Source organism: Veillonella sp. 6_1_27 (assembly GCF_000163735.1).
In the GTDB taxonomy this organism is placed as follows: domain Bacteria; phylum Bacillota; class Negativicutes; order Veillonellales; family Veillonellaceae; genus Veillonella; species Veillonella parvula_A.
In genome coordinates this window covers 590,786-769,680 of sequence record NZ_GG770215.1, presented here as the reverse complement: position 1 = coordinate 769,680, position 178,895 = coordinate 590,786, and the positions used below count along the sequence as shown (strand labels likewise).

The following is a 178,895-nucleotide window of genomic DNA, read 5'->3' as shown; positions in this document are numbered from 1 at the left end:
TGTATATATAATGTAATAGTAGATTTTTTTTAATAATATAATAAATGATTAAGTTTTATATAATATAATTTATATAAATATTAGTGAACAATGTAAACTTAACAAAAAAAATTTATTGATTATCACACATATATTGAGACTCATATTTTGTTGCAGAAATAAATGTTATAATAGATAGAACTTAGGTGTTTTATCGATAGTAGATTGATTTATATTTATTGGGGAAATATATGTTAACACATAATGAACAAAAACGAGCTGCAAAAACATTTAAAGATAAATGGATTGATATTTTAGATAATAAGCATAATGAAGTACAGTTAAAAGATGCATTTTGGATAGATTTATTAACTAACGTTTTTGGAATATCTGATGCTGTTAATTATATAAATTTTGAGAAACCTATAGAGCTTGATAAAATGCTTTCATCTATAACTGCAGGAGATAAATCTTATAAAGGGCGAATTGATGCATATATTAAGTCCACAAAAGTCCTAATTGAACAAAAAGGACCAAATGTAGATTTGAATAAAGGGGTAACTCAATCTGATGGGCAAAAATTACGCCCTATAGATCAAGCTAAAAGATATGCATATTCATTAGGTATTGATGAGATGCCTTCAAAAATAGTTGTTTCAAATTTTAAAGAGTTTCATGTTTATGATATGCGCACTCCAAATGCAGAACCTCATATTATAAAATTAGAGAACCTTGATACTGAATTTACTAGATTAGGATTTCTAACCTGTGTAGACAACACTCACTTAGAAAGAGAAATGCAGATTTCTATGGCTGCGGGTGAGATTGTAGGGAAAATATATGATTTACTTTATACACAATATGAAAATCCTGAACTAATTTCATCATTACATGCAATAAATCAGCTATGTGTACGTATTGTATTTTGTCTTTATGCTGAAGATGCGGGAATATTTGGTTCTAAATCAATGTTTCATGATTATTTAGCACAATTTGAAACAAAGCATATCAGAAGAGCACTTATTGATTTGTTTAATGTCTTAAATACTCCAGTAGAAAAGAGAGATCATTATTTGAATGATGATTTGGCTGCTTTTCCTTATGTAAATGGTGGTATGTTTGAGGATAATCAAATGGAGATTCCCCAATTTACTGATGAGTTACGTGTACTAATCCTAGATAGTGCTAGTGCAAGTTTTGATTGGTCACAAATAAGTCCTACAATTTTTGGAGCAGTATTTGAAAGCACGCTTAATCCTGAGACACGAAGAGAGGGGGGGATGCATTATACTTCTATTGAAAATATACATAAGGTTATAGACCCATTATTTTTGGATGATTTAAGATTAGAGCTAAATGAAATTAATCTGATAAAACAACCAGCAGCTCAGAAACGCAAGGCATTAATATTTCAAGAGAAGTTAGCATCTTTAACTTTTTTAGACCCTGCATGCGGTTCAGGGAATTTTTTAACGGAAACATATATATCTCTACGGAATCTTGAGAATGAAGCAATTAGTCTTATATATGGTAAACAAAGTATGCTATCAGTTATGACTGATAGTATTATTAAAGTTAGTATTCAACAAATGTTTGGAATTGAATTAAATGACTTTGCTGTATCGGTAGCAAAAACAGCACTTTGGATTGCTGAAAGTCAATTAATGGAGAAGACTAAAGAAATTATTTATAGTAATGATACATATCTTCCCTTAAAAGCATATAACAATATAGTAGAAGGGGATGCATTAAAACTTGACTGGAATACTATAATTTCGAATAAAGATTTAAAGTATATTATTGGTAATCCGCCTTTTAGAGGTAGATCTAAACAATCTCAAGAGCAAAAAAATAGTTCAGAGTATGTATTTGGTGCAAACTTTAAGTATGGTCAACTAGATTTTGTTGCATCTTGGTTTGTAAAAGCTGCAAAATATGTTTTTAATAGTGATATCCAAGTTTCATTTGTAGCAACGAATAGTATTGTTCAAGGCGAACAAGTCAGTACTTTATGGACTGAAATGAATAAATATAATGCTGAGATAATATATGCCTACCAACCTTTTAAGTGGGATAGCGAATCATCAAAAAAAGCTGCTGTAACCGTAGTTATAATTGGGTTTCAATGCAAGAGTTCTAAATCTATACAGAAAAAGTATTTATATTCTGATAAGCAAACTTATCAAGAAGTTAAAAATATTAATGCATATTTACTTAATGCGCCCAATATTTTAATGAGGCGTGTTGCAAAACCGTTATCTGGTCAAGCTAAGATCCTTTATGGAAGCAAGCCAAATGATGGTGGAAACTTTATTTTAACTAGTGATGAGAAAGATGAGTTATTAAAGAAATATCCAGAAGTAGAGTCTTTGATTAAAGAATTTATTGGTGGCAAAGAATTATTAAAGGGGACAAAACGATATGTAATATGGTTAAAAGATGCTGATCCCAATTTATATCTTAACTGTCCACCAATTTTAAATCGGATACATGCAGTAAAATCTTATAGATTGTCAAAGGCAAAAAATAAAACAAGTAATGCTAGTTCGATAGTAGAGAAACCTACGCTATTTGCAAGTATAGCTTCAATTAAAGGTAGCCATTATATTGCTATACCGGAATATTCTTCAGAGAGTCGAAAATATATTCCAATGCTTTATTTGGATAAAGAGGTTATTGCATCTAATAAACTTTATATGGTTGATGATGGTTCATTATATGAGTTTGGTGTATTAGAATCTAATGTTCATATGGCTTGGATGAAGACATTTGGTGGAAAGCTTGAATCAAGATATGCTTACTCTAGTGGATTTGTATATAATACCTTTCCTTGGCCTAAGCCCACAGTATTACAAAAAACAAAAATTGAGCAAACAGCTAAAGTAATTTTAGATACCAGAGCTAAATATAAATGTATTAGTTTGGGTGATTTATATTCTCCTAAAAGAATGCAAGTACTTTATGATCTGACTAAAGCACATCAAGATAATGATAAAGCTGTAATGGAGGCTTATGGTATGGATCTTTCTATTATAAAAACAGAAAGCCAAGCAGTAGAATTTTTAATACCATTATATGAGAAATTGTTATCTAATAATATAGAAAAATCTAATTAATAAATTAATGTTTTAGATAGTATGAATAAAAGTGTGGCTTAAATTAGTAAAGGAATAAGTGAGGAAAGGGATAATATTCACTTTCGTGTAATGCTTCAAGCTTGCTAGGCGCACCAAATAAGGCTTCTCGAATTTTCGAGAAGCCTTATTTGGTAATGGCGATGAATATGAAGCGTAGATATGAGTATTGTGGAGTCTTCTTATATACATGTAGTAGTTATTTATGAAAATATAATTTTAGAGAGTATTAAAATCGATTGAGCATTTAGATTTTAATATTGAAAATAGTAAGGTTTTATGAGTTTGAAAAATGATTGTTCTGTTAAAGAACATAATTATCAGCTATTAAATTTCTTTGATTTTTCTCTCTAATTTTGCATTGATTAATTATACTAAAGACTTATGTGAGACTCTTATAGCTAATAATCAATTTATTTTAGATCATATGAATTAAAAACTAATATTATATAAGTAGAATTTATTTCCCATTTGATAAAGCTTTATAAAGAGGTGTTCAATTATGAAAGGGAATAGAATAATAGAAAGAGATTCTTTGCTTGTTTTAAAAAATCAATTAACTTTATGTAAGGATATAGATTATGATATTCCTGAACAAGATAAAGGACAATCATGGGATGGTAATATATTTTTATATGAGCAGGGATCAGACGATTTAACAAAATGTAAATTAATAGGCCCAATACCTATTCAAGTAAAGGGCACGACACTCCTAAAGGTTGGTAAAGAATCTTTTCGTATGGAACGTGATGACTTAGATAATTATAGAAGGAATGGCGGAGCAGTTCTTTTCGTAATAGATGATAATAGAAAAATTGTATTTTATAAATCGTTATTACCAGTATTTATTCAGAATTTATTTGATAAAGGTAAAAAAGGTCAAAAGTCATATTCTATAAAACTAGATAAGTTCCATACAAGTAAAAAGTTTATTTATAGTTCTTTATTCTCGTTTTATCAAGAGAGTAAATGGCAAATTGGACTAAATGGGCGGGCAAAAAGCTTTATTGATATTCAAAATATTGATGGTCAGTTTTTTTGTAAGATATCATTAAAAAAGTCATTAAATTCAATTATACTAAATGATGAACTTGTCCAACCATATCATAAAGATAAGTTTGGTATGATTACACCAGTATCAATGATAAAACCAGGTGAATTATCCATTCCCTTTGATTTTGAACTAAATTTTAGTGGTAAAAAAAAGAGTATAGTTACTCAAGGGAGAGTTAATTTTACCACTCAAGAGTCTGATCAATTTATAGAGTTAAACCAACAAATAAAAATTTTCCCTTATAGGTCAGCACAAAATTTTTCTTATGATTTGAACAATGGTACAATAACTCAATCTTTAATTACGTTAGAGATTTTAAAGAACTTTTATGAGGGACGTACTTGTTATTGGAATAAGAAAAATTGGGCAGCAGTAGAGAAAAATGCAGATGCATTGAATGAAATAAAAACTTTAATTAGTATGCTTAATAATATAAAAAAATTAGAGGGGATTTTAGATATTGATATAAGTAGTAGACCATTTACAGAAAATGAAATTCATAAATTATCTTATTTATATATTCAACTCTCTGATTGTAAAAAAACTACTGCAAAAGCTTCCTCTGTTTTGAGCCCACAATTACTTCAAATAGGATCTCTACAATTAGGTTTACTAATTGAACAGGATGTCCCTGAACCGTGTTTTTTTGATTTATTTAATTTACGGTTAGAGTATGGTGAAGAGGGAAAACAACGGCTACCTGCATTTGTTCTTGCTACTTACAGTATTCTTATAAATGCGATGAATTTATCACTCCCAAAAATAGAGAGTGCACTTAAAAAGTTGTCAAGCCATATACTATTATCACATTGTAATGTATTGAGACGATTTATTTGTGAGTTAGTTCGTGCATATCTTAATAGTAATAATATTGAATTTTTAAATATAGCATACTATATCTCTGGAATATTATCCCAAAATAATTCTAGTGAAATAGATTTATTAAATTTATTAATGATAAAGTATTTACAGGAGAAAATGTCAAGTAACGATACTAAGCAACTTATAAAGTTATTAGATATTTCTACTGATATTAATATTAAATGGGGTGCATGTATTTTAATGAAATCATATGAAGAGGCAAATACTTATTTCAATCAAATACCAGAACAGAGACAAATGGAATTAAAAACATATCCTTTATATGAAATTTATGAAAAGTCTAATAGAAGAACTGATTGAGTTTTATAAGTTTGTTGATTTAATTAATCAAATATACTTTTAGATATTAATAGATTATGTTTTTTATCTGTATTCGAATAATCAATATGAATGGATAGTAATAACATTCCGATACTAGCTCTACAGGTTCAAATTCTATTAGATTTACATATAAAAAGGCTTCTCAAAATTACGAGAAGCCTTTTTATATGTTATTATCTATATTTATTACACTGAATTCCTCTAGATCTAAATTCATTCATGAGTAGGTCTATTGATTTATCAATGATTTCTTCATTTGTTATATATACCATCTTTTTGTAATAGACAGTACCATCAAATTCTATCCAACGACTTGTCTTACCATTTAGTTTGCAAATCTTCATTCTGCCTGCCCAGCTTCCCATACTACGGAATTTTTTTCCCTTGGAGAAACGCACTTCTCGAATATCTTTTAATTTATAGGTTCTTTTTACTAATCCAATGCCTATAGACACTTGATCATCTTTAAAGTAAAGAAGTTTATAACGTTCTTCAGGAGGCATGGATTTAATTATAGATAGGTTATAAGTAGCAAAAGCTACAGCAATGCCGACTAATACAAACATTAGGATTATTATATAGATTCCCATATTTTTAACTCCTTTTTATTTCTATTATAATAAAAATAGGTATCGGATGAAATAATTTATATAATCAACTTTGAAGTGCTATTTGTATGTATTAATGGGAGAGAAATACATGGGGATATGTGCATGAACTAGTTAGAGATAGATAACTACATGAGTTGAGTTGCTGATAAGCTATCGATATAGAGTTTTATATTTAATAATATCGAAATAACATAATAAATGTGATTTGGGTAACACATTTTGTTTTGAGAATGATGTACAATAAGGATAGCTATATGAAAATCTGAACATCCTAGCCGGAACACTAGGACATATAGGGGAGCGTTAAATTACGTAGTGAATTTAACTAAGTGAAAAATTACTTATATATGTATCTATAGCTCATCTATATAGGGATGTGGCTATTTAGAGGGGATAATATGACAAATAAAATACAAAAGCTTACCGTCAACGAAGTTTGGCGTGATGAGCAAGATGCATGGAACCATCGTTCTGAATACTTTGTAGAAATGCACAATCGCGAGGATCGCAAGGCACAGGTCACTGATTTTTTAGCCTTCTTAAAGGAAGAAAATTTATTACCTGCAGCGAATGGTCGTACGCTTGATGTAGGCTGTGGTGTTTGTGATTATGCATTGGGCTTAGCTCGTGAAGGGTATAAGGCGACAGGCATAGATTTATCGGATGGCATGATTCGCGGTGCTAAACAATTGGCAGAGTCAGAAGGTTTAGACCTTAGCTTATATATCGGCCCTTGGTCTGATGAAACTCGTCGAGAACTCGGTTGGGATAAAAGCTTTGACTTAGCATATAGTATCTTCTGCCCAATTATGTTTGATGTAGAAAATATTCGCGCTATGCATGATGCAAGTAAGGATAAATGCTTGTGGATTGCTTTCAGCGAACGCAGTGACGAAATGGTAGATATGCTATCTGAACATTTCTTTGGTCGTGATTCTTTCCCATGGGATGGTAAGATGAAAGAGTGTTTAGATGCAATCTATGAGATGGGGCATAATGTGAAAGTAACTTATAAAACAGTTCCTGAAACAGAGGTTATGTCTCTTGAAAAGGCAGTTAATTATTTTACCATGCGACTTCATAATAATGGATGGGGAGACATGGAAGACATGAAAGAAGAGATTAGAAATCTCATTGAACCACTAGCTATTGATGGAGAAATTCATAATAAGACTGTTGATAAGGTGGCATGGGTTTCTTGGTCTGTGAAATAGGAGAGAACCATGACGGTTGATGAGAAACGTAAGTTAGAACTAAAAACTATGTACCAAATTATTGGCATCTATTGTCATAATAAGCACCATACTCCTAAAGGGCAACTTTGTGAGGAGTGTCAGAAAGTTTGGCAATATGCAGAACATCGTATAGATGTATGTCCTCATATGGAAAGCAAAACCTTCTGTAGCGTATGTAAAACGCATTGCTATGCTCCTACGTATCGTGAGAAAATACGTGAAATCATGCGCTATGGTGGACCTAGAATGTTATTTGTATCACCCATTCAAGTTGTTCGTCATATGTATTTAGAGTGGAAGGATAGAAAAAGGAACCGTACATCTTATGAAAACTGATATGATTGTAAAGACAGGCGTATTTGTAGCCTTGACGGTCTTACTATCTTATATATTTGCTATTCATACTACATTTATACATATTACCTTTGGATTTTTATCAACCGCTATATTTGGCATTCTTTATGGGCCTATGGCAGCAGGTATAATGGCTGCTATTGCCTGTTTTATAGGTATGTCCCTATTTGGGCAAGGGGTATTCTTTCCCGGCTTTATCGTATCTGAATTTCTTGTAGGCTATGTGTATGGATATTTTTTACACCGTCGTAATGTTACATTTAAACAATTACTTTTACCGGAAACGATTGTTACTGTATGCATACATCTGATATTGAATACAATGTGGCTTACAATATTTTATAACAAAGCAGTATCTGCTATATTTATTGGACGTCTTATTAAAAATATCATTTGTTTCCCTTTAGAAATTGCACTGATTTTAATTGTGTATAAGGCAGTCAGCAAGTTTATGGTACAAAAAAAGCTATAATCTTACAGTATACTAAAATGCACCCCTAACATTAGATTATATGTTAGGGGTGCATTTTTATTTGTAAATATAGCCTTTTACGCGAGTGCTTTGTCCAATACAGCTTTGATTAAAGATTTTGTTTGGTCATAGCTTTCACCAGGTTGCGCCTCGTATTGTTTGTCGAGGTCGAACCACAAGTTTGGATAGTATTCATATGGGTGAGTTTTGAAGAGCTCATGAGCATCTTGATCTTCAACCCAGTTGATGTGAATATCTGCGTATGCAGGATTTTCTGCAACGAGTTCATCGATAGCACGGAATGCATTGGCGCAATAAGGGCAACCGTTTAAATGGAAACCTAAGATTTCTTTCATGATATTCAGTCCTTTCAAAATAGAATCTACATATATTTCTATAATTTGAGATTTTATACATATTCATGTACCACAACATATGGTACACTACTGAGTATAACATATCTAGATAAGATATTCAATTTTTTAGATATATCTGATGTCAATATTGAGAATTCGATATGCATGCATTATATAAATAAGGAGATACCTATGATTTCAGGCGCACAGTATTTGGTAAAAGCCCTTCAAGAGGAGCAGGTAGAGTTTTTATTTAACTATCCTGGGGCCGCAACCATCGATATCATGGATGAATTATATAAACAAGATCAAGTAAAGGTTATTTTGCCTCGTCATGAACAAGCCTTAGCTCATGCTGCAGATGGCTATGCTCGGAGTACTGGTAAAGTAGGGGTGTGTATGGTAACCTCCGGTCCAGGTGCTACAAATCTTGTGACTGGTATTGCCACAGCGTATGCAGATAGTGTGCCCCTCGTTTGTATTACTGGACAAGTTGATTTAGGCCTCATGGGCAATGATGCTTTTCAAGAGGTAGATACTGTTGGCATCGTCCGCAATATTTGTAAATATGCCGTTACTGTTCGTGACCGTAAAGATTTAGGTCGTATTTTGAAAGAGGCCTTTTACATTGCTCGCACAGGTCGTCCAGGCCCTGTTGTAGTAGATATTCCTAAGAATATTCAGAAGGCTATGGGGTCAGATGAATATCCAACAGAGATTAATATTCGCGGTTACAAACCAAATACCACTGTTCACGTAGGTCAAGTTAAAAAGGCCTGTTCTATTATTAGTAAAGCTAAAAGGCCTCTATTCCTATTAGGCGGTGGGGTAAGTATTAGTGGGGCCAATGACCTTATGATGGAGTTGGTTGAAAAAACAGGGATTCCTGTTGTAACAACCTTGATGGGAAAAGGTGCTATTGATAGCCGTCATCCATTGTATCTTGGTAATGTAGGGATTCACGGTGGCTATGCCCCTAATGTGGCTATAACTGACTGTGACGTGATGATTTCTATTGGTACGCGCTTTAATGATCGTATTACCGGTAAACTAAGTACCTTTGCACAAAATTGTAAGATTATCCATATTGATGTAGATGCGGCATCTATTTCTAAAAATATTAAGGTTGATATTCCAATCGTAGCAGATGCTAAATTGGCTATCGAAAAAATCTTAGAATATATTGAACCTCACGACCTTGGCGAATGGCCAAAACAATTACAGCAACTTAAGGCAGAGCGTCCTGTCACTCAAGCTGACGAAGAGGGGTTAACACCTCAAACTGTTATCGAGTACATCAATCATCACTATGAACATCCTATTGTTACAACCGATGTGGGTCAAAATCAATTGTGGACTACCCAGTTCCTTGATGTGAAAGGTCAATATCAAATGTTGACGTCTGGTGGCTTAGGGACTATGGGCTATGGTTTTCCTGCTGCATTAGGTGCGCAAATGGGAAATCCAGATAAGCGTGTTTTTGCCATCTGTGGTGATGGTGGCGTGCAAATGAATATCCAAGAGTTTGCCACTGCTATGCACTACCGTTTGCCTGTGACGTTAATTATTTTAAATAATGGCTTCCTCGGAAATGTACGCCAATGGCAGCAATTATTTTACGATAAACGTTACGCTTGTACGAACTTGATGATGGATGAAAGTGCCATTGTTACGCGAGACATAATCGACAATGATGAGTTTGAGTATGTACCGGATTTTGTGAAATTGGCGGAAGCTTATGGCGCAAAGGCCATGCGTATTACTAAGGTAGAGGACATCGAAAAAGGGTTCCAATTGGCAGATACTTTCAAAAATGGTCCAACCCTACTCGAGTTCATCATTCCAACGGAGCTCAATGTGTTGCCAATGGTACCAGCAGGTAAGTCTTTAAGTGATATGTTGTTGAAGGATAAAAAATAGGAGGGGCTATGGAAGTACAAATGAAAAAACGCTGTATTTCAGCGTATGTAGAAAACCAAATCGGTGTACTAGCTAAGATTTCAGGCCTCTTTGCAGGCAAAAATTATAATCTTGATACATTGACGGTAGGGGAAACTGAAGACCCTACCATGTCTCGCATGACTATTGATCTTACTTGTGATGATTTGACGTACGAACAAATTATTAAGCAACTAAATCGCAGTGTGGAGGTTATTAAAGTTATCGACTTTACTGACATGCGAATTACGAAAAAAGAATTACTATTTATCAAGGTCAATAGCTGTAAAGAAGCGGACAAACAAGAAATTTTCCGCATTGCCCAAACCTTTGATTTGTTAGTTGTGGATTATAATCGTAAATCTGTACTTGTTCAATGTGTAAAAACTGTATCTAAAAATAATGATATGATTGCCTTATTTAAAGATATGTTCGTGAACCGTATTGAAGTCGTGCGCGGTGGTAGTGTTGCCATTGAAGCCTTATCCACACCTGACAAATAAGGTGTGTACTCTAAATGTACTTTATAAGCGTTTTAGGTCTATTCAAATATATAATACATGTATTTGAATAGACCTATTTTTTGTGGCTTAAAGCGGGTATAAATTTATATGATATAATGTCTATATCGACCATTATTGATATAGAGACTTTGGTTGTGTGCCAAGGTCTTTTTATATAGGAGGTACTATGAGTTTATTAGATGATATTTTAGCCCACAATAGAGAATATGTAGAAGATCAAAATACAGGTTATGTAGATACAGATACAAAGTGTAGTAAAATGCCTAGTCGTGAAATGGCAATTGTTACATGTATGGATACACGTCTTGTTAACTTCTTAGAAGATTCCATGGATATTGGGCGCGGTGAAGCGAAAATCGTAAAGACTGCAGGTAACTGTATTACAGGTCCCTTTGATGGCGTTGTACGTAGTTTACTTGTTTGTATTTATGAGCTAGGCGTTAACGAAATCTTTATCATTGGTCATCACGAATGTGGTATGGCAAAAACTACAGCAAAAGATCTAACAGAAAAAATGTTGGCTCGTGGTATTGCACCAGAAGCGATTCATATGGTCCGTAAAGAAATGGAACGCTGGGCTGATGGCTTTACACATCCTGCTGAAAATGTAGAAGATACAGTAGATGAATTGCGTATGAATCCTTTGATTCCTAAAGATGTGCCTATTCACGGTCTTATCTTCCATCCTAGAACGGGTGAAATCGAAGTCATTGTTAATGGCTATACACAAATGAAACAATATTACGAAAAATAGTAGGTAAATTCTTTAATAGAGGTATTGTGAATTGAGCAATATAGATAGATTAGATACATTTGAGGTAGCGTGTAAACAGCTTCTTACGGATCTTTCAAATTTTAAAAATCTCATTTCCAACCGAGTTCAATCGTTAGATGATCAAGAATGGTTATTTGATAAAGGTTCCACTAAGGTCTGTAGTGCTGATGAAAGTGGGCGAAAGAAACGCTGCAAAGTTGGAGTAGTATATAGACTACAGGTTGAGTTATCTCAAGTTGATGCAGAAACTATATGGGAGGAATTTAGTCGGTTTTGGGGTGACACTACTTTAAATCAAATTGAAAGAGTAGGTAGCAATGAGGAACTAGGTCGCTATCAATTTATAGCCAATAACTCTTTAGGGGATGAGCTTACCTGTGATATCTATTTACCTAATGAATGGAATATACCGCAATTAAATATGTTGGGATTTATTTCCGCTAGATATAGAAACGTAGATGTTGAATAAGTATAGAAAAATCTTATTTGACTTAAAGTTAAGTTTAAGTTTTATAATGTGTTCATATTAGTACTTAATAGATATTTACATAAAGGAACTATATGAATAAAAGTAAACTGTTAAAAACAATTATAGCCATTTTTGTTTTGGCTGTATTAATTATAGGTGGATATGTCCATAAGGATGCCATACAGAGTCGCATAGCTAGAACTGCCGCCGTTGTAAGTGGACAAGAAATTAAGCCACTCCTCGATTCCGAAAGTCGTTATATTCGGCAAATTGTAGCTCAAGATAATAGCACGAGTCGTACTATTATGTGGCAATCAGATAGTAGCGAAGCTGATGCGGTCATAGAGTATCGTCTTGTTGGATCCGATACGACTCAAACGATAAGAGCTACAGACAAAGCTTTTACCGATGATGGCAGTACCACCTATATCCATGAGGGTACAGTAACTGGTTTGACGCCTAATACTAAATACGAATATCGCGTTGGTTATGGTAATAATCGTCGCAGTGATTGGTATTCGTTGGAAACTGCTGGCTCCAGTGTGTATGATGTTCTTATCTATCCAGATTCTCAATCTGGCGATTATTCTGCGTGGGAGCAGATTGTTAAGGATTCCGCACATCGCAATCCAAGGACAGCCCTGTATATTAGTATGGGGGATCTTGTAGATAATGGCGAACAAGCCTATCAATGGCGCACTTGGTTAAATTCCATCAGACCATTGAGTGCTAATGTGCCGTTAGCAACGACCTTAGGCAATCACGAGATGTATACATTAGATTGGAAAATGCGTGAACCGCGTGCATATCTAAATTATTTTGATGTACCACCTAATGGAAACGAAACCTTTAATCGACGTTATTATTCCTATGATTTTGGCGATGTGCATTATGTTGTATTAGATACGATGTTGTATGAAAGTAATCATGAGGATAATCATGATACTCATCATCCTGATTTGTACGATGTAGAGGTTCAGTGGCTACGTCAAGATTTAGCAGCTAATACTAAAAAGTGGACTGTAGTCCTCATGCATCGTGATCCATTCCAATATGCTTTTGACAGACCAGGCGCAAGTCGAGATGTAGGTTTCGATGATGAGGGAGTACTATTTATGCCTATCTTCGATGAGTTTAACGTGGACTTAGTATTATCTGCTCATTTACATACATACCGCAACCGTGGTCATGTACGAAACTTTAATCGAGACCCATCTGGTCCGTTATATATCCTTACAGGGATAGCTGGTGATGCACGACGTCCTAAGTGGAAGCAACATCCCTTAGATGTATATGTAGCACCTCAGCCTGAAACGAATAATTATATGTCTATGACCGTAACACCAAATAAGCTGATTATAAAATCATTCTTACCTGATGGTACTCAGCTCGACGAATCAGTCATTGAAAAATAAGAGAAAGACACCTCCTTTGGGAGGTGTCTTTTTTGTCTAATAAAAAGCATTAAGCATTTATGAGTAAAGTTAATGTACAATATAACAAATAAAAATACGAAAAATACGTATAAAAACTTGCTTATTATAGAATGTAGTATTATAATACGTACATAGGTTATAAAAATACGCTAAATATGTATAAAATATGCATATAGTGTATAAAGGAGATAAAGTAATGAATGCATTACAAGACTTAATAAAAACTTATGCCTCCCAATATAAAGAACAGGTTGTGGAATGGCGTCGACATATTCATAGTCATCCAGAATTGTCGGGTAAAGAAAAAAATACATCTTTATTTATTCAAAAGGTGCTTGGTGAACTAGGAATTCCCTTTGTAAATGATGTTTCTGACTACGCTGTTATCGGTAAAATAGAAGGTGCTCATACAGGCCCTGTTATTGCATTGCGTGCCGATATGGATGCATTACCCATACATGAAATAACAGGATTGCCCTTTGCTTCACAAAATGAAGGCGTTATGCATGCTTGTGGTCATGATAGTCACATTGCGATTTTGCTCGGTGCCGCAGCGATTTTACAATCTATTAAGGCTCAATTGTATGGTACTGTAAAGCTTGTATTCCAACCATCTGAAGAGGAAGCGCTATTCCCAGGTGCACAAGGCATTGTCGATAGCGGTATCCTCGATGACGTAGATGAAATATATGGTCTCCATGTATGGCCTCAACTTCCAGTTGGTGCGGTAGGCCTAAAAAAAGGTAATTTGATGGCTGCATCAGACCACTTCCTTGTACATATTAAGGGCAAATCAACCCATGGTGCGGAGCCTCACAATGGGGTTGATGCTATTGTGGCCGCAGCGAACTGGATTGTAAATGTGGAGTCCATGGTCGCTCGCGAAACGAATCCTATGGAAAATCTTGTATGCACCATAGGTGTTATAAATGGCGGTGACCGATACAATGTGGGCTGTGGCGATGTATATCTTGAAGGTACTTGTCGTACTTATGAACCAGAGAAACGTGATTATATTGAGCGACGATTAGGTGAAAGTTTACAGGCCCTCGATGTGTTGTTTAAAACGGAAAGTACTTTGGATTATAAAAGGGGACATGGTGCAACTATCAATAATCCAGAGGCCATTGATTATGCCACATCCATTGTAGAGAAATATCTTGGTAAAGACGCAGTGGTACATCCTGAGTTCCCATCTATGGCAGCAGAAGACTTCTCCGCCTATCTTCATAAAATCAAAGGTGCGTTCCTTTGGTTAGGTACTGGCTTTGAAGGCAATCCGGCTTTGCATAATGCAGCTTTCACCATCGATGAAAGCATCCTCGAACCTGGTATAACAATGATGGCAGCTATTGCCGCCGAATATTTACAAGAAAAGTAGTTAAACACATAGTTTGAAATAAGAGGTTATCATGAAAAGTTTACAACATACATCATTTAAAACAATGCTTCAATATACACCAGAGGAAATTAAATACTTCTTGGAGTTAGCAAAAAAATTAAAAGCTGATAAAAAAGCAGGTAAAGAAATCAAAACATTGGTGGGTAAAAACTTTGCATTAATTTTTGAAAAGGATTCCACACGGACACGTTGTGCCTTTGAAGTCGGGGCTGCTGATCAAGGGGCTTTTACAACATATCTTGGTCCTACAGGTTCTCAAATGAATAAGAAAGAATCCTTAAAGGATACGGCTCGTGTTCTTGGTTCCATGTATGATGCTATCGAGTTTAGAGGATTTGACCAAGAGGACGTAGATACATTGGCGGAATACTCTGGTGTACCAGTTTGGAATGGGCTTACCGATATGGATCATCCGACACAAACATTAGCCAATTTCTTAACACTTCAAGAAAATATCGACAAACCGTTGAATGAAATTTCTTTTGCCTATGTGGGTCATGGTCAATCTAATATGTGCAATGCTTTGATGAGTGGTGCCGTTAAAATGGGGATGGATTTCAGACTTATTGGCCCTAAACAATACTGGCCAGCTGGTCCATTCTACGAAGAGTGTTTAAAGGTGGCTAAAGAAACAGGTGCTACTATTACTTGTACAGATGATGTAGCTGAAGGTGTTAAAGGCTTAGATGTCATTTACACTGGTGTGTGGGTAACGATGGGCGATACTTACGATATGTGGGAGGAACGTATCAATACATTTAAACCGTTCCAAGTAAATGCAGAAATGATGGCATTAACTGGCAATCCCAATACTAAGTTCTGTCACTGTTTACCTGCGTTCCACAACACAGAAACACAAGTAGGTAAAGATATTTATGAACGGTTTGGTATGAATGGCATTGAGGTAACCGAAGAGGTATTCGAAGGTCCAAACTCATTGGCGTTCCAAGAAGCAGAAAATCGTCTCCACACGATTAAGGCAGTTATGGTTGCTACCTTTGGAGATTATCCATTGAAATAAGTTCATCTTCCTAAATGGTGATGTATGGTATCGTTTGTTTTCTATTTATATTGGATAAAGGGCTATATAAATAGGTGTGAGTCACCAATAGGTGAGAATTGAGGTTTATTATGACACCCCATAGAGTATTTATTGTCGGTCATGAAGGCACAACGGGTCTTAGAATTCATGAACGATTATCCGATCGAAAAGATATAGAACTCTTAGCGACTGCTGATGAGGATCGCAAAAATGTAGAGGCCATTAAAGTGGTTGCAAAAAAGGCAGACATCGTATTTCTTTGTTTACCTGATGCGGCATCTAAAGATATTATGGCGGTTATCGGTGACTTGTCGTGTAAGGTAATCGATACATCTACCGCTTTTAGAACTGCTGCTGATTGGACCTATGGTTTCCCAGAACTTGGTACAAATTATAAGACAGCTATTGCTACTAAAAAACATATTGCAAATCCTGGCTGTCATGCGAGTGGTATGATTGCTTGCATAGCACCTCTTGTAAAAACAGGGCTCGTGCCAGCGGATTATCCTTTCACCATTACATCCTTAACAGGCTATAGCGGTGGTGGTAAGAAGATGATTGGCCAATATGAAAGTAATCCAAAAGACTATTTCCTTTATGCTCCTCGTCAATATGGGCTTGGTCAAGAACATAAACATTTACCTGAAGTACAACATGTATGCGGCCTTAGTGAAGCTCCAATTTTCATGCCAATCGTTGATGATTACTATTCTGGGATGGAGGTTACAGTAGGTATTCATAGTCGTTTATGTCATAAACCTGTTTGCATTGATAGGGTACAACAAACGTTAGAATACTTTTACAAAGATAGTACAATCGTTACAGTTGCACCATTTACTGAAAATAGCAATAGCGGTATGTTAAACGCTAATCAATTGAGCAATACGGATAGCATGAAAATCTATGTCACTGGTAACGATGAACGCATCATGGTTCACGCCATTTTCGATAATTTAGGTAAAGGTGCATCGGGTGCCGCCGTTCAATGTATGAATATTGCATTGGGGTTACCAGAGGATACTGGTTTAGTATTAGGTTAGAGAGGAATCTATGAAGAATGTAACAAATGCAATGCGGGCGCATATCTTAACGGCGGCCGTTCCATATATAAAACAATACACAGATCAGTACGTTGTCGTTAAATACGGTGGTAATGCCATGGCGGATGAAGAGTTAAAGAAATCTGTCATGAAGGATTTACTATTACTTCAATTAGTGGGGGTAAAAGTAGTCCTCGTTCATGGTGGTGGTCCAGCTATTAATAGCACCTTAGAGGCGATGCAAATTGAATCACATTTTGCTAATGGATTACGCGTTACCGATGAAGCAACGATGGATGTTGTACAAATGGTGCTAGCCGGCAAGGTGAATAAAGGGCTCGTGGCGGATTTAACAGATCTTGGTGGCAAAGCTGTTGGACTTTGTGGCGTAGATGGCAACATGATTCAAGTTCATAAACAAAACGAAGAACTTGGGTATGTAGGTTATATTGATACCATTGATACGAGTATTATCCATGACGTAATTAGCCGTGGCTATATTCCGGTTATTTCTTCTATCGGCATGGGAGCCGATGGCAAGACCTACAATATTAATGCGGATACGGTAGCCGCGAAAATTGCGGGCGCTCTCAAGGCGGAAACTATGGTGGCTATGACCAATATTGATGGTGTATTGCGAGATGTGCATGATCCAGATTCTTTAATTTCTAAAATTACAATGGCCGAGGCCGCTCAGTTAAAAGCGGATGGTGTCATTGCAGGCGGTATGATTCCAAAGGTAGATTGCTGCTTAGAGGCCATAGAAGCAGGGGCACAAAAGGTATTCATCATCAATGGTGAAATTCCACATGCCATTCTTATCGAGTTATTAACCGATGAAGGCCTTGGCACCATGTTTGTTGCTTAATATAGTAAACATAATACTAGTAATCATCTATTGGGTATCTTTAACATAGATAGACGACGGCATGACCGTACATTTGGAGGATATAATGAGTAATGCAATCGATTTTGAACAACAAGATAAAGAATATATAGCCAATACGTATGGTCGGTTCAACGTATGCTTTGAAAAAGGAAAAGGTTCTCTCTTGTGGGACGTAGATGGTAAAGAGTACATCGACCTCGGCTCTGGTATTGGCGTAACCGCCTTTGGTGTTGACGATGATGAGTGGACTGAGGCTGTTACTAAGCAGTCTCATGCTTTGAATCATATTTCTAATTTATATTATTCCTTGCCACAAATTGAGCTAGCGAAACAGCTCTGCGCAAAAACGGGGATGAAAAAGGTATTTTTTTCTAACTCTGGTGCGGAGTCTAACGAATGTGCGATTAAGGCAGCGCGTAAATATAGCCATGACAAATACGGCGAAGGGCGTCATATAATTGTTACCTTAGTCAATAGTTTCCACGGTCGTACTATTACCACCTTGTCCGCGACAGGACAAGATGTATTCCATCAACATTTCTTCCCATTTACGGAAGGCTTTATTTATACCCCAGCCAATGATATTGATGCGGCTTTGAAAGCCCTTGCTAATCCAGCTGTTTGTGCCATCATGATGGAACCTATTCAAGGTGAAGGTGGTGTTATGCCATTAGATAAGGAGTTTGTCCAAAGCGTAACAAAATATGCTCATGAACACGATCAACTGGTACTCATCGATGAGGTACAAACTGGTAATGGTCGGACTGGCAGCTTATATGCATACCAACAATTTGGTATCGAACCAGATGTGGTATCTACTGCAAAAGGTTTGGCCGGAGGTCTACCCATGGGTGCCACCTTATTCAATGAAAAGATGCAATATGTATTAAATGCTGGTGCTCATGCTACTACTTTTGGAGGTAATCCAATCTGCGCAGCTGCAGGTAATACTATTATTAGCCGGTTAACTCCTGAACTCCTTGACTCTGTAAAAGCAAAAGGGGAATATGTAAAGGCTACCTTAACTGGTAAAACTGGCGTTCTTGGTGTTAGCGGTATGGGCCTTATGCTTGGCATTGAAACTACGGTTGATGCTAAAGCCGTTATAGCTAAATGTCTTGAGAAAGGTGTAGTATGCTTATCTGCTAAAAATAAGGTGCGTCTTTTACCAGCTCTTAATATTCCGCAAGAACAATTAGAAAAAGCTATTGCTATTTTAGCTGATGTGATTGAAGAATTAGCGGCACAGTAAGATTTTGTTTAACTTTCATAAATATTGTTTACTATAGTTATGTAACATTGAACTATGGAAATAAACCGATGATTATATAGACTTTACTCCGTATTCGTGTTACCCTAAAAGAAACAGTCTATATTGGAGGAGTAAATATGAATACAGAATCTTTACGTAATGAAGTATTGGTTCCAGCGGTAGCAAAAACGTTGGACATTGCAGCTAAAGCAAAACCTACAAAAGAAGAAATTATCACAACGGCGAAAATCACCGCTGCTGTGACAGTTGCAACAGCTGTTGTATCCTTAGCGGTACAAGCAGTATTGCGCAACCGATAAGAAACTGAGAAAACGACATGGCGTGCTGCCTGTCGTTTTCTTTTACTTTTACCATGTTATTCCCCTAAATAAGGGGTTTTTCTTGGCGCATGTAGGTTGTGTATTTATAAATTCGGAGACTGTTTAATCGTTATATATTAGCGATGCATATTGAGATGCAATTGATATATTGATATTAGAGGAGGCGATACGATGCATAGTCGCGATTTAATAGAGCAATATAAAGGCTACGTTCAAAATTGGCGTAGATATTTTCATAAACATCCAGAACTCAGTAATGAAGAGTTTGAAACGACAAAGACACTCGCTAAAGAACTAGAATCAATGGGCGTAGAGGTTCATGTAGATACAGAACGTGGTATCGGTTTAATCGGCATTATCCATGGTTCTAAGCCGGGAAAGGCTATCGCGTTGCGCGCCGACATCGATGCACTGCCTGTTCATGAACATAATGCAGTGGACTATAAATCAGAAGTAGAAGGCAAAATGCACGCGTGCGGACATGATGGACATATGGCTATTTTATTAGGTGCGGCTAAGATGCTAATGTCTATGAAAGACCGTATTGAAGGCGATGTGTATTTAGCATTCCAACCTGCGGAAGAAACTGGAGCAGGGGCTCCGGATTTCATTAAATTTGGCGATTGGTATGATAAGGTAGATGCTATTTTTGGAGGGCATGTGTGGATCGATTTGCCAGCGGGACTCATATCTGTCGAAGAGGGTCCTCGTATGGCTGCCAGTAGCCAGATTACTATTAATGTAAAAGGCAAACAAGGTCATGGTGCACAGCCTCATCAAGCGATTGATGCAATTGTGGTGGCTAGTGCCATCGTTATGAACTTACAAACAGTAGTTTCTCGCAATGTGAGTGCCCTTGATTCCGTCGTTGTTACGATTGGCAATATTCATTCTGGCTCAGAATGGAATGTCATCCCTGGGGAAGCTTCCCTAGGCGGTACAGTTCGTTTCTTTGATCCAAACCAAGAACAATATATTGTCGATACTATTCGCCGCATTGTAGAACACACTGCAGAGGCCTATGGAGCGACTGCTACATTAGAATATGTAAAAAAAGTGCCTCCTACTATTAATGATCCTAAAGCCAGTGAACTGGCAGAACGTGTCGTTATTGATACATTAGGTGAGGACAAGCTTTCTAAGATGCGTAAAGTCATGCCTGGAGAAGATTTTGCCTGGTATTTACAAGATAAACCGGGATGCTTTGCCTTTATTGGTATTCAAAACCCTGATGTAGAAGCTACATACGATCATCATAATAATAGATTTAATATGGATGATACTGTATTATCTGCAGCATCTGCAGTGTATGCAGAATATGCCATTCAGTGGTTAAAAGAAAATAAATAAATTTTAACCCCATAAACCCCTTTACTTTTTTCGTAAAGGGGTTTATTATATTCCAATATTAGTCATATGTAATTAAAATGGTTTCCTGTAATAGCGCATATTTTAGCGCTTTGCGGATAAAAAGGACCTTTCTTCGCCGGACGGTTCTAGAAGCCAGAAAGGATGTAATGAACGATCAAGTTTCTATTTCAACAGCAAATATTCGTGGTGCTTTTGGGGCATTCTTTATCCCTGGTATGTACACAGCTTTATGGGCTGGTTTCGTGCCATATTTAAAAGCAAAGCTTAGTATTGGTGAAGATGTATTAGGTTCCATGATTTTGTTGCTCGGTGTAGGTTCTTGTTTATCCATGGCTATAGCAGGTAAGCTTGTAGAAAGCTTTGGGTGTAAGAGAGTCGTTTTGTTAGCTAGCTTTATTGGTATGGTATCTCTTGCCATCGTTACTATGTGTCCTACTATTGCTACAACAACAGTAGCCCTGTTCTTTTTTGGTATTGGTGTAGGCCTTAGTGGTGCTTCTGCTAATTTACAAGCTATCCTAACGGAAAAGGTGAGCAAAAAACATTTGATGGGTGCCTATCACGGTGGCTGGAGCTTAGGTGGTTTTGCTGGTGCCGGTGTTTTACTTGTGCTTTTAAAAATCTTATCTTTTTCTGTTAATGAAAGTATTTGGGGGCTACTCATCGTATTATTTATTGCGATGGTCATAGTTAGCCAATTTATGTTGACCTTTGGTAGTGATCCAAATGCAAAGATTACTAAAAAGTCTAAAAGCCCATTGTCCTTCCATCCAATCGCTCTTATTTTTGGTTTATTGTCCTTTGTGTCTTACTTGGTAGAAGGTGCTGTAGGGGACTGGAGTGCATTATATTTATTTGAAGATAAAGGGATTGTTATTGAAGAGGCTGTTATGGGTGTAATGCTCTTTAATGGTACTATGTGCATAGGCCGTTTGCTTGGTAATAGATTAGGTAAACACTTAACATCTAAGCAAGTTGTTGTTGGTGGCTATTTACTTGGCTCTATTGCGATGGGGCTTATCGTATTCTTACCAGGACATGCCTCCATGTATACTTACTTATTATTGGGTATTTCATTAGCTATGATAGTACCAAATTTATTCTCTGCGATGGGGGAACAAAATGTCATTCCTATGACACAAGCGGTTGCAACATCCACAATGCTCGGTTATATGGGTATTTTGATGGGGCCTGCCTTGATTGGTTTCATTGCGCACGGTACAAGTCTTACAGTAGCATTTATCGTATTAACTACATTGCTCGTTGTAAGTGCAGGTATTGGTAAATACGCATACCATTTAATGAGTAAAGACTGTGGTCTTAGCGAAGAACAAATTTAATAGCTTATAATTAAGGAGCTACGATTCTCGTATCGTAGCTCCTTTTTCATATTTTTATATTTTATGTATTTCACACATTAAAAAGCCACAGGTCTAGAACCTGTGGCTTTTAGAACTATCATCATATATTGATTAGATTATCGATCGCCATTGAAGATAGAGTTTTTAACAAGTACATAGTCTACTTTGCGAATGGCTTGTAGAGTCGTACCACCAGCGTAAGAGATAGCGGATTGTAAATCTTGTTCCATTTCAGTTAATGTATCGAAGATAGAACCTTTGGAGTCGATGAAGATTTTTTTACCTTCTACATTTTTGCGCTCACCTTTTTGGAACTCAGATGCAGAACCAAAATATTCTTTTACAGCTTTACCGTCAACGATTTTTTCTTCCCCTGGGGATTCTTCATGACCAGCAAATAGGGAGCCAATCATAACCATAGTAGCGCCAAAGCGAATAGATTTGGCGATGTCACCATGGTCACGGATACCACCGTCAGCTATGATAGGCTTAGTAGCTGCTTTTGCGCACCAGCGAACTGCAGCCAATTGCCAGCCGCCAGTACCAAAGCCAGTTTTCAATTTTGTGATACATACTTTACCAGGACCGATGCCTACTTTAGTCGCATCAGCACCAGCATTTTCTAGTTCACGAACTGCTTCAGGAGTGCCTACATTACCAGCGATAATGAAGGTTTCAGGTAAGTTCTTTTTTATATATTGGATCATTTCGATGACTGCATTGGAATGACCATGTGCAATATCAATAGTGATATATTCTGGGGTTAAGTTTGCTTTCTTGAATTCATCAACTAAAGCAAATTCTTCAGCTTTTACGCCGATAGAAATAGAAGAATATAAGTTAAGGTCGTGCATGCGTTTTACAAAGTCCATACGACGTTCTGGTTGGAAACGATGCATGATATAGAAATACCCTTCACGAGCTAATTTTTCAGCCAACTCTTCGTCGATGATAGTTTGCATATTAGCAGGTACTACTGGTAAGCGGAATGTGCGTTTACCTAATTTTACATGTGTATCACATTCGCTACGACTGGAGACAATACATTTATTAGGAATCAATTGCACGTCTTCATAATCAAAGATGTTAGTTGTATTAATCATAGTTTCTATATCTCCTTCGAGTATTACATATTGAACCTGTACCATTATACAAGAGACTCATAAAATTTTCAATACGTTCCGAATATTTTGTTTGGTGTAAGGGATAAACTGTAGTACAATACAAGTAGATTATGTAAATAATATATTCATTTATAGATATATGGTAAAAGGAGGTTGATTAATATGGAACAGTCTAAAATCCGTATGCTTGCTGAAGCTGGCGTAGCAATTGCCATTGCTCAAGTGTTGTCATTTATTACGATTTTCCATATGCCACAGGGGGGCTCTATTAAGGCGGCAGCACTGGTACCACTCATGATTTACGCATATCGTTGGGGCGGAACACGAGGTATCTTCGCAGGTGTTGTATATGGTATATTACACTTTATTTTAGGCTTTAAATCATCTGTTCATTATTTAAGTATTATATTAGACTACCTGGTTGCTTACGGTGCTATTGGCGTTTGTGGTTATTTTAAAGATTCTCTTTCTGGTCTTATTACTGGATCCATCGTAGGTATTGTATTGCGTTGGGGAGCATCTGTTACGAGCGGTGCTGTAGTCTTTGCTAGCTATGCTCCACAAGGGCAGAATCCTTGGGTTTATTCCATGATTTATAATGCATCCTATATGGTGCCAGATGGCCTTTTAAATATTGCAGTTTTACTATTCATCTACCAAGGTGTCAAACGAGGTTTACAACGTCGTGGATAAATTAGGTTTAATTATTTTGGCTGGAGGACTCAGTACTAGAATGGGGCAACCTAAAGCTTTGTTGCCTTGGATTAATGGTGAAAGTCTTATATCTCATGCACTTCGTAAGGGATTAGATGCAGATGTTCAAGATATTCTTATCTCTATCGGTGATGACGAGCAATTAGGACTTGCTATCCAGACTCATATTATAGATACGTTATCGAACGATGAGAAAAATAAGGCTTCTATTGTTCGGGATTCTGTTGGGCGATGCGGACCTTTAGGGGGGCTGTATAGTACTCTAGCTGTTGGTACTAGTTCTGCTTATGCGGTAATGGCAGTAGATATGCCATTCATGGAAATGGATTTGTATTATGATTGGCTCTATCAAGTAGATCATAATGATTGGAATGCCATTGTCCCATATAGTAAAAGTGGTAAGTCTGAGCCGATGGCGGGTATTTATAGGCCATATATTGCGTCCTTAATTCAATCTATTCTTGTTGGCGAAAATGTGTCGTTGCATCATGCCCTCGATGTTATTGGTCATGTAGAATCTATTGATGCTACTGATTTTAGTTGGGAGCTAAGCAATATTAATCGATTTGAAGACTATCAATGGGCGCGAGCTTTAGCGGAAAATGAATTCCGCCGTGTACCTTTAATTAGTGTGGTCGCATCGAAACGTAAAACAGGTAAGACTACTGTTGTAACGCGCCTTGTGTGTGAGTTACAAAATATCGGTTTATCCGTTGGTGTAGTAAAAAGCGATAAGCATGGCTTTCAGATGGATCATGAAGGAACAGATACAGACCTTGCCTATAAAGCTGGAGCTGATGCGGTTGCAATTGCAGGACCTACTGAAACAGCGATTCGTATACGTACGAAAGAACAATCCAACTTGTATGAAATATCACAGTTTATGCCTGTAGATATAGTTATACTAGAAACGAGATCCCAAGGGATTGCCCCAATTATAGAGGTTACTCAAGAGGGATATACGGAAGAGCTGATCTCGGACCCAATGGACCGAGTGGCGACGATAGAAATTGGCAAATTGGATCAAGACGTACCTGAATTGGTACGCCACATACAGGAAATGATGAGGAGTTTAAATGGCCGTCGTTACTGTTGAGAAGGCTCTCCAATTATGGGATGAGGCCTTACAAACTCAAGTTCATAAAGTTGAAACGATTGCAGTTAAGGCTGCGAAGGGATACGTATTAGCAGAGGATATTATTGCGCCAACGGATGTACCTGCTTTTTCAAAATCTGCAATGGATGGGTATGCTATTGCCTATGAAGAAGGTCGTAATGAATATATCGTTGACGGCATCATTGGAGCCGGTGTTGTATGGGAACAGCCTGTAAAGCCTGGCCATGCAGTACGGATTATGACTGGTGCACCAGTACCAGATACATGTGATACCGTTATCATGCAGGAACAAGTAGTAGGTACAGGTGAACCGCATACATCGATTACAATTCAAGGTAAATATCGTTGTGGTGATCATATTATTCCACAAGGTGAAGAATGTAATGCCGGTACTATTGTGATTCCGCACGGTATAGAGGTAACATCTACAGTACAAACCATTTTGACGGGACTTGGCATTATTGAGATCTCTGTTAATGCCATGCCTCGTGTATTAGTTCTTACTTCTGGTCATGAGGTTATTGAACCTGGTGAAAGCTTAACGCCTGGTAAAATTTACAATTCCAATCGAGCTATGATTTGTGGACTATTAGAGGACTTAGGTTTTCACAAGATAACACATTATCATGTAAGTGATGCTCCAGAGGCGTTAGACTCTGAAATCAATCATGTTTTAAAACTTAGTGAAGAAGCAGATGTTATAATCAGTTCTGGTGGTGTATCGGTAGGTCTTTTTGATACGATGCCTCTTATTTATGAAAAATTGGGGTCAGAATCTATCTATGCCCGTATTCAAATGCGACCGGGTGCAGCATCCTATGGTGCGGTTACCCCGAAAGGTCAGATTATCTTTGGTTTGTCCGGTAATCCAGGGGCTGCCTTTAATGGATGGCATTTAATCGTAGCGCCTACCTTGAAGCGTTATAAAGGGCTAGCTAATTGGACGACTCCAGTGGTGGCTTGTGTAATGGATACAGAAATCTTCAAACGTAATGTTTTTGATCGCTATGTACAAGGAAAAGTGGTGTTCGGCGGTGGTGTGCCACGCTTTGTGGCTAACCGTCATTTTAATAGTAGTAGCATGTTAGGGCTATATACTGTGAATGCGTTGGCATGTATTCCACGAGGAACTCATGAAGTACATCCTGGTGATACATTTAATGTGTATCTATTAGGCTTGCTGCCTGCAGTTTAGACCCTTTTGATTTTTAGATTCTTACTCTAAGGCGTTAGGTTTTTTAGACTTATAGAGTTTTAGAGTTATAGAGTTATAGATACAAATATGCTAGTTAAAACTATAATATTTATAGCTAACCATAATGTAAAAAGACGAGGTTTCTTAGGAGGCCTCGTCTTTGCGTTTATTCAAAACATTTCGTTTATCAAAAAATAATTTTAATTTTGTTACCAAAGATACTGAAATTAAATCTCAATTAAATTATAATAAAATTAAGGGAAAGATACTTTTTTAGTTAATCAATTGGTTTTGATAAAATTGTTTTAATCTACTTTTTATTTACTTTTACTATTATATAGCTATATAAGGAGTGATTTCTATGAATAAGACTTTCACAAAAAATATCCCGGTAAACGAAATTTTACATCTAGGCGAACACCTAGAGTATAAAGAGGGGCAAGTGATTAGTATTACAATTGCTCAAAATGAGCGACTCAGCATTACACTATTTGCGCTGCCTAAGGGCGAAGAAATCTCTACGCATGTAACAGTAGGCGATGCGATTGTACAAATCCTTGATGGAGAAGCGCACATCGTTGTTGGTGATACGGAGCATAATGTGAAGGCTGGTGAAACCTTGATTATGCCATCGGAAGTACCTCATAGCCTAGATGCAAGAGAAAGCTTTAAGATGCTGTTGACCGTAGTTAAATAAATATATCATAATAAATGCATCCCTTAGATCAATAAGGGGTGCATTTTATATGTATTCTTTACAAGCCAGAGCTACACCTAAAGCGCATAACGATGAAATTGTGAAATCTTTGGTATCTAATATTAATGAATTAGAACAAAGTGGATTATTTGAAAGTATTCAAGTATATAAACGGAATTTAGTACAAGTGTATAATTCCAAACAATGTACCGAACCAGTTGGCACTATTGTAGAGAACGTGTTATTTGGTACTTGGACACAGGATGAAACTGATTTGTTAAATGTAGGTAAAGCACAAGAACTGGCGTTAAGAGCGAAATTACATTAGGGAGCAAAAGTGTAATGGACTATTTTGACTATTCATATAAACATAAATATATAGAGTTTAGCAGTAACATATATAGGGTTGGTACATATCATTACAACTGGCATGCAGAAACAGAAATTTTTATCTTGTTAAAAGGTAGTGTTGAGATGAGTTGTAATGGTGAGATTTTTACGTTGAAACCTCTTGATGTCGTGATTATCTCTCCTCAAGTAGGGCATGCAACATTAGCCCTCGAAGAGGATGCTATAGCCTTTGTTATTCATGTAGGTAACGAGTTCTATCAACAGTATGATCCGGATTTTGGATCGTACCAATTTGTTTTGCGTTCAGAAGATAGTACGCGTCATAACGAATTCTTTACAACCTTACGCCATCATGCTGCTATGACGATGTTGTTGATGACTAAAGGTGAAAGTCCAGTACATCGAATGTGGATAGAACACCATTACTTAGCTTTGGCCGGTGATGTATTTAGAGAATTTGATCCTATAAAAAAGGTTCATGAAAATGCTAGACCTGGCGATATAAAACCGGCATCTTTTGATAAAATGATTGCCTATATTGATGAGCATTATGAGCAGAAAATAGAGTTAGAAGATATTGCTAAAATTGGAGGCTATAATATTGCCTATACATCGCAGTTTTTTAAACGGCAAATGGGGATTTCATTTGTTGAGTATGTATTGAGGTTAAGAATCCGTGACGCTACTGTTCGCTTAGCTAGTACGGATGAGGCGGTCGCAAGAATTGCAAGCGATTGTGGATTTGCAGATGTGAAGGCCTTTAATGTGGCTTTTAAAAAACACTTTAATATGACCCCCACAGAATATCGTAAGCAAGTCAAAAGCATTGGGCGTAAAACCGTCTTACAAGATTGGAAAGAAATTATTTCTGTAGATAATCAAGATGTTCTTGATGTATTGCATTCATTCTTGTCGTATGAAGATGATTCCCGTGCTAAGAGCGAATTGGAATTTATGAGCAAAAAATTGGAATCTTTGAAAGAAAAGTTAGCCGATGTAGTAAAGGATTTATAATTGGGTTTTATGATAACTATATTTTTATTGTGACTATATTCTTGTGATAAGAGTTTGGTAAGCAAATTATTTTGATGAATTTATGACACATATAGAAAGATTAGAATTGGGTAAATTTCTATATCAAGAAAACCTATAAAGTTATTAAAAAAAGCACTACTGTTGATAAGTAGTGCTTTTTATATATATTTTCCGGGTGAATTTATATATTGTTATAGTCCCAAAATACAATAAATCGAGAGAAATCTATCTTTTTTCGTTGATTTTACTATAAAAATTACCTTTTAATTTGGATAGTTATATTCACTAAACTGAGTAGAATATATCTCATCAGGAGTAAAAAAATTAGTAAGTTATAATTTTGGAGGATATATGAATCAAGTAAAATTTATGGAAAACGTAGGTAAAGTTGCAACTGTTACTGCTGTAGCTATGTATGTATCTTACTTTCCACAAATCATGCATAACCTAGCTCATCCAGGTACTGGCGATTGGATTCAACCACTTGTAGCTGCAATCAACTGTACATTATGGGTAGCGTATGGTTTGTTTAAAGAACATAGAGATATTCCAGTAGCATTAGCCAATGCACCAGGTATCTTCTTTGGTTTAGCAGCAGCTATTACAGCGGTTATGTAATTTTAAGAATAGATATATAATGCTATAGAAACATAAAACTATAATTTATTGACATATAAAATAAGATTACTGTTGACCGATGTTAATTATATATATCATAATGAATGCATCCCTTTGATTAATAAGGGGTGCATTTTTTATGTAAATAATTGAGAGGTATTTGTTTGATTTTATGAGGGGTGTTACGTTGTTATGGATTACTTTCACTATACCTATAAACACAATCATATAGATTTCAATAGTGATATATATAAGGTTAGTACATATCATTACAACTGGCACAGTGGCGTTGAAGTCTTGATCTTGTTAAAGGGCAGAATCGACATGAGTTGTAATAGTGAGGTTTTTACAATGGAACCTCTTGATACCATTATTATTTCCCCTCAAGTAGGTCATGCTACGTTGGCCTTAGAGGAGGATACAACAGCTCTTGTTATTCATGTGGGAAAGGAGTTTTTCCAATACTTTGATCCTAACTTCGGTATGTACCAATTTGTATTACGTTCAGATAAAACTAACCGAGATAATGAATTCTTTACGTCCCTACGTCATCGTGCTGCGCAAATGATGTTATTAATGGTAAATAGTGAAAGTTCTGATCGTCAATTATGCTTGGAGAGCCACTATTTAGCCATGACGAGTGATATATATCGTGAAATTGATGCGGTTAAGACTATCCCTGTACATACAAAGCCTGTCGATATAACAGTAGCCACCTTCGATAAAATGATTGCTTATATAGATGAGAATTATCAGCAAAAAATTGAATTAGAAAATCTTGCAAAGATAGGTGGCTATAATGTGAACTATACATCACAATTTTTTAAACGCCAATTAGGTGTCTCCTTCCTTGAATATGTATTACGATTAAGATTGAGGGAGGCTACAGTTCGTTTAGTTAATTCTAATGATGCAGTTGCACATATTGCAAGTAGCTGTGGTTTTGCGGATATTAAAGCTTTTAATGTAGCTTTTAAAAAACATTTCCATACCACGCCATCTGAATATCGTAAGCAAGCAAACGAAATAGGACGTAAAACAAAATTACATGATTGGAAGGAAATTATATCAACACAAGAACAGGATATTATAGAGATACTACAATCTTGTTTACCATATCAAGATGATTCTACTAATAAGATTAGATTAGAAGTGGCTAATCAAAAGTTAAATGACGTTAGAGAACAACTTGAGATGGTTGTAAAAAAATTACAAGATTAACTGGTATTGTTATATACCATTGTAACTGATTATAGTTGCATATTTTTGAGATTAAATTTGAGCGGATATACAATCATTAGGTTTAGGTGATTTTGTATATTTGTTAATCCTATTAAAATATATGGTGAAAGAGCACTACGATCCGATGGTAGTGCTCTTTTTTTGTACAATCATATAGGTGAAATTGTATTTTTTTAATGGGTTAAAAGAGAATAATTAAGGAAATTTTGTATGTGTTTAACAGACTTTTACCATTGAAAATGAACTTGTAAATTGGATAGTTATATCCTAAAAAAAGAGTACAATGAAATCATCGAAAGGAGCTAAGGTTTCGAAACATAAATAATCACGTCTTAAATAATGAAGTCCATTTGGAGGTTTACGATGAGTACGAAGGAACAACAAGTACAAGAAATGACAAATAAGATAGCTAATTTCATTTCTTATATGGCAAAGGTATTGCCTGATGATGTACAAGAAAAAATTCATGAATTGGCACAGGATGAAAAAAATCCTATGGCCAAATCTATTTATGAAACAATGCAACACAATATGGATTTAGCAGCTCAGCTTAATCGTCCTTCTTGTCAAGATACTGGTGTATTACAATTTTGGGTAAAGGTTGGATCTAATTATCCCTTACTAGGAGAATTAGAAGATATTCTAAGAGAAGCAACTTATAAGGCTACACAAGAGGCTCCATTACGATTGAACTGTGTAGAAACTTTTGATGAGTTTAATACTGGTAAAAATATTGGCCTCACTGCACCTTATATTCACTGGGATATCATTCCTGGTCGCGATGATGTAGAAATCTTCCCTTATATGGCTGGTGGCGGTTGTTCCTTGCCAGGATCCGGTAAAACATTGATGCCAGGCGAAGGCTATGAAGGTGTTGCTAAGTTTGTTCTTGATTTGATGACAAGCTATGGCTTGAATGCGTGTCCTCCACTATTGGTAGGTGTAGGGATTGCTACAACTATTGATACCGCTGCGGGATTATCTAAAAAGGCATTAATGCGTCCTGTATCTTCAAAAGCACCTAATGAAAAAGCGGCTTACATGGAACAATTATTAGAGGATGGCATAAATAAAATTGGTATTGGACCTCAAGGTATGGGTGGGGATAAAACTGTATTAGGTGTGAATATTGAACATGGTACACGTCATCCATCTGTTATTTCTTGTGCTGTTAGTGTAGGTTGTTGGAATCATCGCCGCGGCGATCTCGTCTTTGACAAGGATGGTAATTGCACAGTTAAATCTCATAAAGGAGTGACATTATAATGGCTAAGAAAATATTAACTACACCAATTCAAAAATCTGATTTAGAAGGCATTAAGCCAGGTGATGTGATTTATTTGACTGGGCATATTACAACTAGTCGTGATATGGGCCATCGTCGTGTGGTAGAAGAAGGTAAAACGCTACCAGTTGATGTTAAAGATGGGGCTATACTTCATGCAGGACCAATTATTCGCACTATAAGCGATAATGAATTTGAAGTTGTATCTGTAGGTCCTACTACATCTATGCGTATGGAAAAATTCGAATATGAATTTGTTAAAAAGACGGGGGTACGTCTCATTGTAGGTAAAGGCGGTATGGGTCCTGAAACAGCACGTGCCTGCAAAGATTTTGGTGCACTACACTGTGTATTCCCTGCAGGCAATGCCGTACTTGCAGCTACAGAAGTCGAAAAAGTAGAATCTGCTAATTGGCGTGAATTAGGTATGTGTGAGACTTTGTGGACTTTTAAGGTTAAAGAATTTGGTCCGCTCATCGTATCTATTGATGCAGACGGTAATAACTACTTTGAAAATAAAAAAGTAGAATACAATGCGAAGAAAGAAGAAGTGTTAGAAGAGATTTATAAACACGTAAGCTTCATTAAATAATCTCATTGTGAGCTTAACTTAATAGGGGGATTATACGGATTTTGTACAATCCTCCTTTTTTGTACCCTTTTTTAGGTATATTACACGTATTGGGAGGTATATATGGATACGAGTGTAATGATAACTCTTGGCTTCTTGGTATTTGCCATCGTCATGTTTGCGTGGGAGAAAATCCCTTTGTCTATTACCGCTATGGTTGTAGCAGTAGGCCTACACTTAAGTGGGGTATTATCCGCTAAAGAAGCGTTCGCAGGTTTTGTGGATCCAAACGTCTTACTATTTATGGGCATGTTTGTAATTGGTGAAGCTTTCTTTGCAACAGGTGTCGCTGTAGGTGTAGGTAATGTAGTTCATAAGTTTGCTAAAACTGAAACATCCTTGCTCGTTGCAGTTATGATGATTACAGGTGTTTTATCTGGCTTCTTATCTAATACTGGTACAGCTGCTGTACTGATTCCTGTAATTATCGGTATTTGTAAAAAGAGTGGTTTTAAACAAACTAAGTTATTGATGCCTCTCGTATTTGCGGCAGCCATGGGTGGTAATATCTCACTTATCGGTGCTCCTGGTAACATGATTGCTCAAGCAGGATTACAACAAGCAGGCTTAGGTTCTTTTAATTTCTTTGATTATGGTTTAGTAGGCTTACCAATCCTTATCGTAGGTACTATATTCTATGCTACAATTGGTAAACGTTTCTTACCAGATGCTCCAAGCCACCAACCAGATGGTGCTTTTGAAGGTAATGATGATTATAGTCATGTGCCATCTTGGAAGAAATGGACTGCTGCGATTATATTGATTCTGACAGTCGTTGCTATGATTTTTGAAAAACAATTAGGTGTAAAACTTTATGTAAGTGCTTGGATAGGTGCGCTTGTTTTAGTAGCTACTAATGTTATTAGCGAAACGGCAGCTGTTAAATCTATCGACATGAAAACAATTATGCTATTTGCTGGTTCTATGGCTCTCGGTGATGCAATGGTAAAAACTGGTACTGGTAGTGTAATTGCTGACATTATTGTTAATAGTCTTGGAGCAAGCCCATCTCCAATCGTTGTGTTAGTAGTAATCTTTGTGCTTGGTGTGTTTATGACAAACTTTATGTCTAATACAGCTACTTGTGCTTTACTAGTTCCAATCGGTCTTAGCCTAGCTTCTCAACTTGGCTTCGATCCTAAAGCAGTTCTTGCAGCTATCGTAATTGCAAGCTCCTTGGCATATGCAACACCAATTGGTATGCCTGCCAACACTATGGTATACAACATAGCTGGCTATAGCTTCATGGATTATGTGAAAGCTGGTTTACCACTTATCGTTGTATCTAGTATCGTAGCACTTATTTTACTTCCAATCCTATTCCCATTCTAATAAGATAAGTATTTGGTATATATTGAAAGCCCTGATGTATATTTACGTCAGGGCCTTTTCTTGCTTACCTGCATATATTGTGCTTGTTTTGTTATATATTAGATAGATTACTAAATTTGTTAGACATAAGTATTAGACATTAGAGAAACTTTCACATATAATAGAGTAATGTAAGTGTACAAATATACATTCACAGTAGACATATATTACAAAACGTATACGTCTATCTAATAGTTGTTATATAGGTTTATGTGGCCATGGTGCCGAGGAGGCTTTATGTTAAGCGATATTGAGATTGCCCAACAGAATAGAATGGAAAAGATTCAGGTTATTGCCAATAAATGTGGGTTAACACCTGATGACATTGAACAATATGGTCATTATAAAGCTAAAATTTCTTTTGATGCTATTCGTCGTTTAGAATCTAAACCAGATGGCAAATTGGTGCTAGTCACAGCGATTACGCCAACACCAGCAGGGGAAGGTAAGTCTACAACGAGCATTGGTCTCGTACAAGGCTTACAAAAAATCGGTAAAAATGCAATTGCTACATTACGTGAGCCATCCTTAGGACCTGTTTTTGGGATTAAAGGTGGTGCAGCAGGTGGCGGTTATGCTCAAGTTGTACCTATGGATGACATCAATCTTCATTTTACAGGTGATATGCATGCTATTACAGCGGCTAACAATTTATTATCCGCTATGATCGATAACCATATCCATCAAGGAAATGAATTGCAAATCGATTTGCGTCAATTATCATGGACTCGTGTTCTAGATATGAATGACCGTGCTCTTCGCAATGTGACAGTTGCACTCGGTGGTAAAGTATGTGGGTTCCCTAGAGAAGATCACTTCATGATTACTGTAGCTTCTGAAATCATGGCTATTCTTTGCTTAGCTAAGGACTTAGAAGATTTGAAAGCACGGTTTGGTCGCATCGTTATCGGTTGTAACTTAGCAGGTGATCCTATTTATGTTCATCAACTTGGATGCCAAGGTGCGATGGCACTTCTTATGAAAGATGCTATTAAACCAAATCTTGTACAAACATTAGAACATACACCGGCTATCGTTCACGGCGGTCCATTTGCAAATATTGCTCATGGTTGTAACTCCATTGTAGCTACAAAACTAGGACTTAAACTTGGTGATATCGTAGTTACTGAAGCCGGCTTTGGCGCTGACTTGGGTGCTGAAAAGTTCCTTGATATTAAATGCCGATACGGCGATATTTTCCCTGATGCAATCGTCATCGTAGCTACATTACGAGCTCTTAAAATGCATGGTGGTGTACCAAAACAAGAGTTGAATACAGAAAATGTTGAAGCCGTGACTAAAGGTTTCAGCAACTTACAAAAAGCAATTGAAAACATGCGTCATTTCAATGTGCCTGTATTAGTGGCAATCAATAAATTTGCTAGCGATACAGATGCAGAAATTGCTGAGTTGACTCGCCTATGTGATGAGTTTGGCGTGCCTGTAGAGCTTAATGAATGTTGGGAAAAGGGTGGCGAAGGCGGCACTGATATGGCGAAAAAAGTTGTAGAGTTACTTGAAGGCCCTAAGCCAACACCTAAATTCGTATATGAGTTAGAAGATAGTTTAGAGGACAAAGTTAATAAAATCGTTAAAACTATTTATGGTGGCGATGGTGTTATCTTTACGGACAAAGCGAAAAAGCAAATTAAACAATTAGCAGATTGGGGCCTTGATCGTTTGCCTGTATGTATGGCGAAAACGCAATACTCCTTATCCGATAATCCAGCACTCTTAGGAGCTCCAACAGGCTTTACAATTACTGTATCCGATATTCGTGTTGCTAATGGGGCAGGCTTTATCGTGTGTCGTACAGGTGACGTAATGGTCATGCCGGGCCTTCCTAAACGTCCTGCTGCTCTTAATATGGATATCGAAGCAGACGGCACAATTAAAGGCTTGTTCTAATAGAAAGTGTTTTTACATGAGGCTATGTTATGAAATTAGTAGAACAACGAGTAATAGATTTTGTGGCTGCTACTGCATCTAAAGAGCCAACGCCAGGTGGTGGTGCTATTGCGGCATTGACTGCCGCGACGGGAGCGGCTTTAGCAGAAATGGTGGCAAACCTTACATTTGGTAAAAAAGGCTATGAAGCGGTTCAGACTGAAATGGAAGTGCTTCAAGCTAAAGCAGAAGAGATTCGCAATCGTATGCTCGAATTATCTCAAGCTGATGCAGATGTATTTAATATCTTTATGAACGCCTTAGGATTGCCAAAGAATACAGATGAAGAAAAGGCTGCGCGTACAGCTGCTATTCAACAAGCATACAAAGATGCTGCTATGGTACCTTTTGAAATTGGAGAATTAGCGAATCAAATATTTGATTTAGCAGAATTAGCCTCTCGTAAGGGTAATCAAAACCTTATTACAGATGGTATTATTGCGGCTATTAATGCGCGTGCTGCGGTGAAATCGGCTTTTTTGAATGTGCGTATTAATTTATCTGGTATTAAAGATGAAAGTTTTGTAGAAGAACTAACATCTAAGATGTATGCCATTGAAAAAGATCTTGATGTTAAAGAGTCGTCTATCATAGGGTTATATAAATGATAAAACATTATAATATAAATCGAATAATATAACCGATCGAATTATAAAAGTTCGGGAAATAATAAAAAGAGATCCTGTTAGTATATATAAGTATAATAGGTTCTCTTTTTTCTATTGTTAAAATCCGAACGATAGTGTAAAATAAATGGGTAATATTTCGAGGTTTTATGTAGGAGACATTATGACAGAGCAGAACCCAATAAATACAGTCGATAGTATGTTGCCCATACCACAGCTCTTTGCCTTTGGTTTACAGCATGTACTTGCCATGTATGCTGGAGCTGTTGCGGTACCGATTATTGTGGCACAGGCGATGAATTTACCGGTAGAGGATTTGATTCGCCTTATTACAGCCGACTTGTTTACCTGTGGCATTGCGACCTTAATCCAAACATTAGGCTTTGGTAATATAGGTGGGCGTATCCCTATGATTCAAGGTGTTACCTTTGCATCTGTCGGACCTATGACTATGATTGGGGCACAGCATGGTATGACTGCCATTTACGGTGCCATTATTGTAGCAGGTCTATTTACTTTTATAGTAGCTCCATTCTTTAGCCGTCTAATTCGACTGTTTCCCCCTGTTGTAACGGGAACAATAATTACTCTTATTGGGATTAATTTGATGCCAGTTGCCATTAATTGGATGGGGGGCGGTGTAGGAAATCCAGAATTTGGAAGTTATACGAACATAGGACTTGGATTTCTTACGTTCTTAATTGTTGTCTTTGTATACAAGTTTGCTAAAGGTTTCTTAAGTAATCTTTCTGTATTAATAGGCTTGATCGTAGGCACAGCAATTGCCTTTGCAATGGGTGTTGCTAATTTTGATGAAGTTGGTCGATCTCAATGGGTTGCTTTCATTGAACCATTCTATTTTGGTTTGCCAACCTTTGACTGGGCTTCTGTATTATCTATGATTATCGTCATGCTCGTTGTCATGGTAGAGACGACAGGTGATAGTATTGCTATTGGTGAAATTGTGGATAAGCCAATAGGTCGAAAAGAATTGGCTTCTGTTATTCGTGCCGATGGTATTTCTACTTTAATAGGGGGAATTCTTAATAGTTTCCCATATACAGCCTTTGCTCAAAATGTAGGACTTATTGCGGTTACAGGTGTTAAAAGTCGCTTTGTAGTAGCTGCATCTGGAGTAATCTTAATTTTGTTAGGTTTATTCCCTAAATTAGCCGCTATTGTTGCTAGTATACCAAATGCAGTACTCGGTGGTGCTGGCATTGCTATGTTTGGCATGATTGTTGCCAGTGGTATCCGCTCTCTTGGCAAGGTTAGTTTTGATGGTAATCATAACTTGATGCTTGTGGCGATTAGTATTGGAGTGGCTATGATCCCTATTGCGGCGCCGAACTTTTATGCTAATTTCCCTGATTGGGCACAAATTATATTAAAATCTGGCATTACCTTTGGTAGTATTACGGCAATCTTGCTTAACTTATTACTCAATGGTGTTAATCATGGCGATGAAATTCAAGAAATGGGCCGTCGCTAAATAATACATACGAGAACTCTATTCCTATAGAATAGAGTTCTTTTTAGTGATTAAATTCACAGGGAAAATGTATGAATACTATGCTATAATATATAGATAATTGTAGAACTATTTTGTGATACTTTCATAAAATAGGAATACAGTCTGGATTTACAATTAAGTGTTTATAAAAAGTTATGTATATGGAATGTTCCCATAAGAAGGGAAGGGGCACGTGGCAGACGGAAAGATTATTGCTATCTCCATTAGTGAGAAAAAAGGGCAAAAAAAACATAATATTGAATCCGCCAATCTCATTGTAGATCATGGGATGGAGGGAGATGCTCATGCAGGAAATTGGCATCGTCAAATCAGCTTACTTGGTATCGCTAGTATTGAACATATGCGGGCGCAAGGTGCAGATGTTAAACCTGGTGATTTCGCTGAAAACATTACAGTAGAAGGTATGGTTCTTTATGAATTAGCTGTAGGGACTCACTTACAAGTAGGGGCTGATGTGATTCTTGAAATTACTCAAATTGGCAAGGAATGCCATCATGGTTGCGAAATCATGAAACAAGTTGGTTCTTGCATTATGCCTACACAAGGTATCTTTGGTAAGGTTCTTAAAAACGGTACGATTCGCGTAGGTGATGAAGTATCTATTATTAAATAATTTTGAGTTGGTAAACGAGGTGTATTATGAAAGACGCATGGGGCCGTACTATTGAATATGTACGTCTGTCGCTGACAGATGCGTGTAATTTTTGTTGTCCCTACTGCCGACCTGCAGAAATTACTCCTCAAAGTCAAACGCAACTATTGTCTGTTGATGAATGGATGACCATTTTAGGAGCTTTCCATCATATTGGTGTGAAGGCAGTACGCCTCACAGGTGGTGAGCCTTTGCTCTATCCACATATTGAAGAACTACTAGGTCGCATCAAAGAATCAGGTTGGTTTGAAGATATCTCTATGACTACCAATGGCAGTCTATTAGCTTCACGAGCGCAACGGTTAAAAAAATTTGGCTTGAATCGTGTGAATATTAGTTTGGACTCTCTTGAAACTGAAGCTTTTGCTGCTTGTGTTGGTAAAGCGGGACAGTTGGAGTCTGTTCTCGACGGTATACGTAGTGCTATTAATGCTAACTTTAAATCCGTTAAGATTAATACGGTTTTATCTCGTTATTGGTCCGATGATGAAGTTAAATCTTTATTACAATATGTTGAAAAATGGCCTGTTGTTTGGCGGTTTATTGAATACATGCCGTTCCAAGGTGATGCCTTTCATGGGCCTACCTTTGATGAATGGAAGGAACAATTAGAACGCGTTAGTGGCGGATCTCTCACAGAGGTTCATTCTGTTTATGGCTTTGGTCCAGCTACATATTTGGCACTACCTAGTGGTAAGGCTGTAGGCTTTATTTTTTCTATGTCTCATAGTTATTGTGATACATGCAATCGTGTGCGCCTTACATCTGATGGTCAAATGCGATTGTGCTTGTTGCGAGATGATGAGGCTGATCTTGTATCGCTCGTGCGCAATGGTGCCTCAGAAGAGGCTTTAGCCACGCATATCGAACGTGCTTTGCAACGAAAACAAGAACGACATGATGGTATAGGCATGGAGCAACCAGAACGACCAATGTGGCGAATCGGAGGGTAGTATGGGATTTTTTGATTTTTTAAAGCCTAGATCAAAGGAAAATATTGAATCATGCTGGCCTGGAGGCAAGATGCTTCAAGTCCATATAGAATACGATACACAAGAGTCTGTTTTTACCTATTTTGGTCGTTATGGGTTACAGTTTAGCGTTCCTAAGTCTAATTTAACGAATATTATTGTTAAAGAAGTAAGCCGCACTCATAGTGTGCTTCAACTATATAGTGGTGAAAACTGCGTAGGGACTAGTGATTTACTCCCTACTGAGGCCTGTAATATTATGAAGGATTGGGTATTACAATATTAATAATATGAATGTTGATATTTTATAGGAGTGTAATAAATTTTCTTTACATTCCTATAAAATAAGCATATAATTATTCATGTCATGGACCACTAGCTCAGCTGGCAGAGCACCTGACTCTTAATCAGGGTGTCCAGGGTTCGAACCCCTGGTGGTCCACCAGAGTAAAGAACTCACATTTTGTGTGAGTTCTTTTTTTGTGTAAATATTTTTCTTTTAGCTTTTTGCATATCTTTTTAGCCTTTATATAGTTATTTACATGGTTAAAATACGTTGTGGTTTAATCCTATTTTTCTCAAACAAGTAGTCATTGATTCAATTAAGTTTATAAACTTTAACATTAATGGAATATAGTATTGATACAATATAATATATTTTATAGACAGTAAAACTATAATAGCTTATGATGGTTTTATAATAGTTTTTCTCATTAGGAGGTACCAAATGGCAGTAGATGTTTCTAGAACACAAGATGTGTATAAAGATGCTGGCCAAAGTGTCAACTTCACCACTTTGTTATTAAACCGTAAAGATCATGAGGCAGAGCTTGAAGTGATTCAAGATATGGCAGATCGTATTCAAGCCATTAAACGTTCTGTTAGTATTCGCGCTAATGGGGAAGGTTTGGGCATTGCCTTTGGCTTTAGCCGTAAGGCATGGGATTATTTGTTCCCTAATGCACCGGTACCAAAAGAGTTAGAAGACTTCCAAGGCATAAAAGGTGATAAACAAGATGTACCAGCTGTAGCAGCTGACTTATTTTTGCATGTCCGCTCTAATGATGAATCTGTTACGTATACTGTAGTAGATCAAATTATGGAGTTCTTACGCCCTATTACATCTGTTGTAGATGAAACCCATGGCTTCCACTACGAACAAGGTCGTGCGATTATTGATTTCGTTGATGGTACGGAAAACCCTGTTGGCCAAGAGGCTGTAGAGTGGGGCGTTATTGGAGATGAAGATCCTGAATTTACTAATGGCTCTTATGCATTTGCACAGAAATATGAACATGATCTTGATGCATGGCGTGCACTTCCTACAGAAATGCAAGAAAAATTCATTGGTCGTCGCAAATTTAGTGATATCGAATTGGAGGATGATGAAAAAGATCCGGCAGCTCACAATGTAGTGGCTCAAGATAATCGTGATGATGAAGAACACAAAATCGTTCGTATGAATGTTCCATTTGCCCAACCAGGACATGGCGTACGTGGTACATATTTCATCGGTTATGCTCGTTACTGGGATGTAACTAAAACAATGCTTACCAATATGTTTACGCAAAACGATAAATTGCTTGATTACTCCAAACCTATTACTGGCATGTTATTCTTCATCCCATCTCTTGATACATTGGATGCTATTGCGGAAGGTGAACTATAACCGAATTCTGATTAATATTGGAAAGCTGTATATTCACTTAATTAGTTAGTAATATTTGGTTTTATCTATTAGATTAAAAATTTATTATATAATTCTATAGAAAGCGCCCCAAGTGGGCGCTTTTATGCTATAATAAATCTATTAAACTCGTAAAAATCCATTGTAGTCATGAATGAGGTATTCCATGAATTATACTAGCACCCGAGGTACCGTTGCGGTAAATGAAACATATGCATTGTTGCACGGCTTAGCAGAGGATGGTGGCCTATATGTACCATCTTTATTTCCTACAAACTGCTTAACTTACAATGATGTGAAAGATAAAAACTACCAAGAAGTAGCAGCCGTTGTTTTAGCAAAGTTGTTTCCATGCTTTTCCGAAGCTCATTTAAATGAAATGATTAATTCTGCTTATTGCGATGCTAACTTCAGCACCCGTGATATTGCACCATTACACTCTTTATTGGAAAAGGTTTCCGTATTGGAATTATTCCATGGCCGCACACAAGCTTTCAAAGATATGGCCTTGTCCTTATTCCCATATTTGTTAGTGGCAGCTAAAGAGGCGGAAGGTGAGAAAAAAGAGGTTCTTATCTTAACGGCTACCTCTGGTGATACTGGTAAAGCAGCTCTTGAGGGCTTCAAGGATGTACCGGGAACTCATATTCAAGTATTCTACCCGACTGATGGCGTTAGTCCTATGCAAGCGGAACAAATGCAAAAACAAGAAGGGGAGAATGTTAATGTTACGGCTATTCATGGCAATTTTGACGATGCTCAACAATTCTTGAAACGCCTCTTTGTTGATAAAGCGACTGCTGAAGAGGTTGCTGAAAAAGGGATTATGTTCTCCAGTGCGAACTCTATCAATATTGGTCGTTTAGCTCCACAAGTAGTTTACTATGTAAATGCCTATGCTGAACTGGTTGCACAAGGTGCAATCCATGAAGATGAAGCTTTCAACGTTGTAGTTCCAACAGGTAACTTCGGTAATATCTTGGCTGCTTACTATGCTAAAAAAATGGGGATTCCTATCGGCAAATTGATTTGTGCATCTAATCAAAATAACGTACTTACTGACTTCTTTGAAAACGGTACCTACGATATGAACCGCCCATTCTATACGACGATTTCTCCATCTATGGATATTCTTGAATCCTCTAACTTTGAACGATTCTTATATTATATTTCTGGTGAAGATAGCGAACGTACAGTAGGATGGATGAAAGATCTTAAAACAACAGGCAAATTAACTGTTAATGAAGAAGAGTTCAAACGTGTTAAGACTGATTTTGCTGGTGCCTACGTTGATGATGAAGAAACAAAAGCAATCATTGAACAAGTATATAATTCTTACGGTTATGTAATGGATCCTCATACGGCAGTTGCTATGGGGGCGTATATGAAGGAGTTGGAGAAGCATCCTGAAGATGGCGCTCGTCATACAGTGATTGCATCTACAGCACATCCATTTAAATTTCCTACACCAATCTGTGAGGCATTGGATATCAAGGTGGGCGAGACTCCTTATGAAAGCTTAGATAATATCTCTGCTGTAACGGGTGTTGCCTTCCCTAAACAATTGGAAGCCTTACAATCCAAACCATTGCGCTTTACAAAAGCAATCGACAAAGAGAATATGAAACAAGAAATCTTAGATTTTGTAGATACATTCTCTAAATAATACAATGCCGCCTTTCCTTAGAAGGGCGGCATATCTATATGTTTTTTATTGAGTAATCATTTTTTATTGATTAACCAATTAAATTCATTTTCTCATTAAATTAACATTCATCATATGATATGGAATTTTGTTAGTATGTATTGATGTATTCATTATTTATAGAAATATGGGTTTATAATTATATAGAGAAATATAATTATAGGAGGGGCTATGGCTAAAAAGGGCCTTATATATGCATTGTTATCCGCACTTTTATTTAGTACGATGAATGTATTTGTAAAACTGTTAGGGACAAATATTCCACCTGGGGAGATCGCTTTTGCCCGTGGGTTCTTTGGGACTGTTGCGGTGCTCATTATTATGTATGTGAAGGGCATCCGTTTTTCAAAAGAGGATCGGGGGCTCCTCGTCATGCGTGGCTTATACGGCGGTTTTGGTATGGTATGTAATTTCATAGCATTGGTACACATAAAATTATCTGATGCAACAATTCTATTTCAGACGACAGGAATATTTGTTTTTATCTTTAGTGCTCTGTTTCTGAAGGAATCGATACCTAAAGGGGCTGGCAAATGGCTTGGAGTCATTTTGATTGCTGTCTTAGTAATGGTAAATCCTTTTAGTTATGAATCATTTTCTTGGTATGCATTGGTAGCAATTTTAGGTGCTGCTTTAGCTGCGGCGGCCTATACGACGATACGAACTATTAGTAAACGCGGAAAACATAGTAATTTTGAAATCATGGCCTATTTCATGATTACTGGCATGATTGCGGGCCTCGTCACTACTGATAAGCTCGTTATGCCTCAAGGTACAGATTGGCTCATTATCTTCGCTATCGGTGGTATTAGTGTAGTGGCTCAGTTTTTCTTGACTGGCGCCTTTGTTACGACCAATGCTGTAGTGGCTCAATTCTTGCAATACGTTGGCGTATTTATTAGTTCCTTCTATGGGTTCTTGATCTTTGGTGAAAGCTTATCTATAGCAACAGTGGGCGCTGGTATTGCCATGTTTATATCCTCTGTCATGTTGGCGCGTCTTAAAGAACAGAGTGGTCCATTAAGAGAGGGCAAGGTTATAGAGGATAAAATTAAATAAATGTCGAATATATACAGTATCAGACTGTATATGACAGTGGGGGTGCTGATTACATTCGTGATTGGCACCTTTTTACATAAAAGATAAAATACAGGGGTATTAGTTAGTGATTTATTGTAATGAAATATACTAGAGCTTTTTCATTTTGAAAGTAGCTACAGACGGAGGAGCTATGTATATAAAATGGATGCATATTGAAAACTATAGGAACTTAGCCGATGTAACGCTAAGCTTTCACAATGATATTAATTACTTTGTCGGTGAAAATGCGGTAGGTAAGTCTAATTTTTTAGATCTCTTAGAAATTATCATGGAGTGCCATGGTTTTATTGAAAGTGATTTTACGGATGTAAATAAGCCTATTCGCATTGATTTTGAAATATCTCTAGGTGAGTTAAATTATAAAAGCATGTATACTGCTGATGAGGGACCTACCTACCGTTTACGACTTGAACAAGTTGTACAAGAGGTATATCCACGATTATACAGAGTCACTGATGCAGGGATTGAGCCTATGCCGTTGTCTATGATTCGTCATGCTTTATATGTGTGTCATCGCGATACCTCAGAGCAGGAACTGTTTTCTATACCGTCCTCTATATATGTAGAATTAGGACAGCTATTACAAGCTTATGTGTCTCGATTAGAAATGCCTACTGATGATTTTCAGCGTGAAATTGTTAGTTTACGTAAGGATTTAGATCCTTACTGTATGCTCAATATTCAACATCTTGTAGAGGTATTGTCTACATCCTCCGCTATGGAACGTAAGTATTCTGCTGATAATGTACGATTGATTATGGCTGTGGCTCTCAAGATTTTGGCTCAAATTTATATGAAAGTGAGTAGTGCAACTACAAATTTAGAATCTTTACTTGTATATGATGCAAAGGGATACAAGTTTTTACCAATCTTTATAAGTGTGGATGAGCCTGAGCTACATTTAAGTCCGTATTTGCAACGGGCTGTGCTCAATTATTACCGTCAAATTGCAACTAATGAAAATGAAGAGTTTTTAGCATTGCTGCGAGATATTTTTAAAATAGATGGATTGTTAGGACAGCTCTTTGTGGTTACTCACAGTACGGATGCGCTAGTTGACGATTATCGTCATATTATTCGGCTTTATCGGGATGAAAATAATATGGTCTGTGCAGCGTGTGGAGTTACTTTCAATTTTCCTAAAGAGGTAGAGAAACACTTGATTATGCATTTTCCTGAGGCAAAAGAGGCTCTATACGCTCGGTGTATTATCATCGTAGAAGGGGAGACTGAGTACGGTAGCTTTACAGGCTTTGGTAAAAAATTAGGCGTGGACTTTGACTATTTTGGAATCTGTCTTATCAACGCTCGGGGCGAGTCCTCTATCAGTAAATTGCAAAAATTGTTTAATAGATTCTCTATTCCTACAGTAGCTCTCTATGATCGCGATGTAGAGGGAAAATATGCAAAAGCACATAGCAATATATTCTATACGGAGGAAATTTGTTTTGAAATGGATTTTGTATCGTATCTACTTGCGATGCACAAGCGTTCCATAATGGATGCCATCATCAAGGACATTATTGATGACGCTCGTCCAATGGTAACAAAGGATATGGCGCGGCGTGGTTATGCTAAATTAGGTATTACTAAAAGCCAAATTGTACAACGATGTTTACCAAATATTTCGGATCGTAAGTTGGATGATTTACATATCTATTACTTCTCTTGGTTTTATGCTAATAAAGGAGTAATTGTAGGGCGACGTATTAGTCAATTTTTAGATGCTTCCATGATACCACCTGCATTTATTGCAGTAATAGAGCGTGCTAAACTTCTTTCGCTAGGCTTAGGTTAATGGAGTAATACATTACTACTTCTAATTAATAGAGTCTGACCAAAGTTTTGTTAGACTCTATTTTTTCGAAGGTAACATAGCGTTTTAGAGTGTAGGCATAGGAAATATGGTGTAAAAAATACGCATAATAAGCGATTTATTACTATAATAGATAGAATTATAAAAAACTATATTAACTAAATTTTAAAAACTACATCGAAATTTCTTGACATCTTTTTATCTTTATTTTATGATTAGTACTGTTATTAATGCATTCTCAATTAAACGTATCTAGGAGTATGAAAATGAAAGACTTTCTAAATGACTTTAAAGCATTTGCTTTCAAAGGCAATATGATGGACCTAGCTATTGGTATGATTATTGGTGCTGCTTTCACAGCATTGGTTAATTCTGTTGTAAACAACCTATTCATGCCTATTCTCAGTGTATTCACAGGTGGTATTGATTTTAGTAATTTGTACTTGCCATTGAGCACAGGTTCTAAAGATGCATTCATGTCTGGTGCTGATATTGCTACAGCTCGTGCAGCTGGATCTGTATTGCCATATGGTACATTTATTACTGATTTGATTCAATTCTTGATTTTGGCATTTGTTGTATTCTTGATGGTTCGTGGTTTGGCTAAAATGATGAAATCTGCGAAAGAAGAGGAAGTTGCAGAAGCACCTGCAACGAAAGAATGTCAATTCTGTAAATCTGAAATCAATATCAATGCAGTTAAATGCCCTAACTGTACTGCAGATTTGAACTAGTTCAAATTTAAATTATACATAAAAGGAGTGAGGTTTTGACCTTACTCCTTTTTGTTGTATTACGTTAGCTTTCTAGTATAAAATATAATTATAATATATAGAATTTTTTAGGGAGGGATATACATGGAAAAGAAACCTCTAGTAGTAGTAAATGGACTGGTTCGCAAAGATGCGATTGCATATTTAAAAGAGCATGTAGATGTGCGCCAATGGACTGAAAAAACAGTGATGCCTCGTGAGGTACTGAAGGAATGGCTCATTGATGCGGATGGTTTGTGGTGTGTACGACCTTTAGATGTAGATGGTGATCTTGTAAAGAATGCGCCAAATTTAAAGGTTATAGCACAAGCGGCCGTAGGTTATGATAATGTAAATATTGATGAACTAACAGTGGCAGGTATTCCTTATGGCAATACGCCAGGTGTTCTCAATGAAACGGTAGCAGAACTTGCATTTACGTTGATTGCCACGGCTAGTCGTCGTATTATAGAAAATGCTAACTTTGTAAAAGACGGTCGTTGGGCTCAAAGACCTTCTAATATTAAAGGTTTTGATTTAAGTCGTCGCACTCTTGGTATCATTGGCATGGGGGCTATCGGCGTATCCATTTCTCGACGTGCCCGTGCGTTTGGTATGACTGTTGTGTATCATAATCGTAATCAACGTTTGGATGATAAGATTCATAAGACTACTTATATGGAGTTAGATGATTTATTAGCCATTAGTGATGTAGTATGCGTTATGGCTCCATTGACAGATGAAACATATCATATGTGTGATGAAGCGTTTTTCAAGAAGATGAAGAATACAGCTTTATTTGTTAATGTTGGTCGTGGACCTATCGTAGATACTGATGCACTTATCAATGCTCTTAAAACGGGTGAAATCGATTATGCTGCCCTCGATGTAACGGATCCAGAACCATTACCAGCGGATCATCCATTGTTAGATGTAGAAAACTGCCTTATTGTACCGCATATTGGCTCTTACACAGATAGAACTCGTTATGACATGTCTATTTTGACAGCGGATAATATTATTGCCGGCGTTCATAAGAAACCTTTAAAAACATGTGTAAATGAAGAAGTAAATTATAAGAAACCTCAAATGGATGTAGAGTCTGCGCTAGAAGAGCTTAAAAAGGCTGGCGTTGATTTAACTGATTTCGACTAAAAGTGGAAGACATTAAAAGATATGCGGTTTTATACAAAATATGGTAAAATAAAAGAATATTTTTCCTATGGAGGTAAGAACGTTGGAACATAAAGACATTGAAAAAGATGTAGCTCCTGAAGAAGTTGTATCTGTTAACTTTATTGAAGCTATTATCAACAAAGATAACGAAACTGGCAAATACGGTGGCCGTGTATTGACTCGCTTTCCACCAGAACCAAATGGTTACTTGCATATTGGACATGCTAAATCTATTTGCCTCAACTTTGGTATTGGTAAACAATACAATGGCTTAACAAATCTTCGCTTTGATGATACAAATCCTGTAAAAGAAGATGTCGAATATGTAAACTCCATCATGGAAGACGTTAAATGGCTTGGATTTGATTGGAATGAACAACCACGCTATGCATCTGATTATTTTGACCAAATGTATGAGTATGCTAAGAAATTAATCACCCTTGGCAAGGCTTATGTAGATGATCAAAGTGCAGATGAAATTAAACAAAATCGCGGCGATTTCTCTACTCCTGGTGTCAATAGTCCATACCGTGAGCGTAGTGTAGAAGAAAACTTGGCACTCTTCGAAGAAATGAAGGCTGGCAAGTATAAAGATGGGGAAAAGGTATTGCGTGCAAAAATCGATATGGCGCATCCTAATATCGTAATGCGTGATCCTGTTATTTATCGTATTGTAAATACAGAGCATCATAATACGGGTAATGAGTGGAAAATTTACCCTATGTATGATTTTGCCCATCCTATTGAAGATGCTATTGAACGCATTACGCATTCTATTTGTACATTGGAATTTGAAGTTCACCGGCCATTATATGATTGGGTGTTAGAGGAATGGGATGATACTGAAATTCCTCAACAAATTGAGTTTGCTCGCTTGAATGTAACTAAAATGGTTATGTCCAAACGTAAATTGGGTGCTCTTGTTGAGGCAGGCCTTGTAGCTGGTTGGGATGATCCCCGTATGCCGACAATTTCAGGTTTGCGCCGCCGTGGTTATACACCGGAATCTATTCGTGATTTCTGTGATCGCATTGGTGTAGCGAAGGCGGATAGCGTTGTTGATATTGCTTTGCTTGAGTTCTGTATCCGTGAAGATTTGAAACTCAAAGCTACACGCCCTATGGTAGTTATTGATCCTGTGAAAGTTGTTATTACGAACTATCCAGAAGGTCAAACTGAACTTTGCACAGTTGAAAACAATCCAGAAAATGAAGAGTTGGGTAACCGTGAAGTTGTATTCGGTCGTGAAATCTACATTGAACGCAATGACTTTATGGAAGAACCAGTTAAGAAATTTTTCCGCTTGGCACCAGGTAAAGAAGTACGCTTAAAAGGTGCATACTTCATTACATGTACTGATGTTATTAAAGATGAAAATGGCAATATTACAGAAATACACTGTACATATGATCCAGAAACTAAGAGTGGTAGCGGTTGCACTCGTAAGGTAAAAGGGACATTGCACTGGGTTGAAGCATCTACTGCAGTAGATATTGAATCTCGCTTATATGATTATTTACTTAAAGAAGATTCGGATGGTAAAGACTTCTTGGGCGATTTCAACCATGACTCCTTACAAGTATTCCATAGTAAAGGGGAAGCATGTCTTGCTAATACTGTACCAGGTGATCATTTCCAATTCTTGCGTCAAGGTTACTTTGTAACTGATAAAGACAGTACTTCAGACCATATTGTGATGAACCGTATTGTTGGTTTACGCGATAGTTGGGCTAAGGCACAAAAGAAATAATATAACGCTTATTTTATATTACTATAATGTTAAAGAACCGCTCCTTGGTGGGCGGTTCTTTAACACTGGGTTATTACTATAAATACTTTAATGACAATAGATATTTAGAATAGCCTAAGCCATTGTTTGGCTTTAATCTCTAGATGTTGTATTGCTAGCTTATTATATTAAAGCTTTGATGAGGAAAAACATGAAGAAATTAGTATTACTTGCTATGGCAGCGGCTGTGTTGGCATCTGTGCCAGCTACTGGTTCTGCAGCAAATATCAAGTCCATTTTAAATAGAAGTCAAACTGTAACATATCAAGGTGTTAAATTGCCTGAAGGTGTTACTATGTATCAAAACAATCCTAAAGCATTATTTGCAGGGGAAGGGAAACAAGACGTTAAATCTGTACTTCTTGAAGCAGGTGTATCTTCTGCAGATGTATATACATTAAATATTAAAACAGAAAACGAAATGCGATATGCTGTTTATGCTAATGTTGTATTAGGTAAACAATTATCTGGTCGTATGAGTGAAGCAAAACATATGAATACAGATTCTTCCTCAATTGGTGCATTGGCCGCTGCTATTAACAAGGGTGAGAGCCCTGCGCTTGGCACTTTTACGGTAATAAATCCATTAGTAAAACAAGGCAATGCCTATGAAGGTACATTGAAATATAAAAGTGTAGCTAATAATAATTCTTATAATGAGATATTACATATTAGTATTTCTGAAGATAAATATACAGGACCAAATGCTCATTTAATCGCTGTTGATGAAGCTAATGATAGTGTTGTATTCCCTAAAGTTAAAGGTTTATTACATACCAAATAATAAATAATTATTGAAAATATATATCAATTATTCTTGACAATTTTTCTCATCAAGAGTACTATGAGCCTATAGGAATTATTCTCATTAGAGGTAATTCTAACGATGTGCAACAGGCAGGTACTATTATGATGAATTCAATTGACCATATCATTGGATATCATTGTGCACCGGCAATTCGAGGTATTAAGCTATCGAACTTGGTTTCTATTCCACGGGACATGAATGAACAAATCCAATTTGTATTGATAGAGTATAATAAAGCGTTCAATGAAAAAGGATTGTTCTTCTTTGAATTATGTCGTTGTAAAGCGCGAAGACTATTATTGGTATTCCGTGAGAAGCAATTAAGAGACTATGTACGCCAACCTGCGGTGATGTTATTTTTGAAAGCCTACGGTTATCATGATCAAATGAGCATTATGGAGATGCTTGAACATCTTAGATATCGTATGGAAGTAAGCATTGAGTTTCCACATGAAATCGGCATTTTTTTAGGTTACCCATTAAAGGATGTGAAATGTTTTATTTCTTATCGTGGTGGAGGATACCGAATGTGCGGAGAGTGGAAGGTTTACCATGATGTGGTAAATGCGCAACGCTCTTTCTTGTGTTACAAAGCATGTCGTGAATTTTGTCAAACTCAATTGATGTTGGGAAAAACATTTAGTTCATTGGTCGCAAGAACGGCCTAGGAGGTACAAGATGATTGGTGTAATTTTTTGGTCCGGTACAGGCAATACAGAACGCATGGCTTATGAAGTAGCTGAAGGTATTAAAGCTGCAGGTCAAGAAGTTGAAGTAAAATCCGTTTCTGAAGTATCTGTTGATGAAGCAGCAGCTTATGAAAAATTAGCTCTTGGCTGTGCTGATATGGGTGCAGAACAATTAGAAGAAGGCGAATTTGAACCATTCTACACTGAACTAGAAGGCAAGTTGAGTGGTAAAAAAATAGCGATCTTTGGCTCCTATGGTTGGGGTGGCACTTGGTTGGAAGACTGGGGCACTCGAATTAAAGATGCTGGTGGCGAATTAGTGGCTGATGGCGTAGCAATCTTGGGCGAACCTGATGATGATGGTAATGCACAATGCCAAGAATTAGGTAAAACATTAGCAAATGCTTAATTTGATTTCAACTACTAAATAAATACTAATAGTTAATAATAAAAAGGCTGTAATGACGATAAGTCGTTATTACAGCCTTTTTTGTATGTATTTATGATTGATAGGATGAAGCATAGGTCATTAAAAATTTTAATATCATTAAGTAAATGTGATGAAAATCATAATATTTATTTATCTTTATCTCTATTCGTGTATATAAGCGTATAATTATAAATAACTTTAATGCATAATTATATTGCATTTTTGTACACATAGTCCTATAATTTAGTTAAAGAACCTAACAAAAATTTAGGTTAATACAAAAATAGTTAGGGTTAATTTTATATTAGCTATTAATCGGGCTGGCGTAATTTAAATTGGAAAGGTTAATTAATGACATTGGAAGAGGGGTTATTTCAATGAGTACATTAGAGCGAATAAAAGTCATAGCCCATGGATTAGCGGCGCAATTTGGCCCATCCTGTGAAGTATTGATTCATGATTTAAAAGGGGATATCAATTCGTCTCTTGTATATATTGAGAATGGAACTATAACTAATCGACATGTTGGTGATGGTCCATCGCATGTGGTTTTAGATGTGCTGAGTCATGACGATGGTAGCGAGGGTAGATTTGGTTATCTCACAAAAACTAAAGATGGCCGAATATTAAAATCTTCTACCATGTATATTCGTGATGATACAGGTCGTATAGCATACTTGTTGGGGATTAACCAAGATATAACAGAGTTTGTTTTGATGCATCGACTTTTGGATAGTCTGGTCAATACAGGTCAGGAAGATGCAGGATCTGTTGAAAAAATTACGACAAGTGTATCGGAGCTATTAGATGATTTATTACTAGATATAGAACGTATAGTTGGTAAACCAGGACCATTGATGAATAAGGTGGAACGCTTAAAAGCTATAACCTACTTAAACGAAAAAGGGGCTTTTCTTATCTCGAAGTCTTCTGAGAAGATAGCAGAGTATTTTAATATTTCTAAGTTTACTCTTTATAGTGATTTAAATACTATAAAGGAAGAATCCTAGGAGGCAAATATGGAACGAATTCAGTGGAAGCGTAATACGATGGCACCATCAAGTGGCAAGTTTTTGTCCGTTATGGATGTTAGAGAGGTTAAGAAAGCTAAAGCGTTTCATGAAAGTTTTCCACAATATAGCATTACTCCACTTGTATCGCTTAAGAATTTAGCGTCTTATATCGGTGTTGATGCACTCTTTGTAAAAGATGAATCTTACCGATTTGGCCTTAATGCATTTAAGGTATTAGGCGGTTCCTATGCGATGGCAAAATATGTGGCGCAACAAACTGGTAAAGCTGTTGAGGATGTACCATATGATGTATTAACATCTGCAAAATTAAAAGAAGAGTTTGGTCAAGCTACATTCTTTACTGCAACTGATGGTAACCACGGTCGCGGTGTAGCATGGGCAGCCAATAAATTAGGTCAAAAATCTGTAGTATTTATGCCAAAGGGCTCTACAGAATACCGCAGAAAACAAATCGAAAATGAAGGCGCTACCGTAACAATCGAAGACTTCAATTACGATGAGTGTGTACGCTTAGCAACTAAAAAGTCTAAAGAAGTTCCTAACGGTGTTGTAGTTCAAGATACTGCATGGGAAGGTTATGAAGAAATTCCAAACTGGATTATGCAAGGCTATGGCACAATGGCTATGGAAACAGCAAATCAATTAGAAGCTGATAATTGTAAAGTTCCTACACATGTATTTGTACAAGCTGGTGTAGGTTCCCTTGCCGGTTCTGTAGTGGGTTACTTCACTAATCTATACAGCAATGTGGCTAAAAAACCTAAATTAGTGGTTGTAGAAGCGGCAGCAGCAGCTTGTTTATACAAAGGAGCTGTAGCTGATGATGGTAAACCTCGTATCGTAGAAGGTGATTTAGAAACAATCATGGCAGGTTTAGCTTGTGGTGAACCGAACACGGTTTCTTGGGATATTTTAAGAAATCATGCAGATGTATTCGTTTCTGCGCCTGACTGGGTGGCACGTTTAGGCATGCGCGTTGGTGGTGCACCAATTAAAGGCGATACTCCAATTACTACTGGTGAGTCTGGTGCAGTTCCATTAGGTCTTGTAATGGCAATTATGACGATGCCGGAATATGAAGACTTACGAAAAGAGTTAGAATTAGATGCGTCTTCAAAGGTACTCTGTTTCTCCACTGAAGGTGATACGGATCCTGAAAGATATAAAAACATTATGTGGTATGGTGAAGATCGTTAGGAGGCATTAATTATGGATTTACAAGCAATTAAACAAGCAGCGGCAACTTATGGCCCAGCGATGACAAAGTTTTTACGTGAGATCGTAGCATTTCCAGGAGAAAGTGCTGAAGAAAATGATCATGTAAAACGTATAGAACAAGAAATGAAAAACCTAGGATTCGATGAAGTTGAAGTAGATCCTATGGGGAATATTCTCGGATATATGGGCACAGGGAAAACTCTCATTGCTTTTGATGGACATATTGATACAGTTGGTATTGGCAATCGTGACAATTGGGATTTTGATCCATATGATGGTTTCGAAGACGAAACTAAAATTGGTGGCCGTGGCGTATCTGATCAATTGGGTGGTATTGTATCCGCTGTATACGGCGCTAAGATCATGAAAGATTTAGGCCTTCTTAACGACAAATATCGCGTACTTGTTGTAGGTACAGTTCAAGAGGAAGATTGCGATGGTCTTTGCTGGGAATACATGATTAAAGAACGCAATATCCGTCCTGAATTCGTAGTATCCACTGAGCCAACTGATGGCGGTATCTACCGCGGTCAACGTGGTCGCATGGAAATCCGCGTAGACGTACAAGGCGTATCTTGCCATGGTTCTGCGCCGGAACGCGGTGACAACGCTATCTATAAAATGGCAGATATTCTTCAAGACATTCGTGATTTGAATGCTAATTCTGCCGATGAAAGCACAGCAATTAAAGGTCTTGTTAAAATGCTTGACCCTAAATTCAACCCTGACCATTACGAAGAAGCTCGCTTCTTAGGTCGCGGTACAGTAACTACTTCCCAAATTTTCTATACTTCTCCAAGCCGTTGTGCAGTAGCTGACTCCTGTGCTATTTCCTTGGATCGTCGTATGACTGCTGGTGAAACTTGGCAAAGTTGTTTGGCAGAAATCGAAGCGTTGCCACATGTTAAAGAATATGGTGCGAAAGTATCCATGTACGAATATGCTCGTCCATCTTGGACTGGTTTAACCTATCCAATCGAATGCTACTTCCCAACATGGGTAATTCCTAAAGATCATAAAGTAACAGAAGCTTTGGAAGAAGCATACACTAGCTTATATGGCAATGAACGTATTGGTGCAGAAGATACAGTTGAAATGCGTAAAGCTCGCCCATTAACTGATAAATGGACATTCTCCACAAATGGTGTATCTATCATGGGCCGTAATGGCATTCCATGCATTGGCTTCGGTCCTGGTGCAGAAGCACAAGCACATGCACCTAACGAAATTACATGGAAACAAGATCTTGTAACATGTGCTGCTGTATATGCATTATTACCATCCGTATATTGCAAAAATTAATATCACATACATTGAATTAGATTTAATATAAACGGAATAACTGGAAAATAGTTGATATTTAGAATTTCATATAGTGCCTCACTATTTGATGAGGCATCGTATAAAGTTAGATCCTAAGTAGCCCTTTAGGGAATTGAAAGAGAGGACTTACAGATGACAGACTTCAATAAAAGTATTGAAACTTTACAAAAATTAGACGTTAGTAAAATGTACGGCGAAGATTTCTTCTTAACTTGGGAAAAATCTGATGATGAATTGCAAGGTGTATGGGCAGTAGCTGATGCATTACGTGCTCTTAGAGAACGCAATATCTCTACTAAAGTATTTGACAGCGGTCTTGGCATTTCTTTATTCCGTGATAACTCTACAAGAACACGCTTCTCCTTTGCTTCCGCTTGTAATTTGCTAGGTCTTGAAGTTCAAGATTTAGACGAAGGCAAATCTCAAATCGCTCACGGTGAAACAGTTCGTGAAACAGCTAATATGATTTCCTTTATGGCAGATGTTATCGGTATTCGTGATGATATGTATATCGGTAAAGGTAATGCTTATATGCATCAAGTTTCCGATGCAGTTAAAGAAGGTCATGAAGATGGTGTATTAGAGCAACGCCCAACACTTGTAAATCTACAATGTGATATCGACCATCCTACACAAATCATGGCTGATACAGCTCATATCATCAAAGAATTTGGCGGTGTAGAAAACCTTAAAGGTAAAAAGATTGCTATGACGTGGGCGTACTCTCCATCCTATGGTAAACCTTTATCCGTACCTCAAGGTGCTATTGGTTTATTCACTCGTTTAGGTATGGAAGTTGTATTAGCCCATCCAGAAGGCTACGAAGTAATGCCGGAAGTTGAAGAAATCGCTAAGAAACAAGCTGAAGCTAGCGGCGGTTCATTCCGTAGAACTAACGACATGAAAGATGCTTTCAAAGATGCAGACATCGTATATCCTAAGAGCTGGGCTCCATTCGGTGCAATGGAAAAACGTACAAAACTGTATGGTGAAAATGATCATGAAGGTATTAAAGCCTTAGAAAAAGTTCTTCTTGAAGAAAATGGTAAACATAAAGATTGGGCATGTACGGAAGAGATGATGAGTCTCACAAAGGACGGCAAAGCTCTTTACTTACATTGCTTACCAGCAGATATTACAGGTGTAAGTTGTGAAGAAGGCGAAGTAGATGCAACAGTATTTGATCGCTACCGCATACCTCTTTATAAGGAAGCAAGCTACAAACCATATGTTATTGCAGCTATGATTTTCCTTAGCAAATTTAAAAATCCTGTAGAAACCTTAAAAGAATTAGAACGGAAGGGAACCGAACGAGTTCAACCGTAAAGTAAAGTTTAGGGGCCATCCGTATTGATGGCTCCTTTTATTCTTAATAGTTTGTTATGAGGCATAACATGAAAAAGAGAGTTGTAGTAGCACTAGGGGGGAATGCATTAGGCAATTCCTTACCAGAACAGAAAATTGCAGTAAAAAGTACAGCTAAAACAATCATTGATTTAGTAGAAGCTGATTGTGACGTAGTGGTAACACATGGTAATGGACCTCAAATTGGTATGATCAACAATGCGATGGCTGCATTGACTCGTGAAGTAGAAGGTCAACCAAACACTCCATTATCTGTATGTGTAGCAATGAGCCAAGCTTATATTGGTTATGACTTACAAAATGCTCTTCACGAAGAGCTCTTAAATCGTGGTATTAAAGATTTGCCAACAATGACTATGGTTACACAAGTACTTGTTGATCAAAATGACCCAGCTTTTCAAAATCCTACAAAACCAATTGGTCATTTTATGACTCAGGAAGAAGCTGAATACGCAGAAAAGAATTACGATTATGTGGTAAAAGAAGATGCGGGTCGTGGTTATCGTCGTGTGGTGGCATCTCCAGCACCAAAAGAAATCATTGAACTAGAAGCAATTAAAGGTTTAGTAGGTAAACAATTAATTGTTGCTTGTGGCGGGGGAGGTATCCCAGTAACTAAAGAAGGCAATGAACTTCATGGTGCAGCTGCTGTTATCGATAAAGACTGGACTAGTAGTTTATTGGCCCAAGAAATTGATGCTGATGTTCTCGTTATTTTAACAGCTGTTGAAAAGGTTGCTATTAACTTTGGTAAAGAAAATGAAAAATGGCTTGATGAAATAACCGTTACACAAGCTAAAGAATATGTATCAGCTGGTGAGTTTGCAGAAGGCTCGATGAAACCAAAGGTAGAAGCCGCTATAGCATTTGCAGAATCCAAAAAAGGCCGTGTCTCAATTATCACATTATTAGAGAAATCTAAAGATGGTATAGCAGGAAAAACAGGCACACGTATCGTATTATAATAATATATAAGTTTATAAGTATGCATTTCAACGAATCGTTGAGGAGGTGCCCACATGATTATATTAGGAAAAGGTACTGTTATTACTCGCGACGCTGATAGACCTATCATTTATGATGGTGCTGTTGCTATCGACGGGACTCAAATTGTTGATATTGGTAAATATGATGAATTATGCAAAGCTTATGCAAACGCAGAAATTATTGATGCTCATGGTGGCCTAATTATGCCAGGTTTCATTAATGCACATCATCATATTTACTCCGCTCTTGCACGAGGCTTATCGTTGCCAGGTCCAGCACCGACTAACTTCGGTGAAATCTTGGAAGGACTTTGGTTCTACTTAGATAATAAATTGACGGCTCCAGATGTAAAAGCAAGTGCATTACTTACGTATTTAGGCTGTATCGAAAATGGTGTAACTACTATTTTTGACCACCATGCAAGTTATGGTGAAGTTCCTAACAGCTTATCCATCATTGCAGATGTAGCTAAACAATTCGGCGTTCGCTCATGTTTATGCTATGAAGTATCCGACCGCAATGGCGTAGACCAAATGAAAGCCGCTGTTGCAGAAAACGTACGTTTTGGTAAAGAAGCAAAACAAGATCCATCCAGACTGGCGGCGATGATGGGCTTGCATGCATCTTTCACATTGAGCACGGAAACATTAGATTATGTGAAAGCTCATAATGAGGATCAGTTGGGATATCATGTTCATGTTGCAGAAGGTCCTGAAGATGTGGCAGATAGTAAAGAAAAGTATGGCATGACACCTGTTAGACGTCTCGTAGAGGCAGGTATTTTAGGCCCTAAGAGTATCGCTGGTCACTGTGTACACGTAACTGACGAAGATGTGGCATTATTGAAAAAATCTCAAGCTAAGGTCGTACATAACCCAGAAAGTAACATGGGTAATGCAGTAGGCACGACAGATATCTTGAAACTATTAGATGCAGGAATCACTGTTGGTCTTGGTACAGATGGTTATACAAATGATATGCTCGAATCTTATAAAGTAGCGAATTGTCTTGTGAAACATGAGCAACATAAACCATATGTAGGCTGGGGAGAAGTACCTTATATGCTATTTGAAAACAACCGCAAAATGGCTAATGAATTCTTCGATACTACGGTAGGCATCCTTAAAAAAGGTGCCGCAGCTGACGTAATTGTTCTTGATTACGCAGCACCAACACCACTTGATGAAAACAACATCAATGGTCACTTACTATTCGGTGCTAATGGTATGTATGTGGTAACAACTATTAGTGATGGTGTACCACGCATGATTGATCGTAAATTACAAGGCATTGATAAAGCTGAAGTAATGGACGAAGTTTTAGCAACATCTAAAGGTTTATGGAAACGACTAAACCCATAACGCAAGCGCTTTAAAGGAGTGTGACATTATGAGTGACATTATGTATCCGGTAAGTTTCGGAAATTTGATGAACCACATTATGACTGAGTACAAGATGTACAATCGCATTTACAATGTAAATAAAATTCATCGTACGAATCATGATCAACGCTTATCTATCTTTGGTAAATCCATTGAAAATCCTGTAGGTCCAGCAGCTGGCCCTAATACACAGTTGGCACAAAATATTGTGGCATCTTATGTAGCGGGTGCTCGTTGCATTGAATTAAAAACCGTACAAATCATGTACGGTGAAGAACTAGGCATTCCTAGACCTTGTATCTACTCTGTAGATGAAGCATATAATGTAGAATGGTCTTCTGAATATAGCTGTGATGAAGCTGCTGATGAATACATTAAAGCTTGGTTCGCATTAAAATTAATCTCTAAAGAATTAGGATTAGGCGATCCAGATGGATTCTTATTCATCATGAGTGTTGGCTACAACTTGGCTGGTATCAAGAGCCCTATGGTTGATAAATTCATCAACACAATGCGCAGTGCATCTCAATCTCCAATGTGGGATACTTGCAAACAATGGTGCCTTGACCACGTAGATGAATTTGAACATATCGATGCTGATTTCATCAACTCCATTGGTGATGAACTTTGTCAAGCAATCACATTGTCCACAATGCACGGTTGTCCAGCAGAAGAAATCGAATCCATTTGTTCTTATCTTATCAGTGAAAAGGGACTTCATTTATACTTGAAATGTAATCCTACATTGTTAGGTCCAAAACGCATTAGAGAATTATTGGATAACGCTGGCTTTGAATACATTGACTTTGAAGATCATCAGTTTGAAGTTGACCTTCAATTCGATAAAGCTGTTCCGATGTTAGAGCGTCTTATCGCTCTTGGTGAAAAACACAATAAGATTTTCGGTGTTAAATTGACAAATACATTCCCTGTACAAATTCACAACAATGAATTGCCAGGCGAGCAAATGTATATGTCTGGTAAATCCTTGTTACCTGTAACAATTGGTGTGGCTGAGCTCCTAAGTGCTCAATTCGGCGAACGTTTACCTATGTCTTATAGTGGTGGTGCTGTAAAACAAAATATCAAAGCTATCTTTGATTGTGGTATTTGGCCTGTAACAGTATGTACAATTCTTCTACAAGGTGAAGGTTACAATACTTTCAAAGGCTTAGCAGACGAAGTGGAATCTACTGATTACAATGCTGCTTTAAAAGTTCATAAAGAACTTATAGCTAAACTCGCTAAAGACATCGCTGAGAACAAAATTTTCAAGAAGAGCGATGCTATGAAGAAAAAACGCGAAGCAATGCCATCCTTCCCTGGTACACATAGCTCTGACTACCACTGTCGCGTAGTGTGTGGTGCTTGTGTTCGCGTATGTCCTAATAGATGTAATGAAGTCGTTACTGTAAATGATGCTAAATTGATCATCCATGTTGATCAAAGCTGTAATGAATGTGGTAACTGTGCGTGTCATTGCGTAGAACCTTGTCAACCATACAAGGATCGTATTACATTCTTCCACAATGCTGAAGCTTTAGCAGATAGTACAAATGATGGTTTCTACATCAAAGGCACTAGCTGTGGTTATCGCTTTAAAGGTGAAGAAGCCGTATGTGACATTGATGCATTACCTGAAGAATTGAAAGGAGTTGTACATGCCTTCTGTAAAGAGCATGTGTACTATGTATCATGATTATCATACAACAAGGGGAATTGGTCTTAACTGACAGAATCCTTACCGGAGATATATTAATTGATGGCGACAAAATTGTCGCCATTGATGAATACCTTTCTGTTCCAGAAGGGGCTAAAGTTCTTAATGCAAAAGGTTGCTATGTGTTCCCTGGATTTATTGATCCTCATACACACTTTCAAATGACAAATGCCTTGGCGTCTACTGCAGATGATTTTGATAGTGGTACAAAGGCTGCTATTCTTGGCGGCACTACTTCAATCATCAACTTTGCTTCTCCTGAGGATGGATCCCTTTGTAAAGGGTTAGAAGTTCATAAGGAGCGTGCCTTGGGGCATTGCTCCTGTGACTACAAATTCCATATGGAGCTTGTAGAAATGAATGAAGAGGTATCTCATGAAATACCAAAGGTTGTAGAAGCTGGTGTATCGTCCTTTAAAGTGTACTTAGCGTATGGCTTCCGTTTAACAGATCGAGAAATTTATGATGCTATTGAAGCTATAAAACCAACGGGTGCGCTTGTAGGGGCTCACTGTGAAAACGGTGATCTTATCGATGCCTTTGTAGCAGATAAACGTAAACGTGGTGAATTAGATGTAGACAATCATCCACTCACAAGACCGGCCATGATTGAATCGGAAGCGATTAAGCGATTTAGTACAATTGGTGCTGCATTAGAGTATCCCGTGCATATTGTGCATGTAAGTTCTAAAGAAGGCGTAGATGAAGTTCTACGTGAGCGGGCATTAGGACATCAAGTGACTTGTGAAACATGTCCACAGTATTTGGTGCTTGATGAATCACGATATAAATTACCTGATTTTGAAGGGGTTAAATATGTGATGAGTCCTCCACTTAGAACGATACAAGATCAAATGGCATTGAAGGATGCACTAGTAAATGGTGTATTCCAAACCATTGGTTCCGACCATTGTAGCTTTACCTTTAATGATCAAAAATTAAAGAGTCGGTATGACTTTACCCGAATTCCTGGAGGTATTCCTGGAGCCGAAGAACGGGGTATCATTGCTTATGATGTGTTGGTTAACCAATGCAATATGAGCGCTGTAGATTTTATGAAATTAGTTAGTGAAAACCCAGCAAAGTTATATGGCATGTATCCCAAGAAGGGCACATTAGCTGTAGGTAGTGATGGGGATATAACAATTGTAGATAAGCATATAGAACATGTGCTTTCAAAAGAGTCCGCCCATACAAAGGCTGACTATATACCTTACGAAGGAATATCTGTAACTGGCAAGGTTCGAGATGTTATCCTTAGAGGTCACCATGTGGTACAAGATGGATCCTTAACAGAATCATATCTTGGTGAATGTATTCCTTAATGAGAGGAGGGCTATATATGTACCGCTTTCAAGTGAATGGCACCCAATATGAGGCTCAAGAGGATCAGCGCTTAATTGATTTCTTGAGAGCTGATTTGAAGCTGACAGGCACCAAAGAAGGTTGTAGTGCTGGTGCTTGTGGTACGTGTACAGTAATTATAGACGGGAAAAAGGCAAAAGCTTGTGTTAGTAAATTATCCCAATTAGATGGCAAATCAATTGTAACGATTGAGGGATTAACTGATAGGGAAAAAGCTGTATACACCTATGCTTTTGGTGAATGCGGAGCGGTGCAGTGTGGTTTCTGTATACCAGGTATGATTATTAGTGCAAAAGTATTGATTGACGAAAATAATGACCCTACACCTGACGATGTTAAAAAGGCGATATTAGGTAATATTTGCCGTTGTACAGGCTATGTAAAAATTGAAGAGGGCATTATGTTAGCTGCAAAAATGTTCCGTGAGAATTTACCAGTTCCAGAAAAGGATACAAATGGTAATGTAGGCGCTCGTTTACACCGTGTAGATGCTGAGGAAAAAGCATTAGGTACTGGACAATATGCTGATGATATCTATATGGATGGCATGATTTATGCCAAAGCATTGCGTTCTAAATACCCACGAGCTAGAGTTGATCGTGTTGATGTATCTAAAGCTCTTGAACATCCAGCGTGTGTAACGGCATTGACCGCTAAGGATGTACCATTCAATAAGACTGGTCATTTAGTACCGGATTGGGATGTACTTATCGCCGAAGGTGATATTACACGTTATGTAGGCGATGCAATTGCATTGGTAGCAACTACTGAGAAGAAGTATCTAGATGAAGTATTGGCTTTAGTTGAAGTTGATTATACTGAATTAGAACCCATACTAGATCCATTGGAAGCGCTAAAACCAGATGCTCCTCAATTACATCCAGAGGGAAATGTATTGTCTCGTCAAACGTTATCTCGTGGCGATGTAGATAAGGCTATTGCAGAGGCTGCTTTTGTAGTAACAAATCATTATTCCACACCTCAAACCGACCATGCATTTATGGAACCAGAATGTGCCGTTGCATATCGTGAGGGAGACGAAATTCATCTGCATTCAGGTAGCCAAAATGTTTATGATGATCGGCGTGAAGTTGCTCGTATGCTTGGCATTCCAAATGAATCTGTAAAGGTTCATAGCATGCTCGTAGGTGGCGGTTTTGGTGGTAAAGAGGATATGACCGTACAGCATCATGCATCTCTCGTAGCTTGGCTTACAGGTAAACCAACTAAGGTTCTATTCTCTCGTCAAGAAAGTCTTAATATCCATACTAAACGTCATGCGATGGAAATGGATATTACAACAGCTTGTGATGCAGAAGGTAATCTGGTAGCAAGTAAGGTAAATATCATTTCTAATTGTGGCGCGTATGCATCTTTAGGAGGTCCTGTACTTCAACGTGCTGGTACCCATTCTTGTGGCCCTTATCACTTTGATAATTTTGCCTTTGATGGTGTATGTGTTTATACAAATACTGTTCCTGGTGGTGCATTTCGTGGGTTTGGCGTAACACAAACTATCTTTGGTCAAGAGCAAAATATTGATGAATTAGCTGCGTTGGTAGGCATGGATCCTTGGGAATTCCGCTATAAAAATGTTGTGCGCCCTGGTGACTCATTACCAAATGGCCAAATTTGTTCCAAAGAAACCGCTTTAGTAGAATGTTTGGAAGCTGTAAAAGATGCATATTATGCCTCTGATCGTACTGGTCTTGCGGTATGTTTGAAAAATAGTGGTATTGGTGTAGGACTACCTGATACGGGTCGCGTTATTTTAGAAGTACGTGATGGTAAAGTTCGTATTCGTACGGGTGCTGCTTGTATTGGTCAAGGCATGGCTACTATGGCAACACAAGTACTTTGTGAAACAACAGGCTTAACGGCGGATAAAGTATTTGTAGAACGTCCTGATACAGTACGCACACCAGATTCTGGTACAACTACTGCATCTCGTCAAACGCTCTTTACCGGTGAAGCAACGCGCAAAGCAAGTCTTCGCTTAAAAGAAATGTTAGCTTCTAAAACATTAGAAGAACTGAATGGCGTAGAGATTTATGAAGAGTTCCTCGGTGAAACAGATCCATTTAATTCTGATAAATCGCATCCAAAAAATCACGTTGCCTATGGTTATGGTGCATGTGTAGCAACAATTGGTGAAGACAATAAGGTTGCTAATTTACATGTAGCATACGATGTAGGTCGTGTAGTGAACCCTCAATCCTGTACAGGTCAGGCCGAAGGTGGTGCCATTATGGGAATGGGTTATGCAGTTACAGAAGACTTCCCTTATAAAGAAGGGTATGTAACATCTAAATACGGTACGCTAGGACTTCTTAGAGCTACCCAATGTCCTCCAATTCATGTAAGTCTTATCGAAAAAGGGACACCAGAACAATATGCATACGGAGCTAAAGGTATTGGCGAAATTTCTAGCATTCCGATTGCACCGGCTATTGCAAATGCGTATCGTCGTATCGACGGAGAACCACGTAGGTCCTTGCCGATTAAACATACAGGTTATAAAAAATAGAATATTTGCTTAATGGTAGGGGCTTTTGCCCCTAGCCATCAAGGTTCCCACGTGAAGTCGATGAGATTTCTAAACTCTATCATGTACGATAGTATGACTATATTGTTTAACTAGTAACTAAAACGTAAGATATGAGGTGATTCTTATGAGTAAAGGTGCATCTGGTGTCGACCATGTAGATGGTATGCTGCCAATCCCGCAGTTATTCGCTTATGGTTTACAGCACGTTCTGGCTATGTATGCTGGGGCAGTAGCTGTACCAATTATTATTGCACAAGCTATGCATTTGCCAATTGAAGATTTAATTCGTTTGATTACAGCTGACTTATTTACATGTGGTGTAGCTACATTGATTCAAACATTAGGATTCGGATCAGTTGGCGGGCGTATTCCTCTTATTCAAGGTGTTACATTTGCTTCTGTAGGCCCTATGATTATGATTGGTCAACAGCATGATATCAATACGATTTACGGTGCGATTATCGTAGCTGGTCTCTTTACATTCCTTGTGGCACCATTTTTCAGTCGTTTGATTCGGCTATTCCCACCTGTAGTAACAGGTACTATCATTACTATTATTGGTATCAACTTGATGCCAGTAGCTGTTAACTGGATGGGGGGTGGCGTAGGCAATAAAAACTTTGGCGATCCACTATACATAGCTCTTGGTGTAGCTACATTTGTTCTCGTTATATTAACTTATCGATTTGGTAAAGGTTTCCTTGGTAATTTGGCAATCTTAGTTGGCCTTATTCTCGGTACAGCCTTAGCTATGATTGTTGGTATTACAGATTTTTCAGAGGTAGGACGTTCTCAATGGATTTCTGTTGTAACACCATTCTATTTTGGTCTTCCAACCTTTGACTTTGCTTCTATTGTATCTATGATTATTGTAATGCTCGTAGTTATGGTAGAAACAACTGGTGATAGTATTGCGGTAGGTGAAATTGTAGATAAACCTATTGGTCAAAATGAATTGGCTGCGGTACTTCGCGCGGATGGCTTGTCTACTATTATTGGTGGTATCCTTAATAGTTTTCCGTATACAGCATTTGCTCAAAACGTAGGTCTTATTGCTGTAACACGTGTTAAGAGTCGTTTCGTTGTAGCAGCATCTGGTGTAATTTTAATTTTATTAGGCCTTTTCCCTAAATTAGCCGCTATCGTAGCTTGTATTCCAAATGCTGTACTAGGGGGCGCAGGGATTGCTATGTTCGGCATGATTATCGCCAGTGGGATTCGTTCTCTTGGTAAAGTTAGTTTCGATGGTAACTATAACCTGATGCTAGTTGCCATTAGTATTGGGGTATCCATGATTCCTCTTGCAGCACCTCAATTCTATACACACTTTCCAGCATGGGCTCAAATTCTGTTGAAATCTGGTATCACAGCTGGTAGTATAGTAGCTGTTATTTTAAATGTAATGTTTAATGGTTTTGGTTATAAAACTGTTAACGAACCTAATCGTGCGACTCGTAAATATCGCCACTTCACACGATTCAAAGGTTATCCTAAACATTTCTACCAATAAGATATAGTTAGACGAGTTTACTCTCATGCGATTATATGTATTGTCTCTCACAGTAGAAACCTTGTTAGTATAGGTAAAACATCAATATATATGGTTTCGTTTGTTAAAAAGATCTCACTCTGATTTGGAGTGAGGTCTTTTTTTATGGAATCGTATACTACTTTGGTATATAATTAAATAATATTATTGCAAAGGAGACGCATTATGAAAGACGAGCGATTTATAGTTACATATAGAATAGAAGCGAGTACATATGAAGAAGCAAAATCAATTGCTTGGGCTGTTCAAGTGGAGCAAACTATAGAATTTCCTTATGAGTTTGTAACGGATCCATACATTAAAGAAACTATTACTGGTCGACTAGAATCTCTTGAACCTATAGTAGAAGACTCTCCTTATATCAATGTAGGTGTGATGCCAAATGCTGTAATTGACACCTCTCGTTACTATTTGGCTCGTATTTCATATCACGTAGATACCACGGCCTTAGAGGCTACACAATTTTTAAATGTTGTCTTTGGTAATTCTTCGTTACAGCCACATATTTGGGTAGTAGATATTGAACTATGTCCAACACTTTACGATGTGTTTAAGGGACCACAATTTGGCTTACAAGGAATTCGTCGATTAGTGGAAACCCCGACGCGTCCAATGATTCAAGCCGTTGTAAAGCCGATGGGCACACCGAATGTAGAATTGGCTCGTATGTGTGGCGCTTACACACGTGGTGGTGCAGATGTCATAAAGGATGATCATGGTATTTCTAATCAGTCCTTCTCTCAATATAAAGATCGTGTAAAACGATGTGCTGCTATGGTACAGGAAATGAATGCTGTACATGGTACACATACTTTATATGCTGTAAACGTATCAGGTGATGGTACAGATGTGTTAGAACGCGCTTATTTTGCCAAAGAGGCTGGTGCTACAGCTCTCATGGTGGCTGCAGGTCTCGTTGGTTTCGGTTGGTTACACAAATTAGCTACTGATGAAAACTTACGATTGCCCATTATTCATCATCCAGCTTATTCTGGTGGATTTGTAAGCCCTGGTGTATCTGGAGTAGCTGACTATTTACAACTAGGTTTATTACCTCGTATCTTTGGGGCTGATATGCCAATTTTCGTATCTTATGGTGGACGCTTTACTTTTACAGAGGAACAATGCAAGAGGATTTCCTCTTACATTAAACAGCCATTAGGTTTGATGAAAGCAGCTTGCCCGGCACCGGGTGGTGGTGTTACAGATGCTCGTCTTAATGAACTCGTTGAGCTGTACGGAAATGATACTATGTTCCTCGTTGGCGGTGACATGTTCCGTCGAGGATCAGATATTGAGGCTAATATGTCGTACTTTGTAGAGCGTTTGACTAAATTATCTGAAAGAACGTAATAATAGCTTAAATTTAAATGAGTTAATACAATATTTAACTAAATAACTAAGCTATTGACTTTTACAGAAATAATAGATTTATGATTAAGTATATGGAGTGTTTTGATGAGTGAATCATCACCGTTGGAGGTCCATGTCCTTGCCAGTGGTAGCAAGGGCAATTGTACAGTAATAAAAAAAGGGAACTCTGTCATATTGCATGATGTAGGCATTAGTTGCCGGCGCATTGTCAATGGGTTAAAAGAATTGCATATAGACATGGCTCAGGTGGAGGGCATATTCGTCAGTCATGAACATAGTGATCATATTGCGGGACTACAACAATTACTAAAACGATTTGATCTTCCTGTGTATACGAAGCAGGGCACATGGCGTGAAATTCAAGATAAGTTAATCGTACCGAAGAATCGATTGATTGAGCTTACAAAGGGCAGTTTAACGTTGGGCGGTCTCACCGTAGAGCCGTTTTCGGTAAGTCATGATGCGGCTGATCCAATTGGAATAAATGTGTTTGCTGGGAACGATAAGGCAACTGTTGTTACTGATACAGGTGTGATTTCAGATGATATTTTACGCAGGCTTGATGATACGACGCTGTTAGTGCTAGAGGCAAATTATGATCCGCATATGTTGCGTTTCGGACCCTATCAGCCGTTTTTAAAACAACGTGTGGCTAGTGATGAAGGTCATTTGAGTAATGAAATGGCTGCACAAGCTCTACTCATGATGAAGCGTCCTAATTTTATGCAAGTTATATTGGCTCATCGATCTGAAAATAATAATAATGCTGTCCTTGTTACTCAAACTATTGGTAAAATGCTTGTGGATGGTGGTGTTCGTATTGGACCTGAAATGAAGCTGCAACATGGTCAACCTAATGAAATCGTGTCCATCCAATCTGTGAAGAGGTAAAAATGAGATTTTATGTAGTCTGTATTGGTAAATTGAAGGATGCTTATTTACGTGAGGGTGTAGCAGAGTTTGTGAAACGTATGCGTCCCTATGGTGGTATTACAATTACAGAGCTGAATGAAAGTAAAATTGGAGATAAGCCGAGTGATGCGGATCGCAAACAAGTTGTTGCCGAAGAAGGAGACCGTTTATTAAAAGCGGTTCCTAAAAATGCGTATACCGTATTACTTGATGTGTATGGCAAAACGATGTCCTCTGAAGAACTCGCTAAGACGGTATCTAAACTTGAGGTGGATGGTGTGAGCGATATGGCCTTCATTATTGGCGGTGCCTTTGGGGTGAGTGATACATTACGTCAGACTGCAAATTATAAATTATCCTTTAGCCCTATGACTTTTACACATCAAATGGTTCGATTGTTACTTGTAGAGCAAATATATCGAGCATCAAAAATTAATCGCAATGAACCTTATCATTGGTAGAAGACGTAGATTTAAAAATTATTTGTATAATACTTTCAGAAAAAAGGAGTTTTATTATACTGTGGCGAATAGTATAATAAAGCAAGATGTATTTGTAAGGAGGAATTCACTATGAAAATCCAAGAAGTAATGAATAAATACCCTGTTACTGTTGGCAAAGATGCGCCGATTTCTGATGTAGCTGATTTATTGGTTAAATATAATTTAACAGCTGTGTCCGTAGTGGATGATGATAATAAGTTGTTAGGTATTATCTCTGAAGGTGATTTACTTTATAAAAAAGTACGTCCTCATGTGCCTCATTATGTTAATGTATTAGGCGCTAGCATCTATTACAATGGCATCGGTGAATACAATGCTCAATTTAAAAAATTATTGGCATCTCACGTTCATGAGTTGATGACTGATGAAGTAATTACAACCACACCGGATAAAGATGTAGAAGAAATTGTATCTGTTATGCTTGATCAACATTTGAAAAATGTGCCAGTTGTAGATAAAGAGTATCGTTTGATCGGGATTTTGTCTCGTCGGGACATTATCAAATTGATTGCTAAAGATAACTAATTAGCATAATTATGTAAAATATGTAAAGACCACCCGTTTTGGGGTGGTCTTTTAGTGTATATTGAGAAGAATTGCATTGACCTTGCATTTATGTTATTATTAGGAGTGCATAATATACTACAGAAATTTGGGCATATTGCCCTTCGAGGAGGACATATTTTAAATGAAAGCAACTGTAAATCCTGTTGATCAACACGTAGTAACGTTAACTATTGAAGTACCTGCAGCAGAAGTAGATAAAGGCATTAAACAAGCTGTAAAACGCATTGCAGGTCAAGTGAACATCCCTGGCTTCCGCAAAGGACATGCGCCTCGCCGTATTTTAGAAATGAACTTCGGTAAAGAAGCTATCTTGGAAGAAGCGTTTGAAGTATTGGCTAGCCAAAACTATAGTGCTGCACTTCGTGAAAATGATATCGTGCCTGTATCTGAACCTGAAATCGAACGCGAACAATTCGAAGAAGGCAAAGATTTGATTTTCAAAGCTACTGTAACTAAACGCCCTGAAGTTAAACTTGGCGATTACAAAGGCTTAGAAGCAGATAAACAAGATGCTACAGTATCTGATGAACAAATCGAAGAACAGTTGAACAATATTCGTGAACAACAAGCAAAAATGGTTGTTGCTGAAGAAGGCGCTACAATTCAAAAAGACGACTTTGCAGTAATCGACTTTGCTGGTTCCGTTGATGGTAAACCTTTTGATGGTGGTGAAGGTAAATCCTACCCATTACAGATCGGTTCTGGTAGCTTCATTCCTGGCTTCGAAGATCAATTGATTGGCGCTAAAGCTGGTGATGATGTAACTGTAAAAGTAACATTCCCTGAAGACTACTTCGTAGCAGAACTTGCTGGTAAAGAAGCAGAATTCAAAACTCATATCCATGATATTAAACGTAAAGAATTGCCTGAATTGAATGATGAATTTGCAAAAGAAGCAAGCTCTTACGAAACTATTGAAGAATTGAAAAAAGATCTTCGCACTAAAATGGAGGAAGAAGCTTCCCGTCGTGCAATCGATACTTACAATGCTGACTTGATTCAAACAGCTGTTAAAAATGCAACTGTAGAAATCCCAGAAGTAATGATTAAAGATCGCGTAGAACAAATGATTCAAGAATTGGCTATGAATATGGAAGGCCGTGGCTTGAAACTTGATGACTACTTGAAATTCTCCAATAAAACTATCGAAGATTTACGCTCTGAATACAAAGATTCCGCAGCTGAAAACGTACGCGCTGATTTAGTATTGGATGCTATTGCAACTGCTGAAGGTATCGAAGTAACTCCAGATGATATGAACCGTGAAATCTTCATTATGGCTCAAAACTTTGGGGCAGATCCTAAAGAAGTTTGGGATATTATTGCAAAAGAAGGTCGTGTAGCTATGTTGGCAGGCTCTGTAGCTCGCAAAAAAGCAGCTCGATTCATTATTGATAATGCAAAAGGCGCTGAAGCGGCTGAATAATAGTTTGCTCAACTAGGTACATGAAAAGGTGATTACATGTATGTACCAATCGTAGTTGAACAAGGTGAACGCGGAGAGCGTTCCTATGATATTTACTCTCGCTTGTTAAAGGATCGCATTATTTTCCTTGGTGGCCCCATCGATGATAATGTGGCAAATGCGGTTATTGCGCAAATGTTATTCCTGGAAGCAGAGGATCCTGATAAGGATATCCATTTGTACATCAATAGCCCTGGTGGTGTTGTAACCGCAGGTATGGCTATTTATGATACGATGCAATATATTAAACCAGATGTGTCTACTATTTGTGTAGGCTCTGCAGCGAGCATGGGTGCTGTGCTTTTAACAGCTGGCACTAAAGGTAAACGATATGCGTTACCTCATGCGCGCATCATGATTCACCAACCATTAGGTGGTGTACAAGGACAAGCATCTGAAATTGAAATCCATGCCCGTGAGATTCTTCGCATGCGTGAAGAGTTAAATGGTATCTTAGCTTCTCGCAGTGGACAAGATATTGAAGTAGTAGCTCGCGATACAGATCGCGATAACTTCATGAGTGCTCAGGATGCCGTTGAATACGGCTTAATTGATGAGGTGCTCACAAGAGAACCTGTAGAAAGCAAGTAATGGAGGCGCCCCTTGGCAAAAGATAAAGACACTATGCGCTGCAGTTTTTGTGGACGCACAAGCGAAGAAGTCCGCAAATTAGTGGCGGGGCCTAACGTGTATATTTGTGATGAATGCGTTGAAGTTTGTGAACGCATCATTGCAGATGAGTTGGGTGCGGTTGAGACGGACGACTTCAATTTAAAAGAATTGCCAACGCCTAGAGAAATTAAAGCTCATCTTGACGAATATGTCATTGGTCAAGATGATGCTAAAATCTCTTTAGCCGTGGCTGTATATAATCACTACAAACGTTTACAAACAGATAATGTAGTTGATGATGTAGAATTACAAAAGGCTAATGTTTTATTCATTGGTCCTACTGGTAGTGGTAAAACACTATTGGCTCAAACCTTAGCGAAAATGCTAGAAGTACCATTTGCTATTGCAGATGCTACAAGCTTAACTGAGGCTGGGTATGTAGGGGAAGATGTAGAAAACATCTTACTCAAAATTATCCAAGCTGCAGATTATGATATAGCTCGGGCTGAACGTGGCATTATCTATATCGATGAAATTGATAAGATTGCTCGTAAGTCTGAGAACCCTTCCATTACACGTGATGTGTCTGGTGAAGGCGTACAACAAGCATTGCTTAAAATCTTAGAAGGTACTGTCGCTTCTGTTCCCCCACAAGGTGGTAGGAAGCATCCTAATCAAGAAATGCTTCAAATTGACACTACGAATATTCTCTTTATTTGTGGTGGTGCATTTGATGGTATGGATAAGGTTATTACTAAGCGTACCGCTAAGAAAACACTTGGCTTTGGTGCAGATGTACAGCGTAAAGAAGAACGCAATGTATCGGCTATCTTAAAAGATGTTGTACCTGAAGATTTATTAAAATTTGGCTTGATTCCTGAGTTTATTGGACGTTTGCCAGTAATGGTGACATTAGATCAATTAGACAGAGATGCGTTAATTCAAATTTTGACAAAGCCTAAAAATGCATTAACAAAACAATATGAAAAAATTCTATCCCTTGATGGTGTAGAATTAACTTTCACTGAAGATGCATTAGAAGAAATCGCTGATGAAGCATTACAGCGAAAAACAGGTGCTCGTGGTTTGCGTGCTATCATTGAAAAGGTGATGAAACGCGTAATGTTTGAGGTTCCTTCCATGCCGGAAGTAACTAAGTGCATTGTGAATCGTGAATCCGTATTAAGCACAGGTGAACCTATACTCAAAAATGAGGCAGACCAAGACATCCAGTTGAAATCGTAATTCGAAGAAACTCATTTCTGTGTAGGAATGAGTTTCTTTTCATAATATATATACCTGGAGGAAGTATGAATTTACTCGAAGTTGGGATCCCTACCGTACCTCTCAGAGGCATGGTAGTATACCCGAATATCGTGATTCACCTCGATATCGGTCGAGACAAATCCATTAAGGCGGTGGAAGCCGCAATGAATGAGGACCGCATTTTAGCTGTCGTAACTCAAAAAGATGATGCTGTAGATGCGCCAACAGTTCATGATTTAGCCCAAATGGGTACATTAGTAAAAATTAAACAAATGTTGCGCTTACCAGGTGGTATAGTACGTGTTCTTGTAGAGGGCATCACTCGTATTCGTCTTATGAATATTACTAGCATGGACCCTTATTATATAGGAGACTATGAACGAGTGGCGTCTGAATTTGAAGACGATGTAGAGCTTGAAGCTTATCGTCGTTTGGTTCAAGCTAAATTTGGCGAATGGGCAGAAGAAGCTAAATCAGTTACTGATGAAGGTGTAACGCGCGTTATGGAATTACGCAATCCTTGTGAATTAGCTGACCAAGTTGCATTTCTATTGCCTATTAATAATTTGAAACGTCAAGAGTTACTTGAAGAATTATCTGTGGCTCGTCGTCTTAACATGATTGTAGGCATTTTAAATATGGAATTACAAATCTCTGATTTGGAAAATTCCATCAATAATCAAGTGCGTCAATCTATGGAAAAAGCGCAGAAGGAATATTTCTTGCGCGAAAAAATCCGCGTTATCCACGATGAGTTGGGTGATAAAGGGGATCCCGAGGAGGAGGCAGAAGAACTACGAGTTAAGTTAAAAGCACTTAATCTAAGTGAAGACGTACATACGCGTATTGATAAAGAAATTTCTCGTTACAGCCGCATGCCTCAATTGATGCCGGAAGCAACAATTTTGCGCAATTACCTAGATTGGGTATTGGCATTACCGTGGAACGAATTAACGGAAGACCGTTTAGATATTAAGGGCGCTCATGCTATGCTCGAGGCCGATCATTATGGCCTTGAAAAGGTTAAGAAACGCATTTTAGAATTTTTAGCGGTTCGTAAATTAACTGGTAAAAATAGTGGCTCTATTCTTTGTTTAGTAGGCCCACCAGGCGTTGGTAAAACCTCTTTGGCTACCTCTATTGCTAAAGCAATGAATCGTAAGTTTATCCGTGCATCCTTAGGTGGTGTTCGTGATGAAGCTGAAATTCGTGGACATCGACGTACTTATATTGGTGCTTTACCTGGTCGTATGATTCAGGGGTTAAAAAATGTAGGTACTAAGAATCCTGTATTTTTATTGGATGAAATTGATAAATTAGCATCTGATTATAAAGGTGATCCATCTTCAGCGTTATTAGAAGTATTGGATCCAGAACAAAATAGCACATTTAGTGATCACTTTATCGAAGTACCGTTCGACTTCTCTGAAGTTTTCTGGATTACTACGGCTAATGTAGCATCTAATATTCCTGGTCCATTGTTAGATCGTATGGAAATTATTGAGTTGTCCAGCTATATGGAAGAAGAAAAACTAGAAATTGCTAAGCGTTACTTAACACCTAAGCAAATTAAGAAAAATGGCCTTGAAGATTACAAGGTTAAATTATCTGATGCTGTGTTAAGAAAGGTAATTTCCGAATATACTCGCGAAGCAGGTGTTCGTACTTTAGAGAAAACAATTGCTAAGATTTGCCGTAAGATTGCTTTCAAAGTAGTTGAAGAAGGCGGAGACGCACCAAAAGTCACTACTAAGAATCTTCACGAATTCTTAGGCGCACCAATCTTTGTTGACCAAGAGCGAGAAAAGAAAGCACAAGTTGGCTATGTAAATGGATTAGCTTGGACATCTGTTGGTGGTGTAGTATTACCATGTGAAGCTACAACTATGAATGGTACCGGTAAATTGGCTTTAACTGGTAGTCTCGGCAAGGTTATGCAAGAGTCTGGTCAAGCGGCTATGAGTTATATTCGCCATAATGCAAAAGCTTTAAAGATTGAAGAAGATTTTTATAAAAAGCTTGATATTCACGTTCACTTGCCAGAAGGGGCAACCCCTAAAGATGGTCCTTCAGCAGGTATTACAATGACATTAGCTATGGTATCTATTTTGACTAACCGCAAGGTTCGTTCTGATATTGCCATGACTGGTGAAATCACATTGCGTGGCCGCGTATTACCAATAGGCGGCTTAAAAGAAAAATTATTAGCAGCCTTGTCTCATGGTATTAAAGAGGTGTTGATTCCAAAAGGCAATGAAAAGGATATTGCAGAATTACCTGACATTGTGAAAGAAGGACTCATCATTACGCCAGTTAAGACAATGGATGAAGTATTAGCAAAGGCACTTGTGTAATGCAAAAGAAGAAAAAATCCACTAAACCAATGGGCCCAAAACCACAATATACACGAAAAGAACCAAAGGGGCCTCGTATTATAGCTGCAAAATATAATACTTCCTGTGTGAAGGCGGATCAATATCCTGAAGGGGATACCGTAGAAATCGCCTTCCTTGGACGCTCTAATGTGGGCAAGTCTTCGTTGATTAATTCTTTATGTAACTATCGTGGGTTAGCCCTCGTTAGTGGTCAGCCAGGTAAGACTAAGACGATAAACTACTTTGATATTGAATCAAAAGAGGATATTTCTGACACCGAGGAACGCAGATATAACTGGTTTCTCGTGGACCTTCCTGGTTATGGTTTTGCAAAGACAAATAAAGGAAACCGCAATCTGTGGTCTTCCTTTATTGCCGATTATATTTTACATTCTGAACGATTGATGTTGTTGTGTTTACTTATCGATGGTCGCCATCCTGAAATGGCCATTGATAAGGTGGCCTTTGATTGGCTCGTCGAAGCCGGTGTTCCGTTACAAATTGTAGTGACCAAGGCCGATAAATTGACGGCTAAAGAAAAGTCTGCAAACTTGTCTATTATTAAAGAGCTATATCCAACGGCTACCCCGCCGATTTTGTACAGCTCTTTAAAGCATACTGGACGTGAGCTTTTACAACAACGAATCAATAAAATTTTGGTAGGAGATGAAGCATGAGTCAAACGAACGAATTAGAGATTATGGAACGCATTGCTCTAGATTTAGAGCGTGTCGAAGAGTCTCTTGCATCATCTTTTAATACCGGTGCAGAGGACTTCAATGCACTGATTCGACCGTTATCAGCAGCAGGTGGTAAGCGTTTGCGCGCTCAATTGTGTCTATTGATTGCTAATGCAGGTACATCTATAGAGCGTCAACGCATTAAAATTGCTGAGGCTGTTGAAATGCTTCATTTAGCAACACTTATCCATGACGATGTTTTAGATCAAGCTGAAATTCGCCGTGGGGAGGATACAATTCACATGCATAAAGGCAATAAGGTAGCTATCCTTAGTGGTGATTATTTATTTGCTAAAGCATTTAAAATCGTATCTGAAATGACGAATATGAAGTATCTTCAAGTATTCTCTCATATTATTACATGCCTCGTAGAAGGTGAGTTCATGCAAATGGAAGATGTATATCGCATCGATCAAGGCATAGAGCGTTATATGACAAAGACGCAAAAGAAAACAGCAGACTTCATGGAAGGCTGTATGGAGCTTGGTGGTCTCTTAGGAGATTGGCAAGAGGATGAAATCATAGAGTTGAAAAAATATGGTCATGCATTAGGCATGGCATTCCAAATTACAGACGATATTATGGATTATCGTGAAACAGCGGAAACGACGGGAAAGCCTGTAGGGAATGATCTTCGAGAGGGACTATTGACATATCCGTTATTAAGCATCGTTAACGATGGTAATAAAGATAAATTGCTTGAAGATATTAAAGGCTTAAATAATGGTGGTAATGAGCAAGACATTATTGATTATGTTATTGCTCAAGGTGGCATTGATAATACATTAGCTGTAGCTGATAAATATTGTAAAGATGCTCTAGCGGCACTCGCTGCAGTGCGTGATTTCCCAGGGAAGGAATTCCTTGTGATGGCTGTAGAAAATCTGGCTGATAGAAAGGTATAATATGGAACCATTCGAACCAAAATCGGATTTCGAATATCCCATGCAAAAACCTTCTTTTGACAGTGTAGTTCGTCAAAAACGGCGTGAAGCAGAACAAAAGTCTGAGCAAGAACGATATAAGGTGGCAACTCAACTCATTCCTGAGGATGTGGAAGATGAACCAGTTTATACGGCTATAGAGCAGAAGATGATGGATGAAGCAAGGGAATTGTCCCTTGTAGGACATCTTTCAGAGCTGCGAAAACGATTGATTATAATAGCTGTAGCGGTTATTGTGGGAACTTGTATTTCTTATTATTATGTAGACTTATTATTGGAAATACTCCTAAAACCGGCTGGCAAGCTCTATTATATGAGACCTACTGAAGCATTTTTTACATATATGAAGGTGTCTGTTGTAGGTGGCCTAGTCATAGCCGCTCCCATTATATTGCATCAGATTTGGCTATTTGTTAAGCCTGCACTAACTGTGCGAGAAAAGCAGCTATCTAACTGGATCTTACCAGTAGCAATTGGTCTATTCGGGATAGGTATTGTATTTTCTTATTTTCTCGTATTGCCTGCAGCGGTGAAGTTCTTTATGGGCTTTGCTACAGATGAATTACAGCCGATGTTTTCTATTGGTCAGTATATGGACTTTGTATTATCCTTTGTACTGCCCTTTGGATTTATCTTTGAGTTGCCGTTGATCTTAATTATTTTGGGATATTTCAACTTAATTACATCACGCTTTTTAAAAACGAAGCGAAAGATATTTATTCTTATATCCTTTATCATAGGTGCTGTCATTTCACCTACACCGGATATGTTCTCGCAAACGATGATTGCATTACCTATGATATTGCTATATGAAACAAGCCTATTTGTATTGGCTAAAATTATGAAGCGCTAAGGAGTCTTTTAGGAGGAACGATGAAAACCTACGAAAATTTAACCACATATAATCCTGGTGAAATAGAAGGCAAATGGTATTCTTATTGGGAAAATCAAGGATACTTTCACGAAGAAGTAGACACGAATAAAGAGCCATTTAGTATCGTATTACCACCTCCTAATGTAACTGGTATGTTGCATATGGGGCATGCCCTTGATAACACATTACAAGACATCCTCATCCGTTTCAAACGCATGCAAGGCTACAATGTATTGTGGATGCCAGGTACAGACCACGCTGGTATTGCTACACAAATCAAAGTAGAAGAGATGCTTGCTAAAGAAGAAGGAAAATCTCGCTATGATTTGGGCCGTGAAAAATTCGTAGAGCGCGTGTGGGAATGGAAAAAAGAATATGGTGATACTATTGTAAAACAAATCCGTAGCCTTGGCGCATCCTGTGACTGGACTCGTGAGCGATTTACTTTGGATGAAGGATACTACCATGCAGTGCGCGAAGTATTTGTAAGCCTTTATGAAAAAGGTTTGATCTATCGCGGTGAACGCATCATCAACTGGTGTCCTCGTTGTGCCACTGCGTTATCTGATGTTGAAGTTGAGCATGAAGACGAACATGGCCATTTATGGCATATTAAATATCCTGTAAAAGGTGAAGATAATCGTTTCGTTGTTGTTGCTACAACTCGTCCAGAAACAATGTTTGGTGACGTAGCAGTAGCAGTAAATCCTGATGATGATCGTTATAAAGATCTCATTGGTAAAACATTAATCTTGCCATTTGTTAATCGAGAAATTCCTGTAATTGCCGATGACTATGTTGATGCTAGCTTCGGTACAGGCTGTGTAAAAATTACACCTGCTCATGACCCTAATGACTTTGAAATGGGTCAACGCCATGATTTAGACTCCATCGTTGTTATGAACAATGATGCAACAATGAATGAAGGTGCTGGCAAATTTAATGGCTTACCTCGTGAAGAAGCGCGTAAACAAGTATTAGCAGAACTTAAAGAATTAGGCCTACTTGAAAAAATCGATGATCATGACCATGCAGTAGGTCATTGCTCTCGTTGTAATACAATCATCGAACCAATGGTATCTAAACAATGGTTCGTAGATATGAAACCATTGGCAGAGCCCGCTCTTAAGGTTGTTAAAGACCACGAAGTAGAGTTCGTTCCTGAACGTTTTACAAAAACATATGTGAACTGGCTTGAAAATATCCGCGATTGGACTATTTCTCGTCAATTGTGGTGGGGCCATCGCATTCCTGCATGGTATTGTGATGACTGTGGTGAAACTATCGTTAGCCGTGAAGATATTACAGAATGCCCTCATTGCCACGGTCATGTTACACAAGATCCAGATGTTCTTGATACATGGTTTAGCTCTGGTTTATGGCCGTTTGCCACAATGGGTTGGCCTAAGCAAACTCCAGAACTTAAACAATGGTATCCAACAAGTGTGCTTGTAACTGGTTACGATATTATCTTCTTCTGGGTTGCTCGTATGATCTTTATGGCTCTTGAGTTTGAACATGAAATTCCATTTAAACATGTATTTATTCATGGTCTTGTTCGCGATAGCCAGGGCCGTAAAATGAGTAAATCTTTGGGCAATGGTATTAATCCGCTTGAAGTTATCGACCAATATGGTGCTGATGCATTGCGCTTTACTCTTGTAACTGGCAACACACCTGGTAACGATATGCGTTTCTATATGGAACGTGTTGAGGCTAACCGTAACTTCGCCAATAAGATTTGGAATGCATCAAAATTTGTATTGATGAACCTTACAAATTATGATGAAAGTTTCGTTCCAACAGCAGATGATTTGACATTAGCAGACCAATGGATTGTTCAAAAATACAATGAAACAGTACAAAGCGTAACATCTAATCTCGATAAATTCGAACTTGGTGAAGCTGCAAGTTCCGTATATGATTTCATTTGGAATACGTACTGCGATTGGTACATTGAATTAGCGAAACCTCGCTTGTATAGTGAAAGCGACGAACGTGATCGTCGTACAGTTCAATATTTACTTGTAACGATCTTACGTCACATGCTCGAATTATTACATCCATTCATGCCGTTCGTAACTGAACATATTTGGCAACATTTGCCACATGAAGGGGATAGTATCGTTGTTACTAAATGGCCTAAAGCATTGAAATTCGATAATCTTGAAGGGGCAGCACGTCAAATGGAAGTTATGATGGATGCTATCAAAGGTATTCGTAACATGCGTGCTGAAATGAATGTGCCTTTAGGTAAAAAAGCTGAGGTTATCGTAGCGCCAACAGATGAAGCATTAGCTAAAACTGTAGCAGAACATAGTGACTACTTCGTAACATTGGCTTGGGCTGAGAAAGTAACAATTCTTAGTACCGATGATCCAAAACCAGAAAATGCGACTGTAACCGTTGTCAATGGTATGGAAGTATATCTCTTACTTAAAGACTTGATTGACGGTGAAAAAGAAAGAGAGCGTATTGCAAAGGAAAAAATCCAAATGGAAAAAGAAATTTCTCGTTTGGAAGGTAAATTGTCTAACCAAGGCTTCTTAGCAAAAGCGCCTGAAGCTGTAGTAGCAAAAGAAAAAGAAAAGTTAGAAGAATATAAACAAAAACAACAAGCGTTATTGGAACGTGAAGCGTTCCTTGAAACCTTATAATAGGAGGTTTATATGACATATCAGGAGGCCTTAGCCTATTTGGAGCAGGCATCTTCATTTGGTATTAAACCTGGCCTTGAACGAATTACGGCTCTTATGGATGTGTTAGGGAATCCACAAGAAGATTATAAAATTGTTCATGTTACAGGTACAAATGGTAAGGGCTCGGTTACCTCATATATTTCCTACGCACTGTTTACAAGTGGATTACGGGTGGGGCGATTTACATCGCCTCACCTTCAATCCTATACGGAGCGTATTCAAATTAATGATGGAAATATAACAGAGGAAGCCTTTGGAAAATTAATTAGTCGCGTAAAGATTGCAGTAGATACTATTATTAGTAATGGAATAGAAGCGCCAACACAATTTGAAATATTAACAGCTGCCGCATTTTTATTCTTTAAGGATCAAGGTGTCGACTATGCTGTAGTAGAAGTTGGTTTAGGTGGCTTACTAGATTCTACTAATATCGTGACTCCAAAAGTATCTGTTATTACTAATGTAACAATAGATCATCAAGCATATTGTGGTGATACTGTCGAGGAAATTGCACGCCATAAAGCGGGGATTATCAAATCTAAAGTGCCTGTAGTGACAGCTGCACAAGATACACCTCTTAATGTTATTGAGGACGTAGCTAAAAAACAACATGCTAAGCTTTATGTTTTTAATAAAGATTTTGGTATCGATAGCCGTAGCGCTGTAACGGGTGGTCAAATGATTACGATTAGTTCTAACGATGCTGCACCTGCTATGTTGTTTACGACGATGGCTGGCATTCATCAATCTGTAAATCTCGCTTGTGCATTGATGGCCGTACGCCTGTTGATGAAAGAGGATACGAACATCAGTGAAGAAACGATGCGTGAAGGATTTGCCCGCACTACGTGGGCGGGGCGCTTTGAAGTTAAACGAGGCTTAGATCGTACCTTTATATTTGACGGTGCTCACAATGCGGCAGGGGCTGAGTCTTTTGCCATGACGTACAATGAACTATTTAAGGACACACCGAAAACGGTGGTAATGGCTATCCTTAAAGATAAAGACCAAGAGGCTATTATTCGTGAAGTGGTTAAATCTGGCGACACAGTCCTCGTTGTACCTGCACCAACAGATAGAACAGAGGTACCTGAAAACTTGGTTGAAGTGATTCGCCGTACTGTACCTAAGGTGACGGCTCAAACTGCAGAATCTGTTGAGGCTGCATTAGCATTGGCATACAAACATACAAAGACTGGTGATATCATTGCTGTATGTGGTTCTTTATATATTCTAGGGGATGCTCGTCAGTGGTTTTTCCATGAGATGAGTCATTGAGGTGAGAATATGGAACTCTCACTCATTCCTAATCAGAAACGACTTACCTTTTATATTGAACGATTAATCTATGGTGTCGTTATTGCGATGCCTCTTCAACCAATGGTAGGAGATGTACTTCTCTGGTTGGCTATAGGTTTGGCATTATATGATTTAATTTCTAGTAAATCATTGAGTTTGCCGACAGGTTATTTATCTTGGACTGTTATGATCTTTGTTATCTGGACAGGTATATCGTCGTTAATGTCCCCAAACTGGGATTGGTCTATTCAGAGCTGGTTCTACCAAATTGTAGCGGGTGGGGGCATGTACTATTTAGTTCGTACCTATATTCGAACACCTAAACAGTGGAACTATTTTCTTCGTGCCTTTTTAGGTACAGCCGTTCTTGTATGCATTATTGGGGCCTATCAGTATATATTTGTTCCTAATATACATATAAAAGAATGGGTAGATGCAGCACAATTCCCTAAATTGATGCGTCGAATGGCGTCTACATTGCAAAATCCTAATTTGCTAGGGGCTTATCTGTTGATGGTACTAAGTGTATGTATTAGCTATATTCTTGTTTATATGAAAGAGAATCGTACTCGTGAAGTTGTTACAATGCTGATCATTGGTGTTGTACTATTTTTAACGATGTTATTAACCTATTCGCGTGGTATTTGGATTAGTTTTGCGGCCATGATTCTGTATTGGGCTATTTTCGTAGAACGAAGACTATTCTTATCCTTGTTAGTGGTACCGTTAATTCTATACTTCTATGAAGGGGAAGTTGCTTCACGACTTTGGTCTATATTCCAAGGTCATGATACGTCATCAGATCTTCGCTGGGCTCTATGGGATAGCACAATGTATATCGTACGAGAAAATCCAATCTTTGGTATTGGGTGGAATACATTCTACTTAGTTTATCCAGAGTATAACTATTACATTCAAGGTCCTAATGTGTTGATGTATCATGCCCATAATTTATATTTAAATATATTGGCTGAAACAGGTATTCCTGGCTTGCTATCATTCCTAGCAGTTATCGTCGGTCATGTTATTACATCTGTTCGTTTGAAAGGGGATATGTTCCGACAAGCTGCACAGATAGGTATAGGGGCTTTAGCTATCGGAGTTCTTTTTAGTGGATTGTCTGATTTTGAGCTCTATAGCCATCAAGTTACTATTGTTTTTTGGCAACTCCTTGGTTGGGTTGGGGCCTTTGTGAAAGTACAACTTTCCACAAAGGCCCATATGTAAAAGGTATATTTTGTATAATTAGTAAGTTTTATGGTAGCGATACAATTTCATAGTATGGTATAATTTATACATACCTTAGCAGGGTAAGCTTAAGTATATTTAACCGGTTTTCTAATGTTAGAATAATTGAACATTATTGCTTGCATTTGAAAACCGGTTTTTTGTATATCTATATTTTTATAGGAGGTGTAGCGGTCAGTTTCTGTATATATTATTTTTTTATTATATTGATAAGGCTCTATATGTTGTATTGAGATAGTTCGATATACATAAAAAACAACAATATATACTATTAAATTGATAATTCCTGTGAGTTATATCGGTGTGAATAAAACTTATGTGAAAATGTAAAAACCTATGCGTTTTGGTCATAATGCACAGTCGGAGTGTGATAAAAAATACATTTTAGTCATATAAGTTGACAATACATTGGATGTGGACTACGATGAAGTCGGTTTAAGGAACGTATTAGACCAAAGAGATTCAATTGTCGTTTAACAATGTTACTCTTAAAGGAGATGGTTATGGTGATAGACATCAAAGACCGCGTAAAAAATGTGGACCTGCAAGGTAAAATTGTCACTGCTTATGATGCAGCTCAGTTGATTAACCCTAATGATAAAGTTGGTATTTCCGGCTTTACACCATCGGGTTATGCAAAAGTTGTGCCATTGGCATTGGCAGAACGAATGGAAAAAGAACCATTCAAAATCGATTTGTGGACAGGTGCTTCCGTAGGTGATGAAGCTGATGGTGCGTTAACTCGTGCTAATGGTATTAATCGCCGCTTTCCATATCAAACCAATAAAGATATGAGAAAGGCTTTAAATAGTGGAGATGTTAAATACATCGATATGCATTTAAGCACAATGGCACAAAATATTCGTTATGGATTTTTCGGAGATTTAGATGTAGCAATTATTGAAGTATGTCAAATCAACGAAGATGGTTCTTTAGTACCGACTACCTCTGTTGGCAATTCTCCAACATTTGTTAGTCAAGCTAAAAAGGTTATCGTAGAGGTAAATGTATCTCAACCATTATCCTTAGTTGGTATGCATGATATCTATGAACCGTTGGATCCGCCACATCGTAAACCAATTCCGTTGGAACAGGCCGGCGATCGCATCGGTACAGAAGCAATACCTTGTGATCCTAGCAAAATTATTGCTGTGGTTCCAAGTGATGTACCTGATACAACAAGACCTTTAGCTGCTATTGATGATGATGCAAAGGCAATGAGTCAACATCTTATCAAATTCTTTGAACAAGAAATTGCAGAAGGTCGTTTGCCTAAAAACTTGCTTCCATTGCAATCCGGCGTAGGTTCTGTAGCAAATGCGGTAATTAGTGGCTTGGCTCAAGGGCCTTTCACAGATTTATCTATTTATACAGAAGTAATTCAAGACGGTATGTTTGACTTGATCGATGCTGGTAAAGTAACTGTATGTTCCGGTACTGCATTGAGTCCTTCTCCAGATGGATTGAAACGTTTCTATGCGAATATTGATGAATATCGTAAAAAAATTATTCTTCGTCCGCAAGAAATCTCCAATAACCCTGGTATTGCTCGTCGTATTGGTGTCATTGCCATGAATACCGCTATCGAATTTGATATTTTTGGCAATGTAAACTCTACTCATATTATGGGTAGCAAAATGATGAATGGTGTTGGTGGTTCTGGTGACTTTGCACGTAGTGCATATCTCACTATCTTCTGTACCAATTCCGTTGCTAAAAATGGCGACATCAGTTCTATCGTTCCATATGTATCCCATGTGGATCATCCAGAACATGACACTATGATTTTCTGTACAGAACAAGGTGTTGCTGACTGTCGTGGTTTGAGCCCAGTGGAAAGAGCTCGTTTGATTATTGAAAAATGTGCTCACCCAGACTACAAACCTATGTTAACTGAATACCTAGAAAAAGCATTAGCTGCAACAAAGAATGCCCATACACCAATGTTGCTTGATGAAGCTCTTTCTTGGCATAAACGCTTCACAGAAACTGGAAGCATGAAAAAATAACCTGTTTTTTTAGGAGGATGATGAAAACATGGCTTACGAAAACTTAAAAGCCCAAATTGCTGAGTACAACAAACTTTGTGACGAAAAATGCGCAAAAACTCCAGAACGTCAAAACTTAAAATACAACCGTGTGTATACACCAGTTGATATTGAAGGCTTTGATTATGAACGCGATTTGGGAATGCCTGGCGAATTCCCTTATACTCGTGGCGTACAACCTACTATGTACCGTGGTCGTTTCTGGACAATGCGTATGTATGCAGGCTTCGCTACAGCTGAAGAATCTAACAAACGTTACCGCTACCTAATCGAATCTGGTGCAACAGGTCTTTCCTGTGCGTTCGACTTGCCAACTCAAATCGGTTATGACTCTGATGATGTTATGGCTGAAGGCGAAGTTGGTAAAGTAGGTGTAGCGATTGACTCTTTGGCAGATATGGAAATCTTGTTCGATGGCATCGACCTTGGCAAAGTATCCACTTCCATGACAATCAACGCTCCAGCATCCGTTTTGTTGGCAATGTATATCGCAGTAGCTGAAAAACAAGGTATACCTTCCACAGAATTGAAAGGTACTATTCAAAATGATATTTTGAAAGAATATGCAGCTCGTGGTACTTACATTTTCCCTCCAAAACCATCTATGCGTTTGATCACTAATATCTTCGAATATTGTTCTCAATACGTTCCAAAATGGAATACAATTTCTATTTCCGGTTACCACATCCGTGAAGCAGGTTCCACAGCAGCACAAGAAATCGCATTTACAATTGCTGATGGTATCGCATACGTAGAAGCAGCTTTGAAAGCTGGTCTTGATGTTGATACATTTGCTGGTCGTCTTTCCTTCTTCTGGAATGCTCATAATAATGTACTTGAAGAAGTTGCTAAATTCCGCGCATCTCGTCGCTTATGGGCAACAATCATGAAAGAACGTTTTGGTGCTAAAAAACCAAAATCCATGATGCTTCGTGTACATACTCAAACAGCTGGTTCCATGTTGACTGCGCAACAAGTTGATAACAACATCGTTCGTGTTGCTCTTCAAACTGCAGCAGCTGTAATGGGTGGTACTCAATCTTTACATACAAACTCTCGTGACGAAGCTTTGGCTCTTCCTACAGAAGCATCTGTACAAGTAGCTCTTCGTACTCAACAAATCGTGGCTTACGAATCTGGTTTGGCTGACGTAGTTGACCCATTGGGCGGTTCCTACTATGTTGAAGCTATGACTAACGCTATCTATGACGAAGCTATGGCATACATCAAGAAAATTGATGAAATGGGCGGCGCTGTAGTAGCAATCGAAAAAGGCTACATCCAAAAAGAAATTCAAGAATCCGCTTACAAATGGCAAATGGAAGTTGAATCTGGCTTGCGCACAATCGTTGGCGTAAACAAATTCCAAGTTGAAGAAGAAGCGCCAAAAGACTTGCTTCGCGTAGACGCTTCCGTAGGTGCTAACCAATCTAAGAAAACTCAAGCAGTTCGTGCTAACCGCGATCAAGCCGCAGTTGATAAAGCCTTAGCTGATTTGAAAGCTGGCGCAGCTGACGAATCTGTTAACTTGATGCCATTAATTCTTGCAGCAGTTAAAACATATGCTACTTTGGGTGAAATTTGTAATGTATTGCGCGAAGTATTCGGTGAATACGAAGCTCATTCCACATTATAATATCGGCTGATTTCGGAGGTAATATATCATGGCAGAAAAACGTATTAGAGTAATTGTAGCAAAACCAGGTCTTGATGGTCATGACCGTGGTGCAAAAGTAGTAGCACGCGCACTTCGCGATGCTGGTTTCGAAGTAATCTATACTGGTCTTCGTCAAACACCAGAACAAATTGTTGAAGCAGCGCTTTCTGAAGACGTTAATGTAGTTGCATTATCTCTTCTTTCTGGTGCTCATAATACATTGTTCCCTAAAATTGTTGAACTTTTGAAAGAAAAAGGCATGGGGGATGTTCTTGTAATCGGTGGTGGCGTTATTCCTGACGCTGATATCCCTGGCTTGAAAAAAGCTGGCGTAGCGGCAGTATTCACACCTGGCACACCAACTAGCGATATCGTTAACTTTATTAAAGAAAACGTAAAATAATTGCTTGGGCAAAGAGGGGTGCAACTCGAATAGTTGGCTCCCCTCTATTCCCATATTCGAAGATAGGTGGTGAGGCGAATGGATTTAGTTAAAGGCCTTTTTGAAGGTTCTAGACTAGCCTTAGCACGGTCCATAACAGCTGTAGAAAACGAGTATGATAATGCCATCGATATTATGAAGGCAATTTACCCTAAAACGGGGAACGCACGTATTCTCGGTATTACAGGGGCCCCTGGTGCTGGTAAAAGTACTTTGACCGATAAGGTAGTTAAACATTATTTAGATCAAGGTAAAAAAATCGGCATCGTTGCCATCGACCCAACTAGCCCATTCTCTGGAGGTGCTATCTTGGGGGACCGTATTCGAATGAATGATTTAACATTAAATGAAAATGTATTCATTCGAAGCATGGGCACGCGTGGTAGTCTTGGTGGATTATCTAAAAAGACTGCAGACGTTGTAAAACTCATGGATGCCTTTGGCATGGATTTAGTAATTATTGAAACTGTAGGCGTAGGTCAATCTGAAGTAGATATTGTAAAAAATGCTGATACTACATTGGTTGTACTGGTTCCTGGTCTCGGTGATGATATCCAAGCTATCAAGGCGGGTATTCTTGAAATTGGCGATGTATTTGCTATCAACAAAGCTGACCGAGATGGTTGCGATCGTTTGAATGTAGAAATTGAAATGATGCTTGACCTAGATTCTCGTGAAGTAAAATGGCGCCCACCAATTAAGCGCACAATTGCTAGTAAAGACCAAGGCGTAGATGAACTTATCGACGCTTTAGATGAACATTTTGAGTATCTTGAAGATTCTGGTGAATTGGAATCTCGTCGGGCAGAACGTACTCGTGATGAAATCATCGCAATGATTAATGAACAAATTGGTCGTTATGTAGCTGATAAAATTGTTACAAGCGACGAATTTAATAGCCAAGTGGCAGCTGTTAATGAACGCGAAAGCGATCCATATACAGTTGTTAATGGCGTAATGACAAGCGTGCTAAAGTAGACGGCGACTACATAGCATTAGAGATTTAGCCTTGAAAAGGAGATAATCAAAATGGCTTTTAAAGTATTACAAGTGGATCACATCGGTATTGGTGTTAATGATTTAGCAGCAACTAAAGAATTCTATAAAAATGCATTAGGCATTGAACATCTTCCTGAAGACGAAATCGTAGAAGAACAAAAGGTAAAAGTATCCTTCTTCCCTTGTGGTGATGCTGAACTTGAATTCTTAGAAACTACAACTCCAGATGGCCCTATCGGTAAATTTATCGAAAAAAATGGTGGTCGTGATGGTATCCAACACGTTGCATTGCGCGTTGACAATATTGAAAATGCTATTGCTGATTTGATGGCTAAAGGCGTTCGTATGATTGACGAAAAACCTCGTTATGGTGCAGGCGGTTCCTCAATTGCTTTCTTACATCCAAAAGCAACTGGTGGTGTATTGCTTGAATTATGTCAACGTATGAAATAATACAGTATCCAATTCACATCACTATATATGAGTTGTAGATATACATATACATATAATTCTACGTTATATATTAAATATGTATGCTTCTTGAACTTTATTCATTTATGAAATAAAATGATACTGTAACAAGTTTTATTTGGAGGTGCTATAATGGCAACAGTGCAGGAAAAAATCGAGTTATTGCACGAAAAGCTAGCTAAAGTTAAAGCTGGTGGCGGCGAAAAACGCGTTGAGAAACAACATGCTCAAGGTAAAATGACTGCTCGCGAACGCTTGGCTAAATTGTTCGATGATAATTCCTTCGTTGAACTTGATCAATTCGTTAAACATCGTTGTGTTAACTTCGGTCAAGAAAAGAAAGAATTACCAGGCGAAGGTGTAGTAACAGGTTATGGTACTATCGACGGTCGTTTAGTATATGCATTCGCACAAGATTTCACTGTAGAAGGTGGTTCTCTTGGTGAAATGCATGCTGCTAAAATCGTTAAAGTACAACGTTTAGCAATGAAAATGGGTGCTCCTATTGTTGGTATCAACGATTCCGGCGGTGCTCGTATTCAAGAAGCAGTAGATGCCCTTGCTGGTTACGGTAAAATTTTCTTTGAAAATACAAATGCATCTGGTGTTATTCCACAAATTTCCGTAATCATGGGCCCATGTGCGGGCGGTGCTGTATATTCTCCAGCATTGACTGACTTCATCTACATGGTTAAAAATACTTCTCAAATGTTCATCACTGGTCCTGCAGTAATCAAATCTGTAACTGGTGAAGAAGTAACCGCTGAAGATCTTGGTGGTGCAATGGCTCACAACTCCGTGTCTGGTGTTGCTCACTTTGCAGCTGAAAATGAAGATGATTGTATCGCTCAAATTCGTTACTTATTAGGCTTCTTGCCATCCAACAATATGGAAGATGCTCCATTGGTAGATACTGGTGACGATCCAACTCGTGAGGATGAAAGCTTGAATAGCTTGTTGCCAGATAACAGTAACATGCCTTACGACATGAAAGATGTTATCGCAGCTACTGTAGATAATGGCGAATACTATGAAGTACAACCATTCTATGCTACTAATATCATTACTTGCTTCGCTCGTTTTGATGGTCAATCCGTTGGTATCATTGCTAACCAACCAAAAGTAATGGCTGGTTGCTTAGACATTAACGCTTCTGACAAATCTTCCCGTTTCATCCGTTTCTGTGATGCTTTTAATATTCCAATCGTTAACTTTGTTGACGTTCCTGGTTTCTTGCCTGGCACAAATCAAGAATGGGGCGGTATCATTCGTCATGGTGCTAAAATGTTATATGCTTACTCTGAAGCTACAGTACCAAAAATTACTGTCATCACTCGTAAAGCATATGGCGGTTCCTACCTCGCTATGTGTTCCCAAGATTTAGGCGCAGACCAAGTATATGCTTGGCCTACATCCGAAATCGCTGTAATGGGTCCTGCTGGTGCAGCTAATATTATCTTCAAGAAAGACGAAGATAAAGATGCTAAAACAGCTAAATATGTAGAAGAGTTTGCGACTCCTTACAAAGCTGCAGAACGTGGCTTCGTAGATGTTGTAATCGAACCTAAACAAACTCGTCCAGCAGTTATCAACGCTTTGGCTATGCTTGCAAGCAAACGCGAAAACCGTGCTCCAAAGAAACATGGTAATATTCCATTATAATTCGATTCGGTAAACATATCATCGAATTTGGGAGATACCTTTCTTTACTACTTTTTTAGAAAGGGGAATGATTATGGAAGGACAAGCAGTTACTACCAATCCTTGGTTAATCATGGCCATTAATATGACAGTTGTATTTGTTGTGTTGATTCTTTTAGGTATTTTGATGACAATCGTTCATTTGATTGACCCTACTAAGAAGAAAAAAGACGTACCACCAAGTGCACCTGTTGCGGCTCCCGCAGCTACACCGGTGGCTGCACCAAATGCATCTGCTCAAAATGAAGGTGAAGTAGTAGCAGCTATCGTAGGTGCCATTGTGGCGATGGGGTACTCATCTGAACAAATTGCATCTATTCGACCTACAGCAACCAGTGCTAAATGGCGCTTGGAAGGTCGCTTAAGCGGTAGAGGTTAAAATATTTTTAGGAGGCATTTGTAATGAGCAATGCTACAACAACTAACGGTAAAGCTCCATCTCAAGATGTAGTAGCAGTAATCGTTGGTGCATTAGCGGCAATGGGTTATTCCGCTGATCAAATCGCGCATATCCGTCCAATCGTAAGCTACAATTGGAAAATGGAAGGCCGTTTGCGTGGTAATCGATAAGATAATTGGCTAATTTGATAATCCATGGGATTATTCAATTTATATGTGTAAAAATATTTATAAGTTTTGTGTAGAAACTACACATTTTGGAGGAATTTAAGATGAAAAAATTCAACGTTACAGTAAATGGTACAGCATATGATGTAGAAGTTAATGAAGTGAAAGCAGCGGCTCCTGCAGCAGCTCCTAAAGCAGCTCCAGCAGCAGCTCCAGCTCCTAAAGCAGCTCCTGCACCAGCTCCTGCTGCAGCAGCAGCTCCAGTTCCAGCAGGTGCTGAAACTGTAAAAGCTCCAATGCCTGGTAAAATCTTATCTGTAGCAGTATCTGCTGGTCAAGCAGTTAAAAAAGGCGAAACTTTGTTGATCCTTGAAGCTATGAAAATGCAAAATGAAATCGCAGCTCCACATGATGCTGTAGTTTCCGAAGTTCGCGTATCTGCTAACCAAACTGTATCCACTGGTGACGACATGGTTGTTCTTGGCTAATACCAAGTGTTGTATGACGTGGCTGCGCCACGTCATCTAACAATTTTATATTTGTGAAAGGGGAACGCATATGGAGGCTTTTGCTGTTGCGATTCAATCCGTTATTACAGATAGCGGGTTCCTCGCATTTACAACAGGCAATGCTATTATGATTCTTGTAGGTTTGATCCTATTGTATTTGGCATTTGCTAAAGAGTTTGAACCTTTATTGTTGGGTCCGATTGCGTTTGGTTGTATACTTGCCAATATTCCTCGTAATGGTTTCGAAGAAGGCGTTATGGCACTTATTAGCGCAGGTATCTCCCAAGAAATCTTCCCACCTTTAATTTTCCTAGGTGTAGGTGCAATGACTGACTTTGGTCCACTCATTGCTAATCCTAAAACATTGCTTTTAGGCGCTGCCGCTCAAATCGGCGTATTCGTTGCTTTAGGTGGCGCAATGATGCTTGGCTTCACAGCTCAAGAAGCAGCTGCTATCGGTATCATCGGTGGTGCTGACGGCCCTACATCCATTTACTTAGCTACTAAACTAGCTCCTCATTTATTAGGTGCTATCGCGGTTGCCGCATATTCCTATATGTCCTTGGTACCGTTGATTCAACCGCCTGTAATGAAATTATTCACTACGCAAAAAGAACGCGAAATTGTTATGGAGCAATTGCGTGAAGTTACACGTTTTGAAAAAATCGTGTTCCCAATTGTTGCAACGATCTTCATTTCCTTATTGCTTCCTTCCATTACATCCCTTTTAGGTATGTTGATGTTAGGTAACTTGTTCCGTGAATCTGGCGTAACTGAACGTTTGTCCGATACTTCTCAAAATGCGTTAATCAATACTGTTACAATCTTCTTGGCAACTGGTACTGGTTTAACAATGAGTGCGGAACATTTCTTAAGCGTACAAACAATTCTTATTATCTGCTTAGGCTTAGTTGCATTTATCGGTGGTACTGCTGGTGGCGTATTATTTGGTAAATTGATGAGCTTAGTAGATGGTGGTAAAACAAATCCACTTATTGGTTCTGCCGGTGTATCCGCGGTTCCAATGGCGGCTCGCGTATCTCAAGTAGTAGGTGCGAAAGCTAACCCAGCTAACTTCTTGCTCATGCATGCTATGGGTCCTAACGTAGCTGGCGTTATCGGTACAGCAGTAGCTGCAGGTACAATGCTTGCTATGTTGTCTAACCACTAATAATTTAATAATTATTCACCCAGGTGTACCTAAATAGGTACACCTATTGGTGAATCAAAAAGCCCTTGGTCATTATGTAATCATACATAAAAAGGGAATATTTGCAATAAATGCTTTTCAGATCGGTCATTAGGTGATTAGCAAGATTTCACAGAATAACCTTCTAGTGCTTTATATATAGTAGAGGTGGTCACTTGTTATCAATTGAATTAAAAATACTGATTTGTTTTATATGGGCATTTATTGTTTTTTTTATTACAGCGCTGATTATCGGTAATAAAGGCAAAGCTAAGTGGTTTCAACAAAGAACAAAATATTCTTGGTTTAATCGTCGAGGATTTTTAGGTGAAACTTTATTATTTGGGTATCCTAAAACAAGAGAGGGATATGGGATTACTTTTTTGATGGCTTCTGCCATTGGTATCGTAGGTTATATTTTATACCTATTATAACTATATCAGTGCATTTCTCTGAAGGGAGATGATGATGTATGGGTACTGCAGAACAAACCTTAATCGTCCTTGCAGTCATGGCTGTTTTATTCGTTACGGAAATTATTCCTCTAGCTATTACTTCTTTAGGCGGCGCAATTACATTAGGCCTTATGGGTATTATTACTCCTAAGGTTGTATTCTCTGGTTTATCTGATAGTACAGTTGTGTTGTTTGCAGGCATGTTCGTTGTTGGTGCTGCATTATTCTACACTGGTTTGGCTCAAAAAATTGGGGAAACCGTAGTATCTCATGCAGGGACTAGCGAAAATGGCTTGATGCTTGCGATTATGCTCGTAACAGCTACCATGTCCGCATTCTTATCTAATACTGGTACAACAGCTGCGTTACTTCCTGTGGTTGTTGGTATCTGTGCTGTTGCTAAGATTCCTGCATCTCGCCAATTAATGCCTTTAGCATTTGCTGCAGGTATCGGTGGTATCATTACAATGGTTGGTACACCACCTAATATCATTGTAAGTGGTACATTATCTAAATTTGGCATTGAACCATTTGGTTTCTTTGAATTTGCTTGGATTGGTATTCCTTTGACTATCGCTACTATCGTATTCATGATGCTCGTTGGTAAACATCTATTACCTAAACATGAAATTACTGATGCTGGTGATGTTGAACAAGAAGTAGCTGCTGAAGATATTTCTAACGATCCTAAGAAACAATTATACTCTGGTCTTATTCTTTTAGGTGTAATCATTGCTATGATTTTAGGGGATCCTCTAAAAACATATTTTGGTATTAATTTACCATTGAGCATGGTTGCAGTTATTGGCGCAATGCTTTGCGTATTAACTGGTTGCTTGAACGAAAAACAAGCTTACACATCTATTGACTGGGTAACAATCTTCTTATTCGCTGGTATGATGCCAGTGGCAACTGCACTTGATCAATCTGGTGCAGGTAAAATGATTGCTGATGCAGTAATCGGTGTTATGGGGTCTGATCCTAGCCCTTACTTTGCAACAGCAGTATTATTTGCATTGTCTTGTATCATGACTCAATTCATGTCTAACACTGCATCTTGTGCATTATTGGCACCTATCGGTATCTCCATTGCTCAAGGTATGGGCGCTGACCCTCATGCAGTATTGATGGCTATCGGCGTTGCTGCATCTTGTGCATTCGGTACACCTGTAGGTACACCTCCAAATACACTAGTACTTGGTCCTGGCCAATACAAATTTACAGATTATGTAAAAGCCGGCGTTCCATTGATTTTAGTTTGCTTCGTAGTAAGCTTAATTATCATTCCAATGGTATGGCCATTCTTCCCTGGTAAATAATAGGGAATAGGTTACTCTACTATACAAGCACACACGAGGTCGAATCCTAAGATTCGGCCTCGTTTTTTATGATTTTAGTCTATATGATTTTAATATAGATTACATATAAGTGTAATCAAAAGCAATATGAATTAAACTAATTTGCATGATTAATTTTACACAATTGACTACATCGAAAAAATATGATATAGTATATTGTGTAAGATATAATAATGTAATGTTGAATAAGGAGGTCATCTATGACAAAAGAAAGATTTAACATGTTAGTTGGTTCTATTGGTGCATTTATTGGTGTATTTGTATTTTTAGCCTATATCCCACAAATAATTGCTAATCTTCATGGTCAACCTAGTCAACCATGGCAACCATTATTTGCAGCAGTATCCTGTTTGATCTGGGTATTATATGGTTGGACAAAATCACCTAAACGTGATTATATTTTAATCGTACCAAACCTTGCAGGCGTTATTTTAGGTACACTAACATTCTTAACATCTTTCTAAGTGCTATAAGAAAAAAATAGTATTATTGTTATATAGTGAATAATAGTAAAGATATTACTTTACTTTATAAATATAAATGAGGTCGAATCGTATGATTCGGCCTTTTTTAGAGTGAAGTTTATATGTTAGATTAAAATATAGATAAGCGTTAAATCTGTTGTAATAAAAAAATAGTTTTTATGATAATAAATATTGATAATTGAATTCCTAGTATAGTAGTACGTATTTTAATTGAAATGATAATTAGTGTATTCTCAATTATTGATTATTAAACTCAATTACATAAATGAAAAGAAATATCAAAATATATATAAATATAGGCTTTTTATGATAAAAAGGAACAATTATTATGCAAAATATTATATAATTTTTTATCATTTTCATTTGACTTTCAATTTGAACTGTGTGATAATGAGAACATAAGTTGAGGCAAGTGCCTTTCTAAATGATAATAAAAAGTTCTGATCTATATTTTGATGGAGGTCCTAATTATGAGAGTTATTGCTGATGGTTGCATTAAATGTGGTTCTTGCGCATCTGTTTGCCCAGTTTCCTGCATTACTGAAGGCGAAACTAAATACGAAATTGGCGATGCTTGCATCGATTGTGGTTCTTGCGAATCCGTTTGCCCAGTTTCTGTAATTTCCGCTGAGTAATCACAAATAAAACACGCCCCTCATTGAGGGGCTTTTTATTTTGCCTAAATTTGCGTAACTTAGTATAATAGGACTATTAAGAATTATATTATAGTAAGGGAGTTAATCTTGTTTTATACAGTACTTATCATTTGGTTATTATTGGACCAATTAACTAAATATTATGTAATGAATCATTTTTTGTTAGGTGAATCTTTACCTGTTATTCCTAATGTATTTCATCTTACCTATATTATCAATCGCGGTGCAGCCTTTGGCATGTTAGCGAATCAACGATGGTTTTTTTTACTAGTAGCTTTTATTCTATTAGCTGTTTGTGCTTTTTATTGGAAGCGATTAGCTAAGGGCCATTGGACTTTGCAAATCGGATCCGCCTTATTAGTCGCAGGTGCAATTGGTAATGGCATTGACCGATACATGATTCATGGGGTAGTGGACTTTTTTGATTTTCGTGTATGGCCTATTTTTAATGTGGCAGATATTGGTATTTGTATAGGTGTAGCTTTTGTTGTATTTTATTTGTTTTCATTGAAAGAGGACCATGAATAACTTTCATCATTAGGACCCTTTATAAATCATTGACTTGATTCGTCAATAAATATATATCTTATACTTGACTCAAAGAGGAATAGAGGATGAATGAATATATTGTAAGTGCTGAGCAAGAAGGCATGAGACTAGATGTATTTTTAACTGAACAGATGGAAGGATCTCGTAGCTATATTCAAAGTTTAATTAAAGGTGGTCATGTTACAGTAGGTGATAAAGTAGGGAAGGCTAATCTTCGGCTTACACCTGATACCGTAATTCATGTAGAAATCCCAGAGCCTGAATCGATTGAGGTTAAACCTGAGGATATCCCTTTAGATTATTTATACGAAGATCACGATATTGTTATTGTTAATAAACCTCGTGGCATGGTGGTGCACCCTGCAGTAGGAAATTATTCTGGAACCCTTGTAAATGCTCTATTATTCCATTGTAAGGACCTATCAGGCATTAATGGTGAAATTAGGCCAGGTATTGTGCATCGCTTAGATAAAGATACGTCTGGCGTTATGATGGTGGCAAAAAATGATGCAGCGCATATTGGTTTAGCAGAACAAGTAAAAGCACATTCTGCAAGACGTACGTACTGGGCGCTAGTACAAGGCAATATTGTAGAAGAAAAGGGGACTATAAAGGCGCCTATTGGACGCCATCCTAAGGACCGTATGAAAATGGCTGTTGTCTTTGAAAACAGTAAAGATGCAGTAACACATTTTAAAGTATTGGAGCGTTATGGTCATCAAACATTGGTTGAATGTAATTTGGAGACTGGCAGAACCCATCAAATTCGTGTTCACTTTGCTCATATTGGACATCCTGTTGTTAATGACCCATTTTATGGATATAGACGTATGGATTTTCCTATAGAAGGGCAAGCATTACATTCTAAATCGTTAGATGTTAAACACCCTATTACAGGTGAAGAAATGCACTTTGAAGCACCGGTACCAGCTGATTTTGAGGCGTGCTTAGAATTTGCTAAGACCTACCGTGAAGATAAACGAAAATAGTCTAAATCTTTACATTGATTGTTTAAGTACTTATTTTTACTACTTATTTGGATATAGGGGCATAGAACAATCCTATGCTGTAAGGGCGTATATATGGAAAAGAAACGCTTATTAATGGATCAAGACGCTATAATGCGTGCGATTCGTCGTATTAGTCATGAAATTTTAGAACGCAATAAAGGTTTATCTAATGCGTTAATTGTAGGTATTGAACGGCGTGGTGTCATTTTGGCAAAACGTTTACAAGCGGAAATTGAGCGTATAGAAGGTATTCATATTGATTGTGAGTCTTTGAATGTTGCAGTGTATCGTGATGATCGTGATGCTCGTCCTAAAGAGGGGGAACCGTGTACGATTGATACAACGGAAAAGACAATTATCCTTGTAGATGATGTTTTGTATACGGGCCGTACTATTCGTGCTGCTTTAAATGCATTAATGACGGCTGGCAGACCAAGATCTATTCAATTGGCCGTCCTCGTCGATCGTGGTCATCGTGAATTGCCTATACGAGCGGACTATGTAGGTAAAAATATTCCTACATCACATCTTGAAAGTGTACGCGTTGCCGTCGCTGATCTGGATGGTGAAGAAGGGGTTACAATACAGGAATAATCTGTATTGTAACCCCTTCTTCTTTTTGAGTATTACTATATAATAAGATGATTAACTTAATAAAATTAAATTATTTGACTCTTATATTTATGTGCAGAATGTTTCTACCAGATTGTAGTTCTGCTTATTTTATGTATTGTGGCGTATAGGTGTAGTCCATATGACCCATTCGTTTAACTTCATTATGTAAGCATAAGGCTTGTATATCTGTAGCTAATGTATCAATTTGATGCATCGTTTGTCCCAACGTATTTAATTCATTAGGTGCTTTGGCCCATTTTTGAATAAGTGGTATTTCAAAATCATTTCGAAGCCATTGACGACCTCTATCGTTGAAGGCCAGTAAACGAGCATATTGTGGCGATTCCTGTATAGCACTTTGTAGTAAATCTTTTTGTATTCCTAAGGTGAGATAGGCTCCCATTCGTTGTAAACGGGCATAGGTATAGCGCTTTGATTTTATTTGCTTCATAACCAGGTCCCACGTAGGTTGTTGGGCCGCTTTGGACCATAAGTGTTCAATGCCTTCACTGAACTCTCCAAAGCTTTCTAGCTCCTTAGTTGAAGTACGACGACTTAAGGTATGGACCATATCATAGTAGCGGTTATAGTTTACATAAGCACCATTAGAAATTATATTAGTCATATCGTCTGCAATAGTCTTAGGAATGATTGACTGAAGTTGTAACTCTATTTTACTATTTAGTGTATTTAATTTTGTTAATGTAGTTGCAGTTGAATTTGAATTTGAAGTTGTATTTGTATTTGTATTTGTACTTGCACTGGTCGTTGTATCTATATCTGTAGAAGTGTAGATACTATTTTTATTACAATTGTTACTACCTGTAGCCATATTTGTTATAAGTTTACGCAATGCTGTACCAGAAGGAAAATCTTTTGTAATATTCGCGTCGTGATGATCTGATGTGCGTAAGATTGGTATATATTTTAAGGAAGGATAATAGGTAAGTCCTGCCCGAATATATTCAAGTCCTAACAGTGCATTAGGGGTGTTGAGCATCTCTGTATTAAGGGCTTTACGGAAGGCAGAGCCATAGGACATACCTTCGTTAATATAGGTCCGTAATACTGTTTGAGTACTTTCACAATCCATACGTTTAGTTATATCAACGAGTGTATCTAGATCAGCCGTTTCAGAACCAAAGGAGAGTGCATCGATATGTAAAGCTTTTACCATGCGAATAGCACCTGTTCCAAACAGTTGTGCACTACCCAAAGAATAGAGTGTAGGTAGCTCGATAACGATGTCTGCACCACCGAGAATAGCCCAACGAGCACGGTCAAATTTAGAAAAAATAGCAGGTTCTCCTCGTTGTACAAAGGAACCACTCATGATACAAATGCGCAGCGCTTCAGGATGCTCTTGTGCTAAGGTATGTAATTGATGCGCATGTCCATTGTGAAATGGATTATATTCACAGATGATACCGATTGTTTTCATAGTGACTCCTTTCATTATTGTTAGTGTAACAAAGCGAAGAAATGCTGTAAATAACATTTCATGATATCCATATAAAAGGTCTGGTTATAGAAATGATGTTATGTGCAAATATTAAGTTTAGTATAGATTTTCTTGACACTATAGGCTATAATTAACTGTAAATGCTGAATTGATGTGAGGTATATGATGAAACAAAATTGGAAACGTACATTACAAGGGGCTCTGCTCGGTGCTGTGCTGCTAGCAATGGCGGGATGTGGCTCTACAAATGTAATGGATACATATAGTTTTGGCCATCAAGTTATCCGTGCTGGTCAATCTGAAATTACCATTGCTTTGCCTTATGAAATGGGTAAAAGTACAAAAAATATGTCTGATAAGGGGTATCCAATCGATATTTATGGATCTGTTACAGAACATATGGTAATTGAGGTTGAGGCTTTACGGCCTGGTGAAAATAAACCGTTACCTACGGTAGATGAGTATATTAATCACAGTAAGTCTGAATTTGCTAAAGTAGGCGCGACCATCAAAGAAGAGTCCGTAGCATTAGAAGGTGCATCTGCTAAAAAGCTTGATGTTACTGTTACATCGCAAGGACAAATATTTAGAATTTCTCAATACGTATTCTTAGATCATGGCGTATTGTGGAATATAGTCTACCAATATCCTGAAAAGGATCAGGTAGGTGCTGATATCAGCAAAGAAATTCAAAACAAGATTCAAGTTACACAACAGAAAGAGGGTTAATCGATGAACGTATTAGTAGTTAACTGCGGTAGTTCTTCTTTGAAATATCAATTACTTGATATGACAACTGAAACAGAATTGGCAAAAGGTCTTTTTGAAAAGATTGGTGATCAAGATGCTATCTTCACTCACAAACGTCCTAATGCAGATAAATTAGAACGCATTGAACCAATTTTGAACCATAAAGAAGCGCTTCGCATTTTGCTAGATATTTTAGTTGATGCTGAATTTGGTGTTATTTCTTCCATGGATGAAATCGATGCTGTAGGTCACCGTGTAGTACACGGCGGTGAAAAATTTGCTGATTCCGTATTGATTACTCCAGCAGTTATGGAAGCATTGGAAGAATGTGCTTCTCTTGCACCATTGCATAACCCACCAAACATTCAAGGTATTGAAGCTTGTGAAGCTATTATGCCAAATGTACCTCAAGTTGCTGTATTTGATACTGCATTCCATCAAACTATGCCAAAAGAAGCATATATGTATGCGCTTCCTTACTCTTATTATGAAGATTATGGTATTCGTCGTTACGGCTTCCATGGTACATCCCATAAATATGTAGCGCAACGTTGTGCAGAATTAATGGGTAAACATATGACTGATCTTCGTATTATCACATGCCACTTGGGTAATGGTTCCTCTGTGGCTGCTATTAAAGGTGGTCGCTCCATCGATACTACAATGGGCTTCACTCCATTGTCCGGCTTGATTATGGGTACTCGTACAGGTGATATTGACCCTGCTATCGTTCCATTCTTGATGGAAAAAACAGGTATGACCTATGAAGAAATTGATAGAGTTATGAATAAAGAATCCGGTGTTTTAGGGATTTCTGGTGTATCCAATGACTTCCGTGTGATTGAAGAAGCTGCTGCTAATGGCAATAAACGCGCACAATTGGCATTGAATATGTTCCATTACAAAGTTCGCCGTGTAATAGGTGCCTTTGCTGCTGTTATGGGCGGTGTAGATGCTATCATCTTTACTGCTGGTATTGGTGAAAACGGTATTGGTAACCGTGATGCAATCTGTAACGGTTTGGAATATTTAGGTACTCGTATTGATTCTGAACGCAATAATGTTCGTGGTAAAGAACAAGAAATTAGTGTTGAAGGCTCTAAGGTTAAAATCTTCGTAATTCCTACAAACGAAGAAATCATGATTGCTCGTGATACTCAACGTATTACAGCAGCGTTGAAAAAATAATATAGTTCGCATCTGAACTGAGTGACTAATAGAGTCATAAAACCCCGTCTATATCTTGGATATAGACGGGGTTTTTGTAGTTTTTATGCATAGAATATCTTATAATAGGATGTATAGTTATTAATTAGTGATTTCTTTAAAAGGGGTAAAGCATGACAGTATTATATGAAGAAAAATCTCAGCGCACCAGAAGTGCAGAGTTATTGGTAGTATTTTTTGTGATTTTATTGTTGTGTGCAGCAGCTTATACAACGTATCGCAGTATTCAATTACATACGGTTTTATTAGCTGAGTATTTTATTGAAATCATGGCCATCATTGTTATGGTTAAACAGGCTGTTAGTCGATATACATATATTTTGACAGATACAAAGCTTGTGATTGAAGAGAACTCTATCTTTAGAAATCGTCATTTTGAAGTAGATTATAACATGATTGATGGGGTGTTCAAGTTTGAACGTGAGTTGTTGACAAATATTAAATACCGCTATAAATATAGAAAATGTTCTACCTCTGACCCGCGCCCGATTTGGTCTCTTGTGTATTCTATTGTAGATGGAAATAAAGTTAAAAATGGTCGTTTGCTGTTGAAAGCCGACGATAGATTCTTTGAAATATTAGAAGAGCATGTGCCTGGCCGTATTCGTGTGCCTCAAGCGGATATTGTATTTTATGCAGCGGTGCGAGCTGATGCGGTAAAACATGGGGAAGATGTACAAGAATATTATGGAAGATTAATTTCTTCAAAAGAAGATAAAGGAACAACTATGTAAGGGATGGTAAGTTCTGGGGGATAGGCAGGATAGTTTAGTTATACCAAGAATTTTATGTACAAGTTTTTTAATACGAAGGAGCGTATATGGCTGGATTATATTTGGCGAGTCAATCACCACGTAGAACTGAATTATTAACACAGGTTGGGATTGATCATACTGTTGTATCCAGTACTTATGAGGAATCTAATGAGGGTTACGACAACCCTATTGAAATGGTGAAAGCCCAAGCATTAGGTAAGGCTCGTTGTGCTGTAGGTGTTCCAGACGGAAGTATTGTGTTAGGCGCAGATACTATTGTTGTCCTTGATAATAAAGTATTAGGAAAGCCACATGATGAATCCGATGCACGCCATATGTTGGAGCATTTATCGGGTAGAGCACATTCTGTAATCACTGGAGTCGCGTTACTCATCAAAGGGGAGGAGATAGTTTTTCACAATGAAACAAAAGTATATTTTAAACAATTAGCACCCTTTGAAATTGAGTCTTATATTGCTAGTGGGGAACCGATGGATAAGGCTGGAGCTTATGGCATCCAAGGAAAAGGTGCATTATGGGTAGATAAAATAGAGGGCTCTTATACTAATGTGGTAGGGTTACCAGTTGAACATGTATACGAGGAACTGTGCAAGGCGTTAGGGGCAAAATAGTACTAGCGTATTAGACAGATAGTGATATAATTGGCTGTGCTGTGCTGTGCTGTGCTGTGCTGTGCTGTGCTGTGCTGTGCTGTGCTGTGCTGTGCTGTGCTGTGCTGTGCTGTGCTGTGCTGTGCTGTGCTGTGCTAAATAATTTTTAAGAGAGTAGATGTGTTTATTGTTTGATTTACAAATGGTGTTATCTATTTGAATGGAGAGATTCTATGGAAGTACCAACAGTAAGTGTAAAAGATATGTTACCATTCCAGCGACCTCGAGAAAAATTTCTCGCCTTAGGTCCATCACATATGGCGATGGAGGAGTTGTTGGCTATTTTATTACGTACAGGGGGAAAGGGGCAATCTGCGATTTCTTTGGCAAGTGATATTGTACAATCCTTTGATGATGGTGTTTATGGTCTTAACCGAATGACCGTAGATAATCTGATCAAAATCAAGGGTATTGGTAGAGATAAAGCAGTGACGCTATGTGCAGCACTTGAAATGGGTAGGCGATTAGGGGAGTTAAAGATTAAAGAGACTTATGAAGATTTTTCGCAACCTTTTGTAATAGCTCAATATGTGATGGAGCGACTGCGTCACGAAGATGTGGAACATGTGTGGGCTGCCATGCTAACATCTCGAAATAAGCTTATTCAGTTGGAACATATCTCTAATGGTGGATTAGTATCAAGTCTTGTAGAGCAAAGAGCAGTATTTAAAAAAGCTATAGCATGTAATGCGGCGGCTATTATTCTAATCCATAACCACCCGTCAGGCGATAGTAGACCAAGTGATGAAGATATACGGCTAACGAAAATGTTTGTTAGTGCTGGTCAATTTATGGGGATTCCTGTACTCGATCATATCGTTATAGGGGATAATGAATTTACGAGCCTCAGCGAAATTGGTAAATTGAGCTGAGCCTAAATAAACTGAACAAAGCCAAATAAGATTATTAAAAGCACTCATTTTGAACTATACCTAATTTTGATGCATGGGTAAGTTCCTATAAATGAGTGCTTTTCCTTATTGTATATGAGATTTTATGTATGAAGTTATGTAATTTTTATGTATGACTTATGAGTACAGGAATTATGCATTATCAGTGCTTTTAACAAAATGAAAGGTACTGATATCAATGGAAAAAGTCGCGTTATATATGGTAAAATGGAATGATGATGTAATGAAGGAGAAATTACTATGAGTTCCATTTTACCTACTCTAGGAAAAGATGTAAGTATAGATATTGGTTCCATACAAACGCGCCTCATGGGGGGGACGCGAGGGACTGTTATAAGCGAACCATCGATTATAGCAACTGATACAAAACAAGAAAAAGTAGTAGCCGTTGGTGATGAAGCGGCGCGCCTCGTATTGCGCATGCCCGATATGTGGCGTCCGTTAACGCCTTTAAAGGATGGATTTATAGTTGACTATCGCGTTATGCATACTATGCTTAGCTACTTTCTTAATAAGGTTTCTAATGCATTGCGTCGAGCTCGCGTTGTCGTAGGGGTTCCTTGTGGGATGACCGATGTTGAGCAACGAGCCATGATGGATGCTGTTATTCAAGCTGGTGCTAGAGAGGTATTTCTTATCGAACGACCTGTGGCGGCTGCTATTGGTTGTGGTGTGCCTATCTTTGAAGCGCAAGGATCTATGGTCATTGATATCGGCGGTGGCACTATTGATATGGGGATTGTTTCTTTAGGTGGTATCGTGGATAGCAAAACAATTCGTTTTGGTGGTTCTGATATTAATAATGCCTTATTGCGCTATGTGCGTGAGTGTTTTGGCATTATTGTATCTGATGAAACTATAATAGATATTAAGCATACATTAGGAACAGCTGTCGCTCCTTTAGAGGATGCAGAGTATGCCTTTCAAGGGCGCGATATGATGAACGGCTTAGGTAGACGTTGTGTAATTCACCAATCTGAAGTGTACCAAGTTATAAATGAATGTTTGATTGGTCTCTTGGATGAGGTTAAGCAAATGATTCGTGCTACTGCACCAGAAATCGTGGCTGATATTATGCAACATGGCATATGGCTTACTGGCGGTACAGCAAGACTATCTGGTTTAGCGGACCGGATTGGTACTGAATTAGGGGTACCTGTTCACGTTCCTGAAGCACCTGAAACAAAAGTTGTGGTAGGCCTTAATGGGGCCTCATCTGATTTAGTGAGCTTATCGCGTTTTATTGTAAATTCTAAGAATAGAAAGGGCCGAGATTAGCATGATACAGTCAGATAAAAAGTTAATTATCATCGTTGTCATTGGTTGTATCCTAATGGCATTGCTCGGCTTTGCGTGGAAGCAACGGACTAGTATTCCCTTTGTTACGGTTACCCTCGAAGGAATTACAACGCCTTTCGCTTATGGGTCAGCCCGTTTATTAGAGGGTGTTCAAACTAGCTTTACAGTACTTAATAATGCTATTTTCTCTACTATCGAACGCGAAGAGGAAGCATCTCGTAAAGCTACATTGGAACAAAAGGTAGTTAACTACGATGAAGTAGTGGCAGAGAATATTCGCCTTCGTCAGCTTTTAAACTATAAGAGTAGCCATCCAGAATTCTCCATGACCTTAGCAGGTATCATTACAAAGGATTACGGTACTTGGACAAATACTTTCACCATTGATAAAGGGAGTGAAGAAGGTATGGCAGTTAATATGGCTGTTGTTGTACCTAGTGGTGTCGTTGGTTTTATTACAGATGTATATCCGCATTCTGCTCGCGTTCAAACCATTCTTGATCCGCGTAGCGCAATAGGTATCCTTGTACAACGACCTGAATCTCGTTTGTCTGGCGTTGTAAAAGGTAATGGCAATACACCTCGTACACCATCTATGGTAAATATTGCTCGCGATGGTGATGTATTGGTAGGTGATAAGTTGATTACCTCTGGATATGGAGGCATTTATCCGAAAGGTCTACCTGTTGGCAACGTGCAATCTATCGAAAATGATTCGGAAGGATTTGTTAAAAATGCGGTAGTCACACCGAGTGTAGATTTTCATCGTTTAGAAGAAGTTTTTGTGCTTACCTCGTCTTCTCTAAGCGCACCACAAAAACCAGAACTTGAGCCTAAACTTGTGCCTCAAACACAACGAGATCAAGTAGAGGGTGCAAAGGGGGCCGTTAAACAATGATGCGTCTAGCTTTAGCTCTCTCTGGATTTTTAATATATTTTATACAAGCGCAATTATTGCCTACTATTTTCCATACAAATTGGTTACCAAACTTAATTTTGACGATAATTGTTATGATTACTTTATTTAAAGGTCGTCGTATGGGGCTGATATCCGCTGTTGTTGGGGGTATCGTACATGATGTATTGATATCTAACTTTTTTGGGCTCCATCTATTCCCTTACGTAATTGTGGTATACCTACTATCTGCCGTAAAGCATCGTATCTATGAAGAACGCTGGTATTGGTCTAGTGGTATAGTAGCTATTTGTACGCTGCTAGATGGCGTTATTCGTAGCTTTATGATATTAGCTAGTGGTGGCGATTTGCACTTTGGACTATACTTGTGGCATATGGTATTACCCGTGATGTTCTGGAATGGCTTGTTAGGCGCTATTGTGCATGGTTTGTTATGGCGTAAAGATGATGAACAACAAGGTTATATTTGGTAAGGATTAAGGGGGTGAAAGAGTGCTTGAAGGCCTCTATAAACGAAGAAAAACGAATCGCTTTGATGTACTCTTTTACATTGTAGCCGGCATATTTATAGTCTTGGCATTACGCCTGATGACGTTGCAAATCTTGTCTGGTGGTTATTACCAAGCTAAGGCAGAAGGCAACCGTTTGCGCATGGTATCCATGACAGCTGCTCGTGGTATTATGTACGATCGAAATGGTCAGATCTTAGTAGGTTCTAGACCGGCATACACTATCTCCATTTTGCCTACGGGGAAGGCTCTAGACGAAGGTGAAGTTGCTAAGTTGGCAACTTTGCTGAAAATTAAACCAGAAGATATTACAAAAAAGGTAAATGATCATAAATATGGTTATGAGCCAATTCGTATTGCTAATGATATTTCTATGGATGTAGTTACAAGCATCGAAGAGCATCGTCATGAATTACCAGGTGTTACCATAGATGTAGAACCACTTCGCTATTATCCATATGAAACGATGGCTTCTCAGCTCTTTGGGTATGTGGGTGAAGTGAGCGAAGAAGAATTAGAAGAGCTAAAACAGCAAGATCCAAATACCCTTATTAGTGGTGGTACTATTTTAGGCCGTTCTGGTCTTGAAAAACTATATGATTCCATCTTGCGTGGCACTGATGGTGGTAAACAGGTAGAGGTTGATGCTACAGGCCGACCGGTTGCGGAGGTAGATAGAAAGCATACAGTGCCTGGATCTAATATCCATTTGACAATAGATGCAAATCTACAAAAGGCTGCTGAAGAAGCTGTTAAGAACCAATTAGAACAGTTGCGTGCCCAAGGCATTCCAGCTCAAGGAGCTGCTGTAGTAGCAATGGATCCAAATACGGGTGCCATTTTGGCCATGGTCAGCGCCCCTGAGTTTAATCCTAACTGGTTTGCGAAAGGGATTACAACGGCACAGTGGAATCAATTGAATAACGATAAGAATCATCCATTTGATAATAAGGTTATTTCTGGTGAATATCCACCAGGTTCTCCGTTCAAGATTATTACAGGTACGGCGGCTTTAGATCTTAAAAAGGTTACCCCTGAAGAAATGATTTTTGATAGTGGTAAACATTGGCTTATCGATAAACGAAATGCAGAAGGTGAAGCATTAGGGTGGCTTAACTTTAATAAAGCTCTTGCAAAATCAGATAATGTTTACTTCTATGAAATGGGCAATCGCGTTGGTATAGAAGGCCTTGTAAAATATGCTGGCTATTTTGGTATTGGTGAAAAGACAGGCATCAATCTTGCTGGTGAGGCCTCTGGTAATATGGCAAGTCCTGCTTATAAACGCAAAGTGTATGATGAAGATTGGTATTTAGGTGAAACCTTTGATGCGGCCATAGGTCAGTCTTTTACTTTGGTGACACCATTACAAATGGCTGTTATGCTCAGTGAAGTAGCAAATGGTGGCATTAAATACCGCCCATATGTGGTGAGCCGTATTGATAATAAGGATGGCACGCCAAAAGAAATCTTTGGCCCAGACAAGCTCGGTATCTTACCTGTACCAAAAAATATTATGGATCTTGTTCGCGAAGGCTTGCGTGACGTTACTAATGAAGGTGGTACAGCAGGGGAGTTGTTTAAAGGATTCCCTATTGATGTAGCTGGTAAAACAGGTACTTCAGAGAATGCACATGGCAGAGATCACGGCTGGTTTGTAGCCTATGCACCATATGATAAGCCACAAATTGTAGTGGTTGCACTTGTTGAGCAAGGTAGCTTTGGTGCGGGCTCTGCAGGGCCTATCGTAAGAGATATATTGGCTGCGTACTTCAATGTACCAGTGAATAAGAAATCTAATGATACAAATAGTAAGGGCAATAAGGAAACTGCTACGGGGACAAGTATTAATAAAGGGCAAAAACCTCAGAATGCGGTAACTAGTGGACAACCAAGAAAGGATTAGTATGGGCGAGATAATCGGCGTTGTATCCGGTAAGGGGGGCGTAGGTAAGACTACGATTACCGCTTGCTTGGGTTCAGCCTTAAGCAATGCAGGGCATCGCGTATTGCTCTGTGATGGAGATTTTGGATTGCGCGATTTAGACCTTGTGTTAGGAGTGGCAAATGAAATTATTTACGACGCATTAGATGCGAGCGAAGATAAAGACTATATGGATGATGCCATTGTATCAATTGCTGAAAACTTAGATTTCCTACCAGCTAGCCAAAGTGCTCGTTGGGAAGATATAGGTCGTAAAAAATATAAAAAATTAGTCCGTCGCCTCTCTGAGACATATGACTATATTTTAATCGATGCTCCTGCTGGTATCGGTAAGGGCATAGAGTCTATTTTAGAATTAGTAAATCGCTGCATCGTGGTGACGCATCCTCTATGGGTGTCCTTACGTAATGGGGCGCGCATGATTCAAGTATGTCAAGAACATAATATTCGTGATTATGCTATTGCTTTTAATGCAGTACCTATCGATGGAGAGAATATCAATTTATATGATATGTTAGAAGTCCTTCGCGCTGAATATGTAGGGGCTATAATCCCTTATGATGAGGATATTTTGACCTATACACAAGATGGTCGTTTGTTAGAATTTGTTTCTAGCGAACTAAAAGCTATGTTAGCACCTCTTGTTGATTATGTAACTACCGGTGATTGTTGGGAAGACTACGATGTACAAAAGCACTTCGATGCTTATGTAACTAAGAAAAAAGCATCGAAGGAGCAAGATAGCACACCAAGTCTTGCGACAGTAGGTGAGTCTATTTTTGAGGATTCTAACAATGTTCATTACATTAATCGTGGTGGTTGGACCACGCAGCGCTTATTGGTGCAAGGGAAACAAAGCTTGTGGCGCCGTAGCAAGTTGAAATAGGTGATATGATGTGGCGTAAAATATGGACAGATAGTGATTGGACTATCATCATATGTACTATATTACTTGTTGGAATTGGTCTTACAGCTATTGGTAGTGCTACCCATGTGAATCATGAGGCTATCGGTTTTGGTAGTTTAGTGGTAAAACAACTCGTATTCTTTTTAGCAAATATAGCCGTCGTTATAGGCATGCAATTTCTAGATTACCATCGCCTTAAAGGGTGGGGGAATATGATTTATGTGATTACCATGCTTATGTTAATTGCAGTTATGGTAGTTGGTACCTCCGCACTAGGTGCACAGCGTTGGATTCAACTGGGGCCAATTACTATCCAGCCTTCAGAGTTTTCTAAACTATTGATGATTATCTGTATGGCTAAAATGTTAGAACCGCGCATTGGCAAGTTAGATACTTTTAAATCCCTATTGATGCCAGTGTTATATGTAGGGATTCCTATCCTTCTCGTATTCTTACAACCTGACTTGGGGACATCCCTCGTATATATTGCTATATTTGTAGGGATGCTCTTTATATCTGGTATCAAAACTAAGCTTATAAAAATCATTGCGAGCGTGGCTTTACTCTTGATGCCTTTGGGCTGGTTTGTACTGAAAGAATACCAAAAGCAACGTATTCTAGTATTTTTAAATCCAGATATTGATCCCTTCGGTTCTGGCTATCATATTATTCAATCTAAGATTGCCATCGGGTCGGGTATGATTTTTGGTAAAGGTATCTTTAATGGTACTCAAAGTCAGTTGAACTTTTTACCAGAAAATCATACGGACTTTATCTTTTCTGTAATCGGCGAAGAATTTGGCTTTGTAGGATGCATTGTAGTATTGCTATTATTGTTTATGCTTATTTATCGCAGCATTCAAGTAGCATATACCTGCAATGATAATTTCGGTATGTTATTAGCAACGGGTATTGGTACGATGTTTGCCTTTGAAGTGCTCGTAAACGTAGGCATGACGATTGGTATCATGCCTGTAACGGGGATTCCGTTGCCATTCCTTAGCTATGGTGTTAGTGCGCTAACAACTAATATGCTGAGCATTGGCATTTTATTAAATATTGCTAGACAGCGAACAAAATATATATTTTAATATCCTTTCATAGGATTAATTGTGAAAGAAGTCTTTCATTAAAGACGGAGGATGTATGATTCAATTAGATACGTCATGGTTACAACATGTCCAAAAGCCTGCTCGCTACACGGGCGGCGAATACAATAGTATCGTGAAAGATCACAGTACTGTTGATGTAACTATGGCTTTAGGTTTTCCCGATGTGTACGAAGTGGCCATGAGTCATTTGGGCATCAAGATTTTGTATGGTCTCGTAAACCGTCGTGAAGATGCGGTAGCCGAGCGCGTATTTGCACCGTGGCACGATATGGAAGAGGAAATGCGCAAGCGTAATATTCCATTATTTTCCTTAGAAACACGTACGCCTATTAAAGACTTTGATGTGTTAGCATTTACGCTTCAATATGAAATGAGCTTTACTAACATTTTAAATATGCTCGATTTAGCAGGCATTCCTATGTATGCTAAGGAGCGTGATTTAGATTTTCCACTGCTTGTATGCGGTGGCCCTTGTGCGTATAATGTAGAGCCTATTGCTGATTTCTTTGATATCGTATCCCTCGGTGAATCCGAAGAGTGGGGCGATGAATTCATCGACTTATTTAAAGCAGAAAAAGCCAAAGGCTTCCCAGGTGGCAAAGAAGGCTTTTTGCGTAAAGTAGCCCAAATTCCTGGCACATATTGCCCGGCTTTATACGATGTAGAATACACCGAACAAGGCAATTTTAAATCGATTACGCCGCGTTTCGAAGACGTACCTGCAACCGTTGAGAAACGTATTATAGAGGATGTAGAGAATGTATTCTATCCAACAAAGCCTGTTGTACCGTTCCTTGATATAGTGCATGACCGCGCTGTATTGGAGTTATTCCGTGGCTGTACGCGTGGTTGTCGTTTCTGTCAGGCAGGTATGCTCTATCGTCCGGTTCGTGAAAAGACACCAGAACGTTTGTTGCAAATTGCTAAAGATACGATTGCCAATACTGGGTATAATGAAATATCCTTGATGAGTTTAAGCTCTGCAGACTACTCCAAATTACCTGAGCTTGTAGATATGCTCATGGAAGAGTTTAAAGATAAACAAGTTAGCGTTAGCTTACCGTCCTTGCGTATCGACAGTTTCTCTATCGATATTGCGAAAAAGGTACAGCAAGTGCGCAAGAGCGGTCTTACCTTTGCTCCTGAAGCAGGTACGCAACGAATGCGTGACGTTATCAATAAAGGCGTTAGTGAAGAAGACTTATTGGCGGCCTGTACTAATGCTTTCAAATCTGGCTGGAATACAGTTAAATTATATTTTATGATGGGCCTTCCTACAGAAACCGATGAAGATTTGGCTGGTATTGCGGATCTTGCGTACAAGGTGCTTGATTTACACCGTGAAATTACAGGGAAGCGAAATGGTTCTGTAACGGTCAGCGTATCCTTCTTCGTGCCAAAAACACATTCTCCATATCAATGGTATGGTCAACAAGATGTAGAGGAAATTCATCGCAAACAACGTTACTTGAAGTCCCTCATCAATAATCGTAACATTTCCTACCACTACCATGATGGATATACTGGCTACATGGAAGCCGCTTTTGCTCGTGGAGACCGCAGATTGTCAAAAGTTCTCGTAGAGGCTTGGAAGGCAGGTTGTAAATTTGATGGTTGGACCGAGTTCTTTAACTATGAAACTTGGTTGAAAGCATTTGCTGACTGTGGATTGGATCCTGCGTACTATGCACGTCGTACTCGTGATTTCGATGAGCCATTGCCTTGGGATCATTTAGATTGTACTGTAAGTAAAGCCTTCTTAAAACGCGAGTGGGAACAAGCAGTAGAAGCGAACCTTACAGGCGATTGTCGTCGAGCTCCATGTAAGGGCTGTAATGTATGTCCAGAGCTTAATACAGCTATTATTGACTATAAGGAGGGTGGCAGAGTTGAAAAAGTTACGTTTGGCCTTAAATAAGGGCGAAGAATTACGATTCCTGTCACACCTTGATTATGCTCAAGCTGTAGAGCGGATGATACGTCGAGCAGAAATTAAAATGGCGTATTCTGAAGGGTTTAACCCTCACATGAAAATTAGCTTCTCCTCTGCACTCGCCTTAGGCGTAACCGCAGCGGCTGAATATATCGATATGGATGTGCTTGAAAAGGATAGTTTAGAGTCCATTATGGACCGTTTAAACCGTGTAGCGCCTCCTGGTCTTGAGGTTCTAGATGGTAAAGAAATGCCTGAAAAGGTGAAAAAGATGATGGCCATCTGTAACTTTGCTATCTATGAGGTAACAGGACCTGTGACAGATGAAAATACTGATTGGGATGCGTTACTCAAACCTTTTAATGAAGCAACGGAAATTTCTTATGAAAAGGTAACACCTAAGAAAACTCGTACCATTGATGTAAAAGAGTTTGTAAAAGAACCGATTGTAGCTTCCGTTAAGGATGGTATGGTGACCCTTACAATGGGTATCGGCATTTATCCGCAAGGCACGATTAAACCTAGCGAAGTATGGAATCTAGGGAAGGATCAGTATAATTGGCCTATTACAACTAGCTACGAAATTCATCGTAAAGCAATTATGGTAGAAAACGAAAAAGGCCGCTATACGCCTTTAGAGATTAATTACTAATTATAATTTAGATGACAAAGAAGGGAGGGATAGGATGCATAAAATTTTGGTCAATGTTATGCGTGAAGAAATTCGTATGGCTGTTATCGACGAAGAAGGCCAGCTAGTGGACTTTGTCTTGGAGCGTACCGATGAGTCTCATATGGCAAATCATATGTACAAAGGCACAGTAAAGAACGTATTAAATGGTATGCAAGCGGCCTTTGTTGATATTGGGGGCTCTCAAAATGCGTATTTGAACCTTCAACAAGGGAAGGAACAGAAAATTTTGCCACGCCTATCTGTGGGGCAACAAATTCTCGTTCAAGTAGTGAAAGAAGAAATGCTCGGTAAAGGTGCCCGCGTGACTGCAGACGTCAGTTTGGCTGGTCGTTATATGGTACTATTACCATATTCTGAAGGCATGCATATTTCTAAGAAAATTACAGACGAAACCATGCGCAGTAAACTACAAGAATTGGCAACTCCTTATGTACAAGAAGGTTGCGGTTTTATCATTCGTACTGCAGCAGCTAAGGCCAGTGCCGATGAAATCGGTCGCGATATGGAGTATCTGTGGCGGACCTGGCAACATGTGTTGAAGCGCTTTAAGGTGGCGAAGAGCGGTACTGATTTATATAGTGACGCGGATTTCTGGTTCCGCCTTGTACGGGACTATGCGCATCGCAATGTAGAGGAAATTATCGTCGATTCCGATATGGGAGAATCCCGATTGCTGGACCTCTTAGGGCATGGACCTACGTCACAACAAATTAAAGTAACACGTCATCGTGATAGCACACCGATTTTTAAAGCAAATCACATTGAACCTCAATTGGAAGATCTTATCTCTCGCGATATTAATCTTCCTTCTGGTGGTTCAATCCGTATTGATCATACTGAAGCTCTTACCGTGTTTGATGTGAACTCTGCTCATTATACTGGCAAGTCTAATAAGCTGGAAGATTTAGCTTTCACAGTCAATAAAGAGGCGGCAAAAGAAATCTGTCGTCAATTGCGTTTGCGCGATATTGGCGGTATTATTGTGGTCGATTTTATCGATATGAAAGATAAAGAGCATCAACAAGAATTGTTAAAATTGTTGGGGGTACAAGCTAAGTTAGATAAAATGAAAACTGTTGTATGCGGCATTAGTTCGCTTGGCCTCGTAGAGATGACCCGAAAGCGAGCTCGCCAAGGTTTACAAACCTTGATGTTTGATACATGCCCTCAATGCGGTGGTACGGGCTATATGTTGTCAGGCCGCACCGTGTATATGCAGATTGTGCGTCGTATCCGCGAGTTATTTAAGTCGGGACGTATTAAAACGAATCTAGAAATCGAAGTTCATCCGGAGGTGGCTCAGTATTTAACAAAGGCTGTTCTCGAGGATTTAGGTGAGTCCATAGGTCGCAAGATTTCTATTGTGGTAAATCCACAAATTAGTCGAGAAGGGTATTCCTTGATGGCTATAGCTGAATAAGTAAGTAGTTTGTTTATAGGTGAGTATAGTGTCTATATTTGAAATTATATTAATTAGTATAGGCCTAGCGATGGATGCCTTTGGTGTATCTATCGGTAAGGGGCTGACAATGCCTGTAGGTGAGAATGGTCGCAAGGTAACCTTGGCATTTCTTTTTGGTTTGTTCCAGTTTCTTATGCCTCTTATTGGTTGGCTCATCGGTCGTCAATTTATCGATGTGATTGCTGATTGGGATCACTGGATTATCTTTGGCCTTCTTGGTTATTTAGGTATCGCTATGATCAGAGAGGGACTTAGCGATGATGATGATGAAGATGACGATGATGATAAGCAATTCTTGGGTGTCTGGGAAATGATGATGCTCTCCGTAGCGACTAGTCTTGATGCAATGGCTGTAGGACTGACCTTTGCATTCTTACCTATCAATGTATGGGAAGCATCTACGATGATTGGTGTTATTACCTTTGGTATATCTTTAGTGGGTGTTTACTTAGGTAAATTTATGGGACGATTTGTTGGAAAATATGCAGATATAGTAGGTGGCGGTGTATTAATCCTCATCGGTACAAAGATACTTTTACAACATCTTGGGATTATTGGAGAATTTTAAGGCTTATATATATGAAAGTGTCAGAAACTGAGCGGATTCTGTTCATTTTTGTTTGACATGACTGTGTAAATAGGATATACTATATCAGTATTAGTTCGGTTTACTGAACTTTGCAATCCGCGTGAAGCAGGTTTAAACGCCCGACCGAAGTTCGGGTCGGGATACCGAATTCAGCGAGTTCGATAACAAGGAGGTGTTCTCATGTACGCAATTATTAAAACTGGTGGTAAACAATATCGCGTTGCTGAAGGCGATGTAATTACTATCGAAAAATTGGAAGCAGCTGCTGACGAGTCCGTTACATTCGAAGAAGTTTTGACTGTAGTGAATGACGGCGACGTTAAAGTTGGCGCTCCTCTTGTAAACGGTGCAAAAGTTACAGGTACAGTTCTTGAGCATGGTAAAGGTAAAAAAATCTTAGTATTCAAATACAAAGCTAAATCCAACTACCGTCGTCGTCAAGGCCATCGTCAACCGTTCACAAAAGTTCGTATTGAATCTATCCAAGCTTAATTATGGTTTCTATTGGAATCCAGCGGAATAGTGATGGTCAAGTAGTTGGTTGTCATATGTCCGGTCATGCAGGATATGATGAACATGGCTTCGATATCGTATGTGCCGCAGTGTCCGCCTTGTCGGCAACGGCAATGTTAGGACTCACCCAAATTGCTCGACAAGAAGGGGAGTATACGAATAGCGAAGGTCAATGTGATATAGTTCTCTCTGGTACGATTAATCAGAGTGGACAGGATATTCTGGGGACTATGCTTCTCGGTTTGGAGGAAATTAGCCGTCAATATCCAGAGTTTGTCCAAATTCACGAAATATAGGAGGTGAACTTAATGTTTACTTTTGATTTGCAATTGTTCGCACATAAAAAAGGTGTGTCCAGTACTCGTAACGGTCGTGACAGTGAATCTAAACGTCTTGGTGTTAAATGCCATGATGGTTCCATCGTAAAGAGCGGTAACATCATCGTTCGTCAACGTGGTACTCACTTCCACCCTGGTACTAACGTAGGTATCGGTAAAGATGACACTTTATTCGCACTTGTGCCTGGTAAAGTAGCATTTGAACGTGCTGGTCGTTATAACCGTAAAGTTAGCGTATACCCTGTAGAAGCTTAATTTTACATGACTATTAATCCCTAGTGGTTTCCACTAGGGATTTTTTGTTGCTTATTTTTGTTTATTATGGTGTAAGTTGTATTGGTATAATATAATATAGCTTAAAGTGATTATTAAATATATCATAGAGTCTTGAAATATGATCGGAGGCATTATGGCACTATTAGAGTTATCTAATATATCCTATGTTGTAAAAGAAAAGTCTATTATCCGTGATGTGTCTCTATCTGTACATGACGGAGAGTATCTCACTATTGTAGGCCCTTCTGGTAGTGGTAAAAGTACACTTTTAAAATTATGCAGTGATTTAATTAGCCCTACCTCAGGGGTTATTACTTATAATGGACGTGATTTAGCCACTATAGATCCAGAAAGTTATCGTAAAGAGGTTGGCTATTGCTTTCAAAGACCTTACTTATTTGCAAAAACCGTACGTCGTAATATTTTGTTCCCTTATGATATTCGAGGGATGGAACCTGATATGATTCGTATCAAATATCTTTTCGATTTACTTCATATGCCTATTGAATATCTTGAACGCCGTAATGATGAATTATCTGGTGGAGAAATGCAACGGATTTGTCTCATTCGAAGCCTTATCTTTGAACCTAAAGTATTGCTTTTAGATGAGGTAACCTCTGCATTAGACGCTGTCAACACAGCTATTGTAGAACAGGTAATCGATGAGCTCCATAAAAATGGAATGACCATCATAGCAATTACACATAGTGAGGAACAAAGCTTACGTAAGGCTAATCGCCGCATTACAATTGTAGATGGATCATTAGCTAAAGAGGAGGTATTACGGTGAGTCAATTTCATGCTATTTCAGCCATGTCATTATGCCTTGCATCTATATTAGTTATTATAAGTATGTTTATGTCCTATCGGCAGGAGTTGAAGTTAGAGAAAGATATTTTTATAAGTGCTTTGCGGGCTACCATCCAATTATTTGTTATAGGTTTTATTTTAGCTTATATTTTTAGTACTGAAAGTCCTATATTTATAATTGGTTTATTAGGATTTATGGCTATTAATGCAGCTTATAATTCTTCTAAACGTGGCAAGGGAATACCATATGCATTGTGTATTTCTTGGTTTGCCATAACCGTAGGTGCAAGCATTACATTATCGATTTTGCTTCTAACAGGTGTGCTTAACTTTACTGCTTATCAGGTGATTCCTGTTGGAGGGATGGTTATTAGTGGAGCTATGGTGGCAATTGGCCTTTGTTATCGACAAATGCTATCAAACTTTGAGTTACGCCAACAAGAGGTGGAAATTAAACTAGCGTTAGGAAGTACACCTAAGCAAGCGTCAAAAGCCATCGTGCGAGATGTTATAAAGACTGGATTGCAACCTACTGTAGATAGCGCTAAGACTTTAGGAATCGTGGCTTTACCAGGAATGATGACAGGTCTTATCTTAGCGGGGATGCCTCCACTTGAAGCTGTAAAATATCAAATGATTGTGACATTTATGAGTTTATCTACCATATCGATTGCTTGCTTTATTACTTGTCAATTAGCGTATAGAACATTTTTTAATAATAAAAATCAATTAAATAGGTAAATTTAGTGATTTAAATATATTTTATAGCACATCAAATTAGAATATTTACTCAATAATTAGAGTAGTGACCTTAAGGTTACTACTCTTTTTTATATATTAAGAAATATCTTTATATACTTATAGGTAGATAAATTGTTGGATAAATTCTGTATAGTTATAAAGGTTTACTTATATTGTTGTTAATGTTGCATTATTGCTATAAATGATATTGAGAGTTATTATTGAAATAAATAGAGCGTTGTTGATATAATATATCAGTAAATTCTATAGTATTTTGTATTGTAAGGAGTTTTTATGAGCAATTATGACGTAGAAACAAGGGGAGGGCGCGCAGCTAAAACTACGCTACTAGGTATATTAGCCTTAGCTATATTAATTGCCACATCTCTTGGTTCACTCTTCATTGGGATACGCTATATCAGCCTAGATGATATTACTCTATCCTTTACTAACTATGATCCTAATAGTATAGGACAGATGATCGTTCAAACATTGCGCTTACCACGTATGATAGCAGGTATCGTTGTAGGTATTAGCTTTGCCGTATCAGGTGCACTGATGCAAGGTGTTACCAATAATCCTATGGCAAGTCCTTCTATTTTGGGGATTAACGCAGGTGCTAGTTTTGGTCTAGCTGTTGGAATGATTTTATTCCCTTATTTAACCTTAAATGGAAGTATTTTGTTTTCCTTCGGTGGGGCTGCGTTGGCAACACTATTCATTTTAGCTCTTGCTAAGCGCGTAGGTGGTAAAGCTACCCCTGTATATCTTGCACTTGCAGGTACAGCTATTAGTGCAGTATTTGTGGCTGTTACACATATGCTTGTTGTGTACTTCCAAGTAGCACAAGAGTTAAGTTTCTGGACTGCCGGTGGTATAAGTGGTATTCGCATGGAGCAAGTATTACTCGTATTGCCTTGGACTATTGTTGGTATTCTTATTGCTATGTACGTATCTAAATCTGTCACACTTTTAAGTTTTGGTGAAGAGGTCGCTATTGGTCTAGGTAGTAATTTAAATCGTGTCCGTGTGTTATCTGGTTTGACAGTGCTTATTTTAAGTGGTTCTGCTGTTGCTCTAGCCGGTCCTATCGGTTTTGTAGGTCTCGTTATTCCACATATAACACGTAAACTCGTAGGCATCGATTATCGACTAGTAATTCCATTCTCTGCACTTTTTGGTGCGGTTCTTGTTATGATTGCAGACATTGTGGCTCGTATCGTAAATCCTCCATTTGAAACACCATTAGGTGCCATTACTGCGCTCGTAGGTGTTCCATTCTTTATTTATTTAGCAAATCGTAAGGGAGGAAGATAAGATGAAACAACGCTTTTTTGCCTACTCTTTCGTTATGACACTTATGTTATTGGGTGCTATGTATGGACATCTTCATACAGGATTTAGCGATATGTCTACATCTGATCTTATTCGAATTCTCTTTGGCGGTGGTAATGATGTAGAAAACCTTACTGTTTTTGATTTCCGTTTAGTTCGCACCATCTTGGCTGTATTTATTGGTATGGGCCTTGCTATGTCTGGTGCGATTTTCCAAACTATATCTCGTAATGAATTGGCTAGCCCAAGCCTGTTAGGCGTAAATGCTGGTGCTGGCTTAGGTGTAGTTCTTTTGGTGTATTTTGCAGGTTCTACAACGGCGTGGGGGATTTGGACATTACCAACTGTTGCGGTAGCTGGTGCTGTTGTGGCAGCGCTTTTAATTTATCTCTTATCTTGTCGCGGTAGAGATATTATTTCGCCATATCGTTTAATCTTAACAGGTATTTCTATGAGTGCAGGATTCCATGCATTGCAAGTCTTACTCGTAACGCGTTTGGACCCTAATAAATTTTATTTAGTTAATACTTGGACCATCGGCACTATTTCGGGTAATACTTGGGAGCATGTATGGGTGCTTGCGCCAGTTGTCATTGTATTATCACTCATTCTCTATGCCCGTTATATGGAGCTAAATTTATTGAGCCTAGCTGATGAAACAGCGATTGGGCTTGGTGTACATATAAATCGCTCTAGATTTGTATACCTTATTATTGCAGTTCTTTTGTCTGGGTTCTGTGTAGCTATCGGCGGGAGTATTGGTTTTGTAGGGCTTATTTCCCCTCACATTGCACGTCGTTTAGTTGGTGCCGACCATGGATATTTCTTGCCGTTAACCGGTCTAATTGGAGCTATTTTAGTGGTCACTGCCGATTGGATTGGCCGAGCCATTATTGCGCCTGATGAAATCCTCTTAGGGATTATTGTAGCCTTGATCGGGGCACCATACTTCTTGTATATTTTAGCGAAAACAAAAGCATAAAAGGGGAGATATAAATGAAATTAGAAGTTAAAAACCTAACTACTGGTTACGGTGATACAAAAATTATAGAGAACTTAAATCTTACGATTCCAGAAGGCAAAGTAACAGCATTAATTGGTGCTAATGGTTGTGGTAAATCTACTTTACTAAAAACTATTTGTCGTATTATTCGACCAATGGATGGCGATGTTTTACTGGATGGTAAATCTATTGGTTCTTATGGTAGTAGAGAACTAGCAAAAAAGGTTGCTATTTTGCCTCAAAATCCAACGGCACCTGGTGAAATTACAGTTCGTGAACTTGTTATGTACGGTCGTGCACCGCATCAAGGCAGCTTATTTGCCCGTACTACAAAAGAGGATAAAGAAATTGTAGAGTGGGCTTTGAAGGAGACTGAATTACTTCAGTTTGCAGATCGTGGCATTACAAATATGTCTGGGGGGCAACGGCAACGCGCATGGATTGCCATGGCTATCGCTCAAAATACAGACATTCTATTCCTTGACGAGCCTACAAGCTTCCTTGATGTATCTCACCAAATGGATGTATTACATTTAGTAGAGCATTTGAATAAAGCTTATAACAAAACGATTGTTATGGTTATTCACGAACTTAATGAAGCCGCTCGTTTTGCCGATAATTTAGTTGCCATGAAGGATGGAAAAATTCAATACGAAGGTACGCCTCATACTATCTTCCATAATGAAATGTTGAAGGAGGTATTTGGTGTAGATTCTACAATCATGAATGACCCTAAGACAGATCGTCCGTTCTGTATTCCTTATTCTATGAAAAATTATGGCCATACGGCACGTGAGGTGTAGTATGAAGCGTTTGTTAATTTCTGGTCTTTTGGGGGCTTGTATGCTCATGGGAATTGCAGGATGTGGTCCACAGGAAAATGGTATGACTCATGAAGCTATCTATGCTAATCTTGATGATAAGGTAAAAACAGCCCTTGAACGGTCAAATGATCCGAAAGACATTGATAAAGAGTTTAAGAAGCGATTAACGGCTATCCAAAAGGCAGCAGATAAAATTGTTACTGTTGAAGGAGATAAGATTATTGTCACTCATAAGCTCGGTAAAACTGTAATGCCTAAAGAACATAAGCGTATTGTAGTGATTCGTGCAGAAGATCCTATGATTGCGTTGGATGAGCCATTTATTGCAGCCAACTATAACGAAAATAGCTATTTATATAATGAGCTAAAAGAACGTAATATTCAAAACTTCAGTATTAATGATGAAACTAGAACCATTAACTACGAACAAATTCAAGCGTTAAAACCAGATTTGATTATTATGCGAGACTCTTATGGTAAAGCGGCTTATGAAGCCTTGTCTAAAATCGCACCGACTATTACGTTTAATGTTAATAAGGAAGAGGTAGCCCTCTTGGGTATTGCTACGGCTCTAGGTGTGCCTGAAATAGGTGAAGCTCGTTTAAAAGAATACTACAATAATGCAAAGAAAACTCGTATTGCTTTAGGTAAAAACTTAAATGGTGAGACTGTAGGATTCTTACGAATTATGAATAAGGAAATTCGTCTCTATCCATATATGAAAAATGATATAAATAATTTCATGGCTGATTTATTAAATATTAAACCGCCTGATATGGCATTAGAAACAGAGCTCAACCCAACGAATAGTGCGATTTCTTTAGAACGGTTACCTGATCTTGATGCAAAGTATCTCATTGTTACATCTGGTTATGGTGCTTCTACATCGAATAATCAAGGTATCGCAGATCAACGATTGGCAAATCTTAAAAAAGATGAGTTATGGAAAAACTTGCCTGCTGTAAAAGCAGATCATGTATTGCAAGTGGATAGCACATTATGGATGGCTCATGGCATTATAGCAAAAGAGCGAGCTATGAAAGAGCTGTATGATACGTGGGGAAAATAGGGCTGACTAAGTATGTGTCATAAATTTAGCAATAGATTGTAAGCGTTGATATATAATTATTTAAATTGTTTAAAAATTTAGATACATACATTTTAGTCATATTCGATATAGATAATCGATATAGATTAGAAATTCCCATGATATAAAGGTTGTTTCCTCTTATGAGGCGGCAACCTTTTTGCATGTATCAAATTCCTGTGCTTTTTAGTAGGAATAGTGGTATACTATGTACAGTATCAGTGAAATACCAGAAGACTGGTTGTCATATACTTTCATAAACCTAAAGAGGGGTGGCGTTGCCACTAGAAAGATTTGAGGTAAGTACTATGTATGATGTAAAATCTCCAAAGGCGGAGGAATTTATTTCCCATCAGGAAATCCTTGACACACTTGCCTATGCAGAGGAAAACAAGGAAAATCGGGAGTTGTTAGATGCTATTTTAGCGAAAGCTGCTACATTTAAGGGATTAAACCACCGAGAAGCAGCAGTTCTCTTAGAATGTCCGTTACCTGAATATAAGGAAAAGCTTTTTGCTTTAGCAAAGGAAATCAAGAAGGCTATCTACGGCGATCGTATTGTTCTATTTGCACCGTTATACTTGTCTAACTATTGTATCAATGGATGTGTGTATTGTCCGTACCACTCCAAAAACCGCGATATTAAACGTAAAAAATTAACGCAAGACCAAATCAGAGAAGAGGTTATTGCGTTAGAAGCGATGGGCCATAAGCGTATTGTAATTGAGTCTGGTGAGGATCCATTAAATAATCCTCTTGAATATATTTTGGAATCCATCAAGACGATTTACGGTATCAAAAATAAAAATGGTGAAATCCGCCGTGTAAACGTAAATATTGCAGCTTGTTCCGTTGAGGACTACAAAAAATTACATGAAGCTGGTATTGGCACATATACATTATTCCAAGAAACATATAACAAAGAAAACTATGAAGCTTTACATCCTACAGGCCCTAAGAGCGACTACGCCTACCATACAGAGGCGATGGACCGCGCTATGCAAGGTGGTATTGATGATGTAGGCATCGGTGTTCTTTATGGTTTGGAACATTATAAATATGATTTCGTTGGATTGTTGATGCACGCTGAACATTTAGAGGCTGTGTATGGGGTAGGTCCACATACTATTTCTGTACCTCGTATTTGTCCAGCTGATGATATCGATGTAGATGATTTCAGTAATGCTGTGCCTGATGATGTATTTGAAAAAATTGTTGCTCTTATCCGCGTCTCCACACCGTATACAGGTATGATTATGTCCACTCGTGAAAGTCAGTCCATGCGTGAACGTGGCTTGGCATTAGGTATCTCCCAAATTAGTGGTGGATCTCGTACTAGCGTAGGTGGTTACAAAGAAGAAGAAAAGCCAGAAGATAATACGGCACAATTCGATCGTAGTGATACGCGTACATTAGATGAAATCGTTAACTGGTTGCTAGATCTTGGGTATGTTCCAAGCTTCTGCACTGCTTGTTATCGTGCAGGTAGAACTGGGGATCGCTTTATGGCTCTTGCAAAATCCGGTCAAATTCACAACTGTTGTCAACCAAATGCGTTGATGACATTGAACGAATATATCATGGATTACGGTGATGAAAAGACTAAGGCTCATGGTGCTAAGGTCATCGAACAACAGTTAGAAAATATTAAAAATGATTTAGTTAAAGAAAAAGCTAAAGCTTATATTGCACAGATGAAAGACGGCGAACGGGACTTCCGGTTCTAAGGAATTCACTGATATGGAGCCTCCTATTGATAATGGGAGGCTCTTTCTTGTTGAGAAAATAGCAAAGTTTAAATGAGAATAAAATATATAAAATGGTTTATTTTATTTGCGTTTTAAGGTATAATAAATAAAAATGATAATGATAATACGTTGAATTCTAGAATAATATTGATTATAAACTACTGAGGGATATGATGATTAAGAAAAAACGTTGGCGCCTTTGTGAAGGTGACAGGGAGAAAGAGTCTATCTTAATCCGTGAACTTGGTGTGAACCCTATTGTGGCTAAATTAATGGTGAATCGTCATATTGATGTTGACGAAGGTCGTCGATTTTTGCAAGGTACTTTGTCAGATTTGTTAGACCCATTCACTTTGAAAGATATGGACGTGGCTGTTTCGCTAGTTCTGGAGACAATTGAAAGTCACAAACCAATCGTTATTTATGGTGATTATGATGTGGATGGTATTACTGCAACATCTGTACTCTATCGATTTTTAAAGAAATTAGGTGCTGATGTTACATATTACATACCAGAACGTCAAAGCGAAGGGTATGGTCTCAATTTAGAGGCTTTAAAGCACCTTATTGAACGGGGAACGGATTTGGTAATTACCGTAGACTGCGGCATTAGCTCTTACGATATTGTAGAGGCTGTACGGGACCGCATCAATATGATTATTACGGATCACCATACGGCTCCAGATGTGATTCCACGAGCGAAGGCCGTCATAAATCATAAGCAAAAGGACTGTCCTTATAAGGATAAAAACTTATCTGGCGTAGGGGTTGCCTTCAAATTATGCCAAGCCTTGTGGCTTACAAAGCACGGAGAATGGTACTTAGATGATTTAGATATCGTCGCACTTGGCACGGTAGCTGATGTAGTACCTTTGGTCGGTGAGAACCGCATCATTGTGAAATCGGGCCTTGAGAAGATGAATAGCTATCCTAATTTGGGGATTAATAAGCTAATTGATGTATCGGGGCTTCATGAACGAACTATCACCTCTGGACATATTGGCTATACTTTAGCACCTCGCCTTAATGCAGCTGGTCGCGTAACGCATGCAACGCGTGCTGTTGAACTACTCGTGACCGATGATGCAGATATAGCAGAGGCAATTGCAGAGGAATTAAACGAAACGAATCGTGAACGACAAGAGCTAGAACGAAATATTCACGAGTTGGCTCGTATAGATGTAGCTAATCAAGGACATAAAGCTGATTATGTAACTATTGTGGCCGGCGAAGAGTGGCATCCCGGTGTCATTGGTATTGTTGCTTCTCGTCTAGTAGAGGAGTTTTACAAACCAACCTTAGTTATCAGTATTCATGATGGCGTTGGTAAAGGCTCGTGCCGTAGTATAGATGGCTTTAACATATATGATGCATTAAAATCTTGTGAGGATATCTTGCTACAGTTTGGCGGACACTCTGCAGCGGCAGGCTTTAGCATCGATGCAAATCGCATTGATGAGTTACGAGAACGGTTAACCAAGTATTGTAAAGAAGTTGTTACTGCTGAGGAATATATTCCCGTTGTGGCTATTGATGCGGAACTACCTGTTGATGATATCGATGTCGATATCATTGACCGCGTATCAGACCTTGAGCCTTATGGGATGGCCAATAGTACGCCAGTCTTTGCCATTATGGAAGCTACTGTGCAAGATATTATGCTCATGGGCCAATTAAAAAATCACTGTAAGGTAATTTTTGCAACTTCGAATGGTACATTAGATGCTATAGCTTGGAATCGTCCAGATTTATTTAGATCTATCTTCGTGGGAACTGTGGTAAAAGTGGCATTTTCTTTGCAAAAGAATGAATGGCAAGGTCTGGTTTCTCCGCAGCTTATGATTCAAGCTATTGAACCGTTGACTGAAGAGCCGATTAAGCTTTCTACAGAAGGACTTAGACAAATGTATGTCATAATAAAACAGTCCATGCGAGGTCGCAGTCAGTCGGTTTATAATGTTGAACAAGATATATTGCGTCGCAAGCCGGCAGATCAGAATAATCGCAGTGCTCTAACATCTATCGATGTATTTAAAGAATTGGGCATTGTTGAAGAATATACAAGTGATGATGGTCAATTAATGCTTAGATGGAATGCCATTGAAGGAAAATTAGATCTTGTCACATCCGTAACATTCCTTACTCATAGTGTATAGGAGGTGACATCATGACAACTGTAAATGAAGAAGGCAAAGCTTTGGTGGAACAAACTACTTTTGATAAAGGTAAAGCCTTAGCTGAGTTTATGGAGTATATCCATACTTATTTAACAGATGATGAGTGTGATCAAGTATTGAAAGCTTTTGAGCTTGCTGACAAGGCTCACGAAGGGCAGTTTAGAGCTTCCGGTGAACCATATATCATGCATCCGCTGGCTGTAGCTGATATTTTGGCACATTTACAAATCGACCATATTACACTCATGGCAGCTCTTATGCATGATGTGGTCGAAGATACATCTTACTCGAAGGAAGACCTAGAGGAGATGTTTGGTTCTGAAGTAGCATTCCTCGTTGATGGGGTAACAAAATTAAACCAATTCCAGTATGAAACAAAAGAAGATCGTCAAATGGAAAACTATCGAAAGATGATTTTAGCCATGGCGAAGGATGTACGTGTCGTAGTTATTAAATTGGGTGACCGCTTACACAACATGCGCACATTAAAGCATATGCGTAGTGACAAACAAAAACGTATTGCTAAGGAAACCCTAGAAATCTTTGCACCTTTGGCACATCGTCTCGGTATCTTCAATGTGAAATGGGAGTTGGAAGATTTATCCTTCCGTTATTTAGAGCCGGAAAAATACTATGATCTAGTCGATCAAATGAAACAAAAACGCCAAGTTCGGGAAGACATCGTTAATGATACGATGAGGCAACTTACAAAGGCCTTAAGCGAAGCTCATATCAAGGCGGATATCAAAGGTCGTCCAAAACACTTCTACAGTATTTATAAGAAGATGAAAAAGGACAATCGCGATTTATCCCAAATTTATGATTTGCTTGCCGTTCGTGTAATCGTTGATAGCATCCCTGATTGTTATGCGGTGCTTGGCATTGCTCATAGCTTGTGGAAGCCATTGCCTTATCGCTTCAAAGATTATATTTCCATGCCGAAGTCTAATATGTATCAATCTTTGCATACAACCGTTATCGGCACGATGGGGCAACCGGTAGAGATTCAAATTCGTACTTGGGAAATGCACCGCGTATCTGAATATGGTGTGGCTGCTCACTGGCGATATAAAGAAGGAAATAAAAACGGCGATAAAGAATTTGATCAAAAGGTTGCATGGCTACGCCAGGTTCTTGAATGGCAAGATACTAGTAATCCAACGGAACTCGTTAATGCTTTGAAATTAGACGTTTTCTCTGGTGAGGTATTTGTATTCACGCCAAAGGGTGACGTTGTTAAGTTGCCAATAGGCTCTGTACCGCTTGACTTTGCCTATCGAGTTCATACCGATGTAGGTCATCATTGTGTAGGCGCTAAGGTAAACGGCAAAATTGTACCGCTGGATTATACCTTGCAAAATGGTGATATTGTTGATATTATCACATCCAAAACAGGTCGTCCTAGCCTCGACTGGTTGAATATCGTAGGTTCTTCTGAAAGTAAGAGTAAAATTCGCAATTGGTTCAAGCGTGAAAATAAAGCTGAAAATATTGAAAAAGGCTTAGAAGCTCTTGAAAAAGAAGCGAAACGATTGAATCATAATTGGAAAGAATTATGTGCAGACAACCGTTTACAACATGTAACGAAACAACTTAAAGCCGGTACAGAAGAGGAAATGTTTGCAGCCTGTGGCTATGGCGGCATTCCTGTAAGCACTGTTCTTTTGCGTTTAATTGAACTTTATAAAAAGTCTAAAGAGGTAGAGGAATCTAAGCGCAGCACAGAGCAAATTATCGAGAAATTAAAATCTCAAGGACAAAAGAAAACTAAAAATGGCACTGGTGTTCTCGTAAAAGGTGAAGCTGGTGTGATGGTGCGTATGGCAAAATGCTGTAATCCTGTACCTGGTGATGATATTATAGGTTACATAACCCGTGGTCGTGGCGTTTCTATTCATCGCTGTGATTGCCCTAGCATGGGCCATTCTCCTGAAGACTTAGAGCGGATGATAGAAGTCTCTTGGGACGGTTCTTCTGGCGAATCTTTCCACGTAGGTATTGATATTCAGGCTTATGATCGAGCTGGTATTCTCATGGAAGTTATGGCGGTGCTTTCAGAATTGAAAATCACCATTACTAACATCAATGCTAAGGTTCAAGAGGATACAAAAAATGTAAGCATCAATTTGGTGGTTGATATCCGCGATATTTCACAACTAGATTTCGTAATGACTAAATTGCGTCGTATTCGTGAAGTTTATACTGTTCAACGTAGTAAAGGAGGGGCTTAATGAGCGAACAACAATTAGTACTTATGCGCATGCCTTTAGGTCCATTAGGAACAAATTGCTATGTTATCGGTGATAAAGCGATAGGTGAAGCTTTCATTATCGATCCTGCAACAGCTGAAGTACTAGATGCGCTAAAAAAACATGACTTAAAGCCTAAGGCGGTTGTACTGACACATGGTCATGGAGATCATATTGGTGGTATTCAAGAGATTGTGAATACTTATCACGTACCTGTATATATTCATAAGGGCGATGTACCGTATTTATCTGATCCTGAACTTAATCTTAGTGCTTATAGCAATCCAACGCCAATTATGGTAAAAGCGGAAATCATCGAGGTTAAACAAGGTGATCACATTACATGTGGTGATATTGATCTTGAGGTGCTTGAAACACCAGGTCATACGCCAGGAGGTGTGTGTTATTACATGGAAGGTCTTGTGTTTGTAGGGGATACTTTATTTAGAGATTCCGTAGGCCGTACAGATTTTCCAAATGGCTCTTATGAGACTCTGATATCATCTATTAAGACTCAGCTTTATACATTGCCTGATAATACAATGGTTTATCCTGGTCATGGACCGGAAACAAATATAGGGTATGAAAAACAATACAACCCATTCGTTGGTCAGTAGGTTTAAACGAATTATTTTTTACAGTCGAGGGGAAATTTATCATGAACACAACATTAGAAAAATTAAAAGAACGCATTAAAGACAAAAAGTACAAATTGACCACACAACGTCAAACAATCTTGCAAGCATTTATCGATGCTGAAGAAAATCATTTGAGTGCTGAAGATGTATATGTTCTTGTAAAAGAGGTAGCACCTGATATCGGGTTGGCAACAATTTACAGAACTCTTGATCTCTTCACAGAACTTGATTTGTTAAAACGTCTTGATTTTGGTGATGGCCGTAATCGTTATGAATTAAATGACGAAGAGTTCGCTCATTTCCATCACCATTTGATCTGCGTAAAATGTGGTAAAGTATCCGAGTTTGAAGATGACATGCTTGAAACATTGGAGTCTATCATCGCTAAGAAATTAAACTTCCGTACCATTGATCATCAATTGAAAGTATATGGTTACTGTAGTGATTGCCAAAATCATATGACTGAAGCAGAATTAGAAAAGCTTGAGCGTATGTCCCATCATGGTTAATGGATATCTATATACGGGTCCATTACCACTTGGCTCCGTAGTAGCTCATAACTGTGGCGCGGCAGGACTCTTTTCTGATAAGGTACATCCAGAGGTTATCCTTGAAGCGCATGAAGTGGAAGGAATATATACATTAACTGTTACTATTGGTGATACAATTAAGATTTTTGAAGGCCCTGTTTCCTCTATGGGGCGTCGTCAAATTGGACAAGCCTTGTTGCGCTATTTGCGTGAATATCAAGGATTACCTGCTGAGGCTCCATGGGGAACCATGGTAGGTGTGCGCCCTACAAAGCTACTACATAAATATATAGATACATATGGCTCTGTCCACGCAGCAACTCGTCACATTAGGGACGAGTTTTCTGTGTCTATGGAAAAGCTTGCTACTTTGGGGTCCATTGGCGAATATCAACGTCCGTTTTTATCTGATACAGATGATAAAAAGGTAAGTCTCTATTGTGGTATTCCTTTCTGCGATACGCGTTGCGTATATTGCTCGTTTCCATATGGTCTCTACCAGGATTATGCTGGTAAAAGTCAATTTCTAAGGGCTTTAAACCGTGATATAGAAGATATGAAATCTATTGTTGATTCCTATAATCTAACAGTAGATACTCTCTATATGGGCGGCGGCACTCCAACAGTGCTAGAGGATGAAGACTTTCACCAAGTCCTAAAACTGTTGTCTATACTTGTGCCAGAAGGACATGAGTTTACCGTAGAAGCGGGGCGGCCAGATTCTGTGAATCCTGTAAAACTACAATCTATGTTAGAGCTAGGTGTAAATCGTATCAGCATTAACCCACAAACGATGCAAGATGATATTTTGCGGCGCATTGGACGCGGTCATAGTGCATGGGATATTGATGAGCTTTTACAATATGTAAAAAACAATACATCATTAGCCGTAAATATGGATTTTATCGCAGGCTTGCCTAACCAAACGATGTCAAACATGATAGAGAATATGGATTATGTATGTCAAAATCTGCCGGAAAATGTTACAATTCATACGTTAGCATTAAAACGTGGTAGCCCGTTGTACGATTTACATATGGAAGATGATATTCCTGAAGAAAATCTCGTAGCGGAAATGGTACAATATGGTAAAGAGCGTCTTGAAGCGGCTGGTTATGTGCCATATTATTTATATCGCCAACAATATATGAGAGGGCAGTTAGAGAATATCGGCTATACCTTGCCTGGCAAAGCATGCGAATACAATATTCAAATCATGGAAGAACGCCAAAGTATTCTATCCATGGGGCCCGGTAGCTCGTCTAAGTGGATGCGAGCCCCTGAATATCGTCAGCTTAAACAGCATATGCCAAAAGACGTAGATGTTTATCACGTAACGATAGATGCACTTTTAGAGAAACGACATAAAATTTGTGAAAGATTTTGGGAGGTTGTGTAATGGCTATAAGAAAACCAAGAGGTACACAAGACTTTTTGCCAGAACAGATGATAAATTGGCACTATATTGAACAACGTATGCGCGAAATTTGTAAAATATACGGCTTCAATGAAATTCGCACACCTGCCTTTGAAGAAACTAAATTATTTTTGCGAGGTATCGGTGAAACTACAGATGTAGTACAAAAAGAGATGTACACCTTTACCACCGGAGATGACGGTGGTTCTAGCTTTACCTTACGCCCTGAAAATACGGCGTCTGCTGTGCGCGCATATTTAGAAAATAAAGTATATGGTAAAGAAGGTCTCACCAAATGGTATTATATGGGCCCTATGTTCCGTCATGATAAACCGCAAGCAGGCCGTTATCGTCAATTTCACCAATTTGGTGCTGAGGTATTAGGCTCTCAATCTCCAGTAGTGGATAGCGAAGTTATCTGCATGGTTGTGCAGTTGTTAAAAGATTTTGGACTTAAAGATCTCAATGTAGAGGTAAATTCTGTAGGTTGTCCGATATGTCGTCCTGTATATCGTGAAAAATTAATCGCTTTCTTTGAACCTAAAAAGGAACAATTATGTAGCGACTGCCAAGAACGTTTGTACAAAAACCCTTTGCGTATACTGGATTGTAAAAATGAAACATGTAAATCCTTGTCCATAGGTGCTCCTGAAATTCACGAACATTTATGTGAAGAGTGTCATGATCACTTTGAAGAATTAAAGACTTATTTAACAGCTGCTAATGTGCAATATACTTTAAATCCTCGTCTCGTACGTGGCCTTGATTACTATACAAAAACAGCCTTTGAGGTACAATATACTCCTTTAGGTGCTCAAAGTGCCGTAGCCGGTGGTGGTCGTTACGATGGTCTCGTAGAAGAGCTCGATGGACCGCATACCCCAGCTATCGGTTTTGCTATGGGCATGGAGCGCTTATTATTAGCTCTTGAAAAACAAAACCTATTGCCTGAACCAACTGTAGAACCATCTGCATTCGTAGTAGCTCTTGGTGATGCGGCTAAGGTAGAGGCTTTCAAAATTTGCCAAAAACTTCGCAGTCTTGATATTCCTGTTGAAATGGACGGGCAGGGCAAAAGTATGAAGGCACAATTAAAATACGCTAACAAAATTAATGCGAAATATGTTATTATATTGGGTGATGATGAATTGGCTCGTAAAGAAGCCATAATTCGATTCATGGATACTAGTGAACAAGAGACTGTTTCTCTAAATATAGTAGCTGAAGATATTAAGGCTAAAATTAATGATGAAAAATTTACACAAGAATATAAAGATATAATGAAGAGATTTCCTAGTATACGAATTAGTAATGTTATGACTGGAAAGGATGACAATTAGAATGGAAACAATGCAAGGCTTACACCGTACGCACGGTTGTGGCACCATCTCTGAACAAGAGGTAGGTAAAGAGGTCGTATTATGTGGATGGGTTGAACGCCGTCGTGACCATGGTGGTTTGATTTTCTTGGATTTACGCGATCGTTCTGGTGTAGTACAAGTAGTGGCATCCCCAGATCATAACGTAGAATCGTTCCACAAAGCAGAGGATGTTCGTAATGAATATGTGCTTTGTGTACGTGGTAAGATTACAAAGCGTGATGAGGCTGCTATTAATCCAAATCTTCCTACAGGTGCATACGAAATGTTCTGTGAAGAGTTGCGCGTATTGAACTCTGCTAAAACTCCTCCTTTCTATATCCAAGATGATATCGATGTAGATGAAAATATTCGCTTGAAATATCGTTACCTTGACTTACGTCGTCCAGAAATGCAACGCAACTTGATTTTGCGTCACAAAGTAACTAAAGCAATGCGCGACTTCTTCGATAGCCGCGATTTCTTGGAAATTGAAACGCCAATGCTTACTAAATCTACACCAGAAGGCGCTCGTGACTATCTAGTGCCTTCCCGTGTAAATGCTGGTACATTCTATGCGTTGCCACAATCTCCACAAATTTTCAAACAAATCTTGATGGTTGCTGGTTATGAAAAATATTTCCAAATCGTTCGTTGCTTCCGCGATGAAGATTTGCGCGCAGACCGTCAACCTGAGTTCACTCAACTTGACTTAGAAATGTCCTTCGTAGATGAAGAAGATATTTATGCATTGCTTGAAGAGATGATCGCTCATGTATTTAAAACTGCATTAGGTAAAGAAATTTCTTTGCCTATGCCTCGTATTACATGGGACGAAGCCATGGATAAATACGGCTCTGATAAACCAGATCTTCGTTTTGATATGGCCTTTACTGATGTAACTGATCTTGTAAAAGATACAGAATTCAAAGTATTCCGTTCTGTTATCGACAATGGTGGCGTAGTTAAAGGTATCGTTGTACCTGGTGACGCTGGCATTCCTCGCCGTGAACTTGATGATCTTGTTGAATATGTAAATCGTTACGGCGCTAAAGGCCTTGCATGGGCTTGCTTCAACGAAGATGGTTCCATCAAGTCTCAAATTATGAAGTTCTTAGGTGAAGATACAATTCGCAATATCGGTGAAAAAATGGGCGCTAAAGGTGGCGACCTCGTATTGATGATTGCTGATAAACCTGCAACTGTGGCACGTGCATTAGGTGAACTACGCCTTGAAATGGCACGTCGTATGAATATGATTGACCAAGATAAATTGGCATTCACATGGGTAACTGATTTCCCTATGTTCGAATATAACGAAGATGAAAAACGTTATGTTGCAATGCACCATCCGTTCACAATGCCACGCCATGCGGATCTTGATAAATTAGAATCCGATCCTGGCAGTGTAAAAGCGATTGCTTACGATATGGTATTGAATGGCGTAGAAATCGGTGGCGGTTCCTTGCGTATCTACCAAGCTGACGTACAAGAAAAAGTATTCAAAGCAATTGGTTTGTCCATTGAAGAAGCAAGATCTAAATTCGGCTTCATGCTTGATGCATTCCAATATGGTGCACCTCCTCATGCAGGTTGTGCATTTGGCTTAGATCGTCTTGTTATGTTGATGGCAAAACGTCAATCTATCCGCGACGTAATCGCATTCCCTAAAACTCAATCTGCTTCTGATATCATGAGCCAAGCTCCATCTGAAGTAGAACCAAAGCAATTAAAAGAGTTGCATATTAAACCAGATGTAGAAGAAGAACAAGAGCAATCTTTAGTGTAAAAACATAGGCAAGAATTGATTAAAATCGAAATGTCAAGACTTGTTAATTGCTAATCTTTCTGATACTATTTAAGTATAAGATATCCCTGCCATGTGCGTGTGATATCGCAGTTTTGAGCCAACACATTTACTTTGGGAGTCTGAACTCTCGTCTGAACGTTACGCCCGTACGGGACAACTGCAGGATGAGGAGGACACCCACCTGCCCTTGCAGGATCAAAACGCGGTACATTACGGCATGGTGGGGCTTTTTTGCGTGTAAAAATAGACTTAAATATCATATACTATAAATATATCTTTGGTAAGAATTTAAATTTTTTAAAATCTTAAGAGTCCTAAATGTCATAAACGTTATAAATGTCTTGCCAATATTATCAGTGTTACCGAGTTACTGATGTTATTAGGCTTTTATGACGGGGAAGTAATTGTTTTTTGATTGAATAGTTATAGATATGAAAATACGACAGTTAAACTGAGTGAGAATTGAGGTGATAGAATGGATAGTTTGTTTGATATGACACCTACAAATACATACGAGCCGCTTCCTGTACGAATGCGTCCTACTAAACTAGATCATTTATATGGTCAAGAGAAGGCCGTAGGTAAGGGGACTTTCTTGAGAGCTATGGTAGAGAAGGATACAATACCATCTATGCTTTTTTATGGGCCTTGTGGAACGGGTAAGACTACATTAGCCGGAATCATAGCTAAGGTGAGCAATAGTTATTTTGTAAATCTGAATGCTACTAACGTTGGTATTGGTGAGTTGCGTACTATCATTGAAGACGCGCGAAAACGGGTTCGTTCTTTACAGCAACGAACAATTCTATTCCTCGATGAAATTCATCGCTTTAATAAAAGCCAACAAGATGTGTTGTTACCCTGTGTAGAGGATGGTACTATCATTCTTATTGGCGCTACTACAGAGAATCCGTTCTTTGAAGTTAATAGACCACTTTTATCTCGTTTGCGTCTTATTACATTAGAAGCACTTACACCAAAGGCTATCGGTCAAATTTTACGTCGCGCCATTACCGATGAAGAAGTGGGATTAGGCAAACGCTATCTACAGGTAACGGATGAAGTTCTGGAAGATGTGGGAATTTTCGTCAATGGTGATGGTCGCATGGCCCTTAATATTCTTGAACAAGCAGCAGCTATGGTTCCTGATGAGGGGATGATTACTATTGAAGTTCTCGAAAAGGTCGTAGGTCGTCGCATATATACATACGATAAAAAAGGTGATAGTCATTACGATACAATTTCAGCTTTTATTAAAAGTATGCGTGGCTCCGATGTGCAGGCAACAGTACATTATTTAGCGCGTATGATTGAAGCCGGAGAGGATCCTAACTTCATTGCTCGTCGTATTGTTATTTGTGCAGCAGAGGATGTAGGTCTTGCGGATCCACAAGCTCTCATACTCGCAAATGCAGCAGCTCAAGCGGCTCATATGGTAGGTTTTCCGGAGGCGCGCATTATATTATCTGAGGCTGCGTGCTATGTTGCTCTCGCACCTAAAAGTAATTCTGCTTATGTAGCTATTGATGCCGCGATATCTGATGTGCGACATAAGGATTGTGGACAAGTACCGGATCATTTGAAAGATAGTCACTATAGCGGGGCTAGTAAATTAGGCCATGGGAAAGCTTATAAGTATGCCCACAACTATCCTAATGGATTTGTAAAACAGCAGTATTTACCAACGCCTCTAGTTGATGCAACCTACTATAAGGGCATAAAGAGAGGGACTGAGGAACAGTTACTTCACGACTGGGAGAAACGTTGTAAAAATTAACTTAATATTACGATATATGCTATAATATAATGATAAGTTAATTTACTGTAATGTTATATAAGTAAGGGGTTTGTATAGATTTATGGCAGAAGAAAATACTTCCACCAAAAGACGCAACACACGCCGTAAGCGAACAAGTACAAAACAGCAATCAAAGTCGCAAAGCTTTTCTTTGCGCAGCGAAGTGAAAGGCCTTATTGTCATTGCCTTTGCTGTGATTTCCTTTCTCGGATTTTTCGGCTTTGAACTCGGCCTCGTAGGACAGATTTTAACAGGTATATTCCGTTATGGCTTTGGCCTAGGGGGTATTATTCCTTGTTTATGCGTTTTCTGGTTAGGTTGGAGATTATTATATAAGGATACATTTATTTCCATTACAAAACGAGGGGTTGTAATGACCTTGTTTTTCCTATTTTTGTTAGCTCTTGTTCCCTTGTGGCGCGTTCCTGAGGGGCAGGAACTCATTACTACACAACTAGCTAATCAAGGTGGTTTCGTAGGTGGTGCAATTGCTACATTCCTTCGTACCCTGTTAGGTAACCTAGGGGCTATTATTCTTGATGTATTCTTACTCATAGCTTTTGGATTACTGGTGACACGTTTGTCTTTGCGCAGTGGATTACAGAAGGCCGCGGACAAAACACAGGTTGGCCTTGATGTTGCAAAAGAGGTAGCTGCTGAGAAGGTTGCTGTTGCAAAAGAAGTCTTTGAAGATTGGAATGAACAACGTAAAGAAGCGGCAGAACAGCGTAAAGCTTATAACAGGGAAAAAGATACACGCTTTGCTGATGCGGCAGATCAAGCATTAGATGCATTGGAAAAACAAGGCATTGCTACAGGAAGAGACCTTTTTGACTCTACTACAGCTGTAGATGTTGATCCTATTGAAGATACAGTTACTACTATGGAGTCACAAAAAACTCCTACATCTTGGAAGGAATTGGCTGAGATAGAAGCACGTAATCGTGCGGCTGAGCAATTGGCTAATATATCTGGAGCATCTGGTGATACGAAGTCTTATGAAGCTGATGATTTTGAACAATTCTCTGATACGCATAGATCTACGAGTGATGATTATGTATATGTTCCAGATGAGGACTATTCATATACGCCAGATGAAGAGTATTCAGATGAGGTTGAAACTGTAGAAAATTCTGATGATGAAGAACCAAAATTCTCTTATCAAAATACAACAATAGGCCCATTAGAAACGAATCACGGTGCTATTGCCTCCGCTGTGCCAGGAACGGGTGCAGCTGCAAGCTCTGTAAGTGCTGGAGCTGGTATGGCAGGTATGGGTTTACAAGTACCGTCCATTATTAGTACTACAGAAGATACGGCGCAAGTAGCTGTATCTAAAGATGGACAGATTCATCGGTCCTATGATAGACCTTACCATTTCCCAAGCCTAGATATTTTGGCGAAAGGGAAGGGGAGTCAAAACAATGGTGAAGAAGTAGCACAAAATGCGATGATGCTTGAACATGTATTGAGTGACTTTGGTATTACTGCAAAGGTTGTTAATGCTACACAAGGGCCAACTGTTACACGTTATGAAATTGAACCTGCACCAGGCGTGAAAGTGAGTCGTATCGTTAATTTAACAGACGATATTGCCCTCAATTTGGCAGCGCAACATATTCGTATGGAGGCTCCGATTCCAGGGAAATCTGCCATCGGTATTGAGGTCCCTAATAAAACGACAGAAGCCGTTCATTTACGCGATGTACTTGATTGCAGTGACTTTAAAGATGCTCGTGGAGGTATTCCTGTCGGTCTTGGTAAGGATATTGCAGGGAAGCCTGTTATTACAGACCTTGCGAAGATGCCTCACTTGCTCGTAGCTGGTACAACTGGCTCTGGTAAATCCGTATGTGTAAATACATTAATTTCTAGTATTCTCTTTAGCCGCAAACCGGAAGAGGTTAAGTTATTATTAATCGACCCTAAGATGGTTGAATTGTCTATTTACAATGGGATTCCGCACTTGATGGCTCCAGTTGTAACGGATATGAAAAAAGCAGCAGCTGTATTGCGTTGGGCCGTTCGTGAAATGGAGGCTCGTTATAAGGCGTTTGCTGCATCTGGTAAACGTGATATTAAGAGCTATAATGAGGCTCATCCTAAGGCTGCAATGCCGCTAATCGTGTTGATTATCGACGAGTTAGCTGACCTTATGATGACGGCTCCTGATGATATTGAAGAATCTATTAGTCGTTTAGCACAAATGGCTCGTGCCGCAGGTATTCATATGGTTCTTGCGACACAACGGCCATCTGTTAACGTTATTACCGGTTCTATTAAGGCTAATGTACCAAGCCGTATTTCCTTTGCTGTAGGCTCTCAAATTGACTCCCGTACCATTCTTGATATGGCAGGAGCAGAGAAACTATTGGGTAAAGGGGATATGTTATTTGCTCCGATTGGTGCAAATAAACCTATTCGTGTACAAGGAGCCTTCATTTCTGATGATGAGGTAGAAAAACTTGTAGAGTTTGTGAAAGCTCAACGAGAACCAGAATATGATAATACGGTAACTCAAGAAGTGGAAAAGGAAGCTGAAAAAGAATCTTCTGATGCTAATGATGTTTACCGCGATGAATTATTAGAGCGAGCTGTCAATCTCGTTATGGAATCTGGTCAAGCTTCCGTATCGATGTTGCAACGTCGTTTCCGTATAGGTTATACCCGTGCGGCACGTCTTGTAGATACAATGGAAGACCTTAAAATCGTTGGTCCTAGCATGGGCAGTAAGGCGCGAGAAATTTTAATGAGCCCTGAACAAGCTAAGGCTAGATATTTCTCCGATTCCAATGATGAGCAATAATTAGCTAATTACTATATGAATATTACGTAGATTTAGAAAGGAACGAAAATGGCTGAATTAGGCGAAGAATTACGACGTGAACGGGTAAGACGTAATCTAACCTTTAAAGATGTGGAGCAAGTGCTGCACATTAAAACAACCTATTTAGAGGCTATCGAAGATGGCAACTATGATATCATTCCTGGTCAAGTTTACGTAAAAGGTTTTATTCGAAACTATGGTAACTACTTAGATCTTGATGGGGATCGCTTGGTAAAAGTATATCAGGGCCAAGTAGGGGACATAGATACCTTTTCTTTACGTTCTGTTACAAGACGGAAGGCTCAAGCAACTCCTAATTTGGTACAAAGTGAGTTTGTTGAATACCAAACATCTAAAAAGCGTATGTCCTTAGAAACGCGTCAACGAAAACGTCAACGCTCTATTGTACAAGAACGCATTATTTTAGGGATTATTTTAGTTTGTATGGCATTATTTTTACTATGGTTATTCCTGTTCTAGTATCTGATTAGGCATGATAGAAAGGCATTTACACAATCAATGGATAGATTTTTAGTAACAGAACCTTCGGATATGAAGGAACGTGGTTGGGCTGAATTAGATTTCGTTCTCATCAGTGGGGACGCTTATGTGGACCATCCATCCTTTGCGCCTGCAGTTATCGGTAGATACTTGGAATCCAAAGGTTATCGTGTAGGCATTATAGATCAACCAGATTGGAATGATGTAGAGGCTTTCAAAAAACTAGGTAAACCACGTCTAGCATCCCTTGTTACGGCAGGGAATTTAGATTCAATGCTTAATAAATTTACGGCAGCAAAGAAAGTTCGCCGTAAAGATGATTATTCTCCAGGTGGTGAGTCAGGTCATCGTCCAGATCGTGCTACCTTGGTATATGCTAACCGTATGAAGGAGGCTTACAGTGATGTACCTCTTATCATTGGTGGTATAGAAGCGTCTTTGCGTCGCTTTGGTCATTATGACTATTGGTCAGATACGGTGCGTCGATCCATCTTAGTAGATTCTAAGGCCGATGTACTCGTCTATGGCATGGGAGAACTTCAAATCGTTGAACTAGCTGATGCCTTAGATCAGGGTCGATTTAAAGAGTCTTTGCCATCTATACGTGGCATTTGCTACATGGCAAAGGAAATTCCAACCATTGACTATGTAGAGTGCCCATCGTATGAAGCTATTAAGGCGGATAAGATGGATTTTGCCGATGCATTCCGCATTCAATACGATGAACAAGATCCGTTCTATGGACGTATTGTAGTCCAAAAGCATGGTGATAGATATCTCATTCAGAACACGCCTGCCTTGCCATTGACACAGGAGGAAATGGATGGTGTCTATAACTTGCCATATACTCGAAAGTGGCATCCTAAATACGATGATAAGGGTGGTGTGCCAGCATTAAGCGAAGTTCAATTTAGCCTTGTGAGCCAACGAGGTTGCTTTGGCAGTTGTTCTTTCTGTGCTATTACTAATCACCAAGGGCGTATCATTCAGAATCGTAGTCATGAGTCTTTGATTGAAGAAGCTCACATGATGATCAAGATGGACAATTTTAAAGGGTATATTCATGATGTAGGGGGCCCTACGGCAAATTTCCGCCATCTAGCTTGCGATAAACAAGCTGTCTATGGTGCGTGTAAAGGTCGTACTTGTGCGGCTCCAGAACCTTGTGAAAACTTGAATACAAATCATGATGACTATATTGCTTTACTGCGTAAATTACGTAAACTAAAAGGTGTAAAAAAGGTATTTGTTCGTTCTGGTTTGCGTTATGACTATGTACTAGCCGATAACAATAAAGATTTTGTGCGGGAACTTTGCGAGTTTCACGTAAGTGGGCAGCTAAAGGTAGCTCCAGAACATGTATCTAAACGGGTTACCAATATGATGGGGAAAGCTGGTAAAGAAGAATTCCTAACCTTTAAGTCTTGGTTTGAAGAGGCAAATAAAAAGCTTGGTAAGAAACAATACTTAGTGCCGTACTTTATGAGCTCTCATCCCGGTTGTGCCCTAGAGGATGCTATTGAATTAGCGGAATTTTTACGAGATCACCATATGTACCCAGAGCAAGTACAGGATTTTATTCCTACGCCGGGTAGCCTTTCTACTTGTATGTATTATACGGGCATTAATCCACTAGATGGAAAACCTGTTTATGTTGCTAAAAAGGGTAGAGATAAAGCAAAACAGCGCGCATTGATGCAGTTTAAAAATATTGAAAACTATGACCTTGTTAAAGAGGCTCTCATAGAAGCCAATCGACGTGATTTAATTGGCTTTGGCCCAGAATGTTTAATTCCACCCCGACCAATTGGTGGAAATTCTAAGCGTATTAGCCAATCTAGTAAATCTCGTAATGGCAAACGAGGTTGCGAATCTAGGAATCGATGCCAGACTGGAAAAAGGCGTAGTAGAGATGTGACTAAAGTTCGTACATCTAATAAAAGTTTTGGTGGTCGTTACATGTAGGGAGTAGCTCTAGCTACTCTCATTTTAAGATACTTTATGTCTTATGGGAGGCATATATGAAACGATGGATTGCTCCGAGCATCTTAGCATTATTTGTGGTAGGAATGTTGATCTATGGCATAAACTTTTACCAACAAGAACAAATAGAACAGGCCAAAGAGCCTATTCGTGGTGAAATTATAGTCTATACGGACTTACCTAATACTTTGACAGCTATGCTTGCTGAGCGTTATGAAGAGGAACAAAAGGTAAAAGTCACTGTAATGCCTCTTACAGAGGAACAAATGTCACAACGGTCGGCTTCTACAGTGGCTGATACTTCTGGTGATTTGGTGCTAACTTCTGAAGATAATCTCGTAATTGGTGCCAATGCAGGTAAATATATGCCCATCGTCAATGAACGTATTGACGAGGTACGTGATAATCTAAAGGATCCAAATGGCTATTGGGTTGGTATTTGGTATGATCCCATCGTATTTGTTCAGAATGATACCTTCCATAATGGCATTGGTAAATATATTACTACATGGGATACATTGGGAAAACAAGGTGATTGGTCTATCGTTATGACCGATTTTGTAGCATCTCAGAATGCGGCCAATTTGCTATATAATATGGTAGAGTATAAAGGGGAACCAGAGGCTCTTGAATACTTATATAGTTTGAAGCCCCATGTGGTTCAACATGCTAAATTTTTGTCTACTCCAATACGCCTAACTGCGCTAGGGGAGACAAATATTGGTATTGGTAACTTGTCTGATGCGGCGCAATATAGTCATCATGGGTATCCAATTAAGATCATTTATCCTAAAGATGGTACGTCTTATTATGTGACTGGTGCTGCCGTTTTAAAAAATTCAAAACATAAAGCAGATAGTGTAGAGTTTATTAATTGGTTACTATCTTCTAAAACGGCAAAATATATGGTAGAAAAGAATTTTACTTATATATTTACTAATCCTGAGATGGATGAGCCAAAAGATTCTATGGGGCATGATTTAGTATTATGGCCTGTGAATGGTGGCTATACTCTAGAAGGTAAAAAGTTACTATTAAATCATTGGGTTAGTCAAGTACGATTCCGTAAGGACTAAGTCAGTTGTATAAATCCAAGAAATAAATAAATAAGAATCTAGTGACGAAAGGATATAGAATGGGGAAAAAATTAGGATATGTTAGCCTAGGTTGTGCTAAAAATTTAGTAGATACAGAGGTAATGTTAGGCTTATTGAGAGATAATGGCTATTCGATTACAGAAGACTTAAGCGAAGCAGATCTTATCGTTGTAAATACCTGTACTTTTATTGAAAAAGCTAAGGCTGAGTCTATAAATACTATCCTTGAGGTTGCCCAATATAAAGAGGATGGTACTTGTAAGGGCCTTATCGTAGCAGGTTGTCTTAGCCAACAATATCAGGATGAATTATTCCAAGAAATTCCTGAAATTGATGCATTAATCGGTACCGGTGCATGGGATCAAGTTATGGTAGCCGTTGATGCTATTGAGCACGGCAATCGCAGTTGTATCATGGAAAATATTACGAATATCTATGATGAGCGCATGCCTCGTATTCAAACAACACCTCGTTATAGTGCATATGTAAAAATTGCAGAAGGCTGTAATAACGGGTGTACATTCTGTATTATTCCTAAGGTACGCGGTGCATTCCGCAGTCGTACTATCGAGTCTATTAAGGCTGAAGTGGAACGATTGGCTGCGACCGGGGTTAAGGAAGTTGTCCTTATCGCTCAAGATACAACGAGCTATGGTATCGACCTTAATGCTGGTAAACCATTATTGACGACATTGTTAAAAGAATTAACAACTGTAGAAGGCATAGAATGGATTCGCATGCTATACCTATATCCGACATTTTTCTCTGATGAATTGTTAGATATTATTGTTAATGAGCCAAAGCTTTGTAAATATGTAGATATTCCATTGCAACATGTTAATAACGATATTTTGAAACAAATGAATCGCCGAGACGATCGCAATGATATTGAGCGCTTGCTTAAGAAGATTAGAAATGCACCGACTCATATTACATTGCGCACCTCTATCATCGTTGGATTTCCTGGTGAAACAGATGAACAATTTGAGGAACTTTGTGACTTTGTAAAAGAAATCAAATTCGATAATATGGGCGTATTTACGTATTCTCAAGAAGATGGTACACCAGCTGGTGCTCGTGAAGACCAAATACCAGAAGAGGTCAAAGAAGAGCGTTATCACGTTCTTATGTCCATCCAAGCTGCTATCTCTGAAGAGAATAATCGCAATTTAGAAGGTACCATTGATTATGCGATGGTAGAGGAAATCGAAGAAGGCGAGAATAACACCTTGCTTGCAAAAGGTCGATTGAAATCTCAAGCACCTGATGTAGATGGTAATATGTACATTGAAGACTGTGGTGAAGACATTCAACCTGGTGATATTCTTAAGGTACAAGTAGAGCAAGGCTTTGCTTATGATGTAGTAGCTACGGTTGTAGAATAATACACAGTTCGATACATTCGATTGTGGAGGTGATCTGATGATTGTAGAACTTATTTCTACAGGTTCAGAATTATTGCTAGGTGATACAGTAAATACGAATGTATCATGGCTAGCACAAGAGTTAAATAAATTAGGATATACCATTGCCCATCAATCGGTGGTAGGTGATAATCCGAAACGGATGGCTGAAGTTTTTCAGCTCGCTAGTACAAGGGCTGATATCGTTATTAGTACTGGTGGGCTAGGACCTACGCAGGGCGACATTACACGTAATGTACTTGCCGATTCAATTGGCAGACCTATTGTGTTTAATCAAGAGGCCATGAATGAGCTTGAAAGGTTTTTTAAAAGTGTAAACCGTACTATACCCGATGCGAGTCGGCGAGAAGCACAATTACCAGAAGGGGCGAAAGTATTATATAACCCTGTTGGAGTTGCTCCAGGTGTCGTCGTTGAAGATGGTGACACTACGTACATACTTTTACCTGGACCTCCTGGAGAAATGAAGGACATGTTCCAAGAGAGCGTAGTTCCTTATTTAAATGGCCGATTTGGTTCTCAAGGTGTTGTTACATCCTATCGTTATGGCGTATATGATATTCGTGAAATTGATTTAGAAAGCACCTTGATGGATCTCATTAAGAAGCAATCTAATCCGACGATCGCTTTGCTTATTAAAAAGGGCTACATTGAGGTTCGTATCACTGCTAAGGCTGAAACATTAGAAGCGGCGCAAGAACTATTAAATCCTTGGGATGCTATCATACGAGAGCGTTTAGGTTCTCGCATAGGACGCGACTTAACAATTTCTATGGAGGAAACACTAGGTCGTACCTTGCTAGAGGAACACAGCACTATTAGTACTGCTGAATCTTGTACATCAGGATTGGTTGGCAAGCTTCTTACTAATGTCAGTGGTAGTAGTGAGTACTATATGGGCGGTGTCATCTCGTATAGTAATGATGTGAAACATCGTGTTTTAGGTGTACCACAAGATATGCTAGATGCGTATGGTGCTGTTAGTGAGCAAGTGGCTAAGGCTATGGCAGAGGGGGCACGAATTGTTGGTCAAACAACATATGCTGTTTCTACGACAGGCATAGCTGGTCCTGGAGGCGGTACGCTAGAAAAGCCTGTTGGTCTTGTTTGGTTTGGTGTTACTGGTCCACATGGTACGGTAGCCCATAAAGCTAATTTAATTGGCAATCGAGAAGATATTAGACAAAGTGCAGCAGAGCTAGCACTTTACTATGTTTATACTTATATAACAGAAAAGGGGAAATAAAATAATGGCTGTAGATGGTAGACAAGCAGCGTTGGATAACGCATTAAAACAAATTGAAAAAGATTTTGGTAAAGGTGCTATTATGCGTCTTGGTGAGGCGGCAGATCGCATGAATGTAGAGGTGATTTCCTCTGGTTCTCTAGCTATCGATATTGCTGTTGGTGTAGGTGGTTTCCCTCGTGGTCGTGTAATTGAAATCTATGGTCCAGAATCTTCTGGTAAAACAACAGTAGCTCTTCACGCGGTAGCAGAAGCTCAAAAACAAGGTGGCATTGCAGCATTTATTGATGCGGAGCATGCGATGGATCCTGTATATGCTCGCAATTTGGGTGTAGATATCAATAATTTGTTGATTTCTCAACCAGATAATGGAGAACAAGCTCTTGAAATTACAGAAGCCCTTGTTCGCAGTGGTGCAGTAGATATTGTTGTAGTTGACTCCGTAGCAGCATTGGTACCTAAAGCGGAAATTGATGGTGAAATGGGTGACGCTCATGTAGGTTTACAAGCTCGTTTGATGAGTAAAGCCTTGCGTAAATTGACTGGTATCATCAGTAAATCCAAAACAGTTGTTATCTTCATCAACCAATTGCGTGAAAAAGTAGGTGTTATGTTTGGTAATCCTGAAACAACAACTGGTGGTCGTGCGTTGAAATTCTATTCTTCTGTGCGTCTTGATGTTCGTAAAGGGGAATTGATCAAAGCAAATAATGAAAATGTTGGTGCTCGCACAAAAGTCAAAGTTGTTAAAAATAAGGTGGCACCTCCATTTAAGACCGCTGAATTTGATTTGATGTATGGCGAAGGTATTTCTAAAACTGGCACACTTATTGATATTGGTACAAATATGGAAATTATTAATAAATCTGGTGCTTGGTATTCTTATAATGGGGAACGTATGGGCCAAGGTAAAGAAGCGGCTAAACAATACTTGCTAGACAATCCACAAATAGCTGATGAAATCGATCGCATTATTCGTGATACATTAGCTGTTGGTACTGAAGAAATCGATGTAATCGGTGAAGAAGTAACTGAAGAAGTATAATCATGAGTGACGAAACGATGCAAGCTGCTATGGATCAAGCGTATCGCTTCTTAGCTCAACGCTTTCTTAGTTCTTATGAACTGACACAAAAAATGAGACGTAAACAATTCGAGGACCCTATCATTGAGAGGGTCCTTGAGCGCCTTAGAGATTATGATTACATCAATGATGAACGTTTATCGGAGCAAGTATTAACCTATTTGATGAAAGAACAAAAATACGGTGCTTATATGATTAAGCAAAAAATGAAACTTCGAGGACTTGCGATTCCTCAAGAAATTTCTGCTTATGATGAGGTAAAAGCTGCTTATCGGGTGGTAGAGAAAAAATTTGGATCTATTCTCAATGAAGAGAAGACTCCTCGGGTAAAAGTTTTTAGTTTTCTCAAATACAGGGGGTTCTCAACAAGCACAATTCAAGTTGTATGCAATGATTTTTATGAATAAATTCTGCTTTTTGAGAGGCCTTGGTAGGCTTGTAAAATCTTGACAGAAAGGGCTTTGAAGTCTAAAATTAATAATAGCCTTATTTATTTATATGATGATATGGCTAATTGATAATTTAATGCATAAAGGGCATAAAAAGGAGCATGAAAGCTCAATTTTGAGAAATAAAAAGGAGGTGAAAGAAATTTTAGAGTATAGTCTAATTGCAGTGGTAATGGTACTGATTGGACTAGGGGTAGGCTATTTTTTAAGAAAAAATATTGCTGAAGGAAAACTGAATCAAGCTGAACAAGAGGCTGCTCGCATCATTGCAAATGGTGAACGCACAGCTGAGTCTAAAAAGAAAGAAGCTTTATTAGAAGCGAAAGAAGAAATTCATAAGCTCCGTTCTGATGTAGAACGAGAAAATAAAGATCGTCGTTCTGAACTTCAACGTATGGAACGTCGTATTCTTCAAAAAGAAGAATCTTTGGATAAAAAATTAGACAATATTGAGCACAAAGAGGAAGCTTTACATCGCAAAGAAGCTGACTTAGCCCAAAGCCGTGAAAAGGTAGAAGCTTTGTATGAAAAACAAATGGCAGAATTGGAACGTATTTCTGGCATGACGTTCGAAGAAGCAAAAAATATCTTGTTAACGAATGTGGAACAAGAAATCCGTCATGAAACGGCGATTATGGTTAAGGAAATGGAGCAGCAAGCTAAGGATGAAGCGGAGAAAAAAGCGAAAGAAATTATCTCCTCTGCTATCCAACGTTGTGCAGCTGACCATGTAGCGGAAACTACCGTATCCGTAGTGGCATTGCCTAATGATGAAATGAAGGGGCGCATTATCGGTCGTGAGGGCCGTAACATTCGTGCACTCGAAACATTAACAGGTATTGATTTGATTATCGATGACACACCAGAAGCAGTTATTCTTTCCGGCTTCGATCCAATTCGTCGTGAAGTGGCTCGTATTGCGCTGGAAAAATTGATTGTAGATGGTCGTATCCATCCAGCTCGTATTGAAGAAATGGTTGGTAAAGCTCGTAAAGAGGTGGACCAAACTATTAAAGAGGCTGGTGAACAAGCGACATTTGAAGCTGATGTTCATGGCTTACATCCTGAAATTGTTAAGATTTTGGGCCGTTTGAAATATCGTACTAGTTATGGTCAAAACGTATTGAAACATTCCATTGAAGTATCTCATTTAGCAGGTTTAATGGCAGCTGAACTAGGCTGTGATGTAACTTTGGCTAAACGAGGTGGTTTGATTCATGATATTGGTAAAGCATTAGACCGTGAACTTGAAGGTTCTCATGTTCAAATCGGTGTTGATGTGGCTCGTAAATATCGTGAAAGTGCAGCAGTAATTAACTGTATTGGTGCTCATCATGGTGATGAAGAGTTCCAAACCGTAGAAGCTGTATTAGTAGCTGCCGCTGATGCTATCTCCGCTGCCCGTCCAGGAGCACGTCGAGAAACATTAGAAAACTACTTAAAACGTTTATCTAAATTGGAAGAAATCGCTGAATCCTTCGAAGGCGTTGAAAAATGTTTTGCTATTCAAGCCGGTCGTGAGATTCGCGTTGTAGTAAAACCGGATAAGATTGATGAAGCTGAGTCTACATTACTTGTTCGGAATATCGTAAAACGCATCGAGTCAGAACTTGAATATCCAGGCCAAATTAAGGTCGTAATTATTCGTGAAACTCGCGTTGTGGATTACGCAAAATAATATGCTATAAGCGATAAGTATAGGCTGCAATGTTTTCATTGCAGCCTATTGTTATCAAAGTTTCGGTAATTATATATTGCTATATACGGCGTATAGGAATCATCATTTACATTGCGTTGTAGATGATGATTCCTATGATTCGTATCAAGTTATTTATACTTTTTTAATAATTTAATTGATTAAAATGCTTTACAAATAGAGGATTTTTTATTTGTATATAGAATTAATATATATATGGGGAAGGAGGCGTTGGCTATGAGCCGATATTTTGAAAATGAGTTGATTGAACAAATCAAAGATGCTAATGATATCGTGTCAGTTGTATCCGAGCATGTAGCCTTAAAGAAACGCGGCAAGAACTATTGGGGTTGTTGTCCATTTCATAATGAAAAAACGCCATCCTTTAGTGTAGCCCCTGAAAAGGGTTTTTATTATTGCTTTGGGTGCCATGCATCAGGAAATGCTATTAAATTTCTTATGGAATTAGAGCATTTAACTTTTGTAGAAGCCCTAGAGCGGCTAGCTAATCGAGCTAATATTCCATTGCCAGAGGCGAAACTTTCACCTGAACAAAGAGCTAGAGATGAAAGGCGCAAAAAACTGTATGAAGCTTCTGATTTAGCGTCTACCTTTTTCCATAACTGTCTCACTCAAACGTCTATTGGTAAAGTGGGATTAGATTATTTGAAAAAGCGAGGGCTCACACAAGAGACCATAGAAACATTTAAGCTTGGTTTTGCTCCTGATGGTTGGGATAAGTTATATCGTGCCTTTCATGAGCGTGGCATTGATGATTCCATTCTTTTAGAGTTGAATCTTGTCCGAAAGAACCAAAAGGGTCAATTTTATGACTTCTTCAGAAATAGAATTATGTTCCCTATTATGGATGGTAAAGGGCGAGTAGTTGCTTTTGGTGGACGCGTTATGGATGATAGTACACCAAAATATTTAAACTCTCCAGAGTCATCAATCTTTGAAAAAGGTAAACTCTTATTTGCCTTTGATAAGGCTTATAAATCTATTCGTGAGGAAAAACAAGCTATTCTTGTAGAAGGCTATATGGATGTTATATCCGCTCATAATCATGGTGTTACTAATGTAGTCGCATCATTGGGGACTGCTTATACAAGAGATCATGGGCATATCTTGATGAGGCAAGCTGAAGAAATCGTGTTAGCTTATGATATGGATGGTGCTGGTCGTCAAGCGGCTGCTAGGGCTATTGAATTATTGCAAAATACGGATTTTAAGGTGCGTGTCCTTGCCATGCCAGACGGTAAAGATCCAGATGATTATGTGCGTAATCATGGGGGACAGGCATTTAAGGAGTTAGTTGCTAAAGCTGTTAAACCTCTTGATTATCTATTAAGTGAGTCTTTGATTAAACACGATACAAATGATACAGAAGGGAAGCAGGCTGTTATGGCAGATGTTTTCCCATATATTGCAAATATAGATAGTCAAACACAGAGAGATGATGCTTTAAAAACATTGGCATTGCCATTATGGCTTGATAATAGTACTATTTTTAGATACTTTAGAGATTATGTGAAAAAAGGACAAATTGAATTAGTGGATACTGCATCAACACCTTTGCCAACACAGGATTTACCAAAGGGGGATGCGGAAAAATTATTGTCCTTAGCTTTCACAGATGGCGAAGTATTACAACATATGATGAGCTATTTGCCATTAGAGGACTTTGAAAAAATTGAATATCGAGGTATAATAGAAAAGCTATTCACCTTGTATAAGTCCGAAGGTCGTCTAGATGAAACTGCAATTCAATCTGTTTTATCTTCTCAAGAATACGATATTTACTCTAGGTTGGTCGTCATGAGTGACGATGAATATAAGGTACAAGTGCCTGCATTAATCCGCAAGATAAGGCTCCATTCATTGCGTGAACAGTATAAAGCGCATTCAATTATGGCGGATCAATTAAAACGAGCAGGAGATTCGACGTTTATTAGCGAATTACATAAGTGTCAGGAAATACAGAATTTAATTAGAGAATGGTCTAAGTAAATCATTAATGGTTAAAAAGGAGAGCGCTGTGGCTAAGAAAGTACAAAAAAGTCAAATAGAGGAGATTGTTGAGCAACTTCTTGAAAAAGGCCGTAAGAGCGGTGTGTTGACACAATCCGAGATTTCAGATGCTCTTCATGAGCAGACGGAAATTACTGCGGAACAATTAGATGATATTTATACGACTTTGGGTAAATTGAATGTTGAGATTGTGGCAGATATTGATGCTGATGATACAGATAGTCATACAATTGAAACGGATGAAGATGAAGACGAAGTTTCTAGCGAGAAGAAAATTTCTATCGATTTAAGTGTTGATTCTGGTGTTAATATTGATGACCCTGTACGAATGTACCTAAAAGAGATTGGTCGCGTACCATTGCTTTCAGCTGACGAAGAAATCGTATTAGCTAAGCAAATCGAAGCTGGTGCACAAGAGGATGCTACATATAAAGATATTCAACTTAGCAAAAAGGCTAAGAAAAAATTGGTAGATGCTAATTTGCGGCTAGTTGTAAGTATCGCGAAACGTTATGTAGGTCGCGGTATGTTGTTCTTGGATTTAATTCAAGAAGGTAACCTAGGTCTGATTAAAGCGGTAGATAAATTCGATTATACTAAAGGTTATAAATTTTCAACGTATGCTACATGGTGGATTCGTCAAGCGATTACGCGTGCTATTGCAGACCAAGCTCGTACGATTCGTATTCCTGTACATATGGTAGAAACAATTAATAAATTGATTCGTATTTCTAGACAATTGTTGCAAGACAAGGGTCGTGAGCCATTGCCAGAAGAAATTGCTGAAGGTATGGGAATTACTGTAGAGCGGGTACGTGAAATTCAAAAGATCGCTCAAGAGCCAGTATCCTTGGAAACTCCGATTGGTGAAGAGGAAGATTCCCATTTAGGGGACTTCATCGAGGACCAAGATGCAATTGCTCCAGATGATGCAGCTAGCTACATTTTATTGCAAGAGCAAATTGAAGATGTATTTACATGCTTGACTGATCGTGAGCAACAAGTATTGATTTTACGTTTTGGTTTGAAGGATGGTAAGCCTCGTACATTGGAAGAAGTTGGTCAACATTTCAATGTTACACGTGAACGTATTCGTCAGATTGAAGGTAAAGCGCTTACTAAATTGCGCAACCGCGGTAAACGTGATAAAATCAAAGATTTCTTATAAGATTTTGAATCTCTTAAGGGTTGTAATGCAGTGTTGTATAGCACTGTATTACAACCCTTTTGTGTTATAATAAAAAATGGTAATATCTTACAATAAAAAGTAATTTATGATAAGACTTACGTAATAGACAAGCGTTTCATGTAATAGCGATAAGTTTTATGTAATAGATATAAGTTAAACGCTTATGTAATAGATAGGAGATATAATGTTTACAGTTACTAAACGGTTAGAGGTGAGTGCATCTCATCAATTAAAACTAGATTATCCGAGTAAATGTCAAAATCTTCATGGGCATAATTGGATTATTACAGTTCATGCACGTTCTGAAGAGTTAGATCATAATGGGATGGTCATCGACTTTACGATTATTAAAGAAAAAATTCATGGTCGATTGGACCATCGCCATATCAACGATGTACTAGGCGATATAAATCCTACTGCGGAGAATATGGCAAAATGGATCGCTGATGAATTGGGCCCAAAATGCTTTAAAGTAGAGGTTCAAGAATCTGAAGGGAACACAGCTATTTATGAACGTGATTGAGATTTTTGCCTCTATTGATGGGGAAGGTAGTCGGCAAGGTTTGCTGACTACATTTTTACGCCTCCATGATTGCAATATTCGCTGTTCCTATTGTGACACGACTTATAGCTACGGCATTGATAGTGTTTTCAAAGAGATGACTGTAGCTGAGGTGGCTGATGTTATTGAATGCTTAGGCAATCATCGCATTACTATTACTGGTGGGGAGCCTCTATTACAAGAAGCTGCTGTTGTAGAGTTAATTGATGAATTAAATCGTCGGAAGGCTTTAAAGATACAAGACAGTCCATCAAGTCAAAGTGATTTAACTCGTATTAATGATGTAGATAAAGATGTAGATAAACGAGAGAGGCCTAATAATAGTCCTTATGATTTCAATATTGAAACAAATGGCACGATTGTACCGAGCTTTCATAGAGATAATGTGTGGTTTACCTACGATTATAAAACGCCGTCCTCTTTAGCCGAAGAGTCTATGAATATAGATATATTCAAGGTGGCTACAGAACGTGATTTGATTAAGTTTGTCGTTGGTTCTCCAGAAGATTTGGATTGTATGCGTCGCATAATTAGTAAATATCCTACAGTGGCTCAAATATATGTATCGCCTGTATGGGGACAGATTGAGGCGGCATCGATTATTGATTATATGAAAACATATAATTTGCAGAATGTACGATTCCAACTGCAAATCCATAAATTTGTCTGGGATCCAGATGCAAAGGGTGTATAGTATTGTTAGGCTGTGTAGTATCAGTATCTTTTCTATGGTATGATATGAGGTCTGATGAAATCTTGATATAAAGGGGTAAATATGGATACAAAAAAAATAGAATCGCTTATATATCAGTTGTTAGAAGCATTAGGTGAGGATCCTAATCGGGACGGTTTGTTAGAAACACCGAAACGGGTGGCTCAAATGATGGAAGAGGTATATGAAGGCATTCAGTATACAAATGCTGAGATTGCAGAAATGTATGGTAAGACCTTTGCTGTAGATACAAATCAAATGGTAGTAGTAAAGGATATTACTTGCTTCTCTCATTGTGAACATCATATGGCATTGATGTATGATATGAGTATCAGTATTGGGTACATCCCAAAAGGTCGTGTCATAGGTTTATCTAAGATTCCCCGCATAGCTGAAATGTGCTGCAAGCGTTTACAATTGCAAGAAAAAATTGGTGAAGATATTGCGGAAGTAATTTCTTTAGCGACAGGGTCTGATGATGTTATTGTGCACATTACATCGTCTCACAGCTGCATGAGTGCACGAGGCATTAAATCTACAGATAGCCAAACGACTACACTAACTACTAAAGGCGTATTTAACGAAGATCATATGATTCACCGTTTTATGCTAATGAAATAGTCTTAGCGTTTGAGTTGCCTTGACTAAATGATAGTCTATTCGGTATAATTAATAAGCTAGAAACTAACTGAGGGCCTATAGCTCAGGGGTAGAGCAACCGGCTCATAACCGGTCGGTCCCTGGTTCGAACCCAGGTGGGCCCACCATTATGTTGATATCTACCGTCCTTGAGATTTCAAGGACGGTTATTTTTATATGTAACTCATTTATTTTTGTAACTTAACAAAGCTTATTTTTGAATAGTATTATGTTTAGAAATAAATAAACGAGAATAAATAAGCAAATAAATAAGCAAAAAATAATCAAGAATAAATAATTAAGAATTAAGAATGAATAGTTAGTAATATATAATTAGTAATAGTAGAGGAAGTTATGGAACCTAGACCTATGATGGACCGCCTAGAAGCGGTATTCTCAATCGTACCAAAGGCGCAATCCATTGCCGATATCGGCACCGATCATGGCTATTTAGCGGTAGAGCTCATCAACCGTCAACGCGCTGAATATGTCATTGCCGGTGATGTACATAAAGGTCCGTTAGAATCTGCAAGATCATATGTTGAGTCTTGTGGACTAGCCGATAAAGTAGATTGTCGTTTAGGCGATGGTCTTAAAGTGACAGGAAAGGGCGAGTTGAACGGCGCCATTTGTTGTGGTATGGGCGGTTTTTTAATGCGGGATATTGTAGATGCAGGCCCGGAACAATTAGAGTTCTATGTACTCCAACCGCAGAATGGACAAAAAGAATTACGTCAATATATGGTTCAAAAGGGATATGTTATCGTTCTAGAAATCATCGTAGAAGATGCTGGTAAGCTCTATACAGCATTTTTAGCAGTGCGCAATGACTGCGTGGAAGCTTATACAGGTATGACTGAATATGTAGATATTTATCAAGCGTTACCGGAAGACTCCTTGTTGTGGTCTGTAGGGGCTTTATTGGAACAAGATAGACCACCACTTTGGATGAAATATATAGAGTATTTAATATATCAACGACAATGTGCATTAGATGATATGACAGAGAAATTAAGTTATACTGATAAATATCAGGATTTAGAGCAGGAAGTTAATTTTCTTCGTAATCTTTTATAGAATAGAGAGGAAGTGATTTTATGACGACGGTTCAACAAATTATTACTGTAATGGAACAACTAGCACCCCGCTCCTATGCAGAGTCTTGGGATAATGTAGGACTCATGGTGGGCGATCGGAATGCAGTTGTTACAGGTGTTGTGACTACGTTAGACGTAACAGAAGAGGCCGTAGAATATGCTATTGAACAAAATTGTAATTTAATTGTTAGCCATCACCCATTGATCTTTAAAGGATTGAAACAGATATCATGTGATACTGCTCAAGGGCGTACAATCAATAAGCTGATTCAATATAAAATTGCCGTATACAGTGCACATACAAATCTTGATATTGCATCAGGCGGTCTCAATGATATGTTGGCAAAGCAATTGGGGCTTACAGATGTTAAGGGCTTTATTAAAACTGGTGAAGAGGCGCTCTATAAGGTGACCACCTTTGTACCTGAAAGCTCGGCTGATGCGGTTCGTATGGCGATGGGCGATGCAGGGGCAGGTCGAATTGGTAATTATGAGTATTGTAGTTTCAGTATCCATGGTGAAGGGCGCTTTGTTGGTAATGAAGATTCTCATCCTGTCATTGGGTCAGCTGGTGCTTTGACAGTGGCTCCTGAGATACAAGTAAATGCTATAGTTGATGGGACACATTTAAGCGAAGTCGTAGCGGCTATGAAAGCAGCTCATCCGTATGAAGAGGTGGCTTATGAGGTTTTGAATATAGTTGAGCCTACTAGTTCAACTCAATATCTAGGCCGGGTAGGTCGCTTGCCTAATGCATTAAACTTAGATTCTTTCCGTGAATGGGTACAAGATGCTTTGCCTGATGCTAACATTCGCTTTGCCGGTGTTGCGCCAGAAACAATTCAATCCATTGCGCTATGCTCCGGAGCAGGTGCTGAATTTATTAAATATGCTGCTCGATTACATGTAGATGCCTATATCACAGGTGATGTGAAGTATCATGAGGCGCAAATGGCTAAGGAGTTAGGTTTACTCGTAGTTGATGCGGGTCATTTTGGAACTGAGTCTATAGTGGCGCGTGGTTTGTGTGACTATTTAATCTCTGTAGGATTTACTGTTCCTGTGAAAGCTTTTACAGAACAAAATGATTTCTTCTTTGTGTAATGATGCATTTTCTTGCAACAAATTGTTAGCTATGATAAACTGAATTGAAGCAAGTATGAAAGACGATTGCGAGTCTATAAGACTCGAGGAAAGTCCGAGCTCCATAGGGCAGGATGCCAGATAACGTCTGGCGAGGGTAACCTTAGGGAAAGTGCCATAGAAAAGGAAACCGCCACGTAAGTGGTAAGGGTGGAAAGGTGAGGTAAGAGCTCACCAGCAGTCTGGTAACAGGCTGGCTCGGTAAACCCCATCCGGAGCAAGACCGAATAGGGAAGGGTTAAGGGTGGTCCCGCCTACCTTCCGGGTTGTGTCGCTCGAGCGTGCAGGCGACTGTACGCCTAGAAAGATAATCGTCACCGCGCAAGTGGAACAGAACTCGGCTTATTGATTGCTTGCTTCTATATTTAACATATAATTGATAGTATATAAGATTGTAGATCTTTGTTAGGAGAACTTCATGGCAATTACAGCAATTACTAGTGTACAAGAATTTGATGAGAAAGTGCTTGGCGCTAAAGGTTTAGCTATTGTTGATTTTTGGGCTGGTTGGTGCGAACCTTGCACCGTTATGCGTCCAGAGATTGAAGACGTAGCAGAGCGTTTAAAAGGTCAAGTAGAATTCTTTAGTGTTAATGCAGAAGATAAAAATCTTCGTGGTATTTTGTTAAAAGAAGATGTTGATGGTATTCCATCCTTAGTATTCTTCCGAGATGGTAAAATGCTTGATTCCCTTGTGGGTTATAAAAAAGCAGATATGCTTGAGTCTCTAATAAAGGAAGTTATCTAATTAATTAATAACTAGGAATTCGTAGAAAATAAATAACATGAGGCTGTATATAAGAAAAGTTAATTTCTTATATACAGCTTTTTTGTTAAATTTTATAGTTTTCAAAAATGTTAAGTGATATAATAAAATAGTAAAAATATGATTGTCATCATGCTGGTTGAACTTCGTCAAACTGATAGAGTGAGCTCATAAAAATGATTTCTGTCATAAACGTTGTAGTTTATTAAGTAATATAATTATATTGCGCAAAGTTGTTGTAAGGAGGCTATATTCCATGAAGAATCGTATAAATAGTTTGTGGACACTCTTCCAAGAACGCCGTTTGAGTCGACGCACATTTATGAAATCCTGTGTAGCACTCACTGCTATTTTAGGTCTACCTCCAACGATGTTAGACACCGTTGTTAAGGCTGCCGAAACAACTGAATTACCTACGGTGATTTGGTTGCATGGTCATGAATGTACTGGTTGTAGTGAATCTTTTATCCGTTCATCCTCTCCCTTTACTTCTGATGTTATTTTGAACATGATTTCTCTTGAATATGATGATACTTTGGCGGCAGCGTCTGGTGCACCATTAGAGGAACATTTAGAAAAAATCATCAAAGAAAAAGCCGGTAAATATATCTTGGCTGTTGAAGGTGGCGTACCACTTGATGAAGATGGTGTTTATTGCACAGTAGGTGGACGTACATTTAAAGAATCCCTATTAGAAGCAGCTAAAGGAGCTGCAGCAATCATAGAATATGGTTCTTGTGCTTCTTGGGGCGGTATACAGGCGGCAAAACCAAATCCAACAAATACAGTTTCTGTATCTTCCGTTGTATCTGGTAAGCCTATTATCAAGGTTCCTGGCTGCCCTCCAATTCCGGAGGTTATGACTGGTGTAATTATGCATTATGCATTATTTGGTCAAATTCCACCTCTTGATTCTCAAGGCCGTCCTAAACAATTTTATGGCAATCGTATTCACGACACATGCTACCGTCGTGCCTTCTTTGACTCTGGTCTCTTCGTTGAAAAATTTGACGATGATGCATCTAAATCTGGTTGGTGCCTATACAAGGTAGGTTGTCGTGGACCTCAAACATATAATTCTTGTGGTAATCTACGTTGGTGGAATGGTTTATCCTATCCAATTCAATCCGGTCACGGTTGTATTGGTTGCTCTGAAAAGGGCTTCTGGGATAATGATGTGTTCTACAAACGATTACCAGATATTCCATTGGCTAATACTATCACAACTGCTGATACAATCGGTACAGTAGCTGCCGTTGGTGCCACTGCAGCGGTTATCGTTCATGGTGCAGCAACTCTTACGCGTAATAAAATTCTTGATATGAAAGAAGAAAAACGCTTAAAAGAACAAGGCTTATGGGATGAAAAGAAACATAATAATGGAGGAGGTCACTAATGAAACGCGTAGTAGTAGATCCGATTTCCCGTATTGAAGGTCATTTACGGGTTGAAATAAAAGTTGATGAAGCGAGTGGTAAAGTAGAGGACGCATTGTCTTCTGGTACTGCTTGGCGCGGTATCGAACTTGTTGCTAAAGATCGCGATCCTCGTGACCTTTGGGCGTTCGTACAACGGATTTGTGGTGTATGTACTACAACACATGCGTTGGCAGCATTACGTGCGGTAGAGGATGCAATTGGAATTACAATTCCTAAAAATGCAAACTATATACGTAATATCATGCATAGTAGTCTAGATGTGCATGATCATATCGTGCATTTCTATCACTTACATGCGCTTGATTGGGTTAGTCCGGTAGCAGCTCTTAGTGCAGATCCTGCTAAAACCGCTCAATTACAAAATGATGTATTAGCAACTTATAATGTGAGCGGTTTAGCACCTGCGGAAACGGCATCAAAAGACTCAGCCTATCCTAAAGAGTTTCCTAAGGCTACTACAGCATACTTTACGGCTGTACAACAAAAGGTTAAGAAAATAGTTGAATCAGGCCAATTGGGGATTTTCTCCGCTCAATGGTGGGATCATCCTGATTATAACTTGTTACCTCCAGAAGTTCATTTGATGGCCGTATCTCATTATTTGAACATTCTTGATCGTCAACGGGATATTGTAATTCCTCATGTTGTATTTGGTGGCAAAAACCCTCATCCTCATTACATTGTAGGTGGCATGCCATGCTCTATTTCTATGAATGATATGAATGCCCCTATTAATACGCAACGCCTTGCTGCTGTAGAGCAATCTATTGCATTGACTAAAGACTTAGTTGATAATTTCTACGTGCCAGATCTATTAGCTATCGGTAAAATATATGTAGAAAAAGGTATGATCGATGGTGGTGGCCTTGCGAAGAAACGCGTTATGTCCTATGGCGATTATCCTGATGATACGTACACCGGTATTTCTAATGGTGACTATCATAAGAAATGTATTGTTCGTTCCAATGGTGTTGTTGAGAACTTTGCATTAGGTGTAGATAAAGCAACATTCATCCCATTAGAAGGTAAAGATTTCATGGATCCTCAATATCTTAGTGAAGAGGTTGATCATTCCTGGTTTACATATCCAGATGGAACAAAAACACTTCATCCTATTGAAGGTGTTACTGATCCTAAATTTACAGGTCCTAAATCTGGTACAAAAGAAAAATGGGAATTCCTTGATGAAGATAAAAAATATTCTTGGATTAAATCTCCAACTTTCAAAGGGAAAGCTGCAGAGGTTGGTCCATTAGCAAAATATATTGTTGTGTATACAAAGGTAAAACAAGGCATAATCAAAGACCCAACTTGGGCTGAATCTATGATTGTTCGTCAAATTGATACAGTATCACAAGTATTGGGTGTACCAGCTCATGTATGGATGACTACTATGGTAGGACGTACAGCATGTCGTGGCCTTGATGCACAGGTAGCGGCAAATATTAGCCAATACTTCTTTAACAAGCTTGTATCTAATATTAAAAATGGTGATACTACAGTAGCGGATATGACTAAATTTGAGCCAAATACATGGGATAAAGATGCTAAAGGTGTTGGCCTTGTAGATGCGCCTCGTGGTGGTTTGGGTCACTGGATACATATTAAAGATGGACGCTCTGCAAACTATCAATGTATCGTACCATCTACATGGAATGCGTGCCCTAAAACTGCAGCTAATGAACATGGTGCCTATGAAGATTCTATGATTGATACACATGTAAAAATTGCGGATAAACCACTTGAAATTTTGAAGGTAATTCACTCCTTTGATCCATGCTTAGCATGTGCAACCCATTTATACAATAAAAAAGGCGAAAAAATTGTTTCCGTCAATACAGATGCATTGTGTAAATAAAGGGTGGTGGACTTATGTTAATACATACTGACAAAAAGGCGTATGTCGTATTTAGTCTATGGTTGCGCATATTCCACTGGACTATGGTACTCAGTGTAACTGCATTGTTCTGGACTGGTCTATATATCGGTGATCCAGGCTTTGCTGCGATTACGGGTAACCCTGAACCAACCTTTGCTATTGATGGCTGGTTCTCTATGGAAACTATGCGTCGTATCCATTTCATTGCAGGTGTTATCTTAACGTTCTCCTTCATCTTCCGTTTTGCAGGTGCTCTTTGGAACCGAGGGGATAGATTGTTACCTAAATTCCGTCAAAAACGGTATTGGTACGGTCTTAAAGAAACAACATTGCACTATTTAATGATTCCTCAAAAACATGAACATCATTGGCTTCGTAATTCCTTAGCTAGAACTGCGTATATGATGGTATACATTATGTTCTTCTTTGAAATCTTAACGGGTTTTGCAATGTATTCGATGGTTAACCCTAATGGTATTCTAGGAACTTTATTTGCACCAGTGGTTACATTATTTGGTGGTGAATACAAGGTCCATGTTATTCATCATTACATTGCGTGGGGATTCTTGTTCTTTACTATTGTTCACGTGTATATGGCATTCCGAGAAGATGTTATGGAGGAATCCGGTGAAGTATCTGCTATGGTTTCAGGTATGAAATATTACGCTCATGACCCAATTGATATTGAAGACCTCAATGGTAAACGTCGTCGTGGGGAACGTATTGATAAACCATCTGGTACTACATATCGTCCAAGTGATCCTAATGATCCTAGAGAAAGAGAATTACAAGAAAATGACTAATACAAGTACTGATATCATCAGTGGCTTGAAACAATACGCGGACTCAGAGGGTCCGCGTATTGATTTAAACAGCCTTTATGATGATGGAGATAATGAAATTGTCCTACTTGGAGTCGGTAATATTTTGCTTACCGATGAGGGATTAGGTGTTCATGTAGTAAAAGAATTGAAAGAATCTTTCACATTTACACCTGCAATTTCCATTATTGATGGTGGCACTATGGGGATGGAATTACTCACGTATATGCGTGGTATGAAGAAAATTCTTCTTGTAGACGCTATTAATGGTGGAGATGCTCCAGGAACTATATATGAATTTCCTCATAAGGAATTGGAACAATATTTTACGGAACATATTTCTGTACATGAAGTAGGAATGCAAGATATTTTACGCATCCGTGCTATTCAAGAAGATCCATTAGAAGATGCAGTGGTTATCGGTGTAGAACCGGAATCATTGGAAATTGGTTTTGAGCCTAGCGGGCCGGTACAATGTGCCTTGCCTGAGGTTAAAAAACGTATTTTGCATGTCCTACGAGAATGGGGCGTAACAGTTGAGCCTAAAGCATAAAGTGGAAATTTCATATAATGTATAGATAGCTTATAGAATGTAAAGATCGTTTCTGTATAGGAGTATTTATGATTGAAAATTATGGTAATGTTCGCGCCGTTTTAAATGAGTTGCGTTTGGCTCTAAAGAATTTGCGTAAAAATGGTGAGATATATTCGATTTATATTGAAAAAACAGGTTTAACAGAGGAAGAACAAGTTGAAGTATTAGAAACACTTGGACGCGGTCATATTACGATTAACTTTAATGAAACTGATCAACCTGTAGAATGGTATGAATCACAATTTTCTGGAATCTGGATTGGGACTTATAAAAATGGTCGCGATGATTCCATTTTACATACAGTAGAGGTCGCTAAATATCCAGTTGTAGCTGGTGCTTATATAGAAGATATGGAACTGGCGGAGGAAGATTTACAATCTTGGATTGATGCTGCTGGATTATAGTAAAGGAGACCCTTAACGGGTCTCTTTTTCATGAAAAATAGATGAAATTAGGTATTTTTGATAATTTTATGATAATAATTCATATAAATTTTTGATTAATAGTTGATAAAGCCAGAAATAATCATATTTATTTATGTATAATTAAAATAAATAATTTTTATAAATTACTTTATTAAGTAGTTTTACAAATAAATTTATATAAAATTAATTCGTTTAGCTTATATAAAGGATAAATGAAGTGTTTTATTGGTGTTTTACAGAGAAATAGCTTATTTACTGGCTTTATAAACATTATTAGGCCTATTGTTAACCTTTGGCATTTGCCTTAATTTACTAATTAACATAAAATATGTGAGTAAAATACTTTGGAGGATTTATGTTACTATCTATTGTAGTGCCTGTATATAACGAAGAGGAAAATATAGCGAACTTTTATAAAGCTGTAACTGATGTTATGTCAGGTCTCACGTATGATTATGAATTAATCTTCGTGGATGATGGATCTAGTGATTCGTCAGCTATGATACTGCGTGAAATTGCATTCAATGATAAACATGTCAAAGTGTTATTGTTGGCTCGTAACTTTGGGCATCAGACGGCACTTACATGTGGACTTGATTATGCTCATGGCGATGCAGTCATTACAATGGACGGTGATATGCAGCATCCACCTGCATTGATTCCTGAACTAGTTCGATTATGGGAATCAGGGTATGATGTGGTGCGTACCATACGCGATTCAACTGATGACGCTAGTTGGGCTAAATCTTTCACATCTAAGTATTATTACAAACTGATGAACAAAATGGCCGATGTTCCTATTGTTGAAGGCGGGTCCGATTTCCGCCTCATGAATAGTAAAGCATTGGGCACGTTGAAACGATTCAGAGAACATGGTCGATTTTTGCGCGGTATTGTCGGTGCCTTAGGGTACCGACAAGCAGAGTTGCACTTTGTGGCACCACCTCGATTTGCAGGTGTCTCAAAGTTTAGTGTGCGTAAAATGATTCGATTTGCTCTCGATGGTGTAACCGCTTTTTCAAGGGTACCTTTACGGGCCGCCTTGTATGTAGGAGTACTTTGCGGTGGAATGAGCTTTTTGCTCATTTTACATCTTTTGTATGTATATCTTACGGGGCAAGCTTTGAATGGGTGGACAACCTTGGGCGTATCAATTTTGTTTATTGGTGGAATTCAACTCGTCGGACTGGGAATCATTGGCGAGTATGTAGGTCGTATTTTTGAAGAGGTGAAGCAACGGCCTTTGTATTGGGTTAAGTCAGCTATAAATTTTGAAGAGCATGAGGAGGCTCCGTTACTCGGGCCAAGCAGTGCAGATGTTTTTATGGCACCAGAGGCTTATACTAACAAAAGCAAAGAAGACTAGCTGTATTTGTGAATGCAAATAAATAGACGGTTAGTATATTTTGAATAAATAACTTACTTTAAAAGTTTTTTGGAAAGGAAGCATATGAAGTCAAAATATAGTAAGGTTAAAATAACGGCATTAACATTAACTTTTGTGTGTGCCACAACAGCCATGGTTGGCGCAACAACATTACAATATGGTGATAAGGGCAAAAGTGTTACAGCGGTTCAACAACAACTAATTAAACACGGCTATAATGCTACAGATAAAAATGGTGTATATGGTAAGGAAACGAAGTGGGCAGTTCGTCTGTTCCAACAAGATCGTGGCCTTCCAGTGGATGGTATCGTAGGCCCTGCTACGTATAATGCATTGATGGGCGCGCCTCGTTCTACGAAGGCAGTATTGACCCAAAATGCAGCGACTAAAGCAGTAGCAACGAAATCCGCTTTTACAAACAGTAATGCGACATCCCGTCGTATCGCTGGTCATTCCATTAATGGCAAGAACGTTAAATTAAACAATATTACGAAAAATGAAACACCTAGCAGCATTCACGCAATCTTGGCAGAAGCTGACAAATACCGTGGTGTACCATATGTATTTGGCGGTACAACTCCAAGTGGCTTTGACTGCTCCGGTTATGTTAAATATGTATTTGAAAAACAAGGTATTTCTTTACCGCGTTTGGCAGATGAACAGTATAACGTAGGTGTTGAAGTTTCTCGTGCGAACTTGAAAGCGGGGGATTTGGTATTCTTCGAAACCTATGAACCAGGTCCATCTCACTCCGGTATTTATATTGGTGATGGCAAGTTCATCAGCGCCACTTCCAGTCGTGGTGTTGCAGTAGCAGATCTTGATACTGGCTATTGGGGTGAACGTTACATCGGCGCAAAACGCGTTGTACGCTAATTTAATAACTAGATATAAAAGAGGCTATACGAATCAATTTTGTTTTGTTGATTTGTATAACCTCTTTTTATGTTTATTATTTATGATTTAACTAGCATTGACCAAATTTGACCTTTACTTTTATTGTAAAAAATATGGATTTAAAATTATATTTTTTACGGTTTACTTGAATTGGTGTGAAAGTGCGTAAATTCCGCATAATCTCAATGTTTTTAATAGATTTTATATCGTTTTTGAGTTATAATGAAGAGTAAATAATTTTAGGAGGAATATACACATGAAGGGTAATGAACTGCGTCAAGCATACTTGCAGTTTTTTGAAAGTAAAGGACATTTAAAATTAGATAGTTTTTCTCTTATACCAGAAAACGATCCGTCTTTGTTATTGATTGGGGCAGGTATGGCGCCATTGAAGCCGTTCTTTACAGGTAAGTTGGTACCTCCTTGTCATCGCATTACAACAAGCCAAAAATGTATGCGTACTGGTGACCTTGAAAATGTAGGCCGCACAGCTCGTCACCATACATTCTTTGAAATGCTTGGTAACTTCTCCTTCGGTGATTACTTCAAAAAAGAAGCTATTCACTGGGCATGGGAGTTCTTAACTGAAGTTATTAAACTCGATAAAAATAGACTATATGTCACTGTATATCCAGATGACCAAGAAGCGTATGATACATGGCATAATGATTGTGGTGTAGAGGAAAGCCATATTACACGCCTTGAAGATAACTTCTGGGAAATTGGTGAAGGCCCATGTGGTCCTGACAGTGAAATTTTCTTCGACCAAGGTCCTGAACATGGTTGTGATGACCCTAATTGCGCACCAGGTTGTGACTGTGATCGCTATCTTGAAATCTGGAACTTAGTATTTACACAATTCAATAAAATGCCAGATGGGTCTTATGAACCATTACAACACAAAAATATTGATACAGGCGCCGGTCTTGAACGATTGGCTTCCGTATTACAAGGTTGTAAAACAAATTTTGAAACCGATTTGATTTTCCCAATTATTGAAGCCACTGCAAAACGGGCCGGTGTGAAATATAACGAAGATCCAAATACAGATGTTTCTTTGAAGGTTATTGCTGACCATGCTCGTGCTGTCACTGCATTGATCTCCGATGGCGTATTGCCATCCAACGAAGGTCGCGGCTACGTATTGCGTCGTATTTTACGCCGTGCTGTACGTCATGGCCGTTTACTTGGTATTGAAGGTATCTTCTTAACACCACTTATTGATGTAGTCGTAGACATTCTTGGCCCTGGTATTAAATCCATCGCTGAAAAACAAGACTTCGTTAAGCGTGTTGTACAAAATGAAGAAGAACGCTTCAACCAAACATTGGAACAAGGTCTTGAGTTATTAAACTCCTTGATTGATACACTTGCAGCTGAAAAAGCAACTGTTGTTCCTGGTACAGAAGTATTTAAACTATATGATACATATGGATTCCCTTGGGAATTAACAGAGGAAATAGCTTCTGAACGCGGCTTTACAATCGACCATGAAGGTTTTGAAGCTGCTATGAAAGAACAACGCGAACGCGCTCGTGAAGCTCGTGTAAAAGAAGCTGCGAAGGTAGCAACACCAGACATTACATTCTTGAAAGATGAAGAACTTGTTGAAGATGAAGCAGAAACTGCATCCTCCGTATTGATGCTTGGTAAAGGTTCTGAACGCTTGCAAACAGCAGCTGACGGCGATGAAATTACTGTTATCGTACGCACTACTCCTTTCCATGCTGAAGGGGGCGGTCAATTAGGTGATACAGGCTTTATCGTGGGTCCAATGGGTAAGGTAGAGGTTCATAATACAAAACGTTTACCAGAAGGCACTGTATATCATATCGGTACTGTTATAGAAGGTTCTATCTCTGAAGGTGACGATGTAACGCTTGAAGTGGATACAAATCGTCGCGCAGCAATGGCCCGCAACCATACAGCAACACACTTGTTACATGCAGCATTGAAAAAGGTTCTTGGCGAGCATGTTAACCAAGCTGGTTCTCTAGTAACTCCTGATTACTTGCGTTTTGACTTCACTCATTTCTCCCCTGTAACACAAGAGGAACTTGATCAAATCGAAGCACTTGTAAATGAAGAAATTTTAAAAGCTACGGACCTAGCTATCGCTGAAATGTCCATGGACGAAGCAAAAGCGAAAGGTGCGATGGCACTCTTTGGAGATAAATATGGCGATGTAGTTCGCGTTGTAGAGGTTCCTGGCTTCTCCGTTGAATTATGTGGTGGTTCTCATGTAGGCAACACAGCTTTCATTAGTTCCTTCCGTTTAACATCTGAAGCTGGTATCGGTTCTGGTGTACGTCGTATTGAAGCGATTACAGGTCGTGCAGCTCTCGATGCAGCAAAACAAGATCGTTTGACTATTGAACGCATGGCAAGCGAGCTTAAAACTAAAGCACCTCAAATAGAAGATCGCTTACACCAAGTATTAGCAGAAGCAAAAGAAACTGCTAAGGAATTAGAACAAATTCGTAAAGAAGTTTCGGCAGCGGGTGCAGCTGACATCGTTGCTGGTAAAGTTGTGATAGGTGATGTTGAATTTGTTGCCGCAGCTGTAAAGGCGTCCTCCATTGATGAATTGCGTGATTTAGCTGATTTGGGCCTTGATAAATTGAATGGCTCTGGTGTGGTTCTTGTAGGCGCTGCTATGGGTGATGATAAGGTAAACTTTGTATGTAAAGTGTCTAAAGATGTCGTTGCTAAAGGTGCAAAAGCAGGTAATATTGTTAAAGCAGCAGCTCAAGTAGCTGGAGGTAATGGCGGTGGCCGTCCGGACATGGCACAAGCAGGTGGCAAAGAGCCAGCTAAATTAATGGAAGCATTAAAAGCTGGTGGTGAAGCCTTAAAATCTATGTTACAATAGGCATATAATTTTATAATTATACTTGTATCTGTTATAGAAATTTTTTATAATGCATAAAAAGTTACTGACTTTGTAGCTTTAATTCAAGTATAATAGTAGGTGAGATTTCACTTGTATAGTGAAATCTGCCGATGTAATAAAAAGGAGGGATACGATGAACGTTTCAGATGAAACCATGTTATTCCGTAAAGTAGACGATGAACCGATGACCGCTGAAGAGGTGCTTACGCGTGTTTATCAATCTATTCAAGAAAAAGGTTACAATCCAATTAATCAAATCTTAGGGTATCTAATCTCTGGAGATCCTGCGTATATAACAAGTTATAATAATGCGCGTTCCGATATCCGCCGTTTAGAGCGTGATGACTTGATTGAAGAATTGTTGAAAGAATACGCAAAGGCTAAACAATTATAATGAGAATTATGTCATTAGATGTAGGCAGCCGTACTATTGGTATTGCCTGTAGCGATGCACTGCTCATGACTGCACAAGGTATTGAAACCATTCGTAGAACATCTCTGGAAAAAGACTTTAATCGCTTACAAGAACTCATTTCTGAATATGAAGTACATGAACTTGTGGTAGGTATGCCGAAAAATATGAATGGTACAAAAGGTGAACGGGCTGAAAAGACTGAAGAATTCGTTGCAAAAATGAAGGAAGTCATCGATTTACCTGTTACATATTGGGATGAGCGGTTATCTACTGTTATGGCTGAACGTCAACTCATCGCAGCTGACGTGAGCCGTAAAAAGCGTAAATCCGTTATCGATAAAATGGCAGCGGTTGTAATTTTGCAAGGATATCTAGATCGCTTGCAGTTTAATAAATAAGTATTTTTCCTTAAGGAGGGTTTCCAATGGTTGACCAAAATTTTGAAGGTGAAGTGTATTATTTGGAATTCGAAGACGAACATGGTAATAAACAATACTTCACAGAAGATGTTATCTTGAGCCATGAAGGTCAAGAGTATGCCGTTCTTGTACATGTACAAGATGAAGATGCCGACCATGAAGGTCAAGATGACACGTACATGATCTTGGCTCGCATCGAAACAAATGAAGAAGGCGTAGAAGAATACGTACCTTTGGATGAAGAAGATGAAAACTTTGAAACTCTAGTAAAACTGTATGAAGACATGGATGAAGACGAATAATCGTTTTTAGCATAAATTTAGCGTGTTGTCAGTGGACAATGCGCTATTTTTATTTTGTTATACATTATCATTGTTGTAAAAAGCAGAGACTTCATTCATGCTAAGGGCATAACAAATACATAAAATTAATATATTGCATAAAATGGAATAAGCGGAATCATTGCCCTTTTATATAGGGGAAATATAGAGTTTATGGTATAATGAATTGATATACTGTTATGTTACAGAAAGGAACTCAACAACGTGAGAAAAGCCTTAAGATATATTTTGATCCTAGTTATTGTAGGTATATTAATTATTGGTGGAGGCCTTGGTGCATTGTACTTTGTACCGAATACCTTTGCTCAAGATGATGGAACACAAGTAGTCGTTATTGAAAAAGGTCAAACGGGTACTGAAATTGCAGATATGCTTTTTGAAAGAGGGCTTATTCGCTCAACTCAGGGCTTTAAGCTCTGGTTATACTTGAGCGGTACCAATGATAAGCTTCAAACTGGACATTATCAAATACCTAATAAGGTAACTGTGCGCGAACTCATTTCTTTGTTACAAGAAGGTCATGTAGAATCTATTCGTGTTACAATTCCAGAAGGATATACAGTTGGTGATATTGCTATCGTTCTTGAAAAGAATCAAATCATGAAGGCGAAGGACTTCTTAGCTGAAGCTAAGACCTATGTACCATACCCATATATGAAAGGCACAAAACCTGCTACATATCCTGTAGAAGGCTTCTTGTTCCCAAGCACATATGAAATCCCCGTAGGTGCTACGCCTCGTGATGTTATTCAAATGATGGCTGACGAAATGAATCGTTACCTTACCCCAGCTGTGAAGAAACAAATTCAAGCCCAACATATGAGTATCCATGATTTTGTAACCTTGGCATCTATCGTTGAACGAGAGTCTTTATTTGATGCAGACCGCCCAACTATTGCAGGGGTATTCAAAAAGCGTCTAGCTCATGGTATTCCATTGCAATCTGATGCGACTATTTCCTATGTACTTGGCTATGCGAAAGAAAATGTAACGATTGGTGATACACAATTGCAAAGCCCATATAATACATATGTATCTAAAGGTTTACCACCAGGACCAATTGCAAATCCTGGTAAAAAAGCTCTAGATGCAGTATTACATTCTGAAAATACAGATTATTTATACTTCGTAGCAGATAAAGAGGGGCATAATCACTTCTCTAAATCTTACGAAGAACATTTAGCAGCGGTTAATAAAATTTATGGTGCTGATACGGTAAAAAATTCTTCTGCTAATACGGAAGTAGCTGCACAAGCTGGTCCTAACTATGACGTAGCAGTAGCGACTACAGAGCCTAATTATAATTATAGTTCTGCAGAAGCGGTGGAAGCAGATTCTCAATATGTTGACGTAGAACCTAGTTATAAATACACACCGACTACAGTTTCAGCAGCTGAGATTCCAGATCCTGTACCAGGTTCAACACAAAATCAATCATCGACGCAAGTCACGCCGGCTGCTCCATCCTATGGAAATAATACAAATAACAATACGTATGTACCAACGACGACACCTGTACCTGAATCGATGCAAAATGTGATTCCTAATGCACAACAAGTACCACAAATTCAGGTAGAATCTGCAAATCCTGCTGAACGCTCTACGTTGGTAGTTCCTAGTGGTACTAACAATAGATAATGTAGGAGATTTAATCTACTTTCATGACATTAAATGATATTTTAAATGAACAGCGTATTTACGCGATGATTAATGATGTGCCGATTTTACGAGAATCTGAGGTTCATCTATTTGAAGAATTAATAGGTTTGTACCGGCCCACCTCTGTGTTAGAGGTGGGCACCGCCATTGGTTACTCCGCTTTGTTGATGGCTCCGCTACTCGACGAGGAAGAGGGGCATATTACATCCATTGAACTGGATGATGTGCGTCACGAAATGGCGAAATACTATATTAACCAATCCGATTATGCCGATAACATTACATTGCTGAAAGGCGATGCATCTCAAGTCTTAACGGAACTCACAGGCGAATATGATCTAGTGTTTTTAGATGGTCCAAAGGGGCAATATTTAAAACAACTTGAACTTATTCTGCCACATGTGAAAGAAGGGGGCGTCATTCTTGCAGATAATGTGCTCTTTAGAGGCTATGTAAGGGGCGATAAGGAACCACCAAAACGGTTCAAAACCATCGTAAAACGGTTACAAGAATACTTAACATATGTTGAAAATAAAGAATTGTTTAACACTACCATTTACCCAATGGGTGATGGCATGAGTGTGAGTGTGTGGAAAGGGCACAACAAATAATGGCAGAACATTTTATGGAATTGCTTTGTCCTGCAGGTAATATGGACAAGCTTAAAATGGCTATCCGCTATGGGGCGGATGCCGTATATTGCGCAGGCAAACGTTTTGGCTTGCGCGCAGGAAACTCTAATTTCTCCGATGAGGAATTAAAGGAAGCTGTAGAATTTGTACATGCACATGGCAAAAAGATTCATGTTACATGTAATATCATTCCTCACAATGAGGACTTTGAAGGTTTAGAGGAGTATTTGAAATTTCTTGAAAGCATCGGTGTTGATGCTATCATCGTTGCAGACATGGGGATTTTTAGCCTTGCTAAGCGCGTGGCTCCAGGTTTAGAGCTTCACGTAAGTACACAAGCTTCTACTACGAATTGGCATACAGTTCAGATGTGGAAAGAACTTGGTGCCACACGTGTTGTAGCGGCTCGCGAAGTATCCTTAGCAGACCTTAAAGAAATGAAGGATCATGTAGATATTGAAATTGAGTCCTTCGTACATGGTTCTATGTGTATTTCTTACTCTGGTCGCTGCTTATTGTCTAACTATATGACAGGTAATCGCGATGCGAACCGTGGTCAATGTTCTCAATCTTGTCGATGGAAATATTCTCTTGTGGAATCTAATCGACCTGGTGAATATTACCCAATCGAAGAAGATGAACATGGCACGTATATCTTTAACTCTAAAGACTTGTGCTTAATTCACCGCATTCCAGATCTATATGAAGCTGGTATTGATAGCCTTAAAATCGAAGGTCGCATGAAATCTGTTCACTACTGTGCCACAGTGGCAAAAGTATATCGCACAGCGATTGATACATACCTTAAAGAAGGTAAAGATTGGTACGTTCGTCCAGAATGGATTGCAGAATTAGAAAAGATTTCCCATCGCCCTTATACAGACGGCTTTGCTGAAGGTCGTCCTGATGAAACGGCGCAAAACTATGGTAAATCTACGAATACTCAAAGTCATGACTTCATCGGTTTAGTTATGGGCTACAACGAAGAAGAAAAATACGTTGATCTTGAACAACGTAATAACTTCAAGGTGGGTGATAAGGTAGAATTCTGTCAACCAAAAGGGGAACTCGTTGAAACTGTTATCGAAAAAATGACAGATGAAGATGGTAATCCTATCGATGTAGCACCGCATGCACAAATGAAAGTACGCATTTATATGGATACACCTCTTGAACCTTACTCCATGATGCGCCGTGAGTGCAAACCTAAAGAGGATGAATAGTTTATGAGTGGTGCAGCCTTAGAGCCGAGTAAATCAATCGGTGCATTTCCAGATGTACCCGATTTAGCAACCTCTGGAGAAGAAGCGTATGTGTACTTTCACATTGATCCTAAGCATACGAATTTCATCAATCGCATCATTGAAGGCTATGAATATTTAGGTGTTATGACCTCTGTAGATGCAAGTGGGCGCTGCATGTTGCGTTGCACACCATCTACAAGGCCCTTGGCGCTTGAAGTATTAAGTAGCTTATCCGACTATGTCACTATAGAAGGTTAAGTATAATTTTTATTGTAAATCGTATGAGGGAATTTTATGACTATACTAGATTTACAATTACATTAAATGTATACAAATTATAGAGAAATGAGAGTATATCTATGAAACAATCTATTTTGAAACGCGCATTATTAACAGCTTGCCTTGGAGTATCGATGGCAGGTGTAGCTATGGCGGGTCCTGTTGGTCCTGTAATCATTCCTCAAGCAGGAGATGTGGTTGTTATCAACCACGGTCCTGATATGACTTTCACAGGGAATATCAATTTTGATGTGGAAAGCCAAACTAACAACAATTTACAAATTGGCTCTACTGTGATTCCTAATGTAGTATATGGTGCGGCATTCAATAAATCTGGTGCACCAGATACCATCATCCCAGGTCAAACCTATGTATATGTAGGTACAAAGGATGGGGCGAATGCTTTCACAGAAGCTAGCGATGCAGACAAAAAAGGTGCAAGTTGGAATGTGGAAACATTGAAGAAAACTAAATCTGGCGATGTACAATTGGCGAGCCGTGGCGTTCCTGAAAAACCGTTGGCTAATCAAGTTGCGACCATTAAAGATTCCATTATGCTTAGTGCTGTAGACCTCAGTACGACAGAGGTGGGACGCAATAGTAAGGGCGTTTTATACATGACCGTTCCTAAGGAATTGAAATTGACTGCTGACACAGGTATTCCTGATGATGTACGCGAAACGATGCCAGCCATGTTCCGCGGTAAAATGGGTGATTCCCTCATGGTAAACCTCATGCCTCTAAATGAAGAAGAGAAGCAACAATTAGCGGCAAATCCTCATAATGCAAATGCAATCGTATTCAACCGTGGTATGAATATGGCAAAAATGATCGGTTCCTCTGCGCGTACAAGCAAGGTGTACACATACATGAAGGACCATTATTTGAACCTTGTTATCGTAGCGAAAGATTATGATGATAATGGGGCTCGCGGTAGTGGCGTTATGATGGTATCTAAACAAGATAACTCTAATGACGTGCTCTTAACACTCTATAAAGGTCCAGATCTTTCCACTAGCAAATTGGAAAAAGTAATTGGCGCTATGTTGTCTACAAACTTCAAACGCTAATAGAGCTAGCAAAATTTTCAAAGGTTAATAGATCTTACAAAACGGCTCGATACATTCGGGCCGTTATTTTTAATGTATAGAATTTATAGAATTTCCAGTTAAACTGTATTGAATTTTTTAATTCTCTATGATACTATAATCTAGTAAAAGTGATGCAAAGGACATGATTCTTTTATCCCTGTGTACCAGAGAGAGGCAGATGCTGGAAATGCCTTACACATATATTAGAGTTACCCCCTTTAAACTGATTTGTCGAACCTAAGTAGGCAAGTACGGCCGCCACCGTTATCGGGCTTAATGAAGTGAATTAACTATACACATATATTCGTATAGGTAGTTAACTAGGGTGGAACCGCGAATGATCTTCGTCCCTTGTTTGTAGGGATAGAAGGTCTTTTTTTATTACCCAATTTCTACAAGCTATTTACACAATGCTTATGTATTGTGTGGTAAGTAGGTCTATTGGTGAAAGTATAAAATCAAAGCTATCCTAGTTTATAAATTGGAGGAAAGAAAAATGGCAGATGTAAAAATCATTTTACCTGATGGTAGTGCAAAGGAATACGCTGCTGGCACTACTCTTGGGGAAGCAGTAAAACAACTATCTAACAGCTTGGCTAAAAAAGTACTAGCTGCTAACGTAAATGGCGAATTAACAGACCTTCGCGAAGAACTTGTAGATGGTTCTGAAGTAGCGTTCTTAACATTCGAAGAAGATGGTGGTAAACATACATTGCGCCACACAGCTTCTCATATCTTGGCTCAAGCTGTTAAACGGTTATGGCCTGAAGCTAAATTGGCTATTGGACCCGCTATCGACAAAGGTTTCTACTATGATATCGATATGGAACATACTTTGACTCCTGAAGATTTGGGTAAAATCGAAAAGGAAATGAGCCGTATTGTAAAAGAAAATTTACCGATTACTAAATCCGTTATGCCTCGTCAAGAAGCTATCGAATTTTTCAAAGCTAAAAACGAAGATTACAAGGTAGAATTGATTCAAGACCTTCCTGAAGATGCTGTAATCTCCTGCTACTCTCAAGGCGATTTCATCGATCTTTGCGCAGGACCTCACGTGGCATCCACTGGTAAGGTAAAAGCTTTCAAATTACAAAGCATTGCAGGTGCATACTGGCGCGGCGATGAAAAGAACAAAATGTTGCAACGTATTTACGGTACTGCATTTGAAAAGAAAGAAGAACTTGATGCATACCTTCACTTGCTTGAAGAAGCGGCTAAACGTGACCACCGTAAACTTGGTAAAGAACTTGGCTTGTTTGTTATCAAAGAAGAAGGTCCTGGTTTCCCATTCTTCTTACCAAAAGGTATGGCTCTTCGCAACGAATTAGAAAACTTCTGGCGTGAAGTTCACCATGATTTTGACTATGAAGAAATTCGTACACCTATCATCTTGAGTAAACATTTGTGGGAAACTTCTGGTCACTGGGATCATTACCGCGAAAATATGTACACTACAATCATCGACGATGAAGAATATGCAATTAAACCTATGAACTGCCCAGGTGGTATCTTGGTTTACCAAAACGAAATGCATTCCTATCGTGACTTCCCATTGCGTTACGCTGAACTCGGTCTAGTTCACCGTCATGAATTGTCCGGTGCATTACACGGCTTATTCCGTGTACGTGCGTTCACACAAGACGATGCTCATGTATTCATGTTGCCAGATCAAATGCAAACTGAGTTGATGAAAGTTATCGAATTGTTCGACCGTATCTATAGCCAATTCGGCTTGAAATATCATGTAGAATTGTCCACTAAACCTGATAATGCAATGGGTGATGACGCAATTTGGGAAGCAGCGACAGAAGCATTGCGTAATGCTATCGAAGCGAAAGGTATTCCATACGTAATCAACCCTGGTGACGGCGCATTCTACGGACCTAAACTTGACTACCATATCGAAGACTCCTTAGGTCGTACATGGCAATGTGGTACTATCCAATTGGATATGAACTTGCCTGAACGTTTCCAAATTGAATACATTGGTGAAGATGGTCAAAAACATCGTCCTATCATGATTCACCGTGCATGCTTTGGCTCTATGGAACGTTTCATCGGTATCTTAACTGAACATTATGCAGGCGCATTCCCAACATGGATGGCTCCTGTACAAGTTAAAATCTTGCCTATCTCTGAAAAACACGTTGAATATGCTAAAGAATTGGCAAAACAAATGCACCGCGACTATGTACGCGTAGAAGTAGACGATCGCAGTGAAAAAATCGGCTATAAAATCCGCCAAGCGCAAATGGCAAAAGTTCCTTACATGCTTGTTGTGGGTGATAAAGAGGTTGAAGAAGGCACAGTTAACGTTCGTAAACACGGCGGTGATGAATTAGGTTCTGTACCATTCGAAGAATTCTTTAATTCTATTAAGATTGAAATTAAAGAACGTAATTAATTAAATATCTATTGTTTATATTGATAAAAATCCCCCTCACATCTTGCACAATTATAATTAGTCTGTATAATTTATTAGTGGTGAGATTATATGAGGGGGATTTTATTATTATATTCTCTTTAATTGTTACCTGTGAGTAGCGAAAGGAAATGACTATGAAAGAAGTAAATTCATACGGTTGGAAAGCTGTTATTGGTTCATCTATAGGTTATGCCATGGATGGGTTTGATCTCTTGATTCTTGGCTTTATGCTAACCTTGATTTCAGGGGACTTAGGCTTGACTACTGGTCAAGCAGGTTCACTTGTGACGTGGACATTGGTAGGTGCCGTAATCGGTGGTTTTATCTTTGGTACTTTGTCAGATAAGTTTGGTCGTGTTCGTGTGTTGACATGGACTATTGTGTTATTTGCTGTATTCACTGGTCTATGTGCTTTTGCACAAGGGTATTGGGATCTTCTCATATATCGTACAATTGCCGGCATCGGCTTAGGCGGTGAATTTGGTATTGGTATGGCCTTAGCAGCTGAAGCATGGCCTGCACAACACCGTGCAAAAGCGACGAGCTATGTTGCCATCGGCTGGCAGTTAGGCGTATTGGCCGCAGCACTGTTAACCCCCGTATTACTTCCTTATATTGGATGGCGAGGAATGTTTATGGTTGGCATTATCCCTGCCTTTGTAGCCTGGTTCTTCCGTGCGAAATTACATGAACCAGAAATCTTTGTTCAAAGTAAAGAAACTAAGGAACATTCCCATACAAATTCATTCAAGTTATTAGTAAAAGATGTAAGAACTACAAAGACCTCTATAGGTGTTGCTATTTTAACATCTGTTCAAAATTTTGGTTACTACGGTATTATGATTTGGTTGCCTAACTTCTTGAGTAAGCAATTAGGGTTTTCCCTTACAAAATCGGGTCTGTGGACTGCCGTAACTGTATGTGGCATGATGCTTGGCATTTGGTTATTCGGACGATTGGCTGATAAAATTGGTCGTAAACCAACATTTATCTTGTTCCAAGTATGTGCTGTAGCATCTATCTTGATTTACTCTCAACTATCTGATCCAACAGCTATGCTATTTGCCGGTGCTATTCTAGGAGCCTCTGTAAATGGCATGATGGGTGGCTACGGTGCCTTAATGGCAGAAGCTTATCCAACAAGTGCTCGCGCAACGGCTCAAAATGTATTATTTAACATCGGTCGCGCCGTAGGTGGCTTTAGCCCAATGGTAGTAGGTATGATTATCTCAATGTATTCGTACCAAGTGGCAATTGCATTCTTGGCGATTATCTATGTAATCGATATATTGGCAACCGTATTCTTAATTCCTGAACTAAAAGGTAAGGAACTAGAATAGATAATTGTTTGTAAAAGCTTTACATTGAAAAGAATATAGACGTTTTATATTGAAACTTATATAAAAATCAAGAGGCTCTGTCATAAGACAGAGCCTTTTATAGTATGTTTAATTTAAAATATTAGAATTATTTAGAGTGTTTGGTCTATTTAGAATATTTAGACTTACGCAATTCCAATCCAATGCCAGTATGTCAGTGCAAATACGAGCATCATGACATAGCCGATGATGGTTAATGGAATGCCTGTAGTCATAAATGTTTTTACGTCGAATGTATCTGTTCCGTAAGCTACCATGCCTTGTGGTGAGTTTACTGGTAATACTAAACCGAAGCAGATTGCATATTGCATGAGCATTGTTACGCCAAGTGGATTAAGTCCTTCTGCGGAATGTCCCATAACGATGGATATTACGATAGGAATCATGGCAGACGAGAGAGCTGTAGCTGATGCAAATCCAAGATGGATTAAAATCAGAAAGGCAGCCATAATAGCAATCAAAAGGAACACACTTGCCGTTTCAAGGGAGAAGGCATTTACAAATACCTGTGCGAGCCAAGTAGCAGCTTTTGTTTTAAGTAATACGGAACCAAGTCCTATACCAGCTCCAAACATAACAATCGATCCCCAGTCGATATTTGGCTGTGCAAACTTCCAGTCCATAATACCAATTTTAGGGAAGAAGAATAAGGCAATTGCTATAATCGTAGTTGTTGTAGTATCGATAGAGTGTAGTTTACCTCCTGTGGCCCACAATGCTAATAAACCAATGGAGATGCATAATAGTTTCTTTTCATCAAATGTCATTGGACCGATTTCTTTACGCATTTTAGCGAGTTGTACATCACCGCCAACGAGCTCTTTAAACTCTGGTTTGATAAAAGCTTGCGTTACAAAGTAGGTAATGATAGCCATAATTATGGAGAACGGTGCAGCTGCTGTGAGCCAATCAATCCAACTTACAGATGTATTCATCTGTGTTTGCATAAACCCAACAGCTACAAGGTTTTGAGCGGCAGCTGTTTGAATCATAATATTCCAAAATGTATCTGCTTGTACGGCACCTACCATGAGCAGGGCTGCTACACGGCTTTTACGTTCAATACCTAAGTTTTCGACGATACCGATAATAATTGGAGCCAAACAAGCGATACGAGCCGTTGCACTTGGTACAAAGAAGGCGAGAATAAGACCTGTAATAATAACACCTAAATAGATACGGCTTACCTTTGTACCTACACTAGATAATACGAGCATAGCAATGCGACGATCGAGTCCTATTTTGCGCATGGCTACGGAAATAAACATAGCGGCACCCACGAGAATCATCGCAGGAGAAGAATAACCTGAAATAATTAGTTTCAAGGCATTGGCTGTGCCCATAGTTTTCGCTAGCGCTTCTGGATTTGGAGAGAAGCCTAGTAATAAGGCAGTGAGTGCCGTAATCATGGTCGCACTTACCGGATAGGATACAGCCGATGTCATCCACAAGATGATAGCAAAGGCGAGGACACCAATCATGCGATGACCACCGGTAGATAATGTTTCTGGCGTAGGCAATAATAAAATACTACCTAGAACAATAAAGGCGAGAATAAGGCCAATATTTTGAACTGTTGTACGAGCCTTTTGCGGAGGCGAACTAGTTGTTACACTCATGATAAAACCCCTTTCAGTTTGTGTAATACCTATTACTGTATAATACCTAGTTAGATAATGTTTAGTTAGATAATGTTTAGTTAAATAATATCTAGTTAGATAATACCTATTTAGATAATACCTATTTAGGTAGAATATATTATATATATTATTGTATCGTATTTTTTCTATAGAATTAATAATTATATTATAGAAATATTGTATACATAAAGGGGGATAGGTGTCAGTAAGTATACCTATATACAGAACTTATAATCTCTGTTATACTGTAAGAGTTGTAATAATAAATTGCTGAGAGCAACTTAAGATTGTTGTTGACTTTCATTATCTAATTTGTTATTATAATTAAGTGATTTATGAAGCAGAGGCCATCCGCCACTCACCTAATACCAAGAAGTATGAGGTTAATATAGAGAATTCTATTCGGATGGTGTTTGCCGTCCGTTTTTTTTATTCTCTTGGAGGTGAACGCTATTAGCAAGGATACACCACGCATTAATGAAGAGATTCGTGCTCGTGAACTTCGTGTCGTAGGTCCTGAAAACGAACAAATCGGTATTATGTCTGGCCGTGAGGCTTTGGCATTGGCTGAAGAACAGCATCTTGATCTTGTGGAGATTGCGCCTAACGCTAAACCACCAGTAGCTCGCATTATGAACTACGGTAAATATCGTTATGAACAACAAAAACGCGAGAAAGAAGCAAAGAAAAAACAAAAAATCGTAACTTTGAAAGAAGTCAAATTACGTCCACATATTGAAGACCATGACTTTTACGTAAAAATGAAAAATGCATCCAAATTCTTGGCGGAAGGCAATAAGGTAAAAGTAACCATCATGTTCCGCGGTCGTGAACTTTCACACCCTGAACTCGGCATGGCGGTATTGACACGTTTTGCTGATGAACTCAAAGAAACGGCGTCTATTGAAAAAGCAGCTAAGTTAGAAGGTCGTAACATGACCATGATTTTAGTAAGTAAATAAGGTATTGGGAGGATTATATTATGCCAAAAATTAAAACTCGTCGCGCAGCGGCTAAACGTTTCGCAGTAACTGGTACTGGTGAATTCAAGCGTGCGAAAGCTTTCAAAAGCCACATTCTTGAGAAAAAATCTCCAGCTCGTAAACGTAATTTACGTAAAGCTACATTGGTTGCAAAAGCTGACCATAAACGCGTAGCTAAATGCTTACCATACGCTTAATCGTTAACTATTAGATCGATACATCGTAATTTAGGAGGAATATACAATGGCAAGAGTGAAAAAGGGCGTTACAGCTCATGCACGTCATAAAAAGATTTTAAAATTAGCTAAAGGTTACCGTGGTACACGTTCCCGTTTGTTCAAAAAAGCTAACGAAACAGTAATGAAAGCGTTGTACTACGCTCGTCGTGACCGTCGTGCGAAAAAACGCGAATTCCGTCAATTGTGGAT

162 protein-coding genes, 2 tRNA genes, 2 other RNA genes and 1 other annotated feature (1 of these 167 cut by a window edge) are annotated in these 178,895 nt (G+C 38.6%); of the genes, 161 read left to right on the top strand and 5 right to left on the bottom strand.

Going from position 1 to position 178,895, the window contains the following annotated elements:
• Positions 1 to 230: 230 nt before the first annotated feature.
• Both HMPREF0874_RS03615 and HMPREF0874_RS03610 read left to right on the top strand, forming a co-directional pair.
• Positions 231 to 3,095: a DNA methyltransferase gene (locus tag HMPREF0874_RS03615; protein WP_008601544.1), complete on the top strand. Its 2,865-nt coding sequence runs from the start codon at positions 231 to 233 to the stop codon at positions 3,093 to 3,095.
• A 520-nt stretch (positions 3,096 to 3,615) separates the two neighbouring features.
• Positions 3,616 to 5,349, top strand: coding sequence for a hypothetical protein (locus tag HMPREF0874_RS03610; RefSeq protein ID WP_008601542.1), 1,734 nt, complete (start codon positions 3,616 to 3,618; stop codon positions 5,347 to 5,349).
• A 194-nt stretch (positions 5,350 to 5,543) separates the two neighbouring features.
• On the opposite strand, the gene HMPREF0874_RS03605 is transcribed toward HMPREF0874_RS03610, so the two are convergent.
• A complete protein-coding gene (locus tag HMPREF0874_RS03605) occupies positions 5,544 to 5,960 on the bottom strand; it encodes a hypothetical protein (protein WP_039965070.1) in 417 nt (138 codons plus the stop codon).
• A gap of 419 nt (positions 5,961 to 6,379) precedes the next feature.
• Between HMPREF0874_RS03605 and HMPREF0874_RS03600 the strand changes: the two genes are divergently transcribed.
• Genes HMPREF0874_RS03600 through HMPREF0874_RS03590 form a run of 3 tightly spaced genes read left to right on the top strand, consistent with a single transcriptional unit; the run spans position 6,380 to position 8,042 of the window.
• Positions 6,380 to 7,195, top strand: coding sequence for a class I SAM-dependent methyltransferase (locus HMPREF0874_RS03600; protein ID WP_039965069.1), 816 nt, complete (start codon positions 6,380 to 6,382; stop codon positions 7,193 to 7,195).
• Positions 7,196 to 7,204: 9 nt separating this feature from the next.
• Positions 7,205 to 7,552, top strand: a complete 348-nt coding sequence (locus HMPREF0874_RS03595) for a nitrous oxide-stimulated promoter family protein (protein ID WP_008601536.1) — start codon at positions 7,205 to 7,207, stop codon at positions 7,550 to 7,552.
• The gene (locus tag HMPREF0874_RS03590) at positions 7,542 to 8,042 is read left to right on the top strand and encodes a folate family ECF transporter S component (RefSeq protein ID WP_008601534.1); all 501 of its coding nucleotides are present in this window, start codon (positions 7,542 to 7,544) and stop codon (positions 8,040 to 8,042) included. Before HMPREF0874_RS03595 ends, HMPREF0874_RS03590 begins: the two co-directional genes overlap by 11 nt.
• Before the next feature lie 77 nt (positions 8,043 to 8,119).
• On the opposite strand, the gene HMPREF0874_RS03585 is transcribed toward HMPREF0874_RS03590, so the two are convergent.
• Positions 8,120 to 8,398 carry a hypothetical protein gene (locus HMPREF0874_RS03585; protein WP_008601532.1) on the bottom strand — a complete coding sequence of 93 codons (279 nt, stop codon included), beginning with the start codon at positions 8,396 to 8,398 and terminating at the stop codon, positions 8,120 to 8,122.
• Between the two features lie 192 nt (positions 8,399 to 8,590).
• Here HMPREF0874_RS03585 and ilvB point away from each other — a divergent pair, with 192 nt between their 5' ends.
• The 13 genes from ilvB to HMPREF0874_RS03520 all read left to right on the top strand — a co-directional run bounded on the left by ilvB (position 8,591) and on the right by HMPREF0874_RS03520 (position 22,217).
• A complete protein-coding gene (gene ilvB, locus HMPREF0874_RS03580) occupies positions 8,591 to 10,318 on the top strand; it encodes a biosynthetic-type acetolactate synthase large subunit (RefSeq protein WP_008601531.1) in 1,728 nt (575 codons plus the stop codon).
• A gap of 8 nt (positions 10,319 to 10,326) precedes the next feature.
• Positions 10,327 to 10,839, top strand: coding sequence for an acetolactate synthase small subunit (gene ilvN, locus HMPREF0874_RS03575; RefSeq protein ID WP_008601529.1), 513 nt, complete (start codon positions 10,327 to 10,329; stop codon positions 10,837 to 10,839).
• Positions 10,840 to 11,026: 187 nt separating this feature from the next.
• Complete coding sequence (locus tag HMPREF0874_RS03570) at positions 11,027 to 11,614, top strand: carbonic anhydrase (RefSeq protein ID WP_004696620.1); 588 nt, start codon at positions 11,027 to 11,029, stop codon at positions 11,612 to 11,614.
• Between the two features lie 31 nt (positions 11,615 to 11,645).
• Positions 11,646 to 12,104, top strand: coding sequence for a hypothetical protein (locus HMPREF0874_RS03565; RefSeq protein ID WP_008601525.1), 459 nt, complete (start codon positions 11,646 to 11,648; stop codon positions 12,102 to 12,104).
• 92 nt (positions 12,105 to 12,196) lie between these two features.
• Positions 12,197 to 13,519, top strand: a complete 1,323-nt coding sequence (locus HMPREF0874_RS03560) for a metallophosphoesterase family protein (RefSeq protein WP_008601523.1) — start codon at positions 12,197 to 12,199, stop codon at positions 13,517 to 13,519.
• Between the two features lie 217 nt (positions 13,520 to 13,736).
• On the top strand, positions 13,737 to 14,921 hold the full coding sequence (locus HMPREF0874_RS03555) for a M20 family metallopeptidase (protein ID WP_008601521.1): 1,185 nt from the start codon (positions 13,737 to 13,739) through the stop codon (positions 14,919 to 14,921).
• A gap of 31 nt (positions 14,922 to 14,952) precedes the next feature.
• Entirely contained in the window at positions 14,953 to 15,963 is a 1,011-nt protein-coding gene (gene argF, locus HMPREF0874_RS03550; RefSeq protein ID WP_008601519.1) for an ornithine carbamoyltransferase, read from the top strand.
• Positions 15,964 to 16,073: 110 nt separating this feature from the next.
• Complete coding sequence (gene argC, locus HMPREF0874_RS03545; RefSeq protein ID WP_008601518.1) at positions 16,074 to 17,024, top strand: N-acetyl-gamma-glutamyl-phosphate reductase; 951 nt, start codon at positions 16,074 to 16,076, stop codon at positions 17,022 to 17,024.
• A gap of 10 nt (positions 17,025 to 17,034) precedes the next feature.
• The gene (argB, locus tag HMPREF0874_RS03540; RefSeq protein ID WP_008601516.1) at positions 17,035 to 17,892 is read left to right on the top strand and encodes an acetylglutamate kinase; all 858 of its coding nucleotides are present in this window, start codon (positions 17,035 to 17,037) and stop codon (positions 17,890 to 17,892) included.
• Between the two features lie 85 nt (positions 17,893 to 17,977).
• Positions 17,978 to 19,165, top strand: coding sequence for an aspartate aminotransferase family protein (locus HMPREF0874_RS03535; RefSeq protein ID WP_008601514.1), 1,188 nt, complete (start codon positions 17,978 to 17,980; stop codon positions 19,163 to 19,165).
• Between the two features lie 137 nt (positions 19,166 to 19,302).
• Positions 19,303 to 19,485 carry a hypothetical protein gene (locus tag HMPREF0874_RS03530; protein ID WP_004696604.1) on the top strand — a complete coding sequence of 61 codons (183 nt, stop codon included), beginning with the start codon at positions 19,303 to 19,305 and terminating at the stop codon, positions 19,483 to 19,485.
• 192 nt (positions 19,486 to 19,677) lie between these two features.
• The gene (locus tag HMPREF0874_RS03525; protein ID WP_008601512.1) at positions 19,678 to 20,856 is read left to right on the top strand and encodes a M20 family metallopeptidase; all 1,179 of its coding nucleotides are present in this window, start codon (positions 19,678 to 19,680) and stop codon (positions 20,854 to 20,856) included.
• Positions 20,857 to 21,023: 167 nt separating this feature from the next.
• A complete protein-coding gene (locus tag HMPREF0874_RS03520; RefSeq protein ID WP_008601510.1) occupies positions 21,024 to 22,217 on the top strand; it encodes an MFS transporter in 1,194 nt (397 codons plus the stop codon).
• Positions 22,218 to 22,354: 137 nt separating this feature from the next.
• Here HMPREF0874_RS03520 and HMPREF0874_RS03515 read toward each other — a convergent pair whose 3' ends face one another.
• Complete coding sequence (locus HMPREF0874_RS03515) at positions 22,355 to 23,341, bottom strand: GMP reductase (protein ID WP_004696596.1); 987 nt, start codon at positions 23,339 to 23,341, stop codon at positions 22,355 to 22,357.
• A gap of 183 nt (positions 23,342 to 23,524) precedes the next feature.
• Between HMPREF0874_RS03515 and thiT the strand changes: the two genes are divergently transcribed.
• The 69 genes from thiT (at position 23,525) to pyrR (ending at position 97,360) form a co-directional block, all read left to right on the top strand.
• Positions 23,525 to 24,055, top strand: a complete 531-nt coding sequence (gene thiT, locus HMPREF0874_RS03510) for an energy-coupled thiamine transporter ThiT (RefSeq protein ID WP_039965064.1) — start codon at positions 23,525 to 23,527, stop codon at positions 24,053 to 24,055.
• Positions 24,048 to 25,172, top strand: a complete 1,125-nt coding sequence (locus HMPREF0874_RS03505; protein WP_008601504.1) for a molybdopterin-guanine dinucleotide biosynthesis protein MobB — start codon at positions 24,048 to 24,050, stop codon at positions 25,170 to 25,172. Before thiT ends, HMPREF0874_RS03505 begins: the two co-directional genes overlap by 8 nt.
• Positions 25,153 to 26,388: a molybdopterin molybdotransferase MoeA gene (locus tag HMPREF0874_RS03500; RefSeq protein ID WP_008601503.1), complete on the top strand. Its 1,236-nt coding sequence runs from the start codon at positions 25,153 to 25,155 to the stop codon at positions 26,386 to 26,388. Before HMPREF0874_RS03505 ends, HMPREF0874_RS03500 begins: the two co-directional genes overlap by 20 nt.
• A 361-nt stretch (positions 26,389 to 26,749) precedes the next feature.
• The gene (locus tag HMPREF0874_RS03495; RefSeq protein WP_008601501.1) at positions 26,750 to 27,085 is read left to right on the top strand and encodes a cupin domain-containing protein; all 336 of its coding nucleotides are present in this window, start codon (positions 26,750 to 26,752) and stop codon (positions 27,083 to 27,085) included.
• Positions 27,086 to 27,134: 49 nt separating this feature from the next.
• Positions 27,135 to 27,413, top strand: coding sequence for a zeta toxin family protein (locus HMPREF0874_RS03490; protein WP_008601499.1), 279 nt, complete (start codon positions 27,135 to 27,137; stop codon positions 27,411 to 27,413).
• Between the two features lie 14 nt (positions 27,414 to 27,427).
• Positions 27,428 to 28,450: an AraC family transcriptional regulator gene (locus HMPREF0874_RS03485; RefSeq protein WP_008601497.1), complete on the top strand. Its 1,023-nt coding sequence runs from the start codon at positions 27,428 to 27,430 to the stop codon at positions 28,448 to 28,450.
• Between the two features lie 372 nt (positions 28,451 to 28,822).
• Entirely contained in the window at positions 28,823 to 29,089 is a 267-nt protein-coding gene (locus tag HMPREF0874_RS03480) for a SemiSWEET family transporter (RefSeq protein ID WP_004698672.1), read from the top strand.
• 192 nt (positions 29,090 to 29,281) lie between these two features.
• The gene (locus tag HMPREF0874_RS03475; protein WP_008601495.1) at positions 29,282 to 30,310 is read left to right on the top strand and encodes an AraC family transcriptional regulator; all 1,029 of its coding nucleotides are present in this window, start codon (positions 29,282 to 29,284) and stop codon (positions 30,308 to 30,310) included.
• Between the two features lie 384 nt (positions 30,311 to 30,694).
• Positions 30,695 to 31,597: a L(+)-tartrate dehydratase subunit alpha gene (gene ttdA / locus HMPREF0874_RS03470; RefSeq protein ID WP_021148394.1), complete on the top strand. Its 903-nt coding sequence runs from the start codon at positions 30,695 to 30,697 to the stop codon at positions 31,595 to 31,597.
• Positions 31,597 to 32,208, top strand: a complete 612-nt coding sequence (ttdB, locus tag HMPREF0874_RS03465; protein ID WP_008601490.1) for a L(+)-tartrate dehydratase subunit beta — start codon at positions 31,597 to 31,599, stop codon at positions 32,206 to 32,208. The genes ttdA and ttdB overlap by 1 nt, the downstream gene beginning before the upstream one ends.
• Positions 32,209 to 32,310: 102 nt before the next feature.
• The gene (locus HMPREF0874_RS03460) at positions 32,311 to 33,579 is read left to right on the top strand and encodes an SLC13 family permease (protein WP_008601488.1); all 1,269 of its coding nucleotides are present in this window, start codon (positions 32,311 to 32,313) and stop codon (positions 33,577 to 33,579) included.
• A 276-nt stretch (positions 33,580 to 33,855) separates the two neighbouring features.
• On the top strand, positions 33,856 to 35,526 hold the full coding sequence (locus tag HMPREF0874_RS03455) for a formate--tetrahydrofolate ligase (RefSeq protein ID WP_008601486.1): 1,671 nt from the start codon (positions 33,856 to 33,858) through the stop codon (positions 35,524 to 35,526).
• Positions 35,527 to 35,555: 29 nt separating this feature from the next.
• A complete protein-coding gene (locus tag HMPREF0874_RS03450) occupies positions 35,556 to 36,173 on the top strand; it encodes a cyclodeaminase/cyclohydrolase family protein (protein ID WP_008601483.1) in 618 nt (205 codons plus the stop codon).
• Between the two features lie 181 nt (positions 36,174 to 36,354).
• Positions 36,355 to 37,683: a nucleobase:cation symporter-2 family protein gene (locus tag HMPREF0874_RS03445; protein WP_039965062.1), complete on the top strand. Its 1,329-nt coding sequence runs from the start codon at positions 36,355 to 36,357 to the stop codon at positions 37,681 to 37,683.
• 214 nt (positions 37,684 to 37,897) lie between these two features.
• Positions 37,898 to 38,338 (top strand): MOSC domain-containing protein, encoded by a 441-nt coding sequence (locus HMPREF0874_RS03440; RefSeq protein ID WP_008601479.1) that lies wholly within the window; start codon positions 37,898 to 37,900, stop codon positions 38,336 to 38,338.
• Positions 38,339 to 38,364: 26 nt separating this feature from the next.
• On the top strand, positions 38,365 to 39,330 hold the full coding sequence (moaA, locus tag HMPREF0874_RS03435; protein WP_008601478.1) for a GTP 3',8-cyclase MoaA: 966 nt from the start codon (positions 38,365 to 38,367) through the stop codon (positions 39,328 to 39,330).
• A 1-nt stretch (position 39,331) separates the two neighbouring features.
• Positions 39,332 to 39,634 carry a hypothetical protein gene (locus HMPREF0874_RS03430; protein ID WP_008601476.1) on the top strand — a complete coding sequence of 101 codons (303 nt, stop codon included), beginning with the start codon at positions 39,332 to 39,334 and terminating at the stop codon, positions 39,632 to 39,634.
• Between the two features lie 83 nt (positions 39,635 to 39,717).
• Positions 39,718 to 39,793, top strand: a tRNA-Lys gene (locus HMPREF0874_RS03425).
• Positions 39,794 to 40,075: 282 nt separating this feature from the next.
• A complete protein-coding gene (locus HMPREF0874_RS03420) occupies positions 40,076 to 41,017 on the top strand; it encodes a Dyp-type peroxidase (protein ID WP_008601474.1) in 942 nt (313 codons plus the stop codon).
• 184 nt (positions 41,018 to 41,201) lie between these two features.
• Positions 41,202 to 42,701 carry a threonine synthase gene (gene thrC / locus HMPREF0874_RS03415; RefSeq protein WP_008601471.1) on the top strand — a complete coding sequence of 500 codons (1,500 nt, stop codon included), beginning with the start codon at positions 41,202 to 41,204 and terminating at the stop codon, positions 42,699 to 42,701.
• A gap of 210 nt (positions 42,702 to 42,911) precedes the next feature.
• Positions 42,912 to 43,799, top strand: a complete 888-nt coding sequence (locus tag HMPREF0874_RS03410) for a DMT family transporter (RefSeq protein ID WP_008601469.1) — start codon at positions 42,912 to 42,914, stop codon at positions 43,797 to 43,799.
• A 172-nt stretch (positions 43,800 to 43,971) separates the two neighbouring features.
• Positions 43,972 to 45,639, top strand: coding sequence for an ATP-dependent endonuclease (locus HMPREF0874_RS03405; RefSeq protein WP_039965060.1), 1,668 nt, complete (start codon positions 43,972 to 43,974; stop codon positions 45,637 to 45,639).
• 284 nt (positions 45,640 to 45,923) lie between these two features.
• On the top strand, positions 45,924 to 46,391 hold the full coding sequence (mscL, locus tag HMPREF0874_RS03400; RefSeq protein WP_039965058.1) for a large conductance mechanosensitive channel protein MscL: 468 nt from the start codon (positions 45,924 to 45,926) through the stop codon (positions 46,389 to 46,391).
• 123 nt (positions 46,392 to 46,514) lie between these two features.
• On the top strand, positions 46,515 to 47,564 hold the full coding sequence (locus HMPREF0874_RS03395) for a D-glycerate dehydrogenase (protein WP_008601465.1): 1,050 nt from the start codon (positions 46,515 to 46,517) through the stop codon (positions 47,562 to 47,564).
• Between the two features lie 82 nt (positions 47,565 to 47,646).
• Positions 47,647 to 49,335, top strand: a complete 1,689-nt coding sequence (locus HMPREF0874_RS03390) for a glutamine--tRNA ligase/YqeY domain fusion protein (protein ID WP_008601463.1) — start codon at positions 47,647 to 47,649, stop codon at positions 49,333 to 49,335.
• A 190-nt stretch (positions 49,336 to 49,525) separates the two neighbouring features.
• Positions 49,526 to 50,158: a hypothetical protein gene (locus HMPREF0874_RS03385; RefSeq protein WP_039965057.1), complete on the top strand. Its 633-nt coding sequence runs from the start codon at positions 49,526 to 49,528 to the stop codon at positions 50,156 to 50,158.
• Between the two features lie 104 nt (positions 50,159 to 50,262).
• The gene (locus tag HMPREF0874_RS03380; protein WP_008601461.1) at positions 50,263 to 50,850 is read left to right on the top strand and encodes a DUF3793 family protein; all 588 of its coding nucleotides are present in this window, start codon (positions 50,263 to 50,265) and stop codon (positions 50,848 to 50,850) included.
• Between the two features lie 10 nt (positions 50,851 to 50,860).
• Positions 50,861 to 51,280, top strand: coding sequence for a flavodoxin (locus HMPREF0874_RS03375; protein ID WP_004696544.1), 420 nt, complete (start codon positions 50,861 to 50,863; stop codon positions 51,278 to 51,280).
• A gap of 398 nt (positions 51,281 to 51,678) precedes the next feature.
• Entirely contained in the window at positions 51,679 to 52,311 is a 633-nt protein-coding gene (locus HMPREF0874_RS03370; protein ID WP_012864622.1) for a transcriptional regulator, read from the top strand.
• A 9-nt stretch (positions 52,312 to 52,320) separates the two neighbouring features.
• Complete coding sequence (dpaL, locus tag HMPREF0874_RS10005; RefSeq protein ID WP_008601459.1) at positions 52,321 to 53,532, top strand: diaminopropionate ammonia-lyase; 1,212 nt, start codon at positions 52,321 to 52,323, stop codon at positions 53,530 to 53,532.
• A 12-nt stretch (positions 53,533 to 53,544) separates the two neighbouring features.
• Positions 53,545 to 54,855, top strand: a complete 1,311-nt coding sequence (locus tag HMPREF0874_RS10000; protein ID WP_008601458.1) for a YgeY family selenium metabolism-linked hydrolase — start codon at positions 53,545 to 53,547, stop codon at positions 54,853 to 54,855.
• A gap of 153 nt (positions 54,856 to 55,008) precedes the next feature.
• The gene (ygeW, locus tag HMPREF0874_RS03355; RefSeq protein ID WP_004696537.1) at positions 55,009 to 56,202 is read left to right on the top strand and encodes a knotted carbamoyltransferase YgeW; all 1,194 of its coding nucleotides are present in this window, start codon (positions 55,009 to 55,011) and stop codon (positions 56,200 to 56,202) included.
• A 68-nt stretch (positions 56,203 to 56,270) separates the two neighbouring features.
• On the top strand, positions 56,271 to 57,206 hold the full coding sequence (gene arcC, locus HMPREF0874_RS03350) for a carbamate kinase (RefSeq protein WP_004696535.1): 936 nt from the start codon (positions 56,271 to 56,273) through the stop codon (positions 57,204 to 57,206).
• A 54-nt stretch (positions 57,207 to 57,260) separates the two neighbouring features.
• Positions 57,261 to 58,589 (top strand): putative aminohydrolase SsnA, encoded by a 1,329-nt coding sequence (gene ssnA, locus HMPREF0874_RS03345; protein ID WP_008601456.1) that lies wholly within the window; start codon positions 57,261 to 57,263, stop codon positions 58,587 to 58,589.
• 28 nt (positions 58,590 to 58,617) lie between these two features.
• Positions 58,618 to 60,309, top strand: a complete 1,692-nt coding sequence (locus HMPREF0874_RS03340) for a selenate reductase (protein ID WP_008601455.1) — start codon at positions 58,618 to 58,620, stop codon at positions 60,307 to 60,309.
• Positions 60,306 to 61,655: a dihydropyrimidinase gene (gene hydA / locus HMPREF0874_RS03335; protein ID WP_008601454.1), complete on the top strand. Its 1,350-nt coding sequence runs from the start codon at positions 60,306 to 60,308 to the stop codon at positions 61,653 to 61,655. Before HMPREF0874_RS03340 ends, hydA begins: the two co-directional genes overlap by 4 nt.
• Before the next feature lie 17 nt (positions 61,656 to 61,672).
• On the top strand, positions 61,673 to 64,222 hold the full coding sequence (gene xdh / locus HMPREF0874_RS03330) for a selenium-dependent xanthine dehydrogenase (RefSeq protein ID WP_039965055.1): 2,550 nt from the start codon (positions 61,673 to 61,675) through the stop codon (positions 64,220 to 64,222).
• Positions 64,223 to 64,367: 145 nt separating this feature from the next.
• Positions 64,368 to 65,753 carry a nucleobase:cation symporter-2 family protein gene (locus HMPREF0874_RS03325; protein WP_021148373.1) on the top strand — a complete coding sequence of 462 codons (1,386 nt, stop codon included), beginning with the start codon at positions 64,368 to 64,370 and terminating at the stop codon, positions 65,751 to 65,753.
• Positions 65,754 to 65,957: 204 nt separating this feature from the next.
• Positions 65,958 to 67,145, top strand: coding sequence for a RuBisCO large subunit C-terminal-like domain-containing protein (locus HMPREF0874_RS03320; protein WP_008601451.1), 1,188 nt, complete (start codon positions 65,958 to 65,960; stop codon positions 67,143 to 67,145).
• Between the two features lie 105 nt (positions 67,146 to 67,250).
• Complete coding sequence (locus tag HMPREF0874_RS03315) at positions 67,251 to 68,057, top strand: MBL fold metallo-hydrolase (protein ID WP_004698746.1); 807 nt, start codon at positions 67,251 to 67,253, stop codon at positions 68,055 to 68,057.
• A 2-nt stretch (positions 68,058 to 68,059) separates the two neighbouring features.
• Complete coding sequence (gene rlmH / locus HMPREF0874_RS03310; RefSeq protein ID WP_008601450.1) at positions 68,060 to 68,539, top strand: 23S rRNA (pseudouridine(1915)-N(3))-methyltransferase RlmH; 480 nt, start codon at positions 68,060 to 68,062, stop codon at positions 68,537 to 68,539.
• Between the two features lie 111 nt (positions 68,540 to 68,650).
• Entirely contained in the window at positions 68,651 to 69,106 is a 456-nt protein-coding gene (locus HMPREF0874_RS03305; protein ID WP_004696521.1) for a CBS domain-containing protein, read from the top strand.
• Positions 69,107 to 69,269: 163 nt separating this feature from the next.
• Entirely contained in the window at positions 69,270 to 70,574 is a 1,305-nt protein-coding gene (gene tig, locus HMPREF0874_RS03300; protein WP_008601449.1) for a trigger factor, read from the top strand.
• 36 nt (positions 70,575 to 70,610) lie between these two features.
• A complete protein-coding gene (gene clpP, locus HMPREF0874_RS03295) occupies positions 70,611 to 71,204 on the top strand; it encodes an ATP-dependent Clp endopeptidase proteolytic subunit ClpP (RefSeq protein ID WP_004696517.1) in 594 nt (197 codons plus the stop codon).
• A gap of 12 nt (positions 71,205 to 71,216) precedes the next feature.
• On the top strand, positions 71,217 to 72,470 hold the full coding sequence (gene clpX / locus HMPREF0874_RS03290; RefSeq protein ID WP_008601448.1) for an ATP-dependent protease ATP-binding subunit ClpX: 1,254 nt from the start codon (positions 71,217 to 71,219) through the stop codon (positions 72,468 to 72,470).
• A gap of 65 nt (positions 72,471 to 72,535) precedes the next feature.
• On the top strand, positions 72,536 to 74,845 hold the full coding sequence (gene lon / locus HMPREF0874_RS03285) for an endopeptidase La (protein WP_004696511.1): 2,310 nt from the start codon (positions 72,536 to 72,538) through the stop codon (positions 74,843 to 74,845).
• The gene (gene yihA / locus HMPREF0874_RS03280) at positions 74,845 to 75,543 is read left to right on the top strand and encodes a ribosome biogenesis GTP-binding protein YihA/YsxC (RefSeq protein WP_008601447.1); all 699 of its coding nucleotides are present in this window, start codon (positions 74,845 to 74,847) and stop codon (positions 75,541 to 75,543) included. Before lon ends, yihA begins: the two co-directional genes overlap by 1 nt.
• Positions 75,540 to 76,511, top strand: coding sequence for a polyprenyl synthetase family protein (locus HMPREF0874_RS03275; protein ID WP_008601446.1), 972 nt, complete (start codon positions 75,540 to 75,542; stop codon positions 76,509 to 76,511). Before yihA ends, HMPREF0874_RS03275 begins: the two co-directional genes overlap by 4 nt.
• Before the next feature lies 1 nt (position 76,512).
• Entirely contained in the window at positions 76,513 to 77,403 is an 891-nt protein-coding gene (gene tatC / locus HMPREF0874_RS03270) for a twin-arginine translocase subunit TatC (RefSeq protein ID WP_008601445.1), read from the top strand.
• 20 nt (positions 77,404 to 77,423) lie between these two features.
• The gene (locus HMPREF0874_RS03265) at positions 77,424 to 80,081 is read left to right on the top strand and encodes a valine--tRNA ligase (RefSeq protein WP_008601444.1); all 2,658 of its coding nucleotides are present in this window, start codon (positions 77,424 to 77,426) and stop codon (positions 80,079 to 80,081) included.
• 12 nt (positions 80,082 to 80,093) lie between these two features.
• On the top strand, positions 80,094 to 81,401 hold the full coding sequence (locus tag HMPREF0874_RS03260; protein WP_008601443.1) for a folylpolyglutamate synthase/dihydrofolate synthase family protein: 1,308 nt from the start codon (positions 80,094 to 80,096) through the stop codon (positions 81,399 to 81,401).
• A gap of 9 nt (positions 81,402 to 81,410) precedes the next feature.
• Positions 81,411 to 82,649, top strand: coding sequence for an O-antigen ligase (locus tag HMPREF0874_RS03255; RefSeq protein WP_004696499.1), 1,239 nt, complete (start codon positions 81,411 to 81,413; stop codon positions 82,647 to 82,649).
• 524 nt (positions 82,650 to 83,173) lie between these two features.
• Positions 83,174 to 84,679, top strand: a complete 1,506-nt coding sequence (locus HMPREF0874_RS03250; RefSeq protein WP_004696497.1) for an acetyl-CoA hydrolase/transferase family protein — start codon at positions 83,174 to 83,176, stop codon at positions 84,677 to 84,679.
• A gap of 28 nt (positions 84,680 to 84,707) precedes the next feature.
• Positions 84,708 to 86,354: a methylmalonyl-CoA mutase gene (locus HMPREF0874_RS03245; RefSeq protein WP_008601442.1), complete on the top strand. Its 1,647-nt coding sequence runs from the start codon at positions 84,708 to 84,710 to the stop codon at positions 86,352 to 86,354.
• A gap of 28 nt (positions 86,355 to 86,382) precedes the next feature.
• Positions 86,383 to 86,778: a cobalamin B12-binding domain-containing protein gene (locus HMPREF0874_RS03240; RefSeq protein WP_004696492.1), complete on the top strand. Its 396-nt coding sequence runs from the start codon at positions 86,383 to 86,385 to the stop codon at positions 86,776 to 86,778.
• Positions 86,779 to 86,856: 78 nt separating this feature from the next.
• The gene (meaB, locus tag HMPREF0874_RS03235; protein ID WP_004696489.1) at positions 86,857 to 87,795 is read left to right on the top strand and encodes a methylmalonyl Co-A mutase-associated GTPase MeaB; all 939 of its coding nucleotides are present in this window, start codon (positions 86,857 to 86,859) and stop codon (positions 87,793 to 87,795) included.
• 51 nt (positions 87,796 to 87,846) lie between these two features.
• On the top strand, positions 87,847 to 88,269 hold the full coding sequence (gene mce / locus HMPREF0874_RS03230; RefSeq protein ID WP_004696488.1) for a methylmalonyl-CoA epimerase: 423 nt from the start codon (positions 87,847 to 87,849) through the stop codon (positions 88,267 to 88,269).
• 150 nt (positions 88,270 to 88,419) lie between these two features.
• Complete coding sequence (mmdA, locus tag HMPREF0874_RS03225; RefSeq protein ID WP_004696486.1) at positions 88,420 to 89,949, top strand: methylmalonyl-CoA decarboxylase subunit alpha; 1,530 nt, start codon at positions 88,420 to 88,422, stop codon at positions 89,947 to 89,949.
• A 73-nt stretch (positions 89,950 to 90,022) separates the two neighbouring features.
• Positions 90,023 to 90,367 (top strand): OadG family protein, encoded by a 345-nt coding sequence (locus tag HMPREF0874_RS03220; RefSeq protein ID WP_039965050.1) that lies wholly within the window; start codon positions 90,023 to 90,025, stop codon positions 90,365 to 90,367.
• Between the two features lie 23 nt (positions 90,368 to 90,390).
• Positions 90,391 to 90,558: a hypothetical protein gene (locus tag HMPREF0874_RS10050; RefSeq protein ID WP_004696483.1), complete on the top strand. Its 168-nt coding sequence runs from the start codon at positions 90,391 to 90,393 to the stop codon at positions 90,556 to 90,558.
• Between the two features lie 101 nt (positions 90,559 to 90,659).
• Positions 90,660 to 91,043, top strand: coding sequence for a biotin/lipoyl-containing protein (locus tag HMPREF0874_RS03215; RefSeq protein WP_008601436.1), 384 nt, complete (start codon positions 90,660 to 90,662; stop codon positions 91,041 to 91,043).
• A 70-nt stretch (positions 91,044 to 91,113) separates the two neighbouring features.
• Positions 91,114 to 92,235 carry a sodium ion-translocating decarboxylase subunit beta gene (locus HMPREF0874_RS03210; protein WP_008601435.1) on the top strand — a complete coding sequence of 374 codons (1,122 nt, stop codon included), beginning with the start codon at positions 91,114 to 91,116 and terminating at the stop codon, positions 92,233 to 92,235.
• A gap of 194 nt (positions 92,236 to 92,429) precedes the next feature.
• A complete protein-coding gene (locus HMPREF0874_RS03205; protein ID WP_008601433.1) occupies positions 92,430 to 92,687 on the top strand; it encodes a hypothetical protein in 258 nt (85 codons plus the stop codon).
• A 38-nt stretch (positions 92,688 to 92,725) separates the two neighbouring features.
• Positions 92,726 to 94,027, top strand: coding sequence for an SLC13 family permease (locus HMPREF0874_RS03200; protein WP_008601431.1), 1,302 nt, complete (start codon positions 92,726 to 92,728; stop codon positions 94,025 to 94,027).
• Between the two features lie 239 nt (positions 94,028 to 94,266).
• A complete protein-coding gene (locus tag HMPREF0874_RS03195; RefSeq protein ID WP_004696474.1) occupies positions 94,267 to 94,530 on the top strand; it encodes a SemiSWEET family transporter in 264 nt (87 codons plus the stop codon).
• Positions 94,531 to 95,021: 491 nt separating this feature from the next.
• Positions 95,022 to 95,186, top strand: a complete 165-nt coding sequence (locus HMPREF0874_RS03190) for a DUF362 domain-containing protein (protein WP_004696472.1) — start codon at positions 95,022 to 95,024, stop codon at positions 95,184 to 95,186.
• A 108-nt stretch (positions 95,187 to 95,294) separates the two neighbouring features.
• Positions 95,295 to 95,735, top strand: coding sequence for a signal peptidase II (lspA, locus tag HMPREF0874_RS03185; RefSeq protein ID WP_021148362.1), 441 nt, complete (start codon positions 95,295 to 95,297; stop codon positions 95,733 to 95,735).
• 86 nt (positions 95,736 to 95,821) lie between these two features.
• Positions 95,822 to 96,745 carry an RluA family pseudouridine synthase gene (locus tag HMPREF0874_RS03180; protein ID WP_021148361.1) on the top strand — a complete coding sequence of 308 codons (924 nt, stop codon included), beginning with the start codon at positions 95,822 to 95,824 and terminating at the stop codon, positions 96,743 to 96,745.
• Positions 96,746 to 96,838: 93 nt separating this feature from the next.
• Positions 96,839 to 97,360, top strand: a complete 522-nt coding sequence (gene pyrR / locus HMPREF0874_RS03175; protein ID WP_004696466.1) for a bifunctional pyr operon transcriptional regulator/uracil phosphoribosyltransferase PyrR — start codon at positions 96,839 to 96,841, stop codon at positions 97,358 to 97,360.
• Positions 97,361 to 97,484: 124 nt separating this feature from the next.
• On the opposite strand, the gene HMPREF0874_RS03170 is transcribed toward pyrR, so the two are convergent.
• The gene (locus HMPREF0874_RS03170) at positions 97,485 to 98,822 is read right to left on the bottom strand and encodes a nucleotidyltransferase family protein (RefSeq protein WP_008601424.1); all 1,338 of its coding nucleotides are present in this window, start codon (positions 98,820 to 98,822) and stop codon (positions 97,485 to 97,487) included.
• A 186-nt stretch (positions 98,823 to 99,008) separates the two neighbouring features.
• Between HMPREF0874_RS03170 and HMPREF0874_RS03165 the strand changes: the two genes are divergently transcribed.
• The 71 genes from HMPREF0874_RS03165 to HMPREF0874_RS02825 all read left to right on the top strand — a co-directional run bounded on the left by HMPREF0874_RS03165 (position 99,009) and on the right by HMPREF0874_RS02825 (position 175,805).
• A complete protein-coding gene (locus HMPREF0874_RS03165; RefSeq protein WP_004696462.1) occupies positions 99,009 to 99,572 on the top strand; it encodes a hypothetical protein in 564 nt (187 codons plus the stop codon).
• A gap of 3 nt (positions 99,573 to 99,575) precedes the next feature.
• Positions 99,576 to 100,781, top strand: a complete 1,206-nt coding sequence (locus HMPREF0874_RS03160) for an acetate/propionate family kinase (protein ID WP_004698711.1) — start codon at positions 99,576 to 99,578, stop codon at positions 100,779 to 100,781.
• Positions 100,782 to 100,933: 152 nt separating this feature from the next.
• Positions 100,934 to 101,554 (top strand): hypothetical protein, encoded by a 621-nt coding sequence (locus tag HMPREF0874_RS03155; protein WP_008601421.1) that lies wholly within the window; start codon positions 100,934 to 100,936, stop codon positions 101,552 to 101,554.
• An 86-nt stretch (positions 101,555 to 101,640) separates the two neighbouring features.
• Entirely contained in the window at positions 101,641 to 102,207 is a 567-nt protein-coding gene (locus HMPREF0874_RS03150) for a nucleoside triphosphate pyrophosphatase (protein WP_004698546.1), read from the top strand.
• A gap of 212 nt (positions 102,208 to 102,419) precedes the next feature.
• Positions 102,420 to 103,118 carry a DNA repair protein RadC gene (radC, locus tag HMPREF0874_RS03145; RefSeq protein WP_008601418.1) on the top strand — a complete coding sequence of 233 codons (699 nt, stop codon included), beginning with the start codon at positions 102,420 to 102,422 and terminating at the stop codon, positions 103,116 to 103,118.
• A 279-nt stretch (positions 103,119 to 103,397) separates the two neighbouring features.
• On the top strand, positions 103,398 to 104,435 hold the full coding sequence (locus tag HMPREF0874_RS03140; RefSeq protein ID WP_008601416.1) for a rod shape-determining protein: 1,038 nt from the start codon (positions 103,398 to 103,400) through the stop codon (positions 104,433 to 104,435).
• A gap of 1 nt (position 104,436) precedes the next feature.
• Entirely contained in the window at positions 104,437 to 105,354 is a 918-nt protein-coding gene (gene mreC, locus HMPREF0874_RS03135; protein WP_008601413.1) for a rod shape-determining protein MreC, read from the top strand.
• Complete coding sequence (mreD, locus tag HMPREF0874_RS03130; RefSeq protein WP_004698677.1) at positions 105,351 to 105,845, top strand: rod shape-determining protein MreD; 495 nt, start codon at positions 105,351 to 105,353, stop codon at positions 105,843 to 105,845. Before mreC ends, mreD begins: the two co-directional genes overlap by 4 nt.
• Before the next feature lie 19 nt (positions 105,846 to 105,864).
• Positions 105,865 to 107,787 carry a penicillin-binding protein 2 gene (gene mrdA, locus HMPREF0874_RS03125; protein WP_008601411.1) on the top strand — a complete coding sequence of 641 codons (1,923 nt, stop codon included), beginning with the start codon at positions 105,865 to 105,867 and terminating at the stop codon, positions 107,785 to 107,787.
• A gap of 1 nt (position 107,788) precedes the next feature.
• Positions 107,789 to 108,712, top strand: a complete 924-nt coding sequence (locus HMPREF0874_RS03120) for an AAA family ATPase (RefSeq protein ID WP_008601410.1) — start codon at positions 107,789 to 107,791, stop codon at positions 108,710 to 108,712.
• 8 nt (positions 108,713 to 108,720) lie between these two features.
• Positions 108,721 to 109,824, top strand: coding sequence for a rod shape-determining protein RodA (gene rodA, locus HMPREF0874_RS03115; RefSeq protein WP_083791376.1), 1,104 nt, complete (start codon positions 108,721 to 108,723; stop codon positions 109,822 to 109,824).
• A gap of 55 nt (positions 109,825 to 109,879) precedes the next feature.
• Positions 109,880 to 111,763, top strand: coding sequence for a TIGR03960 family B12-binding radical SAM protein (locus tag HMPREF0874_RS03110; protein WP_039965048.1), 1,884 nt, complete (start codon positions 109,880 to 109,882; stop codon positions 111,761 to 111,763).
• Complete coding sequence (locus HMPREF0874_RS03105; RefSeq protein ID WP_021148350.1) at positions 111,735 to 112,430, top strand: TIGR03936 family radical SAM-associated protein; 696 nt, start codon at positions 111,735 to 111,737, stop codon at positions 112,428 to 112,430. The genes HMPREF0874_RS03110 and HMPREF0874_RS03105 overlap by 29 nt, the downstream gene beginning before the upstream one ends.
• 34 nt (positions 112,431 to 112,464) lie before the next feature.
• Positions 112,465 to 113,892, top strand: coding sequence for an Rne/Rng family ribonuclease (locus tag HMPREF0874_RS03100; RefSeq protein WP_008601406.1), 1,428 nt, complete (start codon positions 112,465 to 112,467; stop codon positions 113,890 to 113,892).
• Between the two features lie 28 nt (positions 113,893 to 113,920).
• Complete coding sequence (locus HMPREF0874_RS03095) at positions 113,921 to 114,502, top strand: manganese efflux pump MntP family protein (protein ID WP_008601405.1); 582 nt, start codon at positions 113,921 to 113,923, stop codon at positions 114,500 to 114,502.
• A gap of 201 nt (positions 114,503 to 114,703) precedes the next feature.
• Positions 114,704 to 115,015, top strand: coding sequence for a 50S ribosomal protein L21 (rplU, locus tag HMPREF0874_RS03090; RefSeq protein WP_004696434.1), 312 nt, complete (start codon positions 114,704 to 114,706; stop codon positions 115,013 to 115,015).
• 2 nt (positions 115,016 to 115,017) lie between these two features.
• The gene (locus HMPREF0874_RS03085) at positions 115,018 to 115,332 is read left to right on the top strand and encodes a ribosomal-processing cysteine protease Prp (RefSeq protein WP_008601403.1); all 315 of its coding nucleotides are present in this window, start codon (positions 115,018 to 115,020) and stop codon (positions 115,330 to 115,332) included.
• A 12-nt stretch (positions 115,333 to 115,344) separates the two neighbouring features.
• Complete coding sequence (rpmA, locus tag HMPREF0874_RS03080) at positions 115,345 to 115,629, top strand: 50S ribosomal protein L27 (protein ID WP_004696430.1); 285 nt, start codon at positions 115,345 to 115,347, stop codon at positions 115,627 to 115,629.
• Positions 115,630 to 115,783: 154 nt separating this feature from the next.
• Complete coding sequence (locus HMPREF0874_RS03075) at positions 115,784 to 116,440, top strand: ATP-binding cassette domain-containing protein (RefSeq protein WP_008601398.1); 657 nt, start codon at positions 115,784 to 115,786, stop codon at positions 116,438 to 116,440.
• Positions 116,437 to 117,201 carry an iron export ABC transporter permease subunit FetB gene (gene fetB, locus HMPREF0874_RS03070; protein ID WP_008601396.1) on the top strand — a complete coding sequence of 255 codons (765 nt, stop codon included), beginning with the start codon at positions 116,437 to 116,439 and terminating at the stop codon, positions 117,199 to 117,201. Before HMPREF0874_RS03075 ends, fetB begins: the two co-directional genes overlap by 4 nt.
• Before the next feature lie 294 nt (positions 117,202 to 117,495).
• Entirely contained in the window at positions 117,496 to 118,518 is a 1,023-nt protein-coding gene (locus tag HMPREF0874_RS03065) for an iron ABC transporter permease (protein WP_008601393.1), read from the top strand.
• 1 nt (position 118,519) lies between these two features.
• A complete protein-coding gene (locus tag HMPREF0874_RS03060; RefSeq protein WP_008601392.1) occupies positions 118,520 to 119,518 on the top strand; it encodes an iron ABC transporter permease in 999 nt (332 codons plus the stop codon).
• Between the two features lie 14 nt (positions 119,519 to 119,532).
• Entirely contained in the window at positions 119,533 to 120,342 is an 810-nt protein-coding gene (locus HMPREF0874_RS03055; protein ID WP_008601390.1) for an ABC transporter ATP-binding protein, read from the top strand.
• A gap of 1 nt (position 120,343) precedes the next feature.
• Positions 120,344 to 121,432, top strand: coding sequence for an ABC transporter substrate-binding protein (locus HMPREF0874_RS03050; protein WP_039965045.1), 1,089 nt, complete (start codon positions 120,344 to 120,346; stop codon positions 121,430 to 121,432).
• Between the two features lie 326 nt (positions 121,433 to 121,758).
• Entirely contained in the window at positions 121,759 to 123,177 is a 1,419-nt protein-coding gene (gene hydG / locus HMPREF0874_RS03045; RefSeq protein ID WP_039965043.1) for a [FeFe] hydrogenase H-cluster radical SAM maturase HydG, read from the top strand.
• 194 nt (positions 123,178 to 123,371) lie between these two features.
• Positions 123,372 to 125,354, top strand: a complete 1,983-nt coding sequence (gene recJ / locus HMPREF0874_RS03040; protein ID WP_008601384.1) for a single-stranded-DNA-specific exonuclease RecJ — start codon at positions 123,372 to 123,374, stop codon at positions 125,352 to 125,354.
• An 11-nt stretch (positions 125,355 to 125,365) separates the two neighbouring features.
• A complete protein-coding gene (locus tag HMPREF0874_RS03035; RefSeq protein WP_021148338.1) occupies positions 125,366 to 127,606 on the top strand; it encodes a bifunctional (p)ppGpp synthetase/guanosine-3',5'-bis(diphosphate) 3'-pyrophosphohydrolase in 2,241 nt (746 codons plus the stop codon).
• On the top strand, positions 127,606 to 128,241 hold the full coding sequence (locus tag HMPREF0874_RS03030; protein ID WP_008601381.1) for an MBL fold metallo-hydrolase: 636 nt from the start codon (positions 127,606 to 127,608) through the stop codon (positions 128,239 to 128,241). The genes HMPREF0874_RS03035 and HMPREF0874_RS03030 overlap by 1 nt, the downstream gene beginning before the upstream one ends.
• Before the next feature lie 41 nt (positions 128,242 to 128,282).
• A complete protein-coding gene (locus tag HMPREF0874_RS03025) occupies positions 128,283 to 128,771 on the top strand; it encodes a Fur family transcriptional regulator (RefSeq protein ID WP_008601380.1) in 489 nt (162 codons plus the stop codon).
• A complete protein-coding gene (gene hemZ, locus HMPREF0874_RS03020; RefSeq protein ID WP_008601379.1) occupies positions 128,764 to 130,191 on the top strand; it encodes a coproporphyrinogen dehydrogenase HemZ in 1,428 nt (475 codons plus the stop codon). Before HMPREF0874_RS03025 ends, hemZ begins: the two co-directional genes overlap by 8 nt.
• Entirely contained in the window at positions 130,191 to 131,549 is a 1,359-nt protein-coding gene (hisS, locus tag HMPREF0874_RS03015) for a histidine--tRNA ligase (RefSeq protein WP_008601377.1), read from the top strand. Before hemZ ends, hisS begins: the two co-directional genes overlap by 1 nt.
• A gap of 1 nt (position 131,550) precedes the next feature.
• Positions 131,551 to 133,356: an aspartate--tRNA ligase gene (gene aspS, locus HMPREF0874_RS03010; protein WP_008601374.1), complete on the top strand. Its 1,806-nt coding sequence runs from the start codon at positions 131,551 to 131,553 to the stop codon at positions 133,354 to 133,356.
• Between the two features lie 80 nt (positions 133,357 to 133,436).
• Positions 133,437 to 133,608: non-coding RNA, 6S RNA (ssrS, locus tag HMPREF0874_RS09900), on the top strand.
• A gap of 244 nt (positions 133,609 to 133,852) precedes the next feature.
• The gene (locus HMPREF0874_RS03005) at positions 133,853 to 135,154 is read left to right on the top strand and encodes a replication-associated recombination protein A (RefSeq protein ID WP_008601371.1); all 1,302 of its coding nucleotides are present in this window, start codon (positions 133,853 to 133,855) and stop codon (positions 135,152 to 135,154) included.
• An 82-nt stretch (positions 135,155 to 135,236) separates the two neighbouring features.
• Positions 135,237 to 137,981 carry a DNA translocase FtsK gene (locus HMPREF0874_RS03000; RefSeq protein ID WP_004698688.1) on the top strand — a complete coding sequence of 915 codons (2,745 nt, stop codon included), beginning with the start codon at positions 135,237 to 135,239 and terminating at the stop codon, positions 137,979 to 137,981.
• Positions 137,982 to 138,029: 48 nt separating this feature from the next.
• Positions 138,030 to 138,482 (top strand): helix-turn-helix transcriptional regulator, encoded by a 453-nt coding sequence (locus HMPREF0874_RS02995; RefSeq protein WP_004698676.1) that lies wholly within the window; start codon positions 138,030 to 138,032, stop codon positions 138,480 to 138,482.
• A gap of 39 nt (positions 138,483 to 138,521) precedes the next feature.
• Positions 138,522 to 140,468, top strand: coding sequence for a YgiQ family radical SAM protein (locus HMPREF0874_RS02990; RefSeq protein ID WP_008601369.1), 1,947 nt, complete (start codon positions 138,522 to 138,524; stop codon positions 140,466 to 140,468).
• Between the two features lie 56 nt (positions 140,469 to 140,524).
• Positions 140,525 to 141,562, top strand: a complete 1,038-nt coding sequence (locus HMPREF0874_RS02985) for an ABC transporter substrate-binding protein (protein WP_008601367.1) — start codon at positions 140,525 to 140,527, stop codon at positions 141,560 to 141,562.
• A 59-nt stretch (positions 141,563 to 141,621) separates the two neighbouring features.
• Positions 141,622 to 142,968, top strand: a complete 1,347-nt coding sequence (gene rimO / locus HMPREF0874_RS02980; RefSeq protein ID WP_004696407.1) for a 30S ribosomal protein S12 methylthiotransferase RimO — start codon at positions 141,622 to 141,624, stop codon at positions 142,966 to 142,968.
• A 37-nt stretch (positions 142,969 to 143,005) separates the two neighbouring features.
• Positions 143,006 to 144,253 carry a competence/damage-inducible protein A gene (locus HMPREF0874_RS02975; RefSeq protein ID WP_008601365.1) on the top strand — a complete coding sequence of 416 codons (1,248 nt, stop codon included), beginning with the start codon at positions 143,006 to 143,008 and terminating at the stop codon, positions 144,251 to 144,253.
• Between the two features lie 4 nt (positions 144,254 to 144,257).
• Positions 144,258 to 145,298 carry a recombinase RecA gene (gene recA / locus HMPREF0874_RS02970; RefSeq protein ID WP_008601363.1) on the top strand — a complete coding sequence of 347 codons (1,041 nt, stop codon included), beginning with the start codon at positions 144,258 to 144,260 and terminating at the stop codon, positions 145,296 to 145,298.
• 2 nt (positions 145,299 to 145,300) lie between these two features.
• On the top strand, positions 145,301 to 145,744 hold the full coding sequence (locus HMPREF0874_RS02965) for a regulatory protein RecX (protein WP_039965037.1): 444 nt from the start codon (positions 145,301 to 145,303) through the stop codon (positions 145,742 to 145,744).
• 118 nt (positions 145,745 to 145,862) lie between these two features.
• Complete coding sequence (gene rny, locus HMPREF0874_RS02960; protein WP_004696400.1) at positions 145,863 to 147,464, top strand: ribonuclease Y; 1,602 nt, start codon at positions 145,863 to 145,865, stop codon at positions 147,462 to 147,464.
• A 255-nt stretch (positions 147,465 to 147,719) separates the two neighbouring features.
• Positions 147,720 to 149,492 carry a DNA primase gene (dnaG, locus tag HMPREF0874_RS02955; RefSeq protein WP_004696399.1) on the top strand — a complete coding sequence of 591 codons (1,773 nt, stop codon included), beginning with the start codon at positions 147,720 to 147,722 and terminating at the stop codon, positions 149,490 to 149,492.
• 28 nt (positions 149,493 to 149,520) lie between these two features.
• Positions 149,521 to 150,681: an RNA polymerase sigma factor RpoD gene (gene rpoD, locus HMPREF0874_RS02950; protein ID WP_004696398.1), complete on the top strand. Its 1,161-nt coding sequence runs from the start codon at positions 149,521 to 149,523 to the stop codon at positions 150,679 to 150,681.
• A 205-nt stretch (positions 150,682 to 150,886) separates the two neighbouring features.
• Positions 150,887 to 151,225, top strand: a complete 339-nt coding sequence (gene queD, locus HMPREF0874_RS02945; RefSeq protein ID WP_004696395.1) for a 6-carboxytetrahydropterin synthase QueD — start codon at positions 150,887 to 150,889, stop codon at positions 151,223 to 151,225.
• Positions 151,212 to 151,958 (top strand): radical SAM protein, encoded by a 747-nt coding sequence (locus HMPREF0874_RS02940; RefSeq protein WP_039965034.1) that lies wholly within the window; start codon positions 151,212 to 151,214, stop codon positions 151,956 to 151,958. Before queD ends, HMPREF0874_RS02940 begins: the two co-directional genes overlap by 14 nt.
• Before the next feature lie 81 nt (positions 151,959 to 152,039).
• Positions 152,040 to 152,597 carry a GTP cyclohydrolase I FolE gene (gene folE / locus HMPREF0874_RS02935; RefSeq protein ID WP_008601351.1) on the top strand — a complete coding sequence of 186 codons (558 nt, stop codon included), beginning with the start codon at positions 152,040 to 152,042 and terminating at the stop codon, positions 152,595 to 152,597.
• 71 nt (positions 152,598 to 152,668) lie between these two features.
• Positions 152,669 to 152,743: transfer RNA gene (locus HMPREF0874_RS02930), tRNA-Ile, on the top strand.
• Between the two features lie 226 nt (positions 152,744 to 152,969).
• On the top strand, positions 152,970 to 153,692 hold the full coding sequence (locus HMPREF0874_RS02925; protein WP_039965032.1) for a class I SAM-dependent methyltransferase: 723 nt from the start codon (positions 152,970 to 152,972) through the stop codon (positions 153,690 to 153,692).
• Positions 153,693 to 153,712: 20 nt separating this feature from the next.
• Positions 153,713 to 154,816 (top strand): Nif3-like dinuclear metal center hexameric protein, encoded by a 1,104-nt coding sequence (locus HMPREF0874_RS02920; protein WP_008601348.1) that lies wholly within the window; start codon positions 153,713 to 153,715, stop codon positions 154,814 to 154,816.
• Between the two features lie 49 nt (positions 154,817 to 154,865).
• Positions 154,866 to 155,216: RNase P RNA component class A (rnpB, locus tag HMPREF0874_RS09865), an RNA gene on the top strand.
• 57 nt (positions 155,217 to 155,273) lie between these two features.
• Positions 155,274 to 155,603, top strand: a complete 330-nt coding sequence (locus HMPREF0874_RS02915) for a co-chaperone YbbN (protein ID WP_004698670.1) — start codon at positions 155,274 to 155,276, stop codon at positions 155,601 to 155,603.
• A gap of 274 nt (positions 155,604 to 155,877) precedes the next feature.
• Positions 155,878 to 157,017 carry a hydrogenase small subunit gene (locus tag HMPREF0874_RS02910; RefSeq protein WP_004696383.1) on the top strand — a complete coding sequence of 380 codons (1,140 nt, stop codon included), beginning with the start codon at positions 155,878 to 155,880 and terminating at the stop codon, positions 157,015 to 157,017.
• A complete protein-coding gene (locus HMPREF0874_RS02905) occupies positions 157,017 to 158,918 on the top strand; it encodes a nickel-dependent hydrogenase large subunit (protein ID WP_008601343.1) in 1,902 nt (633 codons plus the stop codon). The genes HMPREF0874_RS02910 and HMPREF0874_RS02905 overlap by 1 nt, the downstream gene beginning before the upstream one ends.
• A 14-nt stretch (positions 158,919 to 158,932) precedes the next feature.
• Entirely contained in the window at positions 158,933 to 159,742 is an 810-nt protein-coding gene (gene cybH, locus HMPREF0874_RS02900; protein WP_008601341.1) for a Ni/Fe-hydrogenase, b-type cytochrome subunit, read from the top strand.
• Positions 159,735 to 160,313 (top strand): HyaD/HybD family hydrogenase maturation endopeptidase, encoded by a 579-nt coding sequence (locus HMPREF0874_RS02895; protein WP_004698675.1) that lies wholly within the window; start codon positions 159,735 to 159,737, stop codon positions 160,311 to 160,313. Before cybH ends, HMPREF0874_RS02895 begins: the two co-directional genes overlap by 8 nt.
• Before the next feature lie 68 nt (positions 160,314 to 160,381).
• Positions 160,382 to 160,759, top strand: a complete 378-nt coding sequence (locus HMPREF0874_RS02890; RefSeq protein WP_008601337.1) for a hydrogenase expression/formation C-terminal domain-containing protein — start codon at positions 160,382 to 160,384, stop codon at positions 160,757 to 160,759.
• Between the two features lie 376 nt (positions 160,760 to 161,135).
• Entirely contained in the window at positions 161,136 to 162,146 is a 1,011-nt protein-coding gene (locus HMPREF0874_RS02885) for a glycosyltransferase family 2 protein (RefSeq protein WP_004696372.1), read from the top strand.
• A gap of 84 nt (positions 162,147 to 162,230) precedes the next feature.
• Positions 162,231 to 163,043, top strand: a complete 813-nt coding sequence (locus HMPREF0874_RS02880) for an NlpC/P60 family protein (RefSeq protein ID WP_004696370.1) — start codon at positions 162,231 to 162,233, stop codon at positions 163,041 to 163,043.
• A gap of 277 nt (positions 163,044 to 163,320) precedes the next feature.
• Positions 163,321 to 165,936 (top strand): alanine--tRNA ligase, encoded by a 2,616-nt coding sequence (alaS, locus tag HMPREF0874_RS02875; protein WP_008601335.1) that lies wholly within the window; start codon positions 163,321 to 163,323, stop codon positions 165,934 to 165,936.
• Positions 165,937 to 166,090: 154 nt separating this feature from the next.
• The gene (locus HMPREF0874_RS02870; RefSeq protein WP_004696366.1) at positions 166,091 to 166,351 is read left to right on the top strand and encodes an IreB family regulatory phosphoprotein; all 261 of its coding nucleotides are present in this window, start codon (positions 166,091 to 166,093) and stop codon (positions 166,349 to 166,351) included.
• Positions 166,351 to 166,770 (top strand): Holliday junction resolvase RuvX, encoded by a 420-nt coding sequence (gene ruvX / locus HMPREF0874_RS02865; protein ID WP_004696363.1) that lies wholly within the window; start codon positions 166,351 to 166,353, stop codon positions 166,768 to 166,770. The genes HMPREF0874_RS02870 and ruvX overlap by 1 nt, the downstream gene beginning before the upstream one ends.
• 26 nt (positions 166,771 to 166,796) lie before the next feature.
• Positions 166,797 to 167,093, top strand: a complete 297-nt coding sequence (locus HMPREF0874_RS02860) for a DUF1292 domain-containing protein (RefSeq protein WP_008601328.1) — start codon at positions 166,797 to 166,799, stop codon at positions 167,091 to 167,093.
• Positions 167,094 to 167,336: 243 nt separating this feature from the next.
• Positions 167,337 to 168,770 carry an endolytic transglycosylase MltG gene (gene mltG / locus HMPREF0874_RS02855; protein ID WP_039965025.1) on the top strand — a complete coding sequence of 478 codons (1,434 nt, stop codon included), beginning with the start codon at positions 167,337 to 167,339 and terminating at the stop codon, positions 168,768 to 168,770.
• Between the two features lie 23 nt (positions 168,771 to 168,793).
• Positions 168,794 to 169,402, top strand: coding sequence for an O-methyltransferase (locus HMPREF0874_RS02850; RefSeq protein WP_004697053.1), 609 nt, complete (start codon positions 168,794 to 168,796; stop codon positions 169,400 to 169,402).
• On the top strand, positions 169,402 to 170,646 hold the full coding sequence (locus HMPREF0874_RS02845; protein ID WP_039965023.1) for a U32 family peptidase: 1,245 nt from the start codon (positions 169,402 to 169,404) through the stop codon (positions 170,644 to 170,646). Before HMPREF0874_RS02850 ends, HMPREF0874_RS02845 begins: the two co-directional genes overlap by 1 nt.
• 3 nt (positions 170,647 to 170,649) lie before the next feature.
• Positions 170,650 to 170,925 (top strand): DUF4911 domain-containing protein, encoded by a 276-nt coding sequence (locus HMPREF0874_RS02840; protein WP_008601322.1) that lies wholly within the window; start codon positions 170,650 to 170,652, stop codon positions 170,923 to 170,925.
• A 101-nt stretch (positions 170,926 to 171,026) separates the two neighbouring features.
• On the top strand, positions 171,027 to 172,016 hold the full coding sequence (locus HMPREF0874_RS02835) for a hypothetical protein (protein ID WP_008601321.1): 990 nt from the start codon (positions 171,027 to 171,029) through the stop codon (positions 172,014 to 172,016).
• 143 nt (positions 172,017 to 172,159) lie between these two features.
• Positions 172,160 to 172,392, top strand: a binding site (T-box leader).
• Positions 172,393 to 172,533: 141 nt separating this feature from the next.
• Positions 172,534 to 174,444 carry a threonine--tRNA ligase gene (thrS, locus tag HMPREF0874_RS02830; RefSeq protein ID WP_039965021.1) on the top strand — a complete coding sequence of 637 codons (1,911 nt, stop codon included), beginning with the start codon at positions 172,534 to 172,536 and terminating at the stop codon, positions 174,442 to 174,444.
• A gap of 155 nt (positions 174,445 to 174,599) precedes the next feature.
• Positions 174,600 to 175,805: an MFS transporter gene (locus tag HMPREF0874_RS02825; RefSeq protein WP_101928395.1), complete on the top strand. Its 1,206-nt coding sequence runs from the start codon at positions 174,600 to 174,602 to the stop codon at positions 175,803 to 175,805.
• Between the two features lie 164 nt (positions 175,806 to 175,969).
• Here HMPREF0874_RS02825 and HMPREF0874_RS02820 read toward each other — a convergent pair whose 3' ends face one another.
• Entirely contained in the window at positions 175,970 to 177,463 is a 1,494-nt protein-coding gene (locus HMPREF0874_RS02820) for a DASS family sodium-coupled anion symporter (protein WP_008601316.1), read from the bottom strand.
• 464 nt (positions 177,464 to 177,927) lie between these two features.
• Between HMPREF0874_RS02820 and infC the strand changes: the two genes are divergently transcribed.
• The 3 genes in view from infC to rplT are tightly spaced (at most 46 nt apart) and all read left to right on the top strand, a layout consistent with a single transcriptional unit that may run on beyond the window.
• Positions 177,928 to 178,446, top strand: coding sequence for a translation initiation factor IF-3 (infC, locus tag HMPREF0874_RS02815; RefSeq protein WP_008601314.1), 519 nt, complete (start codon positions 177,928 to 177,930; stop codon positions 178,444 to 178,446).
• Between the two features lie 20 nt (positions 178,447 to 178,466).
• Positions 178,467 to 178,664, top strand: coding sequence for a 50S ribosomal protein L35 (rpmI, locus tag HMPREF0874_RS02810; protein WP_004696338.1), 198 nt, complete (start codon positions 178,467 to 178,469; stop codon positions 178,662 to 178,664).
• 46 nt (positions 178,665 to 178,710) lie between these two features.
• Positions 178,711 to 178,895 carry the 5' portion of a 50S ribosomal protein L20 gene (rplT, locus tag HMPREF0874_RS02805; protein ID WP_004696335.1) on the top strand. 166 nt of this gene lie beyond the right edge of the window, so only the first 185 of its 351 coding nucleotides appear in the window; it begins with the start codon at positions 178,711 to 178,713; its stop codon lies beyond the right edge, outside the window.

Coding starts and splice junctions, on each gene's coding strand:
- HMPREF0874_RS02920 (WP_008601348.1), top strand. CDS start 153,713: ATGACGACGGTTCAACAAATTATTACTGTAATGGAACAACTAGCACCC.
- HMPREF0874_RS02975 (WP_008601365.1), top strand. CDS start 143,006: ATGATTGTAGAACTTATTTCTACAGGTTCAGAATTATTGCTAGGTGAT.
- HMPREF0874_RS02835 (WP_008601321.1), top strand. CDS start 171,027: ATGAAACAATCTATTTTGAAACGCGCATTATTAACAGCTTGCCTTGGA.
- hydA (WP_008601454.1), top strand. CDS start 60,306: ATGATTATCATACAACAAGGGGAATTGGTCTTAACTGACAGAATCCTT.
- HMPREF0874_RS03560 (WP_008601523.1), top strand. CDS start 12,197: ATGAATAAAAGTAAACTGTTAAAAACAATTATAGCCATTTTTGTTTTG.
- HMPREF0874_RS02895 (WP_004698675.1), top strand. CDS start 159,735: ATGACTAATACAAGTACTGATATCATCAGTGGCTTGAAACAATACGCG.
- HMPREF0874_RS02885 (WP_004696372.1), top strand. CDS start 161,136: ATGTTACTATCTATTGTAGTGCCTGTATATAACGAAGAGGAAAATATA.
- HMPREF0874_RS03370 (WP_012864622.1), top strand. CDS start 51,679: ATGAGTACATTAGAGCGAATAAAAGTCATAGCCCATGGATTAGCGGCG.
- rpmA (WP_004696430.1), top strand. CDS start 115,345: ATGTTTACTTTTGATTTGCAATTGTTCGCACATAAAAAAGGTGTGTCC.
- HMPREF0874_RS03120 (WP_008601410.1), top strand. CDS start 107,789: ATGGGCGAGATAATCGGCGTTGTATCCGGTAAGGGGGGCGTAGGTAAG.
- rlmH (WP_008601450.1), top strand. CDS start 68,060: ATGAGATTTTATGTAGTCTGTATTGGTAAATTGAAGGATGCTTATTTA.
- HMPREF0874_RS03495 (WP_008601501.1), top strand. CDS start 26,750: ATGAATAAGACTTTCACAAAAAATATCCCGGTAAACGAAATTTTACAT.
- HMPREF0874_RS03180 (WP_021148361.1), top strand. CDS start 95,822: ATGAATGAATATATTGTAAGTGCTGAGCAAGAAGGCATGAGACTAGAT.
- clpP (WP_004696517.1), top strand. CDS start 70,611: ATGTATGTACCAATCGTAGTTGAACAAGGTGAACGCGGAGAGCGTTCC.
- HMPREF0874_RS03485 (WP_008601497.1), top strand. CDS start 27,428: ATGGACTATTTTGACTATTCATATAAACATAAATATATAGAGTTTAGC.
- moaA (WP_008601478.1), top strand. CDS start 38,365: ATGAAAGACGCATGGGGCCGTACTATTGAATATGTACGTCTGTCGCTG.
- HMPREF0874_RS03455 (WP_008601486.1), top strand. CDS start 33,856: ATGTTAAGCGATATTGAGATTGCCCAACAGAATAGAATGGAAAAGATT.
- rodA (WP_083791376.1), top strand. CDS start 108,721: ATGTGGCGTAAAATATGGACAGATAGTGATTGGACTATCATCATATGT.
- HMPREF0874_RS10000 (WP_008601458.1), top strand. CDS start 53,545: ATGGATTTACAAGCAATTAAACAAGCAGCGGCAACTTATGGCCCAGCG.
- HMPREF0874_RS03035 (WP_021148338.1), top strand. CDS start 125,366: ATGACAACTGTAAATGAAGAAGGCAAAGCTTTGGTGGAACAAACTACT.
- ygeW (WP_004696537.1), top strand. CDS start 55,009: ATGACAGACTTCAATAAAAGTATTGAAACTTTACAAAAATTAGACGTT.
- HMPREF0874_RS03060 (WP_008601392.1), top strand. CDS start 118,520: ATGAAACAACGCTTTTTTGCCTACTCTTTCGTTATGACACTTATGTTA.
- ilvB (WP_008601531.1), top strand. CDS start 8,591: ATGATTTCAGGCGCACAGTATTTGGTAAAAGCCCTTCAAGAGGAGCAG.
- HMPREF0874_RS03190 (WP_004696472.1), top strand. CDS start 95,022: ATGAGAGTTATTGCTGATGGTTGCATTAAATGTGGTTCTTGCGCATCT.
- rpmI (WP_004696338.1), top strand. CDS start 178,467: ATGCCAAAAATTAAAACTCGTCGCGCAGCGGCTAAACGTTTCGCAGTA.
- HMPREF0874_RS03050 (WP_039965045.1), top strand. CDS start 120,344: ATGAAGCGTTTGTTAATTTCTGGTCTTTTGGGGGCTTGTATGCTCATG.
- HMPREF0874_RS02840 (WP_008601322.1), top strand. CDS start 170,650: ATGAGTGGTGCAGCCTTAGAGCCGAGTAAATCAATCGGTGCATTTCCA.
- HMPREF0874_RS03195 (WP_004696474.1), top strand. CDS start 94,267: ATGACAAAAGAAAGATTTAACATGTTAGTTGGTTCTATTGGTGCATTT.
- HMPREF0874_RS02990 (WP_008601369.1), top strand. CDS start 138,522: ATGGATAGATTTTTAGTAACAGAACCTTCGGATATGAAGGAACGTGGT.
- dpaL (WP_008601459.1), top strand. CDS start 52,321: ATGGAACGAATTCAGTGGAAGCGTAATACGATGGCACCATCAAGTGGC.
- HMPREF0874_RS03590 (WP_008601534.1), top strand. CDS start 7,542: ATGAAAACTGATATGATTGTAAAGACAGGCGTATTTGTAGCCTTGACG.
- argB (WP_008601516.1), top strand. CDS start 17,035: ATGAAGAATGTAACAAATGCAATGCGGGCGCATATCTTAACGGCGGCC.
- cybH (WP_008601341.1), top strand. CDS start 158,933: ATGTTAATACATACTGACAAAAAGGCGTATGTCGTATTTAGTCTATGG.
- HMPREF0874_RS03030 (WP_008601381.1), top strand. CDS start 127,606: ATGAGCGAACAACAATTAGTACTTATGCGCATGCCTTTAGGTCCATTA.
- HMPREF0874_RS03220 (WP_039965050.1), top strand. CDS start 90,023: ATGGAAGGACAAGCAGTTACTACCAATCCTTGGTTAATCATGGCCATT.
- rimO (WP_004696407.1), top strand. CDS start 141,622: ATGGGGAAAAAATTAGGATATGTTAGCCTAGGTTGTGCTAAAAATTTA.
- HMPREF0874_RS03515 (WP_004696596.1), bottom strand. CDS start 23,341: ATGATTAATACAACTAACATCTTTGATTATGAAGACGTGCAATTGATT.
- HMPREF0874_RS03210 (WP_008601435.1), top strand. CDS start 91,114: ATGGAGGCTTTTGCTGTTGCGATTCAATCCGTTATTACAGATAGCGGG.
- hemZ (WP_008601379.1), top strand. CDS start 128,764: ATGGTTAATGGATATCTATATACGGGTCCATTACCACTTGGCTCCGTA.
- HMPREF0874_RS03525 (WP_008601512.1), top strand. CDS start 19,678: ATGCATAGTCGCGATTTAATAGAGCAATATAAAGGCTACGTTCAAAAT.
- HMPREF0874_RS03500 (WP_008601503.1), top strand. CDS start 25,153: ATGGCCGTCGTTACTGTTGAGAAGGCTCTCCAATTATGGGATGAGGCC.
- HMPREF0874_RS03410 (WP_008601469.1), top strand. CDS start 42,912: ATGGCTAAAAAGGGCCTTATATATGCATTGTTATCCGCACTTTTATTT.
- thrS (WP_039965021.1), top strand. CDS start 172,534: ATGGCAGATGTAAAAATCATTTTACCTGATGGTAGTGCAAAGGAATAC.
- alaS (WP_008601335.1), top strand. CDS start 163,321: ATGAAGGGTAATGAACTGCGTCAAGCATACTTGCAGTTTTTTGAAAGT.
- HMPREF0874_RS03305 (WP_004696521.1), top strand. CDS start 68,651: ATGAAAATCCAAGAAGTAATGAATAAATACCCTGTTACTGTTGGCAAA.
- arcC (WP_004696535.1), top strand. CDS start 56,271: ATGAAAAAGAGAGTTGTAGTAGCACTAGGGGGGAATGCATTAGGCAAT.
- hydG (WP_039965043.1), top strand. CDS start 121,759: ATGTATGATGTAAAATCTCCAAAGGCGGAGGAATTTATTTCCCATCAG.
- HMPREF0874_RS03585 (WP_008601532.1), bottom strand. CDS start 8,398: ATGAAAGAAATCTTAGGTTTCCATTTAAACGGTTGCCCTTATTGCGCC.
- mce (WP_004696488.1), top strand. CDS start 87,847: ATGGCTTTTAAAGTATTACAAGTGGATCACATCGGTATTGGTGTTAAT.
- HMPREF0874_RS03110 (WP_039965048.1), top strand. CDS start 109,880: ATGATTCAATTAGATACGTCATGGTTACAACATGTCCAAAAGCCTGCT.
- ttdB (WP_008601490.1), top strand. CDS start 31,597: ATGGCTAAGAAAATATTAACTACACCAATTCAAAAATCTGATTTAGAA.
- HMPREF0874_RS02915 (WP_004698670.1), top strand. CDS start 155,274: ATGGCAATTACAGCAATTACTAGTGTACAAGAATTTGATGAGAAAGTG.
- HMPREF0874_RS02925 (WP_039965032.1), top strand. CDS start 152,970: ATGGAACCTAGACCTATGATGGACCGCCTAGAAGCGGTATTCTCAATC.
- HMPREF0874_RS02850 (WP_004697053.1), top strand. CDS start 168,794: ATGACATTAAATGATATTTTAAATGAACAGCGTATTTACGCGATGATT.
- HMPREF0874_RS03325 (WP_021148373.1), top strand. CDS start 64,368: ATGAGTAAAGGTGCATCTGGTGTCGACCATGTAGATGGTATGCTGCCA.
- HMPREF0874_RS03215 (WP_008601436.1), top strand. CDS start 90,660: ATGAAAAAATTCAACGTTACAGTAAATGGTACAGCATATGATGTAGAA.
- HMPREF0874_RS03055 (WP_008601390.1), top strand. CDS start 119,533: ATGAAATTAGAAGTTAAAAACCTAACTACTGGTTACGGTGATACAAAA.
- HMPREF0874_RS03460 (WP_008601488.1), top strand. CDS start 32,311: ATGGATACGAGTGTAATGATAACTCTTGGCTTCTTGGTATTTGCCATC.
- thrC (WP_008601471.1), top strand. CDS start 41,202: ATGAATTATACTAGCACCCGAGGTACCGTTGCGGTAAATGAAACATAT.
- HMPREF0874_RS03200 (WP_008601431.1), top strand. CDS start 92,726: ATGGGTACTGCAGAACAAACCTTAATCGTCCTTGCAGTCATGGCTGTT.
- HMPREF0874_RS02845 (WP_039965023.1), top strand. CDS start 169,402: ATGGCAGAACATTTTATGGAATTGCTTTGTCCTGCAGGTAATATGGAC.
- xdh (WP_039965055.1), top strand. CDS start 61,673: ATGTACCGCTTTCAAGTGAATGGCACCCAATATGAGGCTCAAGAGGAT.
- yihA (WP_008601447.1), top strand. CDS start 74,845: ATGCAAAAGAAGAAAAAATCCACTAAACCAATGGGCCCAAAACCACAA.
- HMPREF0874_RS03265 (WP_008601444.1), top strand. CDS start 77,424: ATGAAAACCTACGAAAATTTAACCACATATAATCCTGGTGAAATAGAA.
- HMPREF0874_RS03275 (WP_008601446.1), top strand. CDS start 75,540: ATGAGTCAAACGAACGAATTAGAGATTATGGAACGCATTGCTCTAGAT.
- HMPREF0874_RS02825 (WP_101928395.1), top strand. CDS start 174,600: ATGAAAGAAGTAAATTCATACGGTTGGAAAGCTGTTATTGGTTCATCT.
- pyrR (WP_004696466.1), top strand. CDS start 96,839: ATGGAAAAGAAACGCTTATTAATGGATCAAGACGCTATAATGCGTGCG.
- HMPREF0874_RS03405 (WP_039965060.1), top strand. CDS start 43,972: ATGTATATAAAATGGATGCATATTGAAAACTATAGGAACTTAGCCGAT.
- recA (WP_008601363.1), top strand. CDS start 144,258: ATGGCTGTAGATGGTAGACAAGCAGCGTTGGATAACGCATTAAAACAA.
- HMPREF0874_RS03475 (WP_008601495.1), top strand. CDS start 29,282: ATGGATTACTTTCACTATACCTATAAACACAATCATATAGATTTCAAT.
- HMPREF0874_RS02870 (WP_004696366.1), top strand. CDS start 166,091: ATGAACGTTTCAGATGAAACCATGTTATTCCGTAAAGTAGACGATGAA.
- lon (WP_004696511.1), top strand. CDS start 72,536: ATGAATTTACTCGAAGTTGGGATCCCTACCGTACCTCTCAGAGGCATG.
- HMPREF0874_RS02910 (WP_004696383.1), top strand. CDS start 155,878: ATGAAGAATCGTATAAATAGTTTGTGGACACTCTTCCAAGAACGCCGT.
- argC (WP_008601518.1), top strand. CDS start 16,074: ATGACACCCCATAGAGTATTTATTGTCGGTCATGAAGGCACAACGGGT.
- HMPREF0874_RS03490 (WP_008601499.1), top strand. CDS start 27,135: ATGTATTCTTTACAAGCCAGAGCTACACCTAAAGCGCATAACGATGAA.
- argF (WP_008601519.1), top strand. CDS start 14,953: ATGAAAAGTTTACAACATACATCATTTAAAACAATGCTTCAATATACA.
- HMPREF0874_RS02985 (WP_008601367.1), top strand. CDS start 140,525: ATGAAACGATGGATTGCTCCGAGCATCTTAGCATTATTTGTGGTAGGA.
- HMPREF0874_RS03445 (WP_039965062.1), top strand. CDS start 36,355: ATGACAGAGCAGAACCCAATAAATACAGTCGATAGTATGTTGCCCATA.
- rplU (WP_004696434.1), top strand. CDS start 114,704: ATGTACGCAATTATTAAAACTGGTGGTAAACAATATCGCGTTGCTGAA.
- HMPREF0874_RS03160 (WP_004698711.1), top strand. CDS start 99,576: ATGAACGTATTAGTAGTTAACTGCGGTAGTTCTTCTTTGAAATATCAA.
- HMPREF0874_RS03385 (WP_039965057.1), top strand. CDS start 49,526: ATGAAGAAATTAGTATTACTTGCTATGGCAGCGGCTGTGTTGGCATCT.
- recJ (WP_008601384.1), top strand. CDS start 123,372: ATGATTAAGAAAAAACGTTGGCGCCTTTGTGAAGGTGACAGGGAGAAA.
- HMPREF0874_RS02860 (WP_008601328.1), top strand. CDS start 166,797: ATGGTTGACCAAAATTTTGAAGGTGAAGTGTATTATTTGGAATTCGAA.
- HMPREF0874_RS03245 (WP_008601442.1), top strand. CDS start 84,708: ATGGCTTACGAAAACTTAAAAGCCCAAATTGCTGAGTACAACAAACTT.
- HMPREF0874_RS03615 (WP_008601544.1), top strand. CDS start 231: ATGTTAACACATAATGAACAAAAACGAGCTGCAAAAACATTTAAAGAT.
- HMPREF0874_RS03450 (WP_008601483.1), top strand. CDS start 35,556: ATGAAATTAGTAGAACAACGAGTAATAGATTTTGTGGCTGCTACTGCA.
- HMPREF0874_RS03600 (WP_039965069.1), top strand. CDS start 6,380: ATGACAAATAAAATACAAAAGCTTACCGTCAACGAAGTTTGGCGTGAT.
- HMPREF0874_RS03155 (WP_008601421.1), top strand. CDS start 100,934: ATGACAGTATTATATGAAGAAAAATCTCAGCGCACCAGAAGTGCAGAG.
- HMPREF0874_RS03570 (WP_004696620.1), top strand. CDS start 11,027: ATGAGTTTATTAGATGATATTTTAGCCCACAATAGAGAATATGTAGAA.
- HMPREF0874_RS10050 (WP_004696483.1), top strand. CDS start 90,391: ATGAGCAATGCTACAACAACTAACGGTAAAGCTCCATCTCAAGATGTA.
- thiT (WP_039965064.1), top strand. CDS start 23,525: ATGGAACAGTCTAAAATCCGTATGCTTGCTGAAGCTGGCGTAGCAATT.
- queD (WP_004696395.1), top strand. CDS start 150,887: ATGTTTACAGTTACTAAACGGTTAGAGGTGAGTGCATCTCATCAATTA.
- HMPREF0874_RS03025 (WP_008601380.1), top strand. CDS start 128,283: ATGAACACAACATTAGAAAAATTAAAAGAACGCATTAAAGACAAAAAG.
- HMPREF0874_RS03610 (WP_008601542.1), top strand. CDS start 3,616: ATGAAAGGGAATAGAATAATAGAAAGAGATTCTTTGCTTGTTTTAAAA.
- HMPREF0874_RS03140 (WP_008601416.1), top strand. CDS start 103,398: ATGAGTTCCATTTTACCTACTCTAGGAAAAGATGTAAGTATAGATATT.
- HMPREF0874_RS03255 (WP_004696499.1), top strand. CDS start 81,411: ATGGAACTCTCACTCATTCCTAATCAGAAACGACTTACCTTTTATATT.
- HMPREF0874_RS03315 (WP_004698746.1), top strand. CDS start 67,251: ATGAGTGAATCATCACCGTTGGAGGTCCATGTCCTTGCCAGTGGTAGC.
- HMPREF0874_RS03420 (WP_008601474.1), top strand. CDS start 40,076: ATGGCAGTAGATGTTTCTAGAACACAAGATGTGTATAAAGATGCTGGC.
- HMPREF0874_RS03340 (WP_008601455.1), top strand. CDS start 58,618: ATGAGTGACATTATGTATCCGGTAAGTTTCGGAAATTTGATGAACCAC.
- HMPREF0874_RS02995 (WP_004698676.1), top strand. CDS start 138,030: ATGGCTGAATTAGGCGAAGAATTACGACGTGAACGGGTAAGACGTAAT.
- HMPREF0874_RS02890 (WP_008601337.1), top strand. CDS start 160,382: ATGATTGAAAATTATGGTAATGTTCGCGCCGTTTTAAATGAGTTGCGT.
- HMPREF0874_RS03530 (WP_004696604.1), top strand. CDS start 19,303: ATGAATACAGAATCTTTACGTAATGAAGTATTGGTTCCAGCGGTAGCA.
- HMPREF0874_RS03520 (WP_008601510.1), top strand. CDS start 21,024: ATGAACGATCAAGTTTCTATTTCAACAGCAAATATTCGTGGTGCTTTT.
- HMPREF0874_RS02940 (WP_039965034.1), top strand. CDS start 151,212: ATGAACGTGATTGAGATTTTTGCCTCTATTGATGGGGAAGGTAGTCGG.
- HMPREF0874_RS03320 (WP_008601451.1), top strand. CDS start 65,958: ATGAAAGACGAGCGATTTATAGTTACATATAGAATAGAAGCGAGTACA.
- HMPREF0874_RS03240 (WP_004696492.1), top strand. CDS start 86,383: ATGGCAGAAAAACGTATTAGAGTAATTGTAGCAAAACCAGGTCTTGAT.
- HMPREF0874_RS03605 (WP_039965070.1), bottom strand. CDS start 5,960: ATGGGAATCTATATAATAATCCTAATGTTTGTATTAGTCGGCATTGCT.
- HMPREF0874_RS03250 (WP_004696497.1), top strand. CDS start 83,174: ATGGTGATAGACATCAAAGACCGCGTAAAAAATGTGGACCTGCAAGGT.
- HMPREF0874_RS03555 (WP_008601521.1), top strand. CDS start 13,737: ATGAATGCATTACAAGACTTAATAAAAACTTATGCCTCCCAATATAAA.
- ttdA (WP_021148394.1), top strand. CDS start 30,695: ATGAGTACGAAGGAACAACAAGTACAAGAAATGACAAATAAGATAGCT.
- tig (WP_008601449.1), top strand. CDS start 69,270: ATGAAAGCAACTGTAAATCCTGTTGATCAACACGTAGTAACGTTAACT.
- HMPREF0874_RS03260 (WP_008601443.1), top strand. CDS start 80,094: ATGACATATCAGGAGGCCTTAGCCTATTTGGAGCAGGCATCTTCATTT.
- HMPREF0874_RS02965 (WP_039965037.1), top strand. CDS start 145,301: ATGAGTGACGAAACGATGCAAGCTGCTATGGATCAAGCGTATCGCTTC.
- mscL (WP_039965058.1), top strand. CDS start 45,924: ATGAAAGACTTTCTAAATGACTTTAAAGCATTTGCTTTCAAAGGCAAT.
- HMPREF0874_RS02905 (WP_008601343.1), top strand. CDS start 157,017: ATGAAACGCGTAGTAGTAGATCCGATTTCCCGTATTGAAGGTCATTTA.
- HMPREF0874_RS03170 (WP_008601424.1), bottom strand. CDS start 98,822: ATGAAAACAATCGGTATCATCTGTGAATATAATCCATTTCACAATGGA.
- hisS (WP_008601377.1), top strand. CDS start 130,191: ATGGCTATAAGAAAACCAAGAGGTACACAAGACTTTTTGCCAGAACAG.
- HMPREF0874_RS03595 (WP_008601536.1), top strand. CDS start 7,205: ATGACGGTTGATGAGAAACGTAAGTTAGAACTAAAAACTATGTACCAA.
- HMPREF0874_RS03165 (WP_004696462.1), top strand. CDS start 99,009: ATGAAACAAAATTGGAAACGTACATTACAAGGGGCTCTGCTCGGTGCT.
- ssnA (WP_008601456.1), top strand. CDS start 57,261: ATGATTATATTAGGAAAAGGTACTGTTATTACTCGCGACGCTGATAGA.
- rny (WP_004696400.1), top strand. CDS start 145,863: ATGCATAAAGGGCATAAAAAGGAGCATGAAAGCTCAATTTTGAGAAAT.
- HMPREF0874_RS03480 (WP_004698672.1), top strand. CDS start 28,823: ATGAATCAAGTAAAATTTATGGAAAACGTAGGTAAAGTTGCAACTGTT.
- folE (WP_008601351.1), top strand. CDS start 152,040: ATGGATACAAAAAAAATAGAATCGCTTATATATCAGTTGTTAGAAGCA.
- aspS (WP_008601374.1), top strand. CDS start 131,551: ATGGAAACAATGCAAGGCTTACACCGTACGCACGGTTGTGGCACCATC.
- radC (WP_008601418.1), top strand. CDS start 102,420: ATGGAAGTACCAACAGTAAGTGTAAAAGATATGTTACCATTCCAGCGA.
- HMPREF0874_RS03395 (WP_008601465.1), top strand. CDS start 46,515: ATGGAAAAGAAACCTCTAGTAGTAGTAAATGGACTGGTTCGCAAAGAT.
- ruvX (WP_004696363.1), top strand. CDS start 166,351: ATGAGAATTATGTCATTAGATGTAGGCAGCCGTACTATTGGTATTGCC.
- meaB (WP_004696489.1), top strand. CDS start 86,857: ATGGATTTAGTTAAAGGCCTTTTTGAAGGTTCTAGACTAGCCTTAGCA.
- tatC (WP_008601445.1), top strand. CDS start 76,513: ATGGAACCATTCGAACCAAAATCGGATTTCGAATATCCCATGCAAAAA.
- HMPREF0874_RS02880 (WP_004696370.1), top strand. CDS start 162,231: ATGAAGTCAAAATATAGTAAGGTTAAAATAACGGCATTAACATTAACT.
- HMPREF0874_RS03535 (WP_008601514.1), top strand. CDS start 17,978: ATGAGTAATGCAATCGATTTTGAACAACAAGATAAAGAATATATAGCC.
- HMPREF0874_RS03100 (WP_008601406.1), top strand. CDS start 112,465: ATGCATAAAATTTTGGTCAATGTTATGCGTGAAGAAATTCGTATGGCT.
- HMPREF0874_RS03005 (WP_008601371.1), top strand. CDS start 133,853: ATGGATAGTTTGTTTGATATGACACCTACAAATACATACGAGCCGCTT.
- HMPREF0874_RS03430 (WP_008601476.1), top strand. CDS start 39,332: ATGGGATTTTTTGATTTTTTAAAGCCTAGATCAAAGGAAAATATTGAA.
- HMPREF0874_RS03075 (WP_008601398.1), top strand. CDS start 115,784: ATGGCACTATTAGAGTTATCTAATATATCCTATGTTGTAAAAGAAAAG.
- mmdA (WP_004696486.1), top strand. CDS start 88,420: ATGGCAACAGTGCAGGAAAAAATCGAGTTATTGCACGAAAAGCTAGCT.
- HMPREF0874_RS03085 (WP_008601403.1), top strand. CDS start 115,018: ATGGTTTCTATTGGAATCCAGCGGAATAGTGATGGTCAAGTAGTTGGT.
- dnaG (WP_004696399.1), top strand. CDS start 147,720: ATGAGCCGATATTTTGAAAATGAGTTGATTGAACAAATCAAAGATGCT.
- HMPREF0874_RS03000 (WP_004698688.1), top strand. CDS start 135,237: ATGGCAGAAGAAAATACTTCCACCAAAAGACGCAACACACGCCGTAAG.
- mreD (WP_004698677.1), top strand. CDS start 105,351: ATGATGCGTCTAGCTTTAGCTCTCTCTGGATTTTTAATATATTTTATA.
- HMPREF0874_RS02820 (WP_008601316.1), bottom strand. CDS start 177,463: ATGAGTGTAACAACTAGTTCGCCTCCGCAAAAGGCTCGTACAACAGTT.
- HMPREF0874_RS03150 (WP_004698546.1), top strand. CDS start 101,641: ATGGCTGGATTATATTTGGCGAGTCAATCACCACGTAGAACTGAATTA.
- HMPREF0874_RS03375 (WP_004696544.1), top strand. CDS start 50,861: ATGATTGGTGTAATTTTTTGGTCCGGTACAGGCAATACAGAACGCATG.
- HMPREF0874_RS03065 (WP_008601393.1), top strand. CDS start 117,496: ATGAGCAATTATGACGTAGAAACAAGGGGAGGGCGCGCAGCTAAAACT.
- mreC (WP_008601413.1), top strand. CDS start 104,437: ATGATACAGTCAGATAAAAAGTTAATTATCATCGTTGTCATTGGTTGT.
- ilvN (WP_008601529.1), top strand. CDS start 10,327: ATGGAAGTACAAATGAAAAAACGCTGTATTTCAGCGTATGTAGAAAAC.